227 protein-coding genes, 6 tRNA genes and 2 pseudogenes (1 of these 235 cut by a window edge) are annotated in these 226,138 nt (G+C 55.6%); 79 read left to right on the forward strand and 156 right to left on the reverse strand.

What is annotated here, in order from left to right; translation table 11 throughout:
• Positions 1-679 precede the first annotated feature (679 nt).
• The 27 genes and pseudogenes from HFD87_RS00010 to HFD87_RS00140 all read right to left on the reverse strand — a co-directional run bounded on the left by HFD87_RS00010 (position 680) and on the right by HFD87_RS00140 (position 30,157).
• Positions 680-1,144 (reverse strand): hypothetical protein, encoded by a 465-nt coding sequence (locus HFD87_RS00010; protein ID WP_010246029.1) that lies wholly within the window; start codon positions 1,142-1,144, stop codon positions 680-682.
• Positions 1,145-1,225: 81 nt separating this feature from the next.
• A pseudogene (locus tag HFD87_RS23115) lies at positions 1,226-1,499 on the reverse strand (hypothetical protein); the annotation flags it as partial.
• Between the two features lie 226 nt (positions 1,500-1,725).
• Positions 1,726-2,084: pseudogene (locus HFD87_RS23120) on the reverse strand (immunity protein Tsi6 family protein).
• On the reverse strand, positions 2,074-2,202 hold the full coding sequence (locus tag HFD87_RS23125) for a polymorphic toxin type 46 domain-containing protein (RefSeq protein WP_167422789.1): 129 nt from the start codon (positions 2,200-2,202) through the stop codon (positions 2,074-2,076). The pseudogene HFD87_RS23120 and the gene HFD87_RS23125 overlap by 11 nt, the downstream one beginning before the upstream one ends.
• Positions 2,203-2,387: 185 nt before the next feature.
• Complete coding sequence (locus HFD87_RS00030) at positions 2,388-2,648, reverse strand: hypothetical protein (RefSeq protein WP_167422790.1); 261 nt, start codon at positions 2,646-2,648, stop codon at positions 2,388-2,390.
• A gap of 463 nt (positions 2,649-3,111) precedes the next feature.
• Positions 3,112-3,705, reverse strand: coding sequence for a hypothetical protein (locus HFD87_RS00035; RefSeq protein WP_167422791.1), 594 nt, complete (start codon positions 3,703-3,705; stop codon positions 3,112-3,114).
• Positions 3,699-7,667: an RHS repeat-associated core domain-containing protein gene (locus tag HFD87_RS00040; protein WP_243207446.1), complete on the reverse strand. Its 3,969-nt coding sequence runs from the start codon at positions 7,665-7,667 to the stop codon at positions 3,699-3,701. Before HFD87_RS00040 ends, HFD87_RS00035 begins: the two co-directional genes overlap by 7 nt.
• Before the next feature lie 328 nt (positions 7,668-7,995).
• The gene (locus tag HFD87_RS00045) at positions 7,996-8,652 is read right to left on the reverse strand and encodes an ankyrin repeat domain-containing protein (RefSeq protein ID WP_029519013.1); all 657 of its coding nucleotides are present in this window, start codon (positions 8,650-8,652) and stop codon (positions 7,996-7,998) included.
• Positions 8,653-9,426: 774 nt separating this feature from the next.
• A complete protein-coding gene (locus HFD87_RS00050; protein WP_050442339.1) occupies positions 9,427-10,173 on the reverse strand; it encodes an ankyrin repeat domain-containing protein in 747 nt (248 codons plus the stop codon).
• 9 nt (positions 10,174-10,182) lie between these two features.
• A complete protein-coding gene (locus HFD87_RS00055; protein ID WP_010669914.1) occupies positions 10,183-11,481 on the reverse strand; it encodes a DUF4150 domain-containing protein in 1,299 nt (432 codons plus the stop codon).
• Positions 11,474-12,628 (reverse strand): DUF2169 domain-containing protein, encoded by a 1,155-nt coding sequence (locus HFD87_RS00060; protein WP_050680642.1) that lies wholly within the window; start codon positions 12,626-12,628, stop codon positions 11,474-11,476. Before HFD87_RS00060 ends, HFD87_RS00055 begins: the two co-directional genes overlap by 8 nt.
• A gap of 1 nt (position 12,629) precedes the next feature.
• Positions 12,630-14,777: a type VI secretion system Vgr family protein gene (locus tag HFD87_RS00065; RefSeq protein ID WP_167422792.1), complete on the reverse strand. Its 2,148-nt coding sequence runs from the start codon at positions 14,775-14,777 to the stop codon at positions 12,630-12,632.
• Between the two features lie 16 nt (positions 14,778-14,793).
• Positions 14,794-16,299: a serine/threonine-protein kinase gene (locus HFD87_RS00070; protein WP_167422793.1), complete on the reverse strand. Its 1,506-nt coding sequence runs from the start codon at positions 16,297-16,299 to the stop codon at positions 14,794-14,796.
• A 27-nt stretch (positions 16,300-16,326) separates the two neighbouring features.
• Complete coding sequence (gene tssH / locus HFD87_RS00075) at positions 16,327-18,936, reverse strand: type VI secretion system ATPase TssH (protein ID WP_167422794.1); 2,610 nt, start codon at positions 18,934-18,936, stop codon at positions 16,327-16,329.
• Between the two features lie 54 nt (positions 18,937-18,990).
• The gene (gene tssG / locus HFD87_RS00080; RefSeq protein WP_167422795.1) at positions 18,991-20,037 is read right to left on the reverse strand and encodes a type VI secretion system baseplate subunit TssG; all 1,047 of its coding nucleotides are present in this window, start codon (positions 20,035-20,037) and stop codon (positions 18,991-18,993) included.
• Positions 20,034-21,905, reverse strand: coding sequence for a type VI secretion system baseplate subunit TssF (gene tssF / locus HFD87_RS00085; protein WP_045140482.1), 1,872 nt, complete (start codon positions 21,903-21,905; stop codon positions 20,034-20,036). Before tssF ends, tssG begins: the two co-directional genes overlap by 4 nt.
• 2 nt (positions 21,906-21,907) lie before the next feature.
• Positions 21,908-22,483: a type VI secretion system baseplate subunit TssE gene (tssE, locus tag HFD87_RS00090; protein WP_010246069.1), complete on the reverse strand. Its 576-nt coding sequence runs from the start codon at positions 22,481-22,483 to the stop codon at positions 21,908-21,910.
• Positions 22,473-23,300 (reverse strand): type VI secretion system accessory protein TagJ, encoded by an 828-nt coding sequence (locus HFD87_RS00095; RefSeq protein ID WP_167422796.1) that lies wholly within the window; start codon positions 23,298-23,300, stop codon positions 22,473-22,475. The genes tssE and HFD87_RS00095 overlap by 11 nt, the downstream gene beginning before the upstream one ends.
• A 16-nt stretch (positions 23,301-23,316) precedes the next feature.
• Complete coding sequence (locus HFD87_RS00100) at positions 23,317-24,291, reverse strand: hypothetical protein (protein WP_167422797.1); 975 nt, start codon at positions 24,289-24,291, stop codon at positions 23,317-23,319.
• A gap of 10 nt (positions 24,292-24,301) precedes the next feature.
• A complete protein-coding gene (locus HFD87_RS00105; protein ID WP_010246078.1) occupies positions 24,302-25,093 on the reverse strand; it encodes a PP2C family serine/threonine-protein phosphatase in 792 nt (263 codons plus the stop codon).
• Positions 25,090-26,961 carry a type VI secretion system-associated FHA domain protein TagH gene (tagH, locus tag HFD87_RS00110; RefSeq protein ID WP_010669904.1) on the reverse strand — a complete coding sequence of 624 codons (1,872 nt, stop codon included), beginning with the start codon at positions 26,959-26,961 and terminating at the stop codon, positions 25,090-25,092. Before tagH ends, HFD87_RS00105 begins: the two co-directional genes overlap by 4 nt.
• A 392-nt stretch (positions 26,962-27,353) precedes the next feature.
• A complete protein-coding gene (locus HFD87_RS00115; protein ID WP_228379707.1) occupies positions 27,354-27,734 on the reverse strand; it encodes a lysozyme inhibitor LprI family protein in 381 nt (126 codons plus the stop codon).
• Between the two features lie 41 nt (positions 27,735-27,775).
• Positions 27,776-28,174, reverse strand: coding sequence for a lysozyme inhibitor LprI family protein (locus HFD87_RS00120; protein WP_033767000.1), 399 nt, complete (start codon positions 28,172-28,174; stop codon positions 27,776-27,778).
• A 79-nt stretch (positions 28,175-28,253) separates the two neighbouring features.
• Positions 28,254-28,628, reverse strand: coding sequence for a hypothetical protein (locus HFD87_RS00125; RefSeq protein WP_033766997.1), 375 nt, complete (start codon positions 28,626-28,628; stop codon positions 28,254-28,256).
• A gap of 149 nt (positions 28,629-28,777) precedes the next feature.
• Positions 28,778-29,137, reverse strand: a complete 360-nt coding sequence (locus HFD87_RS00130) for a T6SS amidase immunity protein Tai4 family protein (RefSeq protein WP_033766995.1) — start codon at positions 29,135-29,137, stop codon at positions 28,778-28,780.
• Complete coding sequence (locus tag HFD87_RS00135; RefSeq protein ID WP_010246097.1) at positions 29,134-29,625, reverse strand: type VI secretion system amidase effector protein Tae4; 492 nt, start codon at positions 29,623-29,625, stop codon at positions 29,134-29,136. Before HFD87_RS00135 ends, HFD87_RS00130 begins: the two co-directional genes overlap by 4 nt.
• 49 nt (positions 29,626-29,674) lie before the next feature.
• Positions 29,675-30,157, reverse strand: coding sequence for a type VI secretion system tube protein Hcp (locus HFD87_RS00140; RefSeq protein ID WP_010246100.1), 483 nt, complete (start codon positions 30,155-30,157; stop codon positions 29,675-29,677).
• A 322-nt stretch (positions 30,158-30,479) separates the two neighbouring features.
• On the opposite strand from HFD87_RS00140, the gene HFD87_RS00145 reads away from it, so the two are divergent.
• Positions 30,480-30,698 (forward strand): hypothetical protein, encoded by a 219-nt coding sequence (locus HFD87_RS00145; protein WP_010246103.1) that lies wholly within the window; start codon positions 30,480-30,482, stop codon positions 30,696-30,698.
• Between the two features lie 197 nt (positions 30,699-30,895).
• On the opposite strand, the gene HFD87_RS00150 is transcribed toward HFD87_RS00145, so the two are convergent.
• The 11 genes from HFD87_RS00150 to HFD87_RS00200 form a co-directional block, all read right to left on the reverse strand.
• Positions 30,896-31,555: a hypothetical protein gene (locus HFD87_RS00150; RefSeq protein ID WP_010246109.1), complete on the reverse strand. Its 660-nt coding sequence runs from the start codon at positions 31,553-31,555 to the stop codon at positions 30,896-30,898.
• A 133-nt stretch (positions 31,556-31,688) separates the two neighbouring features.
• Complete coding sequence (gene tssC, locus HFD87_RS00155; RefSeq protein ID WP_010246111.1) at positions 31,689-33,188, reverse strand: type VI secretion system contractile sheath large subunit; 1,500 nt, start codon at positions 33,186-33,188, stop codon at positions 31,689-31,691.
• Entirely contained in the window at positions 33,185-33,718 is a 534-nt protein-coding gene (gene tssB / locus HFD87_RS00160; protein ID WP_010246114.1) for a type VI secretion system contractile sheath small subunit, read from the reverse strand. Before tssB ends, tssC begins: the two co-directional genes overlap by 4 nt.
• A gap of 81 nt (positions 33,719-33,799) precedes the next feature.
• On the reverse strand, positions 33,800-34,813 hold the full coding sequence (gene tssA, locus HFD87_RS00165) for a type VI secretion system protein TssA (RefSeq protein ID WP_010669900.1): 1,014 nt from the start codon (positions 34,811-34,813) through the stop codon (positions 33,800-33,802).
• Positions 34,814-34,829: 16 nt separating this feature from the next.
• A complete protein-coding gene (gene tagF, locus HFD87_RS00170; RefSeq protein ID WP_010246121.1) occupies positions 34,830-35,546 on the reverse strand; it encodes a type VI secretion system-associated protein TagF in 717 nt (238 codons plus the stop codon).
• A gap of 14 nt (positions 35,547-35,560) precedes the next feature.
• A complete protein-coding gene (tssM, locus tag HFD87_RS00175; protein WP_010246125.1) occupies positions 35,561-39,190 on the reverse strand; it encodes a type VI secretion system membrane subunit TssM in 3,630 nt (1,209 codons plus the stop codon).
• A 3-nt stretch (positions 39,191-39,193) separates the two neighbouring features.
• Positions 39,194-40,432, reverse strand: a complete 1,239-nt coding sequence (locus tag HFD87_RS00180; RefSeq protein ID WP_010246128.1) for a DotU family type VI secretion system protein — start codon at positions 40,430-40,432, stop codon at positions 39,194-39,196.
• Positions 40,433-40,446: 14 nt separating this feature from the next.
• Entirely contained in the window at positions 40,447-41,790 is a 1,344-nt protein-coding gene (gene tssK, locus HFD87_RS00185) for a type VI secretion system baseplate subunit TssK (protein WP_167422934.1), read from the reverse strand.
• Positions 41,791-41,795: 5 nt separating this feature from the next.
• A complete protein-coding gene (gene tssJ, locus HFD87_RS00190; RefSeq protein ID WP_167422798.1) occupies positions 41,796-42,290 on the reverse strand; it encodes a type VI secretion system lipoprotein TssJ in 495 nt (164 codons plus the stop codon).
• Positions 42,291-42,313: 23 nt separating this feature from the next.
• Entirely contained in the window at positions 42,314-42,910 is a 597-nt protein-coding gene (locus tag HFD87_RS00195) for an SH3 domain-containing protein (protein ID WP_122458836.1), read from the reverse strand.
• Positions 42,911-43,978: 1,068 nt separating this feature from the next.
• Positions 43,979-45,499 (reverse strand): aldehyde dehydrogenase family protein, encoded by a 1,521-nt coding sequence (locus HFD87_RS00200; RefSeq protein WP_010669897.1) that lies wholly within the window; start codon positions 45,497-45,499, stop codon positions 43,979-43,981.
• 232 nt (positions 45,500-45,731) lie between these two features.
• Here HFD87_RS00200 and HFD87_RS00205 point away from each other — a divergent pair, with 232 nt between their 5' ends.
• Positions 45,732-46,295, forward strand: coding sequence for a class I SAM-dependent methyltransferase (locus HFD87_RS00205; RefSeq protein ID WP_167422799.1), 564 nt, complete (start codon positions 45,732-45,734; stop codon positions 46,293-46,295).
• Here the strand turns inward: HFD87_RS00205 and HFD87_RS00210 are convergent.
• Positions 46,283-47,008: a glutamine amidotransferase gene (locus HFD87_RS00210; protein ID WP_061901545.1), complete on the reverse strand. Its 726-nt coding sequence runs from the start codon at positions 47,006-47,008 to the stop codon at positions 46,283-46,285. The genes HFD87_RS00205 and HFD87_RS00210 overlap by 13 nt on opposite strands.
• A gap of 173 nt (positions 47,009-47,181) precedes the next feature.
• On the opposite strand from HFD87_RS00210, the gene HFD87_RS00215 reads away from it, so the two are divergent.
• The 4 genes from HFD87_RS00215 to HFD87_RS00230 all read left to right on the forward strand — a co-directional run bounded on the left by HFD87_RS00215 (position 47,182) and on the right by HFD87_RS00230 (position 50,292).
• The gene (locus tag HFD87_RS00215) at positions 47,182-48,066 is read left to right on the forward strand and encodes a DMT family transporter (RefSeq protein WP_010669895.1); all 885 of its coding nucleotides are present in this window, start codon (positions 47,182-47,184) and stop codon (positions 48,064-48,066) included.
• Between the two features lie 46 nt (positions 48,067-48,112).
• Positions 48,113-49,489 carry a CoA transferase gene (locus HFD87_RS00220; protein ID WP_167422800.1) on the forward strand — a complete coding sequence of 459 codons (1,377 nt, stop codon included), beginning with the start codon at positions 48,113-48,115 and terminating at the stop codon, positions 49,487-49,489.
• A 104-nt stretch (positions 49,490-49,593) separates the two neighbouring features.
• A complete protein-coding gene (locus HFD87_RS00225; RefSeq protein ID WP_033757353.1) occupies positions 49,594-49,854 on the forward strand; it encodes a type II toxin-antitoxin system RelE/ParE family toxin in 261 nt (86 codons plus the stop codon).
• Positions 49,855-49,926: 72 nt separating this feature from the next.
• A complete protein-coding gene (locus tag HFD87_RS00230) occupies positions 49,927-50,292 on the forward strand; it encodes a helix-turn-helix domain-containing protein (RefSeq protein ID WP_010246157.1) in 366 nt (121 codons plus the stop codon).
• Between the two features lie 122 nt (positions 50,293-50,414).
• On the opposite strand, the gene HFD87_RS00235 is transcribed toward HFD87_RS00230, so the two are convergent.
• Genes HFD87_RS00235 through ghrA form a run of 3 tightly spaced genes read right to left on the reverse strand, consistent with a single transcriptional unit; the run spans position 50,415 to position 52,727 of the window.
• Positions 50,415-50,981: a molecular chaperone gene (locus tag HFD87_RS00235; protein ID WP_033779385.1), complete on the reverse strand. Its 567-nt coding sequence runs from the start codon at positions 50,979-50,981 to the stop codon at positions 50,415-50,417.
• A 27-nt stretch (positions 50,982-51,008) separates the two neighbouring features.
• Complete coding sequence (locus tag HFD87_RS00240; protein WP_033771485.1) at positions 51,009-51,746, reverse strand: phosphatase; 738 nt, start codon at positions 51,744-51,746, stop codon at positions 51,009-51,011.
• 39 nt (positions 51,747-51,785) lie between these two features.
• Positions 51,786-52,727, reverse strand: coding sequence for a glyoxylate/hydroxypyruvate reductase GhrA (ghrA, locus tag HFD87_RS00245; protein ID WP_061704062.1), 942 nt, complete (start codon positions 52,725-52,727; stop codon positions 51,786-51,788).
• 210 nt (positions 52,728-52,937) lie between these two features.
• Between ghrA and treA the strand changes: the two genes are divergently transcribed.
• Both treA and HFD87_RS00255 read left to right on the forward strand, forming a co-directional pair.
• Positions 52,938-54,623: an alpha,alpha-trehalase TreA gene (treA, locus tag HFD87_RS00250; RefSeq protein ID WP_010669886.1), complete on the forward strand. Its 1,686-nt coding sequence runs from the start codon at positions 52,938-52,940 to the stop codon at positions 54,621-54,623.
• 191 nt (positions 54,624-54,814) lie between these two features.
• Positions 54,815-56,914, forward strand: coding sequence for a TonB-dependent siderophore receptor (locus HFD87_RS00255; protein ID WP_167422801.1), 2,100 nt, complete (start codon positions 54,815-54,817; stop codon positions 56,912-56,914).
• A gap of 67 nt (positions 56,915-56,981) precedes the next feature.
• Here the strand turns inward: HFD87_RS00255 and HFD87_RS00260 are convergent, their stop codons facing one another.
• Complete coding sequence (locus tag HFD87_RS00260) at positions 56,982-57,230, reverse strand: GlsB/YeaQ/YmgE family stress response membrane protein (RefSeq protein ID WP_010246168.1); 249 nt, start codon at positions 57,228-57,230, stop codon at positions 56,982-56,984.
• A gap of 210 nt (positions 57,231-57,440) precedes the next feature.
• Here HFD87_RS00260 and HFD87_RS00265 point away from each other — a divergent pair, with 210 nt between their 5' ends.
• Positions 57,441-58,175 carry a flagellar brake protein gene (locus tag HFD87_RS00265; protein WP_031592913.1) on the forward strand — a complete coding sequence of 245 codons (735 nt, stop codon included), beginning with the start codon at positions 57,441-57,443 and terminating at the stop codon, positions 58,173-58,175.
• A 96-nt stretch (positions 58,176-58,271) separates the two neighbouring features.
• The gene (locus tag HFD87_RS00270; RefSeq protein WP_022625831.1) at positions 58,272-59,402 is read left to right on the forward strand and encodes a mechanosensitive ion channel family protein; all 1,131 of its coding nucleotides are present in this window, start codon (positions 58,272-58,274) and stop codon (positions 59,400-59,402) included.
• A gap of 112 nt (positions 59,403-59,514) precedes the next feature.
• Here HFD87_RS00270 and HFD87_RS00275 read toward each other — a convergent pair whose 3' ends face one another.
• From HFD87_RS00275 to HFD87_RS00310, 8 genes are all read right to left on the reverse strand, one after another.
• Complete coding sequence (locus HFD87_RS00275; protein WP_167422802.1) at positions 59,515-60,933, reverse strand: L-fucose/L-arabinose isomerase family protein; 1,419 nt, start codon at positions 60,931-60,933, stop codon at positions 59,515-59,517.
• A 20-nt stretch (positions 60,934-60,953) separates the two neighbouring features.
• The gene (locus HFD87_RS00280; protein WP_167422803.1) at positions 60,954-62,441 is read right to left on the reverse strand and encodes an FGGY family carbohydrate kinase; all 1,488 of its coding nucleotides are present in this window, start codon (positions 62,439-62,441) and stop codon (positions 60,954-60,956) included.
• 2 nt (positions 62,442-62,443) lie between these two features.
• A complete protein-coding gene (locus tag HFD87_RS00285) occupies positions 62,444-63,388 on the reverse strand; it encodes a transketolase family protein (protein WP_010669881.1) in 945 nt (314 codons plus the stop codon).
• Positions 63,381-64,211: a transketolase gene (locus HFD87_RS00290; protein WP_033757344.1), complete on the reverse strand. Its 831-nt coding sequence runs from the start codon at positions 64,209-64,211 to the stop codon at positions 63,381-63,383. The genes HFD87_RS00285 and HFD87_RS00290 overlap by 8 nt, the downstream gene beginning before the upstream one ends.
• A gap of 191 nt (positions 64,212-64,402) precedes the next feature.
• The gene (locus tag HFD87_RS00295; protein ID WP_010246189.1) at positions 64,403-65,509 is read right to left on the reverse strand and encodes an ABC transporter permease; all 1,107 of its coding nucleotides are present in this window, start codon (positions 65,507-65,509) and stop codon (positions 64,403-64,405) included.
• Between the two features lie 2 nt (positions 65,510-65,511).
• Positions 65,512-67,026, reverse strand: a complete 1,515-nt coding sequence (locus HFD87_RS00300) for a sugar ABC transporter ATP-binding protein (RefSeq protein WP_022625834.1) — start codon at positions 67,024-67,026, stop codon at positions 65,512-65,514.
• Positions 67,026-67,625, reverse strand: coding sequence for a DUF2291 family protein (locus HFD87_RS00305; RefSeq protein WP_158131791.1), 600 nt, complete (start codon positions 67,623-67,625; stop codon positions 67,026-67,028). The genes HFD87_RS00300 and HFD87_RS00305 overlap by 1 nt, the downstream gene beginning before the upstream one ends.
• Before the next feature lie 2 nt (positions 67,626-67,627).
• Positions 67,628-68,569 carry a D-ribose ABC transporter substrate-binding protein gene (locus HFD87_RS00310; RefSeq protein WP_010246199.1) on the reverse strand — a complete coding sequence of 314 codons (942 nt, stop codon included), beginning with the start codon at positions 68,567-68,569 and terminating at the stop codon, positions 67,628-67,630.
• A 183-nt stretch (positions 68,570-68,752) separates the two neighbouring features.
• On the opposite strand from HFD87_RS00310, the gene HFD87_RS00315 reads away from it, so the two are divergent.
• The gene (locus HFD87_RS00315) at positions 68,753-69,709 is read left to right on the forward strand and encodes a sugar-binding transcriptional regulator (RefSeq protein WP_167422804.1); all 957 of its coding nucleotides are present in this window, start codon (positions 68,753-68,755) and stop codon (positions 69,707-69,709) included.
• A gap of 10 nt (positions 69,710-69,719) precedes the next feature.
• On the opposite strand, the gene emtA is transcribed toward HFD87_RS00315, so the two are convergent.
• Positions 69,720-70,349: a membrane-bound lytic murein transglycosylase EmtA gene (emtA, locus tag HFD87_RS00320; RefSeq protein ID WP_010246204.1), complete on the reverse strand. Its 630-nt coding sequence runs from the start codon at positions 70,347-70,349 to the stop codon at positions 69,720-69,722.
• A gap of 164 nt (positions 70,350-70,513) precedes the next feature.
• Between emtA and ldcA the strand changes: the two genes are divergently transcribed.
• Together ldcA and HFD87_RS00330 are read left to right on the forward strand one after the other, a co-directional pair.
• Positions 70,514-71,437 (forward strand): muramoyltetrapeptide carboxypeptidase, encoded by a 924-nt coding sequence (ldcA, locus tag HFD87_RS00325; protein ID WP_010669878.1) that lies wholly within the window; start codon positions 70,514-70,516, stop codon positions 71,435-71,437.
• Between the two features lie 22 nt (positions 71,438-71,459).
• Positions 71,460-72,122 carry an MBL fold metallo-hydrolase gene (locus HFD87_RS00330; RefSeq protein ID WP_010246210.1) on the forward strand — a complete coding sequence of 221 codons (663 nt, stop codon included), beginning with the start codon at positions 71,460-71,462 and terminating at the stop codon, positions 72,120-72,122.
• Here the strand turns inward: HFD87_RS00330 and HFD87_RS00335 are convergent, their stop codons facing one another.
• From HFD87_RS00335 to HFD87_RS00345, 3 genes are all read right to left on the reverse strand, one after another.
• Positions 72,123-72,536: an N-acetyltransferase gene (locus tag HFD87_RS00335; RefSeq protein WP_060679967.1), complete on the reverse strand. Its 414-nt coding sequence runs from the start codon at positions 72,534-72,536 to the stop codon at positions 72,123-72,125.
• Between the two features lie 14 nt (positions 72,537-72,550).
• The gene (locus tag HFD87_RS00340) at positions 72,551-72,934 is read right to left on the reverse strand and encodes a hypothetical protein (RefSeq protein ID WP_010246217.1); all 384 of its coding nucleotides are present in this window, start codon (positions 72,932-72,934) and stop codon (positions 72,551-72,553) included.
• Positions 72,935-73,118: 184 nt separating this feature from the next.
• On the reverse strand, positions 73,119-73,298 hold the full coding sequence (locus HFD87_RS00345; RefSeq protein WP_167422935.1) for a hypothetical protein: 180 nt from the start codon (positions 73,296-73,298) through the stop codon (positions 73,119-73,121).
• A 214-nt stretch (positions 73,299-73,512) separates the two neighbouring features.
• Here HFD87_RS00345 and HFD87_RS00350 point away from each other — a divergent pair, with 214 nt between their 5' ends.
• The 3 genes from HFD87_RS00350 to HFD87_RS00360 all read left to right on the forward strand — a co-directional run bounded on the left by HFD87_RS00350 (position 73,513) and on the right by HFD87_RS00360 (position 75,495).
• A complete protein-coding gene (locus HFD87_RS00350) occupies positions 73,513-73,842 on the forward strand; it encodes a hypothetical protein (protein WP_167422805.1) in 330 nt (109 codons plus the stop codon).
• Between the two features lie 61 nt (positions 73,843-73,903).
• Positions 73,904-74,461 (forward strand): hypothetical protein, encoded by a 558-nt coding sequence (locus HFD87_RS00355; protein WP_022625839.1) that lies wholly within the window; start codon positions 73,904-73,906, stop codon positions 74,459-74,461.
• A 23-nt stretch (positions 74,462-74,484) separates the two neighbouring features.
• Complete coding sequence (locus HFD87_RS00360; RefSeq protein ID WP_167422806.1) at positions 74,485-75,495, forward strand: Ppx/GppA phosphatase family protein; 1,011 nt, start codon at positions 74,485-74,487, stop codon at positions 75,493-75,495.
• A 20-nt stretch (positions 75,496-75,515) separates the two neighbouring features.
• Here the strand turns inward: HFD87_RS00360 and HFD87_RS00365 are convergent, their stop codons facing one another.
• Positions 75,516-75,728, reverse strand: a complete 213-nt coding sequence (locus tag HFD87_RS00365) for a DUF2767 family protein (protein WP_010246232.1) — start codon at positions 75,726-75,728, stop codon at positions 75,516-75,518.
• 212 nt (positions 75,729-75,940) lie between these two features.
• Here HFD87_RS00365 and HFD87_RS00370 point away from each other — a divergent pair, with 212 nt between their 5' ends.
• The 4 genes from HFD87_RS00370 to HFD87_RS00385 all read left to right on the forward strand — a co-directional run bounded on the left by HFD87_RS00370 (position 75,941) and on the right by HFD87_RS00385 (position 78,267).
• Positions 75,941-76,189: a YqjD family protein gene (locus tag HFD87_RS00370; RefSeq protein WP_010246235.1), complete on the forward strand. Its 249-nt coding sequence runs from the start codon at positions 75,941-75,943 to the stop codon at positions 76,187-76,189.
• A gap of 169 nt (positions 76,190-76,358) precedes the next feature.
• Positions 76,359-76,529, forward strand: a complete 171-nt coding sequence (locus tag HFD87_RS00375; RefSeq protein WP_010246238.1) for a hypothetical protein — start codon at positions 76,359-76,361, stop codon at positions 76,527-76,529.
• 338 nt (positions 76,530-76,867) lie between these two features.
• Positions 76,868-77,929, forward strand: a complete 1,062-nt coding sequence (locus HFD87_RS00380; protein WP_167422807.1) for a glycosyltransferase family 9 protein — start codon at positions 76,868-76,870, stop codon at positions 77,927-77,929.
• The gene (locus tag HFD87_RS00385; RefSeq protein ID WP_062757433.1) at positions 77,929-78,267 is read left to right on the forward strand and encodes a DUF1493 family protein; all 339 of its coding nucleotides are present in this window, start codon (positions 77,929-77,931) and stop codon (positions 78,265-78,267) included. The genes HFD87_RS00380 and HFD87_RS00385 overlap by 1 nt, the downstream gene beginning before the upstream one ends.
• On the opposite strand, the gene HFD87_RS00390 is transcribed toward HFD87_RS00385, so the two are convergent.
• From HFD87_RS00390 to icd, 3 genes are all read right to left on the reverse strand, one after another.
• Entirely contained in the window at positions 78,261-79,268 is a 1,008-nt protein-coding gene (locus HFD87_RS00390; protein WP_167422808.1) for a glycosyltransferase family 9 protein, read from the reverse strand. The genes HFD87_RS00385 and HFD87_RS00390 overlap by 7 nt on opposite strands.
• 634 nt (positions 79,269-79,902) lie before the next feature.
• The gene (locus HFD87_RS00395) at positions 79,903-80,100 is read right to left on the reverse strand and encodes a hypothetical protein (protein ID WP_010246253.1); all 198 of its coding nucleotides are present in this window, start codon (positions 80,098-80,100) and stop codon (positions 79,903-79,905) included.
• 512 nt (positions 80,101-80,612) lie between these two features.
• A complete protein-coding gene (icd, locus tag HFD87_RS00400) occupies positions 80,613-81,863 on the reverse strand; it encodes an NADP-dependent isocitrate dehydrogenase (RefSeq protein ID WP_010246256.1) in 1,251 nt (416 codons plus the stop codon).
• Positions 81,864-81,967: 104 nt separating this feature from the next.
• Here icd and rluE point away from each other — a divergent pair, with 104 nt between their 5' ends.
• The 8 genes from rluE (at position 81,968) to HFD87_RS00440 (ending at position 89,820) form a co-directional block, all read left to right on the forward strand.
• Positions 81,968-82,630 (forward strand): 23S rRNA pseudouridine(2457) synthase RluE, encoded by a 663-nt coding sequence (rluE, locus tag HFD87_RS00405; RefSeq protein WP_167422809.1) that lies wholly within the window; start codon positions 81,968-81,970, stop codon positions 82,628-82,630.
• A gap of 44 nt (positions 82,631-82,674) precedes the next feature.
• Positions 82,675-83,148 (forward strand): NUDIX domain-containing protein, encoded by a 474-nt coding sequence (locus tag HFD87_RS00410; RefSeq protein ID WP_010246262.1) that lies wholly within the window; start codon positions 82,675-82,677, stop codon positions 83,146-83,148.
• A gap of 42 nt (positions 83,149-83,190) precedes the next feature.
• Positions 83,191-84,303, forward strand: a complete 1,113-nt coding sequence (gene mnmA, locus HFD87_RS00415; protein WP_010669869.1) for a tRNA 2-thiouridine(34) synthase MnmA — start codon at positions 83,191-83,193, stop codon at positions 84,301-84,303.
• 42 nt (positions 84,304-84,345) lie between these two features.
• Positions 84,346-84,987 (forward strand): high frequency lysogenization protein HflD, encoded by a 642-nt coding sequence (hflD, locus tag HFD87_RS00420; RefSeq protein WP_010246266.1) that lies wholly within the window; start codon positions 84,346-84,348, stop codon positions 84,985-84,987.
• A gap of 44 nt (positions 84,988-85,031) precedes the next feature.
• Positions 85,032-86,402: an adenylosuccinate lyase gene (gene purB, locus HFD87_RS00425; protein WP_010246268.1), complete on the forward strand. Its 1,371-nt coding sequence runs from the start codon at positions 85,032-85,034 to the stop codon at positions 86,400-86,402.
• Positions 86,403-86,506: 104 nt separating this feature from the next.
• Complete coding sequence (gene phoP, locus HFD87_RS00430) at positions 86,507-87,175, forward strand: two-component system response regulator PhoP (RefSeq protein ID WP_010246270.1); 669 nt, start codon at positions 86,507-86,509, stop codon at positions 87,173-87,175.
• Positions 87,176-87,177: 2 nt separating this feature from the next.
• The gene (gene phoQ / locus HFD87_RS00435; RefSeq protein WP_010246272.1) at positions 87,178-88,638 is read left to right on the forward strand and encodes a two-component system sensor histidine kinase PhoQ; all 1,461 of its coding nucleotides are present in this window, start codon (positions 87,178-87,180) and stop codon (positions 88,636-88,638) included.
• A 57-nt stretch (positions 88,639-88,695) separates the two neighbouring features.
• Positions 88,696-89,820, forward strand: coding sequence for a cupin domain-containing protein (locus HFD87_RS00440; protein ID WP_010246274.1), 1,125 nt, complete (start codon positions 88,696-88,698; stop codon positions 89,818-89,820).
• A gap of 66 nt (positions 89,821-89,886) precedes the next feature.
• On the opposite strand, the gene pepT is transcribed toward HFD87_RS00440, so the two are convergent.
• From pepT to lolC, 5 genes are all read right to left on the reverse strand, one after another.
• Complete coding sequence (pepT, locus tag HFD87_RS00445) at positions 89,887-91,116, reverse strand: peptidase T (RefSeq protein ID WP_010246276.1); 1,230 nt, start codon at positions 91,114-91,116, stop codon at positions 89,887-89,889.
• Between the two features lie 236 nt (positions 91,117-91,352).
• A complete protein-coding gene (cobB, locus tag HFD87_RS00450; protein WP_010246278.1) occupies positions 91,353-92,186 on the reverse strand; it encodes a Sir2 family NAD+-dependent deacetylase in 834 nt (277 codons plus the stop codon).
• A gap of 145 nt (positions 92,187-92,331) precedes the next feature.
• Positions 92,332-93,576 (reverse strand): lipoprotein-releasing ABC transporter permease subunit LolE, encoded by a 1,245-nt coding sequence (gene lolE / locus HFD87_RS00455; protein WP_022625849.1) that lies wholly within the window; start codon positions 93,574-93,576, stop codon positions 92,332-92,334.
• Positions 93,576-94,280 (reverse strand): lipoprotein-releasing ABC transporter ATP-binding protein LolD, encoded by a 705-nt coding sequence (lolD, locus tag HFD87_RS00460; protein WP_010246282.1) that lies wholly within the window; start codon positions 94,278-94,280, stop codon positions 93,576-93,578. Before lolD ends, lolE begins: the two co-directional genes overlap by 1 nt.
• Positions 94,273-95,472, reverse strand: coding sequence for a lipoprotein-releasing ABC transporter permease subunit LolC (gene lolC / locus HFD87_RS00465; protein ID WP_039392496.1), 1,200 nt, complete (start codon positions 95,470-95,472; stop codon positions 94,273-94,275). Before lolC ends, lolD begins: the two co-directional genes overlap by 8 nt.
• A gap of 248 nt (positions 95,473-95,720) precedes the next feature.
• Here lolC and HFD87_RS00470 point away from each other — a divergent pair, with 248 nt between their 5' ends.
• Positions 95,721-95,930, forward strand: a complete 210-nt coding sequence (locus HFD87_RS00470) for a hypothetical protein (protein ID WP_003849845.1) — start codon at positions 95,721-95,723, stop codon at positions 95,928-95,930.
• 228 nt (positions 95,931-96,158) lie between these two features.
• On the forward strand, positions 96,159-99,602 hold the full coding sequence (gene mfd / locus HFD87_RS00475; protein ID WP_167422810.1) for a transcription-repair coupling factor: 3,444 nt from the start codon (positions 96,159-96,161) through the stop codon (positions 99,600-99,602).
• 144 nt (positions 99,603-99,746) lie between these two features.
• Here the strand turns inward: mfd and HFD87_RS00480 are convergent, their stop codons facing one another.
• The 4 genes from HFD87_RS00480 to HFD87_RS00495 form a co-directional block, all read right to left on the reverse strand.
• Complete coding sequence (locus HFD87_RS00480; RefSeq protein WP_003849847.1) at positions 99,747-100,289, reverse strand: glycine zipper 2TM domain-containing protein; 543 nt, start codon at positions 100,287-100,289, stop codon at positions 99,747-99,749.
• Positions 100,290-100,694: 405 nt separating this feature from the next.
• Positions 100,695-101,234: a hypothetical protein gene (locus tag HFD87_RS00485; RefSeq protein WP_052270915.1), complete on the reverse strand. Its 540-nt coding sequence runs from the start codon at positions 101,232-101,234 to the stop codon at positions 100,695-100,697.
• 117 nt (positions 101,235-101,351) lie between these two features.
• Entirely contained in the window at positions 101,352-101,846 is a 495-nt protein-coding gene (locus HFD87_RS00490; protein ID WP_050680200.1) for a DUF2569 domain-containing protein, read from the reverse strand.
• Between the two features lie 215 nt (positions 101,847-102,061).
• Entirely contained in the window at positions 102,062-102,625 is a 564-nt protein-coding gene (locus tag HFD87_RS00495) for an Ail/Lom family outer membrane beta-barrel protein (RefSeq protein ID WP_167422811.1), read from the reverse strand.
• 820 nt (positions 102,626-103,445) lie between these two features.
• On the opposite strand from HFD87_RS00495, the gene HFD87_RS00500 reads away from it, so the two are divergent.
• Positions 103,446-103,679, forward strand: a complete 234-nt coding sequence (locus HFD87_RS00500) for a SymE family type I addiction module toxin (protein WP_010246296.1) — start codon at positions 103,446-103,448, stop codon at positions 103,677-103,679.
• Between the two features lie 176 nt (positions 103,680-103,855).
• Here the strand turns inward: HFD87_RS00500 and HFD87_RS00505 are convergent, their stop codons facing one another.
• The 7 genes from HFD87_RS00505 to hinT form a co-directional block, all read right to left on the reverse strand.
• Positions 103,856-105,160 carry an NAD(P)/FAD-dependent oxidoreductase gene (locus HFD87_RS00505; protein ID WP_010246297.1) on the reverse strand — a complete coding sequence of 435 codons (1,305 nt, stop codon included), beginning with the start codon at positions 105,158-105,160 and terminating at the stop codon, positions 103,856-103,858.
• A 212-nt stretch (positions 105,161-105,372) separates the two neighbouring features.
• Positions 105,373-105,915: an alpha/beta hydrolase YcfP gene (gene ycfP / locus HFD87_RS00510; protein WP_010246299.1), complete on the reverse strand. Its 543-nt coding sequence runs from the start codon at positions 105,913-105,915 to the stop codon at positions 105,373-105,375.
• Positions 105,916-105,955: 40 nt separating this feature from the next.
• Positions 105,956-106,996: a beta-N-acetylhexosaminidase gene (gene nagZ, locus HFD87_RS00515; RefSeq protein WP_167422812.1), complete on the reverse strand. Its 1,041-nt coding sequence runs from the start codon at positions 106,994-106,996 to the stop codon at positions 105,956-105,958.
• A 39-nt stretch (positions 106,997-107,035) separates the two neighbouring features.
• Positions 107,036-107,818, reverse strand: a complete 783-nt coding sequence (thiK, locus tag HFD87_RS00520; RefSeq protein WP_064690121.1) for a thiamine kinase — start codon at positions 107,816-107,818, stop codon at positions 107,036-107,038.
• A gap of 16 nt (positions 107,819-107,834) precedes the next feature.
• The gene (gene lpoB / locus HFD87_RS00525; protein WP_022625861.1) at positions 107,835-108,428 is read right to left on the reverse strand and encodes a penicillin-binding protein activator LpoB; all 594 of its coding nucleotides are present in this window, start codon (positions 108,426-108,428) and stop codon (positions 107,835-107,837) included.
• Positions 108,429-108,439: 11 nt separating this feature from the next.
• Positions 108,440-108,808, reverse strand: coding sequence for a YcfL family protein (locus HFD87_RS00530; RefSeq protein ID WP_010246307.1), 369 nt, complete (start codon positions 108,806-108,808; stop codon positions 108,440-108,442).
• A 20-nt stretch (positions 108,809-108,828) separates the two neighbouring features.
• Positions 108,829-109,179 (reverse strand): purine nucleoside phosphoramidase, encoded by a 351-nt coding sequence (hinT, locus tag HFD87_RS00535; protein ID WP_009090851.1) that lies wholly within the window; start codon positions 109,177-109,179, stop codon positions 108,829-108,831.
• Between the two features lie 358 nt (positions 109,180-109,537).
• Between hinT and HFD87_RS00540 the strand changes: the two genes are divergently transcribed.
• Together HFD87_RS00540 and HFD87_RS00545 are read left to right on the forward strand one after the other, a co-directional pair.
• Entirely contained in the window at positions 109,538-111,136 is a 1,599-nt protein-coding gene (locus HFD87_RS00540) for an MFS transporter (RefSeq protein WP_111533674.1), read from the forward strand.
• Between the two features lie 3 nt (positions 111,137-111,139).
• Positions 111,140-112,279, forward strand: a complete 1,140-nt coding sequence (locus HFD87_RS00545; RefSeq protein ID WP_010669859.1) for a glycoside hydrolase family 105 protein — start codon at positions 111,140-111,142, stop codon at positions 112,277-112,279.
• A gap of 54 nt (positions 112,280-112,333) precedes the next feature.
• Here HFD87_RS00545 and ptsG read toward each other — a convergent pair whose 3' ends face one another.
• The 14 genes from ptsG to yceD all read right to left on the reverse strand — a co-directional run bounded on the left by ptsG (position 112,334) and on the right by yceD (position 124,542).
• Positions 112,334-113,770 (reverse strand): PTS glucose transporter subunit IIBC, encoded by a 1,437-nt coding sequence (ptsG, locus tag HFD87_RS00550; RefSeq protein WP_010669858.1) that lies wholly within the window; start codon positions 113,768-113,770, stop codon positions 112,334-112,336.
• A 289-nt stretch (positions 113,771-114,059) separates the two neighbouring features.
• On the reverse strand, positions 114,060-114,851 hold the full coding sequence (locus HFD87_RS00555) for a metal-dependent hydrolase (RefSeq protein ID WP_033757273.1): 792 nt from the start codon (positions 114,849-114,851) through the stop codon (positions 114,060-114,062).
• Positions 114,852-114,869: 18 nt separating this feature from the next.
• On the reverse strand, positions 114,870-115,859 hold the full coding sequence (gene holB, locus HFD87_RS00560) for a DNA polymerase III subunit delta' (protein ID WP_061901575.1): 990 nt from the start codon (positions 115,857-115,859) through the stop codon (positions 114,870-114,872).
• The gene (tmk, locus tag HFD87_RS00565) at positions 115,859-116,491 is read right to left on the reverse strand and encodes a dTMP kinase (RefSeq protein ID WP_033757269.1); all 633 of its coding nucleotides are present in this window, start codon (positions 116,489-116,491) and stop codon (positions 115,859-115,861) included. The genes holB and tmk overlap by 1 nt, the downstream gene beginning before the upstream one ends.
• Complete coding sequence (gene yceG / locus HFD87_RS00570) at positions 116,481-117,500, reverse strand: cell division protein YceG (RefSeq protein ID WP_033757268.1); 1,020 nt, start codon at positions 117,498-117,500, stop codon at positions 116,481-116,483. Before yceG ends, tmk begins: the two co-directional genes overlap by 11 nt.
• Positions 117,497-118,312, reverse strand: a complete 816-nt coding sequence (pabC, locus tag HFD87_RS00575) for an aminodeoxychorismate lyase (RefSeq protein WP_089414327.1) — start codon at positions 118,310-118,312, stop codon at positions 117,497-117,499. Before pabC ends, yceG begins: the two co-directional genes overlap by 4 nt.
• 91 nt (positions 118,313-118,403) lie before the next feature.
• Positions 118,404-119,645 carry a beta-ketoacyl-ACP synthase II gene (gene fabF, locus HFD87_RS00580; RefSeq protein ID WP_010246329.1) on the reverse strand — a complete coding sequence of 414 codons (1,242 nt, stop codon included), beginning with the start codon at positions 119,643-119,645 and terminating at the stop codon, positions 118,404-118,406.
• An 85-nt stretch (positions 119,646-119,730) separates the two neighbouring features.
• Positions 119,731-119,967 (reverse strand): acyl carrier protein, encoded by a 237-nt coding sequence (acpP, locus tag HFD87_RS00585; RefSeq protein WP_003849865.1) that lies wholly within the window; start codon positions 119,965-119,967, stop codon positions 119,731-119,733.
• Positions 119,968-120,121: 154 nt separating this feature from the next.
• Positions 120,122-120,856: a 3-oxoacyl-ACP reductase FabG gene (fabG, locus tag HFD87_RS00590; RefSeq protein WP_010246337.1), complete on the reverse strand. Its 735-nt coding sequence runs from the start codon at positions 120,854-120,856 to the stop codon at positions 120,122-120,124.
• Positions 120,857-120,866: 10 nt separating this feature from the next.
• On the reverse strand, positions 120,867-121,799 hold the full coding sequence (fabD, locus tag HFD87_RS00595) for an ACP S-malonyltransferase (protein WP_033771446.1): 933 nt from the start codon (positions 121,797-121,799) through the stop codon (positions 120,867-120,869).
• Positions 121,800-121,815: 16 nt separating this feature from the next.
• Positions 121,816-122,769, reverse strand: a complete 954-nt coding sequence (locus tag HFD87_RS00600; RefSeq protein WP_010246341.1) for a beta-ketoacyl-ACP synthase III — start codon at positions 122,767-122,769, stop codon at positions 121,816-121,818.
• Positions 122,770-123,810, reverse strand: coding sequence for a phosphate acyltransferase PlsX (gene plsX / locus HFD87_RS00605; RefSeq protein WP_052270908.1), 1,041 nt, complete (start codon positions 123,808-123,810; stop codon positions 122,770-122,772).
• A gap of 25 nt (positions 123,811-123,835) precedes the next feature.
• Positions 123,836-124,006: a 50S ribosomal protein L32 gene (gene rpmF, locus HFD87_RS00610; RefSeq protein ID WP_003849870.1), complete on the reverse strand. Its 171-nt coding sequence runs from the start codon at positions 124,004-124,006 to the stop codon at positions 123,836-123,838.
• Positions 124,007-124,020: 14 nt separating this feature from the next.
• The gene (gene yceD, locus HFD87_RS00615) at positions 124,021-124,542 is read right to left on the reverse strand and encodes a 23S rRNA accumulation protein YceD (RefSeq protein ID WP_010246346.1); all 522 of its coding nucleotides are present in this window, start codon (positions 124,540-124,542) and stop codon (positions 124,021-124,023) included.
• 140 nt (positions 124,543-124,682) lie between these two features.
• On the opposite strand from yceD, the gene HFD87_RS00620 reads away from it, so the two are divergent.
• Positions 124,683-125,270 (forward strand): nucleoside triphosphate pyrophosphatase, encoded by a 588-nt coding sequence (locus tag HFD87_RS00620; protein ID WP_167422813.1) that lies wholly within the window; start codon positions 124,683-124,685, stop codon positions 125,268-125,270.
• A gap of 11 nt (positions 125,271-125,281) precedes the next feature.
• Here the strand turns inward: HFD87_RS00620 and rluC are convergent, their stop codons facing one another.
• The gene (rluC, locus tag HFD87_RS00625) at positions 125,282-126,238 is read right to left on the reverse strand and encodes a 23S rRNA pseudouridine(955/2504/2580) synthase RluC (protein WP_010669849.1); all 957 of its coding nucleotides are present in this window, start codon (positions 126,236-126,238) and stop codon (positions 125,282-125,284) included.
• Positions 126,239-126,811: 573 nt separating this feature from the next.
• Between rluC and rne the strand changes: the two genes are divergently transcribed.
• Positions 126,812-130,270 carry a ribonuclease E gene (gene rne, locus HFD87_RS00630; protein ID WP_167422814.1) on the forward strand — a complete coding sequence of 1,153 codons (3,459 nt, stop codon included), beginning with the start codon at positions 126,812-126,814 and terminating at the stop codon, positions 130,268-130,270.
• Positions 130,271-130,610: 340 nt separating this feature from the next.
• On the opposite strand, the gene flgL is transcribed toward rne, so the two are convergent.
• From flgL to flgB, 11 genes are all read right to left on the reverse strand, one after another.
• Positions 130,611-131,576: a flagellar hook-associated protein FlgL gene (gene flgL, locus HFD87_RS00635; RefSeq protein WP_045140515.1), complete on the reverse strand. Its 966-nt coding sequence runs from the start codon at positions 131,574-131,576 to the stop codon at positions 130,611-130,613.
• 14 nt (positions 131,577-131,590) lie between these two features.
• Positions 131,591-133,240: a flagellar hook-associated protein FlgK gene (gene flgK / locus HFD87_RS00640; protein ID WP_010246355.1), complete on the reverse strand. Its 1,650-nt coding sequence runs from the start codon at positions 133,238-133,240 to the stop codon at positions 131,591-131,593.
• 123 nt (positions 133,241-133,363) lie between these two features.
• Positions 133,364-134,326: a flagellar assembly peptidoglycan hydrolase FlgJ gene (flgJ, locus tag HFD87_RS00645; RefSeq protein ID WP_167422815.1), complete on the reverse strand. Its 963-nt coding sequence runs from the start codon at positions 134,324-134,326 to the stop codon at positions 133,364-133,366.
• Positions 134,326-135,435: a flagellar basal body P-ring protein FlgI gene (locus HFD87_RS00650; protein WP_010669845.1), complete on the reverse strand. Its 1,110-nt coding sequence runs from the start codon at positions 135,433-135,435 to the stop codon at positions 134,326-134,328. The genes flgJ and HFD87_RS00650 overlap by 1 nt, the downstream gene beginning before the upstream one ends.
• 9 nt (positions 135,436-135,444) lie before the next feature.
• On the reverse strand, positions 135,445-136,155 hold the full coding sequence (locus HFD87_RS00655; RefSeq protein WP_029518984.1) for a flagellar basal body L-ring protein FlgH: 711 nt from the start codon (positions 136,153-136,155) through the stop codon (positions 135,445-135,447).
• A 60-nt stretch (positions 136,156-136,215) separates the two neighbouring features.
• Entirely contained in the window at positions 136,216-136,998 is a 783-nt protein-coding gene (gene flgG / locus HFD87_RS00660) for a flagellar basal-body rod protein FlgG (protein WP_003849881.1), read from the reverse strand.
• A gap of 17 nt (positions 136,999-137,015) precedes the next feature.
• Complete coding sequence (locus HFD87_RS00665) at positions 137,016-137,771, reverse strand: flagellar basal body rod protein FlgF (protein ID WP_010669843.1); 756 nt, start codon at positions 137,769-137,771, stop codon at positions 137,016-137,018.
• A 20-nt stretch (positions 137,772-137,791) separates the two neighbouring features.
• Positions 137,792-139,048: a flagellar hook protein FlgE gene (flgE, locus tag HFD87_RS00670; RefSeq protein WP_022625876.1), complete on the reverse strand. Its 1,257-nt coding sequence runs from the start codon at positions 139,046-139,048 to the stop codon at positions 137,792-137,794.
• Between the two features lie 26 nt (positions 139,049-139,074).
• Positions 139,075-139,749: a flagellar hook assembly protein FlgD gene (flgD, locus tag HFD87_RS00675; RefSeq protein WP_167422816.1), complete on the reverse strand. Its 675-nt coding sequence runs from the start codon at positions 139,747-139,749 to the stop codon at positions 139,075-139,077.
• Between the two features lie 12 nt (positions 139,750-139,761).
• A complete protein-coding gene (gene flgC, locus HFD87_RS00680; RefSeq protein WP_013357440.1) occupies positions 139,762-140,166 on the reverse strand; it encodes a flagellar basal body rod protein FlgC in 405 nt (134 codons plus the stop codon).
• 2 nt (positions 140,167-140,168) lie between these two features.
• Positions 140,169-140,582, reverse strand: a complete 414-nt coding sequence (flgB, locus tag HFD87_RS00685) for a flagellar basal body rod protein FlgB (protein ID WP_167422817.1) — start codon at positions 140,580-140,582, stop codon at positions 140,169-140,171.
• A gap of 154 nt (positions 140,583-140,736) precedes the next feature.
• Here flgB and flgA point away from each other — a divergent pair, with 154 nt between their 5' ends.
• The 3 genes from flgA to flgN all read left to right on the forward strand — a co-directional run bounded on the left by flgA (position 140,737) and on the right by flgN (position 142,246).
• A complete protein-coding gene (gene flgA, locus HFD87_RS00690) occupies positions 140,737-141,396 on the forward strand; it encodes a flagellar basal body P-ring formation chaperone FlgA (protein WP_010246373.1) in 660 nt (219 codons plus the stop codon).
• Positions 141,397-141,500: 104 nt separating this feature from the next.
• Entirely contained in the window at positions 141,501-141,809 is a 309-nt protein-coding gene (gene flgM / locus HFD87_RS00695) for a flagellar biosynthesis anti-sigma factor FlgM (protein ID WP_010246375.1), read from the forward strand.
• A 5-nt stretch (positions 141,810-141,814) separates the two neighbouring features.
• Positions 141,815-142,246, forward strand: a complete 432-nt coding sequence (gene flgN, locus HFD87_RS00700; protein WP_010246377.1) for a flagellar export chaperone FlgN — start codon at positions 141,815-141,817, stop codon at positions 142,244-142,246.
• 306 nt (positions 142,247-142,552) lie between these two features.
• On the opposite strand, the gene murJ is transcribed toward flgN, so the two are convergent.
• The 4 genes from murJ to rimJ form a co-directional block, all read right to left on the reverse strand.
• Entirely contained in the window at positions 142,553-144,091 is a 1,539-nt protein-coding gene (gene murJ, locus HFD87_RS00705; RefSeq protein WP_010246379.1) for a murein biosynthesis integral membrane protein MurJ, read from the reverse strand.
• Between the two features lie 122 nt (positions 144,092-144,213).
• Positions 144,214-145,134 (reverse strand): Gfo/Idh/MocA family protein, encoded by a 921-nt coding sequence (locus tag HFD87_RS00710; RefSeq protein ID WP_167422818.1) that lies wholly within the window; start codon positions 145,132-145,134, stop codon positions 144,214-144,216.
• Between the two features lies 1 nt (position 145,135).
• On the reverse strand, positions 145,136-145,774 hold the full coding sequence (locus HFD87_RS00715) for a YceH family protein (protein ID WP_167422819.1): 639 nt from the start codon (positions 145,772-145,774) through the stop codon (positions 145,136-145,138).
• Between the two features lie 16 nt (positions 145,775-145,790).
• Positions 145,791-146,381 (reverse strand): ribosomal protein S5-alanine N-acetyltransferase, encoded by a 591-nt coding sequence (gene rimJ, locus HFD87_RS00720; RefSeq protein WP_010246386.1) that lies wholly within the window; start codon positions 146,379-146,381, stop codon positions 145,791-145,793.
• Positions 146,382-146,680: 299 nt separating this feature from the next.
• Between rimJ and grxB the strand changes: the two genes are divergently transcribed.
• The 9 genes from grxB (at position 146,681) to HFD87_RS00765 (ending at position 153,615) form a co-directional block, all read left to right on the forward strand.
• Positions 146,681-147,328, forward strand: coding sequence for a glutaredoxin 2 (grxB, locus tag HFD87_RS00725; RefSeq protein WP_010246388.1), 648 nt, complete (start codon positions 146,681-146,683; stop codon positions 147,326-147,328).
• Positions 147,329-147,442: 114 nt separating this feature from the next.
• Entirely contained in the window at positions 147,443-148,006 is a 564-nt protein-coding gene (locus HFD87_RS00730; RefSeq protein WP_167422820.1) for a lipoprotein, read from the forward strand.
• Between the two features lie 684 nt (positions 148,007-148,690).
• A complete protein-coding gene (gene pyrC / locus HFD87_RS00735) occupies positions 148,691-149,734 on the forward strand; it encodes a dihydroorotase (protein WP_010246393.1) in 1,044 nt (347 codons plus the stop codon).
• A gap of 62 nt (positions 149,735-149,796) precedes the next feature.
• A complete protein-coding gene (gene dinI, locus HFD87_RS00740; protein ID WP_010246395.1) occupies positions 149,797-150,042 on the forward strand; it encodes a DNA damage-inducible protein I in 246 nt (81 codons plus the stop codon).
• Positions 150,043-150,187: 145 nt separating this feature from the next.
• Positions 150,188-150,460 carry a hypothetical protein gene (locus tag HFD87_RS00745; protein ID WP_010246397.1) on the forward strand — a complete coding sequence of 91 codons (273 nt, stop codon included), beginning with the start codon at positions 150,188-150,190 and terminating at the stop codon, positions 150,458-150,460.
• Positions 150,461-150,706: 246 nt separating this feature from the next.
• Positions 150,707-150,961 carry a biofilm formation regulator BssS gene (gene bssS / locus HFD87_RS00750; protein WP_010246399.1) on the forward strand — a complete coding sequence of 85 codons (255 nt, stop codon included), beginning with the start codon at positions 150,707-150,709 and terminating at the stop codon, positions 150,959-150,961.
• A gap of 94 nt (positions 150,962-151,055) precedes the next feature.
• Complete coding sequence (solA, locus tag HFD87_RS00755) at positions 151,056-152,168, forward strand: N-methyl-L-tryptophan oxidase (protein WP_022625882.1); 1,113 nt, start codon at positions 151,056-151,058, stop codon at positions 152,166-152,168.
• 294 nt (positions 152,169-152,462) lie between these two features.
• Complete coding sequence (locus HFD87_RS00760) at positions 152,463-153,038, forward strand: cytochrome b (protein ID WP_167422821.1); 576 nt, start codon at positions 152,463-152,465, stop codon at positions 153,036-153,038.
• A 1-nt stretch (position 153,039) separates the two neighbouring features.
• Positions 153,040-153,615 (forward strand): YceI family protein, encoded by a 576-nt coding sequence (locus HFD87_RS00765; RefSeq protein WP_157351843.1) that lies wholly within the window; start codon positions 153,040-153,042, stop codon positions 153,613-153,615.
• Between the two features lie 39 nt (positions 153,616-153,654).
• Here HFD87_RS00765 and HFD87_RS00770 read toward each other — a convergent pair whose 3' ends face one another.
• Entirely contained in the window at positions 153,655-154,704 is a 1,050-nt protein-coding gene (locus HFD87_RS00770) for a rhodanese-related sulfurtransferase (RefSeq protein WP_010246407.1), read from the reverse strand.
• Positions 154,705-154,956: 252 nt separating this feature from the next.
• Here HFD87_RS00770 and HFD87_RS00775 point away from each other — a divergent pair, with 252 nt between their 5' ends.
• The 3 genes from HFD87_RS00775 (at position 154,957) to HFD87_RS00780 (ending at position 157,208) form a co-directional block, all read left to right on the forward strand.
• On the forward strand, positions 154,957-155,880 hold the full coding sequence (locus HFD87_RS00775; RefSeq protein ID WP_010246409.1) for a Kdo(2)-lipid IV(A) acyltransferase: 924 nt from the start codon (positions 154,957-154,959) through the stop codon (positions 155,878-155,880).
• A gap of 529 nt (positions 155,881-156,409) precedes the next feature.
• The gene (locus tag HFD87_RS22870) at positions 156,410-156,676 is read left to right on the forward strand and encodes a hypothetical protein (RefSeq protein WP_010669830.1); all 267 of its coding nucleotides are present in this window, start codon (positions 156,410-156,412) and stop codon (positions 156,674-156,676) included.
• A 130-nt stretch (positions 156,677-156,806) separates the two neighbouring features.
• Positions 156,807-157,208: a MysB family protein gene (locus HFD87_RS00780; protein WP_010246413.1), complete on the forward strand. Its 402-nt coding sequence runs from the start codon at positions 156,807-156,809 to the stop codon at positions 157,206-157,208.
• Here HFD87_RS00780 and HFD87_RS00785 read toward each other — a convergent pair.
• The 3 genes from HFD87_RS00785 to HFD87_RS00795 form a co-directional block, all read right to left on the reverse strand.
• Positions 157,199-157,438 (reverse strand): YceK/YidQ family lipoprotein, encoded by a 240-nt coding sequence (locus HFD87_RS00785; RefSeq protein WP_010669829.1) that lies wholly within the window; start codon positions 157,436-157,438, stop codon positions 157,199-157,201. The genes HFD87_RS00780 and HFD87_RS00785 overlap by 10 nt on opposite strands.
• A 134-nt stretch (positions 157,439-157,572) precedes the next feature.
• Positions 157,573-160,125 (reverse strand): glucans biosynthesis glucosyltransferase MdoH, encoded by a 2,553-nt coding sequence (gene mdoH, locus HFD87_RS00790; RefSeq protein ID WP_010669828.1) that lies wholly within the window; start codon positions 160,123-160,125, stop codon positions 157,573-157,575.
• The gene (locus HFD87_RS00795) at positions 160,118-161,653 is read right to left on the reverse strand and encodes a glucan biosynthesis protein G (RefSeq protein ID WP_181955667.1); all 1,536 of its coding nucleotides are present in this window, start codon (positions 161,651-161,653) and stop codon (positions 160,118-160,120) included. Before HFD87_RS00795 ends, mdoH begins: the two co-directional genes overlap by 8 nt.
• 268 nt (positions 161,654-161,921) lie before the next feature.
• Here HFD87_RS00795 and mdoC point away from each other — a divergent pair, with 268 nt between their 5' ends.
• Positions 161,922-163,055 carry a glucans biosynthesis protein MdoC gene (gene mdoC / locus HFD87_RS00800; protein ID WP_031593657.1) on the forward strand — a complete coding sequence of 378 codons (1,134 nt, stop codon included), beginning with the start codon at positions 161,922-161,924 and terminating at the stop codon, positions 163,053-163,055.
• Between the two features lie 193 nt (positions 163,056-163,248).
• Here the strand turns inward: mdoC and HFD87_RS00805 are convergent, their stop codons facing one another.
• Positions 163,249-164,709 carry a phospholipase D family protein gene (locus HFD87_RS00805; protein ID WP_010669827.1) on the reverse strand — a complete coding sequence of 487 codons (1,461 nt, stop codon included), beginning with the start codon at positions 164,707-164,709 and terminating at the stop codon, positions 163,249-163,251.
• Positions 164,710-164,864: 155 nt separating this feature from the next.
• Here HFD87_RS00805 and HFD87_RS00810 point away from each other — a divergent pair, with 155 nt between their 5' ends.
• Positions 164,865-166,028 (forward strand): beta-glucosidase, encoded by a 1,164-nt coding sequence (locus HFD87_RS00810; protein ID WP_167422822.1) that lies wholly within the window; start codon positions 164,865-164,867, stop codon positions 166,026-166,028.
• Here HFD87_RS00810 and HFD87_RS00815 read toward each other — a convergent pair.
• From HFD87_RS00815 to HFD87_RS00925, 23 genes are all read right to left on the reverse strand, one after another.
• Positions 166,016-166,189, reverse strand: coding sequence for a hypothetical protein (locus HFD87_RS00815; protein ID WP_010246427.1), 174 nt, complete (start codon positions 166,187-166,189; stop codon positions 166,016-166,018). The genes HFD87_RS00810 and HFD87_RS00815 overlap by 13 nt on opposite strands.
• Positions 166,190-166,228: 39 nt before the next feature.
• On the reverse strand, positions 166,229-166,372 hold the full coding sequence (locus tag HFD87_RS00820) for a hypothetical protein (protein WP_010246429.1): 144 nt from the start codon (positions 166,370-166,372) through the stop codon (positions 166,229-166,231).
• A gap of 132 nt (positions 166,373-166,504) precedes the next feature.
• A complete protein-coding gene (locus tag HFD87_RS00825; RefSeq protein ID WP_171820328.1) occupies positions 166,505-167,740 on the reverse strand; it encodes a beta-ketoacyl-ACP synthase in 1,236 nt (411 codons plus the stop codon).
• Positions 167,737-168,468, reverse strand: coding sequence for a 3-ketoacyl-ACP reductase FabG2 (locus HFD87_RS00830; RefSeq protein WP_167422823.1), 732 nt, complete (start codon positions 168,466-168,468; stop codon positions 167,737-167,739). The genes HFD87_RS00825 and HFD87_RS00830 overlap by 4 nt, the downstream gene beginning before the upstream one ends.
• Positions 168,465-168,941 carry a 3-hydroxy-fatty acyl-ACP dehydratase gene (locus tag HFD87_RS00835; RefSeq protein ID WP_167422824.1) on the reverse strand — a complete coding sequence of 159 codons (477 nt, stop codon included), beginning with the start codon at positions 168,939-168,941 and terminating at the stop codon, positions 168,465-168,467. The genes HFD87_RS00830 and HFD87_RS00835 overlap by 4 nt, the downstream gene beginning before the upstream one ends.
• Positions 168,931-170,091 (reverse strand): beta-ketoacyl-[acyl-carrier-protein] synthase family protein, encoded by a 1,161-nt coding sequence (locus HFD87_RS00840; protein ID WP_167422825.1) that lies wholly within the window; start codon positions 170,089-170,091, stop codon positions 168,931-168,933. The genes HFD87_RS00835 and HFD87_RS00840 overlap by 11 nt, the downstream gene beginning before the upstream one ends.
• Positions 170,088-170,660: a DUF3261 domain-containing protein gene (locus tag HFD87_RS00845; RefSeq protein WP_022625891.1), complete on the reverse strand. Its 573-nt coding sequence runs from the start codon at positions 170,658-170,660 to the stop codon at positions 170,088-170,090. Before HFD87_RS00845 ends, HFD87_RS00840 begins: the two co-directional genes overlap by 4 nt.
• The gene (locus HFD87_RS00850) at positions 170,657-172,963 is read right to left on the reverse strand and encodes an MMPL family transporter (RefSeq protein ID WP_167422826.1); all 2,307 of its coding nucleotides are present in this window, start codon (positions 172,961-172,963) and stop codon (positions 170,657-170,659) included. Before HFD87_RS00850 ends, HFD87_RS00845 begins: the two co-directional genes overlap by 4 nt.
• Positions 172,950-173,558 (reverse strand): outer membrane lipoprotein carrier protein LolA, encoded by a 609-nt coding sequence (locus tag HFD87_RS00855; protein WP_010246442.1) that lies wholly within the window; start codon positions 173,556-173,558, stop codon positions 172,950-172,952. Before HFD87_RS00855 ends, HFD87_RS00850 begins: the two co-directional genes overlap by 14 nt.
• Positions 173,552-173,965: a thioesterase family protein gene (locus tag HFD87_RS00860; RefSeq protein ID WP_167422827.1), complete on the reverse strand. Its 414-nt coding sequence runs from the start codon at positions 173,963-173,965 to the stop codon at positions 173,552-173,554. Before HFD87_RS00860 ends, HFD87_RS00855 begins: the two co-directional genes overlap by 7 nt.
• Entirely contained in the window at positions 173,958-175,667 is a 1,710-nt protein-coding gene (locus tag HFD87_RS00865; RefSeq protein WP_033786573.1) for a glycosyltransferase, read from the reverse strand. Before HFD87_RS00865 ends, HFD87_RS00860 begins: the two co-directional genes overlap by 8 nt.
• Positions 175,661-176,008: a 3-hydroxyacyl-ACP dehydratase FabZ family protein gene (locus HFD87_RS00870; protein ID WP_010669819.1), complete on the reverse strand. Its 348-nt coding sequence runs from the start codon at positions 176,006-176,008 to the stop codon at positions 175,661-175,663. The genes HFD87_RS00865 and HFD87_RS00870 overlap by 7 nt, the downstream gene beginning before the upstream one ends.
• Complete coding sequence (locus HFD87_RS00875) at positions 175,995-177,314, reverse strand: AMP-binding protein (RefSeq protein ID WP_167422937.1); 1,320 nt, start codon at positions 177,312-177,314, stop codon at positions 175,995-175,997. The genes HFD87_RS00870 and HFD87_RS00875 overlap by 14 nt, the downstream gene beginning before the upstream one ends.
• Positions 177,311-177,874, reverse strand: a complete 564-nt coding sequence (locus HFD87_RS00880) for a hypothetical protein (protein ID WP_033779443.1) — start codon at positions 177,872-177,874, stop codon at positions 177,311-177,313. The genes HFD87_RS00875 and HFD87_RS00880 overlap by 4 nt, the downstream gene beginning before the upstream one ends.
• A gap of 7 nt (positions 177,875-177,881) precedes the next feature.
• Positions 177,882-178,136, reverse strand: coding sequence for an acyl carrier protein (locus tag HFD87_RS00885; RefSeq protein WP_111533659.1), 255 nt, complete (start codon positions 178,134-178,136; stop codon positions 177,882-177,884).
• Positions 178,137-178,152: 16 nt separating this feature from the next.
• Positions 178,153-178,410 (reverse strand): phosphopantetheine-binding protein, encoded by a 258-nt coding sequence (locus HFD87_RS00890; protein WP_010669816.1) that lies wholly within the window; start codon positions 178,408-178,410, stop codon positions 178,153-178,155.
• A gap of 13 nt (positions 178,411-178,423) precedes the next feature.
• The gene (locus HFD87_RS00895) at positions 178,424-179,224 is read right to left on the reverse strand and encodes a 1-acyl-sn-glycerol-3-phosphate acyltransferase (RefSeq protein WP_010246457.1); all 801 of its coding nucleotides are present in this window, start codon (positions 179,222-179,224) and stop codon (positions 178,424-178,426) included.
• On the reverse strand, positions 179,217-179,948 hold the full coding sequence (locus tag HFD87_RS00900) for a beta-ketoacyl synthase chain length factor (protein WP_033786580.1): 732 nt from the start codon (positions 179,946-179,948) through the stop codon (positions 179,217-179,219). Before HFD87_RS00900 ends, HFD87_RS00895 begins: the two co-directional genes overlap by 8 nt.
• 230 nt (positions 179,949-180,178) lie before the next feature.
• Positions 180,179-180,565, reverse strand: coding sequence for a hypothetical protein (locus HFD87_RS00905; RefSeq protein ID WP_010669813.1), 387 nt, complete (start codon positions 180,563-180,565; stop codon positions 180,179-180,181).
• A gap of 266 nt (positions 180,566-180,831) precedes the next feature.
• Entirely contained in the window at positions 180,832-182,217 is a 1,386-nt protein-coding gene (locus tag HFD87_RS00910; protein WP_370881057.1) for an efflux transporter outer membrane subunit, read from the reverse strand.
• On the reverse strand, positions 182,214-183,308 hold the full coding sequence (locus HFD87_RS00915; RefSeq protein ID WP_167422828.1) for an HlyD family secretion protein: 1,095 nt from the start codon (positions 183,306-183,308) through the stop codon (positions 182,214-182,216). The genes HFD87_RS00910 and HFD87_RS00915 overlap by 4 nt, the downstream gene beginning before the upstream one ends.
• Positions 183,305-184,990, reverse strand: a complete 1,686-nt coding sequence (locus HFD87_RS00920; RefSeq protein WP_029518976.1) for an MFS transporter — start codon at positions 184,988-184,990, stop codon at positions 183,305-183,307. Before HFD87_RS00920 ends, HFD87_RS00915 begins: the two co-directional genes overlap by 4 nt.
• Before the next feature lie 2 nt (positions 184,991-184,992).
• Positions 184,993-185,424: a MarR family winged helix-turn-helix transcriptional regulator gene (locus tag HFD87_RS00925; protein ID WP_010669811.1), complete on the reverse strand. Its 432-nt coding sequence runs from the start codon at positions 185,422-185,424 to the stop codon at positions 184,993-184,995.
• 145 nt (positions 185,425-185,569) lie between these two features.
• Here HFD87_RS00925 and HFD87_RS00930 point away from each other — a divergent pair, with 145 nt between their 5' ends.
• The 4 genes from HFD87_RS00930 (at position 185,570) to HFD87_RS00945 (ending at position 189,163) form a co-directional block, all read left to right on the forward strand.
• A complete protein-coding gene (locus HFD87_RS00930) occupies positions 185,570-186,418 on the forward strand; it encodes an AraC family transcriptional regulator (RefSeq protein WP_167422829.1) in 849 nt (282 codons plus the stop codon).
• 41 nt (positions 186,419-186,459) lie between these two features.
• Positions 186,460-186,867, forward strand: coding sequence for a DUF2000 domain-containing protein (locus tag HFD87_RS00935; protein WP_010246471.1), 408 nt, complete (start codon positions 186,460-186,462; stop codon positions 186,865-186,867).
• Between the two features lie 390 nt (positions 186,868-187,257).
• Positions 187,258-187,518 carry a biofilm/acid-resistance regulator YmgB/AriR gene (locus HFD87_RS00940; RefSeq protein ID WP_010246474.1) on the forward strand — a complete coding sequence of 87 codons (261 nt, stop codon included), beginning with the start codon at positions 187,258-187,260 and terminating at the stop codon, positions 187,516-187,518.
• A gap of 139 nt (positions 187,519-187,657) precedes the next feature.
• On the forward strand, positions 187,658-189,163 hold the full coding sequence (locus HFD87_RS00945; RefSeq protein WP_022625901.1) for a SulP family inorganic anion transporter: 1,506 nt from the start codon (positions 187,658-187,660) through the stop codon (positions 189,161-189,163).
• A gap of 34 nt (positions 189,164-189,197) precedes the next feature.
• Here the strand turns inward: HFD87_RS00945 and HFD87_RS00950 are convergent, their stop codons facing one another.
• On the reverse strand, positions 189,198-189,398 hold the full coding sequence (locus HFD87_RS00950; protein WP_167422830.1) for a DUF6404 family protein: 201 nt from the start codon (positions 189,396-189,398) through the stop codon (positions 189,198-189,200).
• 193 nt (positions 189,399-189,591) lie between these two features.
• On the opposite strand from HFD87_RS00950, the gene HFD87_RS00955 reads away from it, so the two are divergent.
• Positions 189,592-189,759: a hypothetical protein gene (locus tag HFD87_RS00955; RefSeq protein WP_010246480.1), complete on the forward strand. Its 168-nt coding sequence runs from the start codon at positions 189,592-189,594 to the stop codon at positions 189,757-189,759.
• 31 nt (positions 189,760-189,790) lie between these two features.
• Here the strand turns inward: HFD87_RS00955 and HFD87_RS00960 are convergent, their stop codons facing one another.
• Together HFD87_RS00960 and HFD87_RS00965 are read right to left on the reverse strand one after the other, a co-directional pair.
• Positions 189,791-190,642, reverse strand: a complete 852-nt coding sequence (locus HFD87_RS00960) for a substrate-binding domain-containing protein (RefSeq protein WP_022625902.1) — start codon at positions 190,640-190,642, stop codon at positions 189,791-189,793.
• A 179-nt stretch (positions 190,643-190,821) separates the two neighbouring features.
• Positions 190,822-190,894: transfer RNA gene (locus HFD87_RS00965), tRNA-OTHER, on the reverse strand.
• 235 nt (positions 190,895-191,129) lie between these two features.
• Here HFD87_RS00965 and HFD87_RS00970 point away from each other — a divergent pair.
• Complete coding sequence (locus HFD87_RS00970) at positions 191,130-191,366, forward strand: hypothetical protein (protein WP_010246484.1); 237 nt, start codon at positions 191,130-191,132, stop codon at positions 191,364-191,366.
• A 140-nt stretch (positions 191,367-191,506) separates the two neighbouring features.
• On the opposite strand, the gene HFD87_RS00975 is transcribed toward HFD87_RS00970, so the two are convergent.
• From HFD87_RS00975 to uvrY, 6 genes are all read right to left on the reverse strand, one after another.
• A tRNA-Leu gene (locus HFD87_RS00975) sits at positions 191,507-191,593 on the reverse strand.
• A 10-nt stretch (positions 191,594-191,603) separates the two neighbouring features.
• A tRNA-Cys gene (locus HFD87_RS00980) sits at positions 191,604-191,677 on the reverse strand.
• A gap of 40 nt (positions 191,678-191,717) precedes the next feature.
• Positions 191,718-191,793 (reverse strand) — tRNA-Gly (locus HFD87_RS00985).
• Between the two features lie 150 nt (positions 191,794-191,943).
• Complete coding sequence (pgsA, locus tag HFD87_RS00990) at positions 191,944-192,492, reverse strand: CDP-diacylglycerol--glycerol-3-phosphate 3-phosphatidyltransferase (protein WP_010246604.1); 549 nt, start codon at positions 192,490-192,492, stop codon at positions 191,944-191,946.
• Positions 192,493-192,561: 69 nt separating this feature from the next.
• Positions 192,562-194,394 (reverse strand): excinuclease ABC subunit UvrC, encoded by a 1,833-nt coding sequence (gene uvrC / locus HFD87_RS00995; protein ID WP_010669803.1) that lies wholly within the window; start codon positions 194,392-194,394, stop codon positions 192,562-192,564.
• Positions 194,387-195,046 carry a UvrY/SirA/GacA family response regulator transcription factor gene (gene uvrY / locus HFD87_RS01000; protein WP_010246608.1) on the reverse strand — a complete coding sequence of 220 codons (660 nt, stop codon included), beginning with the start codon at positions 195,044-195,046 and terminating at the stop codon, positions 194,387-194,389. Before uvrY ends, uvrC begins: the two co-directional genes overlap by 8 nt.
• A gap of 432 nt (positions 195,047-195,478) precedes the next feature.
• Here uvrY and HFD87_RS01005 point away from each other — a divergent pair, with 432 nt between their 5' ends.
• Positions 195,479-195,703 (forward strand): DUF2594 family protein, encoded by a 225-nt coding sequence (locus tag HFD87_RS01005; protein WP_003849983.1) that lies wholly within the window; start codon positions 195,479-195,481, stop codon positions 195,701-195,703.
• A 35-nt stretch (positions 195,704-195,738) separates the two neighbouring features.
• Here the strand turns inward: HFD87_RS01005 and HFD87_RS01010 are convergent, their stop codons facing one another.
• The 3 genes from HFD87_RS01010 to HFD87_RS01020 form a co-directional block, all read right to left on the reverse strand.
• Entirely contained in the window at positions 195,739-196,350 is a 612-nt protein-coding gene (locus HFD87_RS01010; RefSeq protein WP_167422938.1) for an acyl-homoserine-lactone synthase, read from the reverse strand.
• Positions 196,351-196,471: 121 nt separating this feature from the next.
• The gene (sdiA, locus tag HFD87_RS01015; RefSeq protein ID WP_158149419.1) at positions 196,472-197,194 is read right to left on the reverse strand and encodes a transcriptional regulator SdiA; all 723 of its coding nucleotides are present in this window, start codon (positions 197,192-197,194) and stop codon (positions 196,472-196,474) included.
• Positions 197,195-198,365: 1,171 nt separating this feature from the next.
• Complete coding sequence (locus HFD87_RS01020; RefSeq protein WP_010669801.1) at positions 198,366-199,061, reverse strand: extensin family protein; 696 nt, start codon at positions 199,059-199,061, stop codon at positions 198,366-198,368.
• Positions 199,062-199,347: 286 nt separating this feature from the next.
• Between HFD87_RS01020 and cycA the strand changes: the two genes are divergently transcribed.
• Positions 199,348-200,742, forward strand: a complete 1,395-nt coding sequence (cycA, locus tag HFD87_RS01025) for a D-serine/D-alanine/glycine transporter (protein WP_022625909.1) — start codon at positions 199,348-199,350, stop codon at positions 200,740-200,742.
• A gap of 46 nt (positions 200,743-200,788) precedes the next feature.
• Here cycA and HFD87_RS01030 read toward each other — a convergent pair whose 3' ends face one another.
• Both HFD87_RS01030 and rutR read right to left on the reverse strand, forming a co-directional pair.
• Entirely contained in the window at positions 200,789-201,763 is a 975-nt protein-coding gene (locus HFD87_RS01030; RefSeq protein ID WP_010246619.1) for a metal-dependent hydrolase, read from the reverse strand.
• 38 nt (positions 201,764-201,801) lie between these two features.
• Entirely contained in the window at positions 201,802-202,437 is a 636-nt protein-coding gene (gene rutR / locus HFD87_RS01035) for an HTH-type transcriptional regulator RutR (protein WP_003849991.1), read from the reverse strand.
• A gap of 306 nt (positions 202,438-202,743) precedes the next feature.
• Here rutR and rutA point away from each other — a divergent pair, with 306 nt between their 5' ends.
• The 6 genes from rutA to rutG are packed head-to-tail and all read left to right on the forward strand — an operon-like array spanning position 202,744 to position 207,683.
• Positions 202,744-203,835: a pyrimidine utilization protein A gene (rutA, locus tag HFD87_RS01040; protein ID WP_010669800.1), complete on the forward strand. Its 1,092-nt coding sequence runs from the start codon at positions 202,744-202,746 to the stop codon at positions 203,833-203,835.
• Positions 203,835-204,548 carry a pyrimidine utilization protein B gene (rutB, locus tag HFD87_RS01045; RefSeq protein ID WP_033767366.1) on the forward strand — a complete coding sequence of 238 codons (714 nt, stop codon included), beginning with the start codon at positions 203,835-203,837 and terminating at the stop codon, positions 204,546-204,548. The genes rutA and rutB overlap by 1 nt, the downstream gene beginning before the upstream one ends.
• 20 nt (positions 204,549-204,568) lie before the next feature.
• On the forward strand, positions 204,569-204,964 hold the full coding sequence (rutC, locus tag HFD87_RS01050; protein ID WP_031593547.1) for a pyrimidine utilization protein C: 396 nt from the start codon (positions 204,569-204,571) through the stop codon (positions 204,962-204,964).
• Positions 204,964-205,773 carry a pyrimidine utilization protein D gene (gene rutD / locus HFD87_RS01055; RefSeq protein ID WP_010669798.1) on the forward strand — a complete coding sequence of 270 codons (810 nt, stop codon included), beginning with the start codon at positions 204,964-204,966 and terminating at the stop codon, positions 205,771-205,773. Before rutC ends, rutD begins: the two co-directional genes overlap by 1 nt.
• A 19-nt stretch (positions 205,774-205,792) precedes the next feature.
• A complete protein-coding gene (gene rutF / locus HFD87_RS01060; protein ID WP_029518970.1) occupies positions 205,793-206,308 on the forward strand; it encodes an NADH-dependent FMN reductase RutF in 516 nt (171 codons plus the stop codon).
• A 46-nt stretch (positions 206,309-206,354) separates the two neighbouring features.
• On the forward strand, positions 206,355-207,683 hold the full coding sequence (gene rutG, locus HFD87_RS01065) for a pyrimidine utilization transport protein G (RefSeq protein WP_010669797.1): 1,329 nt from the start codon (positions 206,355-206,357) through the stop codon (positions 207,681-207,683).
• A 4-nt stretch (positions 207,684-207,687) separates the two neighbouring features.
• Here rutG and HFD87_RS01070 read toward each other — a convergent pair whose 3' ends face one another.
• Positions 207,688-208,602, reverse strand: a complete 915-nt coding sequence (locus HFD87_RS01070) for a DMT family transporter (protein WP_010669796.1) — start codon at positions 208,600-208,602, stop codon at positions 207,688-207,690.
• Between the two features lie 96 nt (positions 208,603-208,698).
• Positions 208,699-208,872, reverse strand: a complete 174-nt coding sequence (locus tag HFD87_RS01075) for a general stress protein (protein ID WP_010246636.1) — start codon at positions 208,870-208,872, stop codon at positions 208,699-208,701.
• 300 nt (positions 208,873-209,172) lie between these two features.
• On the opposite strand from HFD87_RS01075, the gene wrbA reads away from it, so the two are divergent.
• Genes wrbA through HFD87_RS01090 form a run of 3 tightly spaced genes read left to right on the forward strand, consistent with a single transcriptional unit; the run spans position 209,173 to position 211,450 of the window.
• Complete coding sequence (wrbA, locus tag HFD87_RS01080) at positions 209,173-209,772, forward strand: NAD(P)H:quinone oxidoreductase (protein ID WP_022625914.1); 600 nt, start codon at positions 209,173-209,175, stop codon at positions 209,770-209,772.
• 20 nt (positions 209,773-209,792) lie between these two features.
• Positions 209,793-210,023, forward strand: a complete 231-nt coding sequence (locus HFD87_RS01085) for a YccJ family protein (RefSeq protein WP_010669794.1) — start codon at positions 209,793-209,795, stop codon at positions 210,021-210,023.
• A gap of 53 nt (positions 210,024-210,076) precedes the next feature.
• On the forward strand, positions 210,077-211,450 hold the full coding sequence (locus tag HFD87_RS01090) for an NAD-dependent succinate-semialdehyde dehydrogenase (RefSeq protein WP_167422831.1): 1,374 nt from the start codon (positions 210,077-210,079) through the stop codon (positions 211,448-211,450).
• A 65-nt stretch (positions 211,451-211,515) separates the two neighbouring features.
• Here the strand turns inward: HFD87_RS01090 and agp are convergent, their stop codons facing one another.
• From agp to HFD87_RS01105, 3 genes are all read right to left on the reverse strand, one after another.
• Positions 211,516-213,219: a bifunctional glucose-1-phosphatase/inositol phosphatase gene (gene agp / locus HFD87_RS01095; RefSeq protein WP_181955665.1), complete on the reverse strand. Its 1,704-nt coding sequence runs from the start codon at positions 213,217-213,219 to the stop codon at positions 211,516-211,518.
• 271 nt (positions 213,220-213,490) lie between these two features.
• Positions 213,491-213,578, reverse strand: a tRNA-Ser gene (locus HFD87_RS01100).
• 67 nt (positions 213,579-213,645) lie between these two features.
• Positions 213,646-213,733 (reverse strand) — tRNA-Ser (locus tag HFD87_RS01105).
• 220 nt (positions 213,734-213,953) lie between these two features.
• Between HFD87_RS01105 and yccA the strand changes: the two genes are divergently transcribed.
• Together yccA and HFD87_RS01115 are read left to right on the forward strand one after the other, a co-directional pair.
• Positions 213,954-214,607, forward strand: coding sequence for an FtsH protease modulator YccA (gene yccA, locus HFD87_RS01110; RefSeq protein ID WP_003850014.1), 654 nt, complete (start codon positions 213,954-213,956; stop codon positions 214,605-214,607).
• A gap of 104 nt (positions 214,608-214,711) precedes the next feature.
• A complete protein-coding gene (locus tag HFD87_RS01115; protein WP_010246645.1) occupies positions 214,712-215,038 on the forward strand; it encodes a TusE/DsrC/DsvC family sulfur relay protein in 327 nt (108 codons plus the stop codon).
• On the opposite strand, the gene yccX is transcribed toward HFD87_RS01115, so the two are convergent.
• On the reverse strand, positions 215,039-215,317 hold the full coding sequence (gene yccX / locus HFD87_RS01120; protein WP_010246647.1) for an acylphosphatase: 279 nt from the start codon (positions 215,315-215,317) through the stop codon (positions 215,039-215,041).
• Between the two features lie 85 nt (positions 215,318-215,402).
• On the opposite strand from yccX, the gene rlmI reads away from it, so the two are divergent.
• Both rlmI and hspQ read left to right on the forward strand, forming a co-directional pair.
• On the forward strand, positions 215,403-216,593 hold the full coding sequence (gene rlmI / locus HFD87_RS01125) for a 23S rRNA (cytosine(1962)-C(5))-methyltransferase RlmI (RefSeq protein WP_167422833.1): 1,191 nt from the start codon (positions 215,403-215,405) through the stop codon (positions 216,591-216,593).
• A 59-nt stretch (positions 216,594-216,652) separates the two neighbouring features.
• Positions 216,653-216,970: a heat shock protein HspQ gene (gene hspQ / locus HFD87_RS01130; RefSeq protein ID WP_010246651.1), complete on the forward strand. Its 318-nt coding sequence runs from the start codon at positions 216,653-216,655 to the stop codon at positions 216,968-216,970.
• Between the two features lie 31 nt (positions 216,971-217,001).
• On the opposite strand, the gene HFD87_RS01135 is transcribed toward hspQ, so the two are convergent.
• Positions 217,002-217,421, reverse strand: a complete 420-nt coding sequence (locus tag HFD87_RS01135; RefSeq protein ID WP_010669789.1) for a CoA-binding protein — start codon at positions 217,419-217,421, stop codon at positions 217,002-217,004.
• 176 nt (positions 217,422-217,597) lie between these two features.
• Here HFD87_RS01135 and HFD87_RS01140 point away from each other — a divergent pair, with 176 nt between their 5' ends.
• Together HFD87_RS01140 and mgsA are read left to right on the forward strand one after the other, a co-directional pair.
• Entirely contained in the window at positions 217,598-218,239 is a 642-nt protein-coding gene (locus tag HFD87_RS01140; protein WP_167422834.1) for a DUF2057 family protein, read from the forward strand.
• A gap of 69 nt (positions 218,240-218,308) precedes the next feature.
• Positions 218,309-218,767, forward strand: a complete 459-nt coding sequence (gene mgsA / locus HFD87_RS01145) for a methylglyoxal synthase (RefSeq protein ID WP_010246657.1) — start codon at positions 218,309-218,311, stop codon at positions 218,765-218,767.
• A 1-nt stretch (position 218,768) separates the two neighbouring features.
• Here mgsA and helD read toward each other — a convergent pair whose 3' ends face one another.
• Positions 218,769-220,823 carry a DNA helicase IV gene (helD, locus tag HFD87_RS01150; RefSeq protein ID WP_167422835.1) on the reverse strand — a complete coding sequence of 685 codons (2,055 nt, stop codon included), beginning with the start codon at positions 220,821-220,823 and terminating at the stop codon, positions 218,769-218,771.
• Between the two features lie 123 nt (positions 220,824-220,946).
• Between helD and HFD87_RS01155 the strand changes: the two genes are divergently transcribed.
• Both HFD87_RS01155 and yccS read left to right on the forward strand, forming a co-directional pair.
• Positions 220,947-221,387 (forward strand): YccF domain-containing protein, encoded by a 441-nt coding sequence (locus tag HFD87_RS01155; RefSeq protein WP_010255036.1) that lies wholly within the window; start codon positions 220,947-220,949, stop codon positions 221,385-221,387.
• On the forward strand, positions 221,371-223,530 hold the full coding sequence (gene yccS / locus HFD87_RS01160) for a YccS family putative transporter (protein ID WP_163798214.1): 2,160 nt from the start codon (positions 221,371-221,373) through the stop codon (positions 223,528-223,530). Before HFD87_RS01155 ends, yccS begins: the two co-directional genes overlap by 17 nt.
• Here yccS and HFD87_RS01165 read toward each other — a convergent pair.
• The gene (locus tag HFD87_RS01165; RefSeq protein WP_167422836.1) at positions 223,527-224,156 is read right to left on the reverse strand and encodes a TfoX/Sxy family DNA transformation protein; all 630 of its coding nucleotides are present in this window, start codon (positions 224,154-224,156) and stop codon (positions 223,527-223,529) included. The genes yccS and HFD87_RS01165 overlap by 4 nt on opposite strands.
• 210 nt (positions 224,157-224,366) lie before the next feature.
• Here HFD87_RS01165 and sulA point away from each other — a divergent pair, with 210 nt between their 5' ends.
• Complete coding sequence (gene sulA / locus HFD87_RS01170) at positions 224,367-224,858, forward strand: SOS-induced cell division inhibitor SulA (RefSeq protein ID WP_022625926.1); 492 nt, start codon at positions 224,367-224,369, stop codon at positions 224,856-224,858.
• A gap of 350 nt (positions 224,859-225,208) precedes the next feature.
• Positions 225,209-226,138, forward strand: the 5' portion of a protein-coding gene (gene ompA, locus HFD87_RS01175) for a porin OmpA (protein WP_010255028.1). Its footprint extends 141 nt past the window's final position; the window shows 930 of its 1,071 coding nt (coding positions 1-930); its start codon is at positions 225,209-225,211; its stop codon lies beyond the right edge, outside the window.

Raw genomic sequence — 226,138 nt, forward strand, 5'->3', positions numbered from 1 at the left:
AGGGCGTGGCGGTCGATGCGCGCGTCGGTGGCCAGCAGTTCAGCGGTGAGCACAAAAGGACGGGACAGCGTCTCGGTCCCCTTAAGCGTATGGAACAGCAGGCCGTCCGCCGGCAGCTGTGCAGTAATGCGTGAGAACATAATCAGATTCCGTGCTTATATTAGAGAATGGGTACCAGTACATCATGGCGCTGTCATCCAGCGTATCGATGTGCACCAGCGGCTTCCAGCCACCCCCCGCGGTCGACAGGTAATGCGTGTCGCGCTGCTGCTTTCACCCACCTTTTACAACCCGCTATACAGACAGCGCACCGTCCCGTATTAGCTCCTGTGGCGGTGCGGGACTTTAAGCCCGTCATGGCAGACTTTTTTAACAGCCAGTCAGACGCATTTATCTCACACTGGCAACCTTCATACGCGGCCCAAACTCCCGGACAGGATGAGTCATATGTGGTTAAGTAGTGTCCGATATGGGTTAAACAGATATCTGGAAAGGCAACCGGTATCAGTTCCGCTAGCTTGGGGTTTTTGATAACACAACTTAGTAATGCAGCATTTTTTTCTGGCCGGAGTATAGAGGCATGTCCAGAAGCGCTGTTCGATCGCTTCTCTGGAGAAACCCGGCTTAAGGGGCAAACCAAAGTCCGTATCAAAATTTACAGCCTGTTTCCCTTCTTAATTTAATTAGCCAGCCAGATACCATAATAAATCACTATAGATCCAAGAGAAAGAATGACCTTTGAAAAAACGAACAGCCCTGGCGCCAGTTTATTGATAGCTGGTGAAAACCTCCTGTAATTATCAGCATTATATTTCTTGTGAAAATCCATAATATTGCCAAATATATTGCACAACCCAACAAGTATAAACCTCATACCCCATATAAAAAATAATGACGCACCTAACGCCTCCATTAAATCCCCTGCGGCGTCCCTGGTAAAACCTGGCATTATCGCTGCCAGTCCTTTAAGCACGAACCCGATAGCGATAATGGCGATAAAAACACCGACAAAAGCTTTACCTAGACCAGCCAGCGTTTTTCTCCCATAGGAAATCTTACTGCTCCAGATAAAAAACTCCGTCACTAATAAAAACAATAAAAATGCTATGATTTCCAAGCTATTGTCATCTCTTTTAAAAATCATTTGCCAGCCAGAATCGTTTTAGAAGCGCTAATGATAGCGGTCACGTTTCAACGGTCACAGGTCAGGCTCGGCCGTCAGTTAATAGACCGCATATCGTGTGCCGCTCAGCTCCTGGCTGCGCCCCGCCAGCGGGTGATTTTGCCGTTAAGTTAGCGCGGACTAAGCGCGTTCATCAGGCCATGGGTCGGTAGCGTAAAAGTCACCTGCTTGCCCACCAAAGCATGATGGTCGATACGCGCGTCGGTGAACAGCAGTTCGACGGTGAGCACAAACGGACAACCAGCATTTCGGTGCCCGTAAGCGTATCGAACAGCAGGCCTGCTGCGGTGAAGTAATGCGCGGGAACATGGTTCATCCGTACAGCCAGTGAAGCGAGCCAGTTAAAGTTGAAGGGAAATGATTTTTACTAAAAGTATCTTATGATTAGAAGTAACAGGTGTCAGGATGAAATTATCTTTCTACACAGACTCCTGCCTAAAAAAAGCAAAATCTATGGACATAATTAATAGAGTAACTTTTTCATTTAATATGTGATCTGGATATCAACCAATAAAGACTGAGTAAAATAGGCCAACACCCATTTACTTATGAAATTTTAAATATCTTTTTTTACGCCTTTCATATTCAGGATCGGTTTGATGAGGAAGAATAACCTTGAGCCCCGCACCTATTTGAGATGCAATATAATTTGCGTTTGAAAGATGTTTAGCAAGCTCTGGATCAGTTGTATCAAACTCTTTGGAGGCCAAACTTCCCAGACTCATGCTATGCAGGACACTTTTATCTTTCTCTTCACCAGTTAGTATTTTTTTACATAAATAAGCTGCTTCAGAGCAACCTGAAAAACTGTAAACTCCGGCTTTTCCATGGCTCTTTGATTAGTGATATCAATAGCATCATTAATGTAGTCAAGAGCAGTATATTCTTCTTTATTCATCATAATCCCTAAATGCACCTTTTTCGTTTGAGAGCAATTGAGTCGCTCCGACTTCGGTTTGATAGGGTTGATTCTTCACCGACCAAGCATCGAGCGCTGGCAGCGATGTACTCCGTAGCATCTCAACTTATTGATAAATTAAAGTTGCTGATCCTGCAAATTCACCTGACTTATTCCATATTTAAATACAGAGACTACCTAAAAACCTAACCTAGAGTAACTTAATATAAAAACTCATAAGAATTAACTCTCTAAAAAAGCGATTTTTTGGGGAGAGAAAATCACTTTTAATTTATTTATAACAAATCACTTCACAACCTTAATATCCTTAACCTCTCTATCAGAGAATCTGGTCCAATCCTTACGAATAGACTCGGCCAACCTGATTAAATAGTCAAAATCATCTTTATGAAGAAGATCATTTTCATTTAATATAAATTTCTTACTAACATCAAAATGTGAATTTGGATAGAAATTTGGGATAAGAACGCCTATAAACCATTCACTACCCGAACGCAGTAAATTAAAGTCACCTTGGCGTGATTTAACAACCTTAGCTTCAATCATAAATCTCTCCTGTCTTTAAGTCATAAATTTGATAGTCTATCCCTTTATCTAAATTTTTCATGGTAACAACTGCTTCATAATCACCATTAGGCAATTTACCACCAGGCAACAATAAGGGATGAACATCTCAAAATAGTGCATTAACGTATCCTACCATGCTGTCGGAACCATCCGCAGCGAGTTGTTCGATTAACCTGAAGTAGTCCTCCATACTATGCAACTAGCAGCATCGATCATTTCGTATTACTAACCTGTGACATGTTTATGATAACAGAACATCTAAGGCTAACATTCCATATTACTCAATTACAGGTTGTTTTCTTTCCTACGGAAATAATAGCCACGTCGTAAAGATAGATGCTAACAAAATTCAGTTCAAGTTCAACCAACTTATTAATAATAAGCAAACACGCCCTCGATCAATATTTGCCCACCTAAATTTAAAAATTTCACCAATGATAAATCACCATGCTTTCAAACTATCAATAGAAGGAAGGTAGTCAAATTTAATATCCATATTTTTTGCAGCCAATTGTATTTTATCTAAATGAGATGCATCTATGAAAATAAGGCACTTCCCACCTTGTGGCATATAGTTATTAACAATAAAAAACCCACAATCTAGGCTAATCAGCTCATCCACGACGTTGGATGATAGCTTGCCATTCTCATAAACCTCAAACAATCTGGGCTTTTCATTACAATTTTTTATAGCCATGCCTTTCCTTGCTAAAATCTCATTTTTTTTAATCGTCAACTTATAACTATCTAACTCAGCCTTTATTTTTTCCCAATTCTCAAAAAAGTAAAGACCTTGTGAATCGAGTGATTTTTTCTTTACTAGTGTTTTAATCTTATCGTCGTAGCAATAAAGATCAGGAAATAGATTCTTGAGTAAATCCTTAGCTTTTTCTGTATCAAAACCATATCGCCCATATCCACTGTCGTCGATATTAAATTGATAGCACAAACAAAAAGATTCCGAAGTTATTTTATTGTCAATAACTTCGTTAAAGTCAGGAACGGGGATCTTAATTAACCTTTCATGAGCTACCATGTAAATATTACCTCTTCGCCTTTTGGGTTTACTGAATGGATGTGACCTGATTCATGATGTTTTGGCACGCCTGGTTGCCCAGCATCAGGATGTCCATCTGGATGTTCAAACCATTTATTTTTTCCATAGCGATTTTCTCTTCCTAATGATTTTCCACCGTCAGATTTCATTTCCGACCATGCTCTGCCACGACTCGTAGGATTAAGTTCGTCAATACCAATATTGCGCCCCCCTCTGGAAACCCTAGGAACCTGAGCATGCGCCTGAGCCTGTTTCAAAGCATCATTTCTGCTTTTTGCTTTAACTAAAGAACATTTACTGAGGCCCAGCGGATCCACCCAACTCAGCGGATTCGGCGCATACTGATAAAGGTTAACCCCACCAGCAAGCCCTATCGGATCCTGGCTCACAAACCTGCCCGCATCCGGATCATAATAGCGAAAGCGGTTATAGTGCAAACCTGTTTCCGCATCGAAGTACTGACCCTGATAGCGCAGCGGCTGATAAACCGGTTCTGCATTCTCCACTGCTGCCTGCTCTGTGCGCAGCGTATTGCCCCAGGCACGATAGACGGCACGCCAGACCACACTGCCATCAGCACCAGTCAACTCCCGTGGCAGGCCAGACACGTCGTTGTGATACCAGAAGATCTGAGCTTCATGCTCCGTTTCACCCTGCTGCAGACTTAGCTGCGCCAGCGGAGCAAAGCTGTCATCCTCATAAACCCAGATGTGCTGACGCGAGCCTCTCACCTCACTCAGCAGGCGATTGCCTTCCCAGATGAAGCGCGTGATACCAAAGGCATCGCGTTTCCAGCTTCGGCGGCCAAACGCATCATAGCCGTAGGTGGTTCGCTGCTCGGTCCCGTTGCGGGCGCTTACTGATTCGGTCAGCTGATGTTCAGCGTTCCAGATAAAGAGCTGATCTGTGTGGCGGCCACTCTGTTTGCGCGTCACATTACCAAAGGAGTCATAGGACCAGCGTTTATCTTCATAAACACTGAGTCGGTTATCCTGCTGGGGCTGCGTCTGAGCCTCACTCAGCAGATTATGCGCCGGGTCAAAGGCGAAATGCTCATCACGTGCCCGCGTCATCCGTCCCAGCGCGTCATATTCGTAACGATAATCGCCCGTGTATTTATCCGTCATCTGCGTCAGCTGGCCATCGCGCCGCCAGACGTACTCGCGTGCCACCGCTGACTGCGCTCCACGACCCGCCCGCTGGCTTATCAGCCGTCCCATTTCGTCGTGAAGATATTCACTGGTGATTGCACCCTGAGTGCGGCGCACTTCACGGTGCAGGACGTCACGTTCGCTTTCGCTGATGACACGGTTACCAAAGTTCACCTGCACCCGATGCCCGCTGCCGTAGTAGAACTGCTTCAGTTCACGACCATCGGGTAAAGTGGTGTGCGTCCGGTTACCCAGCTCATCATAGCTGTGGCGCAGTTCATAACGATGACCCCGAACCAGCGTCCGCTCTGCGAGCAGTTGTCCGGCATCATCCCATTCGAGTTCAGAGCGTCCGCCGTGATTGACACCGGCCTTGAGGCGCCCCAGCTCATCGTAACGATAGCGGGTACGTTGCCATGTAGCATCTCCGCCGCGCGACACCAGTTTTTCCAGCAATCGTCCGGCCGGATCCCGTTGATAGTGCGAGTGAATTACTGACACGCTGCCATCGCCTTCTTCAATACGAGCAAGCAGCCAGCCACTGTCATCATATTCATAACGCGTTTTACAACCATCAAAGCCACGCTCCTCCACCCGGTTATCCCGGGCGTCGTAGCGGAATTTATATCGCGCACCGTTCTCATTAATCAGTGCGGTCAGGCGACGGGCCAGATCGTATTCGTAGCCAATGCTATGGCCGAGTGCATCAGTGCGTGATAACGGCAAGCCATCAGCGGCAAGCCTCCAGCGCGTAACCTGCCCCTGAGGATCCTGCCAGGCAATCAGACGTTTCCAGCGGTCAAACTCAAAGCTTTCCGTTCCACCATCGGCTTGCACAATACGCTGAGGCAGGCCATTCCATCGGTTATAGAACAGCGTCTGGTTGCCTGCGGCATCCGTCTGCTGCTTCAGCCATCCATATTTGTCATAGTCAAATGTCGCTGTGCGCCCAGAGCAGTCGGTATGACTGATAAGGAAGTTGGACTGGTTCCAGCAAAACTTTTGTACGCCCGCCGCAGCATCACGCACCCTGACCAGATTGCCACGGTCGTCATGGTTGTATTCCGTGATGCGTCCGATCTCATCCGTAAAGCGGATTAAGTTTCCTGCTGTGTCGTAGATAAATTCCCGCGAGCCGCCCAGCATGTTGGTCACACGGACCGGTGTGTTCCAGCGTTCGTGATAATCAAAACGTGTAGTCTGACCGTCCGGCTCAATGACTGCCGTACAGTTGCCGCGTTCATCATAGCGGTAACGCGTTATCCGGCCACACTGATCAGTAAGTTGTGTCATCTGACCGCGGACATTACGTTTGATACGAATGGTTCCTTCCATCGCATCCCGATAGCCGATAAGTTCCTGGTTATCGTCGAAGTCGTAACGTGTCACGCGTCCCAGAGCGTCAACAACCGTTGTGGTCTGACCGCCATACTCAAAACGCCATTCCCCGCCGAGGCTGTCACGATGTGCCAGAACTTTTCCTTCAGGGGAATATTTATCGTAATGATAAAAACACTCCATTTCGCTCGCACGACGATGCGCCACCATAATATGGTTACGGTAACGAAATTCACGCAGCACCTCATTGAGCTCGTTACGCACGGCAATCAGGTCACCCTGAGTTGAATAATCGTAGCGACACAGGGTTTCAGCATTCAGAGGATCGGAGGGATAACAGACGCTGACGCTGGTGATGCGGAAAAAAGCGATGCCCGCGTCCGATTCAAAACGTGAGAATTTGATATTGAATCGACGGCCAGCGCTATCTTCAATCTGCACCGGCAGATGCCGGATATCATAACGGAGCATCAGCCGGTTGCCATGACGATCGCTGATGGCAGACAACAACCAGCGGTCAGATTCAACTTTATGACTGAAGTGCCAGTGCTGGCTTTCATCCGCGGCCGAAATACAAAATTCCTCAGGCTGCGGCTGCGAGAGGTAGAGTTGCTCATAGCGATGAAGCTGAGGCTGGCGGCCCGCTTCCGGATAGGGGAACTCAATTTCGCGACCCTGTTCATCCATTAAGACCAGCAGACCCGCTTTCCTGCGTACTTCCTGTGAAATGGGCAGTGACCAGCCCTGTCCCAGCCAGCCATTGCCGATTTCATCGGAAAAATAGTAGCGTTGCCAGTTAAGGGGGACCGAGGCTGGAAAAGAGAAATCATTATCTTCAGGGCCGAACAGCAGTTTGATCCCCAGTACAGGGTTAACCGGACTACCAATCGCCATATCGACCTGCGGCAGAGGCCTTGCCGGAATTTTGCATGGCTCAGTCTTTTTCTGCGCATGTCCTTTGTCACTGCCTCCCTTTTCACTGCCCGCTTTCTTAGCACTGATAACTTCATCAGCTTCTTTTTTGGTGGCTTTAGCTTCAGCTTGAGCGGCAGTTGTTTCAGCCTTGACGGCTGCTTTTTCTGCCAGTTCAGCACCTTCTTTTGCAATACCTTTGCCCACTTTCGCGGCTTCTACTGCTTTGCCAGCCTTTGCTGCCAGCTTACCGGCTTTAAATGCCGCCCCACCACCGGGTACAAAGTTAGCTGCCGCCGAAGCAGCTGAAAGTGCTGCGTTACCATAATCGCCTTCTGCGGTGTAAATGGCCGCGTTCGCGCCGTCAGCCACCGTGCCAACAATCGGAACTGCGCCTAACACGTCCAGACCGGTATGGACCCAGTCGCCATAACTGCTCCACCAGCTTTTCTTTTTCGGCGGGTTGGCACTGCCCGCCGCCACATGGCCTTGTGGCGCAGGCGCATATTGTAATTTACCAATCGTATTTCCGGTTGCCATTGGAGCTCCGTGCGAACATTTACAGGATGAAAAATAAAGTTATTGATAAAACGAATTTACCCGGAAATAAGTGATCACATCAGGCGGCGCAATAATATGAAAAGTCAGCCCAGTCTGAACTTGATCATTGCGGGAGTGAGGTGAGAATAAAAGCGCAGTAACCAGGGTTTGTCACAAAGGCTAGCCGATGCAGACTCAAAGAACTTATTCCGAATAGTGACAGTGACGCTGTTTTTTAGTCTGACTATAGTGGTATGGGTTAGTTGCACCAAAATCGTCTGACGATTTTGGTGCAACTAACCCATACCACTCAGCCTGTCCCAAAACCCTATGGGTTTGCTTGTGCCAGCGCTTTTATCTCTTTCAGCTTATCAATAGCTTTTACATTATCTTTATTTGTATTACTCATTACTTTATCCAGCAGCTGATTAAAAGTTACATTGTTAACATCAGTAATATTTGCATCAGCTCCATGATTGAGAAGGTATTCAACCTGATCATATTGCTCGCCATATATCCCTTCAAATATTGCCGTTTGTCCAAGACCATCTTTGGCATTGACGTCTGTACCAATCTCTACAAGATATTTTAGAGTCGGGAAGGCTTTTTCATTAGTTGCATAAAATATTATTGGCGTGCTTTTAAAGCTCGCATTTTTATCCATCCCTCCCTTAATCAATGCCTTGATAAAAATAGGGTCTGAATATCCCGCTGTATTAGTTGCCACAGATCCCATATCGGCAACGTATTGTAGAGGATCAGCGCCATGCTTTACTAAAACACTCATTACATTGAGTCTGTTAACGTCCTTTTTTGAAGCTTCACTGAGGGCATAATACAAAAACGTCAATCCCTTCTCACCAGGTTTATTAAGATCAGTCTGAGCTGATAATTTCTCTACCTCATCAACATCACCATCTTCAATTGCCTGCGCGAGTTGTAACTGGCCTCCTGAGAAATATTCTTCCGGATGGATCTTTTTCATATCACCACAAGCCTGTAAAGTTAACAAAGAAAGCATTAACAGCAATAAGGTTATTTTCCTGATCAAAAATTACCTCCGGAAATTGCTGGCATATGACTGCTCTTTTCTAACTCCAGAAAGCCCATCATCTGGCCCATACCTTGAAAAACCCTAATAAGAGTGGCGCTTGATTGATTAATTTATTTAGCATAGTTTTAAACCCCTAGCCATTTTCATTTTTAATACGTGGAATGGCAGCATGCTTTATCAACAATATACAACTACCCTACTAAAATTCAGGCAAACCCCTGATAAGCACACCCTTACTGAAGGGCGACCAATTATTTAGAGCATCATGTTACCAACAAAATATTGCAAAACTTTTAATTGCGTTCAGAACCCGCACTAAATATAAAAATCATTTCTTAATTTATGCATCTGCTTTCACAACCTAAATCAAATAAAGCAGAAAAGTATTTCTATACGCTTCTTTTTAAGCTAATCCAATTTTTCATATAACAGAACCAAATCAGATTCTCTTATATTGTCTGTAGCATCGCTTATTTCAGTTCACCCTTCTGGCCTATGAAATAATTTTATAATATTCACCTCCAATCAAGAAAATTAATGACCTTGCTCTCAATTACAACTGATTTATTCTTTTTTAAGAAACATGGCCTATTGATATAAAATAATAATAAAGCTTGTTTTTTTCATAAAACCAGTGTGACATCCCTGTCTCTTAACTGACCAAAATAGCCATGACATTATCAGCAAGATCAGCAAGAATCGAAATTAAGCACGTCCACCTTTTTGTTTAGCAAGCTTATGAATTTCCATTAGCTTATCCTGTGTAGAACCTTTCTCACCGTTATTGCGTTTGATCACATCGTCAAGTTGACGCATAAATGACCAACCGGTGTTTGTTTCAACCGCATTAGGATTGGCTCCGTGGTTCAGTAACCACTCGACAGTGTCTAACTGCATTCCATCCAGAGCAGCCATCACTGTCGATTTCCCGAGCGAATCTGTCGCGTTAATATTTGCACCACGATTTACCATCAGCGCCAGAGTTTTTAAGGTATCGTCTGAAGCGGCATCATGTAGCAAGGGTTGCCCCTGAACTTTCACATTGACGTCCATACCACCGTCAATTAACGCCGCCATAAACTCCGGGTAGGGCGATGTAGCGACTACCTCTGCCACACTGCCCATATCAGGCACATCCTGAAGAGGATTGGCACCAGCTTTGACGAGCTGACTGATGATTTCTAATTGCTGGTTTTTTCTATCCTTCGCTTGTTGCAAAGCAAAATAGAGCAATGTCATGTCCTGCTCGCCTGGTTTATTAAGAGAGGTATCAGGGGTTAGCTTCCTGACCTCCGCGATATTCTCACTGACGATAGCCTGGGCAAGGCTCAATTGTGTACCATGGAAAAATTGTTCTGGAGGGTATTTACTCATTGCATTACATCCTGAAACCGAAATTAAGAATATCAGACCACCATAGCGGGCTACTTTTTTTAAAAGAGACTTAACCATTTTTACTCCTTAAATTGAAGATAATAACTTCTCGTCATTATCTTTCTCCAGTTCAATACAGTGTTTTACCTGGTCCATCCCATGCATATCAATTGCGCTTCCCTCTCCGCCATCCATAGGATGCTTATTGCCAACTGCAGAAGGCGACATTACTAACCCCACTCCGACCGCACTAAATGCAACCGCACCCCATGGTCCCAGAGTTTTCAGTCCAGTAAGTCCAAGCCCACCGATCACTGCAGCTCCTGCCCAGAATCCAGGCTCCTGTATCATAGTAAGAACTTCACCTTTGACACGATAAGCAGAGATATTTTCTGCCGCTTCAGAGACAGGTGCTTCGCCGCTATACTTTTTAACGGTTGATGATTTCAAGCCTGCAGAATTGAATGTCCAGCCCGTTTTTCCGCTTGCCCGCGAAGCTGATGAAGCCATTCCGCCTCCCAGAGAATGTCCGGTCATATCAATTGGCGCTGAGGAGCGTCGAACCGATGTGCCTATTGAAACAGCCTGCTTGTAATAATTTGAGTCTACACCTATGCCCTGCTGAAGATTGTTTTTCCAGTCAACAGTTTCCGTCATTCGGGTCCCTCTGAATACGACGGATGCAGACATATCTTTCCCAAAAACAGCTTCATCGGGTTCATATACCCTTGCACGAAAACCCGGTTCTTTAGCGATTCTTAATGATTTTGGCGTAAGGTTATATTTTGCCAGCGCTTCAGGGTCGTCACTGATATCTTTCCAGCCTTCGGGTATGTCAGGCATAGGTCTGGTAGGATCGCGGGGCTCATAAACATAGTCCGCTAACCTCGCTTTCTCCATGCCGGTATTATTCTGTTCAAGCCGTAACGCTGCCTGCACCGCTTTAGGATCCTTACTATTCTTTCCTTTTTCAATCAGCGCCTTACGCCTTTCCCACGTTTCTTTCTTGGTCAGATTGCCACCACGCCCGCCAATCGCCTTGCCATTCATGGCAAACATATCCTGCACTCGATTTAGCGGAAACCCGCCAATATAGGTATCAGGACTGTGCTCTATTGACCAGCAGTCACCCTCAACCGTACCACTCACTACACCTTTGTTGCGTCCTGCTGCATCACCAATAGTGGTCGGTACGTAACTTATTTTATAAACAAACGCCGCATGACCATTAAATCTCACGCTGTCGATGGTGCTTTTAGAAGGTGCCAGTGTAGCAGTAACTGGATAAGGTACCGGTGGCTGAATGCCGGGGGTGAAACAAAGATCCGGCGCTAGCCCGACAACTTTGTATACACCGTCTTTACGTGCGGCATAGTTATCAGCCATGGCGTTGCTCCTTGTTGATAAGAGCCAATAGCGAAGGTGGCAACGGGACAAAACTGTCAGTCTGACTGTCGTTAAGCTGTTGCTGCGCACGTTGCATCATTACTTTTCGCGCATCCATAGCGATAAAGCGTAACTCCGTCATTGCAGGTTCCAGTTGTTCAGAAAATACCGCGCGATAGCTGCAATGGACTTTGCGCGTAGGTAAATCGATTACCAGCGTGTCGAGTTGCAAATCATACGTCACTCCGGCGCCCTGCTGCGTTGTAACAAAGGCAAACAGAGTTTCAACCGGCACAGAAAAATCGATCTGCTGCCCACTCTTTTCCTGATGCGATATCAGGTTTTTGAGTGTGACGGGAATATGAGTCATAGGTTTGGGTAAGGGGAATTGCATCCACGGATGCGCTCCACACCAGTAGTCAAACCGAAAATCAGCGGGCAGAAACGGATGCCGATACTGTTTCCACGCTTCATCATAGGTACCGGCAAACGTAATGCGAGGATGCCAGCCTCGACCATAGAAACCAAAACCGGCAGGCAGATTTTCATCTTCAATATTCTTAACTGGATGGGGCAGCAGTTCAAACTGGGGTGCCGGAAGGTGCTGCAGCCTGAGCTCATTCTGAGCTTTGGCCGGTAACCAACCTCTGCCAACACTATTAACAGATGATGCCAGTTCTTCACCTTTTTCCAGTCGGTAAAATCCTCCCTGAGCAAATTCATAGCGTAAATCAACATGAGTAACAGGCTTTGCGTCAGTGAGATGCCAGGTGGCGACCATTTTTCGCCACTCGCGCGGGCCATAAACATTCAGCAGACGGGTGAAATCACCGATACGAGCGCCGGCAGTGAAATGCCGAACAGGCTTATCTTCAGGTGCCCACGCAGTGCCATTGATCACCACATCCAGCCTGGGTTTGTAAGGCGCAAGGTCGCTTTCAAAACGCACACTGCTCGTGCCTGGTTCATCGTAGTAGTGATCCTGCTCGACCAGTTCGCCCTGATCTTCACACAAGGTTAGCTTACCGGTAATGATATCGAGATCATAGTTAACGCGAGCCACCAGCACGTTAAATCCATGATTATGCTGGTCAAGCGACTCAAACAGCAGCGCCGGAAAGGCGCTATAGTTGGCAAAGTTTTCCATATCAGTTGATGTCTATCTGTGTTCCGTCGATATCAATCACCTTCTCACCGACCAGCTTGATCTTGTTCGCGCTGATAGTGATGGTGCCATTCTGCTCAAGCACAATCATCGATTCGCCACATACCAGGGTGATTTTGTCTTCAGCACTGAACTCTGCAGTAGTCCCGGCAGTCAATGCCATATCCCGCCCGGTATTGAGCGAATATTTCATGCCGACATGGTGTGCCTGCATTCCGCCGACATTAGTCATCCAGCCGCCACCAACGTTTAGCATGTATGCCGCGCCAATATTGGTGTTCTGCGCCAGACCGACATTGAGCATTGAAGCCAGTGCAATGGTTTCAGCTTTCGCCCTATCCACTTTCAGTGTCTGGTTGCCATTAATCGTTACCGACTGATTCTGACCAATCCGCACTTTCTCATTCTGATCGACTGTTTCAGTGCGGTTACTGTGTACGGTGATGGTTTCATTACCATCCACCGTTTCAGTACGGTTCTGATGAACGGTAATGGTTTCATTTTGATCAACCGTTTCTGTGCGATTTTTCTTCACCTCGGTGGTTTCATTGCCGCCGATGGTTTTAGTCCGGTTGCTGCCGACGCTGTGGGTTTCATTGTTCTCAACCTCAGTGTCCATGTTCTTCTCGGCATGCAGCCAGACCTGTTCCTCACCCGACTTATCCTCAAACCTCAGCGCGTTCGCGGTGTCCGCCGTGCCATCCTTCGACCGGCTTAAAAAGCCCATCTGCGTCGCCGCTGCCGGCAGCGCCCACGGCGGCATGCTCGCCTCGTTGTAAACCCGGCCGATGATCAGCGGACGATCCGGATCGCCGTTGATAAAGTCCACCACCACTTCGTCGTTCACTCGCGGGATCTGCACCCCGCCGAATCCCTGGCCCGCCCAGGCGCTGGAGACGCGCACCCAGCAGGAGCTGGTGTCGTCGCCCTTCGCCAGCCGGTCCCAGTGAAACTTCACCTTTACCCGGCCGTAGCGGTCGGTCCAGATCGACTCGCCTTTCGGACCCACCACCTTCGCCGTCTGCGGGCCATGCGTTTTCGGCCACGCCGTTTCCGGCGGCGTGCGGTAGGTCACTGACGACGGCAGCACCGTGAAGTGGATGTTGTGACGGCTGTCGCCGGTGTCGCCGCTGGCGTAGGCGTTCTCGGCGAAGTCATAGGTCGCCGAGGTCACCAGATACTCGCCGTTGTCGCTGAAGTGCGGCGCGTTGATGATCGAGAAGGTAAAGCCCGGCGCGATGCCGGTGGCCGTGCCCGACCCGCTGACGCTGTGGTGCTCGGCCTGCCACACCTCCTGACGGATGCGCGCGTAGGACTCGCCGTGGCTGTGGTCGACAAAATGGCCCGGCCAGTCGTAAACGTCCACCGAGCCCGGCACCGGCGACGCCGGGTTCTGGCGGGCCTGCAGCATCCAGGCGTTCGGCTTGCGGAAGTCGTAGTCGTCGGTGCTGTAAATGCCCGGCGTCACGCTCTCCGCCAGCGACCACTGGCTGATGCCCTCTTCAGTCACCACGCCGCCCGACGGGGTGACGTGATAGGCAATGGTCTCATAGCCCGGAAACGCCTGATGCTGGTCCGGCGCGTCGCACAGCACCAGCGTATGTCTGTCCGCCTCGTGGCGGAAGAAGTAGTAAATCCCCTCCAGCTCCATCAGGCGGCTGATAAAGTCCAGGCTGCTCTCCTGATACTGTACGCAGTACTCCCACACCCGGTAGCTGCCCGCCAGGCGCGTCTCCACGTTGACCCCGTACTCCTTCAGCAGCGTCTGCACAATCTGCGGCACCGTCTGGCTCTGGAAGATGCGCAGGTTGCGGTCGCGCTTCATCGGCCACAGGTCCGGCTCGACCGTCAGCGCATAGACCGCGTAGCGGGTGCCGCTCAGCTCCTGGCTGCGCACCGCCACCCGGGTGATTTTGCCGTTGAGGTAGCGCGGGCTCAGCGCGTTCATCAGCCCGTCGGTCGGCAGCGTAAACGTCACCGGCTTCCCCAGCAGGGCGTGGCGGTCGATGCGCGCGTCGGTGGCCAGCAGTTCAGCGGTGAGCACAAAAGGACGGGACAGCGTCTCGGTGCCCTTAAGCGTATGGAACAGCAGGCCGTCCGCCGGCAGCTGTGCGGTAATGCGTGAGAACATAAGTAATCCCTGACTATTAACTGTGTGGATCGAGCAACCAGACACCTTCTTCACTGATGTTCAGCGTTTGTTCGCGGGTGCCACTCTGGCCGCTGATGGCAAAGGTGTAGTTGCCCGGCGCCAGCTGCAGCGTGGCGAAGCCATTCACCGCCGGCACCAGCGCCTGCGGCTGACCGTTCACCTGAACGCGTTCACCCTGTTGCAGACGGATATAGACCTGGGCGACCGGCGCGGGTGGTGGTGCCGGTTGTGGATCGGGTTCACGCGCGGCGGTCTGCGCGGGCTCAGCAGTCTGAGCCGGAGTGCTGGCAACCGTATCCGGTGAGGCTTCAGCCTGGGTCGGTGGCGCGGCAACCGGCTGGTTAACCGGCGCGACGGTGACGGCAGGCGCGTCGTTCTGTGCGGTCTCAGCCGGCGGTGACTGTTCGTTACCGCGTGACATCAGCAGACCGGCGCCCAGGCCGACCAGCACGCCAGCGGCAACCAGGCCCGGCAGTGCAAAGCGGTGTCCCAGCAGCGTTTTCAGTTTCGAGGCGGGTTTGATCACCTCCTCTTCTTCTTCAATCGGCACCAGCATGGTGCCCGGTCCGCTGATTTTTGCGCTAAGCAGCGGTTCCGGTTCACGTTCCGGCAGCGCCATCAGCGCAGCAAAGTCATCAATGCTCTGCGGACGATCTTCCGGTTTCAGCGCCAGCGCGCGATCGACGGCGCTCAGCAGCGCAGACGAGTAGCCTGCCAGACGACGCTGCACCAGCGGCTGGTAGTTATCTTCGATGCTGCGCACCACGCTGACCGGCGGTGGCGCACCGGTGATCAGGGTATGCAGCACCGCGCCCAGCGCGTAAATATCGGTCCACGCGCCCTGCTCGCTCTCGTCGTTGTCGCTGTACTGCTCAATCGGCGCATAGCCGGGACGCAGCATGGTCTCGCTCTCATCCGACAGATTGCCGATAGTTTTACGCGCCGACCCGAAGTCCAGCAGGATCGGCTCGCCACTGCTCTGGATCTGGACGTTATCCAGCGAGATATCGCGGTGCAGATAGCCCGCTTCATGGATGGTTTTGATCGCGCCCAGCAGCGGTGGCAACATGCGACGGATCCAGGCCTCATTTACCGACTGCGGATTACGTTCGCTGAAGTTCGAGAGTGTGGTGCCGCTGTAGAACACCGTGCCCATGTAGGCGGTGTCGTTCTGCACCCAGAAACGCAGCACGTGCAGCAGGTTCGGATGGTTAAAGCGTGCCAGCAGACGCGCCTCCTGAATAAAGCTGTTCAGTCCGGCGTGAAAGGTTTTGCTGAACCGTTCGCTGCGCAGCACCAGATTCAGATCATCGCTACGGACCGCCAGTGAGGCGGGCATAAACTCTTTGATGGCGATATCACGTTCCAGCTGGTGATCCCAGGCGCGATAGACGATGCCAAAGCCGCCACCGCCGATGACCTCTTTGATTTCAAACTCATTGAAGCGGTAACCCAGCGGCAGGGCGTTGGGGACATTCAGGGGTTGATCATGTTCCGACATATTCGATTACTCTCTGATAGCCAGGCTTTAAACCGCGAACTGGCAGACAAATTCACCCTGCTCACAACGCACATCGACGCGGCGATAGCGTTCATCACGGGCGTGGGCGCTCAGCAGGATCTGGCTCATCTGTGGCAACAGCGTGTTGGTGAGGATGGCATCCACCATGCGACCGCCCGACTCTACCTCGGTGCAGCGTTGCACGATCTGGATCACCACCGACTCGTCGATCTGCGCCTCAATGCCGTGGTTCTCAGCCAGACGACGCACAATGCGCGCCAGCTGCAGCCGCACAATCTCCGCCAGCATCGCGTCGCTGAGCGGGTAATACGGCACCACCAGCAGACGGCCCAGCAGCGCAGGCGGGAACACCTCCAGCAGCGGCTTACGCAGCGCGGTGCTCAGGGCGTCGGGGTCGGGCATCAGTTCAGGATCGGCACACATCGCGCTGATTAACTGCGTGCCGACATTGGAGGTCAGAATGATGATGGTGTTGCGGAAATCGATGTGCCGGCCTTCGCCATCCTCCATCCAGCCTTTATCAAATACCTGGAAGAAGAGCTCATGCACATCCGGATGCGCTTTCTCAATCTCATCCAGCAGTACCACGCTGTAGGGGCGACGGCGAACGGCTTCGGTCAGCACGCCGCCCTCGCCGTAGCCGACGTAGCCCGGCGGTGCCCCTTTCAGCGTCGAGACGGTGTGCGCCTCCTGAAACTCACTCATGTTGATGGTGATGATGTTCTGCTCGCCGCCGTACAGCGACTCGGCCAGCGCCAGCGCGGTCTCGGTTTTACCGACGCCGGAAGGGCCGCACAACATAAACACACCGACCGGCTTGTTGGGATTATCAAGACGCGCGCGCGAAGTGCGTACCCGTCTGGCGATCAGATCCAGACCGTGACGCTGGCCGATGACCCGCTGGTTCAGGGTGTCGGCCAGATTCAGCACCGCGTCGATCTCATTCTTCACCATCCGGCCCAGCGGAATACCGGTCCAGTCAGAGACCACGGCAGCCACCACGCCCGCATCGACGGCGGCAAACAGCAGCGGCGTGTCGCCCTGCAGCGCAGTAAGCTGCTGCTGCGTCGCATCACGCTGTTCACGCAGCGCCGCATCCTCTTCTGTCACACAGCGGGCGCGCAACGCAATCAGCGTCTCGACCAGTTCGCGCTCCTGCCGCCAGCGCTGTTGCAGCGCATCCCGCTCGGCTTCCAGCGCAGTGCGCTGCGCTGCAATCGCCTGCTGGCGGGTGGCGTCGCCCAGGCCCACCCGGATTTCACGTTCGATGATCTCCGCTTCAATCTCCAGCGCCGCCAGACGGTGAAGACAATCTTCCAGCGCTGCGGGCTGCGCACCCTGGCTGACCGCCACGCGGGCGCAGGCGGTATCCAGCAGCGCCACCGCTTTGTCAGGCAGCTGGCGCGCCGGAATGTAGCGATGCGACAGTTTCACCGCCGCACTGACCGCATCATCCAGCAACAGCACCCGATGATGTTTCTCCAGGGCGCTGACGGTGCTGCGCAGCATCAGAATCGCTTTGGCTTCATCCGGCTCCTGCACCTGCACGGTCTGGAAGCGGCGGGTCAGCGCCGGATCTTTCTCAATGTACTTTTTGTATTCCGCCCAGGTGGTCGCGCCGATGGTGCGCAGCTGGCCGCGTGCCAGCGCCGGCTTCAGCAGGTTGGCGGCATCACCGGTGCCCTGCTGACCACCTGCGCCCACCAGGGTGTGGATCTCATCAACAAACAGCACAATTGGCGTCGGGCTGGACTGCACCTCATTGATCAGTGCCTGCAGTCGTGCTTCAAACTCCCCTTTCATGCCGGCACCCGCCTGCAGCATGCCGATGTCCAGCAGCCAGAGCTGCACATCGCGCAGCGGCGCAGGCACATCGCCCGCCGCGATACGCAGCGCGAGGCCTTCGACCACCGCGGTTTTGCCGACGCCCGCTTCGCCGGTCAGCAACGGGTTGTTCTGGCGGCGACGCATCAGGATATCGACCATCTGGCGGATTTCGTCGTCACGTCCGGTTACCGGATCAATGCGGCCTTCACGGGCGCGCGCCGTCAGGTCCTGCGCATATTGTGCCAGCGTACTGCCACTGGCGGCGGGCGGTGCGCCGCCAGCATCCGCCGGTGCGTTAAGCGCCTGCTGTGCTTCCTTGCTGTTGCTGAGCAGCGTGTCGAATTCCGCCAGCAGCACATCGGCGTTGACGCGGCTGAACTGACCGGAGATGCCTTTCAGCACGCTGGCCAGGTTGAAGGTTTTCAGTATGCCGATAAGCAGATGGCCGCCGCGAATGCGGGTCGCGCCATATTTCAGCGAGGCGTAAACCCACGCCCGTTCAACGGCGCTGTCGATATGCTCGGAGAGGTCGGAGACCGCACTGGCACCGCGCGGCAGGCGATCCAGCGCGGCAACGATATCCTGAGTCAGGGCCTTTTCATCCAGTGAAAAATGTGTGATGACCTGCTGTAAGTCACCATCCTGCTGCTGCATCAGCTGATGCAGCCAGTGCACCAGCTCGACATAGGGATTGCCGCGCAGTTTGCAAAAGGCGGTGGCGCTTTCCAGCGAGGTAAATAACAGCGTATCCAGTTTGCCGAATAGCACGGCACGGCTGATTTCTGACATAGGGGGCTCTCTTCAATGAAAGACGCAGGCTGTGTAACAGGGAAAGCGGCTGGGCTAGCGCGAAGCAGCCTCAACCTCAAACATAAAATCTTCACGATCTTGCGACTGCGGCGCGAGCCCCAGCCAGCTGGTATAGCCGAGTCGGGCAGTTCCACCCAGCGTCACACCCTGTACCTCGTCAGCGGCCAGGATCAGGCTGAGATCCCACTGCATTTCAATGCCGAGGTAGTGACGCACCCAGTCGCGTACTTCACACGCGCCGGGGGCATCCGGCAGAAAACGGGCATATTGCGCGGCGCTGAGCGGTCCCAGGTGCAGGCGAAAACGGTGCTGCACATCGCGCACCGCCACGCCGAGAAATGCAGAAGCGCCCAGCCGGGGCATATGGCGTCCCGCGCCCAGTCGGGCCTGATCGCGGCTGTCCAGCGTCAGCCAGTGCGGCAGGTTCTGCGTCAGCCTGACCGGCACGCCAAAGTAGTGGCGCAGAATGCGCACCAGCCCTTCAGCATCGTGGCCGTGGCGGCTGAGATGGCCCACCAGCATCAGCCGGGCATGGAGGCTGAGCGAGCTGGCCTGCTGCTGGGCCGGTAAACCGATGCCCGCCAGGCAGGCGAGATAGTTCAGGAAGCGACTGTCGTCGGGGCGATCCAGCGACACGGTCGGCTGCGCATCGGCCCAGGCACGATAAAAAAGCAGCGTGGCGCGATGGTGAAACAGGTCAGCAAACGCCGAGAGGCTGTGATCCTGATGATGCACGATACGTTCATGCACATATTCGGTCAGATGGGTCGGCAGCGGGCCGTTGGGGCCAAACAGGCCGAAGCTGTAGATGGAGAGCTCATGACGTCCCGCCTCGTCACGCGGCGTGGCGCTGGCGACGGTGGCGGGCGCAAACGCCAGTGACGGTGTCTGACCGATGCGCACCGATTCGAACTTCGGCAGCGGCGCACGGCCCAGCGGATAGCGCTGACCGCCCTGCGCATCCAGCCGCCGCAGCAGCTGGAACAGATCGTAGCGCCACGGCGCGCCCATCACCCGCTGCCAGAAATCATCCGGCAGACGGGTGAGCCGGGGCAGCGAAATCACCTTTTCGCCACTCATATCAGCGCTTTCCGGCCCATGCGCGGCGGCCAGTAGCCCACTTCTCCACGCTGCTGGCTGTTCAGGGTGAACTCCGTGAAGCTGTTGAGCGCCACAAGGCGGCCACAGACCCGCTCCAGCACGCTGCCGAACAGCCACGGGCTGGCACCCGAAAACGCCTGCTCATCCACTTCCAGCGTGATGCTGACACCGCGCGCAAACACCACCGGGCCCGGCTCCGGCACGCGGCGGTTGACCGCGCTGAGCGTGCAGTGGCGGATGCCGTCAATCTGACGTGCGACCGGCGCTTCCGCCAGGTTGGCGTAGAGGCTCAGCAGCTGACGCAGCGCCGCCGCACCTTCTCCGTCGCTGCTGTCCATCAGGCTGAGGTAGTTCATCTGCAGATGGCTGATCAGCCGCCACGCGGAAAGTCCCTCGGCCAGCGCCGGACGCGGAGGCGTCGGCCCTTTGCACAGCTTCAGCTCCGATACCGGAATGGAGTCCGGCATCACAAAGTTGCCCTGATCCTGCTGCAGCATCAGCGGCAGATCGCGGCTGGTGCACATCACGTCAGCGGAGAGATAGCGCACCTCGTCGTGCCACGGCGCGTGATGCTCATCCACCAGCGACAGAAAGACTTCTGAACCGATATAGCCGGTGCGCGTACCGTAGCGCTGCGCCTGCTCTGACAGCGTGCGCTGTTCGCGGCGCAGTGAAAAATAGGCACCGTAATCGCCCTGGTCACCGCTGAAGGTGCTCCAGAACGGACGGAAAACCTGCTCTTCCCGCTTGCCCTCTACCGTAGCGAACAGCCGCTGTACCGAGTGCACCTCATAATCCAGCGGCCGGATGTTATCTACCACCAGATGATATTCATGCTGGCTGTCGCTGACCTTCAGGCGCTCGGCGGTTTTCGGAAACAGATTGATGACGGGCGTGCAGTGCAGCGCCAGATGGCTGTGATCAACCACGCTTTCCAGCGCGCTGTCCGCTTTGTCGAGCAGAATGATGATGTCGAACGCCATGGCGTTGTCGCAGCGGCGCAGAAACGGGGCAAGCTGGCTCAGACTGATAAACTGGAAGCGCGCCGGAAAGGCGAAATACTCCTGCAACAGACGATAGCCGTCAAAGTTGCGCAGATCGTCCGGCAGCAGCGCCTGCTCCGGCGCAAAGCCCTCCTGCTGTAACGCGTCGTCCGTCAGCACCTGACGCTGTGGCCGCTTCTCAACCGACTGCAGCACGATGCCCACCCGGTGCTGCATCAGCAACTCCAGCAGTTTAAGCGCCTGGATATCCGGGCCGCTGAGAAACAGCATCAAATCGTCCACGCTGAGCTGACTGAGCGAGGAGATCCCTTCGCAGCTGATGCGGATACGCAGCGCACTGACCGCGCCCAGGCCGCCGAGTTTCAGCTCGCCAGAGGGCAGATCGCCGGGCACGCCGCCGAGACTGGCTTCACTGATGCACAGCGGATGCAGTACCACATCGTGCGCGGTGGTGTAGCTGCAGGTCACGCCGGTTTTTTTCAGGTTCTGGCTCTCCATCATGGTGCCGCGCGGCACGCGAAAGCCCTGGGTGATGTCGCCTTTGCGGCTGTCCGGCGTCAGCTGAGCGATCGCCATTGACGGCGTTGGCGAGAGATAGGATGGCGCAATCATCTCCAGCAGACGCTGCGAGAAACGCGGAAACTCCGCATCCATCTTCAGCTGCACGCGCGACGTCAGGAAGGCAAAACCTTCCATCAGCCGCTCGACATAGGGGTCCGCCACGTCAATGCCGCGCATGCCAAGACGTCCTGCCACTTTAGGGTAGCGCGCAGCGAACTCGGCCCCCATCTCACGCAGGTAGGCCAGTTCACGGTTGTAATAGTCGAGCAGATTGCTGTCCATGATTACCCTGCATCCTGTAGTTCGAAATGGCCGCTCTCCAGATCAACCTGAGTGCGGAACAGAAACGCCAGCGGATAAGGCACGCACCAGAGCCGCCCTTTGATCTCAATCGACAGCACGTTGTGCAGGCTGAGCGAGCCGAGATCGCTGACGCAGCGCACCTGTAAACCCTGCGGCAGGATGCGCGGCTCGAAGTGCAGAATGGCGTTGGTCATTTTGCGCTGCATATCCTGCCATTCGATATCGGAGACGTTCTGCCCGGCCAGCGGTGCCACACCGAAGTTCCAGACAGAGCGCTGCACCTGATCAAAGCCGCTCAGATCCTGCTGGGCTTCGTTGTTGATGGTGTTGAACAGCCACTGCAGATCGCGCAGTACGTGGCGGCGCAGCGTGCTGTGAGTGATCAGCATGCTGTTGTCCGCTTCCTGCTGTTTATCCGGCGCGTTGTCGGTCAGGCGATCCAGTAGCGAGGATTGCAGCTTGTCGCGGGCGGTTAACGCATCGCGTTTTTTACGCGCGCGAAAGCCGCCATGCAGCTGGGCATAGCCGTCGTTTTGCGCGCCTGAATCATGGCTCATCGGCGGACTCAACGCTGTCAAACGCGACCTGCTGCAGGCTCAGCAGCGAGAATTCCGCGCTGTCGCTGAGCCACATTTTTTGTCCCTGGCCGATAAACTGGTCCGGATCCTCACCCAGCGGCTGCCATTCGGTGACGCTGGCGCGCAGAAAACGTTCGTCAGATGCCGCCAGCAGCGGATAGCGCGCCGGGATCTGGCACACCTGCTCGCTGCCATCAACCAGCTGCACACGCGTGTGACGCCACACCAGATCGGTGACGCTGGCGGGTGCCTGAAACTGCATCTCACGAATGGCGGCAAACGGGATCCAGTAATAACGGCCCTGACTGATGACTTCACACACTGGCCCGAAACGGCTGTCGCCATCCATCAGCCAGCTGAATGCGGTGGGCTGAGCCTGCTGCGTTGCGGTGCCGGGATTGGCCGCCGCGAGCTCAAGCGCTTCAGCCCGCAGCGTGCTGCCGCGCGCGACATCACCCGCCGTTTCGGCCTGCAAGGCGGCCAGCAGCGTGTCGCACCAGTGCCAGGCGCTGCCCGGCAGCACCGGGTCGGCCTCGCCACGCAGCACCGCGTCACGCTGTAATTCACCGGCGATCGCCTGTTGCAGCAGATTAACTGTCGGTTGCGCCTGCGGGCTTAACGCCAGCCAGGATTGCAGCTGCGTCTGCGCGCGCGCCCAGTTGCCTGAAAGACAGAGCAGCTGCACAAAGGCGGCCCGCAGGTCAGCATTCGCCGGATTTGCCTGAATCTGGCGGGTCACGTCAGCGAGCGTCTCGCCGAGGGTGGCGCTGGCCAGACGGTGTTGTAAGGATTCCATGCAAACTCCTTTTGCGTCAGTTAAGGGTGCGGTAGACCGCAGCGGCGGGATCTTTCAGTTCAGGATGCAGTTTTTCCACCAGCTGCACGCTCAGCGCGGCATCGCCGCTGATCCACGGCGACCAGACTTTACGGACTTCCTGCAGACGCGCCTGCAGCGCACTCTGATCGGCCGCTTCGCTGACGGGCATCTGCACTACCACCTGACGCGTTGCCTGCCAGCCGTTAAAGCGGTTGCTGAACGGCAGAATCAGCCAGCTGTCCGGGGATTTTTCATTGCTCAGCACCATGCGTTCACTGTTGACCGTGGTGATGTGCAGTTCGGCAGTGGGCGACTGATTGCTCAACCCCATCACCGGAAAACCCTGCAGGAAGGTCACGCCGACTGCCGCAGGTGCGCCGTTACCCTGTTGCGTCAGTCGGCTGTGTCCACTTAGCCAGCCATCAGAACCACAGATCAGCCCCTGATTTGCCGGAACAAACAGCGCGCTGCCCTGTGCCGGGTGCTGCCACCAGGTGCGGAAATGGCAGCCGTCCAGCAGACTGAATTGCAGCCACGGCGACGTGTCGGCCTGAGCAGCGTTGCGCAGTACGTCTGCGGGGACCGCCGTAGCCGTCGGCTGGACCGGTTGAGTCGCGGGCGGCGTCACCACGGTTTTCCACTGCTGCGCACGGGCGGCGCTGCCAGTAGCGATTTCACTCCCCTGCGCATCGGTCAGTTGCCAGTGCAACTGTTGCAGCGTTTTACACTGCGACGCCATCAGTCCGGCAACGCGCGGCAGAAAATCTTTCAGAACCGCGGCGTTTTTTTCGCCCAGGGTTACGATGCGCAGGTTAATGGTGCTGTTACACCAGCTCGACAGCTGATTGTTTTTTACGTCATCAATCCAGACATCCAGTTTCTGTGCCGGGGACTGTACGATGCGATAGTTTTCAGCATAAGCCTGCGTGCTGAGCAGCAGCGCAGCCAGACCCAGTAATCCATATTTCATGTTGGCGTTCTCAATCTCGCAGAGGGAAGAACTGCGCCGCTTCAGAGAGCGAGTGCAGCAAGGTGGTGTCCTGAGGTGATCCAATCCAGACGGCCAGCGCGCTGAAATTATCCTGCTGCCCCTGATCCGGCTGATCGTTCCTGATGATTTGCTGCATCAGCGTCAGCCACTCTTCCGGCGTATTCACCATGTGCAGCGACTGCTGCATCTGTTCCAGCGTCACGCCGTGCCAGAAACCATCGGTGCAGAGTAAAAAGGCGTCGCCATCTTCAATCCCGACCACCTCGCTGTAGCTGGCGTCGCGCTGCTCATCGCCCATCCCCAGCGCAAAATAGAGCAGATTGCTGTTGATGCCTTCGGTGCGATGTCCGGCATCTTTCATCTGCTGCACCAGGCTGTGGTCGGTGGTCACGAGATAGAGATAGCCGCGACGGAACAGATAGAGGCGGCTGTCGCCTGCATGGGCCCAGCAGGCCAGATGGTAGTCGCGGTCAATGAACAGGCTGACCAGCGTAGTGCCCATCCGGCTGTGTTCGCTGCTGGCTTTCTGCTGCTGACGGATGGCGTGATTCGCCTGATTGACGTAGTTACGAATCGACTGCGCATTGAGATGCGCATCGCCATCAAACGACTGCAGCAGGCTGCTGCGGGCAATCGATGCCGCGATGTCCCCGCCGGGAAATCCGGCCACACCGTCGCAGACCACAAAGCAGGCCGAGCGCTTACCGATGACATCACCGATCTGATCCTGATTACTGGCGCGATCGCCCTGATTCGACGTCGAGGCAATAGTGATATTCATGCGTCATCCGTGTGGGTTTGTGAGTCTTTGTACTGATTAACTTCCAGGTCATAGGCGTGCAGGAACGCTTCGCCGAACAGGGTGTGGAAATCGTCTTCGATCTCGCCCGCCGTCTCGCCGTAGCGCTCAACAAAATGCTCCCAGAGCGCCGCTTTACGGCTGCCCGGCAGGCCGATACGTGACACCGATCCCGCCTGACGCGCTTCCTCCTCCAGCTGCTCCGGGTTAAAGGATTGCAGCATTGAGGCGATGATGGCGCGGATACCGGCGATCATGCCCAGCTGGTGCGCCTGCAGATCGATCAGCGCATCACGCACTGCCTGACGCGGCGGCATAAAGCCCGGCATCCGGCTGCCAAACATCTGCATTAAGACGGTTTTGCCCGAAGGCAGCAGCTTGAACGGGTTGTTGGCGTCGTCGAGGATCACCGTCATGTCTGCCTTCACCCCGCGCTTGAGGATCGAACGCGATGAGAGCAGCGCCACCGTACCCTGCGAAAACATGCTCAGCATCTGCCCGAATTGCAGCATCTGCTCACGGTCAAATTGCGGCGTCGGTTGCAGGTCGCGCAGACCCATTCCCTCCAGCAACGCATCCAGTAGTTCGCCCTTGAGGGCATCACCGCTGCTTTCGCTGGGTGTCGTCGGGTGCGCAGCGGCGGCATGATGGCGACCGGAAGCTACGGGATCGATGCGCAACCGCCCTTTCGGCGTCGGGGATGGCGTACGCTGTACCGCCTGCGGCGTGGGCAGCGTAATTCCGCCGTAATCGATCTGTGGATTTACCGCGTCAGACTGGCCGGGCAGCGCCTCGTCAATCAGCGGCGACTGCTGCTGTGCCTCAGAGTGAGGCTGGCTGTGAGTCTCATGCTGTGATTCGTCGAAGCTGAACAGCGGTGAGTGATCCATGTCGGTCAGGCTGGCGGGATCCTGCTCCGATGAACGTGCGGCCATCGGCTCAGTTTTTGCCACCGGTTGAGGTGGCACATGCAACGTGGCCGGTTTCGGCGTCGTCAGCTCCGGCTGGGCCAGCGGCACCGCGTTGCCCATCATCAGACCCAGCGGATCATCATGGTTGCGCGCATCCGTGCTGCTCTCGCCGTCAAACAGGCTTAGCGGATCAAGTTCAGCGGCAGGCGTTTCAGCCTGCGGTGGCGCTGTGTTCTGCTGAGCAGACAGCGTGCTTGGCGTCCGGTCGTCAAAAATACTCTGCTGCCCAAACAGCGCATCGCCTTCATCAAACAGGCTGCTGTTTTTTGGCTGCTGCCCATAATCCAGCGGCGCGTCGTTAATCAGCTGAGCCAGCGGATCTTCCGGATTTCGATCAGGACGAGCGGGCGCGGTCAGCGGGTGGGCCTCAGGCATCTCTGGCGCAGCTTTACGTTTAGAGAGATCGTCCGAAATCGAAAACTCTTTCGCCAGGCTGTCCCAGATTTCGCTGGGAATGGCGGCGGTGGTGCTGGCTTTTTCCGCTGCCGGTTCGCGAGCGGGTGCTACGGGCTGCACCGGCTCAGGACGCGGAACAGCTCTTTCACTCTGCGGTTGCTGTGCACTGTTGAGATCGCTGACCAGCAATTGGTAATCATCGATGCCCAGTATGTCTCCATCCTGCAGCTCAACCTGACGTCCGCGTTCCAGCGGAATATCGTTGAGTAACACGCGCGTCACATTGCCACGGTTGGTCAGGCGACATTCGCCATTTGCCGTGATGTGTACAATCGCCTGCAGGCGGGAGAGTGTGCGATCGTCATCCGGCAGCACCAGATTATTATCCACACCACGACCAATGGTGCCGCCAGGCGGAAAGAAATCACAATGAGTTTGCGGCGGCTGTTGGCCGGGTTTAGTCGTTATTATCGTAAAGCGCATAACGGATTCCTGCGGTTAGCGGTTCGGCATCTATACCGCGCACCTCTCGGGGAAAGGCGCGGGGTATAGAGAGCAGGGGGATTTAATTTTGGGAGTTGTCTATTTAAATACTGTGCCACTGGATTAATTCAATTCTTTAAACAGAGAAAAATTATATTTATTTAAGAAGATGAAGCTGCGTTAACGGCTTGTCTTTAATTAACATACAGGGTAAACATTAAAATAGTTGCAAATATGATTGCATTACAATCACCAGAAACCACGCTGCTGAAATATCATTTATACAGAATTATTTACCGGCATTGAAAAAACGGGATTACAGCGTAATGCAGAGAGTGATATTCATAGAGAATATCGTGCCCAGCCTGTAAACCCTGAGCACGACGACATAATCAGTAAGGCAGTTGCTTCAGAATAGCAGTGCGTTCTTTGTCGATGCGGATAACACAGAGGTTGGTGGCAACCGCATTCGCATTGCTGCCTTCTTCAGCGGCAAAGGCTTCCAGCTTGCACTGACCATCACGATACTTCAGCCAGTTACGCTGGGTATCCACCAGCGTGGCGACATAGTCATCAGCCAGTTTTTTCTGCGTGCCGTACATCTGTACAATGCGTTTTTTAGCCGTCTGGTATTCTTTGTTGAGGTCATCTTCCGCCAGCTTCTTCTGCTGAACAGTACACTGAAATAGCGCACCGTCTGAAGGCTGTTTTGCACAGGTATCTTCAGCGAGCGCTGAAGCGCTGATGCAAAGAGACACAGTGATTAAAGCCAATTTATGCAGTCTCTTCATATTTTTCTCAGCAGTCTGCACCATCAATGATAAGGAATTAACTTAAGTTTTTTAATTCTTTGCTCGTTAAGTTCAGAAGTACACATATTAATATTAGCGTTACTTAAATCACTTCCCTTATCTGCAGCATAAGAAGCCAGTTTACAATCATTCTCTCTATACTTCAGCCAGGCTCGTTGAGCTTCAGTCAACGCATCCATATACTGGCTTAACTCTTTGTTGTCACCTTTAAAAAGCGTTTCAACTCTGGTCTTAGCCAGCTTATATTCTTTGTTTAAATCAAGCTCAGTTTCGTTCCTGTTTTTCTGGGTGCAGGTATAAACTTCCTGGTCATTATTGCCGTTTGAACAATCACTGATTGCATAGACGGGGGAAACATAAAAAGCTGTGACACACAGCAACAAAGAAAAATAATTTCTCATTGAAAATCTCACCTGTAATAACACACCTATGCCTGAGAACAAGTGCAGACTCAATATGCCGGGTTTTTTATAAACGATGTTATTTAATCACCCCAAGATCCCGAGCAATAACTTTACTTTTAAAGGTTACAATATATTCCCAGAGGCCGCTGCCCTTCTGGCTTGGATAAAACGAATAATCATACTGGCCGTTAGTAAAGCGATAACCCCGGAAGTCGCAGACGTCAGGACAATTTGAATTTATGGTTTCACCTTTAAGAAATATCGATGAATTGTCTTTTACTCTGGTTGACTTAAGCGAAACATCATCACAGGTGACGTTACCTTCATCACAACCATATTCAATATCCGCTTTGAATATTTTTCCTTCAAAGTGTGAAACTGACTTCGCCAAAACAAATGAAGGTGAAACTAAAAGCACTATCATAATCAAATGACTTACTTTCTTCATCATGTGGCAAGTTCCGTATAAGAGTAATTTACATTATACTGATCAACTTCAGGTTTAATTATCGGCTTCATTTAACTAAACATATTCTCTTTTGAAAATTCGCTGCTGATGTTTAGCGCTGCATCAACTTTTAATTCCCCTAAAAATAAACGCTATTTCTTATACTTATTGTAGAGCGCCTCGGCATCCTGACTTTGGGAAAGCAACGTGCATTTCATCATATTGAAGTTTCCTGTGACCGAGCCAGTCAGGTTCATCTTCAGATACTCATTGATTAACTTATCACCATCACTGAATGCTTCAACAGGGAGATGACTTACCTCTAACCAGGCTGACGCGCTTTTAAATGCATCATCGGTGAAAGCCTTGTCAGTCGCAGCTTTTCCTGCACAACGGTTCAGAAGCCAGTTGCTGAAAATCTCCGGTTGCTTAAAGGAGTCTGGCGCCGGTGGCGTTATCGCCAGCGCCGCAGGAGATAAAGTCAGAGCAAATAACATCAGGAATTTTTTCATTTCAGTATCCACAAGGAGGCAACATCAGGAACAAAACTACCATTTTCTGCGCCACCCAGGAAGTGACAGGTATCAGAACAGATGTTGCCATTCCAGAGTGTCACGTGTCCGCGGGCATTGCTCCAGCCACTGCCCTGAAAAACAATAATTCCCTGTTTACCGTTAAATGAACCGGGTTTTGGTGACGTCACGTTCAGGTCTGGCTGACCGAAGGCGCCGACTAAAAAGTCCATCATATCGTTGACGCGAAACATATAACGCTTTTTGTCTTTTCCCGTCACGGTTGCATAACGACTGTTGGCGGGTATGGGAACACCAGTGTAATTAAGGACATAGCTCATTCTGATGGGACAGGCATTCTCGAAAATTCCGGAGGAGATATTCGCTTCTACTTTACCACCCAATATTTCCCCAACCTTCTCAACGGGAACATTAACTTCTGAGAAGCGGTTCCAGGCGGCCGAAAATTGAGGTCTTAAATGTACCATCGCAAAACTCCTTTATAGCCTCCCCCTGAGGGGAGGCTGCTGACCAGAATTACGCTTCTTTGTTGCCTTTGATGTCCCAGCCGGCGCTGCTCTCTGCGCCTTTGCCGCCGGAAGAGCTCTGCTCCCAGTACTGCTGCTTCACTTTAGAAGCCTGGAAGGAGTAGGTCATTCCCAGGGTATCGCCGTTGTCGGAACCATTGTAATTTACAGCGGTAACCAGAACATCTTCCAGGGTAATGCGTGCATACTCAACCTGAGAGCCACCCGCTTTACAGATAGAGAGTTCGACTTTAGCGAGATGTTTACCGCTTGCGCAGTTCTTCAGCAACGCCGTGGTCGATTTGTCGATCAGTGCATTAACGTGCAGGTCGTTGAAGTTAACCTTACCCGCACCGCCGCCGCCGCCAACAGACATATTACCTGGCTGAGAAGCACCCCATGAGAAAGAGGTGATATCAGTCCAGCCAGTGTGGTTTGAGTCTTTAGACTCGCCGGTGACTCCGTCAACCTTCATAAACATATCAATAGCCATTATCTTTCACTCTTTATTGGTTAAGATTATTGCTTTCAAAAAAGCAAGGATATGGCAAAAAGAAAAGCATGGGGCTGAATAAAACAGTCCATATTTTACCTTTGCCTTGCTTCTGAAATATCGTTATAAACCATATTCCAGACGTCGTATTGCCGGTTATTTAACCGGACAAAAATCGGTATGCATTTTCATGGCGAGAACAACAGCAGATAATCTGATGCCCTGCCATAGACCTCATGCCCAGGCGGTCATTTCATAGACAGCATCCTGGCAGATCGTTTATAGTAAGCAGGCGCTTATAAAGTTCACAGAAGGAATGAATATGAAAAAGATCATCTCACTTTTCCTGATAGTCGTGTTGTCGCTGCTCTCTCTCTATGCCATCGCTGATATTATTGGTTCGATATATCTGGTTGCTCGCTATGAAAACTTTACTCTTTCTTCCTCCGGGATTATTGCTGGTAAAATTCTCTTCACCGCCGTCTGCGTGGCCTTTATTTTTATTTTAATTAAGATATCACGCAGAAAACTGGTTAATTAATTTGCTTCAACTTTTGCGCCACGGCATAAAGCGATATTGACGCAGTTATTGAAATAATAATCAGGACTGCGTTAATAACCTTACCCATTACTGATATGTCCCAGTCAAAAAACAGAATATAATAACCCGAGCAGGTAATTAATATCAGGGCAGAAAAAAAGGTCAGCAGATAACTCATTAAAAAGAGAGCGGCCTTTTTAAACATCATGCATTCCTTCCACAAAGTTAGTAAAGACCTCATTGGCGAGCGGGGAGTTATTCTGTTGCAATGCAATTGCATCCAGCCAGGGATCAATGTTGTCCTCCAGCAGGAAATAGAGTAAATCAAGATCGCCCGCTCCGCGCAGCAATGCGTACACCTCCTTGTTCTTTTTCATCAAATCTCTGGAGGTATAGATCGATCTTGAAACTGATGCGCCAATTGTGATGATCCCTGTCATCCCCGCGCTAAAAAGAAACTTAGGTATGACCCGACTAAAAAATCGTGAGACGATCGCATCCACAAAAAGGTATTTAAACGTAAAAGAGCCTGCAGCGCTTCCGCCCATTTTGACCAGCATTTTTTCTAACTGCTGTTCATTAAGGCGTTTAATATATTGCTCAACCACCAGCTTAATTAGTTTCCTGAGATCGTCACTGGTCGCCCCTTTTTTCAGTAAGGTGAGCAATCGAATACGATCCGTCTCGTTATCCCAGCGATGATCGCTATCTAAAAAGTCTTTGGTCAGCGCATAGAGATCACCCGGAATAGAGGTAAATCCACTTATTGCACTCACCATAAACGTCTCAACGCCTGATTTCTTTTTGGTATTGAACAGGCCCAGCATGCCATCGGCGATATTTTTCGGTGAATCCATGTCCCACATCCTTTTTTATGCAGCAATCTTTCCCGTAAACCGGGAGCGTAAAACCCTTTGTCCCGGTTAACTCTGTGACTCAGCGGATACGTGATGCCAGGTCATCCCCGGCATCACGCCTCCCTTTCAGCCCTTACGCATTATCATTTTTCAGCGACGGCAGCTTAGAGACCAGACGCAGAGAAACCGTCAGCCCTTCCAGCTGATAGTGCGGACGCAGGAAGAATTTCGCGGAGTAATAGCCAGGATTATCCTCCTGCTCTTCCACATTCACCTCGGCAGCCGCCAGCGGCTTGCGTGACTTGGTCTCCTGCGAGGAGTTAGCCGGATCGCCATCGACATAGTTCATCACCCAGTCGTTCAGCCAGCGTTCCATTTCATCACGCTCACGGAAGGAGCCGATTTTGTCGCGCACGATGCACTTCAGGTAGTGCGCGAAACGGCAGCAGGCGAACAGGTAAGGAAGACGCGCGGCCAGACGGGCATTGGCGGTGGCATCAGCGTCGTGATACTCCATCGGCTTCTGCAGTGACTGCGCACCAATAAAGGCAGCGAAGTCAGAGTTTTTGCGATGCACCAGCGGCATAAAGCCATTTTTCGCCAGTTCGGCTTCACGACGATCGCTGATGGCGATTTCGGTCGGGCACTTCATATCCACGCCGCCGTCATCGCTCGGGAAGGTGTGGCACGGCAGATTTTCCACTGCCCCACCCGACTCCACGCCGCGGATTGCGGTGCACCAGCCATACTCTTTGAAGGAGCGGTTGATGTTGGCGGCCATCGCGTAAGCCGCATTGCTCCACGTATAGTTGCCATGATCGGAACCATCGGTCTGCTCTTCAAAGTCAAAGCTGTCGACCGGATTAGTACGGATGCCGTAAGGCAGACGCGCCAGGAAGCGCGGCATCACCAGGCCCAGATAGCGTGCATCTTCCGACTCACGCAGGCTGCGCCAGGCAGCATACTCGGTGTTCTGGAAGATTTTGGTGAGATCGCGTGGATTCGCCAGCTCCTGCCAGGACTCCATCTGCATCACTTCGGGCGCGGTGCCGGTGATAAACGGACAGTGCGCGGCTGAGCCGATACGCGCCATCTCACCCAGCAGCTCAACATCCTGCGGGCTGTGGTCGAAGTAGTAGTCGCCCACCAGGCAGCCAAACGGCTCGCCGCCGAACTGACCATACTCCTGCTCATAAATTTTCTTGAACAGCGGACTCTGATCCCAGCCGGCACCCTTGTAACGCTTCAGAGTGCGACCCAGCTCCTGCTTGGAGATGCTCATAAAGCGGATTTTGAGCATCTCGTCAGTTTCAGTGTTGTTCACCAGATAGCTCAGGCCGCGCCAGGCGCTTTCCAGCGACTGAAACTCCGGATGGTGAATAATCTGGTTCACCTGCTGCGACAGCTTTTCGTCGATCTCCGCGATCAGCGCCTGAATGGTGCGATAGGCATCGCTGGAGACGGTAACGGTGTTCTCCAGCGCCTGCTGCGCCAGGGTTTTCACCGCGCTTTCGACCGCAGCACGTGCCTGATCGCTTTTTGGCCGGAACTCTTTATTCAGCAGCGCGCTGAACTCATCCTGACTGAAACTGGCTGCGCCCTGCGACTGCGGTTGTTGTGAAGTCTGCGTCATGCCTGCGGCTCCTTACCTTCAGTGGCCTCATCCTGCTTTGGCAGATGGGTCAGGGCCTGCAGCAGCGTAGGATCCTGCAGCACCTTACCAATCAGCTCTTCCGCGCCGTTTTTGCCATCCATATAGGTCAGCAGGTTCGCCAGCTGGGTTCGCGCTTCCAGCAGCTTGCTCAGCGGCTCAACGTTGCGGGCCACCGCGTCCGGCGAAAAGTCATCCATGCTGTCAAAGGTCAGATCGATGTTCAGCTTGCCTTCGCCATTCAGGGTATTGTCTACCTGGAACGCGGCGCGCGGCTTCAGTGCTTTCATGCGCTCATCGAAGTTGTCGATGTCGATTTCCATGAATTTACGGTCATCAATGCCTGGCTGTGGCTCCAGCGGTTTACCCACCAGATCCGCCAGCACGCCCATTACAAACGGGAGCTGGATTTTGCGTTCCGCGCCATAAATTTCCACGTCATATTCAATCTGAACGCGAGGCGCGCGATTGCGGGCAATGAACTTCTGCCCACTGGATTTGCTTGTTGCCATGGTTTTCTCCATACATGATGCGCGGATAAAGTGTCACAGCAGGCGCGCAGGTCCCGCTGAGTGTGTGTGCGTCACGCCTGCTTAATCGCGACGTCCGAAAATGGTTTCCAGCTGATGTACGCCGTCGGGTGCCAGTTCGCGGATGATCTCCAGAAAGTCGCGCTCGATTAAGCGCTGTACACGGTCGATCATCAGTGGGGCCGGATGACTCGGCTCATGCTGGGTGAAGTAGAGCTTCACTTTCTCCAGCATCAGCTGCGCGTCGGCGCGGGAACTGATCTGCACCGTGCGCCAGTCAGCGGCAGCGCGCGGGTTGGCCGGTGCAGGCGATGCCGCGGTTTCTGCGGGCTGTTCCACGGCGGCTGTAGGGATCAGCGCATTGATATCTGTGGCCTGGCAACGTTCAGCGATCAGCGCAATCTGTCTGCGCAGCTGTGTGAGTTCCGGCACCGCTGCTTCGCCCAGTCGTTCGGTCACGGTTTCGCAGATGGTCTGCAGCCGCTCATGAATCTGCAGCACCGCCTCAATACCGGGCTGGTCGCCGCGCGCCAGTTCGTCGATCAGACGCGGCAGGCCGCCAGGATAGTCCGCGACTTCGGTTTTACTGCCGTCGCACAGGGCGGCCGCATCGCGCAGCGTGATGCCGTCAGAGGGATAGCGCAGCAGCCAGCACTGACGTACCGCACCGCTCAGATCAGTTTTGTCACCCAGCAGCGCCAGCGCATTAATGCGGTAGAAGGGATCCTGCTCGCCGAACTCCTCCAGCCGGGGCCACAGCGGCTCCCAGTAGAGCAACAACGCCTGTTCAATCAGCTTCAGGCCCTGGGCATAGCCCGGCAGCCCTTTCAGTTCGGTCCAGGCGTGGGTCAGCGCCAGCATTACCCGCAAATCTTTGCTGCGCGCCAGCAGCGCTATCGCCAGCTTCTCGACTCTGTTCCAGTCGGCCGGTTCTGCCGGAATGATGGTATTGCCAAACTGCTGCTCCGCTTTACCGGCGCTGGCCTGCTCCATCGCCTGAAAATCAGCGTGGTACTCCAGGTTATCGCCGCCGGGATTGTCCTCGCTGACCGGAGCCAGCAGAGCCTCTGTATTCATCGTCATGCGTGTCGCCTCAGGATTCAAACATCGGGGGATAAAGTCCGTTTCGTCCCGGCTTTGCCCCACCGGCCGGATCAAACAGCAATGAAAAGAGCTGGGCGGTAAAATTACCGCTGTGGACCTGGGTATAAAGCGGGAAACCGTCGCTTTGATTGGTCCACCAGAAACTGGTGTAGAACTGCGGGTCGAAGTTCTCGCCCGGCAGTGTCCAGTTCAGCGTCGAAGGGGTATCGCCATGCCCGATGACGTTGAGAATGTCTGACGTCTCGTCCGACTCCTGCGGCGGCTGCGGCTGAGGAATGCTGATCAGCGCCTGATCCAGCTGTTCCGGTGACCCGCCGCCCTGCACCACCCGCAGCAGCGTATTGCCCACCTGCTGATACCACTCGCCGGAGCGCGCCAGCAGGGCTGGCGACCACTCGGCGGGCGTGAAGTGGCGCAGTGCGCAGAGTGGGTAGTTACGGCCCACGCTGTCACGCGCGGCAATCAGGCAGCCCATCTGAATCAGCTGACTGCCCAGCATCGGCGGCACCACAAAATTCCAGACCGGCGCGTTGAGGAACGGGCGCGACGGGGCGTTATCACTCTCCTGACTGCTCTGCCAGTGATGCAGGCCCACCTGAAACCAGCTGGACCATTGGCGATAGAGCACGTCCGGGAAGCGGCGCTTCACAAAGTCACCCGCGCTGGGCACTTTGCCGTACCAGCAGGGTGCAGCGTAATGAGTCATTGTCGGGTCCTGTTTCAGGGGCAGCTAAAGCCGGGAAGCTGGAACGGGTTACGAATGCTGCCAGGGGTGAACGACAGCGTGACCTGATGACCGTCCACGCTGAAACTCGCTTCGCGGGTCAGACCGCCTGCCGCTGTCAGCCGGGCGCGGTCAAAGAAGCGATTGAGCGCCCAGGGACCGCTGGTGACCAGCGTGGAGGTGGTGCCGTTGGTCAGACCCAGCTGCATCCGCACCTGGCTGGTGCCGCCGGGGCCGGGCCAGCTGACCATCTGTACCGCCTGCGGTCCGTGGCTGTAGCGTAAAATCTGCCCATCCACATCCAGCGTCAGGTTAAGGATGTCGTTATCCATTTTTACCGTACGCAGCGTGACGCGGAAGCCGGGCGTGGTCGCACCGTTGGCAAAGAAGGCATCGCGGATTGACTGCGCCTGCTGGAAAGGCCGCAGCAGGGCTTCGCCTCCCGGCAGGGTTTTACCGTCAATGCCCGGCGTAAAGCGCCACGCCGCGTTGGTGGTGTCGACTTTGCTGGCCAGGTTGTCGCGGAAGAAGCTGTCCATCATGCCGCTGCCGGGTGCGAACATCCGCGCCAGATCGTCTGGTGTGACCTCACTGCGCGCAGAGCGAACCAGCGGATAACGACCGGCGATCGCCTGGCGGCAGAAACTGCCCACTTCCATGGTGATGCGTTTGCGGACGTTATCCATATCGCGGCGCTGTGCGTCGCTGCTGGCACCCACCGCCATGCTGGAAACCATGTTCTGCAATGAACCCGGCAGACGGCCGGCACTGGCCTGAAGACGACTGATGGCATCGCTGGCCGGGGGCGGCATCCCGCTGTTCGCCGCATCCTGCACGGCGGTGAGGTAGCGATAGAGATCGTCAATCTGATGCAGGAAGTCATCCACCGCCAGCACCTTACTGCCCTGCTGCAGCGGCTGGGCCAGCTCCAGAACCGGCGCAAAGTGCAGCGCGACGGCCTGCTCCGGGGATGCCTGAGTAGCGGCCTGTCCGCGCGCGGCACTGGCCTCGGGCGAGGTAAATAGCGCTTCAAGGGTGCGGGTGGCGCTGTTATCCGACGGCTTTGCTGCCTGCGCGGTTTTCTCATCCGGCTGCGCCCGATTCAGCGTCAGCAGACCACCGAGGTTGATCACCAGCTGGCGCAGCGGCGAATGGTTGCCCGACAGCAAACGGGCGGTGTTGATGCGTTGCGAGAGATCGGCGCTGCTGTTGAGCTGAATGTCGCTGAGGAACTGCTCCCACTGCCGGATATAGTCCTGCACGTAGAGCTGGCGCACCGCAAGATCCGTCTGCTCACTTTTCTGCTGCGGCGCCGCGCCGCCCAGCACCCAGAGATCGTCCTGATACAACGCCTGGGTCACCGGGGCAATCTGCTTATCCACGTGCTGCCAGTAGCCATCCGGCGTATAGAGACCCGCCACACCGTCATTGACCGATTTACCGCTTTTGCGGGAAAACACCAGCTCGCTCTGGGGACCACCCAGCGCCGCCAGCGTCACCGGCTGCAGGCTGTCATCGCGTTGCAGCAGGCGCTTCAGCCGTCCATAGACGCGCTGTGACAGCGGCATCTGATTAATCAGCGCCTGCTCGCGCTTTACCAGCGCTTCATCCTTCGCATACGGCGACGAGTGAATCTGCGTCTCCAGCAACTGTTGCAGGTGCCACGCCAGCTGTTTCACCTGCTGCTGGGTAACGTTCTGCGGCAGTTCGCGTGACAGGTTGAGCATCAGCCACGCCTGCAGGAATTTGCCATCGTAGTGCTTTGGCTGGTAGAGCATCTGATACGCTTTCAGCGCTTCGTAGCTGTAGTCAGCATCACTGCCGTTGTCATTACGCAGCCAGCGGGTGATGTTCTGCGCCACCTGCGGCAACAGCAGCTGTTTCAGTGCCTTGTCGTAGAGCGCACGGGTGGCATCGCTGACCTCGGTGCCGCGATAAAGCCCCATGCGGCGCGTCAGCGGCGGTGCTTCCAGTGAGAAGTCGGCGCTCTCCGGCAGGTGCAACAGGGTGTTGAGATAAGGCACCAGCGCAAAGAGGTCGCCATTGACCTGCTGCTGAAGCTGATCGCCCAGTTGTTCAACCTGCGGCGCTTTAGCGGCCATCTCCTGCAGATAGGCTTTGTTTTTACTGTAGCTGGTGAGCCACAGCGCCCCTGCCACCAGCAATATCAGCAGCAGCGCCAGATAACCCGACCAGAGCCCGGCGCGGTTGCGCAGCTCCCACCAGCGGTTGCTGCCCGCCAGACCGGACTCCTGGAAAATCACATTTTCCAGCACCCCTTTCAGGAAGAAGCTCTGCCCTTTGTTCTGCGGGATGGGCGACTCTTTATCGACCTTATCCCAGCTTCCTGACTCGCCAGCCTGCTGCCCCGGCAGATTCAGTGCGCGGTTCAGCTCGCCCATCACCCGGTCAAACGGCAGTCCCTCCTGGGTGCCGCTGGCAAAGTAGATACCGCGCGGTGCGAACTGGGTTTCAAAATCGGAGCGGGCAAACAACGTGTCGAGCGCGTCTGCCAGCAACGGTCGCAGCGCCGCAAACTCCTGCGGGAAGAGATAGCTCTCTGCCCGCGCCTGCGCGTCGCTTTCCGTCAGCAGCCGATCGGCCAGTCCGGCATCCAGACGCTGTTGCAGCAGGGAGTACTCCTGCTGGAACTGGTTATTAAGTTCGAAATCGGCGGCGGACGCTTTCGCCCAGGGAAAGGTGAATCCCCAGATTTGTTCACGCTGCGCTTTATCCAGCGAGGCAAAGTAGCTGCGGAAGCCTTTGAGCAGATCCGCTTTGGTGACCAGCACATAGACCGGGAAACGGATGCCAAGGCGATCGTGCAACTCCATCAGCCGCTGACGCAGGGCCAGCGCCTGATTACGCAGCGCCTCGGGCGACTGCGACAGCAGATCGGAAACGCTCAGCGTGACGATCACGCCGTTGATCGGCTGACGTCCGCGATATTTACGCAGCAGGTCGAGAAAATGATGCCATTCGCTGGCATCACGCTCCTGCTGACTCTCCTGGGTACTGTAGCGCCCGGCGGTATCGAGCAGCACCGCGTCATTGGTGAACCACCAGTCGCAGTTGCGGGTGCCGCCAATGCCGCGCAGCGCCGACTTGCCGAATTTATCTGCCAGCGGAAACTGCAGCCCCGAGTTGACCAGCGCGGTGGTTTTACCGGCACCGGGCGCGCCAATGATCATGTACCACGGCAGCTGATAGAGATACTGACGGCCAAAGCGCTGTGCCCAGAACGGCGTGCCCTTGCTGCTGTGGCGCTGGAAGTGCGCCTTTTTCAGCATGTCAGTGGCTTCAGAGAAACGCCCTGCCAGCACCTGCTCTTCACTGGTCAGGCGCTGACGATCGGCTTCCGGCGCATCGCTTTTGCCGGTTTCGAGGCTCGACATCAGCTTGCGATTGAGCCAGATGTTATAGAGCCGCGGAATCGCCTGGCCTAAGCCCCACACCAGATAGAGCAGCGCGATACTGATAATGCGGTTCTGCTCCGGCTCAAGCGGGCGCGAATCGACGATTGAGAACACCGGGCCAATCACCCAGATGATAAAAGAGAGCGCGGTAATGCCGACAAAGCCCCACGCGAGGCGGCTGGTCAGCACCGCAAACAGAATATTCAGCATGGATCAGTTCCCTCTCGCCAGGCCGTTGAGTTCGGCATGCGTCGCATCCGGTGCCACCAGCAGGGTAATTTCAACACGACGATTACGTGCGCGATTTTCTGCGCTGTTATTAGGCACCAGCGGATTGCTTTCACCGCGCCCTTCCGCTTTAACCCGTGACGGCTGCGCCAGCTGCTGTTGCAACAGGGTCTGTACTGACCGGGCACGTGCCAGCGAAAGCTCAAAGTTGGAGGCGAAGCGGGCACTGCGGATCGGCACGTTATCGCTGTAGCCAATCACCTGAATCTGGCCGCTGACATTGTTCATGGCAGCAGCGATGCGCTGGATTACGTCGGTGTAACGTCCGCGCACCTCGGTGGCCGCCGAGGCAAATAGTCCGTCCCCTTTCAGCGTCACCACGCTGCGGTCCGCTTCGTCACGCACCGCTACCAGCCCGGCATCAATTTCCGGTTTCAGGAAAGCGCGCAGGTTCAGCGTGGCGGGCGGTGGTGGCGCAGGGTTGCCGATCTTCACTTCCGGCAGCGCCGTCTGATAGATACGGGCCAGTACCGGCGAGGTGTAATCGCCGAGACGCCAGTTGAGCACGATGTAGAACAGACAGGCCGCCAGCCCCGCCACCGCCGCACAGGCCCACAGCGGGATCATTGGCCGCCACAATTTGCGCAGGACCGGCTGATCGGTGGGATGCGGAGACAGCGCCGCTGCATAATTGCCACGCACGCTTTTGATCATCTGCAGCAGGCGCTGTTTGATGGTCTCCAGCTGCGAGCGACCGTTGTCCAGCACCCGGTAGCGTCCTTCGAACCCCAGCAGCAGGCAGAAGTAGATCAACTCCAGCATCAGAATGTGGCGTCTTGGGTTCTGCGACAGCTTAGCCAGCAGCTGGAAAAACTTTTCGCCGCCCCAGGTTTCATTGTGAAAGGTGACCAGCAGACCATTGCTGGTCCAGACGCCGCGGCTGCCCCACGGCGTCAGCGCCGCCGCCTCATCCAGCGCGGTACAGAGACAGTATCGCGCGCCGATGATCACTTCATAGCCCAGGCCTGACTGCTGGCAACTCAGCTCGAAGCGCCGAATCTGATCGATCAGCTGCTGACGCAGCTGCGCCGGGTCTTCATGTGATACCGAGTGACGGATCTGAGGAATGGCGTTAATCAGGGGATTAGCCGCCGCGACCAGCACATTCTGATGGCTGGCCTCCGGCGCAAGATCGCTGTGTGATTTTTGTTGTTCCTGCATCATGCTGCGTGCTCAGTTTATGATTCTGACTGACTACGAATGGCCCAGAACTCCATGTTCAGACCTGGAAACTCACCGGCAAGATGCAGCGCAAAAGCGCCCGAGCGCTCCATCTCTTTCCATAGCTCGCTGTTCTTATCCAGTTCGAAATAGCTGTATCCGGCATGCCACGGGATCTGCGGCGGCGCGCCGGGCATGGCCCGAAGTGCCAGACCGGGCAACTGCAACTGCACCAGATCGCGAATTTTGCTGACCGGGGCGACTTTCATCTGCGCCGGGAAGTGGGTTTTGAGGGTGTCGCCTGGCACGCTGGCTTTCACCGCCAGCACAAAGCCAAACTCATGCACCATACTGCTCTCCGGCACGGTCGCGACGTTAAGACCGTGCGAGCGCTGAATCAGCGGCAGCTGAATCGCGCTCTCTTCCATCACCTGGGACAGCCCCTGACGCAGCAGCAGTGACAGGCGGCTAAAACAGCTGTGCAGATCGTCATGATCATAGAGCGGCAGGCCATCGGGCGCGCGGGCTGGCGTCCAGGTACTGAGCTCCGCCGCCAGTTGCAGCCAGTGGCTGTAGAGCGTTTCAGGATGCAGCAGCGGCAGATGTTGCAGGTGAGTGTGCAGGCCAAGCTGACGATTGAGCAGCGCCAGCAGCATAAAATCGACCATATCCGCGCTGTTAAAACGACCGGTGCCCGGCGCGCGCTGACTCAGCTGCTGGCTGCGTTGCTGGATCAGCCCGTGCAGATCGTTGAACATGTTTTGCAGCGGACGGCTGCTGTTAAGCGTCAGCATCGGCGGGATGTAGTCGCTGTCGAGCCGGATGTGGTTGTCGCTGCGTTTTTCAATCACCTGAGCCACGCCCATGGCGGTCCACTCGGCGGTCAGATCCTGTTCCAGCATCAGCCGCAGACGCAGCTTGCCGAACTGCACCGTGGCGCTGCCCACGGCCTGGGCATTGTCATCTTCCACTTCCGCTTCCCAGGCGAGGTAGCGCGCCAGAGAATCCTGCGACTCCTGAAAGGCCACCGCTTCGCGGCCATTGCGGCGTGCCGGAATGGCCAGCACCACTTTGCTGCGGTCAACGGAGGCAGGCAGATCAAGCGGGGCCGGACCGTGCTGTGGCTGGCTGAAGGCAAAAAACGTGCCGTCAGGCAGACAACCGCTGGCGGCGCTCAGCGCCAGTTTCCCCTGGCGCAGCAGCGCTTCATCGAACTCCAGATCGTAAAAACCCCAGGTATAGGCGCGCTGCGACTGGCCCCACTCACGCAGGGTGCTGAGAAGATAATTTTCTGACTGCTGGAAATGGTGAGGACGCAGAAACATCCCCTCGGTCCAGACCACCTTTTCGGCTCTGTTCATAGACATCACTGTTTTTCCACGTGAAGGCCGTTAATCCCCGCCACGATGCGCGCATTCAGCTCACCATCGTCACGCTTCCAGAATGCCCAGAATGAGGGTGATTCGCCTTCAGGAACCGGCAGCGACAGTCGCCAGACCTTGCCATCCAGCGCCTGATATTCCGCCATGATGCCGATGAAGCGCGCCTCGGGCAGACTCTTAATCCGCAGCGTTTTATGGGGCTGAGTGGAAGTCAGGAAGAACTGTTGCGTATTGAGTTGCGCATTACCCAGCGCATTAGCGGACTGGTTTTGCAGGGAGTAGAAGTCAGCCGACATAAACTCCGCATCGGAGGTCAGTAATACCACCCGGACTTTCAGCGGCGCACCGCCGTTAACCTGGTTTTGCGCCTGAACGTCCAGGTTGTACCAGGCAACAGGCTGTGGAGTACTGCTGCACGCGGTCATCAGCCACGTCAGCAGCACTATCAGCGCCCCACGCCATAGCGTTGTTGTCATCATCCCGCCCTCCCTGCTTAGTGCGATTAGTTAATAATCCAGGTTCCGTTAGTGCTGTTCTGGCAGGCGGTGCTGTCACCGTTTACCGCAACACAGGTTTTCTTCTTGCTGCTGCGCACCCGGCGCTTCGGCTGGTCAGCCTTGATCGTCTGATCGTAAAGCTCGCTTTTCACCACGGCGCGAAACGGCACATAGCCGGTCAGCTGAACGGTTGCCTGCGGTGCTGCGGAGGACGCTGACTCTTTAACGGCACTGCTGGCTTTACCCGGTTCAGGTTCTGCTGACGCCTGAGCGGGTTCACCCAGCGCCAGCCAGTTGTTCTCTACCTGACCAATCACGGTGTAGCTTTCGCCGGTTTTCAGCGTCTCCACCACCTTGCCGCCAAAACTCGGATGGCTCATCACCGAAGCGGGATAGAGCGCACGGTAGGTTTCATTGACCGGGCTGAACTGCGCAGGCGGTTTAACCGCATAACGGTGACTGATCACCACGCCATCCACGGTGCTGGTGACCAGCGTGTCATCCGTCATTTTTGGCGGCGTTTTACAACCCGCGACAGAAAAAACAAACATCAGGCCTAACGCAATACGGAGCTTCACCATTTTTTTCATGTTGTGTTCCATTCATATCCTGGAGAGTGGCCAGAGGCCGGTTGTCAGTAATGAAAATCGGGAATGTGGTGCTGATAGAGCGCCACTTAGTGCCAGCCTAAAAGAAAAACATTAAGCAAATAGCGTTAAAGTGCCATGGCGAGGCACTTTAAAAGATCAACTAACGTTAACTATTAAAAAGCAACTCTGGCGACCGGGACAGGTGCAGCGAGAAATCTGAGCTGGCAAGAAATGATCAGAAACATGATCTATTTTTTTGCGTCAGATTGGATGAGGAAGGCAAAACCCAAGCTTTACTTATGCCATCCCTGGCCGAAAAACTGACACATTGACTCAGATTTACAGTTGTGACGCTATTCGCTGACAAAAGGAAAAAGCGCAGCGCATTGACTGATTTTCCTGTTTTCACGATCACATTCAGTAAGTTACAAGATGCGTATAAGCTCATAGCTACCGCACGAGCCAGGTATATCCTGCCCGTAGGTATGAAATCACAATTCCTTTGTAAACATAAGCTGCGAGTTTACAGAAGATTGACAAAATTTCAACGGGCCACTTTCATAAGATTTTACTTAAGTAAAGTTTAAGTAATTTACTTAGTGCAAATATGTGTTACTTTTAATCACTCACTTAGGATTATTCCTAACAAGATGAGCAACTATGAAGTATTCTTACACAGAAAACAGACACCCCTGTAGTCAGCATTAAAAAAACTCATGTAAAAAATGGCGCTGCTTCACCAGACCGTAATGAAGGTTAACGGCGAGGTGACCGTAATACGTGGCAGTTTTTAGCGTAAGAAAAAGTGAGATAATGGTTACAAATCAGCAAGTTGTTTCATTACGGGACGGTTCAGAAAGGGCTGAGGATGAGGTGGTCGTGAAGCGAGATAAGCGAAGCGCAAAACGGCCCGGCGTCGCTTTAAGAAAGGACTGATTAATTGTTCTTTATCGGCATTGCATCCATCGCTACGCTTCTGATGCTTCTCAGCGCGCCGGCTACGTGGAGCAAAAAAAACCACGCCGTAGCGTGGTTCTGGGAGAAGAGTGCAGAGTTAACCTGGCAGGTTGCGGGCCAGAACTAGAAGAAGCCCAGCGGCTCGATACTGTAGCTGACCAGCAGGTTTTTAGTCTGCTGATAGTGATCCAGCATCATTTTGTGAGTCTCACGCCCGATACCCGACTTCTTATAACCGCCAAAGGCGGCGTGCGCCGGATAGAGGTGATAACAGTTGGTCCAGACGCGCCCGGCTTTAATCGCCCTGCCCACACGGTAAGCACGGTTGATATCGCGGGTCCAGACGCCAGCACCTAACCCATAGATGGAGTCGTTGGCGATACTGATTGCTTCCGCCTCATCTTTAAAGGTGGTGATACCAATGACCGGGCCAAAGATCTCCTCCTGGAAAACGCGCATGCTGTTGTTGCCTTTCAGCAGTGTCGGCTGAATGTAGTAGCCGCTGTTAAGTGAGTCATCCAGCTTCTCTACGCCACCGCCCACCAGCACTTCCGCGCCCTCCTGTCGGGCAACCTCAAGATAAGAGAGAATTTTATCAAACTGCTGCTGCGACGCCTGCGCGCCCACCATGGTTTCGGTATCCAGCGGATCGCCACGTTTGATGGTTTTTACCCGCTTCATCACGGCTGCCATAAAAGGTTCGTAGATCGACTCCTGTACCAGCGCCCGCGACGGACAGGTACAGACTTCGCCCTGATTCAGGAAGCCCAGCACCACGCCTTCGGCGGCTTTCTCTATAAAGCTCTCCTCAGCCTGCATGATGTCTTCAAAGAAGATGTTAGGTGATTTACCGCCCAGCTCGACGGTCGAGGGGATCAGGCTTTTTGCTGCCAGCTCCAGAATATGACCGCCGGTTGCGGTAGAGCCGGTGAAGGCTACCTTGGCGATGCCGGAATGGGAGGCGAGCGCTTCACCCGCCTCTTTGCCGAACCCATGTACCACGTTCAGCACACCCGGCGGCAGCAGATCTTTAATCAGATCGACAAAAACGGTGATCGACAGCGGGGTCTGCTCAGCCGGTTTCAGCACCACACAGTTACCCGCGCCCAGTGCCGGAGCCAGTTTCCACGCCGCCATTAATAGCGGAAAGTTCCATGGAATGATCTGCGCTACCACGCCCAGCGGCTCATGGAAATGATAGGCGGCGGTGAACTCATCAATCTCGGCGGCACTGCCCTCCTGCGCCCGGACACAACCGGCAAAGTAACGGAAGTGATCGACGGCCAGCGGCATATCGGCCGCCAGGGTTTCGCGAACCGGTTTACCGTTATCCCAGGTTTCATAGACCGCCATCGTCTCCAGATGCTGTTCCAGCCGATCGGCGATTTTCAGTAACAGCAGCGAGCGTTGTTGCGGCGAGGTCTTGCCCCAGGCTTCCGCCGCCGCTGCCGCAGCAGCCACAGCGTTATCAACATCGGCAACGTCTGAGCGCGGAAACTCACCGGCCGCAGAGCCGTTCACCGGGGAGGTATTGGTGAAGTAGTTGCCGTTCACCGGCGCGACGAATTCACCATTAATGAAGTTGCCATAATTCTTTTGTAGGGTAATCAGAGAACCCTGTTCTCCGGGGGCGGCATAACGCATGATCATTCTCCTGACAGGTGACTGATGTAACAATGATGAAACTTATTATTAACATGAAGCATCATCAAGAGCCTGTCAGTTCTGTTAACCGGAAACTGTGACCGCCCCGAAGGAATGGGTGTTTACGCTTCGTCTTTAGATAATTCCGACTTTTACCCAAAAGGCTGGTCAGAGAGAAACTTGTGCGGCACAAAGGGGTCAACGTGAGAATGAATTCATTCTGGAGATGAGCATGCTGGCTTCAGCTTTTACCCTGATGCGCGCTAAAGCCAATTTCGTGCATCAGTTTATCCGCAACCCGCGCAAGATGGGCAGCATTACGCCCTCGTCAGAGGCGCTGTGCCGCACCATGATTACGTCGGTGGAATGGCCTGAAAAGTTACGTATTGCCGAACTCGGCGCGGGCGACGGTGTACTGACGCGGCAGATACTGGCGCAGATGTCACCCGATGCCACGCTGGATGCCTTTGAGATCAGCAGCACGCTGGCCGATAAGCTTAATGCGCTGAACGATCCGCGCATGACGGTGCGCATCTGTTCAGCGGAATACCTGAGCGGAGAATATGACGTGATCTTCTCTGGCCTGCCGCTGCTCTCATTACCCACTGAATTGCGTGAGGCGATTCTGCGTGCGGTGTATAACGCGCTCGGGCCCAACGGCGTCTTTGTACAGTTCCAGTATACCTCGCTGACTCAGCCAGACCTGTCGCGCTACTTCACCTGGGAGCGCCAGCGGGTGCTGAAAAACGTGCCACCCGCCTGGGTCTATCGCTGCACGCGTCACTACGCGCCCTGAGCTTGCGCCATTGCAGGGCGCGTTTGTTGCCAGAACGCCACCAGCAACTCACGCGCCCAGTCTTTCCCCTCCATCTCGTTTGCCCCATCTTCTGTACAGCCCCTGGGCATACAAACGTTCATGATGTGCCGTGAAAATTCAGGATGAAACTGTACCGATAGCGCCTGCGGCGAATAACGGACAATCTGACAGCCATCGCGCGCAGAGGCGGCCAGCACCTGCGCCTGTTGTGGCGCGCTGATCACCGACTGGCGATGTGACAGCCAGACGCTGAAGTCCTGTGGCAATTTCTTTAGTAACGGATCGCGCTGCGCCTCCGGCATACAGTTGATTGGTAACAGCCCGCGTTCCCATCCATTGGGATTGTCCGCCACCTCGCCACCCAGCGCATAGGCCATCAGCTGGTGACCGTAGCAGACCCCCAGCAGCGGCAAGCCGTGATCCATCGCTGCGCGAATCCATACGGCGCTGCGTTCGCTCCATTCAGCGTGATCGGTGACCATCGCCCAGGAACCGCTGAGGATCGCCCCGGAAATCTGGTCGAAAGCGGGTAGCGCCTCGCCCAGATGGGGCCGTACAATCAGGTATTCATCGGGTTGCAGGTTTAACGCGTCGATGAACCAGCGCGGCTGTTCACCAATCTCTGAGACAACGTTTGCAGGTGGGACTTCAAGCTGAATTAACGCAAGGGGTAAGGCGGACGTGTAGGTCATACCGAATCAGTTCCTTTAAGAAGTCGTTTCAAATCAGTCTGCCAGCAACGCGCCCGAAAGTCTCATCAGGCTGCGCCGCAATCGCAGAAAATTTCTCCCTGCGATTGGCTGCAATGCCGCAGTTCGTGCCATCATTAGCGGGCTAAGCAAAAAAACATCGAAAGGATATTATCGTGGCTGTGCGGCATTTTTTTCTGATTCTGATGGTGGTTTCAATCTGGGCCTTCAACAACGTTGCGGTGAAATGGGGCCTGCTGGAGCTTCCGCCACTTTTCCTGACGTTTATGCGCTTTGTGGTCGTCGCCATCGTACTGGTACCGTTTTGCCGGATTAACCGTCAGCAGCTACCCTGGCTGTTGCTGCTGGCTTTCACGTTCGGTTTTATGCACTTCTCGCTGCTGTTTGTCGGCCTGCGCTATACCGATGCCGGCACCGGCGCGATTGTGGTTCAGCTCGGTACACCCATTGCCATGCTGCTGGCGATGGTGGTGCTGAAAGAGAAGCTGAAGCTGGTGCAGCTGATGGGCATTATGATCTCGCTGAGCGGCGTCGTCGTGCTGTCCGGCAGCCCGACGATTCCGTCGTGGTGGGTGCTTTGTCTGTTGTTGTGCAGCGCCACCGGCTGGGCTGTCAGCAACCTGATTGTGAAAAAGTCACCGCCGATTAAACCGCTGACCATGACCGGCTGGATTGCGTTTCTGGCCATTCCTGTCGTCGGCGCATCCAGTCTGTTGATGGAATCACATCAGCTCTACGCCCTGCAAAATGCGGGCTGGCACGGCTGGTTTGCCATTCTTTACAGCGCTATCGCCTCGTCAATTGTCGCCTATACACTGTGGTATATGCTGCTGAAGAAATATAACGTCAACCTGATCATGCCCTACTCACTGCTGACGCCGGTATTATCCGTGCTGATGGGAATTGTGGTGCTGGGTGACAGCCTCAACAGCTTCAAGATTATCGGTGCGTCGCTGGTGATCCTTGGCACCGCTATTGCAGTAATCAACCTGCGTAGCCTGCGGATGCATGCCCGCTTCCCGCGCCTGCGGCGGCGTTAATCCCGCGTGCTATGCTTGAGAAATCACCTCTCTCAGGAAGCACAACATGGACTCACCGCTTGCCGCCTCTCTCTGGCAGCAGATGCAGCAGGGATTGCGAGGTCGCGACGCCGCCTGGCCTCTCCCCGCCTTCGTTGATCGCGCCACCTTCTCTTCTGCCTTTGCCGTCAGTGAACTGGCGGCCACCAGTATCGGTCTGGCAACGCAGGCTGCTGCTGCGCTTATCGCCACATCCCGCCCTGAACTCTCTCCGCCCGTCACCGTTAACGTCCGGCTGGCGTCACGCTGGTTTCAGCAGAGCTTCCATCCGCTGAATCGCGCGGCACCCGCGATGTGGGATGCGTTTGCCGGTGACTATCGCAGTCAGGATGGCTGGATCCGTCTGCACACCAACGCCGCACATCACCGGCTGGCGATGGAGCGGGTGCTGGGCGCGCACGCCGATCGCGCAGCACTGGCGCAGCGGGTGCAACAGTGGCAGGCCAGCGAACTGGAGCAGGCCGTTATTGATGCGGGTGGCTGTGCCGCAGAGATGCGCAGTGCCGCCGCCTGGCAGCAGCATCCGCAGGGCCAGGCCGTGCAGCGCGAACCGCTATTTAGCTGGCAGACCACACAACAGGCAGCGGCGCCGGCGTGGCCGCTGGCCGAAGCCCGTCCTTTAATGGGCATTAAAGTACTGGATCTGACGCGGATTATTGCCGGGCCGGTCGCTACCCGTTTTCTTGCCAGCCTGGGAGCCAGCGTGCTGCGCATCGATCCGCCCGGCTGGCAGGAGCCGACGCTGGATGAAGAAATGAGCTGCGGCAAGCGACGAGCGGTGCTGGATCTGACTCAGCCCGCCGATCGCGAGCAGTTTATCCACCTGCTGCGTGAAGCAGACGTGCTGGTGCATGGCTATCGGGCAGATGCGCTGGAACGGCTCGGGTTTGACGCGGAGACCCTTCAGTCACTCTCACCCGGTCTGGTTGATGCCGGCCTGAATGCCTGGGGCTGGCAGGGTCCGTGGCGCAATCGCCGGGGTTTTGACAGTCTGGTGCAGATGGGGTGCGGCATTGCTGAAAGAGGCATGCAGTGGCAGCAGAGCGACAAACCGGTTCCGCTGCCGGTGCAGGCGCTGGATCATGCCAGCGGCTATCTGCTGGCGGCGGCGGTGCTGGAGGGATTACGGCGACGCATTACTGAGGGCCACGGCAGCCAGGTCCGGCTGTCGCTGGCGCGCACCGCGTGGCTGTTGCAGCAGCATCCCACCTATCAGCGCACAGGCTCCGGCATTGCGCCGCAGGTTAACGATAACCTGCCCTGTTACGAATTAACGCCGTGGGGGTTTGGAGTGAGGCTGCGAGCGGCCGCCTGGCTGCCCGGCACCCCACAGCTCTGTGCGACGCCGGGCTGTGCGCCGGGTACGCACCCGGCGACGTGGTGAAGCAAAATATTAGATAATTAGAAAAATAATGTTGATAGCATTAGATTGCTATCTTATTATTTACACATGACTCAGGGACGAAGTTCATTGAAACGGGGTGCAGAATGGTCAGGGTAGACTGGTCCAGGCGGGCATTGAAGCACCTTATGAAGATCGACAAACGTTATCAGAAAATCATTTACCAGAAGGTGGGTGAGTTAGTCAGTTTCCCGGTCGTCACACTGGACATTAAAAAAATGCAGGGCAGCGATAATCACTACCGGCTGCGGGTTGGCAACTACCGGGTCCTTTTTACGTTAACCGGTGGCGAACCGGTGATTCTGGAAATTACAGAGGTAGCAAGAAGAACATCCGTCACTTACTAAAGCTTTTGGGATACCTGCATAGCCTTACGCACTCACGACCTCTGCTGCGACACACAATTACCCGGATAAACTATGTCAAAACAGTACATCTATGATGAAGCAGGCAAACCCCAGTTTGTGGTCTTGCCGGTGGCGGAATATGAAAGGCTGCTCTCGGCCAGCGATGGCGAATGGGAGACTATTCCTGTGGAGGCTGATGAGCACGACGATGAGACGATCCCGCACGACGTTGCAGGGATCATGATTGAGCAGGAAGTGAGTCTCCAGGCGGCCTGGCGCATCTGGCGGGGGCTTAGCCAGCATGATGTGGCTCAGCAGTTGGGAACCACCCAAAGTGCGATCTCTCAACTGGAGCGTATTGAAAGTAAGCCGCAGAAAAAGACGCGTGAACGTCTCGCAAAACTTTATGGCTGCCGACCCGGGCAGTTAATCCTGTAAGCCGATTGAGAGGGTTCAGGTGCCCGAAAAAAAGCACGCCGTATCCAGAGAATCCCCCCAGAACCCATTGAGAAAGATGATTCAGCACTGTGCGCCGGGTACGCACCCGGCGACGTGGTGAATCAGGCGTCAGGCGTCTCTTCCCTGCTATCCAGCAGTTCGTTGTACATCGCCTGGATCGCTTCGCGGCTCAGCATGGCAAGAGTACGATAAAAGGCCGTGGTCGCGTGCGCTTCCACTTTCCCCAGGAAAGCACCGCACCACGGCAGCAGATACTCTTCAAACAGCGCCATCTGCGCCGCGCTCTCATCTTCCGCTGACTGATCTTCCAGCCATGACGCAGCCAGCATCAGCACACCAAAATGATCAGCAGGCGCATCGCTCAGCGGCATTCCGCGTGACGTTAAAAACGCACGCACTTCTGGCTCCGTTTTGCCTTCCGGCCACTGTGAGGCGTACGGCGGCACGTTGCAATCGCTGCCAACAAACAGCGCGTTGTAATCGGCGGCCAGCGCCTGGGGATCGCTGTTCTGTTGCAGACGGGTCAGCAGCTCATCCTGCTCCAGCGGCCACTGCGACTGCAGTTTGCCTTCACGCAGCAGCGTAAACAGCGGCACCAGCAGCGGGTCCTGCGGCTGACGATTAAACAGTGAGCCGATCACGCGGCACAGAATGGAAAACTCATTCATGAGTCAGATTTCCTTGAGGCAAGTAAATTAAAAGTCAGCCAGTTCAGCAATATGTTTGCCGCTGCGCAGCTCCAGAAAGTCGAGCAGGCGACGCGGCGTGACATTTAACACCCGATCCTCAGGAAAATCCACCTCGCGGGCGATGCGCAGGCAGTGATCGAAGTGACCCAGCGTAAACGCGGTGTGGGAATCGGAGCCAAATGCCAGACGTCCACCGGCATCGCGCACGGCGGCAGCGATAGCCCGGCAGTTCGGTTCACTGCCCGGACGCGAATGGGTAAAGGAGGAGTTATTCAGCTCCAGCGCCACATCGTAGTGCGCGGCTGCCTCGGCGATAGCCGGGATATCGACCGGGAATTTCGGGTTGCCCGGATGACTGATGATATGGACCAGCCCGCCCGCCATCGCAGCGATCATCGCATCCGTGTGATGTTTCCGGTCGCGCGGCGCATAAACCGGCTCGTGAAAACCGGCGACGATCAAATCCAGCGCATCGAGCATCGGGCCGGAACAGTCGATTTCGCCCTGCTGATTTTTAATATTGGCTTCGATACCGCGCAGAATACCCACGCCATCGATCACGCGCGGCCAGACGCGCATATTAATGAAGTGCCAGTAGTGCGGCGCGTCGGCCATGTCGGGGCCGTGATCGGTAATGGCAAACAGTTTCATGCCGGTTTGCTTCGCCTGAGTCACGTAGTCGTGCAGCGTGCTGTAAGCATGCGTGCTGGCGATGGTGTGCATATGCAGATCTACCGGATACATCCTCTTCTCCTGCTGATTGCCCCTGACGGGGCCGGTTCATTAATAGCCGCGCTGACGATCCACCCTGCCCTGCGGCGGCTCGCCTGCCTGGTCCTGGGTGATGGCGCGGGCGATGTAGTCGATAGCTTCGTCGATCAAGGTTACCGCCGCATTATGGGGCGTGATCGTGACGCGCGGATGTGACCAGAGCGGATGCGCTTCGGGCAGCGGTTCAACCTGAAAGACATCCAGCGCCGCCGCTTTCAGCTGCCCGCTATTGAGCGCGGCCAGCAGATCTTCTTCCACTACCTGCGCGCCACGCGCGATGTTAAGGAAGAAAGCGCCGTGCGGCAGCTGCTGTAAAAAGTGGTGGTCGATAAGATTAATGGTCTCGTGCGTGCTCGGCAGCAGGTTGATCACCACCCGCGTCTCCTGCAGAAAGGCAGGCAATGCATCGCGACCGGCAAAGCTGGTCACGCCATCAATTTCTTTGGGCGAGCGGCTCCAGACGCGTAACGGGAATCCCCAGGGTTTAAGGCTTTCCGCCACACTCTGCCCCAGCACGCCCGCCCCCAGGATGCCGATAGTAAAGTTTTCACGCGTGTAAGCGGGCAGTGGCTGCCAGCACTGTTGCTGCTGCTGGAGACGGTAGTCGTCAAAACGGCGGAACCAGCTCAGTACGCTATGAACCGCATACTCCTGCATCTGCCGTGCCATGCCGGTATCTTCCAGCCGGTACAGTGGCACGCTGTCGGGCAGCATCTCAGGGTTCTGCTGCAGCTGTTTCAGAATCTCGTCCACGCCTGCCCCCAGCGCAAAGACGCCGCGCAGAGTGGCGCGTCCCTGCAGCATTTCTGTGGGGGGCGAACGGACCAGCGCGTAATCAGCCGGACCACTATCGCCTGGCTGCCAGGCACGCACCCGCGCCTGGGGCAGACGCTGTTGTAAACCGTTAATCCAGGCCGCTGCAGACTGCGACGGGTGATACCAGATGATCTCCATCCTGCTCTCCTTTTTTTCTTTCAGCGTCAGGGAAAAGTAGGGTGAGAGCAAGAAAAAACCAGCGTAATAAAGCGGTTTTTTCCATAAAAATAATTCCCGTGGCTTCACATTTCCGGCTCGCTTCAGGGTGAAGTGGTCAGATAAGGTCTAAAGTTGGTCCTGTGGTCAATGCGTTACGCGCGGCCGCGTTTCGGACAAGGAGAAAAACCGATGACAAAAATTGAGGTAAACGCCGCTCCACGGCGTCAGCGTTATGCGCCCTTTCTGCTCACGTTGCTGCTGAGCGTACCCGCCTTCACTGCCCAGGCCGACGACAACAGTCGCATGCTGAATAATCAGCCGCAGCCGCCTGACGTTCGTTTAGGACCGCTGTTTAATGCCGTGCAACAGGCGAAGTTCTATCCCGATCAAAAGACCTTTGCGGATGCGGTGCCGAAATTCGATCCCGCCTCAATTCTTGCCGACTGGCAGATGCAGAAGAAACAGCGCAATTTCGATCTTAAGCGTTTTGTGGATGCCAACTTTACCCTGCCCGCGGCCGGTGACAAATATGTGCCGCCAGCCGGACAAAACCTGCGTGACCACATTGATGGCCTGTGGCCGGTGCTGACGCGCACCACCAGCAGCGCCGGTCAGTATGACTCGCTGCTGCCGTTGCCCAAACCCTATGTGGTGCCAGGCGGGCGCTTCCGCGAAGTCTATTACTGGGACAGCTACTTCACCATGCTGGGGCTGGCCGAGAGCGGGCACTGGGATAAAGTGCAGGATATGGTGGATAACTTCGCCTCGCTGCTCGACCGCTATGGCCACATTCCCAACGGCAACCGCAGCTACTACCTGAGCCGGTCACAGCCGCCGTTCTTCAGCCTGATGGTCGATCTGCTGGCGACGCACGATAACGGCAAAGCCTATACCCGTTATCTGCCGCAGCTGCAGAAAGAGTATGACTACTGGATGGCAGACAGCGATAAAGTCGCGGCGGGCGCAGCCAGCAAGCGTGTGATTAAGCTGGCGGACGGCAGCCTGCTCAACCGCTACTGGGATGCGCGCGACGTGCCACGTACAGAATCCTGGATGGATGACATTGCCACCGCCCAGAAAGCGCCGCAGAGGAATAAAGCCGAACTCTACCGGGAGCTGCGTTCCGGTGCGGCGTCGGGCTGGGATTTCAGTTCGCGCTGGTTTACCGATGCGCATAACCTGTCGACAATTCGTACCACGCAGCTGGCCCCGGTTGACCTCAACAGCCTGCTGTTCCATCTGGAGCAGACCCTGTCGAAAGGCTATCAGATGAACAAGCAGAGCGATCTGGCGAAGCAGTTTGCCGATCGCGCGGAGAAGCGCCAGGCGGCGATCAACCGCTATCTGTGGGACAGCAAACAGAACTGGTACGCCGATTATGACTGGCAGAAAAAGCAAGTCCATCCTCAGCTGACTGCTGCCGCGCTGTTCCCGCTCTATCTGCAGGTCGCCAGCGATAAGCAGGCTGAAAGCACCGCCAGCGCAGTGGAAAAACAGCTGCTGAAACCTGGTGGTCTGGTGACCACCACCGTGAACAACGGTCAGCAGTGGGATGCACCCAATGGCTGGGCACCGCTGCAGTGGGTTGCTGTGGAAGGTCTGGAGCATTACAACCAGCCAAAACTGGCGAAAGAGGTGGGATTACGCTTCCTGCAAAACGTTCAGAACACCTATGACCGTGAGCATAAGCTGGTGGAGAAATATGTCGTTGATGGCAAAAATCTCGGCGGCGGCGGTGGCGGTGAATATCCGCTGCAGGATGGCTTCGGCTGGACCAACGGCGTCACGCTGAAACTGCTGGATAAGTACTGCCCGAAAGATAAAACCTGTAACAGCGCCCACGATATTCCGCAGGCGTCTGCCTCACAACCTTAATCCACTCTGGATACCTCTGGCCTTGCCGGGGGTATCCCCACTTCATTTCCGCGAATTTTACTTGACCTTCTTTCATCAACAGGCAAAATTGCAGCCAATTTACAAAAGGTAATAATTCTCATTATGATAATGAGATTGCCTATCAAAGCTTTTATTCACCTGCCTGAACCTTTGCCAAGAAAGGAATTTTGATGAAACTGTCATTGTCGCTGAAAGGTTATGTTCCCCTATGCACCCTGGCGCTGACCGCGCCTGCTCTGAGTTATGCTGCCGATATGGTGGTAACCGCGCAACCGCAGGAAGATTCGACCTCGCCGACCCAGGGCTATCTGGCGACGACCAGCCAGGGCGCAACCAAAAGCGATCGTCCGCTCATCACCACGCCGCAATCGATTTCCGTGGTTACCCGCCAGCAGATGCAGGATCAGGGCGCGCTGACCCTGAATCAGGCGCTGGGCTATAGTTCCGGCGTCTTCACCAACTTCGGCGGTGCCGCAACCCGTTACGACACTATTGCACTGCGTGGCTTCCATGGCGGCGATGTCGATAACACCTTCCTCGACGGCATGCGGCTGATGAGCGACGGCGGCAGTTTCAACGGCCTGCAGGTGGATAACGCCTTCCTTGAGCGCATCGACGTGATCAAAGGCCCCTCTTCTGCGCTCTATGGTCAGACCGTGCCGGGCGGACTGGTGAACATGGTCACCAAGCGTCCTCAGTTCAGCGAAGAGGGTCACATCCAGTTGCAGGCGGGCAGCAATGCCACCACCGGCACGATGTTTGACTACACCAATGCCATCAACGATCAGTGGGCGTTTCGCCTGACCGGCGTGACCCGCAACAGCGATACCCAGTACGATCACACCCGCGAAGAGAAATATGCGCTGATGCCGCAGCTGATGTGGCAGCCTGATGAAGATACGCATCTGATCCTGAAAGCCTATCTGCAGAAGGATCCGTCGGGCGGCTATCACGGTTCGGTACCGGGTGACGGCAGCCTCACCGAACACAACGGCTACAAGCTGAGCAACGGCTTTTATGAGGGCAACAGCGATCTCGATCAGTTCAAGCGTCGCGAGCAGATCTACAGCTTCGATTTCGCCCATCGCTTTAACGACGTCTGGTCATTCTCCTCGACCGGCAGCTACAGCCACTCGAATGTCGATCTCGATCAGGTCTATCAGATTGGCTGGGACAGCGTGAATCCCGATCTGCTGAACCGCTATTACTCTGGCGAGCGCTCGTCGCTCTCGGCCTGGTCCACCGATAACCGCTTACAGGCGGAGTTCGATACCGGCGAGCTGGAGCACCGCGTCACCCTGGGTGCTGAGTATCATCGTTATAAAAATGAGATCACTGCCGCAGGCGGCTCGGCCAACCAGCTTAATGCACGGACTGGTGAACAGGTTGGCGACATGCCTGATTACACCTGGGCCGATAAAACCCGTCGCTACTATCAGACCGGCCTCTATCTGCAGGATGAGATGAAGCTGGATCGCTGGCATCTGGATCTCTCCGGTCGTTATGACCGCATTGTCGCCAATAACAGCGGCAGCGACCGCCGTCAGGATGATCACATCAGCGGCCGCGCAGCACTGCTCTATGCCTTCGACAACGGTATCTCGCCTTACGTCAGCTGGAGCCAGGCGATTACTCCGACCGCGCTCACCGATCCCAACAACAACCTGCTGAAGCCGACTACCGCCGAGCAGTATGAAGCCGGGGTGAAATATCAGCCGGTCGGCACCCGCGATCTCTATAGCGTGGCGGTGTATGACCTGACGCAGAAAGATGTGGCGAACCGCGACGTGCTGACGGCGACTTATACGCCATCAGGCAAAGTGCATTCACAGGGCATCGAGCTGGAAGCGCGTAATCAGTTAACCCCGCGTCTGAGCACCGTGGCGAGCTATACGCTGAATCATCTGCGCTTTAAAGAGTCGGTGGATGGCAATGACGGACATACGCCATATGTCACACCCAACAGCATGGCTGCACTCTGGGGTCACTATAAGTTTGATTATGGTTTGAGTGCGGGTGCGGGCGTGCGTTACATCGGCAAACAGTGGGCGGACAATGAAAACACCACGCGTGTGCCGTCTGTTACGCTGTTTGATGCGTCAGTGCGGGCCGATCTCGGCGTCTGGAACAGCAGCCTGAAAGGTGCATGGGTGCAGGTCAATGCCAATAACCTGACCGATCGTACCTATGTAGCGGGCTGTTACGGCACGGGCTATTGCTACTGGGGCGCAGAGCGCAGTGTAATGGCGACAGTCGGTTACGACTTCTGATTGCAAAATAAGAGATAAAAAAAGGGGACGAATCGCTTCGTCCCCTTTTTCGTTTAAACCTTTACGGTCAACTGCGTACTTTGCGGTAGATAAACAGCACCACAATGGCACCGATAACAGCGACCACAAAACTTCCGAAGTTAAACCCATCGACGCGGCCGAAGCCAAACAGCGTACTGATCCAGCCACCCACTACTGCACCGATAATACCCAGAACGATAGTCAGAATGAAACCGCCACCGTCTTTACCCGGCATAATCCACTTTGCCAGAATACCTGCGATTAAGCCAAAGACGACCCAGGAAATAATACCCATCTGTTGCTCCTTCCTTTTTTGATTAAATCGTGAACGCCTGATTAATCAAGCGGTTTACCGCGATAAGTATAACCAGCTTTTCAAAAAATGCCTGCCTGCTCACAGTTATTATTGATGAATAGCATGCTAAAGCTTTTTTTTGCCGCGCCGATAACCGAGACGAGGCAAAAAAACCGCATCAATAAAGTAACCCCCCTTGTGGAGCAGGACGTGAAAGAAGCCGACCAGGAACAATATCTAAAACGTGGCACGCTGGCGGTTCTTGGCGTTATGAAAGATCTGCTGCGATTGCAGACGCCATTACTGGTGCGCTTTCCGCGTGGGCAGTTTATCAGCCGGATGCTGGCTGCCGATGAAGATCGCCTGCTGTTTGACCTCGGCAGTAATAATCTGGATAACGATTATGCCCTGACCAGCGACGATCTCAGTATCACCGCGGAAACCTACGGCGCTAAGGTGGAATTCAGCCTCGCCGCGCTGGAAATCGTGGAGTTTGAAGGGTTACCCGCTTTCAGCGCGCCGCTGCCAGACCTGCTGTGGCAGATCCAGCGACGTGAGTTTTTCCGTGTCTGCGCTCCGCTGGAGCCGCAGTTCTGGTGTCATACCGTGTGGCCCGATGGCAGGAAAACGCGCCTGCGTCTGCAGGATCTGTCGCTGGGCGGTATCGGCGTGCTGGTAGATGAAGCGCTGCCGGACGGGTTGCAGGACGGTGACAGCTTCAACCCGTTCCGGGTCGAGCTGGGCGAGTATGGCCATTTTGACGTGCCGGTAAAGCTGCTGAGCATTGGCGAGCGCAGCGTGGTAACCGGCAAAAATGAAACCCGCATCACACCGCGACTGAGCTTTCGTTTTGCCACGCTGAACCCGGCGCAGGAGCGGCAGCTTCAGCAGATTATTTTTGCCCTTGAGCGCCTGGCGCGCGATAAATCGACCCGATTCCAGTAACCGCTTTACGGATGCGCCACACAGGTGGGCCGCATCCAGGCTATGCTTCTTGCTTGTTTTCTTTTAAACCGGAACCCAGCAAGGAGACCCTCCCCAATGGAAAACTGGCTTTCTTCACGTCGTTTTCACTCCCTCTTTTTTAATCAGGAACTCTGGCTAAACAGCGCCATCGTGGTGGTGTCCACGCTGGTGATTTACTGGATATTACGTACTCTTATTCGCTTTATCTCCAACCGGATTGCCCTTTACAGCGAACATCGTCATGTTCGCGCCACTGCGATTCTGGTGGAGATATTGCGCAGTACCAGCCAGACCCTGCTGCTGATCTTTTCGCTGCTGATTGCCCTGAAGTTTGTCGATCTGCCCGCGTCGTGGAGTGTAACCATCGCGCACGGCTGGTTCCTGGCGCTGATTGTGCAGCTCGCTCTGTGGCTCGACTGTGGCATCCGGCTATGGCTGAAAAGCCTGCTGCGTGACCCGCTGCACGTGCGCAACCCGGTCACTACGGTGATCCTGGGGATTCTGCTGCGGGTGGTGGTCTGGATCATGATGTTCCTGGCCATTCTGTCGAACATGGGCATCAACATTACCGCACTGGTCGCCAGCCTTGGGGTCGGGGGCATCGCGATTGCGCTGGCGATTCAGACCGTACTGAGCGATGTGTTTGCGTCGCTGGCGATAGGTTTTGATAAGCCGTTTGAGCATGGCGATTTTATTGTCTTTGGTGACATTGCCGGTTCCATTGAGCACATCGGCCTGAAAACCACCCGACTGCGCAGCCTGAGTGGCGAGCAGATTGTCTGCTCAAATACCATTCTGTTGCAGCAGACGATCCACAACTATAAGCGCATGCAGCAGCGCCGCATCGTCTTTAAGTTTGGTATCAGCTATGCCACGCCGTCAGAGCAGGTTCGGGAGATCAGCCCGCTGGTGAAAGAGATTATCCAGGGCGTTGAGACCACCCGTTTTGACCGCGCCCACTTCCTGGCCTTTGAGGATTCAAAACTGACCTTCGAAGTGGTCTATTTTGTGCTGGATGCGGATTACAACAAGTACATGGATATTCAGCAGGAGATTAACCTGCAACTGATGGCAGCACTTGAAGAGCGAAATATCCGCTTCGCCTTCCCGATTCGTCAGGTGGAGTTCAGCGGCGGCAATCTGCCACCGGTGGATCTGGTTGCGGTACAGAATGATGATGACGAGGTGCGCAGAATAACGCGCTAAATCAGTGCCCGCCTTTCTTTTTCAGAAGTGGCGGGCATACAAGCCGGTGCGGGCGGAATCGTGACCGCACCGGCTGCTTCATCCCTTGCATTCAGCCGTTCCGCCTTACCGCTTACTGATGCCGGTAGCAGCTCACGCCGAGATACTCACTGAACGCTTCCTGCAGCACACCAGCAGTGGCAGAGTGGTTCATCGCCACATGATGCTCAAAGCCGTTACGGCAGATCCACGCCAGCAGTGTCTCCAGCTGCGGCACCTGGATCACCGCACGGCAACCTACCGTGTCCAGCGGATCGGTGACCGACATTCCCTCTCCCACATAGGCCTTGATTTCGCCGCTGAAGTCGTCGGTAGAGAGGCGGAAATAGGTCAGATCGCCCTGCTTCATGCGGCCATGCACTGCGCCACAGGTGTTCTCTTTGCCCACGGTGGTGCCGATGATATCCGCCGTGCCCATGGTCGGTGACTCCAGGCTGGCGCTGGCGAAATTACCGCAGTGAAACAGCACACATTTGTCCCGCTCGTCGCCAAAGTTGTTGTTCCAGTCTGCCAGCGAGGCGGGGTTCAGCGAGCAACTGGCGAGCGCATACATCGACAGCGCCCCCATCACATCCACTTCGCAGGCGCTGGGCATCAGCTGGCCCGACATCACGCTCATGATTGAGCAGACGTTAATGCCCAGGTTCTCCTGCAACGACGTCCAGCACTGGATGGCGGTGGTATCGATATCGTTGTCGCTGATCCACTCGCTGATCACCACAAACAGTTTGGCCATGGTCACCAGTTTTTCACCCGGAATACCCCGCGCATCGGCGTTGGCCTCCAGGATTTCACGCTTCTCTGCCACGCGGATATCGTCATCGCGCAGCCGGTTGGTGCGGGTAAAGATCTCCGATAAATCCAGGGTCTCCACCGCGATGCCCATCTTCTCCAGCAGCTTTTCGCTGTAGCGCACGGTGTTGAATCCGGCGGGCCGGGCACCAATTGCCCCGACGCGTACCCGACGCATGGCATTCACCACCCGACAGAGCTGGCTGAACCGCTGCAGATCCTGCATAAACACGTCGCCGCTCAGTGCGCAGACGTGCTGACGGGTCAGCGTAAACGGGATGCCATATTGCCGCAGGTTGTTGCAGAGTGAAATTTTGCCGCAGAAGCTGTCGCGGCGGGTTGCCAGCCCCATTTTATCCAGATTGTCCTCTTCGGCCTGCACCAGCACCGGCACATTCAGCCCGGCGAGACGCAGCGCTTCCGCGATGGCTTTTTCATCACCAAAGTTAGGCAGCAGCACTACAATGCCGTGAATCGCTTCGCGATGCTGGCGAAACAGCGCGGCGCAGGTTTTCGCCTCCTGACGCGTCTCGACGCCGCCCAGGTTGGTCTGGGTCTCATCCAGCATCACCGTATTAATGTTCATCTTTTCAAACAGCGCGACCGCCTGCTGGCGCGCCTCGCCCACCAGATAGCTGGGAAAAAAACCCCGGTTGCCAATAATGACGCCGAAGGTTAACTGCTGAGGAAGTGTTGACATGGCTCTGCTCCGGATAAGGATTAATGTGGCTGATAACGACAGCGTGCAACGGCGTCAATCCAGCCTTTATAGTTTTCCTGCATACGCTGCGCGTGCTCTTCACGCGGCATGATGACGCTGCCGCCCTGCAGCGCCTGCATATCACTGCCCTGCTGCCACCATCCCAGCACTTTGCCTGCCAGCAGTGCCGCGCCCAGCGCGGAGACCTCGGCGGTAGGCACCCGCTGCAACGGCCGCTGTAACACATCCGCCTGTAACTGCATCAGCCAGCTATTTTCGGTGGCGCTGCCATCCACACAGAGCGCAGGAAGCTGCTGGCCGCTGGCCTGCTCCATGGCAAAAAAGACGTCGGCGATTTGCCAGACGATCGACTCCAGCGCCACCCGCGCCAGCACGGCGGGTGTGGCGGCATCCGTCAGTCCGCACACCATGCCGCGCGCCTGCAGATCCCACCAGGGCGCGCCCAGGCCAGAGAGCGCCGGGACAAAATAGATGCCCTGATTGTCGTCGCAGCGCTGCGCCATCGCGGTGAGCTCGCGCGGCTCCTGCACGCCGAGCATTCTGCCCAGCCAGGCGGCACCGGAACCGGTGTGGGTAATGTTGCCTTCAAAGGCATAACGCAGCGTGCCGTCATGCCAGGCCACGGTGGTGCTGAGGCCATTTTCCGTCAGCAGCGGCGTCGCCATGGACATCATCAGGGAAGATCCGGTGCCGTAGGTGGCTTTCACCACTTCAGACTCGCCGCGCCGCTGCGCCTGTAAGGCGGCATGAGAGTCGCCGATGCGCGCCAGAATCGGCGTGCCTGGCGCTAAGCCGGGAATATCATTCACCGCGACCACGCCCTGTTCACTGGCTGAAGCGGTGATGCGCGGCAGCGCGGCGCGCGGCAGTTGAAACAGCGTCAGCAGCTCGTCGTCCCAGTCATTAAGATGCAGGCTGTAGAGTTGAGTACGGGAGGCGTTAGCATGATCGGTAATAAATACCTCGCCGGCGCTGAGCTGCCAGCTGAGCCAGCTGTCGACCGTGCCGATACAGAGTTCACCCGCCGCCGCCCGCGCCGCGCCGTCAGGAATGGCGGCCAGCATCCCGGTCAGCTTGGCGGCCGGAAACATCGGGTCAACGGCCAGGCCGGTCAAACCGGTGATGCGAGGTGCTTTGCCCGCCTGATGCAGGTCGCGACAGAGTGACTCGGATCGTCGATCCTGCCAGCTCACCAGCGGCGTCAGCGGCTTGCCGTCACGCCGCTGCCAGATCAGCACCGACTCGCGCTGATTACTGATCGCCACAGCCGCGACAGGCGCGCCACCACAGGCTGCCAGGCAATGGGTAATGGCCTCTTTTACCGCCTGCCAGATCGCCACAGGGTCCTGCTCAGCCAGTCCCGGTAGCGGATGTTGCAGGGTTAAGCTCTGGCTGCCGCGTGCCACCACACGGCCATCGCGATCAACCGCAATCGCTTTAGCATTGGTAGTGCCTTCGTCGATCGCCAGAATCAGGGGTCCCACCATGTTTATGCTCCTGCGCAGATGCGCGCTGCACTGTTCACCACGCTACTGGCATCAATGCCATGATGGGCACGCGTAGAGGCGCGATCGCCGGCAATTGCATATTCCCCATCTGCAATGCCGAGCCGCAACAGCGGGATGCCGCAGCCGCCTTCCGCCAGCACTTCGGCCACCAGGCTGCCGACACCGCCATTAACGTTATGCTCCTCTACGGTAATCACCGCTGGGTAGTGATTTAACAGGTTGCGCAGCTGTTGGGTATCACAAGGTCGAATCGATGGAACCGCGATCACACCGGCTGAAATGCCCTGCTCAGCCAGTTGCTCAGCAGCGTGAACCACCTCGTGAACCGTTGAGCCCATCGCCACCAGTGCGATGTCGCTGCCTTCACGCAACAGGTCGATCGCGCCCGGCCTGAACTGATAGCTTTCCTCGTGCAGCTGCGGCAGATCTTTGCCATCCAGACGGATATAGACCGGCCCGACATGCTCAAGGGCGTAATCGATGATCTGCCGGCACTCCAGCGGGCAGGAAGGCGCATAGATCTCGATGTTGCCGAAACCGCGCATCACCGCGATGTCATCAATGCTGTGATGGGTACTGGCTAATGGGCCATAGCTGGTCCCGGCATTCAGCCCGAACAGTTTGACGTTGGTGTTGTTGTAGCAGACGTCGACTTTTACCTGCTCATTGGCGCGTGACACCAGAAACGGCGCGGCGTTACAGGTCACTGCGACCTTGCCGCCCAGCGCCAGACCGGCCGCTGTGCCCACCAGCGTCTGCTCAGCGATGCCGACGTTAATCAGCCGGTCGGGAAACGCCTTGATAAAGGGGGCGATTTTGGCCGTCGACGTGGAGTCGGCTACCACCGGCACCAGATCCACACCGCGATTCACCGCGTCGATAAAGGCCGTGACCATGACGCTTGCTAAATGTTGTGCATTACTCATCTTTCAGTTCCTCCAGTGCCAGTGCGATCTCTTCGCCTTTCGGCACCCGGTGATGCCATTCCGCCTTGCTCTGGATAAATGAGACGCCAAATCCCTTCTCGGTATGCGCCACAATCACCTGCGGTTTGCCGTTCTTCGGCAGGTTTTCAATGGTGTCGACCACCGCCGCCATATCATTGCCGTTGCATTCGGTGACCTCCAACCCGAAGGCGCGCCATTTTTCCGGCAGCGGATCGGTGTTCATGATGTCGCGGGTCGCGCCCGCCAGTTGCAGCTTGTTTTTGTCATTGATGATGATCAGGTTGTCGAGGCCGTAATGCGCCGCCACCAGCGCCGCCTCCCAGTTGCTGCCTTCAGCCAGTTCACCATCGCCGGTCACCACAAAGATGCGGCGCGGGCTGTTATCTTTTTTCGCCGCGATAGCGATGCCCACCGCCACCGGCAGGCCGTGACCCAGCGCGCCGGTGTTCAGCTCAACGCCCGGCGTTTTCTGCCGTACCGGATGGCCGGGCAGATGCGAGTCGGCATGCTGATAGGTCGCCAGCCAGTCGGTCGGGAAGTAGCCCGCTTCCGCCAGCACGCAGTAATAACCCCCCACCGCATGCCCTTTGGACTGGATATAGATGTCACGCTGATCGTCGTCTGTACGATCCGGTGCGCAGTTCAGAATGCGGAAGTAGAGCGCGGTGAGGATCTCTACCTGTGACAGGTCAGCGCCGGTATGACCGCCTGCCGGGCTGCCCGCGTTAAGCTGGATGATGCGGCGGCGGATTGCCCGCGCCCGGCGCTCAAGGTCATCGACCGAAAGATTGAAAGGATTCATACACTACCTCTGAATTTTAAATCGGTTATGAATATATATTCACGTCGGTTAAAAAATTTTGTGCCTGAAAAAAAGGGGGCTAATAAACTGAACCGCCCTTTGTTCACTACTCTGCCCATTAAACCGGGCAGGCCGTCCACTGCCAGGAATCACTCAGCGGCACCCGCTGTCCGGTTCAACGCACTTTCCCGTCAGGGTTTTGCCGGTGTCCCCTCCTCGATTAACGCTTTCTGAGCCACCACGGCCGCCTTCTGCTGCATCCGGCTCTGGGTCTGGTCGATGATCACCGCGATGATAATCACGATGCCTTTGATCACCATCTGCCAGAATTCACTGACACCCATCATGATCAGGCCATCCGCCAGAAAGCCGATGACGAACGCACCAATCAGCGTACCGAGGATGGTGCCGCGTCCGCCCGCCAGCGACGTGCCACCCAGCACCACGGCGGCAATGGCATTCATCTCAAACGCGGTGCCGTTAGCCGGATGGCTGGCGACCAGTTGCGATGAGACCACGATGCCAGCAATCGCCGCGCAGAATCCCGACAGGGTGTAGACCAGAATTTTTACCTGCCGGGTTTTCACACCCGACAGTTCAGCGGCACGTTCATTGTCTCCGATGGCATAGACCTGACGGCCAAACGGCAGGCGACGGGCGATGTAGGCGATCACCAGCGCCAGCACCACCATCATCCAGATGGCGTAAGGCAGCCCGAGAAAGGTTCCGGCACCAATCCGATCGAAACCGGTATTGCCCAGCAGCGGATTCCCCTGCAGACCGGGAAAGGTCTCGCCGCCGGAGGTAAGCATCGCCGCGCCGCGCAGGATGTACATGGTGCCGAGGGTGCAGATAAAGGGGGCCACGTTGTAACGGGTAATGATCCAGCCGTTGCCCGCGCCAATCAGCGCGCCGATCAACAGCACCACCGGCACAATCACCCAGACGCTGGGAAAAATAGCGATGCCAAACATCGGCAGCACAATGCCTTTGGTAATCAGCCAGCCGGCGATCATGCCGCACAGTCCCAGCGTTGCCCCAATCGACAGGTCAATTCCCGCCGTGATAATGACAAAGGTGATGCCCAGCGCCAGAAAGGCGTTGATGGCGATATGTTTCACCATGATCACCAGGCTGCCGGTGGCGAGAAAGTCCGGCACGGTGATGGCGAAGAAGCCGACGATCAGAATCAGCGCAATAAAAGTGCGCAGCTTCAGAAGCAGCAGCAGAATGCTTTCACGTGAACTGAACGCCTTAGCCGGAAGTGTGGTCAGCGCGACGCTGTCATTGCTTTTCATGCTCAGAACCCCTGCGCACTTGCTTTCACCAGCGCTGCCTCTTCCGCCTGGTCGCGGGGAAGATCAGCCGTAAGTTTGCCGCCCGACATCACCAGGATGCGATCGGCTACCGCCATAATCTCTTTCAGGTCCGAGGTGGAGAACAGTACTGCAATGCCCTGCTGCGACAGCGCCACCATCATGCGAAATACCTCTGCTTTTGCACCGACATCAATGCCGCGACTCGGCTCATCCAGCAGCAGCAGACGCGGATTGGTCAGCAGCGCGCGGCCAATCACCACTTTCTGCTGGTTGCCACCACTCAGCGCGCTAATGGCCACGTCCGGCGAGGAGATTTTGATCGCCAGGTTGCCCACCGTCTGGCTCACCGCCTGCTGCTCCGCCTGGTGGGCAATGGCAAAGCGATGTGACAGACGCCGCCACAGGCTGGCGATGGTGAGATTACTGGCAACCGATGAGACCGGGAAAATCCCGGCGCGTTTGCGATCTTCCGGCACCAGACTCATGCCCATGCGGATACGGTCAGCGGTGGGCAGACGGGTCGGCAGCGGTTTGCTGTCGAGCCACAGCTTGCCCAGATAGTGGCGCTGACTGCCAAGCAGACACTCAAACAGCTCGGTGCGGCCTGCGCCCATCAGCCCGTAAATCCCGACAATTTCCCCGGCCCGCACCTGAAAACTGACGTCATCCACCAGGGTATTGCCATTGGGGCTGACGCAGGTAATGTGCTGCGCCTCCAGCACCGGCGCGCCAAACTCACGCGCTTCCGGCAGGAAGGTGGTGACCGGTTCACTGCCCAGCATCTCACGCACGATCCACGGCACATCGATGCTGCTGACCGGCGCTTCGGCCTGAAAGCGCCCGTCGCGCAGAATGGTGATCACGTCGCCAATTGCCATCAGCTCTTCCAGCCGGTGGGAGATGTAAATCACGGTAACGCCCTGCTGCGTCAGGTCGCGGATCACCCGGAACAGGATCTCCACTTCGGTTTTGCTCAGCGCCGAGGTCGGCTCGTCGAGGATCAGGATGTCCGCATCTTCCGCCAGCGCTTTGGCAATCTCGACCAGCTGCTGCTGACCCACTTTGAGATTACCGACCCGCTCATGGGGTGAAATCGGCTGATCGAGGCGCGCCATCAGCGCGGCGGTGCGGCGAGCCTGCTCTGCCTCGTTGATCGGGGCCAGGCCGCGCTGGATCTCCCGGCCCAGAAACAGGTTTTCAGCCACCGTCAGGTTCTCAAACAGATTCAGCTCCTGGTGCACCATGCCGATGCCGTGCCGGGCGGCGTCACGGGTGCTGCTCAGCGTCAGCGGCTCGCCATTCAGGAACAGCGAACCGGCCGTGGGCTGCTGTACCCCGGCCAGAATTTTCATCAGGGTCGATTTGCCCGCCCCATTCTCACCGATGATGACGTTAACTTTGCCGCGCCAGACCCGATAGTCGACGCGATCCAGCGCCAGCGTGCCGGGAAACAGCATCGATATCTGTTCGGCCCGCAGAATGATCTCATCGTCCATCAGGGCGTCCCCCGCTTCAGCTCAACCGCCACCACATCATCAACGCTGTTCTGCCCGATGGTTATGGCCAGCAGCGCCTGCACCGGCTGATTGACCCAGCTGGCATCCAGCGGTGGCAGTTGCTTCACCGCGTGACGGTTCAGCGCCCGCGTCAGCTGGGCGTACTGCACCTGATTGGTAAACTCTTCGAAACGGAAACCGGCGGCATCCCGGATAGCGTTACTGCGCAGCACCGGCCCGACACTGACCGCCACCGGCTTGCCGTTAATCATCAGCGTCAGCGTGCGTTCACGCGGGTTACTCTCATCAAAGGCGCTGGCTGTACCCCCGGCTCGCACGAAGACGCTTTCGCGCCCGCCGGGTTTGACCGTCTGACTTTTCGCCTCCATGTCGGCCCAGCTCAGCGCATGGCTGTTCGCGGTGGTCATCACGCGCGGCTGCCAGGTCTCTTCCGCAATCTGCTGCGGTGTCTGGGTGGTATAGCTGGGTTTCGCGTGCGGATCCTTCGGCAGGATCGGCTTACCGTCCGCATCCAGATCCACCACGGTGCAGGCGCTGAGTAGCGCCATACCGGTCAATACCGCCAGCATCCGTTTCATGGTTATTTCGCCAGGTTGAAGTTTTTCAGCTTAGCGGCGTTGCTGTCGTCAATCAGCACGCAGTCCATCAGCTGCTTCTCCTGTTTCTGCGCTTTGCCGTTCTTCAGGTAGTAATCCGCCTGCGTGACCGCCATCTGCGCCTGATCCCAGCCCGGCTGCAGCACCGTCGCTTTAATATTGCCTTTGTTGAGGATCGAATCCCGGGTGTAGTCGCTGCCATCAAAGCCCACCACGATCACCGATGTTTTCCCGGCGGCTTTCAGCGCGGCTTCGGCACCCAGCGCCATGGTGTCGTTACCGGAGATGACGCCCACGATGTTGGGGTGTTTCTGCAGCAGGGTTTCCATGCGGCTGAAGGCTTCGGTCTGACTCCAGTTGGCGCTCTGCTGAGCCACCATTTTCATGTCGCTGTAGTCATCCAGCACATCGTGATAGCCCTGCGACCGCACGCCCGCGTTGGTGTCAGACTCTTTGCCCAGCAGTTCAACATAGTCCCCTTTGCCGCCCAGCAATTTCGCAAATTTCTCCGCGCCCAGCTGCGCCCCCTGATAGTTGTTAGAGACGATCTGCGCTACCGCGATGCCGGTTTTGTTGATCTCCCGGTCAATCAGGAAGGTCGGGATCCCGGCATCTTTGGCTTTCTGCACCGGTCCGACGGTGGCGTCAGCACCAGCGTTATCAAGAATGATCGCTTTGGCTTTGCGCGCAATCGCGGTCTCAATCAGCTGGTTTTGCTTGTTTACGTCATCATCGTGCGACGCCACAAGCGTGGCGTAACCCAGCTCTTTGGCTTTCGCTAAGGCCCCTTCCGCCTCGGCTTTAAAGAACGGGTTGTCATGGGATGGGGTGATAATCGCCAGCAGGCCTTGCTCTGCCGCTAGCGCGGTCGCTGAAAAGGCGAGCATCGATGCGAGCAGGGTCAGTTTGATCAGAGGACGAGTCATTATTTTTCTCCGCTTGAATATATATTCACACGCGATTTTATATGCATAATGACTATGCGCCCGCGCTGACGTGCCGTCCAATGCGCGATCGTCAAAAAGCGAAAACGATCACAAATTAGCCTGCGTTGTGATTTTGATCATCCTGGTTAACAATACCGGGCAGAATCAGAGAGGGAAAAACCGATGGCAAAACAGGATGAACAGCGATTGATGGTGAAAATTGCCACCCTTTACTATGTCGAAGGGTTGAAGCAGTCAGAGATTGCGCAGTCGCTGACCTTATCGCAGTCGTTTGTCTCACGCATTCTTAATCGCAGCGTGAAAGAAGGTGTGGTCAAGATCAGCGTGGTGCCACCAGCCAACGTCTACCCTGAGCTGGAAAAGGCCATTGAGCAGACCTATAACCTGCCGCAGGCGATTGTGGTGGATGTGCCGGACCAGGCGTCGTCGCTGCAGATTAAGCAGGCGATTGGATCGGCGGCCGCTCACTATCTGGAGACCCGACTGCGAAACGATGAGCTGATTGGTATTTCGTCATGGAGCGGCACGATCCGGGCGATGGTGGATGCGCTGCATCCGCTCAACAGCGCCTGCAAAGGGGTGATCCAGCTGCTGGGTGGCGTCGGGGCTAACGGCAATGTGCAAGCCACGATTCTGACGCAAAATCTGGCGGCGCTGCTGAACTGCCCCGCCTGGCTGCTGCCGTCCCAGTCGATTGAGCATTCGGTCAGCGATCGCCAGCGGCTCTCTGCCAACGCGGAGGTCGCCGAGGTTCTGAGTAAATTTGAGCAGGTCGACCTGGCGATTGTCGGCATTGGCGATCTGGAGCCGTCGGCGCTGTTACGTAATTCGGGCAACTACTACGATGGCAGGATGCTACAGACGCTGGCGGCGCGCGGTGCGGTAGGCGATATCTGTCTGCACTATTTCGACGCCTGCGGACAGCCGGTGCTGAAAGCAGAAGAAGATCCGGTGATTGGTATGGAGCTGGCGCAGGTGAAACAGTGTCCACAGGTGGTCGGGCTGGCAGGCGGAAGAGAGAAAGCGCAGGCGATTCGCGGTGCGCTGCTGGGCGGCTACATCAAGGTGCTGATCATCGACTATCCCACGGCGCGGCTACTGCTCACGCCGCAGGACTAATCACAATCGGTCAGATAGTGCGGTAAGCCGTGGTGACTTTCCACAGATAGCGCGGGGCCTGCGCCGCCGGATGCTTGTTCTGCACATGCTGATAGAACTCATCCGGTGACATCGCATTGATCATCGCAATGGCCCGATCGCGATCGCTGGAGAAAGTCCGCAGTAACGCTCCTGCGCCGTTGGCATAAGAGACGATGGTGGCATAGCGCAGGGTCAGCGGATCGCGGATGCCCGACAGCGCGGAGTTCTGCAGAATGCGGATATAGGCGGTGCCGATATCAATATTTTTGGCCGGATCGCGCAACTCGGCATTCGACGGCTGACCACGACGGCCCAGCGTGCGATAGACTTCGCGCCCGGCGGTCGAAGCTTTAATCTGCATCAGCCCCACCGCATTTGAACGGCTCACCACGCCCGGATTTCCACCCGACTCGACACTGATAATGGCGCTGATCAACTTCTCATCAACGCCATAATGACTGGCGGCATCTTCGGTAAACATCGCCCAGGTGCCATTGACGCTGGACGGCGGTGCCTGAGTTAATGGCGTGTTGCGCTGCTTAACGGCATGGTGCGGTGGCTCGCTGGCACAGCCGGTCAGGAGTAACGCTGAGAGTATAAGGTGTCGGATTTTCAGCAATTTTTCATCTCGTAGCTGTTGTGGCGAATGCTATCATACCCAGGCAGCCTGAGAGCAAAATTACCGTTTATCCTAAATGCATGAAAATGCGGCGCGTACCGTGACTTCAGCGGCGCTTTTCGCCATCATCGCCGTCAGTCAGGCGCTAACAGCAGGAAAGTATGATGATTTCACGTTCAGTTCGTCTTATCTCCCCCTCCGGTTACTGTCACAATCAGCCTGCGGCGCTGCAGGGCATTGCACGACTGCGTGCGGCCGGCCATCAGGTAGAGAACGAGCAGGTGATCACCCGCCGTTTTCAGCGCTTCGCCGGTACGGACGCGGAGCGCCTGGCGGATATCAACCAGCTTGCCAGTCTCAGCACGCTGCCCGATGTGGTGCTGGCGGTGCGTGGCGGTTATGGTGCCAGCCGGTTACTGGAGTCCATCGACTACATCGGCCTGCAACGCCGTCTGCTGAATCAGCCGCTGGCGCTGTGCGGCCACAGCGACTTCACCGCGATTCAGCTGGCACTGCTGGCACAGGTCGGCCTGATTACCTTCAGCGCACCGATGCTGGCCGGTAACTTCGGCGCCGCGACCTTATCTGAATTTACCCTTCACCACTTCTGGCAGGCACTGACTTCACCTACAGTAGAGGTGACATGGCAAAGCGAAACGCCTGACGAGGGCGAATGGCAGGGTACGCTGTGGGGCGGGAATCTGGCGATGATCTGCTCACTGATTGGCACGCCGTGGATGCCGCAGTTTGAGAACGGCATTCTGGTGATTGAGGATGTGAATGAGCATCCGTTCCGCATTGAACGCATGCTGATTCAGCTGCAGCAGAGCGGCATTCTGGCGCGACAGCGGGCGATCGTTACCGGCAGCTTCACCAGTACAGCCCTGACGGAATATGACAACGGGTTTGACTTCAGCACCGTCTGGCAGCGACTGCGTGACACCACCGGTCTGCCGCTGATTTGTGGATTAGATTTTGGTCATGCCGCTGACACCGTAACACTGCCTTTGGGTGCCAGCGCACGATTAGCAGTCAGCCAGGGCCACGCCCGTTTGCAGGCGACCGGGCATCCCGTCCTGCGGGAATAGCGTTTGTTTCAGGAGATCGACATTGAAGCCGTTGTATGACGATTTGTGGATCTCAACCCCGGAATTTCCGGTGGAAGATGCCGTTAATGACCTGATGATGCATGGCTTTATGCTGCGTCACCCGCGCGGCAATCTGTTGATTGGCCGCGTAGAAAATCCGCTCGATCATGAAGTCATGGCCGATACCGGCGGCGTGATCCGCCACTACCTCACCCACTGGCATGAATCCGCGCCCGGTGCGGCGCTGATCCAGCAGCGCTTCAGCAGCGCACTTTACTGCCATAGCCGATCGCTGGGCCCCATCAGCCGTTTTGCTGAGCCTGATGACACCTTTTCGCAGCAGGAGACGCACTTCGGGGATTTCCATCTGCTGCCAACGCCAGGACACACACCGGGCAGTTGCAGCTATCTCTACACCTCGCCGCTGGGGCTGACCTATCTGTTTGTTGGCGATACCGTGACGCGTTCGCATGACCGCTGGATCACGGTGCTGGTGCCGGACAGTAATCCGGCTGAGCTGAGCCAGACGCTGGAGTTTTACCGCTCCCTGCGTCCCGACGTGGTGCTGATGAGTACCACGCGCGGGCATCTCTCCTGGAAAAAAGTCACGCTGCAGAGCTGGCTGGCCGCGATTGATGAAGCAGAACAGCATCCGCTGGATTTGCGTCAGCAACCGTTGTTCTGATTACAGGGCTTTCGTCAGATAGTGGCGCTGATGATGCCGCGGATAGTTATCCAGGCTGAAGCGCAGCGTATAGCCGAGCTTTTCATAAAACGGTCGCGCCTGAAAACTGGCGGTATCCACCTGGGCAAAGCGGCAGCCGCGATCCCGCGCCTCCTGCTCTGCCGCCTGCATCAGCTTGCTGCCCGCCCCCTGCCCGCGTAGCACCTCACTCACCCACAGCATATCAATCCGCAGCCAGTTTCCGGCGGTTGATCCGGTCAGTCCGGCCAGCTTTCTGCCCTGGTCATCACGAATAAACACGCCGATCGATCTGATCTCATCAATATTAATATATTTGCTGTTGAACGCAGTCAGACCCAGCCTGACTTCATCCAGATCCTGCGTTGTGACCTTATCGGTAATCTCGGGTTGCATAGTGGCTCCGTGGGTTAAGTGTCGGAGTGCTGACGATCGTCGTAGCGCTCCAGGCTCAACGCATCAACATCGCGTTTTTCGCTGCGGCTGCAGGGCAGCAGTTTATCGCTGTCGCGGTAGACAAAAAAGGTCGCCTGGCTGCGCTGGTTCACAATCAGCTGATCGCCATTGCGAAAGCGGGTAATCGCCACCTTATCACCCGCCTCTAAACGGGTACGCTGCTGACCGGCAGCAATCTGGAAATGCCCCGGCGGCCACATTAACGTGGTTAAACCATATTCGGCACGCGAAACGGTCATGGTTGTCCGGCCGGGACAGTTAAGCTGAAATTCCGTCTCGCTCCAGGCGGGTGCGATGTGACAGGCCAGCAGGCCCAGGGCAATTAATGCTGCCTTCATGCTGTGTCTCCGCTGATTTTATTGAGGTTTTTTAGCTTAACACATCACAGGACAGAGAAGGGGCGCGGGGCAACCCGCAGCAAGACCATTGAAAGATAGAATCGGCGTGCGAAGAAATCTGAAAGTTGAGAAAAAATAAAGTAATCCGGCCAGCGTAACAGGCTGCCACACTGACCGGATATGATTATTCGGCTGCTACCTCGGCGGCCACTAACATCAGTGCCAGCCCGGCATTCTCGCTATCATAAGCCTGCATTGCTGCACGTATTTCCGCTGAACAAGCGATCACCTGTTGCTTCTTATCGGCTTCTAACTGGTCAATCGCATGGCGAATAATCATTAGACTTGCTTCTTCTTCGTTCATCATTTATCCCTGGATTTGCCTAAGTGGTGCGCAAAGGAGCCAAGAATAACGTTTATTGATAAGCAAAGTCACCCTTTTACATTCCTGTTGCTTAACGATTAAACAAATCACAAACAGGAAGCGCAGCGTAAACTGCTATGATTAAGTAATCAGTGACGCAGCAGGATAGACTCTGCGCCACGAAACTCCCAGGGATTGAAGCAGGTAGAAAATCATGATGCGTCTCAGCATTTTTATCCTCATCGCGATGGTGACTGGATGTTCATCTGGCCCGAAAGGGGTGGAATGTCCGGGTGAGGTCTCGACAATTTATGGTCAGTCGATGGGGCATACCCAGGGCGTGATTTTTGATCTGGTTAATAGCTTCACCGTGACCCGGGATAAGGTCGGCGTTAAGAGTGGCCCGCTGCAGTCGCTGGATCGCTTTAAATATGTTCCCTCCGCCGTCACGCCTGAGGGCTATTACGCGCAGCGCCTGTCAGATAAGCAGTTCCGCCTGATCAACCCTTACCAGGACACCCAAATCACCTGGACCTGTCCATAAGGGATGAATCCTGCTGCCAGATGGTTTATTGTCAGGAAACGTCAAGCAGCAGGTCTCCCCGATGGAAAAGCGTCTGGATAACAACGGTTATATCGACTTCCCCTTCCCCGCCACCCGCAATGCGGATGGCTCCGTGAATCCCTGTGGCTTTGATCTGACGCTGGAAACCGGTCGCCTTGAGGAGATCGCGGTGCTGAACCATTCAGTGAATCTGCGGCGGCTGGTCGAGGAGATCAATCTGCAGGAGGGGCTGTTTATGACCCTGGCCTGCGACTGGCAGCAGCAGGCAGATGCGGTCTGTGGCTTTATCGATGTGGCTTTTCGTCCCGACCTGCCGCAACACGGCTTTGAGGAGGCGCTGCAGCTGGAAGCGAACTTTTATCGCTACCTGACCGGGCAGGAGCAGCAACATCAGATGCCCGCGGAGACGCTGGTCAATTATGCCCGTTCGGTACTCGACTGGAGCTGGTCACCGCTGCGCCAGCGTCAGCGCGATTATGAAAAGATCACTATTCAGTTCTATTGCCCGCAGGCGGATGACGCCGAATGGTGTTTTGATCATCTGCGTCACTTCCTGGTGAGCGTCTATCCGGCCTGCGTCGCCGCCCGTTCACTCTGATCCTCATTGCACCCGGAGTCGCTATGCGTTCTGCTGCGCTGTCTGCTGTCACGCTGTTCTGCTCACTGTTTTTTGCCGCTGCTGCCCAGGCCGATCGCTGCCAGCAAATCCGCGCCGGTCTGGATATCGGTTCCGGCACCACCAAAATTGCGGTAGCCCGTGTCAATGTCTGCCAGCTGCGCATCGAAAAGATGCTGTATCAGGATCAGCGCGCCGTGGCATGGAACGAGGCCTTAGCGCATTCAACAGATAATCAGCTCAGCCCGGCAATGACTCATGAAGGTGCCGCTGCCCTGCAGCAGCTTTTAACGCAGGCACAGCGCTTTCATCCACAGCGGATCAGCGGCGTTGCCACGGCGGTGTTCCGCAACGCCAGCAACGGTCAGGCGGTCATCGATCAGTTGCAGCGCCAGACCGGTGCGCAAATCAGCATCATCTCGCAGCAGCAGGAAGCGAAACTCGGTTTCCTCTCCGCTAAAGCCGCGCTTAACGATCCGGCGATCCGTGATGAGCAACTGCTGGTCTGGGATATTGGTGGGGGATCGATGCAGATGACTGCCTGGCGACAGCAGGCGGGTCAGCCGGTTGCGGATATCTATCAGGGCAAACTGGCCTCAGTGACGCTGAAAAACTTTATTCTGACGGTGCTGAAGAACAGCCCGGAGGCCAAATCCCCTAATCCGATTGGCTCCTGGCGGCAGTCGGTACTGCGCTTTGTGCAATTTTATGCCGCTAATGAGGTCAGTCCGCAGATTAAACAGGATCTGGCGAGCCGTCGGGTCATTGGCATCGGCGGCGTACATGGTTTTTCAATCCGCAATCAGTTACCGGGCAAACCCCATCGCTACAGCCTGACGACATTAAGTCAGCTGTCGCAGCAGCAGGTCTGGAAAGGCGACAGTGAACTCCCGGGCGACTACCGGGCCACTGATGTCAGCAATCTCTTACTGGTTGAAGGTTATATGCAGGCGCTGAAAATTAATGAGGTTACGATTGTTGAGGCCAGTCTGATTCAGGGCGTCCTGCTGCAGTAGCGCAGCGTTTCCGCACTATGCTAAACCTCAGGCTTAATCAGCCGGATAGCATGATCCAGCATCCGCTGCTCATCGCGTTCACTGTGGGCCCGCTGCTGACGTATACGTTTAAGCAGGTCGTAGATTTCGCCACGGCGGGTGTCATGGCCGCGCTCCGAAAGCACAATGACCGCATCGCCAATGACCCGGCAGACTTCGTCATAGTCGTCATCATTCAGTGCATCACGTTTCATTGCTTATCCTCCGGCTGTAGCTTTGGCTATGGCTGTGGCAGCGCCTGAGTGCGCCTCTCTTTCCAAAGGCTAGACAGTAAATCCCTTACCCGCAAACGCAGCGCCATTAACAGCCAGAAATGATTTTTTAGCCCATTTTCCTCCGCTGGAGGAGCAGAATTCACTATCTTTGCTACGCTTTGAGGGTCTCACTCAAAACCAAGGAGCAATAAATGTCAGGAAAAATCGAAGATAAAGTAAAAGAAGCCGCTGGCGCAGTTCAGGAACAATGGGGTGCAGCAACCGGTTCATCTGAGCATCAGGCTAAAGGCGCAGCACGCCGTTACACCAATCAGGCAAGCTATGCTGCCCGCGATGCTGCTGACTGTATCAAGGATCAGGTTCAATCCAATCCTGTTGCAGGTCTGGCCGTTGCTGCAGGCGTTGGCGTATTTATCGGCTTCCTGCTGGGCCGCAAGTAATAGCGCTGAACGTCAACAGAACGGGAGCCACTGGCTTCCGTTTTTTTTTGCCAGGCCGCCTTCCGCCGGCTGAGAAACATCTGAAAGATAAGCCTTTTCAGGCCAGAATGCGGTAAGTATCTATGCTTAGTCTGGTTTCGTCTCTTTCTGACAACATCAAGGTGACCTTATGAAAACAATTCCTGCCCTGCTGCTGGTTGCAGCGACCTTAACCTCTCTGGCGGGCTGCTCGCAGAAGAGCGACGCAATTAAAGATGATGGCCGCCCTCATGCACCAAGCGGTCAGTCGTCACCGGGCGGTACGCTGGGTTCAGGCCCGGTGGGTCAGCCACAGTCGTAATACCCTGCCCCGGCACACGTGCCGGGGTTTGTTTTATCGCATGTTTTTTAATAGATAGAAGTCATAGAATAATTCCGCTAATAATTAACCTGCTATTAGTTTTTCATAGAATTACAAGCCGTAATCATTCATTAATAAAAGTGCACATAAAACATCTTCCAAATAACAAAAAATTAAAGTTCATTTTTATTTAAACCAGAAAGCGAGTGTATTTCAAACAAAAACTCAATGACTGAAAAAAACATCCTGTCATAATGAACTTTCTCTGTAGCGTTAATCTCTAACACTCCATAATATTTCCCTGTTAATAACATTGGTAAATTCAAGAGAATTCAGACGTGAAGAAAAAAAAGATTTATCTGATAGACCGACTTTTAACGCTCTATTCTCGATTTTCCAGCAGAACAAAACCACAGGCCTTGCACGACCTGGCCCCACAAACAGTGGTGATATACTCCACCACGGCACTGGGCGATTTTCTGATGAATACGCCGGCTATCTTGAGCCTGAAAAATCGCTTTCCCACCAGCAAATTTATTCTGGTTTCCAGCAAGAAAAATAAGGATCTCGTCAGCCGTTATAACTGGTTTGATCAGATCTATATCTGGGATAACAAACTGGCGAATTTCCTGCCACTTTTTTTCAAACTGCGCCGCCAGAAACCTGACCTGTCAGTAATATTACACGCCCATTTCCCCTACGATATTATGAGCTCGGTACTGACCGGCAGTAAGGTGATTGTGCGCGATCATTACGGCCGCGAATCGCCTCTGCTAAATAAATATCTCGATCACTATTCAGGCTATTTCGATGACCATACCATCAAGCGTAAGCTGAAACTGATTGAAGTCCTGGGCGCAGAGACAGAGCAAACCCGGATGCACCTTCCGGCACTGAACAACAGTCCGACTGCAAAGGCTGACCATCGCCGTATCGGTTTTCAGTTAGGGGCATCAAAAGATATTCGCCGCTGGCCGCTGGCCTCCTTCAGCCAGCTGGCGACAGCCTTGCTTGAACGCTGGCCTGACACGGAAATTATCGTTACCGGCACCGCCGCTGAGCAGCCTCTTGAGCAGGAATTTATTGAAAGCCTGCCCCTGCACTACCGTCAGCGTGTGACCCCGATGGCGGGTAAAACGAATCTCAGCGGCCTGATTAGCCTGATTCGCACGCTGGATGTGCTGGTTACCGGGGACACCGGTCCACTGCACATCGCCGTGGCCGCACAGACGCCAACGGTCAGCCTGTTCTCCACCGCCAATCCGCGCTATACCGGTCCCTGCCAGGACAGCGATCGGCACATCATTATTCACCGCCCGGATAAAACCGCCTCACAGCATCCGATGGCAACGATCAAGGCCGATGAGGTCGGGCAGGCCGTGGCGAAGCTGGTGGGGTAATGAACGACCTTTCTCAATCCATCATTGCGCTGATTGAGCACCACAATCAGCCAACCGCACTGGGCTGGTTCCGGAAAGTGGATCGGACGGGGTTTCATATCCAGCAGTTACCGCTGAGTGAGGTGGATTTTGCCATTCTGATGAGTGATTTTTTTATCACTTTCGGCGTCTGTTCAGAACACTATGATGACGCCCGCTATTTTCCGGAGCCGCGCCGACGGCGCTTTGCAGTGGCAAACTGGTTTACTGCGGGCACAGCACAGCCTTATCGTCCACTGACGGTCGCCATGCTGTGTGAAGCGGCCAGACTGGGACGCTGGCCTGAAGAGGATTACTGAGTAATGGTATGGGCGAACGCGTCATAGACCTCGCTGCTGCTCAGCGCATTGACCTCACGTGACCCCGGTTGCAGCACCTGATAGTTAACCTGCCACGGGTGCCAGCATGCCGGATCGCTGTCGCCAAACAGCGCGACGACCGGCAATCCCAGCGCCGCACCAATGTGCATTGCCCCGCCATCACTGCTCACCAGCCCCTGACACAACGACATTGCTGCAATCAACTGCGGCAGGCTGGTGGTTGCCACCGCTTTGATTGGCAGATGCGGGCAGAGCGCCATAATTTCACGCGCTTTTTCATCATCTCCCGGATGACGCGGATTATCACGGCTGCCGGGTGACCAGAGCAGCATTATCTGGCAGGAATGACGCGCCGCGATTTTTTCAGCCAGCCCGGCAAACCGCGCGGCTTCCCACTGCTGGCTCGGCTTGCGGGCGCTGATTTGCAATGCATAGACCGGAACAGCGGGATCAATTGCACAGCTGTCACGCAGGCTGGCCGCGATTGCCGCATCCGGTAGCAGCGTCAGTTTGCCTGGCGCTGTGGCGCTGAGATTGAAAGGCCGCCCCAGGCTAAACAGGGTTTCACTGATATGACACGGCGACTGGCTGGGTGGCGGCAACAGATCGGTAATCAGCGGATGGGGATGGCCCAGGGCGATCACTCTGGCAGGACGCACTGTTTTAACCCACTTCAGGCCATGCTGATCCCAGCGGCTTTTTGCCAGAATCACCACATCGTAACGCTGTTTTTTCAGGGTCAGCATCAGCTTCAGTCGCTGTAATACACAGGCCAGTCGTCCCTGCCCTGCCTCACGGTGATGCAGTTTGGTGTAATAGAAGAGCTGCCGGATATCGGGATTATGCTGCAACACTGGCGCAGCGTAATTGTTAGTCAGCACGTCGACCTGATGCTGCCCCGATTGCGCCAGCGCACTGATCAGCGGCGTGGTCAGTAAGGTGTCGCCAATATTATCCCGACAAATAATTAAAACCCGCATGTCTGACATCCTCTGCGCAAAGGCTACGCCGTTCTGGCTGAATAAAAGTAAGACTCGCCCGGTTAACGTTCTGAAAACGGTAACGTAACGGTATAGTCAGCAAATTAGTCAGCGCAGTGTCAGATTGGTTCCATAGTTGCGATATTGTTAAAATATGAGGCCAGCACGACAGGCCAGAGACAGGCCTGAATTATTAACCGGATTATTATTTTACGGCGTCGGCCCTGCCGGGCCAGCATGCAGAAAAGGAAAAGGCCGCCCATGGCGTAATACTGGTCAGTTAAGATTAGATTTGTAAAAGCTGTCACGGTCAAACGTGCCAGCTTTTTTTCCGGGCGAGCGAGCCGCAGTGCGGGCCTGAGCAGGCCGGGGTCGCTCAGGGGCAGGCAATCCGCAGCACTGAACAGAATGAGTCTGCCAGGAGAGCCCGCAGGACGCGGGCGAAAGGTGGGGCGGCACAGGATGTGCCATCCCCGGCGGTCCGTCAGGCAGGCGAATGAAGTGAAGGAACCGCGCAGCGGCGCGAGGACCGCCAGCCCCTGAGCGGCACCAGACTGCGTTATCACCTGTCGCTTAACTGACTGGCATTACGCCCATGGCGGCCTGAGGTCTCTGGCTTGATGACCGGGATCGGTCAGTCGGCGCGGGTTGTCAGCAGGCTGATAGCCAGCGTCATCACGGGTTCCGGGTTGATTCCGGTAAACATTTGATGAATTTTTTCAGAAATGGCTTCACCAGTCACAGGCTTATTTTCAGCCACGATTTCCATCACCGCCTGTCCAAATAGCAGGCGACATGCCGCAATAGCATCACTTACCGCTTCATCATCCATAATGCTCTCCCTCTGTATCGGCAGAAGCGTACACGTCTGCGGCAACCGGATCATGCGTAACTCTATTTTTTTGTGGTACAGGTTACAAAAATGAATCAGCTGTAAGGAGCAAATAACGTGGCCCGACACATTTAATGCCGGGCGCTTAACTGGTACTGAAAGAGATTAACAGAGGGTCGTTTAACCAATCAGGCGTGACAGGGTGGATGACAGATATGCGTTCACTCACTCTTTTACCGTGGCATCAGACAATTCAATTTGCAGAGAGAGTAAAATGCCATGTAGCGGGAAATGATTTAGCAGCACTCTCACTGAGAAAATGTTTTAAACAGTACGGTGCGAGAGCAATAAGCGCTTAGATGAGTAATCGCTATAACGATGATCGCGGCAAAGCCTGGATTGTGGTTGCTGCGTGAAGGTGATTTTATGAAGAGTTTTGGGGAAAGAAAGCCGGAAGTAAAAAGCCAACACGATTTTTACATTCGTGTTGGCTGTATGTTACGTAAAGCCGATTACATATTTTCGATGATCGCGTCACCAAACTCTGAACATTTCAGCAGTTTAGCGCCATCCATCAGGCGTTCGAAATCGTAAGTCACGGTCTTGTTAGCGATAGCGCCTTCAACACCTTTAACAATCAGGTCAGCCGCTTCGAACCACTCCATGTGACGCAGCATCATTTCTGCGGACAGAATAATTGAACCTGGGTTCACTTTATCCTGACCTGCATACTTAGGTGCTGTACCGTGGGTCGCTTCGAACAGCGCACACTCGTCACCGATGTTGGCGCCTGGTGCGATACCAATACCGCCAACCTGCGCTGCCAGAGCGTCAGAGATGTAGTCACCGTTCAGGTTCATACAGGCGATAACGTCATACTCAGCCGGACGCAGCAGGATCTGTTGCAGGAACGCATCAGCAATCACATCTTTAACGATGATCTCTTTGCCGGTGTTCGGGTTTTTGAACTTCATCCACGGGCCACCGTCGATCAGTTCGCCGCCGAACTCTTCTTTCACTAACTGGTATCCCCAGTCTTTGAAAGAGCCTTCGGTGAACTTCATGATGTTGCCTTTGTGGACCAGGGTCAGTGAATCACGATCGTTAGTGATGGTGTATTCCACTGCCGCGCGCACCAGACGTTTGGTGCCCGCTTCTGAACATGGCTTAACGCCGATACCGCACTGCTCAGGGAAGCGAATTTTCTTCACGCCCATCTCTTCGCGCAGGAACTTGATCACTTTGTCCGCTTCGGCAGAGCCCGCTTTCCACTCGATACCGGCATAGATATCTTCGGAGTTTTCACGGAAGATCACCATGTCGGTCTCTTCAGGACGTTTAACCGGGCTTGGCGTGCCTTTGTAGTAACGTACCGGACGCAGGCAGACGTAGAGGTCAAGCTCCTGACGCAGGGCCACGTTCAGTGAACGAATACCGCCGCCGACCGGGGTGGTCAGTGGGCCTTTAATGGCCACGCGATATTCTTTAATTAAGTCGAGAGTTTCCTGTGGCAGCCAGACATCCTGGCCGTAGAGTTCAACTGACTTCTCACCGGTGTAAATCTCCATCCAGGAGATCTTACGCTCGCCGTTGTAGGCTTTCTTCACCGCCGCATCGACGACTTTCAGCATTACCGGGGAAACATCAACACCGATACCGTCACCCTCAATGTAAGGAATGACCGGATTGTTTGGCACTGTAAGCTTGCCCTGATTCAGGGTGATTTTCTGACCTTCCGCCGGAACAACTACTTTGCTTTCCATTAACCTCTCCTGGGCGTTTGTTAATGATTTGTAAGATGCGCGTCAATACTACTTGAATATTTCCGCCACGCCAATCACCGCAATTTCACGTTATAATGCGCCGAATGTTTCTGACTGCAAAGCCCATGCGAAAAACTTCTCAACGAATTCACCAGGATAAACGATTCAGCCGCCCGACGCGTGATGCGCGGCGTTCCCCTGCCCGTCCTCCGGCTCCGCGCCGCGTGATTCTGTTTAACAAACCGTTCGACGTGTTACCGCAGTTCACCGATGAAGCGGGCCGCCGAACCCTGAAGGATTTTGTCAGCGTCGCAGAGGTTTATGCCGCAGGTCGCCTCGATCGCGACAGCGAAGGATTGATGGTGCTGACCAACGACGGCGCGCTGCAGGCTGCGCTGACTCAGCCCGGCAAACGCACAGGTAAGATCTATTATGTGCAGGTGGAAGGCGAGCCACAGGAGACGGATCTGCAGCCTTTGCGGGATGGGGTTAATCTGAAAGATGGGTTGACGCTGCCCGCTGGGGTAGAAAAAGTGGCTGAGCCTGAGTGGCTCTGGCCACGTCAGCCACCTATACGCGAACGTAAAAACATCCCGACGCAGTGGCTGAAAATCACGCTGTATGAAGGCCGTAATCGTCAGGTTCGTCGGATGACCGCCCACATTGGCTTTCCCACATTGCGATTGATCCGGTACGCGATGGGGAGTTATTCGCTCGACGATCTGGCTCCGGGCGCGTGGCGTGAACTCAGCGAAAGTGCGCTCTGAAAACCGGTTTTTTATAACCTCAGGTTAACAATTGCGGAGAAGTGATGTTTAAACCTCATGTTACTGTCGCCTGTCTGGTTCAGGCCGAAGGTGAATTACTGGTAGTGGAAGAGACGATTAACGGTCGCCCCACCTGGAACCAGCCCGCCGGACATCTTGAAGCGGATGAAACTCTGCTGGAAGCCGCAGAGCGCGAACTCTATGAAGAGACCGGCATCGCCACGCCGATGCACTATTTCATCGCGATAAACCAGTGGATCGCGCCCGACAGTACGCCTTTTGTGCGTTTTCTGTTTGGCGTGGATCTGGCGGAAAAAGCGCCAACCCAGCCGCAGGACAGCGACATCGATTGCTGCTGGTGGTTGCCGCCAGCGCAGATTCTCACTGCCTCTAACCTGCGTTCGCCGCTGGTCGCGGAAAGCGTACGCCTGTGGCAACAGGGCACGCGCTACCCGCTACATCTGGTCAGCCCGTTCCGGTGGCCGTTTCACGAGGGTGCGCGCCTGCCTTCTGCATGATAGAATGCGCCGCCTGTTTTTTTATCGTAATGCGAGCGTGTCATGTCTGACAACAGCCAGAAAAAAGTGATCGTCGGTATGTCCGGCGGCGTCGATTCTTCCGTTTCCGCCTGGTTACTGCAACAGCAGGGTTACCAGGTTGAAGGCCTGTTCATGAAGAACTGGGAGGAAGACGATGGCGAGGAGTATTGTACCGCCGCGGACGATCTGGCGGATGCGCAAGCGGTGTGCGACAAGCTGGGTATGAAGCTGCACAAAGTTAACTTTGCCGCTGAATACTGGGATAACGTCTTTGAGCATTTCCTCGAAGAGTACAAAGCAGGCCGCACGCCCAACCCCGATATCCTCTGCAACAAAGAGATCAAATTCAAAGCGTTCCTGGAGTTCGCGGCTGAGGATCTCGGCGCAGATTTTATCGCCACCGGTCACTACGTGCGTCGTCAGGACGTGGCTGGCCAGAGCCAGCTGCTACGCGGTCTGGATGGCAACAAAGATCAGAGCTACTTCCTCTATACCCTGAGCCACCAGCAGATCGCCCAAAGTCTGTTCCCGGTTGGCGAGCTGGAAAAACCGGAAGTGCGCCGCATTGCCGAACAGCTCGACCTTATCACCGCGAAGAAGAAAGACTCGACCGGCATCTGCTTTATCGGTGAGCGCAAATTCCGCGACTTCCTGGCGCGCTATCTCCCGGCTCAGCCTGGCGAAATAGAAACCACCGAAGGCCAGATCGTCGGTGAACATCAGGGGCTGATGTACCATACTCTGGGACAGCGTAAAGGCCTGGGTATTGGCGGCCTGAAAGAGAGCAAAGATGATCCCTGGTATGTGGTCGACAAAGATGTGGCGCGTAACCGCCTGATTGTTGCCCAGGGCGGCGATCATCCGCGTCTGATGTCCGTCGGCCTGATTGCGCAGCAGCTGCACTGGGTTGATCGCCAGCCGATTACCGCCCCGCTTCGCTGCACCGTGAAAACCCGCTATCGTCAGACCGATATTCCCTGTGAGATTATCCCACACGGCGACGATCGGATTGAGGTGCGTTTCGACGAGCCGGTTGCAGCGGTGACGCCGGGTCAGTCTGCGGTGTTTTACCTTGGCGAGGTCTGCCTCGGTGGCGGTATTATCGAACAGCGTCTGCCGTTAGTGGCGGAGTAAGCGGGCTCAGCCCGCATTGATGACGCGTAAACAGGAGTAACCGTGGCGAAAAATTATCAGGAAATTACGCTGGCGCTGGCGGGCATCTGTCAGTCGGCCCATCTGGTGCAGCAGCTGGCTCAGCAGGGTCATTGCCAGCCGGAGGCGCTGACCGTGTCGCTGCGCAGCGTGCTGGACCTTAATCCTGGCTCAACGCTGGCGGTGTTTGGCAACAATGAAGCCAACCTGCGCCTCGGACTTGAAACGCTGATGGCGGTGCTGAACAGCAGCAGTCGTCAGGGTGCAGGTGCAGAGCTGACGCGTTACACCCTGAGCATGATGGTGCTGGAGCGCAAGCTCAGCGCCAGTAAAACGGCCATGGCGACGCTGGCCCAGCGCATCACTCAGCTGGATCGCCAGCTGGCGCATTATGAACTGGAATCAGACACCATTCTCAGCGCGATGGCTGCCATCTATGTGGATGTGATCAGCCCGCTTGGCCCGCGTATTCAGGTCACCGGTTCGCCTGCGGTACTGCAGAATACGCAGGTACAGAGTAAAGTGCGCGCCACCCTGTTAGCCGGTATCCGTGCTGCCGTATTGTGGCAGCAGGTCGGTGGTGGCCGACTGCAACTGATGTTCTCGCGTCAGCGTTTGCTGCGTGAAGCGAAAACCCTCTTATCCCGGCTGCCACTGACTTACTAAGTCGGTGCGGCAAAACACTGCTAAATGATTCAGGAGTTGCACTGATGGAATTATCCTCTCTGACCGCCGTCTCACCTGTCGATGGTCGTTACGGCGATAAAGTCAGCCCGCTGCGTGCGATTTTCAGCGAATTCGGTTTGCTGAAATTCCGCGTTGAGGTTGAAGTTCGCTGGTTACAAAAACTGGCCGCGACCGCAGAGATCAAGGAAGTTCCTGCATTTGATGCCGACGCAAACGCTTTCCTTGATGCGATTGTCGCCGGTTTTTCCGAAGAAGATGCCGCGCGCATCAAAACCATTGAGCGCACCACCAACCACGACGTCAAAGCGGTTGAGTATTTCCTGAAAGAGAAAGTTGCCGACGTCCCTGCCCTGCATGCTGTTTCTGAATTTATCCACTTCGCCTGTACTTCTGAAGATATCAACAACCTGTCGCACGCCCTGATGCTGGAAACAGCCCGTCGTGACGTGATCCTGCCTTACTGGCAGCAGCTGATTACCGCTGTGAAAGATCTTGCCAGCGAATATCGTGACATTCCGCTGCTCTCCCGCACCCACGGCCAGCCGGCTACTCCGTCGACGATGGGTAAAGAGATGGCGAACGTCGCTTACCGTCTGGAGCGTCAGTTACGTCAGCTGAAACAGATTGAGGTGCTGGGCAAAATCAACGGCGCTGTAGGGAATTACAACGCCCACATTGCCGCCTATCCCGAAGTGGACTGGCATGCGCTGAGCGAGAACTTCGTCACCTCGCTGGGGATCACCTGGAACCCTTACACCACCCAGATTGAGCCGCACGACTATATTGCCGAAATGTTCGACTGCATCGCCCGCTTTAACACCATCCTGATCGATTTCGATCGCGATATCTGGGGTTATGTGGCGCTGAACCATTTCAAACAGAAGACCATTGCGGGCGAGATTGGCTCGTCGACCATGCCGCACAAAGTGAACCCAATTGACTTCGAAAACTCCGAAGGCAATCTGGGCCTGGCGAACGCGGTAATGCAGCATCTGGCCAGCAAACTGCCGGTCTCACGCTGGCAGCGCGATCTGACCGACTCCACCGTGCTGCGTAACCTCGGTGTGGGCGTCGGTTATGCGCTGATCGCCTATCAGGCGACGCTGAAAGGCATCTCGAAACTGGAAGTGAACCGCGATCGTCTGCTGGATGAACTGGATCACAACTGGGAAGTGCTGGCAGAACCGATCCAGACGGTAATGCGCCGTTACGGCATTGAGAAGCCTTATGAAAAGCTGAAGGAGCTGACGCGCGGTAAACGCGTCGATGCCGCCGGCATGCAGGCCTTTATCGACAGCCTGGCGCTGCCGGAAGAGGAAAAAGTCCGTCTGAAGCAGATGACGCCTGCAAACTACATTGGCCGCGCTATCCAGATGGTTGACGATCTGAAATAATGCCCGCCGCAGACCGGCCCAGTCCGGTCTGCGTTAACATCTTGTTTAATACATTTCGCGTATACTTTCTGCAGGTTGACTCAAACAGAGTGTAAGGAATTTCTATGCGTGTTCTGGTTGTTGAAGACAATGCCCTGCTGCGCCATCATCTCGCCGTCCAGTTACGTGACATGGGCCATCAGGTCGATGCCGCCGAAGACGCCAAAGAAGCTGACTATTTTCTTCGGGAACATCTGCCCGATATCGCGCTGGTGGATCTCGGCCTGCCGGATGAAGATGGTATGTCTCTGATTCGCCGCTGGCGCAGCGATGCCGTGCGCCAGCCGATTCTGGTGCTGACCGCCCGTGAAGGCTGGCAGGCCAAAGTTGAGGCGCTGGAAGCCGGTGCGGATGACTACGTCACCAAACCGTTTCACATTGAAGAAGTCGCGGCACGCCTGCAGGCGCTGATGCGTCGTAACAGCGGACATGCCTCGCAAATCATCGATATGGCCCCGTTTCAGGTTGATCTCTCCCGCCGTGAACTGACGGTCAATGAACAGCCGGTGAAGCTCACGGCCTTTGAGTACACCATTGTTGAAACACTGATCCGTAACGCGGGCAAAGTGGTGAGCAAAGACTCGCTGATGCTGCAGCTCTATCCTGACGCTGAACTGCGTGAAAGCCACACCATCGACGTTCTTATGGGACGTCTGCGCAAAAAAATTCTGGCGTTGCATCCTACTGACGTGATCGCCACCGTGCGTGGCCAGGGCTACCGCTTTGATCTCTGACCATGTCCTGGTTTAATCGTTATCGCCCTATTTCGCTGCGCGCCCGCTTTCTGCTGGCCTCCGCAGCGATCGTCCTCTTCCTCTCACTCTCCTATGGCATGGTGGCGGTGATTGGCTATGTGGTCAGTTTCGATAAAAACACCTACCGCGTGATGCGCGGCGAGAGCAACCTGTTCTTTACGCTGGCGCAATGGCATGACAACAAACTCACCATCGCCCAGCCGGAACGGATGACGCTCAACTTCCCGACGCTGGTATTTATTTACGATGAGCACGGCAAACTGTTGTGGCAACAACGCGACGTGCCAGAGATCCGCAAGAAGATCCGCCGTGAATGGCTGCTGAAGCCTGACTTCTACGAGATTGATACCAGTAACCGTACCAGCATGGTGGCAATGGGCAATAACCTGAATGCTCAGCAACGACTCAACGACTGGGACAATGACAGCAACGATACCTTTACCCACTCGGTCGCCGTTAACCGTTACGATGCCACCACGAATCTGCCCGCGCTCACCATTGTGGTGGTCGACTCTATCCCGCAGGAGTTGCAGCATTCTGATGTGGTCTGGTCGTGGTTCAGCTATGTGCTGGCAGCCAACCTGATACTGATCATTCCGTTGCTGTGGCTGGCGGCGCACTGGAGTCTGCGGCCGATTGGCGCGCTGACACAGCAGGTGCGCGAACTGGAGACCAGTCAGCGCGAAAATCTGGCGGATAATCCGCCGCAGGAACTGCGCAGTCTGGTGCGTAACCTCAATCTGTTGCTGACCAATGAGCGGCAACGCTATACCCGCTATCGCACCACGCTTTCAGACCTGACCCACAGCCTGAAAACGCCGCTGGCCGTGTTGCAGAGCACCCTGCGCTCGCTGCGCAACGGCAAGGAACTGACGGTGGAACAGGCTGAGCCGGTGATGCTGGAGCAGATTAGTCGAATCTCGCAGCAGGTCGGTTATTATCTTCATCGCGCCAGTATGCAGGCCGATCACAATCCGCTGCAGCGCGATCTGCATTCCGTTTCCGGTCTGCTCGACAAGCTCTGCTCGGCCCTGAATAAAGTCTATCAGCGTAAAGGTGTGGCGATTTCGCTGGATATCTCACCGGAGCTGACCTTTGTTGGCGACCAGAATGACTTTATGGAAGTACTCGGCAACGTGCTCGATAACGCCTGCAAGTATTGCCTGGAATTTATCGAAATCAGCGCATTTCAGAGCGAAAATGCACTCCATCTCTATATTGACGATGATGGTCCGGGCATTCCCGAGAGTAAGCGCGATTTAGTGTTTGTCCGGGGTCAGCGCGCCGATACCCTGCGTCCCGGTCAGGGACTGGGTCTGGCGGTGGTGCGCGATATTCTTGAGCAATATGAGGGCAACGTCATCGCCTCCGGTAGCGCACTCGGCGGAACACGCATGGAAGTGGTCTTTCAGCGCCAGGAAGTCGAACATCGCCGCGAGTAGAAAACCCTCAGGGCTGTTATACTTGCTGGCATTTACAGCCCTAAGCGGAACCCTTTTATGGACTATCAGCTCGATATTAACTGGCCCGATTTTATTCAGCGTTACTGGCAGAAACGCCCGGTAGTGCTGAAGCGTGGTTTTAAAAACTTTGTCGATCCTCTTTCACCGGATGAACTGGCCGGTCTGGCGATGGAAAACGAGGTGGATAGCCGCCTGGTAAGCCATCAGGATGGCAAATGGCAGGTCAGCCACGGCCCGTTCGAGAGCTATGATCATCTGGGTGAAAACAACTGGTCGCTGCTGGTACAGGCGGTCAATCACTGGCATGAAGCCTCTGCCGCACTGATGCGCCCTTTCCGTTTCCTGCCTGACTGGCGTGTTGATGACCTGATGGTGTCGTTTGCCGTGCCTGGCGGCGGCGTCGGTCCTCATTTTGATCAGTATGATGTCTTTATTATTCAGGGTGCCGGTCGCCGTCGCTGGCGCGTCGGTGAAAAGGTGCCGCTGAAGCAGCACTGCCCGCACCCGGATCTGCTGCAGGTTGAGCCATTCGACGCCATCATCGATGAAGAGATGGAGCCGGGTGATATTCTCTATATTCCGCCAGGGTTCCCGCATGAAGGCTACTCGCTGGAAAACGCCCTGAACTACTCCGTGGGTTTCCGTGCCCCCAGCGGACGCGAGTTAATCAGCGGCTTTGCAGATTACGCGCTGGCTAATGAGCTGGGCAGCCTGCGCTTCAGCGATCCGGATGTCCCTGCACGTGATTGCCCGTCGCAGATTCTGCCGCAGGAGATTGAAGGCGTACGTCAGTTGATGCTGGATGTGGTCAATCAGCCGGAGCAGTTCGCTCAGTGGTTTGGCGAATTCATTTCCCAGTCACGCCACGAACTCGATGTCGCGCCGCCGGAACCGCCTTACCAGCCTGATGAAATTTATGATGCGCTGCAACAGGGCGATACCCTGAGCCGGTTAGGTGGCCTGCGTGTCCTGACGATTGGCGATGCGGTCTATGTCAACGGTGAGCGTGTTGAGTGTTCACATCCCGATGTGATGGCGGTACTGGCGCGCCACTATCGCATCACACTGGACGATCTGGGGGATGCGCTGGATGACCCGTCGGTACTGGCGCAGATCGCTGATCTGGTCAATGCCGGTTACTGGTACTTCGGCGACGAATAATCTGAGCTGATAATGAATCAGGCTCTCTTGCCACCGTGGCAGAGAGCCTTTTTTGTGTCTGCGGGTTTAATTCTTCTTCTGCGCCGCCAGCTCTGACAGCCGCACAATCACTTCCACCGATTTCGCCATGATATTCAGCGAAGCAAACTCATGCTTGCCGTGATAGTTATAGCCACCGGTGAAGATGTTCGGGCAAGGCAGCCCTTTCCAGGACAGCGCCGATCCATCCGTACCGCCGCGAATCGGTTTCACTACCGGCTCAATGCCGCAGTCACGCATCGCCTGTAAAGCCAGTTCGATGATGTGCGGGAACGGCTCAACCTTTTCACGCATGTTGCGATAGCTGTTGGTGATCTCGACGGTGACCGAACAGTCCGGGTGCAGGGTTTTGTTGATCTCTGCGGCAATCTGCAGCAGCGTCTGTTTACGCTGTTCAAAACTCTCCGTTTCGAAGTCACGAATGATATAGAGCATCTCGGCGTGTTCGACGCTGCCTTTGATCTGATGCAGATGATAGAAGCCCTGATAGCCGTCAGTATATTGCGGTTTTTCACTGGCCGGGACCGCGGCATGAAACTGGTTTGCCAGATCCAGCGCATTGACCATCACCCCTTTGGCGGAGCCAGGGTGCACGTTGTTACCGACGATTTTGACGGTGGCCGAAGCAGCGTTGAAGTTCTCATACTCGAACTCCCCTAAATCACTGCCATCAATGGTGTAGGCCCAGTCAGCGGCAAAGCCTTCCACATCAAAGTGAGAAGTGCCGCGACCAATCTCTTCATCGGGCGTAAAGGCAACACGGATCGCACCGTGCGGCGTATCGCTCGCAGCCAGTTGCGCCATCGCCGTCATGATCTCAGCGATACCCGCTTTATCATCCGCGCCCAGCAGGGTTTTGCCATCGGTAGTAATCAGCGTATGCCCAATCAGCTTGTGCAGCACCGGGAACATCACCGGCGAGAGAATTTCGTTGCCGTTGCCCAGCGCAATGTCTCCGCCGCGATAATTTTCAATGATCTGCGGATTCACATGTTTCGCCGTAAAGTCTGGCGAGGTATCCATGTGAGAGATGAAACCGATGACTGGTGTCGGCCAGTCAACATTGGCGGGCAGCGTGCCCATGACGCAACAGTGATCGCTTAAGGAGACATCGACAAAACCCAGTGCCAGCAACTCCTCCTGCAGCTGACGCGCCAGCGTCCACTGCCCTTCACTGCTGGGCACCTGGCGCGCCTGCGGCTTAGCCTGGGTCTCAACGGCCACATAACTTAAAAAGCGCTCAAGTAACTGTTCCATATCCCATCCTTTAAAAGTGCCATCCGGTATTATTAACAGACCAGCCGGTTACAACGTTGCGTAAAATCATTCGCAGACAGGTTAGCGCTGTCGATAACCTTTGGGAAAGCAATAAGCCCGAAAAAAACGGCTGATTACGAGATTGTTGCGGCAAACCTCGCAATGTTGATAAACACCGGGCGGCTGGAATCAGCATGACGGGCAAAAAACGGCGAGGCGGCCATAGCCGCCCCTGCTTACTTATAAAGCGCGCGCAGCAGCTTATGCACAAACTCCGGCACCACTTCGCTCGCCAGGCCGTAATGCCGCTCGGCAAATTCGTTGCCCACCTGGCTTGGCTCCAGGTTCAGCTCAACAGTATGCGCGCCCTGCAGTTTGGCTTCATGGACAAAACCCGCGGCCGGATAGACATGGCCTGAGGTGCCGATAGCGATAAAGTAATCGGCCTGTTCCAGCGCCTGATAAATCTGCTCCATGCCCAGCGGCATCTCACCAAACCACACTACGTGCGGCCGCAGCGCCGAGGGGAACTGGCAGCAGGTGCAGCGATCGTCCGGCGTGATATCACCGGTCCACTCAATGACCTGACCGCTGGTGACACAGCGCACTTTTAGCAGCTCACCGTGCATATGCAGCACCCGGCTGTTTCCGGCACGCTCATGCAGATTGTCGATGTTTTGTGTGACCAGCAAAAAGTTATCGCCTAATACCTGTTCCAGCTCCGCCAGTGCCAGATGGGCCGCATTAGGCTGAATCTCTGCCTCCTGCAATTGCTGGCGGCGCGCATTGTAAAAGCGCTGCACCAGCGCGGGATCGCGCTGAAATCCTTCGGGCGTCGCAACATCTTCTACGTGGTGCTCTTCCCACAGGCCGTCAGCGGCGCGGAAGGTCCGGATGCCGGACTCCGCTGAGATGCCTGCGCCGGTCAGCACGACAACATGCGGCTGAGGATGGGCGGCCAGTTCGGCCTGACGATCGCGCTCAAAAATGCGCTGGCGAAAGCGCTGATGCACTTTTCTCCGGGTTTTCTTCAGGCGGGCAAGTCGTATGCGGCGACGTGGTGTACGCATAAAATCTCCTGGCGTAGCAGCTGCGGCGAGCCGCTCTAAACAGATTCCGGGTTAACATCACCCGATAGTAACGGTTGCTGAGGGCCGCGCCCAACAGCAAAGGTCTTAAACAGATGCGGCGCGAAAGGATTCGCGCCGCATTTTTTCACTGACCGCTTAATACCCGAGCCGGGTCAATGCGGCTGGCGCGTCTGGCGGGATACCAGCTCGCCAGCAGGCTCAGCAGAATCGCGGTAATCAATACTGAGAACACATCAATCCAGTGCAGTTCCGACGGCAGGAAATCAATGAAGTAGATATCACCCGCCAGCAGATGATGACCGGTAACCGACTCCAGCCCGCGCACCAGTGAGGTCAGATTCAGCGCCACCAGCACGCCCGCGATCACGCCGCTGACGCTGCCCAGCAGGCCTGCCAGCAAACCGTACCAGATGAAGATGGCGCGGATCAGCCGGTCTTTAGCACCGAGGGTACGAAGCACCGCAATGTCACTGCTCTTATCCTTCACCGCCATCACCAGCGTTGAGACAATGTTAAAGCAGGCGACGCCAATCACCAGCACCATCGCCAGATACATGATGGCGCGGATCATCTGAATATCGCGGTACATATAGCCGTAGGTGCCAATCCAGCTCTTGATGTAGACGTAGGAACGGGTCGCTTCACCGGCATCCCGCACCAGTTTGACCGCCTGGAACGGGTCGGTCATCTTCAGGGCGATGCCGGACACGCTGTCACCCATCTCCAGATAGTGCTGTGCATCGGCGAGTGGCACCAGCGCCAGGCTGTGATCGAGCATGCCGCTCAGTTGCAGAATACCGCTGACCTGAAGCCGGATACGTTTAGGCTGAAGCAGTTTGTTATCACCATCGTTGTTGGGGATCATGATGGTGATCCAGTCGCCCTGCTTCACGTTCAGCGATTTAGCAATGCCGCCGCCCAGAATGATCTGCTGCTTACCGGCGGCAAAAGAGGACCAGCCGTTATCTGCCACAAACTGTGGCAGGGCGCTGAGGCGCGGCTCCTGTGCCGGATCAACGCCCTTTACCTGCAGCGCTTCCAGCCGGGCGCCGCTCTCAATCAGGCCGGTGAAGTTCACATAAGGCGCCGCCGCCGCAATGCCGGGCACCTTTTCAATCGGGGCAATCATCGACTGCCAGTGCTGGAACGGCTGATTGACCGCCTCGATCTCGCCGTGCGGCACCACCGCCAGAATGCGGTTGTTCAGCTCACGCTCAAAACCATTCATGGCGCTCAGACCGATAATCAGCACCGCCACGCCCAGCGCAATACCGATGGTGGAGATCACTGAAATCAGCGACACCATGCCGCCACGACGGCGGCCACGACTAAAGCGCAGGCCCAGCAACAGGGATAACGACGAACCCATTACACCGCTCCTGCCATGGTGAGCTGATCGCTTAACTGACCATCACGCATCTCCATCTGACGCGTCATGCGTTTTGCCAGCATCAGATCGTGGGTCACCACCAGAAACGCGGTGCCCTGACGCACGTTCAGTTCGCCCAGTAATTCAAAAATGGCGTCGGCGTTGCGTGCATCAAGGTTACCGGTTGGCTCATCCGCCATCACCAGCCGTGGGCGGTTAACCAGCGCACGGGCAATCGCCACGCGCTGGCGTTCGCCACCTGACAGTTCTGAAGGCCGGTGCGCGGCGCGATGGTCCAGCCCGACCGCGGCCAGCATCTCACGGGCGCGATCCTGCGCTTCCGTTTTAGCCGTTTTGCCAATCAGCAGCGGCATCGCCACGTTCTCCAGCGCGCTGAAGTCCGGCAGCAGATGGTGGAACTGATAGATAAAGCCCAGCTCGCGGTTACGCAGCTCCGCTTTGGCCGACGAGGACATGGCATTCAGTGACTGGCCATCAAACACCACGTCGCCCGATGTCGGTGCATCCAGACCGCCGAGCAGATGCAGCAGCGTACTTTTACCGGAACCGGAGCTGCCGACAATCGCTGTCAGTTCACCGGGCTGGAGGCTGAAAGCCACATTGCGCAGCACATCGGTCTGCACGCTGCCTTCCTGATAGCGTTTGCACAGGTCGCGGCACTGCAACAAAGGAGTGTTACTCATAACGTAAAGCCTCAGCAGGTTGAACGGCGGCAGCGCGCCACGAAGGATAGAGCGTAGACAACAGCGCCACAATCATGGCGCTGAGGGCGATGGTGACCACCTGCCACACATTAATATCAACCGGCAATGCGGCACCATCAAGGAACAGGCCAATCACCGGCATTAAGTTGTTGAGCTGGCTGGCCAGCAAGACACCGAGCAGCGTGCCGAGCAGCGTGCCGATAATACCGGCGCTGGCACCCTGCACCATAAACACCGCCACTATTTGCCGGCGCGTCAGGCCCTGGGTTTGCAGGATCGCCACTTCGCCCTGCTTCTCCATGATCAGCAGGCCTAACGAGGTGATGATGTTAAAGGCAGCCACGGCGATGATCAGGCTCAGCAGCAGGCCCATCATGTTCTTCTCCATACGCACCGCCTGGAAGAGATCGCCTTTACGCTCACGCCAGTCTTTCCAGACCAGGCCCGCAGGCAGTGTCTGCTGACTCAGACTGTCGACCGACAGCGGTTTATCCAGCCACAGTCGCCAGCCGGTAATGTTACCGGCCGGATAGCGCATCACGCGCGACGCATCCTGAAGATTGACCAGAATCTGATAACCATCGACTTCGCTGTTAGCGGCATAGGTGCCCGCTACGGTAAACAGACGCTGACTTGGCACACGTCCCATCGGGGTGAACTGGCTGACCGAAGGCACCATCAGACGCAGCTGATCGCCACGTTTTACGCCAAGCTGAGATGCCAGCTGTTCGCCGAGGATCACGTTGTACTGCCCGGCCTGCAGCACGCTCTGCCGGGTATTGACCAGGAAAGGGGTAAGCGGATCTTTTTCATCCGGCTCAATGCCCAGCATCACGCCAACGGAGACGCTGTGCGGGCTTTGCAGCACCACATTGGCGGTGGTCAGCGGCGCAATACGGCTGACACCCTGCAGATTCAGCGAGGTGGCGGGTTGCTGTTGTGGATTGAGACTGCCTTTGTCGCTGGTGATCAGCGCCTGAGGCATCAGGCCAAGAATATTGCCTTCGAGTTCACGCTCAAAACCGTTCATCACCGATAACACGGTGACCATCGCCAGCACGCCGAGCGTAATGCCAATCGTTGAGAGCCAGGAGACAAAGCGACCGAAGCGATCCGATGCTCGTCCGCGCATATAACGCAGACCGATAAATAGCGCGACAGGTTGATACATGGAATCCAGTAAGCCGTTGCCTGAAAATAGGTAGTGGGATGATAAAGGAGCGGCTGGCTTTATGAAACCTCTAACCCTCTGAGTCGGCAGCAAAGTTGCATCCGGATGCGTCACTTTACGTGCCAAAGCAGCGGAATAGCCGATAAAGCCGCCGCTTATTGGCTGATTATTCAGCGCTCAGGGGGGTAGACTACAATCAGTACCATGATCACAGGTGATTTATTGCCGGGCAGTATGAGGTAGCGACCATGTTGAAATTTCCCAAAGGCAGCATCGTTAAACATAAATCCGGGGAGATCAGAGGCGAAATCATCAACGTCTTTGAGCAGGGAAACGCACCAGCCGGCTACTACGTAAAGTGGGACGACGGTAACCTCAGCTATCATCCTGAGCAGGAGTTATCCTGGGCGAATATCGACCGCCCACGCATGCATTACACACAGCAATCCATAAAATAAAATGCCCTTTTAACCCCGTCGCTGCATGGCGACGGCGGTTTTTTCTGATCCCTTGCCAGACTCCGTCTATCCTCTCTTTATCCGCACGATTACCGCTGACGCCCGGTAATGGCTGACCGATCCCCTGGTTCAGCGCGGCGCGGCAGGAAAATTGTGCCGCAGAGGTGATCCCCCTGACATAATATGGAATGATTACGTCCTGGAAAAATGGAGCAACCCCGAGATCCCATGCCCGAACAGACTCGTTATACCCTGCCCGTTAAATCCGGCGATCACCGTCAGCTCGGCCAGCTCATAGGCGCGGCGCACGCGGTGGAGTGTGCCAGCATTACCGAAAGACATGCTGGTCCGGTGTTAATGATTACACCCGATACCCAAACCGCTCTGCGTCTGCTGGATGAAATCCGCCAGTTTACCGATCTACCGGTGGCGCACCTTGCCGACTGGGAAACGCTGCCCTACGACAGCTTTTCGCCGCATCAGGATATTATCTCCGCCCGCCTGTCGACCCTCTACCAGCTGCCGGTGATGCAGCGCGGTATGCTGATCATGCCGGTCAACACCCTGATGCAGCGCGTCTGCCCGCACAGTTTTCTGCACGGCCATGCGCTGGTGATGAAGCAGGGACAAAAACTGTCTCGCGACCGGCTGCGCGACCAGCTTGAGCAGGCCGGTTATCGCCATGTCGATCAGGTGATGGAGCACGGTGAATACGCCACGCGCGGCGCCCTGCTCGATCTGTTCCCGATGGGCAGCGATCAGCCCTACCGCATCGACTTTTTCGATGATGAGATCGACAGCCTGCGCCTGTTCGACGTCGACAGTCAGCGCACGCTGGAAGCGGTCCCCGAAATTAACCTGCTGCCTGCGCATGAGTTTCCCAGCGACAAAGCCGCCATTGAGCTGTTCCGCAGCCGCTGGCGTGAAACGTTTGATGTGCGCCGTGAGTCGGAGCATGTCTATCAGCAGGTCAGCAAAGGCACGTTGCCAGCGGGCATCGAATACTGGCAGCCGCTGTTTTTTGAGCAGCCGTTACCCAGTCTGTTCAGCTATCTGCCGGATAATACCCTGATTGTGAACTGCGGCGATCTTGAAGGCAGCGCCAGCCGCTTCTGGCAGGATGCCGAGGCGCGCTATGAAAATCGCCGCGTTGATCCGATGCGTCCACTGCTGGAGCCGGTCACCCTGTGGCTGCGTCCGGATGCATTAATGGGAGAGCTGAAAGCCTGGCCGCGCATCCAGATGACCAATGAGGTGCTGCCCACCAAAGCCGCGAATACCAACCTCGGTTATACCCCGCTGCCTGACCTGACCGTTCAGGCGCAGGCAAAAGCGCCGCTGGATCATCTGCGTCAGTTTATTGAGACCTTCAGCGGCACCGTGGTCTTCTCGGTCGAAAGTGAAGGCCGCCGTGAGAGCCTGCAGGATCTGCTGGCCCGGATTAAACTGCGTCCTCAGCCGGTGCACCGCTTCGATGAGACCGGCGAAGAGCGTTTCCGACTGATGATCGGCGCCAGCGAGCGCGGTTTTATCGATACCCAGGGCAACCGGGCGCTGATTTGCGAAAGCGATTTGCTGGGCGAACGCGTCAGCCGTCGCCGTCAGGATACCCGTCGCACTATCAATCCGGACATTCTGATCCGTAACCTGGCGGAGCTGCATCCCGGCCAGCCGGTGGTGCATCTGGAACACGGTGTAGGTCGTTATATCGGTCTCACCACGCTGGAAGCTGGCGGCATTGAGGCGGAATATCTGATGCTCTCTTACGCCAACGACGCCAAACTTTATGTGCCGGTTTCATCGCTGCACCTGATCAGCCGCTACGCGGGCGGTGCCGACGATAATGCACCACTGCACAAACTGGGCAGCGATGCCTGGTCACGCGCACGGCAGAAAGCGGCTGAGAAAGTGCGTGATGTGGCGGCTGAACTGCTGGATATCTATGCTCAGCGCGCCGCCAAAACCGGCTTTGCCTTTAAGCATAATCGCGAGCAGTATCAGCTGTTCTGCGAAAGCTTCCCGTTTGAAACCACCCCGGACCAGGCGCAGGCGATCAACGCGGTGCTAAGTGATATGTGCGAGCCGCTGGCGATGGACCGTCTGGTGTGCGGCGACGTTGGTTTCGGTAAAACCGAAGTAGCCATGCGCGCGGCGTTTCTGGCGATTGAGAACCATAAACAGGTGGCCGTGCTGGTGCCGACCACCCTGCTGGCACAGCAGCATTACGATAACTTCCGCGATCGCTTCGCCAACTGGCCGGTTCGCATTGAGATGCTTTCCCGTTTCCGTACTGCCAAAGAGCAGGCGCAGGTGCTGGAACAGGCCAGCGATGGCAAGATCGACATCTTAATCGGCACCCATAAGCTGCTGATGAGCGATCTTAAATGGCACGATCTCGGTCTGCTGATTGTCGATGAAGAGCACCGTTTCGGGGTGCGTCACAAAGAGCGCATCAAGGCGATGCGCGCCGATGTGGACATTCTGACGCTGACCGCAACGCCAATCCCTCGCACCCTGAATATGGCCATGAGCGGCATGCGCGATCTCTCGATCATCGCCACGCCGCCTGCCCGCCGTTTAGCGGTGAAAACCTTTGTCCGTGAATTTGACGATCTGGTGATCCGCGAAGCGATCCTGCGTGAGGTTCTGCGTGGCGGACAGGTCTACTACCTCTACAATGACGTTGAAAATATCGAGAAAGCGGCGCAGCGTCTCAGCGAACTGGTGCCGGAAGCGCGTGTCGCTATTGGTCATGGTCAGATGCGTGAGCGTGATCTGGAACGGGTGATGAACGATTTCCACCATCAGCGTTTTAACGTGCTGGTTTGTACCACCATTATCGAAACCGGTATCGACATACCGACCGCCAATACCATCATCATTGAGCGGGCCGATCACTTTGGCCTGGCGCAGTTGCATCAGCTGCGTGGTCGCGTCGGGCGTTCGCATCATCAGGCTTATGCCTGGCTGTTAACACCTCATCCGAAGTCGATGACCGCCGATGCGCATAAGCGGCTGGAGGCGATCGCTTCACTGGAAGATCTGGGAGCGGGTTTTGCCCTGGCAACACACGACCTGGAGATTCGCGGTGCCGGCGAACTGCTGGGTGATGAGCAGAGCGGACAGATGGAGACGCTGGGCTTCACGCTTTATATGGAGCTGCTGGAGAATGCGGTCGAGGCGCTGAAAGCGGGTCGCGAGCCGTCACTGGAAGATCTCACCAGCAACCAGACCGAGGTGGAGCTGCGGATGCCCGCCCTGCTGCCCGAGACCTTTATTCCGGATGTCAGTACCCGTCTTTCCCTCTATAAACGCATCGCCAGCGCGGAGGCTGAAGAGGAGTTGCAGGAGCTGAAGGTTGAGATGATCGACCGCTTTGGCCTGCTACCCGATCCGGCGCGTAATCTGCTGGATGTGGCGATTATCCGGCTGAAAGCCCGCGCTGTCGGTCTGCGTAAGATCGAAGCCAGCGACAAAGGCGGTTATTTCGATTTTGCGCCGAAGAACAACGTGGATCCGGCATGGCTGATAGGCCTGCTGCAGAAAGAGCCTCAGCAGTGGAAGCTGGACGGTCCGACACGACTGCGGTTTACCCGTGAGCTATCGGAAAGAAAGGTGCGGCTTGAGTGGGTGCAGGGATTCGTTTCGCAACTGGCTCAACGGCAGGCGTAACACCCTGCCCGTGCGTTGGTGATCTAACCGGTAAAACGCCGGTTAGTTTGCCGCAAAAAAAGGCGCATCCTGAGATGCGCCTTTTTCATTACTGCTGTATTACGTTGTGCTGTGTGGCCGCGTGAGCGGCAAAGCTTTGCCCAATTACGCCTGATCGCCGTTGAGAACCAGCTGACCATTGCGATCCAGTGGAATACGCGTGCCGGGGTCATTTTCCATACGGATTTTACCCTGCTGATCGCCTATTTTATAGGTCACGTCATATCCCAGTTTTTTCTCTTGTTTGTCGTAAACTGTTTTGCAGCGCTGTTCGGTTGTGGTGTAGGTATCCCGATCCTGCAGTCCGCCCTGGACCTGATTACCGGCATAACCCCCCGCTACCGCACCTGCTACTGTCGCCACATCTCTGCCGCGACCGCCACCAAACTGGTGACCCAGCACTCCACCTGCCACTGCACCTAATACAGACCCGGCAAGACGGTTTTCATCCTGCACGGCCCGACGGTGAGTCAGAGTGACATTACGGCACTCCTGACGAGGCTGTTTAATGCTCTCTTTGATTGGCGTTGCAGACAGTACCTGAGCATATTGAGGACCGCGATCAAACACGTTCATGCCTGCTACGGCTGCAACACCCAGTGCTGCTGCCACACCAATACCGATACCCGCTAACATTGATTTATTCACAGGAAGTTCCTCCTGAAAAGTGTTACCGCGCAATCCTGCTGCTAAAGCATCCTCGTTAACTGAGGTATAACCGGCGTGCGCGACGCGCCGTGTTTGTTGAGATGAAGTTTTACAGATGGACCGAAAATGCAACATCAGATAAATGGAGGAAATTGGTCACTTTGCTATCAGGACCAGTTTTTAGGAGAGTTCTGAGGTGGGGAACGTTATTAATGATGCTTTTTCGCTAAGGAAATTAAACCAATTAAATCAAAGGCATATAATTTTATATGCTTTAAGCAAAGCCTGACTGCCCGTTATGGCAACGGCCTTTCCATCGTCACCCAAAAGTATCGTCTTTATGTACCGTTATCGGGAACATTCATTCCTGAAGCACTCAGGCTTCAGGAATGAAGAAAAAGGAAACTAATCAAAAATGCTCTCGGATGGGCATACCTTTATCTCGCCCCAGCCCACAATGGTGCCATTGGGGGTAAGGTCTTTGATGGAAACGCTATCGCCTGAATATTCGGACCCTCTGACTACAATATCGTAGTCATGGTTAGCCTGAGGAATAAATTCAACAGTGGCCGATTTTTGAGTGTTCTGATGGTATCCAGCCTGTGTCCAGTAGTGAATGACACGAATCATTTGTCCTGGCTTCAGGGTAAATTCATTGATGAAAGCACCCTTGTTTTCAGACGACGCTGGCATACCTATCCGTTTATTACCTGTAACGGGGATGCCCAGAATGGCGAAACCAGAAGTGATACGGCGTTCCAGCATTTTTTTATAGCAACCTGAACTCTGTTTTTCATAGAACTGAAGTGCCGTATTGCCCTCTGAACCCACCCGGATTCGGGCCGCATCCTGCCCTTTATAATCATCCAGTGAAGGTCTGAAACCTGCCGTGCAACCGCTCAATAATAGTGCTATCAATCCGGTGATTAAAATTTTTGCAGCCATTCTTTATTATCCTTAATTTAACTGACACAGACTGGAACTGGTTATTTTATTGGTACTATAACGAGGCGGGTGTTGCGTTACCCATCGTTTATTTTGTGACAAAAAATATTGACCGTATTAATGCACAAAGACTTTATTAATCCTGCTGGAAAAAATAAAATATGGTACCCATATCAGACAACTGATTAAGGCCCGAGCCAGCATATTGATAGCAGGCTGCGTAATGTTTACGTGAAAAACCAAAGCAGGATAAAGCGTGCAAAAACTCGCAAAGATAAGACCGTATAAATAGTACGTTATCATCACGTATCTGGTTTTTACTTTCTTCCTAAAGAAGAACCAGCAAGCCAGCACTGTTACGGGAGCATTAATAATGGACAGCGCTAATAATAAAATACTAAAACTATTAACCACACCTTGTTTCTGATAAGTGTTGGCAATCAACGAAACAATACAAAAATCATTATACAGCATCGTAAAAAAACCAATAATCAAGCCTAAAGCTGGCAGATATAATAAGCCATTAATCCTGCCCTCTTCTTTTTTTTCACAATTATCACAAAATCCTGATTCTTTATTCTCTTCTGCTTCCTGACATTTAATGCATAACATTCTCGCCCCCTGAAGCTGTAATTGTTTTTCTTTGTTTTAACAAAATTCAAATCGGTTAATTCAGAAGATCGACGTCTTTGGTCAGACAGGATCAGGTACTATTTTAAATGTATCGAAGAACTGCCTGATTCGACCTTTATAAAAAACGATCCTTTCCAGAGTGCAAAAAAAACAACCCTGACCAGATGACCAGGGTTGCGGTTTTTAGCGTTGAATCAGAAACGGTATCCGATGCCGATGTTAAAACCATTAATGGCAACATCTTCGTTATATTTTACGCGAGTACCTTCATAGCCAACACTCACAGAGAGGTTGCTGATAGGATTCACGACAACGCCAGCGCCATAGGCAAAAGAGGTTTTATTTTCGCTGTATTCTTCGGAATAGATACCGGGATAAGTCACGTTCTCATCCACTTTGGTATGGGCAACACCAATTAATCCATAGAAGCTGATGTAGTCATTGATGCGATATGCGGGACCTGCCATCAGTGAGTAATATTTAACTTTGGTTTTTCCATCATATCCGCTAACGTCGCCATAAAAATCTTCTCGCTCAGAAAAACTGTCATCGCCTTTCATGTAGCTGAATGAGCCAATCACACTGAGAGGAGAATTCCATTCATAGCGATACTGAACATTGACACCGCGGATGTTTTTAAAGTCTTCAACTTTGCTTTGCGCATAACCAACCGAGACCGTGTGATTATCAGCCAGTGCATTGCTGCCCACGAGCAGACCGCCACACAGTAATGCCAGCATCGTCATTTTAGAAGTCATGTAATTAATTCCTTTTCATAATTTAACATTATTTCCCTGCGCTTAACGCAGGACTTCGTTCCCTGAATCACCAATACCCGACGGACAGGATAATTTTTTATCTATCCGCCTGTATCGGACAGGAATTTCATGTAGCGCTCCGCGCCTGATGTTCAGATCGGTCGGAGAGCATCTATTCATACCCGGATTTTTTAAAACAGGCTGGCCTGAGTCAATGTGAAACTTAAACGCCAGCCTTATTAAATGGCACTTCGGCCATTTAATTTAGGTTAAGTAAAGAATTTAACCACAGGATTCATCCTGGCGATTAGTTATCAATCAATTCTTAATGGCACTATTAGACCAAAAAGAATTAGAGGTATCAAGACCGAGTTGCCATAAAAAAGCAAAACACCTGAAAACCATTACGGCACATACATCCAGAAAATTATCCTGCCTTATACAATCCATTAACGCAGATTATTAACTGACCTGATATGTTCCCAACCCTTTAAAAGACTAAGTTACAGTTCTATTTAAACCCCTCTGAATAAATGAAAGCATTCGGAAAGATAACACCTGTATTTTCCCAAAAAGCGTTACTTTCAAGCTGACTGCGAAGAAAAAATGAACGAAAGCCAGACCGGAGAAAAACTATCTGTTTTCAGAGACAGCTCGCAATTTATTACTCAGCTTTCAGCGAGTTTACGTGGCAGGAGGTGTATATTTAAACAGGTAAAAACAGAACAGGAAGCACATAACGAGAGATTTTTTAGCGCGGACTGAAGGTGGTGGAACACCAACAGCCCGCTGACCACCACCAACTGATAAGGAGTTGATTATGGCTGACACGCATCATAAGTCAGGGACCCGCACGTCCACAACCGCCGCTGGTGAATCGCGAGCACATTATTACAGAGTGGGATACCGGCCTAATAGGGGCCAGCCGAACCCACTGCCGCAGCTCACCATTAAAGGCCGCTGGCTGGAAGCGCTGGGATTTACGACCGGGCAGAAGATCGAGGTGATCACCGGGCCGGGACAGCTGCTTATCCGGCTAGCGAATGAAGGATAATTGACTGACCTGTAAAGTAAAATCCCGGCATTAAGGCCGGGATTTCTTATTAATCATCATACAGGAAACTGATGTTTAATTTGTCTTAATGTGTGACCCTCAAGGACATAAAAAAAGCCCCCTCTGAATCGAATCGAGGAGGCTTACCATTAATTAGCCAGCGTTATTGCTGTTGCTTAGTGCAGCTTCAGCCGGGGACGAATAACCCGGTTAATACTGCCGACCAGCATCATCAGACCGGTTTTAAAGTAGCCGTGCAGCGCGATCTGGTGCATACGATAGAGCGAGATGTAGACAAAGCGCGCGATGCGCCCTTCCACCATCATTGAGCCGCGCATCAGGTTGCCCATCAGGCTGCCGACCGTACTGAAGCGGGAGAGCGATACCAGCGAGCCATGATCTTTATAGACATAGGCTTTTAGCGGTTTACCGTCACGCTGCGCCAGAATGTTGTCCATGGCGCGTGAGGCCATCTGATGCGCTGACTGGGCGCGCGGTGGTACAAAACCGCCGCCCGGCAAGGCGCAGGAGGCGCAGTCGCCAATCGCGTAGATGTCATCGTCCAGCGTGGTTTGCAGCGTCTCTTTGACCACCAGCTGATTGATGCGGTTGGTTTCCAGTCCGCCAATCTCTTTCAGGAAGTCGGGTGCTTTAATCCCAGCCGCCCAGACCATCAGATCGGCTTCGATAAATTCACCGCCTTTGGTATTCAGGCCATTACGCTCGGCGCTGGTGACCATGGTCTGCGTCAGCACGCGAACGCCCAGCTTGGTCAGCTCCTGATGTGCCGCAGCAGAGATGCGTGGTGGCAGTGCAGGCAGGATACGTTCACCCGCTTCCACCAGCGTCACGTTCAGCGCTTCGCGTCCCAGGCCTTTGAAGCCGTAGCTGTGCAGCTGTTTCACCGCGTTGTGCAATTCAGCTGACAGCTCAACGCCTGTTGCCCCGCCGCCCACGATGGCGATGTTAACTTTCTCGACCCGGCCTTCGCTGGCGGAGAATTTCAGGAACAGGTTGAGCATTTCGTTATGGAAACGACGCGCCTGATGCGGATTATCCAGGAAGATGCAGTGATCTTTGACGCCCGGCGTACCGAAATCATTCGAGGTGCTGCCCAGCGCCATCACCAGCTGGTCGTAGGCCACTTCACGCTGTGGCACCAGCACTTCGCCCTGCGCATTCAGCACTTCGGCCAGGCGGATCACTTTTCGGGTGCGATCGATATCGGTAAGCGAACCCAGCTGGAACTCAAAACCGTGATTGCGGGCATGAGCCAGATAGCTCAATGCATCAATGCCTTCGTCCATTGAGCCGGTCGCCACTTCGTGCAGTAGCGGCTTCCACAAATGACTGTGGTTACGATCAACCAGGATAATCTCGGCCTTCTTTTTTCGGCCCAGTTTATGGCCCAGCTGCGTGGCCATTTCCAGGCCGCCCGCTCCCCCTCCGACAATAACAATTTTCTTAACAGACGTAGTCAACAAAGACCCCCTCAAATTGTGAACCAAAAGTTAACCAAAGGTTAAATTAAACCTTAAGAAACATAGGGTTGGCGAAGTTAAAATCGCAATCTGCTGGGAGAATAGCATGGCGGGAAGAGGAGAACATAAGAATATTGATATACATCAAAGCGGGAAAATAAAACTCAGATAATTACGTAATAAAAACAGGCACCTTGCGGTGCCTTTGCTGCTTAACCTAATGTTTTAAAAGCTTTTATCCGCTTAAGATGTGGGGATATATTTTTGAATTTGTGCCCTTCCGTCTCATCCCAGACAATTTCATAAAACGGATGCAGCTGGTCAGCAATGTGCTGGCTGTCGAGCGCCTCATCGTGACGGGAGAGAATGGCCAGGCAGCGGTCACGATTACGCTCGCGAAAATCGCTGACGCACTTCGTTGCGATATCCTGATACTCCTCCGGCCGGTCGATCTTCCCTTCCATGTTCGCCTGCGGCGAGAGGTTGGGATTAAAAATCACCTGGCGGATGCCGCACAGAAATCCAATGCGCTCTGACCAGAAGCCGCCCAGTCCGACGCCGCAAATCAGCGGCCGGTCGTCGTCAGAAAGCGTCAGCATCTTATCGGTCTCTTTTAGCAGAAACTGCATGTCATGTTTGGGATGGCGGGTGCTGTAACTGATCAACCTGACGTCAGGATCGATAAATTGCAGTTGCAGCACTTTTTCGTGATTGCCCGGACTGTTGGAATCAAAACCGTGCAGATAGATGATCATGATAATCCTCAAGGTAGTGATAGCGCCGGGCAGTCACTGCTTACCACGACGTCTTATGAGCCAGCCAGCGTTCCTGAAGCGCACTCAGTTGCTGAGCATTATTTTTCCAGCGATGCGTTCCCCGCAGTTCATCGCGGGTAAACCTGCCCTGATGATACAGCTGTGTAACCCGCTCTGACCCGACCGGGATCAGGTTATCCAGTACACTGATGGCGCCCTGACGCTGATTGCAGACCAGAATCATGTCACAGCCCGCGGAAAGAGACTGCTGCGCCCGCTCAGGATAGCTGCCCATCACCGCAGCGCCCTCCATCGACAGATCGTCGGAGAAAATAATACCGTCAAAGCCCAGTTGCTCACGCAGCACGGTTTTAAGCCAGTATGGCGAACCACTGGCGGGCAGCGGATCAACTTCGGAGTAGATGACGTGTGCGGGCATGATGGCGTCCAGTGCCTGTTCGGTAATCAGCTTGCTGAAGATTGCCATGTCATGCTCACGCAGCGTCTTTTCGTCCCGCGGATCGCGTGGGGTCTCTTTATGCGAATCCGCACTCACCGCACCGTGACCCGGAAAATGTTTGCCCGTAGTCTTCATGCCCGCCTCGTGCATCCCCGCAATAAAGCGGCGGGCGACATCAAGGGCGATGGCCGGATCGGCATGGAAAGAACGGTCGCCAATCGCGGCGCTGATATGACCAATATCGAGTACCGGCGCAAAGCTGATATCGATATCCATGGCGATCATCTCGGCCGCCATTTGCCATCCCGCCTGTTGCGCCAGTTCACCGGCGGTATCCAGGTCGTGCAACGCAGCAAAAGATTGCATGGCAGGCAGTTGGGTGAAGCCGTCACGGAAACGCTGCACGCGACCGCCCTCCTGATCCACCGCCACTACCAGCCGGGTGTGAGAGGCGGCGCGGATCTGCCGCACCAGCTCTGCCAGCTGAGCGGGATCATGATAATTTCGGGCAAATAAAATTAAACCGCCCACCAGCGGATGCTGCAGGATGTCGCGCTCTTCGCCATCCAGTTCATAACCCTCGACGTCAAGCATCAGTGGGCCGGGTAAATCTGATCTCATATCATGAATCCTGTAGCGAAACGCACCTGCGTAACGCGATTAAATCTGTTCCCAGCTCTGTCGAGCCAGCTGTTGTAATGTGTCGTCGTCACGCTGACCGGCACGGAGCTGATACCAGCTGGCCATCAGCAACTGCAGCCAGGGCTGCCAGCGTCTGACCTGCTGCACCAGCGCGGTGAGCGGCAGCTGCATCGCCGCGGCATACTCAGCCAGCCACTCGGCCTGGTGCTGCGGATCGCTGGCACAGACAGCCGCCAGCTCCAGCGCCACGTCGCCATCGGCGGCATACTCCCAGTCGATCAGACGCAGACCTTCGGGACCTTGTATGACATTTCCGGCATGCAGATCCATGTGCAGCGGAGCCAGCCGCAGCGGCTGGGGTTCACCCTGCTGCGTCAGACGTCTGAGCGCCCACAACCAGCGGTGATGCCGCTGTGGAGTGAGCTGCCAGTAGCGCCATAACAGCGGCAACAACTGCAGACGATAGCCGGTCAGCGGCTGCTGATGCAGCTGCTGTAGCAGTGCCACGATCTGTGGACGCTGCTGGCTGAAACGGTGTTCATCCAGCGCTTCGCCTGCGCACCAGGTCAGGATAATCCCCTGACGATGGCCCGCCACGGGCTGCGGTGCCACTCCGCTGGCTTGCAGTTTGCGTAACAGACGGAATTCGCGCTGCCGATCCACAAACGGAATAACAGGTTGCGGTGCCGCCCGCGCGATAAAAGTTCCGCGCGGGCTGACAATCTTCTGGCTGTGCCCGGTCAGACCGGCCAGCGGGATAAAGGATGTCTTTTCTGGTTCGCCGGTGACCTGCTGAATCATCCGCTGGAAAGCGGGATTAATTCTGTGCAATGCCGTTGCCGGACCAGATGATCTCGCCTGTCTGGACCAGCATCAGTTGCATTTGCAGCGTCGGCGCTTTGACATCGCCACGCGCGTTGCTGTAGAGCACATACTGAGCGTTAACGTTACGCGCCAGGCCAATCGCTTTACTGCGCGAGTTCAGGCTGTCATCCGGCGATAATCCCAGCGTCTGCTTGGCCTGCGCCAGTTGGTCAGCAGAAACCAGGGTGAATTTGCCGTTGTTATTCAGCGCATTCTGGATAGCTGCCGTCGCTTTCTCGCTTTGCAGCGCACCGTTGGTGCTGTTTTTAACGCGATCCACCAGCAACACGCTGCCCGGCTCGGCGCTGGCGGCCTGTAACATCTGCGCCACCAGCGGCTGAACGCTGGCATCCCAGTTGATAGTGACCAGTTTCGGTGGCTGCGGCACTGGCTGCGGTTGCGGCACCGGTTCAGGTTGTGGAACGGGCTGCACCGGCTCCACAGGCTGAGTCGGTTCAACCGGTGCAGGCTGCTGCTGTTTCACCACACAGCCGGTCAGAATGAGCGCCATCAGGAGCGCTCCGGTACGATTAACACTGCGTATCACGTAGAAAATCCTTAAAGATAGAGATAAAGACGAACCTTGCTGGCCGTCAGGTTACCCAGTTGCGAAGTGGCGATAATGCTGCCCTGCGCCGGAACGGTAACGGTCTGCGCCGGTTCCTGCGGGGTGATTTCCAGCCCTTTGTCGTCATACCAGTAGTAACGATAGTGCACAACAACCGGTGTTTCGCGCTGATTATAGAGCACGCTGGTGGCACGCTTCAGTCCATCGTTCTCATCCAGCGTCGGTTCATCGGTAATGATCCCTGCCGACAGCACAGAGGACTCCATCACCAGCGACTGCGACGTATTGATCATCGGTTTTTCACTGCTGCAGGCCGTCAGGCAGAGCAGGATCGGCAGGCCAGTCAGCCAGGATCGCATAGCACGCTTCCGTTATCAGGTCAGTTAGAGAGCATCGGTCCCAGCGGTTCACCGCCCAGCAGATGCATATGAATGTGATAAACCTCCTGACCACCATGTTGATTGCAGTTCACAATCAGACGATAACCATTTTGATCGATACCTTCCTGACGGGCGATTTTCGCCGCGGTAGTAAACATACGTCCCAGCGCATGCTCATGCGCCGCTTCCGCCTCGTTGACCGTTGGGATCAGCACATTCGGCACGATTAAAATATGGGTCGGCGCTTTGGGCGAAATGTCGCGGAAGGCAGTGACCAGCTCATCCTGATAAACCACATCAGCGGGGATTTCGCGGCGGATAATTTTACTAAAAATGGTTTCTTCTGCCATGGTGCAATTCCTTTAGCCTGAGTCTTAATCAATCAGTATGCGGGAGAAATTTGTTTTCTTTCAACCTCAGGACCACTTTTCTTGCATTGTTCGCCTGCCTTTGCAGCAGCCCCCTCTCTCCGTGACCCGCACGCTGTTCAGAATGCTGGCAACGCCCCTGCCACACCAGAAAATGAAACGCTGTTTTATAAATTAGAATTTCGCCACCCTTTTCTTTGTATGACTGCCACTTCAGCGCCAGCACTTGCCAAATTGCGAAGGTTTAGCCGCCCCGTCAGTTCTACTTTGCTAACCAGTCCGGGTGAGATGACCGGCGTCACCAGGGATAAACCGCCATAAACATCAAGGAGCATCAGACATGCGCTCACGTAAAATTGGTCTTGGCCACTATCTGGCCTACGGTTCCGGAGATTTTCTTGGAGCAGGCACCACGGCGCTGACCGCCGCCTGGTTGCTCTATTTTTACACCACCTTTTGTGGGTTAACCCCGATTCAGGCCACGCTGATCTTTGCCGCTGCCCGCGTGCTGGATGCGATAGTCAGTCCGCTAATGGGCTTTCTGACCGATAACTTCGGTTCGACCTGGCTGGGCAAACGCTTTGGCCGCCGCAAATTTTTTATCCTGCTCGGCATACCCTCTGTATTCAGTTATAGCCTGATGTGGCTCAGCGACATGAGTTTCTGGTGGTATCTCTGCACGTATCTGCTGTTTGATATCGTCTACACCATGATCCTGGTGCCGTATGAAACGCTGGTGCCGGAAATGACCGACGATTTCAAACAGAAAACCCGCTTCTCCGGTGCCCGCATCGGCCTGGCTCAGCTGTCGGCCATTCTGGCTGCCTTTTTACCCGGTATTTTGCTGGGTATGCTGGGCAAAGATAATCCTCTCTCCTTCTTCTACGCCAGTCTGGTGTTCTCGGTAATCTGCGCGCTGGTGCTGACGCTGGTGTGGTGCTTTACCTGGGAGCGTCACCCCGATGACTTTTCCGCCGAGTCACGCCGTGCAGAACAGGAAAAGCAGCAGCTGACGCTGATGCAGAATCTCAAGCGGCTCTATGTCGAGCTGGCTTCAACCTTACGCATCCGCATCTTCCGCCAGCACCTTGGCATGTACCTCGGCGGCTATATCGCCCAGGATGTGTTTAACGCCGTCTTTACCTGGTATGTGGTATTTGTGCTGATGCAGAGCGCTCAGGTCGCCTCCAGCCTGATGGGCACCATGGCGGTGCTGCAGTTTATTGCCGTGATGGCGATGATTCCGCTCTGCATCCGCATGGGACCCGCGCCCGCCTACCGTCTGGTGGCCATATTGTTTGGCCTGGCGGCGCTCTCCTACGCTGGATTGTGGTATGCCGGAATGAACGACAACATGTCGCTGCTGTTGGTGATCTCTGCCCTGGCAGGCCTGGGACGTGGCGGCATCAACTATGTGCCGTGGAACACCTATACCTATATCGCCGATGTGGATGAGGTGATCACCGGACAGCGCCGTGAAGGGATTTTTGCCGGCATCATGACCCTGACGCGTAAAGCGTCGCAGGCTGGCGCAGTTATGCTGGTCGGTATCGTGCTGCAGCTCTCCGGCTTTGTTTCTGGCCAGGCGACCCAGGTACCCGGCGTCAGCCACACTATTCTGGCGATTCTCAGCATTGGCACTGTGGCCGTACTGGCCTGCGGCTTTATCGTGTCACTGCGCTTTAAGCTTAATCTGCAGACCCACACTGTGCTGCGCCAGGAGACGCTGAAGATGCGCGACGCGGGCCGCATCGTGCCGGAAAGCATCACGCCGGAAGCACGCGGAATTGTAGAAACGCTGGCTGGCATGCCTTACGAAAACCTCTGGGGCAACAACAACATTGGCTTCCTTAATCGTAATAAGCCAGCGCCGGAAAAATTGTCCGCACATCCCACTTTAAACCCTTCTTTAAACCCGACCTTAAAACGACAGGAATAAACCATGACTGTATTTCCCGTTAAACACAGCAAATTATTGTGCCAGCCCGAGCATCTGTTGCCACGCAGCGAACTGGTACAGCTGATTCAAAAGCTGACACAGAATCTGGTTAACATCACCGATGAGACAGGCGAATTTTTATTACGGCTGGACGATGGCCGGGTGATTGATACCAAAGGCTGGGCGGGTTGGGAATGGACACACGGCATCGGTCTGTATGGCATGCTGCACTACTATCAGCAGACCGGTGACCAGCAGACGCTGGCCATTATTGATGAGTGGTTTACGCAGCGTCTGGCGGAAGGCACGCCGACCAAAAATGTGAATACCGTTTGTCCTTTTCTGACGCTGGCCTACCGTTACGAAGAGACCGGGAACCCGGCCTGGGTGCCGGTGCTGGAGCGCTGGGCAGAATGGGTTATGTATGAGATGCCGCGTACCGAACAGGGCGGCCTGCAGCACATTGTCTATAACAACGAAAACCCGCAGCAGCTCTGGGACGATACGCTGATGATGAGCGTGATGGCGCTGGCTAAAATTGGCCAGTTGCTGAAGCGCGATGAGTGGATTGAAGAAGCGAGTTATCAGTTCCTGCTGCACACCCAGTATCTGATGGATCGCAAAACCGGCTTATGGTTCCACGGCTGGAACTTTGACGGCCGCCATAACTTTGCTGATGCACGCTGGGCGCGCGGTAACAGCTGGGTGACGATTGTCATTCCCGACTTCCTGGAGATGATGAACTGGCCTGAGCATCACGCTACCCGCCGTTTTCTGCAGCAGGTGCTGGAGACCCAGGTTAAAGCGCTCAGGGAATGTCAGCACAGCAGCGGATTGTGGCACACCCTGCTTGATGATCCGCACAGCTACCCGGAAGCCTCCGCCACCGCCGGGTTTGCTTATGGCATTCTGAAAGGGGTTCGCAAGCGTTATCTGCCCGCGGAATATCGCGAAGTGGCAGAAAAAGCGTTGCGCGGCGTGATTGCCAATATTGATGACGATGGCGAGTTAAAACAGGTCTCCTTTGGAACCGCAATGGGCAAGGATCTGGATTACTACCGCACGGTTCCTCTGACCTCTATGCCCTACGGCCAGGCGATGGCCCTGCTCTGCCTGACAGAGTATCTGCGCGTTTACCTCTGAATCCCGGCCAAAAAAAAGCCCCGCTAAGCGGGGCTTTTTCATCGCTGTAAATCATTACATGCTGCGGATGTAATCATCCATATCGGTTTTCAGGTTATCGGACTTAGTCCCGAAAATCGCCTGCACACCGGAACCGGCTACCACCACGCCACGGGCGCCGAGGTTTTTCAGTTCAGTCTGATCCACTTTCGCCACATCGGCGACGCTGACACGTAAACGGGTGATACAGGCATCCAGGTTGGTGATGTTCTCTTTACCACCAAACGCCGCCACCAGTTTGCCCGCCATCTCTGTACCAGTCGCGGTAGATTGCTCGCTGCTGCTGCTCTCTTCACGGCCAGGTGTTTTCAGATCCAGCTTCGCGATCAGTACACGGAATATGGTGTAGTAAACCAGACCATAGATGATACCAACAATCGGGAACAGCCAGATTTTACTGCTGTTGCCGCTCAGCACGATAAAGTCGATCAGACCGTGAGAGAAGCTGGTGCCATCACGCATCCCAAGCAGGATACAGATTGGGAATGCCAGACCCGCCAGCAGCGCATGGATCACATACAGGATTGGTGCCACGAACATGAATGAGAATTCAATCGGTTCGGTGATACCGGTCAGGAATGCGGTCAGCGCGGCGGAGATCATGATACCGCCCACTTTGGCGCGATTTTCAGGCTTCGCTGAATGCCAGATAGCAATCGCTGCCGCTGGCAGACCGTACATTTTGAACAGGAAGCCGCCAGAGAGTTTACCTGCGGTCGGGTCACCCGCCATATAGCGCGGGATATCACCGTGGAACACCTGACCTGCCGCATTGGTGTATTCACCGATCTGCATCTGGAAAGGAACGTTCCAGATGTGATGCAGACCAAATGGCACCAACGCGCGTTCAATTACGCCATAAATACCAAAGGCGACAACCGGGTTTTGATAGGCAGCCCACTGTGAGAACTCCTGAATCGCGGAACCTATCGGTGGCCAGATAAAGGAGAGCAGTACGCCGAGAATGATAGCTGCCAGACCGGAAATAATCGGCACAAAACGCTTACCGGCAAAGAAGCCCAGATATTCTGGGAGCTTGATGCGGTAGAAGCGATTAAACATGTACGCGGCAATAGAGCCGGCGATAATACCGCCCAGTACCCCGGTGTCGGCGAGGTGTTTAGCCTCGATCTCCGCCGCAGGCAGATGCAGCACCAGCGGGGCAACCACCGCCATGGTTTTCACCATGATGCCATAGGCAACAACCGCTGCCAGCGCCGAAACGCCGTCATTATTGGTAAAGCCCAGCGCCACACCAATAGCGAAAATCAGCGGCATGTTGGCGAACACCGATCCACCCGCTTCTGCCATCACATGCGAAACCACTGCAGGTAACCAGCTGAAATTGGCTGAACCGACCCCTAACAAAATACCGGCAATCGGCAGAACCGATACCGGCAGCATCAGCGATTTACCGACCTTTTGAAGGTTGGCAAAAGCATTTTTGAACATAGCGTGAAGCTCCTGAGTAAGAGTGCATATTTGCGCAGTGCGCGTGGCAAAGAGGGAGGATTCTTTGCCGGGCTGGCGGTGACCGCCTTTTGATTTATTACGAAGGGTAAAATAATTCCCGATTTGTTACTTTGACGGGTATCACGTTTCGACAATCACAAGGGCGCACTTTACGAAATTTCTTACTGATCCGCACCAGTAATCGGCGATAAAAAGCTGACCCTGTCTGAAAAAACAGGGTCATATACGCAGGTTACAGATTAATTACAGAGGCTGAAATAATAGCTGATCAGGCGCCCAGCTGGCTCATCGGGATATGAAACAGCGTTGAGAAGTTTTGGGTGGTGGTGGCTGCCAGCGTTTCTAAATCCACCCCTTTCAGGACAGCCAGATATTCGGCAACATCGCGCGTATAAGCGGGCTGATTCTCTTTACCACGGAAAGGCACCGGGGCCAGATAAGGCGAATCCGTTTCCACCAGCATCCGATCCAGCGGCACATAGCGTGCGGCTTCACGTAACTGCTCGGCATTGCGGAATGTGACGATGCCGGAAAAAGAGATGTAGAAGCCCATATCCAGCAGTTTTGCTGCAGTGGGCTGATCCTCAGTGAAGCAGTGCAGCACGCCGCCGCAACGTTCAACCTGCTCTTCACGCAGAATCGCCAGCGTATCTTCGCGGGCATCACGGGTGTGAACAATGATCGGTTTGTTCAGCGCAATACCGGTACGGATATGTTCCCGGAACGAGCGCTGCTGCTGATCTTTCGTTTCTGGCTGATAGTGATAATCCAGCCCGGTTTCCCCCAGAGCCACCACCTGAGGATCGGCAGAGAGCCGACGAAACTCCTCAACATCATAGGCCTCTTCCTGATTCAGCGGATGCACACCGCAGGAGAGCGCTATATTTTTCCGTTCGCCGACCAGACTTTTAAGGGTATGAAAACCCGGCAGCGTGGTGGCGATTGCCAGCATAAATTTCACATCACGCGCCGCCGCTTTGGCGATCACATCATCCAGGTCACGATGGTTCTTTTCATAGTCCAGGCCATCAAGATGGCAATGGGAATCCACAATAAACATAATTACTCTCAGATAGGTTTAGCCGACAAGCGCGGGCTTCTGTTTGTCCGCCCAGCTCAGAAGCTGATCGGTCAGCAATAATTCGCGATTCACCGATGCCACATGCAGTAGCTGCTCGCGACAGCGCATCCAATCCTGGAGGCTGCTGTTGAGCGCGCTGGCAGAAAAGTATCCGGCCAGCAACTGCACCACATCCTGACGATCGATATTACTCAGCCACTGACCCGCATGTTGCTGCCACTTCATTGCATCCAGCAGCAAAGAGAGCAGCCAGCCGATACGCGCTGCCGCGTCGTCGGCGTTCAGCGCAGGTAGCAGTTGCAGGATGTCCTGCTGCAACGCAGCGGACAGCGCATCGCAGAGCTTCTGCCGGGCCTGCCACGGTCCGTTTTCCAGCAGGTTCAGCGCCGCACCGGGTGCACCTGCGCTCAGACGCAGAGCCGCCAGCAGCATCTGTTCGTCGTGCGAAGCGTGCTTCTTCAGCCAGAGCAGGCTTTGTCCTTCGTCCGGCGGCGTCAGATGCAGCGCCATGCAGCGGCTGCGCAGCGTGGCCAGCAGGCGCGAGGGATCGCGGCTGCTGAGGAAGAACCAGCTGTTGGCTGGCGGCTCTTCCAGCGTTTTCAGCAAGGCGTTGGCCGCCGCTTCCGAAAGCTGCGCGGCATCCGGCAGCCAGACCACTTTCGCGCCGCCCTGCTGACCAAAGTGGTACATTTTTTCCGTTACCTGCCGAACAGCATCGATGCCCAGGGTACTTTTGCCCTTCTCCGCCTCAAGCCGATACCAGTCAGGATGGGTATTGGCCTGCATCAGCTGGCAACCGTGACACTGCCCGCAACTTTTCAGGCCATCCCGCTGCTGGCACATCAGCCAGCGGCTCATCCCCCAGACCAGCGCCTCATCGCCCATACCTGCCATCGCCTGGATCAACAACGCATGGTGAGCGCGATTCTCCTGATGCTGGCCAATCACCTGGCGATAAGGCTGATTCAGCCACGGATACCAGTTCATCACGCCTGCTCCGCCAGCCAGCCATCCAGCGCCGCCTGAAGTGACGCTGTCACATCACCCAGTGATTGTGTCGCATCGATGGTGATGATGGTGGGGTCCTCCGCTGCCAGCGCCAGATAGCGCGCGCGGGTGCGTTCAAAGAAGCGCAATGACTCCTGCTCAATGCGATCCAGCTCACCGCGCGCACGGGCGCGCTGCAGACCGATATCGGGTGTCACATCAAGATAGAGCGTGAGATCGGGGCGGAAATCGCCTAACACGGTATCGCGCAGCGTCTGCATCAGACCGGCATCAAGTCCACGTCCACCCCCCTGATAAGCCTGAGAGGAGAGATCATGACGATCGCCGATCACCCAGGCACCGCGCGCCAGCGCCGGTTTAATGACCGTTTCCACCAGCTGAACCCGCGCCGCATAGAGCATCAGCAGTTCCGCTTTATCTGTAACCTGCTCGCCCTCAATACCCTGCTTAACCAGCACCCGCAGCTGTTCTGCCAGCGGCGTTCCGCCAGGCTCACGGGTAAAGACCAGATCGTGAATGCCACGGGCACGCAGCGTGGCGACGATGGCGTCACGCGCGGTGGTTTTGCCGGCACCTTCCAGGCCTTCAATGACGATAAACTTACTGTTCATTTTTTTCCTTTAGCGTCTGCCGGTAAACCTGCACCGCCTTGTTATGGCTGGCAAGATTAGTCGTAAAGGTATGGCCGCCCTTGCCGTCCGCAACAAAGTAGAGATAGTTGGTTTTCTCGGGATGAGCCGCTGCCTGCAGAGAGGCTTTACCCGGCATGGCGATCGGACCCGGCGGCAGACCGTTAATGATATAGGTATTGTAAGCGCTGGCCGTCTCAAGATCTTTGCGGGTCAGCGTCCCGTTATAGCTGTCGCCCATGCCATAGATGACGGTGGGATCGGTCTGTAACCGCATACCGGTGCGCAGGCGATTGATAAACACCGAGGCTACGCGCGCGCGCTCTTCGCTGACGCCGGTCTCTTTCTCAATGATTGAGGCCATGGTCACCAGATCCTGTGGGGTTTTATAGGGCAGATTATCCGCCCGTCCCTGCCACACCTCAGCAATGGTTTTTTTCATCCGATCATGAGCACGCTGTAGCAGCGCCATATCGGTAGTGTTAGCCGTGTAGAGCCAGGTATCCGGGAAGAAGTTGCCCTCCAGCTGTTCAGGCTCCACTTTTAGTGCGCTGGCAAGGGTGGCGAACTGATCATCTTTCAGGGTATGCCGGATATAAGGCGCTTTGCGCAGCTCACTCAGCCACTCTTTCAGCCGCTGGCCTTCCACGAACCGCACCGGGAACTGCGCCTCTTTACCGCTGGCCAGCAGCTGTAACAGCGAGCGCACCGTCATGGTCGGCTCAAGGCGATAGGTACCCGCCTTGAAGGTCGCCAGTTCAGGTTCCAGACGCAGCAGCGCGCCAAACCAGATACTGTGCGGAATAATCTTCTGCTCTTCCAGCTGCGCTTCAAGTGCGACCCGGCCCGTGCCGGCAGGCAGCGTGTAGATCGTTTCCTGCTGCAGGGTTAACGGGGTGGCCGCAAACCGCTTAACCTGCCAGTAACTCAGCACAGCCGCGAGACCCACGATCGCCAGCAGGCTGACGACGATTTTTTTGCTTCGAATCATGATGCATCCATTATCTTTTCACAGCTTGCGCGCAACTGATTAAACAGCGAACGCTCAGTAAACTCTACCGCTTCTATCTGTCGGACCGGCAGGACCGGCATCAGCGCGTTACATATCACCACTTCATCGGCGGCCAGCAACTGCGCCGGTTCGCTTTTTATTACCTGGCAAGCCTGGCCTGCGGCCGCAAGTTGCGCCATCAGACTTCGCCGCATAATGCCATCCACACCCGACGCTGACAGATCAGGCGTGAAAATTTGCGAGCCCTGACGCCAGAATAAATTGGCCGCACAGCATTCCACCACCCAACCTTCAGTGTCAAGCACCAGCGCCTCGTCGGCGTCTGTCTGGTCAAGATGAGCTCTGATCATCACCTGCTCCAGACGATTAAGGTGCTTGATACCGGCAAACTGTGGATTACGTGCCAGACGGACCGGGCTGAGCCGGAGTGACACGCCACGCTGCTGTAAATCGGAGTAGTGTTGCGGCCAGGGCGCCAGCGAGACAATTCGCGTGGGTTCACCACAGCCGCGCCGGCTGTAGCCCCGTCCGCCGCTGCCCGTGCTGATAATCACTTTTAGCACCGCCTGGGTTTGTTGCTGCGCGGCCTGTCGCATTTCAGTCTCAAGCTGAAGCCAGTCGACGCCATCAATCCATAACCGCTCACAGCCCTCTTTGAGGCGCTGAATGTGACTTTCCAGCAGCACGATTTTACCCTGACGCACCGCGGCGGTAGTAAAACAGCCATCCCCAAACTGCAGGCCGCGGTCGCTGGCGGCCAGCATCGATTGTTTTAACCCGTTAATCCACATGGTTCTCTCCTGAGCGTGACTCGTGATTTCAGCGCATTCTGCAGGATAAAAAAAGGCCCGCATCGCGGGCCTTTTTAGCAATCAACAACGATTACACTTTACGGAAGATCAACGAACCGTTGGTTCCGCCGAAACCGAAGGAGTTACACAGGGTGTACTCCAGACCGGGAACCTGACGCGCGGTGTGGGGCACGAAGTCGAGATCGCAGCCCTCATCCGGATTGTCGAGGTTAATGGTCGGTGGAATGGCCTGGTCGCGCAGCGCCAGAATCGAGTAGATCGATTCAACCGCGCCTGCCGCACCCAGTAAGTGCCCGGTCATTGATTTGGTCGAGCTCACCATCACGCTGCTGGCTGCTGCCCCAAAGACCGATTTCACCGCCCGCGCTTCCGCTTTATCACCCGCTGGCGTGGAGGTGCCGTGCGCGTTGACATAGCCGATCTGCTCTGGCGTAAGCTGAGCATCGCGCAATGCGTTGATCATTGCCGCCGCGGCGCCTGATCCATCTTCTGGTGGTGAAGTCATGTGGTAGGCATCGCTGCTCATACCAAAACCTACGATTTCCGCGTAGATTTTCGCACCACGTTTCTTCGCATGCTCATACTCTTCGAGTACCACAATGCCAGCGCCGTCACCCAGCACAAAACCGTCACGATCTTTATCCCACGGGCGGCTGGCCGCTTGCGGGTTTTCATTACGGGTTGAGAGAGCACGTGCTGCACCAAAGCCACCGACGCCTAATGGCGTACTGGCTTTCTCTGTGCCACCCGCCAGCATCACATCAGCATCGTTATAGGCGATGATACGTGCGGCATGACCGATGTTATGCACACCAGAGGTACAGGCTGTCGCGATAGAGATGCTTGGACCTTTCAGGCCATACATGATGCTGAGATGACCCGCCACCATGTTAACGATGGTTGAAGGCACAAAAAATGGGCTGATTTTGCGCGGGCCGCCGTTAACCAGTGAAGTATGATTCTCTTCAATCAGACCTAAACCACCGATGCCGGAGCCAATTGCTGCGCCCATACGGCTTGCATTTTCGTCGGTAACTACCAGACCACTGTCCTGCATGGCCTGCATACCGGCCACAATGCCGTACTGGATGAAGGCATCCATCTTGCGCTGATCTTTGCGCGAGATGTAGTCATCACAATTAAAATCTCTTACCAGACCTGCAAAACGTGTTGCATAAGCACTGGTATCAAAATGGTCGATCAGGGTAATGCCGCTCTGACCGGCAAGGAGAGCACTCCAGGTAGACTCTACGGTATTGCCGACAGGAGACAACATGCCAAGACCAGTCACAACTACACGACGCTTAGACACGTTCGTCCTCCAGGGAGGGGAAATAGGGAACTATGTGGGACAAACAAAAAAATCAGGCGGTCGAGCGACCGCCTGAAGATATTCATTAGCCTTTATGGCTATTGATATAGTCGATCGCTGCCTGAACGGTAGTGATTTTCTCAGCTTCTTCGTCTGGAATCTCAGTATCAAACTCTTCTTCCAGAGCCATCACCAGCTCAACGGTATCAAGAGAATCGGCACCCAGGTCTTCTACGAAAGATGCAGAGTTGGTGACTTCTTCCTCTTTCACACCCAGCTGCTCACTGATGATTTTCTTAACGCGTTGTTCGATATCGCTCATACTATTTAATTTCCTATCAAAACTCGCTTTCGCGATGGTTTTCGTAGTGTATAAAATGGTGAAAAAGATGCAACAAAATCCCGGCTGGTCGAACCACGATTTTGCGTTATTTTGCGGTTCTAACCGCAAATAAAGCAAATCATTTCGTGATTTATCAGACCATGTACATTCCGCCATTGACGTGCAGCGTTTCACCTGTGATGTAGGCTGCTTCGTCAGAGGCTAAAAATGCCACAGCATTGGCGATTTCCTGAGCATCGCCTAAGCGACCCGCAGGAACTTCCGCCAAAATACCGGAACGTTGATCTTCGTTCAGTGCCCGCGTCATGTCAGTCTCAATAAAGCCTGGAGCCACGACGTTGACGGTAATGCCACGTGACGCGATTTCGCGCGCCAGTGATTTGCTAAAGCCAATCAAACCCGCTTTTGCTGCCGCATAGTTTGCCTGGCCCGCATTACCCATAGTTCCAACAACGGAACCAATGGTGATGATACGGCCCACGCGCTTTTTCATCATGGCACGCAGGACCGCCTTGGAAAGGCGGAATACCGATGTGAGGTTGGTATCCAGGATATCCTCCCACTCATCGTCCTTCATGCGCATGAGAAGATTATCACGCGTAATGCCTGCATTATTGACTAAAATATCCACTTCGCCAAATTCAGCACGAATATTCTCTAAAACAGTGCTGATTGAGTCAGCGTCAGTCACATTCAGTAACAGGCCTTTGCCCTTGTCGCCAAGGTAAGCACTGATGGCGTCGGCGCCACTCTGGCTGGTTGCAGTTCCTACCACTTTAGCACCGCGTGCCGCCAGTGTTTCTGCAATCGCACGACCAATGCCGCGACTCGCGCCGGTAACCAGCGCAACTTTACCTTCAAAGCTCATGATTTTCCTCTTATTCCTTACCGAGTGCAGCCGTCAGGGATGCAGTATCGTTAACGGCAGCCGCTGTCAGGCTATCGACAATACGTTTCGTCAGTCCGGTCAGGACTTTACCTGGCCCCATCTCCAGGAGCTGCGTCACGCCCTGTGCTGCCATCGCTTCCACGCTCTCGGTCCAGCGAACCGGGCTGTAGAGCTGACGGACAAGCGCATGGCGGATGGCTGCAGCGTCGGTTTCAGCTTTCACATCGACGTTGTTGATCACCGGTACCGCAGGCGTGTTAAAGGTGATGCTCTCCAGCGCCACCGCCAGTTTATCGGCCGCAGGCTTCATCAGTGCGCAGTGAGAAGGAACGCTGACCGGCAGTGGTAAGGCACGCTTAGCGCCCGCTGCTTTACAGGCGGCACCCGCACGTTCAACGGCTTCTTTGTTACCCGCAATAACCACCTGGCCCGGCGAGTTAAAGTTAACCGGTGAGACAACCTGGCCCTGCGCGCTCTCTTCACAGGCTTTACGGATAGCCGCGTCATCCAGGCCAATAATCGCCTGCATCGCGCCAGTGCCTTCAGGCACCGCTTCCTGCATCAGTTTGCCGCGCAGTTCAACCAGCTTAACTGCATCCGCAAAGTTAAGCACACCCGCGCAAACCAGCGCTGAATATTCACCCAGGCTGTGACCGGCCATCAGGGCTGGCTGTTCACCGCCCTGCTGCTGCCAGACACGGTAGATTGCCACGGAGGCAGCTAACAGTGCAGGCTGAGTCTGCCAGGTTTTGTTCAGCTCTTCAGCCGGACCCTGACTTACTAATTGCCACAGATCATATCCCAGCGCGTCAGAGGCTTCACGGAAGGTCTCTTCTACCAGCGGATAGGTTGCCGCTAATTCAGTCAGCATGCCCACGGTCTGTGAACCCTGACCGGGGAAAACAAATGCAAATTGCGTCATTTTTCGTTCCTGTCAATCAAAAGCGAACCAGCGCAGAACCCCAGGTGAATCCACCACCAAAGGCTTCCAGCAGAATAAGGTGTCCGGGTTTGATGCGGCCATCACGGACCGCTTCATCCAGTGCGCTTGGCACCGATGCGGCAGAGGTATTGCCATGACGATCCAGTGTGACGACCACTTTATCCATGGTCATGCCGAGTTTTTTCGCGGTGGCGCTGATAATGCGCAGGTTCGCCTGATGCGGCACCAGCCAGTCCAGCATTTCACGATCGAGATTATTGGCCTGCAGCGTTTCATCAACGATGTGAGCCAGCTCGGTGACGGCAACCTTGAAGACTTCGTTGCCTGACATGGTGACATAAGCAGGCTGATCCTGATGCGCACGATCCTGATAAGGCAGCGTCAGCAGCTGTGAATAGCGACCATCAGCATGAAGATGGGTAGAGATGATCCCCTGCTCTTCGCTCTGACCCAGCACGACCGCGCCTGCACCATCGCCAAACAGGATGATGGTGCCGCGATCTTCCGGATCAAGTGCGCGTGCCAGGACATCCGCACCAATCACCAGAGCATGCTTCACCGCGCCATTTTTGATGTATTGATCGGCCACGCTCAGTGCATAGGTGAAACCTGCACAGGCGGCAGCGAGGTCAAACGCCGCGCAGTCTTTGATCTCAAGCATTTGCTGGATCATGCAGGCAGAACTGGGGAAGGCATGGCTGGAAGAGGTTGTGGCGACAATAATCAGCCCAACATCGTTCGCTTCAATGCCTGCCATTTCAAGGGCGCGTTGCGCCGCGCTGAATCCCATGGTGGCGACGGTTTCGTCAGGCGCAGCAATACGACGCTCGCGGATGCCGGTACGGGTAACAATCCACTCGTCCGACGTCTCCACCATTTTTTCCAGATCTGCATTGGTGCGGATCTGGCTTGGCAGATAACTGCCCGTACCGATAATTTTGGTATACATCTAGGCTTTGTCACTCCTGGCTAATACAGCATCAAGGCGCGCAGCAATTCGCTCGGGAATTTGCTGCCTCACCGCCTGCTCTGCCTGTTCTATCGCCACAGCGAAGGCGTATTGATTTGCCGCACCGTGACTCTTGATCACTGTTCCGCGCAATCCTAACAGACAAGCGCCATTGTACTGGTCAGGGTGGAGATGCCCGAAGCGCTTCGTCAGACGTTTCTGAATCCAGCGTCCCAGCAACTGAAGCCACCATGACCGTTTTTTACCTTCCCCTGATGACTTCAGCAGAGAAAGAAACATTCTTACCACGCCTTCCATAGTCTTCAGCGTGACGTTTCCGACAAAACCGTCACAGACCATCACATCCGTTTTACCGGTGAGCAGTTCGTTACCTTCAAGGTAACCAATATAGTTGATTTGCGGTGATTCTCGCAGCACTGCCGCGGCGTCGCGGATCGTTTCCAGCCCTTTGGTCTCTTCATGACCAATATTGAGCAACGCGACACGGGGCCGTGCAATACCAAGCACATGCTCAGCCATTACCGACCCCATTACAGCAAACTGCACCAGCATCGCACTGTCTGAGCCCACATTTGCGCCCAGATCCAGCACAACGGTTTTACCCTGTTGCTGGTGCGGTAAAACGGACATCAGCGCCGGACGTTTAATGCCATCCAGCGGTTTTAATAAGAGTGTCGACAGCCCCATCAGCGCACCGGTATTCCCGGCGCTGATGCAGGCCTGCGCACGTCCCTCTTTAACCATCTCCAGTGCCACACGCATTGAGCTGCCGCGACTGTTGCGGATGGCCTGAGCGGGCCGCGCATCACTTGCAATAACCGATTCGGCAGGGATGACCTGCAAACGCCCCATCAGGGAGGAATCCGCTTTGGCAAGCAATGGCATGAGAGTGTCGGGGTGTCCGACCAGAAGAAGGAATAGTTCCGAATGAGAGGCCAGTGCCTGCAATGCTGCAGGCACTGTCACGCAGGGACCGAAGTCCCCGCCCATGGCATCAATCGCCAGGGTCAAACGTGTCAAGGTATCGCCTTGCTAAGCAAGAAACTTACTTAACGATAACCTTGCGACCGCGGTAGTAACCGTCCGCAGTGATGTGGTGACGCAGATGAGTTTCGCCAGAAACTTTATCTACTGACAGAGCAGCAGTGGTCAGCGCATCGTGCGAACGACGCATACCACGCTTAGAACGGGTGGGTTTATTCTGTTGTACGGCCATGGACCTTACTCCTATTACTTACGCTTTAAACTGGCTAATACGGCAAATGGATTTGGTTTCTCCACCTCTGCAGGCAGTTTACCAAAGACCATGTCCGCCTCGGACACTTCACAGTGTTCAGAATCGTGCACCGGAACGACCGGCAGCGCGAGAATAATTTCATCCTCGACAACCGCCAGCAGATCGATCTCACCAAACTCGTTGACATCGACCGGCTCGTACGCTTCCGGCAATGCCTCGGCCTGCTCTTCAGAAGAGACAGGGCTGAAGCAGTAACTCACTTTTACGTGATGAGGAAAGGTCTGGTTGCAGCGCTGGCAACGCAACGTCACTTGTACTTCAGCAGTACCCGTCAGTACTGCCAGACGTTGGTTATCAACCGCAAACGACATGGCACAATCCACATCACTGTCCACACTAACGACCGACTCGGCCACACGCTCCACCTGTACAGATGTGTAGACACCCTGATAATCAAGGCGCTTCTGAGCAGTGCGGACAGGGTCCAGCGTTAGGGGTAATTTTACCTTTTGCATAGGGCGCGCATATTAACTTTGTAATGTCATAGAGTCAAAGAAAAAGGCCGTTAAACAGCATCTTTCAACCACTATTCGCATCCAGTGCGGCGCACAGTTTAAAATGACTGTCACCAATTCGCTATCACTATTGAAAAAAAATGACGCCATCGATTCTTTTAGCTTCAACCTCGCCCTTTCGGCAGGCATTACTGCATAAACTGGGCCTGCCTTTTATTACCGCCGCGCCTGAGGTTGATGAGTCACCCCAGCCCGATGAAACCGCTGAAGCGCTGGTAACCCGTCTTGCCGTAGCTAAAGCGCAGGCACTGGCAAAAACGTATCCCAGCCACTGGATAATCGGCTCCGACCAGGTTTGCGTGCTGGATGGCGCAATCGCCGGTAAGCCTCACTCGGCTGAGAATGCGCGGGCGCAACTGCGTGCCGCCAGCGGAAAAGCCATTATCTTTTATACCGGTCTGGCGCTATTTCATCCGGTCAGTGGCACGCTGCTGCACTGCTGTGAGCCCTTTGTGGTTCATTTCCGCACGTTGACTGACGCTGAAATCAGCGGCTATGTGGAAAAGGAGCAGCCGCTTCAGTGTGCGGGCAGTTTTAAAAGTGAAGGTCTGGGGATTTGTCTGTTTGATCGGCTGGAGGGACGCGATCCCAATACGCTGGTCGGGCTGCCGTTGATCGCGCTCAATGAGATGTTGCAGCAGGCCGGCATCAATCCTTTAACGAACTGATGCCGGAGAGATTACGCTTTCCGCTGACGCAGCTTAAGCAGGCATTGCTTCAGGCCATCATCCAGTGGCGCTTCGACCCGCATCACTTCGCCAGTGCCGGGATGCGTAAAGGTCAGCGCCGCAGCATGCAGGAAAAGGCGTTTTAAACCGGTTGCCGCCAGCTGACTGTCAAACTCACGTTCTCCGTAGCGATCGTCGAAGGCAATGGGATGCCCGGCATGCAGCGTATGGACGCGAATCTGATGGGTACGACCGGTGACCGGGCTCGCTTTCACCAGCGTGGCAAACTCGAACCGCTCTTCTACTTTAAAGCGGGTTTCTGAGGCTTTGCCTTCGCTGCTGACGCGCACCACGCGCTCACCGCTCTGCAGAATGTTTTTCAGCAGCGGCGCCTGAACCACCTTCAGGTGTGACGGCCAGTTGCCGCGCACCAGGGCCAGATAATCTTTCTGCATCCCCTTTTCGCGCAGTTGCTCATGGAGGGAACGCAGCGCCGAACGCTTTTTAGCGACCAGCAGAATGCCGGAGGTGTCACGATCCAGGCGATGCACCAGCTCCAGAAAGCGTGCTTCCGGTCGCAGGGCACGTAACCCTTCAATTACCCCGAAGCTGAGTCCGCTACCGCCATGCACGGCTGTGCCGGAAGGCTTGTTCATCACCAGCAGCGACTCATCCTCAAACAGGATGGCATCGGCCAGTGAAGCCACTTTCGCCAGTTTGGGGGAAACGGCATCTTCATCGCGTTCCGCTACCCGAACCGGCGGAATGCGCACCTCATCGCCCTCCTCCAGCTTATATTCTGGCTTGACGCGCTTTTTATTCACCCGCACCTCGCCTTTGCGAACGATGCGATAAATCATGCTTTTGGGCACACCCTTGAGCTGGGTGCGCAAAAAGTTATCAATGCGTTGTCCGGCATTTTCAGCCGTGATGGCGACAAAATGTACGCCGGGATTCTCTGTTTTCATGGCGGCGATTCTAAATAGTGTCCCCTGATAGCGCCACCCCTTTTTCTGTGCTTAACTCTGGAGTTGATGTGACGGCAGGTCGCCTCTCTGCTGGCTTTTTCAGCAAAGCGCTGTTTTGTCCGACACATTAGCGATTTAAATGTAAAGAAACTTCACAAGCTGGCTAAAGTCGCCTTGCTATATGAAGGTTAGCAATGGAATAATGCTTGAGTTTCTTACCTGAACCATTTCAGGGCAGAAAAAGAGCGAAATTGTCATTTTGCCGGATTGAGCAGACACGCAGCAATGGCGTAAGACGTAATGCGAAATCAGGCACTTAGCGGGCTGCGGGTTGCGGCCTGGACAACAGTATGGGATGCACGGGTTTTCTTTATTCTCTCAGGCATTTCCACTATCTGGTGCTGTTTTCCCTTATGAAAAACAGGCCACCGACGTTATTTGCGCCCCTCGCGCGGTCGACAGCCGTGAGGTTGACGACATTGCACTAAGTCACGGGGCCATCGGTTGATACTCGTCCAGGGTAACTATGCCCGCAGCTGTAATCACTCATGAAAGAATAACGAGTAAGTCACGATGAAAAGAATGTTAATAAACGCAACTCAGCAGGAGGAGTTGCGCGTTGCCCTGGTTGACGGTCAGCGTCTGTACGATCTGGATATTGAAAGTCCTGGACACGAGCAGAAAAAAGCCAACATTTACAAAGGTAAAATCACTCGCATTGAACCCAGCCTTGAAGCTGCGTTTGTCGATTACGGCGCAGAGCGTCACGGTTTCCTCCCGTTAAAAGAAATCTCCCGCGAATACTTCCCCTCCAGCTACAACGCGCATGGTCGTCCGAATATTAAAGACGTGCTGCGTGAAGGTCAGGAAGTCATCGTTCAGATCGATAAAGAAGAACGCGGTAATAAAGGCGCTGCGCTGACCACCTTTATCTCTCTGGCGGGCAGCTATCTGGTACTGATGCCGAATAACCCACGTGCAGGCGGTATCTCTCGCCGTATCGAAGGTGACGATCGTACCGAGCTGAAAGAAGCCCTGTCGGCGCTGGAACTGCCGGAAGGCATGGGCCTGATTGTCCGTACTGCGGGCGTCGGTAAATCAGCCGAATCGCTGCAGTGGGATTTAAGCTTCCGTCTTAAACACTGGGAAGCGATCAAGAAAGCCGCTGAAAACCGCCCTGCTCCGTTCCTGATCCATCAGGAAAGTAACGTGATTGTGCGTGCCTTCCGCGACTATCTGCGTCAGGACATCGGTGAAATCCTTATCGATAACCCGAAAGTACTGGAACTGGCGCGTCAGCATATCGCTGCGCTGGGCCGTCCGGACTTCAGCAGCAAAATTAAGCTCTACACCGGTGAAATCCCGCTGTTCAGCCACTATCAGATCGAATCGCAAATCGAATCCGCTTTCCAGCGTGAAGTCCGCCTGCCTTCCGGTGGCTCGATTGTGATCGACAGTACCGAAGCGCTGACCGCTATCGATATCAACTCAGCACGTGCAACGCGCGGCGGTGATATCGAAGAGACGGCGTTCAACACCAACCTTGAAGCGGCCGATGAGATTGCTCGTCAGTTGCGTCTGCGTGACCTGGGCGGCCTGATCGTTATCGATTACATCGATATGACGCCGGTACGCCATCAGCGCGCGGTTGAGAATCGTCTGCGTGAAGCTGTCCGTCAGGACCGCGCCCGCATTCAGATCAGCCACATTTCACGTTTCGGCCTGCTGGAGATGTCCCGTCAGCGTCTGAGCCCGTCATTAGGTGAATCCAGTCATCACGTCTGCCCACGCTGTAGCGGCACCGGCACCATCCGTGATAACGAGTCACTGGCGCTGTCGATCCTGCGTCTGATTGAAGAAGAAGCGCTGAAAGACAACACCAAAGAAGTTCACGCCATTGTTCCGGTTCAGGTGGCCTCTTACCTGCTGAATGAAAAACGTGAAGCGGTTAACGCTATTGAAACACGCCAGGGTGGCGTGCGGGCTATCATCGTTCCTGATGACAAGATGCAGACCCCACACTACTCCGTGCTGCGCGTGCGCAAAGGTGAAGAGACGCAGACCCTGAGCTATCATCTGCCGAAGCTGCATGAAGCCGAAATGGCGATGCCGTCGGAAGAGGAACATGCTGAACGTCGTCGTCCTGAGCAGCCTGCTCTGGCCGCGTTTGTAATGCCTGATGCGCCTCCGGCACCGGTAGAAGTTGAGCCAGAAGCGCAACGCGCTGAAGCCCAGCCAGCCGCAAAAGCAGCACCTGCTGTGGCTGCGCCTGCTACCGTCAGCACCGGCTTCTTTGGCCGTCTGCTTGGTGGCCTGAAAAAAATGTTCGCAGGCGAAGAAGCCCCTGCCGCCGCACCCGTGGCCACTGAGGTTGCAGAACCGCAGAAAGCGCCTGAAAGCGAGCAGGAAAACGGCAACGGCCGTGGCGAGCGCCGCAACAACAATAACAACCGTCGTAACAATAATCGTCGTGAGCGTACGCCGCGCAACGGAGATAACGCGCAGTCGCGTGAAGGCCGTGAACCACGCGAAAACCGTGAGCCTCGTGAAAACCGCGAACCTCGTGAAAGTCGTGAACCGCGCGAAAGTCGCGAGCCACGTGAAAATCGCGAGCCGCGCGAGGGTAACGATAATCGCCGCAACAAGCGTCAGTCCCAGTCTGGTGAAGTGCGTGAAGAGCGTCCGGCACTGAGCGAAGAAGCTCGCCAGCAGCGTGATGAGCAGCAGCAACAGCGCCGTGAACAGCGTGCTGAGCGTCAGCGTCGTCGTCAGGAAGAGAAACGCGCCGGTGAAGAAGCCGCCAAAGTGGCTGAGCAGCCGGTAGTGGTAGCCGACGTTCCGGACGTGACCGAGCCGCAGGATGATGAGCGCGTACAGGTTATGCCGCGTCGCAAGCCGCGTCAGCTGAACCAGAAGGTGCGTGTTGATGATAACCGTCCACCTATGCCAGCCGAAGCCAGCGACTTTGCCCAGCCAGCTGAAGTGCGTCAGCCTCAGCAGACAGAGGTGGCTCAGCCGCAGCCTGAGTTCCAGGCAGCGCAGGGTGAAGAGCAGGATGACAACGACAACCGTGATAACGCCAATATGCCGCGTCGTTCACGTCGTTCGCCTCGTCATCTGCGCGTCAGCGGACAGCGTCGTCGTCGTTACCGTGATGAGCGTTATCCGACTCAGTCAGCAATGCCGCTGGCCGCTGCAGCTGCATCACCAGAGATGGCATCCGGTAAAGTCTGGATCCGTTACCCGGTGAGCCAGGCCAGCGAAGAGCAGGTTCAGAATGTGACTCACGAGACGCCAGCGTACAACCGCGAAGAGACAGCAGACGCCGCCAGTCCACTGCCTGTTGCTGCCGCTGTTGAGTCTGTTGCTCAGGAAGCGCCAGTGCAACAGGCCGAGCCGCAGGCAGAAACGCCAGTGCCGGTCGTGAACACTGACGATACCCGTGCTATCGACGCGCCGGTTGACGAGCAGCCTTCCGTTGTTCCGGCGGCAGATGAAGCAAAAGCGGAAGCGGTAGCAGCCGAAGCCGTGCCTGCTGAGCCTGTCACCGAAGCGCCGGTTGTGACACCTGCGGTTGAGACTGCACAGCCTGCAGCGGTTGCAGAAGAAGCACAGCCTGCGGAGGTTGCTGAGCAATCGGCTACCGACGTCAGCGAAGCGATCGCAGCAGAAGTTGAAGAAGTTCTGAATGCGCCGGTCGCTGCTGAAGCTGAAACAGCGCCAGTTCGTGAACCTCATGCTCCGGTGGCCGCACGCGATGTCGCCCCTGCAGCACCGGTGACTGCGGCCGAACCTGTTGCATCAGTGCCTGCAACGGCATCCGAGCCTGCAACTGCCTCAGTGCCGAATGACGGTACGCGCTGGAAGCATTTTGCCTCTGCGCCGATGACTAAAGCGCCTGCGCCAGTCTGGCAGTCAGAACCGGCACCGCACAGTGACTGGGTGCGTGCACCGTATGAGTTCGACGGTCGCGGTTCTGCGGGTGGTCATAGCGCCACACATCATGCCACTGCCCCGGCGACCAAGCCGTAACGCATAAGCTGTTGTGAACTGAACCCCGGCCTGCAAGCCGGGGTTTTTTTATGCCTGCGATTCTGCCCGCCAGCGGACAGAGGATAATTAACCTCCCCTCCTCGTTTATCAGGAATCAGGAAAGTGCGTGTGTGCGTGTGTGCGTGTGTGCGTGTGTGCGTGTGTGCGTGAAAGCAAGACTGACATGCGAGCTGACTGTCGCTGTAAATCAACCCGGTTTAATTTCTATGGTTCCCGCCACCGGCTGAATCGCAGGCAAAAAAATCCCACCCTCCTTTAGCGGGAGGGTGGGAAAAAGTAAGCGCATCCGGTTAAAGTACGCTCAAAATTTCAGGTCAGACTACGAGTTCATCTGGAACAGCGACATTTTAGACATGTCAGTAAACGTCTTATAAGACGCCTGTAATGCCGTCTGCTGCATGGTGTAGTTAGAAGCCGCTTCGGTTAAATCCACGTTAACCAGGTCACTCATCTGCGAGCTGTAAATCACACTACGGTCATCGCCCTGAGCATTCAGCGTGTCGATCTCTGAAAGCTGGGTACCAATCTCAGAACGCACGGTTAAGACATTATTCAGCGAGTTACCCAGGCCACGGTTGGTTTTATCCATCGCCGCCTGGAAAGTCTGTTTGGTTGCGGCGTCAGCATCATCCTGCGGCACTTTCAGCGCAGCAATTGCGCTATCCAGCATCGTAAACACATTCGTTTCGCTGGCGCTGCCATCCGGCTCTTTGGTGGCATTGCCGGAGATCGCCATAAAGATATTGTCACCGGTATGGCCCACGGTCATGGTACGGCTGGTGTCGACCTTCTGAGTGATCGCATCGGTGCCGCCTGCGTAGCCAACGCCGGTGCCTGCCGTATCCACAAACGGCGCGCTATCAGTTTTATAACCGGCAAAAATATAGCGGCCATTGGCATCCTGGCTGTTTGCCTGGTTAAGCAACTGGGCACGGATACCCTCCAGTTGGGTAGCAATCGAACCACGGTCATCGTCGCTCAGCGTACCGGTTGAACCGTTGACGATCAGCCCTTGCGCAGCAATGATCCCATCGGTGACGCCTTTCAGCGTATTCTCTTCCAGTGAGAGACCCTGCTCGGCAAAAGTACGCGCCAGCGCATACTGCTTGCCCTGCTGCTGGGTTTGTGACAACACGACAGCACGAGAGGCGGCAATCGGATCGTCCGAAGGATTATTCACACGGCGGCCGCTGGAAAGCTCCTGGCCTGATTTCAGCCAGGAGGCCTGTGAGTCAGTGATGCCACGCACCTGCTGCTCAAAAATCATATTGGTACTGATTCGCATGTTATCTCCTGCCCTTAGCGAATATTGATCAATGCATTAAACACGGTGCTGGCAGTCTGCAGCACCTGCGCATTGGCCATGTAATATTGCTGATATTTAGTCAGGTTGGCGTACTCCTCATCGAGGTTTACCCCAGAGACCGATTGCTGGCGCTGGGTCAGCTGGCTGACCACGCTTTTCTGAGTGGTGCTGGTGGTTTCCAGTGAACTGGTTTTGTTTCCCACACTACTGACGATGGTGGCGTAGGCCTGAGACAGCGTGGCGTTACCGCCGACCAGTTTCACATCCTGCAGATTCAGCAGTTTTTGCGCATTACGGTTATCACTTTCACCGCCTACTGCACCCGCGGCGGCCACCTGCGATTCACTGGTGATCGCGACTGACATATCGTTGATGGCGTTCTGGACCGGCTTCACCAGGAAACTGTCTTTGGCAGCAGGTGCAGGCGTGCCGGCGACGGTCAGTTTCAGGCCGTCAAAGCTCAGCGTGGTGTTGCCACTGGCATCAGTACCTGGCGTGATGGTAACGGCCGTACTGTCTGAGGCGCGGGTTGCGGTCCAGTTATTGCCGTCATAACTCACGGTGTAATTGGATGCTTTCAGTGCACTGGTATCGGTCCACTCAGCGGTGACGGACGCGGCGGTGCTGTTTTTACTGTTGCCCACCACGATCGGGCTGCCGATATTAAAGAAATCGACGCCCTGATTGCCTTTGCTATCGAAGCCCTGCTTGTGAACATCGTTGAAACTGGTGGTAAACGCCGCCGCTAACTGACCCAGCTGGTTCTGTGCCAGATCCAGATCCTGAGTACGGAACGCCAGCAGACCGCCCAGCGAACCGGTGGTGATCAGCTTCTCCGGGATCTCGACGTTGCCCGCCTGCTTATCGACATAGCCGATGGTGGTGCGTGTCGGATCGCTGCTGGAAGGCATCGCCACCAGATCGTGAGATTTGTCGCCGTTCACCAGCGTCAGGCCATTGGCCATCGCGACCGTGTAGCCGCCATCCTGCTGCGATACCGTCACACCAACCACGTTATTCAGGGTATTCACCAGCTGATCGCGCTTATCGAGCAGATCGTTAGGTGCGGCACCGTTTGCCGTGCTCAGTTTGCCAATCTGTTTGTTCAGATCGGCAATCTGGCTGGTGAGGGTATTGACCTGCTTGATGCTGGAATCGACATCGGCATTGACGCTGTTCTGCATATTGTTCAGGTATTGCGCTGACGTCTGGAACTGGCTGACCAGCCCCTGCGCATTGCTGAGCATCGACTGACGCGCCGACGGATCGTTGGCGTTGCTGACCACGTTCTGCAGGTTGGTAAAGAAGCCCTGCAGCGACGTCGACAGGCTGGTAGTCGAAGTCGACAGCAGATCGTCAATGTTAGAAATCTGGCTGTGCTGGGTGCTTACCGCGCTGTAGTTCGCGCTGGAACCGCGCAGCTGCGTAGCAATAAACGCATCATATTCACGTTGTACACCGGTGATATTCACGCCGTTACCATAATAGCTATTGCCCTGCAGGGTACTGTTCGCCTGCGCCAGTACCGTGGTCTGACGTGAATAGCCCGCCACGGTGTAATTGGAAATGTTGTTACTCGTGGTGCTCAGAGCGGCCTGCGCGGCACTCAATCCGCTCATCGCGGAGTTAATTATGCTGGACATCTCGGTTCCTTACGTTCCCCGTCAACCGGGCTGGCAGACATCAAAGTGGGCGCCAGCAGGCGAAAACGCTTCTGGCTATAGGGATGTTATCGGCTTGCTAAAGTGAAACTTGAGGCGCAATGATCAGAACAGGTCGCCCATATCCTGACTGTAAGCTTTGACGACTTTGTCGCCCATACTTTTGAATTGCTGAATCATTCCCACCAGCTTTTGCGCATATTTTGGATCGGTGGCATAACCGGCCGCCTGTAAGGCCTGCGCACCCTGCTCTGCGCTTGAGGCGTTCGTCACCGCCGCATAGCGTGGGTTTTTGGTCAGGAGTTTGACGTAGTCGGTCAGCGCCTCAAAATAGGAGTTATAGACGCGGAAGCTGGCACGCACTTTCTTCGCTTCACCCTGCTCATATTCGGTGGTCATGATATCGGTAGTGTCACCTTTCCAGTCGCCGCTGGCTTTAATCCCGAACACGTTGTAGCTCGGTTTGCCGTCGCGGGTCAGGATCTGACGCTGGCCCCAGCCCGACTCCAGCGCAGCCTGCGCCAGAATCAGGTGATGAGGAATGCCACTCTGCTGGCTGGCAGCCTGCGCCGGTTGCGTCAGCTGGGCGATAAACTCGCGGCTGTCACTGGGCAGACCCGTCGGTGAAGCGACCGGCGGCAGACGCGGCATTGCCTTACGCACAATCTGCTCCAGCTGCTGCGCCGGCAGTGGTGTTGCCCCGCTGGTGCTGAGAATAAAGCTGTTATCCAGCTTCATCGGCACCGTACCGGCTTTTTCATCCGGCGTGGTGGCGGGCTGCATCTGTTTGACGATGGTTTCCGCCAGGCCGAGGCCGCGCTTCCCCATCTCCTGTGCAATCTGCTGGTCATACATAGAGGTAAAGAGTTTGGTCTGCTCGTTGCCCATAATGCCGTCCTGCGGCAACGCCTCGCGCATACTCTTCAGCATCATCTGTACAAACATCCCTTCGACCTGACGCGCCACCTGCAACGCTTGTCCTTTCGGATCATTGCTGGCCTGGCGTTTCAGTTCATTCAGGGAACGGCTGTCGAAAGCCGAACTCGTCAGAGATTGCATATCAGCCATCAGATAATTTCCAGTTTGGCACGCAGACAGCCGGCACTCTGCATCGACTGCAGAATTGACATCAGTTCGATAGGTGAAGCACCCAGCGCATTCAGCGCACGCACCACATTGTTCAGGTTGGCGCTGGCGTTGACGCGTTGCAGCGCACCGCCGGTCTGGCGCAGATCGATCTGAGTCTGCGTCGTCGCCACCGTCTGACCACCGGCCAGTGGAGTATCAGGCTGACTGACGTTCTGCTGCTGGTTAACCGTCACCGACAGATTGCCCTGCGCGACCGCACACTGATTCAGCGTCACTTCACGGTTCATTACCACCGAACCGGTACGGGAGTTGATGATGACTTTGGCATCTTCAACCGGGATCGACACATTAATGTTCTGGATCTCAGCCAGCAGACGCACCTGCGCACCATTATTAGGCGATACGCGGATCTGCACGGTACGGGCATCCAGCGGCTGCGCTGCGCCGTAACCGCCACGGGCGTTAATGGCATCAGCAATTCGCTGCGCCATCGAGAAATCTTCGCTGTTAAGCTGCAGGTTAATGGTGTTCTGCGTACCAAAGTTGCTCTGCAGTTCACGCTCAACGGTTGCACCGCCGGTGATACGGCCACCGTTCAGCTGGTTAACCTGAACACTGCTGCCGCCCGCTGACGCACCCGCGCCACCGACCAGGATATTACCCTGCGCCAGCGCATAAACCTGGTTATCGACGCCTTTCATCGGCGTCATTAACAGCGTGCCGCCGCGCAGGCTTTTGGCGTTACCCAGCGACGAGACCACCACATCCAGGTTCTGTCCCTGACGGGCAAACGAGGGCAGTTTAGCGGTGACCATGACGGCCGCCACGTTCTTCAGCTGCATGTTGGTTCCGGTGGGAACGGTAATACCAAGCTGTGACAGCATGTTGCTCACTGTCTGGGTAGTAAATGGCGTCTGGGTGGTCTGGTCACCGGTGCCATCCAGGCCCACGACCAGGCCGTAGCCCAGCAGCTGGTTATCACGAACGCCCTGTACCGTGGTTAAATCACGAATCAAATCGGCTTTTGCCAGCAGGCTGACGCCCAGCAGCAGCGCCAGCCCGGCGCGTAACAGCGTTAACTTTTTCATTGAAACCTCTTACATCGGCGAGATGTTCAGGAAGAAACGCTGGAACCAACCCATGGTCTGCGCCTCATTGATGTAACCATTTCCGACGTACTCAATACGTGCATCGGCGACAGCGGTAGATAACACGGCGTTACTGGCGCTGATGGTGCGTGGGTTGACCACGCCCGAGAAGCGAATGAACTCCGTGCCCTGATTAATGGCGATCTGTTTTTCACCGACCACGTGCAGGTTGCCGTTTGACAACACCTGATCCACGGTGACGGTAATGGTGCCGGTAAAGGTGTTATTGGCGGATGCGCCGCCTTTACCTGCGAAATCATTTTTGCCTTCGGCGCTGAGGTTGGCTTTTTCACCACCTGCACCCACCAGGCCTGCCAGACCGGTCGGCACCGCGCTCACACCAAAGCTGTTGCTGCCATCGCGGCTGGCATTGGCTGAGGAGCTCTTGCTGGCGCTGACGTTTTCCTGCAGCGTAATGGTCAGGGTATCGCCAATGTTGCGTGGACGGCGATCTTCAAACAGCGGCTGATAGCCGTAGTTAAGCGGCGCGACGCCCTGGAATATAGAGCCGTTGACCACCGGTGGCGCGGACGGCATTGGTTGCGCTGTAGTTGCACCTTCGACCAGCGGGGTACGCGGGACCAGGGCACATCCGTTGAGAGTTAGCAGCAACGAGGCGACTAACCAATGTCCAGGCTTGAGAATCTGTTGCTTCGCCACGGCGTCACGACCTTATTAATGTCTGTCATTCAGGCCAGCACGGGCTGGCCCTGTTCGGGATTAAAGCTGAGTTAATTTCGCCAGCATCTGATCAGAGGTACTGATCGCCTTGCTGTTGATTTCGTAAGCGCGCTGCGTCTGGATCATGGTGACCAGCTCTTCCGCCACGTTAACGTTCGAGGTTTCGGTATAGCCCTGATAGAGCAGGCCCGCGCCGTTCTGGCCTGGCGTGCTGTCCGTCGGAGCGCCCGATGCCTGCGTTTCCTTGTAGAGGTTTTCACCCACGCTATCGAGACCGGCGTCATTCATAAAGGTGCTCAGGGTTAACTGACCGACCTGCGCGGCCTGGGCCTGTCCCTGCTGCGTTACGCTGACCACACCGTCACGCGACACCGTGATGCTGGTGGCGTTAGCCGGAATGGTAATGCCTGGCTGTACCGGGAAACCGGAGTTGGTCACCAGCTGGCCGTTCTGATCAACCTGAAACGCGCCGTCACGGGTATAAGCAGAGGTGCCATCCGGCATCTGAATCTGAAAATAACCCTGGCCGTTAATGGCGATATCTTTTGAGTTGCTGGTCTGCGACAGGTTGCCCTGCGTATGCAGACGTTCAGTGGTCACCGGACGTACACCGGTACCGATCTGCAAACCCGATGGCAGCGTTGTCTGTTCAGATGACTGTGTGCCCGGCTGGCGCATGGTCTGGTACATCAGATCTTCGAACACGGCACGCGAACGCTTAAAGCCGTTGGTGCTGACGTTTGCCAGGTTGTTGGCAATGACGTCCATGTTCATCTGCTGCGCATCAAGACCGGTCTTAGCGATCCATAAAGAACGAATCATGTTGTTATCCTCGTGCCTTAGCCCATGCTCAGGAGCTGGTTGGCTTTTTGTTCATTTTCGTCGACGTTGGTGATGACTTTCATCTGCATCTCAAAACGTCGGGCGTTGGCGATCATATCGACCATGGTTTCTACCGGTTTAACGTTGCTGCCTTCCAGCACGCCAGGCATCACCTGCATGGTGGCATCAGCCTGCAGCGCGGCACCGCGGGTCGCCTGCGTCGACGCAGTAGGCCGGAACATGCCGTCATCACTGCGCTGCAGCTCCTGCCCGGTTGCCCTGACCAGCTTCAGCTTGCCCAGCTGAACCGTGGCGTTCGGTGAATCACCGGCATTCAGCCCGGTGATCGAGCCGTCGGCTGCAATGGTGATTTCAGTGCCCTGCGGGATCACAATCGGACCGCCATCGCCCATCACAGGATTGCCCTGAACCGTCAACGTACCGGTCGGACTGATTTGCATATTGCCGTTGCGGGTATAGGCTTCGCTGCCGTCAGCGGTACGCACCGCCAGCCAGCCATCCTGCTGCACCGCCACATCGAGCGGACGCTCGGTGTAATCCATCGCGCCCTGACTCATGTCGGCGCCCGGTGTCGAGGCGGCGACCAGCGTACGGGTTGGCAGCGACCAGCCACTCACCGGCACGGCGCGCAGCGCATTCAGCTGCGCACGAAAACCCGGTGTAGAGGCGTTGGCGAGGTTGCTGGCGGTAACCGCCTGCTGATCCAGCGTCTGGCTGGCCGCGCCCATCGCGGTATATATCGCGTGATCCATATGGCAATCCTGTTAGCGAATTAACGTAAGTTAACCAGCGTGTTGAGAATCTGGTCCTGAGTTTTGATGGTCTGCGCATTCGCCTGATAGTTACGTTGCGCGACGATCATGTTCACCAGCTCTTTACTCATGTCGACGTTGGAAGATTCCAGTGCGCCAGCCGTCAGTGAACCAAAGGTGCCGGTATTCGCCAGACCGATTGCTGCCTGACCGGATGCACTTGACGCAGACCAGACGTTGTCGCCCTGAGACTGCAGACCTTCCGGGTTAGAGAAGCTCGCCAGGACAATCTGACCCAGCAGCTGGGTTTTCTGGTTTGAATAGCTGCCGGTGATGGTGCCGTCATCATTGATCGCGTAGCTGGTCAGATCGCCAGGTGCATAACCATCCTGGGTCGGGCTGCCAAAGGTGGTGCTGCCGGTGTTCTGCTGCAGGCTGCCCAGCATGCTCAGGTTGATTGGCTGATTGGCGACTGCGCCATTCGCTCCGCCCACGTTCAGCGTCAGGCCGACGGTGCCATCGGTCGTCGTGCTGACGACAGCGCCGGTGGCATCCAGCTTAGAGACGCTGGTCAGCTTACCGCTGGTGTCAAACGCCATTCTGAAGTCACCCGCTGAACTGCCGGTGTTGCCATCAATGGTACGCACGGTCCAGCTGTTGCTGGTGGTGTCTTTCACGAAATACATGTCGAGCGCGTGGTCATTACCCTGCGAGTCGAACACGGTTGCCGTGGTTTTCTTGTTGTAGCTGTCTGCGTTCGCCGTCGAGAAGGTGGCCACAGATGGCGTTTTGTCCGTTGAGTTCAGGTTGGCAACCAGACCGGCGGTAGTGGTCGCACGGGCTGACATCTGCTCGGTAGGAATACGCAGCGCCACCGGGTTAGCACCTGCCTGGATAGTGGCCGGTGAACCGCTGGCCGGATAGCCGGTCACGTTCAGACCCTGGGTGTTGACCAGGTTACGGTTGGCATCCAGCGTTAACTGACCATTGCGTGAATAGAAGACGCCGCCGCTGCTGTCGGTCATACGGAAGAAACCGTTACCGCTCAGCGCAACGTCCAGGCCACGGCTGGTCGTGGTGGTGGCGCCGTCGTTAAAGTTCTGGATTACCGCAGCAACTTTGGTACCGAGGCCGACGTTAGAACCGGCAAACATATCGGCAAACGCGATGGTGCTCGATTTAAAGCCCGCAGTGGCGGAGTTGGCAATGTTGTTACCGATGACATCAAGGTTACTTGAAGCAGCACCAAGGCCGCTGACCGCTTGGGAAAATGACATGTGTTTGTTTCCTGTCTACAGGTTAATCAGAGAATCTGACGTACGTCGTCAAGGGTGGCGGAGCCCATGGTGCCGAGATCCAGTTTTGTGGTGTTGTTCGCAGTACTCACCCCATTGACGTAGGCGTAGTTAAGCGGTTGTGCCACCAGTTGTGTGTTGCCATTGCTTGCGGCAATCGCAACGCTGTATTTACCATCCGGGGCGACAGAGCCATCTGTCAGCTTGCCGTCCCACGAGAAGGTGTGCACGCCAGCGCTCAGCGCGCCCAGATCGACGGTGTCGATCACCGTGCCACTGGCATCTTTAATGGTGGCCGATGTGCCGGTTGAGGCGGAGGCCAGCTCAACGCCAAATGGCGTTGTGGTGCCGTTGCCTACCAGAACCTGTCCGCCATTGACCATCACGCCATGCCCAATCAGCGTGGAGCTCTGCAGCGACTGGCTGGTGCTGATCTGGCCGGAGATCGATCCCAGCGTGGTATTCAGTTTTTCAATGCCGCTCAGGGTATTGATCTGTGCCAGCTGCGTGGTGAGCTGGCTGTTATCCATTGGATTGGTGGGATCCTGGTTCTTTAACTGCGTCACCAGCATGGTCAGGAACTGATTCTGCAGATCCTGCGCATTGTTGCCGGTGACACTGGTGTTAGAGGAGCTAAGGACCGTGGGGTCCAGTCTTTCGTTAACGCCTACCGCGATAGCCATAATTTTTCTCCGTTATTGCCCGATCGTCAGGGTTTTCATCATCATCGACTTCACGGTGTTGAGCACTTCGACGTTGGCCTGGTAGCTGCGTGACGCCGACATGGTGTTGACGCTTTCAGAGACCACATCTACGTTTGGCATCTTCACGTAGCCTTTGGCATCTGCCATCGGATTGCCCGGGTCATAGACCAGCTTGGCAGGTGTAGGGTCATCCACGACTCTTGCCACTTTCACGCCGCCGGTGGCTGAGCCTGGCGCCGCATCGGTCTGGAAAACCACCTGCTTTGCCACGTAAGGCTTGCCATCGGGGCCGGTGACGCTGTCGGCGTTCGCCAGGTTACTGGCACTGACGTTTAATCGCTGTGATTGCGCGGTCATCGCTGAACCGGCAATGTCAAAAATATTCAGCAAGGCCATAATTATTGTCCTTGTAACACGCTCATCATGCCTTTGATCTGGCTACTGATGAGGGTGAGGTCGGTTTGATATTTCAGGCTGTTATCCGCGAACTGCGTACGCTCACGGTCCATATCTACGGTGTTGCCGTCGGCAGAAGGCTGGTCAGGAATGCGATAAAGTATATCCATCGATGGCACGCCGTTTGTCTGTGCTTCAATGTGGCGAGCTGACGTGACTTTTAACGCCATGCTGCTGCCTTCCGCACGACCATTGGACATCACCCGACTCAGCTCGCTGGCAAAGTCGATATCCCGGGCCTGATAACCAGGGGTATCGGCGTTGGCAATATTTGACGCCAGGATCTCCTGACGTTGAGCACGCAGGTTGAGGGCCTCCGTACCAAATTTCAGCGCCGCATCCAGTTTGTCGAGCATGTTTCCTCCGCGTATGAGAATTTCGAGCTCGCAGCTTAATTTGAAAATGCAAGGGGTCATCGTCTGAATAAGGCCTCAAATGACCGCTATTTTGACAATTAAGGATTTTTCTTAAGGGGTACACTCGTCGCCATCATCAGTGAGGAAATGCACAATGCGTCGATATCTGACCCTGCTGACCAGCCTGCTGGTCGCGATCGCCCTGCCGGTTTCCGCCGGGGATCTCAATGCACAACTGAATCAATTTTTTAAAGCGCGTGACGCCCAGCATGCTGATGGCATGGTCGTGGTGGTACGCACACCGCAGGAACAGTGGCCAGCCTGTGAGGCGCCACAGTTCACCCTGCCCGGCAACAGCCGGTTGTGGGGCAATATGAGCGTGGCGGCAAACTGTGGTGAGAACCGCCGTTATATTCAGGTACAGGTGCAGGTCACCGGTTCCTATCTGGTGGCGAACCGGCTGCTGAGCCAGGGCAGTAGCGTGAGCGAGAGTGATTTCACTCTGCAGACCGGCCGCCTTGATACTCTGCCTGCCCGCGCCCTGCTGAATGCGGACTCGGTCGCAGACGCCGTGGTGCTGCGCGATATCCAGCCAGGACAGCCGATTAATCCCTCCACGCTGCGTCAGCCGTGGCGTGTGAAGGCGGGTCAGAATGTGATGGTGATTGCCAGCGGTGACGGCTTTGACGCCAGCGGTGAGGGCAAGGCGCTGAATAACGCCGCCCGATCGCAGTCGGTCCGGGTCAGGATGGGAAATGGCCAGATTGTCAGCGGTAAGGTACGCGAGGATGGGAATATTCTTATAACGCTGTAAAGTGTTAAAGAAGCCAGTAGTGCTGCCGATAGAAGAATCAACGAAGCGATAACGCTATTCTGATTCAGGTGGCAGACTTCCCCTGACCGTACAGGAGCCCGAACATGAGCATTGACAGAACGCAACCTCTGAAACCCGCCAGCACCGTACAGAGCCGCGATAGCAGTGAGTCCGGCAGCAGCAAAGTGCGCCAGAGCGCCAGCCCGGTGGCAGCAGCCACGACCCCTGCAGCAGCCCAGGTCAGCCTGAGCAGCGCGCAGTCGCAGCTGATGCAGCCGAGCAGCAAAGATATTAACGTCGAGCGCGTTGAACAACTGAAAACCGCCATTCGTAATGGCGAACTGAAGATGGATACCGGCAAAATCGCCGATGCGCTGATTGCCGACACCAAGGCGTATTTAGAGGGTAATTAGTTCCCATGAGTAATTTGCAGACCACCTTAGATAAGATGCAGGACGTGCTGGCGTCGCTCTCAGCCGTGCTGGAAGAAGAGCAGCAGCAACTGGCAGCCGGAAACATTAACAGTAATCTGTTGCAGCGTATTACCGAAGATAAAAGCGCGCTGCTCAGTACGCTGAACTATCTGGATGAGATGCGCCGCACCGCTGAGCAGAGTCAGGCGACATCGGCACCTTATCGTGGTCAGAACGACATGGCGCGCCGCTGGGACACTATCCAGCAGCATAGCCGTCGTCTGCAGGATGCCAATGTTCATAACGGCCTGCTGCTGCAACACCAGATCCGCTACACCCAGGATGCGCTTGACGTGCTGAAGCCGCATCAGACCCAGGCCTTTTACGGCCCGGATGGGATGGGTAAAGGCCAGGCGACGTTAAGTCGCAAAGCCTGAACCGGAAAGTAGCGAAAAAAAATCCCGCCTGGTGCGGGATTTTTTATTGGTGCGTTTTTTCCTTCACCATGATGAGCTTTAAAATTGAGCCTGCACAGGGAACAGGGGCAGATCGGAAAGACGTTAAAGCCAATCCCTGGCCGCTCGGCCCGCGCGATTACGCACCTCATCCCTGAGGTGCGCCCGTTGCCGGGCCAACGCGTTGCGTTGTTCAAAAACGCTCCCGGCGTTTTTGTCCATGGCGCGGGACGCTTTCCTCCTCTGCCCCTGTTCCCTGCGCGTTGAATTTATTTATTGCGGCAAGCTTTACACAGCGGTGCGACGCGCATAGTCGCGCAGCCGGAAGCCCAGCAGCCCCAGCGCCAGGAAGTAGGCTCCGCCGCCCACACCACAGACCGCGGCCAGGCGCAGCAGCCGCCACAGCATCGATCCCTGCTCCCAGGCTGGCATCCACTGCAGCATGGCAAACAGCGCGCCTGCCATCACCACTACGGCTATCAGCAGGCGGATCAGGAAGCTGCTCCAGCCCGGCTGCGGCATAAAGATATTCTTCTTACGCAGCTGCCAGTAGAGCAAAGACGCATTCAGACAGGCTGCCAGCCCAATCGACAGTGACAGACCGGCGTGTTTCAGCGGACCAATAAACGCCAGGTTCATTACCTGCGTCATGATCAGCGTGATAATCGCGATTTTAACCGGCGTTTTGATGTCCTGACGGGAATAGAAGCCCGGAGCCAGCACCTTGACCACGATCAGCCCCATCAGTCCGACGGAGTAGGCGATCAGGGCGCGCTGCGTCATCAGTGCATCAAAGGCAGTGAATTTGCCGTACTGGAACAGCGCCACGGTCAGCGGGCCGGAGAGCATGCCCAGCGCCACCGCGCTGGGAAGCGCCAGCAGAAAACAGAGGCGCAGACCCCAGTCCATCAGCCGGGAATATTCATCATGGTTGCCGCTGGCAAAACTTTTGGCCAGCGACGGCAGCAGAATGGTGCCCAGCGCCACGCCCAGCACACCCGAAGGGAACTCCATCAGGCGGTCCGCGTAGTACATCCAGGAGACCGAACCTGAGACCAGAAACGAGGCGAAGATGGTATTGATGATCAGCGAGATCTGACTGACAGAAACGCCCAGAATGGCAGGTCCCATCTGACGCATGACCCGCCAGACGCCCGCATCACGCAGATTCAGGCGTGGCAGCACCAGCATCCCGAGCTTCTTCAGGTGTGGCAGCTGATAGCCGAGCTGCAGCACGCCACCTGCTACCACTGCCCAGGCCAGCGCCATTACCGGTGGGTGGAAGTGCGGCGCGGCAAACAGCGCAAAGCCAATCATGCTGACGTTCAGCAGGGTCGGTGCAAAGGCCGGTACCGAGAAGCGGTTCCAGGTGTTCAGCACCGCACCCGCCAGTGACGCCAGCGAAATCAGCATAATGTAGGGAAAGGTCACCCGCAGCAGCGAGCTGGTGAGCGCAAACTTATCGGGACTGTCGGCAAAGCCGGGGGCCGTCACCATGATGACCCAGGGCGCAGCAATCATGCCCGCCACCGTGACCAGCGCCAGCGCCAGCGTCAGCAGGCCCGAGACGTAAGCCAGGAACAGTTTCGTCGCCTCTTCGCCCTGCTTGCTTTTATATTCAGCCAGAATGGGCACGAAGGCCTGAGAAAAGGCGCCTTCAGCAAAAATACGCCGCAGCAGATTGGGAAGTTTAAACGCAACAAAGAACGCATCGGTCGCCATTCCGGCGCCAAACACCCGCGCCACGATGGCATCACGGGCAAAGCCCAGTACGCGGGAAAACAGGGTCATAGAACTGACCGCTGCCAGCGATTTCAACAAATTCATAATTGACGGCGCATCCTGAAAAGAATCGGCAAAAAAGGAGAATTAGCGCGGGCACCCAGAAGATGCCCGGCGACAGTCTACTGCCACGGAGGGAAATGACCAGCACGGAGTGTTACAAGGCGTTATTCCTGCGTCGCCTCACGCCACAATTTTTCCACCACACGCTGCGCCATCAGCGCCTGCTCACCGCTGGTTTCAGGCTTCGTCTGATTTTGTACGCAGTCGATGAAATGGCGAGCCGCACCGCTGAAACCGCGCTGGGTCAGATGACTCTGCCAGGCGGGCGGTGGCGTAATCAGCAGCCCGTCACGCCGTTCTTCCTGCCAGTCGCGCATTTCACTGATGTCGATGCACTTGCCGTCACATACTGCGCTGACCCGCTCACGCTGACTGCCTGCGCGCCGGTGCATACTGGTGGTAATCGACAAGCCCTCAACAGCGAAATGGTGCTCGGCATAGAGCATCTGCCCCTGTTCGTTGGTGTCGATGCGTCCCTGAACCTGGCGAAAAGGTTTCCCACCCAGCCAGAGGGCGGTATCCACCACATGCAGGTAGTCATCGAGCAGGGTAAAGCGGAGATCCTGTGGCCCGACGCTGTCGCTACGGTGCTTTTCAATCCGCAGAGAAGTCGCGCTAGCCATCTCCGCCCGCAGCTGCTGATAGCGCGGGGCAAACCGCCGGTTAAACGCCACCATCAGTTTACGCTGCCGTTTTTCCGCCAGCGCCACCAGCGCCTCAGCCTGCTCCAGGGTTTCAGCCAGCGGCTTATCGACGCAGACATCCTTTCCTGCCAGCAGCAGCGCCCTGACCACTTCATAGTGCGTGGCGGTGCTGCTGTGGACAAAGACCGCGTCGCAGGCAGCGGCTAATTCATTCAGCGAACCAAAACATGGCATGCGATAGCTGTCACAGACCGGCCGGGCTTTGGCCTGGTTCGGGGAAAACGCCCCTGCCAGGGTCCAGTCCGTCGCCGCCGACAGCACCGGCAGCCAGGCTTTCTGCGCGATACCGCCTAATCCCACCATGCCAATACGTAAGGTCATCTCAGCTCTCCGGTTGCAGCAGTTGGGTGAGTTGTGCCTGAAGCGCTGCAACCTGCTGTTCCAGCATTGCGACGCGCGCCGCCAGTTCGCCCTGTTCTTCCGACGCGTCTGCGGCCTGCGGCTGGTCAGGCTCATCGCCCAGCAGATGCATAAAGCGGCTTTCGCGCTTGCCAGGTTCACGCGACAGACGGATCACCTGAGCACTGTCGTCGCGCTGCATCAATCCTTCCAGCGTTTGCTCAACTTCGCTGACATCACTGAACTCGTGCAGACGGCCGCTGCGGGTACGCAGTTCGCCTGGCGTCTGGGGCCCGCGCAGTAACAGCAGCGTCAGGAGAGCGACTTCTGCACTATTAAGCTTTAGCGTGCCAAACGCGGAGTTGCAGAAACGCTGCTCATATTTCACGACCCGCTGCCCGGCGGCGCTGCTGGCGGTAATCAGATGCCGTTTTTCCAGCTGATCGAGCTGATTCTGTACCTCACTTTCGCTCAGCTCCATCACCGGCTCGCGGTTCGATTTCTGGTTACAGGCCACCACCACGCCATTCAGTGACAGCGGATACTGTTCCGGCGTGGTGACCTGCTTCTCCAGCAGGCAGCCCAGCACGCGCATCGCCTGCGCCGATAAAGTCATCTTCATGCTCGCATCCTCATTATTATCCACGCCGGTCAGGCGTCCATTCCCGCAGGGTTAAGGCTGTCAGCACGTGATCCTGCCAGCGTCCGTCGATCAGCAGATAATCTTTCGCGTAACCCTCTTTCTCAAAACCGAGTCGCGCCAGCAGATCGCCGCTGCGCTGGTTGTGCGGCATGTAGTTAGCCATGATGCGGTGAATATGCTGCTGGCGCTGCATATAGCGGATTGCCACCTGCAACGCTTCGAACATGAACCCCTGCCCCTGCCACTTTTCACCCAGTGAATAGCCGAGGTAACAGGCATGAAAGGATCCGCGCAACACATTGCTGAAGTTCGCCACTCCCCTCACTTCGGTTTCATCGCTGTCCATTAAAATGAAATAGAAGGCCGAACCCTGCTTATGCATGTCGGAAATCAGCCCAAGCCGCGCCTGCCAGCCCGAGGGGTAGCAGTGGCTGTCATCACGCACCGGCTCCCACGGTTTTAAAAACAGGCGGTTTTCCGCGTAGTAATCTGCCATTCGCCAGGCATCACGCTCGTGAACCAGACGGACCACCAGCCGATCGGTGGTTAATCGCACCCTGGGCGCGGCAGAACGATAGCCAAACATCCTGACTCCTGAAATCAATGGCTGATAGAGATGAGCCGTCATTACCCGGCTTTCACTATAACCGCCGCCTGGGCTGCGGTAAAACGTTACAGCGGTTTAGTGATAAAGAGGCTGATTTTGCTCGGGTCGCACCGCGGATAACCCCTGCTGCAGGCGGCATCACCAGCGGATCCTGCAGCGCGCCTGACAGGCAGGTTTGCCCTGTGGAGTAATCTCTTCCATACTTTTTACGAGCCCGAAAGCAGGATGAATTGATTCACTCTGTTAAACACTAAACCTGTAAAACCCGGGAGATCAGGATGAAGCTCTATATCTACGACCACTGCCCTTTCTGCGTTAAAGCACGAATGATTTTTGGCCTGAAAAACAAACCGGTTGAGCTGGTGGTAATGCTCAACGACGATGAAGAGACGCCAAAACGACTGATCGGACAGAAAATGGCGCCCATTCTGCAGAAGCAGGATGGCAGCGCGATGCCTGAGAGTATGGAGATCGTACACTATGTCGATCAGCAGGATGGCGAACCGCTGATCATCGGCGCGCTGAATCCGGCGATCGGCGACTGGCTGCGTCACATGAACAGCTATGTCAATAAACTGCTGCTGCCGCGCATTGCAGAGGCGGCGTTTGCCGAATTTGCGACGCCGGAGGCGCGTGACTATTTCCGCAACAAAAAGCAGGCGAGCATCGGTGATTTCGACACGCTGAAAAGTCATTCTGCCGGCCTGATTAAGAACGTCAGCGACGATCTGCGCAAGCTGGACAAATTAATCGTCCAGCCCAATGCGGTAAATGGCGAGCTGTCGGAAGATGATTTTAATCTCTTCCCGCTGCTGCGCTCTCTGACGCTGGTGGCCGGTATCGACTGGCCGAGCCGGGTCGCTGACTACCGCGATAACATGGCTAAACAGACCCAGGTGAATCTGCTCTCCTCAATAGCTCACTAACCCCTCCCGATGAGAGACGCTGCGGCGTTTCTCATCTCTTTCCTGATGACACCCGCTACGCATTCAGGCAGGCTATGGCCTGTTTATTGGCTCTGATATTCAGGATAAAGATCGATGAAAAAGGCTTTTTTCGGGCTGACTGCCCTGTTGATCGCGCTGCTGGTGAGCGGCTGTAATCAACTGACGCAATACACCATCAGCGAACAGGAAGTAAACCAGGCGCTGCAGAAGCACAACAACTATGAGAAAGATATTGGCGTTTCCGGGCTGGTTAATGCGCACATCGTCCTGAACAATCTGACCAGTCAGATTGGCCGTGAAGAGCCAGGCAAAGTGACGCTCTCTGGCAATGCTAAAATCAATGTGACGTCACTGTTAGGTCCGCAGCAGGCCGATATGCAACTGAAGATGCGTGCTCAGCCGGTCTATGACCAGCAGCAGGGTGCAATCTATCTGCGCGATCTGGAAATTGTTGATGCGCAGGTTGCTCCGGAAAAAATGGCCTCCATTATGAAAACGCTGACGCCTTATCTGAATCAGTCGCTGAAAAACTACTTTGATCAAAAGCCGGCTTACGTGCTCAGCGCCGACCGCAGCAAAGGCGAGTCGCTGGCGAAGAAATTTGCCAAAGGACTGGAAGTGAAACCTGGCGAACTGGTTATTCCCTTTACGCAGTAATGCCAGTCAGTTAAGCGACAGGTGACAACGCAGTCTGGTGCCGGGCAGGGGCTGGCGGTCCTCGCGCCGCTACGCGGTTCCTTCACGTCATTCCTCTGCCTGACGGACCGCCGGGGATGGCACATCCTGTGCCGCCCCGCCTTTCGCCCGCGTCCTGCGGGCTCTCCTGGCAGACTCATTCTGTTCAGCGCTGCGGATTGCCTGCCCCTGATCGCCACCGGTCTGCTCTGAAGCTTCTGTTGCGTATTGTTAAAAAGGGCACGAGAGTAGAGGCCTGAGCGCCTCTGCTGCTGAAAGGGCTATCCGCAACGCTGAGGCGTGACGGCGGGCCAGAAGTCCACGCCGGGAAGCGTGGACAGTTCGGGGCCGGCCAGGGAGGGCCTATCCCCGAACGGTTCGTCGGCACGACGTCAAAGCCGAAGGTACCGCGTGAGCGGCGCGAGGACGGCCCGGCAGCAGCAGAGGTGCTCTGGCCCGCACTGCGGCTCGCTCGCCCGGAAAAAAGCTGCCACGTCTGACCGTGACAGCCTTTACAAATCTAATCTTAACTGACCAGCATTACCCTGTTGGGCAGCGGATTTTCTTTATCAGCATAAAAAGCAGGTGCAAACGGTTGCCTGAATCCTTATGCTTAGACCCCGGCCAAAACACGCCTTTTGTTTCCCTTCTGCCGGAGCTTCACTGATGACAGCACAACCTCAGCAACTTACCCTGCGTCGCCCTGACGACTGGCATATTCATCTGCGCGACGATGAGATGCTCAACACGGTCCTGCCCTATACCAGCGCGGTGAATGGGCGTGCCATTGTGATGCCTAACCTGGTGCCACCGGTGACCAGCGTGGCAGCAGGTGAAGCGTACCGCGATCGCATCCTGGCGGCGCTGCCCGCCGAACACGCCTTTACGCCGCTGATGACCTGCTATCTGACCGACTCGCTTGATCCTGATGAGCTTGAGCGCGGTTTCACCTCCGGTCTGTTTACCGCGGCTAAGCTCTATCCGGCGCACGCTACGACGAACTCCAGCCATGGCGTTACCGATATCGCCTCCATTGCCCGCGTGCTGGAGCGGATGCAGAAGCTCGGTATGCCACTGCTGATCCACGGCGAAGTCACCGATGCGCATGTCGACATTTTTGACCGCGAAGCCCGGTTTATCGAAACGGTTATGGTGCCGCTGCGCAGCCAGTTTCCGGCACTGAAAGTAGTGATGGAGCACATTACCACTCAGGACGCCGCAGAATATGTTGCCGCCGCCGATGAGACGCTGGGCGCGACCATTACCCCGCAGCATTTGATGTTTAACCGCAATCACATGCTGGTGGGCGGTATTCGTCCGCACCTCTATTGCCTGCCGATTCTTAAACGCAACGTGCATCAGGAAGCATTGCGCAAATTAGTGGCGAGTGGTCATCCGCGCGTCTTCCTCGGCACCGACACAGCACCGCATCTGCGTCATCTCAAAGAGGCCAGTTGCGGCTGCGCGGGGGTATTTAATGCGCCAGTGTCGTTACCCGCTTACGCCACCGTTTTTGAAGAGCTGAACGCGCTGGAACATTTTGAAGCGTTCTGTTCGGAGAATGGCCCGCGTTTTTACGGCCTGCCGCTGAATGAAGGGACGATTACTTTGGTGCGTGAGTCCTGGCAGGTGCCAGAGTCCATCGCGCTCGGCAGCCATTCACTGGTGCCGTTCCTGGCGGGTGAAACACTAAACTGGCGCATCGCATAATTTTACTTGCCTCCGGCCTGTCGATACTGTAAATATATACAGTATCTTAAACGGAGGCTGTTATGCGCGTTGAAATTACCGTATCAAATACCCGACCTCTTCCTGCTGGTGCGATAGAAGCGTTGAGCGATGAATTATCGCGCCGCATTGATGAACAGTTCCCTGACTCGACCAATCACGTCAAGGTACGTTATGCCAGTGCCAATAATCTCAGCGTGCTGGGCGGTGGAAAAGAGACGCGCGACCAGATCAGCGAGATCCTGCAGCAGACGTGGGAAAGCGCTGACGACTGGTTCAATACTGATTAACCGCCACTGTGCTTTTTTTCCGGGTGTCGCCACCCGGTTTTTTTATCTTTTCTCCCCTCTCGCACTTACCCCGTCCTGCATCTAGACTCTTAATGATCAATGCCCTATCCTTGCGCTCGTCACGCATAACAGGAGGTGCGACACCATGACTACTGATAAACCGGAAGAGGCGATGACCTTTGGTGAGTTGTTAGCACTGATTGGTGATCAGAAGCGTCGTTTAACGGTGCTGGAAAATGCCTTTTCCAGTCTGATTTTCTGTCTTGACGATCGTGCCAGTCAGCTACTGGTACACAATCTGTCGCTGGAAGCCCAAAATCAAAACCATGATGAGCAGCTTCAGCAGCACTTTGCCCGTCTGGCAGAAACACTGCAAAAACGCGGCGGCGGCGTAGTGCCAGAAACGCCGGCTCTCTGAGTCCGCTCACGCGGCTAAGCCCGCTTTTTGCCTGTCTTTTGACTGCTGATAAAAATGCCTGCCCGTCAGGCATTTTATTTTTTTACGCCCGCCTTTCAAACGCAAATATTCTGTGAGAAGCTGACTCACGGCATTTTTTAAACAGTGATACCCTCGTTTACTGTTATAATTGTTTCGCTATTGGAATAAAAAAGCCGCATTGAACCTCATCATGCACTTCGTTTAACGAGTAATAAGGAGGTTATAATGGACAGAAGAAAAGATGTTATACAGACTCACCCACTGGTGGGCTGGGATATCAGTACCGTTGACAGCTATGACGCCATGATGATCCGCCTGCACTCGTTGTCGTCGCAGGATCAAAAAGAAGAAGAAGCGGATGTTGGCCCGACATACTGGCTGACAACGGATGTGGCAAGGCAATTTATCTCGATCCTCGAAGCAGGCATCGCCAAGATAGAATCAGCCGAGCAGATAGAACGACTCCTCAAAAAGCATTAATTTCTGCCGCATCAAAGAGGCGCCCTCAGGGGTGCCTTTTTCGTTTCTGTTTCTGGTATGCTTTTGATTATCTGTCTCTTAGAGCGTAGTTACCATGATTTATGATCTTATCGTCGTTGGCAGCGGTTCCGTGGGCGCGGCGGCAGGCTACTATGCCACCCAGGCGGGTTTATCGGTGTTAATGATCGACAGCGCCCATCCTCCCCATAATCAGGGCACACATCATGGCGAGAGCCGGCTGATTCGTCACGCCTATGGTGAAGGTGAACGCTATGTCCCCCTGGTTCTGCGGGCGCAAACGCTGTGGGATGAGCTGGAACAGCGTGCCGGTGAGCGCATCATGCATCGCAGTGGCGTACTTAATCTCGCCCCGAATCAGTCGCCGTTTATTCAGAACGTCATCGACAGCGCGACCCGCTGGCAGCTCAATATTGAGGTGATGCAGCCTGATGACGTGCGCAAGCGCTGGCCACAAATCAATGTCCCTGAGGGCTATCTGGGCGTATTTGAGCCGCAGTCCGGCTATCTGAAATGTGAACAGGCGGTACGCAGCTGGATCCAACTGGCGGAGCAGGCGGGCTGCGCGCAGCTGTTTAACTGCCCGGTTTCAGAGCTGGGTCGCGATGGCGATCTGCAGCAGGTCACTACCCTGGATGGCGTCTACCGGGGCCGCAAAATGTTGATCAGTGCGGGCACATGGGTTGGCAAATTAGTTCCTGACCTGCCGGTCGCGCCCACCCGCAAGGTGTTCGCCTGGTATCAGGCAGATGGCCGCTACAGTGAGAACAATAAGTTTCCCGGTTTTACGGTGGAAATGGGCGATGGCAGCCAGTTTTATGGCTTCCCGGCGGATAACAACGCCCTGAAAGTGGGTCGTCATGATGGCGGTCAGCTGATGCAGCAGCCTGAGGATCGTAAACCTTTTGGCGCGGTGGCGGCCGATGGCAGCGAAGCTTTTGGATTTCTCCGTCAGTTTTTACCTGGCGTCGGTGTCTGTCTGCATGGCGAAGCCTGCAGCTACGATTTTAGCCCGGATGAAGACTTTATAATTGATACCCTGCCGGGTGAACCAGACCGCTTGTTAATCACCGGGCTCAGTGGACACGGGTTTAAATTCGCCAGCGTATTGGGCGAACTGGCTGCAGAATTTGCCCAGCAAAAACCGTTCTCTTTTGATCTGACACCCTTCCGCCTCTCACGTTTCTGACTCGATAAAGGGTGGTATCAGCCTGATGCCGCCCGACTGACAGACTTTGACGAAAATTGACTATTACTGACATAAAGTCAGAATATATTTCGCCCTTTTGGTTAATTCCGGCTCTTTTTAGTTAACGACCAGCGCCTCACAAATAACTCATTCAGTAATATTGCGCATTTCACACCTGATTTATTCAACCTTTTCACAATATAAAATTAAAGTTATAGAAGCGTAAGGATGATTGCTTTTATATTTCATAATGTGGATGCTTATTTCAGATTATTACTTCATGAAAACCTCATTATGTTATTACGTAATTCATCTCATCAGTTTGGCCTGGTTGCCGTGCTGCTGCACTGGTCGATGGCGCTGGCAATTTACGCCATGTTTGCGCTGGGATTATGGATGGTCGGCCTCAGCTATTACGACAGCTGGTATCACGACGCGCCTGAGATCCATAAAAGCATCGGCGTGATCCTGTTGCTGACGCTGATCGTTCGCCTGCTGTGGCGCGTTATTTCACCGCCGCCAAAACCGCTTAGCAGTTATTCCCCGCTGGTACGCATCAGTTCGGTGGTGGCCCACCTGTTACTGTATACCCTGCTGCTGGCGATTCTGATCAGCGGCTATCTGATCTCCACCGCCGATGGCAAACCCATCTCGGTATTCAGCTGGTTCACCCTGCCCGCGCTGTTCAGCGGTGCTGGCGAACAGGCTGATCTTGCGGGCGACATTCACCTCTGGCTGGCCTGGACGGTTGTGGTCCTGTCACTGCTGCATGGGCTGGCAGCGGTAAAACATCACTTTATCGATCGCGATATCACCTTAAAACGGATGTCGGGTTTGCGTTTCACCTCTCCCTCTGAAAAGGATAAATAATATGTTTAAAAAGACCCTGCTGGCGATGACCGGTGCCAGTCTGCTGCTCGGCTCACTCACCGCCTCTGCCGCTGACTACAAAATCGATAAAGAGGGCCAGCACGCCTTTATTCAGTTCCGTATCCAGCATCTGGGTTACAGCTGGCTCTACGGCACCTTTAAGGATTTTGATGGCCGCTTCACCTTTGATGAGAAGAATCCTGCCGCAGATAAAGTCGACGTCACCATTAACACCAGCAGCATCGATACTAACCATGCTGAACGTGACAAGCACCTGCGCAGTGCGGACTTCCTGAACACCAGCAAAAATCCGCAGGCCACGTTCAAATCCACAGATGTGAAGAAAGAGGGTGATGAGCTGAAGATTACTGGCGATCTTACGCTGAATGGCGTGACCAAACCGGTAACGCTCGAGGCGAAAATGCTGGGTGAAGGTAAAGATCCGTGGGGCGGCTACCGCGCTGGCTTTGAGGCTGAAGGTGAAATTGCACTGAAAGATTTCAACATCACCAAAGATCTGGGGCCAGCTTCGCAGAAGGTTCAGCTGATGATCTCGGTTGAGGGTGTACGCCAGTAAAACAGCAAGCCGCCTGAAGCTGACTTCAGGCGGCCACGCTTATTTCTTCAGCGGCGAGGGAATGGTCATGTTTAACAGGCCACGCGACTTGTTAAAGATCTTGTTGCCATTTTCACGTCCTGCCCGACGCGCGCGCTGCTCTTCCGGTGAGAGCTTCGCCTCTTCCTGGCAGATCGGGCTACAGCAGTTCTCAAACTTCTCCGCGCAGCTTTTGCACTGAATAAACAGCAGATGACAACCGTCATTGACGCAATTAACGTGGGTATCACAGGGTTCGCCGCACTGATGACAGTTCGACAACACATCGTCAGAGATCCGCTCACCCATCCGCTCATCAAAAACAAAGTTTTTGCCTTTGAAGCGTACCGGTAATCCCTGCTCACGGGCGCGTCGGGCATACTCGATGATACCGCCCTCAATGTGATAGACATCCTCAAAGCCGTTGTGCCGCATCCAGGCGCTGGCCTTTTCACAGCGGATCCCGCCGGTGCAGTACATCACGATCTTTTTGTCTTTCTGATCCTGCAGCATCTCAACCGCCATCGGCAGCTGATCGCGGAAAGTATCAGCCGGCACTTCCAGCGCGTTGTCGAAGCGACCCACCTCATATTCGTAGTGGTTACGCATATCCACGAACAGGGCGTCAGGATCGTCCAGCATGGCGTTTACGTCCGCCGCTTTAAGATACTGACCCACATCGCTGGCATCAAAACTGTCGTCTTCAATACCGTCAGCGACAATGCGGTCGCGTACTTTCAGACGCAGCACCCAGAACGATTTACCATCATCATCCAGCGCAATATTCATCCGCAGATTGTTCAGCGCCGGATCAAAGCCATATAGCCATTCTTTCATCTTTTCATACTGGCTGGCTGGCACGCTGATCTGCGCATTGATGCCTTCGTGGGCCACGTAGACGCGACCAAAGACCTTAAGAGCTGTCAGGCCAAGATAGAGCGCGTCACGGAATGCTTTGGGATCGGCAATCTGGAAATATTTATAAAAAGAGACAGTGGTGCGCGGCTCGGTTTCAGCCAGCATGCGCGCCTTCAGCTCTTTATTGGAAACGAGGTTATGTAACACTGGCATGGTGTTCGTCCTGTTATCAATAGAAGAAATTTAGCGCGCACATGATACCTGATTTCACCGGGATGCAAAGGCCAGTGACCAGATTGATCGCCTGTTGCCGTTTTTTGCAGCAACATTGGACTATTAACCTTTGTTCATTGATGGCACGTTCCGATAGTGATATTTAAGCGCACGTCAAAAACTGGCACAATGGCGTAAATCAACGAGATATCAGCACCGCACGGTGCGCGACGCAGGAAAATTAACCTTCACATGACTCAGTTGCCTCAGTTTTCACGAGAACTGCTCCACCCGCGCTATTGGCTGACCTGGCTGGGTGTCGCTTCTCTTTATCTTTTGGTGCTACTTCCTTATCCCCTGCTTTATGTTCTCGGCTGTAATATTGGCCGCATTGGGATGCGTTTTATGAAACACCGCGTCAGTATTTCCCGGCGTAATCTGGAATTAAGTTTTCCGGATATGCCGGTAAATGAACGCGAAGCGATGGTTAAACACAATTTCGAATCGGTCGGCATGGGATTAATTGAGACCGGTATGGCGTGGTTCTGGCCTGACTGGCGCATCAATAAATGGCATACGCCGTCGGGGCTGGAGCATATTCAGCAGGCGCGCGATAGCCAGCGCGGCGTGCTGCTTATCGGCATGCATTTTCTGACGCTGGAGATTGGTGCACGCATGTTTGGTATCCATAACCCTGGCATTGGCGTCTATCGCCCGAATGACAACAAACTGATCGACTGGCTTCAGGTCAAAGGTCGGATGCGGTCAAATAAAAGCATGCTCGATCGTAAAGATCTCAAAGGAATGATCCGCGCACTGAAACAGGGTGACATTATCTGGTATGCGCCCGACCACGATTATGGCCCGCGCAGCAGCGTCTTTGTCCCCTTCTTTGGCGTGGAAAAAGCGGCCACAACGGTGGGCACCCATCTGCTGATCCGCACCGGTAAACCGGCTGTCATCCCTTTTGTGCCGCGTCGTCTGCCTGGGGGTCGCGGCTATGAACTGATGATACTGCCTGACATCAGCGGCGAATTTACGCTGGAAAGTGATGTCGCAACCGCAACCAGAATGAATCAGGTTGTTGAAGAGGGTGTGCTGCTGGCACCTGAACAGTATATGTGGCTCCACCGCCGCTTTAAAACGCGCCCCGAGGGCGAACCCTCCCGTTATTAATCTGTTCGCGCTAAATGTCTGTCAGGCATTTAGCGCGTTTTACTCCCCTGCTAAATAAATCACTCATGGCAGACTCAGCCTGTAAGCGAAACCGCAGGTCCAGTAATTAATAAACACCCGTATTCATAATATAATTTCTCTCTGTTTAAAGTTAAACCCGCTAATCAATTAACAGGACGGCAGGCGGCATTCAGCCTGTTTCGCTTTTTATTAATTAATATTGCAGCGAGTGCTATTAAATGCGTTATGGCGCTGATTATTCTGTACGCCAGGCCTAATCCTATTTAGCCGCTCTTAATGATATCTTACTGCTTATGAATCGGGGAAAATTAACTTATTTTACAAGCGATTGCCTTTCTGATTTAGCTTATATTCCATTTTACATTTTTTTAACACCCCGATAGACCATTATGGAATTTGAACTCATTAATGCTTATCGGTAGTTTCGTTTGTGACAGTCAGGCTTTTAACGGCTCTGGCCAGAATTATAAAAAAGACAACACAGCAAACCTCTAATGGGACAGTTAATATGAACAAAGGTCTCTACTATTACGTTACAATCGGTACCGATCAGGAAAATTATCACTTTCTTCATCGTAAAGGGTGCAAGCGTATGCCTGATAAAGAAGAGGTCATATTTATCGGCACGTTATATAATTTGAGTCAGGCCCTCTCCATCGCCAGAATTAATTTTAAGAAAGTTAAGCCATGTATAAAATGTTGTATCCGCTACTCAGCCCCCGTGATTCATGAGTCCGTTCAACCGGTTTTGCATTTCCCGCAAAAGATGATCTGACCCTGACTGGCCGGAAATGGCTTATTTCCCGCCAGTTGCACCGGCCTGACCTTTCCCTCCTTCAGATTTCGTCTATCCTTCACTGAAATCAAATAAATCCATAGTCAAAGACCCGTGAAGGAGAAGAGCGATGAGCATGTACAGTACCTTAGAGGAAGCCATCGATGCTGCACGTGAAGAGTTCCTCGCTAACCACCCAGAGCTTGAGGAAGGGGATGCATCAATCAGCCAGTTTGGTCTGCAAAAGTATGTGATGCAGGATGGCGATATCATGTGGCAGGCTGAATTCATGGCAGAAGAAGGTGAAGCAGGCGAATGTCTGCCTTATCGTAGCGGTGAAGCGGCACAGGCCATTTTTGATGCAGATTTTGACGAAGTTGAACTACGTCAGGAGTGGTTAGCAGAAAATACCCTGCACGAGTGGGATGACGGCGAGTTCCAGCTGGAGCCGCCGCTGGACACCGAAGAGGGTGAAGCCGCCGCGCAAGAGTGGGAAGATGATAACAGCGATTCCGATCGCAGTTACTCGTAAGGACCGTGGCTGGCATCCACCGGTAGCAACAGGGTATCAACCACCAGCGACAGCGGCAGGTCGAGGATCGTCAGGACCCGCCATCCGCTGTCGCGAACATCCCACTGTACGCCGGGATAGTACTGATTACCGTGTCCCTGCCCGGGAATGGTACGGCTTATAATACTGCCGCATCCGCTTAAGCAGAGCACAGCCGCGACGATAACACCCGCCTTTAAGCACCCTTTCACCACACATATCCGCCATGAAGAAACAGCCATTGAGATCGTCACGCGCTGCTCGCGGTGACTGCCAGCAATAAATTTATCAGCGAATCGCTGTTTTAATCCGATAAAAAAAGCGGCATCGCTGCCGCTTTTTCAGATTACGCGTTGTTTGCCAGCGCGTTGGGGTTGAGCGTGAGTTTTTGATAACTCTCAACCCACTGATGATACTTGTCCGCATCTTCCCATAGTCGGGTATGAACACGGGCCAGCACCACCGGATCGCTGATCAACTGCAGACGCTGTTCGCGGCCCAGTTTATCCGGCGCATCGCTCAGCGCCTGATCAACCCGACGGTCACGCGCATAGTCCAGTAACTGACTCTGCTTGTGGCGCGATGTGGCCAGTGCCGTTGCCAGCGCGTTGAAGGCAGGATGGAATAAGGCATGCATAAAGCCATTTTCCAGCGCGCGCTCACGGTTCAGTACCACATAGCGATCGGTATCCACCAGCTCCTGCGGCGGTGAGTACTCTTCCGGGATCAGGAACAGCTTCGCTTTCTTGCTCTTAATGCCCAGCGTTGCGCGGCTCGACATGACCGAGACAAACGGCGACAGAATCAGTGAGAAGACGATCGGTGCCAGCCACCACAGGAAGTTAAGATCCAGCAGTCCCATACCAATCGCCCACACCAGACCCAATGCCATCTGCGAACCGTGACGTTTAAACGCCTCGCTCCACGGTGTCGCATCGTCATCACGCTGCGGTGAGTTCCACACCACTTCCCAGCCGAGGAAGGCGCTGACCACAAACACCGTATGGAACAGCATACGCACTGGTGCCAGCAGCACCGAGAATAGCGTTTCCAGCACCAGTGAAGCCAGCAGCCGCAGAGGTCCGCCGTAGGCCTTCGACCCTTTAAACCAGATCAACACGACACTCAGCATTTTCGGCAGGAACAGCAGCACCATGGTGGTCGAGAACAGCGCTATCGCCAGCTCCGGACGCCACTGCGGCCAGACCGGGAAGAGCTGCCGCGGTTGCAGGAAGTAGGTCGGTTCCATCAGCGTATGCACTACCTGCAGGGCAGTGGAGAGCGCCAGGAACATAAACCACAGCGGAGCCGAGAGGTAGGACATCACACCCGTCAGGAACACCGCACGGTGAACCGGGTGCATCCCTTTCACCAGGAACAGGCGGAAGTTCATCAGGTTGCCGTGACACCAGCGGCGGTCACGTTTCAGCTCATCCAGCAGGTTCGGTGGCAGTTCTTCATAGGATCCCGGCAGGTCATAGGCAATCCAGACGCCCCAACCGGCACGACGCATCAGCGCAGCTTCTACGAAGTCATGCGACATGATTGAACCCGCAAAGGAGCCCTCTCCCGGTAACGGTGCCAGGGCACAGTGCTCAATAAAGGGTTTCACGCGGATAATGGCGTTGTGACCCCAGTAGTGAGACTCACCCAGCTGCCAGAAGTGCAGACCGGCGGTAAATAACGGACCGTAGACGCGGGTCGCAAACTGCTGACAGCGCGCATAAAGCGTATCCATACCCGATGCTTTCGGCGACGACTGGATGATCCCGGCATTCGGGTTGGCATCCATCATGCGTACCAGACCGGTGAGACACTCTCCGCTCATGACGCTATCGGCATCCAGCACCACCATGTAGCTGTAGTTGCTGCCCCAGCGACGGCAGAAGTCATCGATGTTTCCGCTTTTACGCTTCACGCGACGACGACGACGGCGATAGAAAATCTTGCCTGCCCCGCCAACATCCCGCACCAGTTCCATCCAGGCTTTCTGTTCGGCAATCGCGATATCCGCATCGTAACTGTCGCTGAGGATGTAAACGTCGAAGTGTTCAGCGTTACCGGTACGAACCACCGACTCCCAGGTCGCACGCAGACCGGCGTAAACACGCTCAACGTCTTCATTACAGATCGGCATAATCAGCGCGGTACGATGTTCCGGGTTAAGCGGTTCATCTCCGACCGTTGAGTAAGAGATACTGTATTTATCACGTCCAATCAGCAGCTGCAGGAAGCCCATCAACGCCGTCCAGAAACCGGCAGAGACCCAGCAGAAAAGTATGGCGAACAGGAACAGGATGCCGGTCTGCAACAAATAAGGCAGGATCTGCATCACTGACTGCTGCCAGTTCTGATTGATCATCTCCATCGGATCCAGAAGCGTCCAGCCCTGATACGGCAGAATACTCTTCATGTACCAGGTGGCGACCACGGTCTGGAAAATGGTCAGGATCAGCAGAATGTAGCGGCGAATTGAACCGACATGACGCCACTTCTCCTCGGCACGCCGCTCTTCGGCATTGCTATAACGCGGCACCGATTTGTGTCCACGCAGTGAGTCCCAGGCACGGGCGACCGGGTTGGTACGCCAGGCTTCCGGGAACATCAGTGAGCGTTTGACCTTCGGCATCGCCTTCAGCGTGGTACGGTCGAGGTAATCTTTACCCAACTGCTGACCTTCGGCCAGCGAATCGGGCCAGGCCATTTCAACCCGCGATGAGACCGATTTTAACGGCGCATCGTCGGGACGGTCACTGGCTGCGACATCCCTGCCCAGCACATCATGGATGAAGTGGAACTCGCTGGCATTCTGCAATGAGACGCTCAGACGGGCCTTCCCTGCCGCATCCAGCGGCAGAGATTCCACATAACGTTGAGGTGTAAAAGTCGATTTATTCATTGGCAGGTAACTGATAGCTCCAGGTTTCCGTCAATGTCTTGTCGCCGCTAACCAGGGCCGCACGCATTTCGGTGGACTGTTTGGCATCTTTCACACGCAGACGCAACACCAGACGCCAGCCTTTGGTGACCGGGTTATAACGTACGCTCTGCTCAACCACATCAGCATTTTTACCCACGCTGACCTGCGGTGCCACCTGACTGTTTTCCGCCATCTTGCTCATGTCTTTACCCACGAAGTCGATGGTGAAAGCCACGGTACCATCCGGCTGACGCACCAGATTAGACTGCTTCACGTCACCCGCTGAACGCAGGGTATTTTTGACCCAGGCGGTATCATCGGAGTGCAGCTGGTTTTCGTCGCGCGAGAAGTGCAGACGATATTTGAAGTTCATCTCTTTGCCAGGCTCTGGCAGCGTCTCCGGCGTCCAGAACGCAACGATGTTGTCGTTGGTTTCATCTGCCGTCGGGATTTCAACCAGTTCAACCCGGCCTTTACCCCAGTCGCCTAATGGCTCAACCCAGCCGCTTGGACGAAGATCATAGCGGTCATCAAGATCCTGATAGTTGTTAAAGTCACGCCCACGCTGCAGCAGACCAAACCCTTTCGGATTCTCGATGGTGAAGGTGCTCACTGCCAGATGACGCGGGTTGTTCAGCGGACGCCAAATCCACTCCCCGTTGCCATTGTGGATAGAGAGACCGTCAGAGTCGTGCAGTGCCGGACGGAAGTTGTTCACCGTCGATGGCTGGTTCTGACCAAACAGGAACATACTGGTCAGCGGTGCAACACCCAGTTTGCCGACGTTATCACGCAGGTAAACTTTTGACTGCACATCAACCGTTGAAGCGTCACCCGGATGCAGCACAAAGCGATACGCACCCGCCGCACGCGGCGAATCGAGCAGTGCGTAGATCACCAGCTGTTTGTCCTGTGGTTTAGGACGCTGAATCCAGAACTCTTTAAAGCGCGGGAACTCTTCACCGGACGGCAGCGCCGTATCGATGGCAAGTCCACGCGCCGACAGGCCATAAACCTGACCGGCACCGATGACACGGAAATAACTCGCGCCCAGGAAGCTGGCGATCTCATCGTTTTTACCCTTATTGTTGAGTGGGTAAAGTACTTTGAAACCGGCAAAACCGAGGTTTTTTACCGCATCCGCGTCATGTTTTACATTACCGAAATTAAAATAATCGGGGTTGTATTTAATCTCGCGCACCGCGCTAGCGGTCACTTCGTTGATCTGCACCGGGGTATCGAAATACATTCCCTGATGATAGAACTCCAGCTTGAACGGCGTGCGCAGTTTGCCCCAATACGCTTTATCGTGGTTAAACTGGATCTGCTGATAATCAGCAAATTTCATTTCACGAAATTGAGAGGGTAAATTGCTTTTAGGCGCTTCGAAGCTTTTCCCTGCCAACGCTTTGGCTTGTTTGGCAACATCGTCGATGTTAAACGCCCAACTGTTATTGGCGTACAACGCCAGCAGAACTGCAGTACCAATCCAGCGTACCTTCATCAGTCCGGCTTTATTTTTTTCTTTAGTCAGCACATCCCCCCCTTTCGTGTGCTTAAATCAAACCCGTTTATCTTAAAGGATTATTCGGTTTTCCGACAGCTTATGCGCAACATTGTTCCCGCATTTCGTCAGGCTTAACCCTGCTTTTAGGACAATTAGACACTACGGATTCCACTGATAGTATACCTGGTTTATCCCAGGTAGAATTTTCACAGAGCATAATCCGGTTTCAGGGTGAAACCGGTTAAACGTACTAACGAACTGGAACTTTATGAGTACTGTAAAACCTGAACGTGAATACTTCCTCGACTCCATCCGCGCCTATCTGATGTTACTGGGGGTGCCGTTTCACGTTTCCCTCATCTACTCCGCGCAGAAATGGGCAGTAAACAGTCATGAAGCGTCGTTATGGCTGACGCTGCTGAATGATTTTATTCATGCGTTTCGTATGCAGGTGTTTTTCGTCATTTCGGGCTATTTCTCCTACATGCTGTATCTGCGCTATCAGCCACGTCGCTTCCTGAAGGTGCGTCTGGAACGGGTAGGTATCCCGCTGCTGACCGCCATTCCGCTGCTGACGCTGCCGCAATTTTTTATGCTGAAAGAGTGGACGGATAAGCTGGCTGACTGGCCCCGCTTCACCCCGTACCAGAAGTTTAATAACCTGATGTGGGAGCTGATTTCACACCTGTGGTTCCTGGTGGTGCTGGTGATGCTGACCACGCTGGGGATGGTGACCTTCCGCTGGCTGCGCGATCAGCATCGCACCATTGATTATTCGCGGGTTGGCTGGGGATCGCTGACGGCGGGCGTACTGGCGTGGGCGCTGCTCTGGTGCGTGTTCCGGCGTCTGGTGTTTATTTTCCAGCCTGCGTGGCTGATGGATGGTTTGTTTAGCATCATTGTGATGCAGACGCTCTTCTATCTGCCGTTCTTTATGCTGGGAGCGCTGGCGTGGAAACATCCGCCGCTGAAGCAGCTGTTTGTCCGCTTCAATCTGGTGATGTGGGTCGGTGCGCTGCTGATGTTTGCGGCCTATTGCGCCAACCAGCGACTGAGCAGCGGTGAGGGCTGGTTGTATGAGCTGGATGCGATTATCTCGACGCTGATGGGCCTTTGCATGCTGAACGTCTGCTTCTGCTTTGGTCATAAGCTGCTGAATTCGCATTCGCCGCGCATTATGTATCTGGTCAATGCATCACTGTTTATCTATCTGGTGCACCATCCGCTGACGCTGCTGTATGGCATTTACGTGACGCCTCGCATTGAAAACAACACCCTGGGCTTCTTCGTTGGCCTGCTGATGGTGTTTGGCATCGCGTTTCTGCTGTATGAGATTCACCTGCGTATCCCGCTGCTGCGGTTCCTTTTCTCGGGGAAATTTGAGCGTAAACAAGCACAATGACAGGCGAGCAGTAACCTCGGGCCATAAGTGAGGTCAGGCTATAAATGATGTGTCTCACAGACAGCTTAAGAGTTTAAAGCGATGGGAGCATACGCCAGTAGCAAAGCATAGCGGGCCAGGGATGGCGGGTTTTGCGTCTTTGCGGAGGGCGTATGCTTCCTGAGCCAGCGCCTGTACCCAGGCAAGGTCCAGCTTAAAGCAGCCACTCAATCGGCAACCGCCACACTAACCGCACCTGCAGCCGTTGCCACCAGGAGCAGCCCGGCTCGTGTTTATGCACAATCTGCTGCGGCTCACCCGGATACTCCAGCCAGTTTACCCTGCCCCACTTATCCAGCCGCAGCGTCCATGCCCGATCGCGCATTGACTGGCTGAAACGCTGATGCGTCTCTCCGGCGAGCGCCGCACTCTCAATCACCAGTCCCATTTCCGTATTCAGCACCGCTGAACGGGGATCGAAGTTAAACGAGCCGATAAACAGCGTCTGTTGATCCACTGAGAAGGTTTTGGCATGCAGGCTGGAGCCGGAGTTACCGGTTAATCCCCGGTCGTGCGGGGCATCAGGCACGCCCGCCTGCGGTTTCAGCTCATAGAGCGCAATACCATGACGCAGCAGTTTTTTGCGCCACTTAGCGTAGCCGGCATGGACAATCGACACATCGTTAGCCGCCAGCGAATTGGTCAGAATGGCAATTTTTACCCCTTTGCGCTTCAGCGACAGCAGCTGAGCGACCCCTGCGCGGGTCGGCACGAAATAGGCCGAGATGATGTCGAACTGCTTTTGCGGCGTGCCTATCACCTCCAGCATTCGCTGCGGCAGCAGGCTTCTGGCACGCGCTTTGCCCAGCCCTTTACGCGGATCATCGCTCAGCAGGCGCGCTTTTGCCCAGGTCAGAGCCAGCGTACCCTCTTCCAGCTCCTGCAGCAGCGAAGAATTTTCCAGCCGCTGAAGATAGCGCTGCACCGGTTCACTGTGACGCCATTCTGCTGGCAGACTCACACTGTCCTCTTCCGGCTCCTCTTCATCCAGCACCTGCTGCAGCGGCGAGACCGGCTTGCTGCGCCAGTAGCGCTCAAAATCCTCTGCGACTTCTTTAACCACCGGGCCTATTGCCATGACGTCGAGATCGGCAAACAGCGGTTCATTGCCGGTGCCGAAATATTCGTCGCCGATATTGCGCCCACCGACCACGGTCGTGACGCCATCCACCGTAAAGCTTTTGTTATGCATGCGGCGGTTCAGACGGGCAAAATCGGTGAGATAACCCAGCGCGCGCAGGGTGCGAAACGAGAACGGATTAAACAGCCGCACCTCAATATTGGGATGGCGGTTGAGCTGGGCCAGCGTGTCGTCCAGGCCCGGCGTATTGTTGTCATCCAGCAGCAGCCGCACTTTCACCCCGCGTCGGGCAGCTTCCAGCACGGCACTGAACAGCAACCGGCCAGAGAGATCGTTTTGCCAGATGTAATACTGGATATCGAGTGAACGCTCCGCTTTTTGCATCAGCAGATAGCGGGCAGCAAAAGCATCCAGCCCGTCGCTCAGCTGATGGACGCCGCTCAGCCCCGGATGGCGCAGACACTCTGGCTCCAGCTGTGTTTCCAGCCAGCTGGACCGTTCCAATGGCTGGGAGAGCTCAAACGCTTCGGTCATGACATTTCCCTGTAAAATGCAGTTATTTTTATTATTCCCCGGTCCGACCTCTGATGCTATTCCTCTGTTCTGAGTTAGTGAGGGGTCACGGGCGTTTTTTAGTCTAGACTTAACCGGACGATCTGTGACCGGCATTATCCCGGCAGGAGAGGAATATGTCTCATCAATCCCTTACAGATGCCCGCCAGCGCTATCATCCCAGCCTGTTTCGCAGTTTTTTCCAGGGCAGCTTCCCCTGTTCCACTGCCTGCCGTACACCCGGTAAACGGCTGGATATGGTGATCAGCAGCGGACACGATATGCTGCTGGAAAAAGATTATGCCGCCCTGGCTGAGCAGCATCTGTTCACCGCCCGCGACGGTGCGCGCTGGCATCTGATCGAAAAGATCCCTGGCCAGTATGACTGGCAGAGCTTTCTGCCGATGGTCGACGCCGCGCGACGTCAGCAGATGGAGATCATCTGGGAGCTGGCTCATTTCGGTTATCCCGATCATCTTAATATCTGGAAAGCCGAGTTTGTTGACCATTTTAGTCGTTTCGCTCGCGCGATGGCACAACTGATGCGCGATCAGGGCATCGAACGCCCCTTCTTTACACCGGTTAATCAAATCTCATTCTGGTCATGGGCTGGGGCGGATGTGGCCTGGTTTAATCCCCATGCGGCGCAGCGTGGTAAAGAGCTGAAGCGCCAGCTGGTTCGCGCCTCGCTGGCGGCGATACATGCCATTCGCGAGGTCTATCCGGAGGCGCGCTTTGTGCTGACTGACCCGCTGGTGCAGATCGCTCATCATCCCGATAATCCGGACAGCAAACCCTATGCCGATGCGCAGCATCAGGCGCAGTTCGAAGCCTGGGACATGCTGGCTGGTCGCGTCGATAAGGAGCTAGGCGGCAGTGAAGATTGCCTGGATATCCTCGGCCTGAACTACTATCCCGATAACCACTGGTTTTTCCCCGACCAGCCGATGTCGCTGGAGGATCCGGAGCGTGTGCCGCTGCATATTCTGCTGGCGCAGTGCTGGCAGCGCTACCAGCGTCCGATGCTGATTGCTGAAACTGGCGCTGAGGGTGAAGCGCGCGCCCCCTGGCTGCAGGAGATCAGTGAAAATGTGGAGGTGGCGCTGGATAAGGGCATTGCGGTGGAGGGGATTTCGCTCTATCCGGTAGTGGAGTATCCCGCCTGGGCCGATGACCGGCGTTCCCCTGGCCCGCTGCTGGGATTAGCCGATCCCAATGGCAACCGTAATCTGCATGAGCCGCTGGCGCTGGTATTGCGCAGTCAGCAGATTAAGTTTGCGACACGAAATCAGACGTGCTGAGAAGGTGGCTTTTTAGGGTAACAGGAGCGAACGTCGAGAGAGGGATCGGCAGGATGACGTACGTCGGTCAGCCAGACCATGGTAAACAGGAAGGTCACCCCGATCAGGCAGGCCGCCAGCAAACCGATAATTGCGATTAATTTGTCATCTCCGGAGTCCATCGCCTTCTCCTTATTCAATCCGTTGAATCCCTGTGCGTGTCAGCTCATCCAGAGCGTAATCATCAGGACAAAGATTATAAGCGTTACCGAGGTCACCGCAAGCACCACTATCGCAAAGTGCGCATCGTCAAGTGACTGGCGAATTGGCTCATCGTGATCGTCGGGTGGCAAGGGTAAAGACATAACTATCCTGTGAAAAACATGGGCCGCCGGGAATGATGCGGTGAGTGACAGTGTAGATGAAAGGCTGATTATCGTCCGGTTCTTTCGTCCGAAAAATAAACTGGCCCGTGCCAGCGCGGCACGGGCCTGAGATCAGACGCCGCGCCAGCGTTTGAAGATCAATGAAGTGTTAATGCCACCAAAGGCAAAGTTGTTGCTCTGGATATAGTCGGTTTCAATCTCACGCGGCTCACCCATGATGTAATCCAGCTGGCCGCCATCTGCTGCCGGTTGCGTCAGGTTCAGGGTTGGCGCAAACCACCCTTCCCGCATCATCTCAATGCTCATCCAGGCTTCCAGCGCCCCACAGGCACCCAGCGTATGGCCAAAATATGACTTCAGCGAAGAGATCGGCGTCGTTTCGCCAAACACCGCCGCCGTCGCCAGACTTTCGGCCATATCACCCCGTTCAGTGGCGGTGCCGTGCGCATTCACATAACCAACGTCTGCGGCCGTGATACCGGCGCTTTGCAACGCCCGCTCGATGCAAATCTGCATGGTTTCCCGCTGCGGCTGAGTAATATGGGCGGCGTCGCAGTTGGTATGAAAACCGGTGATCTCTGCGTAGATCGTTGCACCGCGTGCCAGGGCATGTTCCAGCGACTCAAGGATCAGCGTGCCCGCCCCTTCGCCAATTACCAGACCATCGCGCTGCTGATCAAAGGGTGCGGGCGTGGTGTGCGGCGCGTCATTACGCTGGCTGGTGGCAAACAGGGTGTCAAACACCGCGGCTTCCGACGGACAGAGCTCTTCAGCGCCACCAGCCACCATCACCGTCTGATACCCGTGACGAATCGCTTCCCAGGCATAGCCAATCGCCTGGCTGCCAGAGGTACAGGCGCTGGAGGTCGGGATCACCCGGCCGCGCAGGCCGAAAAAGAGTCCGGCATTGACGGCCGTGGTATGCGGCATCATCTGCACATAGGTGGTGCCGGTGATATTGTTGGTGTGCTTTTCAGTCAGCATGGTGGCGAACTCGCTGACCGGCCCGGTGCTGCCGGTGGAAGAACCGTAGGCGATACCCGTTTCTCCGCTGGTCAGCACCGGATGGTCAATCAGACCCGCCTGGGTCAGCGCCAGCTCGGTCGCACGCGTTGCCAGCAGCGAAACGCGGCCCATGGCGCGGATGCGCTTGCGGGTGTAGTGCGCCGGCAGCACAAAGTCATCCACCGGTGCGCCGAGCAGCGTATGCAGCCCGTCGTAGATCTGCCACTCCGGCATAAAGCGCACCGCATTGCGGCCCGCACGGATCCGTGCCGAAACCTCAGCCCAGGACTCACCAAAGGCGGTTACGCCGCCCATGCCGGTTACGACTACCCGCTGGATCACAGCATGCCTCCGTTAATAGAAATGACCTGACGCGTCACGTAGCCTGCGATATCGGACATCAGATAGCTCGCCAGTCCGGCGACCTCTTCAGCCGTGCCCATGCGCTTCATCGGCACGATCTTCATCGCTTCCTCTATCACCTGAGGTTCCAGCCCCTCCATACCGGTATCAATCAGGCCCGGCGCAATGCAGTTAACGGTGATTTTGCGTTTCGCCAGTTCAATCGCCAGCGCCTTAGTGGCACCAATAATGCCCGCTTTCGCCGCGCTGTAGTTCACCTGACCGCGATTACCCATTATCCCCGACACCGACGAGAGCGTGATAATGCGGCCGCCGCGCCGCAGACCGATCATCGGCATCACGCAGGGCTGGATCACATTGTAAAAACTGTCGAGATTGGTGTGGATGACGCTGTCCCACTCCTGATCCGTCAGGGCAGGAAACGCCGCATCGCGGGTGATACCGGCGTTGCTCACCACACCATAATAGGCGCCATATTGCTCAATATCCGCCTCCAGCGCAGCGCGGGTTGCCGCCCGATCGGCCACATCAAATCCCAGCACACGGCCGCTGCCGCCTGCGGTTTCAATCTGCTGCAGGCACTGCTCAGCGCCTGCGCGGTCACGGTTGAAATGGACGATAACCTGATAGCCATCCTGGGCGAGACGCAACGCAATCGCGCGGCCAATCCCTTTACTGGCGCCCGTCACTAATACCGAATCTGTCATGGCTGATTTCCTTGTGACATCAATTGCTGTAATTCTGCTTCATTGGGTTGATACGTATTCAGGCGACCGCTGGCAAGCCGCTGGGTGCCGTAATGAATGTCACCCTCAAAGCTGCCCATGCGGTCATCGCGCATCAGCAGCGTCATTCTGATATCCAGCGTAACACTGGCGGGAAAGAAGGATCGCTCTGCCCGCCAGCCGCGTCCGCCCAGCAGCATGCCCGGCGGGATAAGGGTGGCGCCGCCCTGCTTTGCATGCCAGCCCGACCAGACGCCCACGGTTTGCGCCATCATCTCGACGCCAAACCAGGCGGGCAGTTCACCCTGAGGCGTCAGAAACGGTGTCAGTACGCCACCGGCGCAGGTCGACACCTGACAGTGAACCTGCTCATCATCCACGGCGATCAGCTGATCAAGCAGCAGCATCGGCGCAGCGTGCGGCAGCCAGCGTGCCGCGGGAGAATTAATAACCATGTTGGCGTCCCAGAATCAGACAGGTGTTATTGCCGCCAAAGGCAAAAGAGTTAGAGGCGATGACCGGCCGTTGCAGCGCCTGTGGCTGTAATAACAATCCGCAATCCGGCAGCGTCTCATCCGGCGCCATCTCACTGAAATCCTGCGCGGGCAGCGGCAGATCGTTTTGCAGGATCAGCGCACTGAGGGCGGCTTCACACACTCCCGCCGCGCCGAGCGTATGGCCGGTCAGATGTTTGGTCGAGCTGCACGGCACTGCATTGCCAAACAGACGCTGAATCACGGCAGCTTCCATCTGGTCGTTAAGCGGCGTCGCGGTGCCGTGCAGATTGATATAACCCACCTGCTCTGGCAACAGGTTCGCCTTTTGCAGCGCCATACGCATCGCCCGTTCAGCGCCCTCGCCCTGCGGATGGGGAGCGGACATGTGCCAGGCGTCAGACGATTCGCCAGCTCCCAGTAGCGCCAGCGGCTGCGGTTCCCGCGTCAGCAGCATCAGTGCGGCCCCTTCGCCAATCGAGATGCCGTCGCGATCGCGGCTGAAGGGAGCGCAGCGACGTTCAGAGAGAGACTCCAGGCTGTCGAATCCGTTGATCGGCATCCGGCTCAGCGAGTCCGCACCGCCCACCAGCGCCACATCCACCAGCCCCGCCGCGATCAGCCGCTCACCACTGATAATGGCGCGGGCGCTGGAGGAGCAGGCGGTTGAAATGGTATAGGCCGGGCCATCCAGACGCAGATAGTGAGCCAGGAAACGGGAGGGATCGCCCAGCTCCTGCATCTGATAGTGATAACCGGACTGACTGCCGCCAATCTGCTGATCGCCCTCATCCACACCCGAGGTGCTGGTTCCCAGCACAACTGCCACTCTGCTGGCACCATAGTGCGCAATCGCCGCGTCGAGCGCCGGACGGATTTGCGCCAGCGCGGCCAGCAGCAGCTGGTTATTACGGGTGTTGTGCACGCTCAGGGCAGCAGGAACCGATGGCAAATCGCCTTCAACCCTGCCAAGCCAGCAGGCGCGGTCGCCGCTCAGCCAGCCATGACGCAGCTGCATGCCGGGTGCCTCACCCCTGGTAAGGCTGGCCGCAATCTGCTGAGTGTTATTCCCCAGGGCATTCAGCATGCCGATGGCAGAGATGTAAATCATGAGCCGTCCAGATGTTGAATGCGGATCTGATAGCCAAACGCATGCTGCTGAATGCTGATGGGCTGGCGCTGATTACCGCGTTGCAGATAATCGATTTCTGTAACCAGCTTATTATCGGCATCGATCAGCCGTCGCTTTAACCCCTGATCCTGCAACGTCCAGCCTGGCGGCAGCTGTTTTTGCCACAGCTCCCGTGGCCAGTAACTGAGCATAATATCCGCCAGCACCTGACTGGCAGGCGGCATCTGCGGCAGCGGCATCAGTTGCTGGGTGTGAATACCGCTGGCATCGTAGCGCAGGCTGAACAGACGAATACCCACCGAGGAGAGTCCGGCCAGATCAATTTGCTGTTCATCGGCGCTGAGCAGCACCAGCAGTGACTGACTCTGGCCTTTCACCTGTCCGGTCAGCAACTGCTGCTGCTGGAAGGCGGGACGGATGCCCGGCGGTGGCAGCGTCACCTTCACGCCCGGTTTCAGCCAGGCGGTGGGACGGCTGCTGTCGGGTGCAGGTCCGGCACAGGCGCTGAGCAGCAGAGCCGTCAGCAGAATAAGAGCGGCGCGGATCATCGTTTACTCCTTGATCGGGTGGGTCGCATCGCCAGCGGCGACAGCAGGAAAGCGCTGAAGATGCCGCTGCATAACACTGTGCCAAAACTGGCAATCGCGCTGGTGCTGCTGAATACCAGCATACCCAGCGTCAGTAAGGTGGTAATCATCGCCAGCGACACCGCCAGCAACGAGGTCAGCGGCGTACCCTGCGGGTTGCTGAAAAAGAGCGTGTAGTTAATGCCGATGCCCAGCACCAGAATCAGTGCCAGCAGCGCAAATAGATTCAGCGACGCACCGATCCAGCCCAGCGTTGCCAGCGCCATCGCCAGCGACAGCACTGACGGCAGCGCGCTGCGTAAGCCCGCCTTTAACCCCAGTCGCAGGACAAAACTCAGGGTGATCAGCAGCAGCGCCAGCGCCAGTAACCCGCTCAGCAGGGTGCGCCAGAAGCTGAACAGCGAATCGTAACCTGATTTGCGGTCAATCCAGCTGACGCCCGGATGCTGTTTGGTCAGCTCCCCGAGTGCAGCGCTGTTTTTTACGCCGCTGGTGGGGATCAAAACACCGCTGCGCCCGTCTGGCAGCGTCAGCCACAGCAGTCGCCAGCCTTCACTCAGCGGACTCGACAGCCACGCCTCTGGCGTTACCGGCATCGGGGTCAGATCCGGTGCCGGCAGCGTGATACCCGCCTGCTGCAGGCGGGCCGTAATATCCGGTACTGCCTGTTTCAACAGCTGAAGATCCCGCTGTTGCTGCGCCAGCGACGTCAGCGGCAGCAGACGATAGTGCTGCAGCCAGCCCTGCTGCTGCGCCTGTTGCAGATCCGGTGCCAGTTTTTCCAGCCGCTGCAGCGTCTGCTGCGCGTCATCGCCCCAGACCACAAACCAGGTCTGATCGGCGCGCTGTCCGGTCAGGGTTGCCAGCTGGCGATCCTGCTCCAGCAGATGCGCAGGCGCACTTTGCAGATGGGCGATGTCATCATCCACCTTTAACTGGGCGATACCGGCCAGCGCGAAGATCGCCATCGCCATCGGTAATCCGACGCGCAGCCCGCGCTGGCGACGCCAGGCGGCAAGCCAGCGCGCCAGAGGCACCATCAGCGGCACCGGACGCACCGGTAATCCGCGTACCAGCCACGGATAGATCAGAATCACCGTCAGACAGGAGGCCGTTAATCCGCTGGCGGCAAACACCGCCAGCTGCCGCAGCCCCGGGAACGGTGCCAGCAGCATCAGCAGCCAGGCGATGGCGGTGGTCGCCAGCGCCAGCAGCAGCGTGCCGCGGACTTTTCGCAGGCTCTGCCACGGCGTCTGCTGATCGCCGTGCACCATGCGCTCGGTGAGATAATAGAGCGTGTAATCCGCAGAGATGCCGACAATACTCAGGCTCATCACCAGCGTCATCAGATGCAGTTCACCGAAGCAAAGCAGCGTCATCACCGTGCCCGCCATCGCGCCGATGGCCACAGACGTGACCGTCAGCAACAGCGGGCGCAGTGAGCGAAAGACCAGCAGCACCAGCAGGACGACGCCACCCAGCGTCACACTGCCCAGCGTTTTAACGTCATGCTGCGCACGCTGGCTGGCGTTGTCGCTGAACAGCACCGTGCCACGCGTCAGCAGTTTCGCCTGCGGCCAGCGGCTTTTAAGCTGTTGCTCCAGCGCGCTGAGTCGGGTAACCAGCGCATGACTTTGCTGCATACTGAAGGCGTTGTTCGCCAGTTCGCCATGCAGAAAATACCACTGCTGACCCTGTGCATCTTTTACTGTCAGCCAGCCATCATGCAGCGTCATGCGCCCGGCGTTTTGTGCCAGCGCCAGCTGCGAACCCCGCACCAGCATCAGGGGATCGCCCTGCAACTCTTTGCTGCTGACGCCAGAGAAGGCCGAAAAGAGCTGCGCCAGCAGCCAGTCAGCCTGCGCCTCGCCGCCGTTCTGCAAGCGGTCGCGCGTCACCTCATCGATCAGGCCGTTACGGTGTTGCCAGGCAAAGCGGCCCCACTGCTGCTGCTGTTGCCCGTCGAGATCACCCTGCACCTGTTTCAGGTCAGGCAGCGCGCGCAGCTGGGCCAGCCACCAGGCGGCGACCTGGGGATCGTCCTGCTCACCGGGTGAAACCAGCCACACCAGCTGGCGATCCAGCCGCTGCATAAAGCCCTGCTGCAGCGCAGGCGGTGCCGCCCCCAGATTCTGCTGCGGCAGTAGCGCCAGCACACTGCTGTTGAGCTGACTGCGCGGCAGCAAAAAAGAGAGCGCAGCCGCCAGCAGCAGACAGAGGGCCAGCCACAGGAGGGCCAGCAGCCGATCGTTACGGCCCGGCAAAACGCGCCTGCTCCTCGTCGCTTAACTGCGGCGGTTCAATTCGGGTGTTGCTGAGCTCTATTTGCGTTTTATCGCCCTGCTTATCATCCAGGTTGATGCTGTCCAGGTAGGCGCTGCCCGCCAGCGAGATACGGTTGAAGATTTTGTTGAGCGGCGCCGCTTTGGGCGTCAGCTCCAGCGTCCAGGCTCCGTTGCCGCGATCGCTGAAGGCCACGCTGAAGTTCTCGTTCAGCACTTTCTGGTCGGCCTGGAACAGCGCCCGCAAGAGATGGTTGAACTGGAACATCTGCGGGTTGCTGTCGGCGGTGATTACCTGAGGCTTCTGGCCGCTGAGGCTCTGCACCATGCGTTTATCATCCAGCAGCAGCGTCATCACAAAGGGTGTCTGCTGATGCCACCATAAGCCCTGCTCGCGAGCGATCAGCATCTGCCCGTGCGAGACCAGCGGCTGACGCATGCCGGAAATGGTGCGCGTCTGGATAAAGTCTGCCCGAATCACAGGCTGGCTGGCAAAACGCTGCTGCAGCTGATCCAGCGTGACCGCGCTGGCGGCACTGGCCCACAGCAGCAGGCTGGTAAGCACAATTTTCAGCATCCTTTCACTCCTAAACGTTCCAGTAAAATATCGGGTGAAACAAAGCACAACGCCTGACTCTCCTGCTCCACCGCCACCTGCAGAGTATGCGCTTTGGTGGTGATCTGGCCGGCAGCATTTCGCACTTCATAGTCGATGCGCAGACGGTTCTCATATTCCGTAATCCGGGCGCTGACGCGAATCTTCTCTTCGCAGCGCAGTGGCTGGCGGTATTTGACCCGGGTATCGACCACCGGCCAGACGTAGCCGCTGGCGGCCATCTCGCCATAGCTGTAGTTAATGCTGCGCAGCAGGGCTTCACGCGCCACTTCGAAAAAGCGGAAATAGTTGCCGTGCCAGACCACGCCCATGGGATCGCAGTCGTGGAATGAGACGGTCAGCACGACTTCAGCATGATGTTCAGTCATGGTCAGACTCCTTGTGGTGCGCCTGTTGATCAGGCAGCGTCCAGAAATCGAAAAAGTTAAACCAGTCGAGCGGCGCCAGCAGTGCGTAATGGGCCAGCCGCGCTGCGTAACGATCGACCGCCTGTTGCAGTGCCTGCTGACGTTGCGCACGCGGCAGCAGCAGCGGATCGGCGAAAGGCTCACAGTGAATACGCAGTTTACCCTGTTGCTGCAGGGCGAACATCAGCAGCACCGGACAGCGCAACGCGGCCGCCAGTACAAACGGCCCCTGTGGAAAGGGCGCGGCGCGGCCCAGAAAGTCGCTCCAGATCACCCGCCGCTCGCCGCCGCGCTGCGGATTGACCGCGGTGCGATCCCCGACAATCGCCACCCATTCGCCCGCATCCAGCTTCTGTTGCAGCAGGATAGCGGTCTCCGGCCCGATATCGCTCACCGGCATCAGATTCACCCCCGCCTGCGGGGCGATGGTTTCCAGCACCGCCCGAAAACGCCGGGCGTTGTCGGTAAACACCAGCGCATTAATCACCAGTCCGCTGACCTGCTGCGCCATCGCGCGACAGGCTTCAATGTCACCAAGATGGGAAGCGAGAATCAGCTTGCCCTGCGGCGTGGGTGTGCGGATCACCGCTTCTGCGCCTGGCGCAAAATCGATATCACGTCCCCAGCGCAGATCGCCGCGCCAGCTGGCCACTTTATCCAGCATTGCCCCGGCGAACCGCAGGAAATGGCGGTAGCTGTTAAGCCGTGGCGGTAACGCAATCTGCTGCTGCTGAGCGGCGGTAGTGACCTGCGCCAGCCACTGCCGGGAAGCGCGTCGCGCGCGCTGACCGCTCAGCCAGTAGACCGCCACTACCGGCCAGAGTAGCAGCGTAAAGGGGAGCCGCCCGCCGTAGCGATAGACCGCCAGCATAAAACGTAATCCCCACTGTCCGCGCCGCTCCGTTTCCGCAGACCAGTGCGTCGGCGGTTTACGCATCGCCAGCAGACGAGGAATGCGCGGCAGCATGCCGAAAAACAGCCGGGTATGCATCCAGGAGATGCGCAGGTTGTCGTAGAGCGCATCGAAGTGTGACAGCCCGCTGGCCGGATAGGTGACGCGAGTCGGGATAAAGCGACTGCGGGTTCCCTGCCAGTAGAGCCGCACCATGATCTCGGTGTCAAAATCCATGCGCTGACCGATGGCCCGGCGATCGCACAGCGCCAGCGTCGCGGCCAGGGGATAGACGCGGAAGCCGCACATGCTGTCGCGGATCGACAGCGACAGCGTTTCAATCCAGACCCAGAAGTGGGTGATGTAGCGACCATAAAGGCGTGATTTGGGGATCGAGTCGTCATAGAGCGGCTGACCGGAGATCAGCGCGTCGGGATAACGCTCCGCTTCCGCCAGCATCAGCGGCAGATCTTCCGCCTGATGCTGGCCGTCCGCGTCAAGCTGCACCGCATGGGTGAAGCCGCGTGCCGCCGCGGCCCGCAGTCCGTGGATCACCGCCGCGCCTTTACCCTGATTGCTGTCGAGTCGCAGCAGGCTGAGCTGCGGGGCGTGCAGCGTCGCCAGCTGAAGCTGTGTGGCCGCATCGCTGCCATCATCCACCACGATTACCGGCAGATTAAAGGGTGCCAGCCGTGCCAGCACTGACGCCATCATCGCGCCGTGGTTGTAGCAGGGGATCACCACGCAGGGTGAAAACGGGGCGCTTAACACAGCGCGATCTTCCCGCTGCTGGCGATCTGCTCGCCGTCGTTCTTCAGCAGGCTGTAACGGAAACTCAGGCGGGATTTTTCAGCGTCCCAGTCCAGATGCAGTTGCAATAGCGAGTCGGGTAATACCGGCTGCTGAAATTTAATGTTATCAACGGCGGCAAACTGTTTACCGGGCGCAAGCAGTGATACGCCGTAGTGCATCACCCAGTCGAGCTGAGCCACACCCGGCAGAATGGGCAGATGCGGAAAGTGGCCCTGAAACCAGAAGAGTCCGGCATCTATCTGCAGGATCAGCGTGACGCTGTCAGCCCGCAGCTCCCGGCTGCGTTCAATCGGCAACATGAAAAAGTTCCTCTATTTGCGGCCAGGCGCGTTTGCTTTGGGTGGTCACCGGAATAGTGGCCACAATCCGCCAGTAGCGTGGCATCGCCAGCGGTTCCAGCCAACGCTGCAGCTGGCGTTTCCACTGCTGCCTGCGCTGATGCAGAGCCGCCTCATCCAGTGCGCTGTTCAGCGCCAGCACGACGCCAATCGCCTGACGCTCATGACGCGTGACCACCAGCGCTACGGCATCCTCTATTTCCGGCAGGTCGGTCAGACGGCGCTCTATCTCGCTTAATGAGATGCGCTTGTCACCGATTTTTACGATGCGATCGTGGCGGCCTGCAAGCTGAAATCCGCCGTCCGGCTGCATAGTCAGTCGATCGTCGAGCTGCAGCCCGCTGTCACCGGCAATCAGCGGCGACCAGACCTGCCAGCGATCGGGCGTCACCTGCTCCAGCCTGACCTGCGGGAAGCGGCGCCACGGCGCCTCCGCCCGATCGCATTGACGCCAGGCCAGAATGCCGGTTTCGGTGCTGCCGTAGATTTCACTGACCTGACAGCCAAATCGCTGCCAGACCTGCTCCGCATCAGAGTCGCGCAGTGCGCCACCGGCAGAGACAATCAGTTCACAGGCGGGCGCTTTCAGCGTGCTGTCCAGCCGCGATAAAAAGGCCGGGCTGCTGATAAAGGCATAGCGAACGTCGCGCGGAAGCTGGGCCAGTTGTTCACCGTAAAACAGCGGCTGGGCGGCAAACGGCAGCCTGAGCATCATCGGCAGGAAAAGTCGAAACGATAAACCGTAGAGATGCTGATGGCTGACCGAGGCGATGACCCTGCACCCCCGCAACGGTTCGCCCCACAGGCTGCTGAGCCAGCGGCTCTCCTGCTCCATCACCGCCAGCGACTTCACTACCTGACGCGGTGCGCCGGTGGATCCCGAGGTGAAGAGCACCAGCTCTGCACTCTCCGGCAGCGGCGGCAGCGGCCCCTGAGTTTCTGCGTCGTCCCACGCCAGCAGCGGCAGGCTGACCGCCAGCGGCATGTCGCACAGCACGCCATCCAGCCGATCCTGCCTCTCATCCAGCAGCGCGGCGCGGCAGTGACCCGGCATCACCGGCGTTTTACCGGCATACCAGCATGCCAGCAGCGCCACACAAAAACGGTAACTGTCATCAAAACAGAGCGCCCAGTGGCTGCCCGGTTGTGCTGCCAAGCGCTGGCGGAGCGCCACGACCTGACGATGCATCGCGCTGAGCATCAAACGTTGATCGCCGCGCCAGGCGACCTCGCGATCGTCTCCCGTCAGCCAGTCGGCCACTCTCATGCTTTTCGCCTCACGCGCTGACGTACCAGCCATTCAGCGCTCATCAGCACTGCGATTAGCAGATAACTTATGCCGCCATTCCACAGCGTCCAGAGCCGCAGATCGCCCAGCAAACAGGTATAGATCGCCATGCTGCCGTTGCCGATAAAAAACAGGCACCAGATTTGGGTGACGCGGCGGGTATAGCGCACTGCCGCAGGGGGAAGCACGGGCTCACGCAGCCGGGCGATGCGTTCCACCAGCGGCATCGCACTCCAGAGTGAGGCGCCAAACACCAGCAGCATCGCCAGATTGACCGCCACCGGATACCACAGCAGCAGATGCTGAGTGCGTAATAGCTGGCTGCTGACACAGAGCAGTGCACCGAGCAGCGCCAGCCAGCCCATGACCGCGCCCATGGCGTTTTGCTGACGACGCAGCTGCAGCCAGCGCAGGCCAAACAGCAGCGCCAGCAGCCAGAAAAGCCCCTGCCAGCGCGGCTGGGTCAGCGCCAGCCAGACCAGCAGTGGCCAGGCCAGTAGCGTAAGCAGATTCAGCAGGCGAAGCGTAGCAGCAGGCACGGCGGGATCAGGCGTCTTCGCGCATCAGTTGTTCCACGGCATCCACCACATCCTGCACGGTGCGCACTGCGCGGAAGGTTTCCGGTTTAATTTTACGGCCGGTACGTTTTTGCAGATGAACCACCATATCGACGGCATCAATGCTGTCGAGTTCGAGATCTTCATACAGACGTGCCCCGGGATGGATATCCTCAGGCGCAATTTCAAACAGGCTGGTCAGCAGCGAAGCCACTTCCTGATAGATCTGTTCTTTGTTCATCATAAGGTTGTCTCCGCTTTCAGCCGCGCTGTTGGTTGACGAACGCAGCCAGCGTCGCAACAGAGAAAAAGTGGGCGCGCAGGGTTTCACTCTCAGCGGACAGCGCCACGCCGTAGCGATTTTTCACTGCCAGGCCAAGTTCCAGTGCATCAATCGAGTCCAGCCCCAGTCCGTCGCCAAACAGTGCAGCGTCGGTCTCTATATCATCGGGACTGAGATCTTCAAGGTTTAGCGTGTCGATAATCATCTGTTTGATATCGTTAATTAATGAATCCATACCGGTTTTCGTCTTACCTGTTCTGGGGGACCAGCGCCTGCTGTAAATGGCGGGTCAGGCGACGCGCGGCCAGCGGCTGCGCGTCGGGATTGCTTTCACAAAACGACTGACTGTCGATTCGCGTTTGTACACGCACGGTAAACAGTGGTTTAACCGGCGGAATCTGATACCAGCGGCTCTGTTTATCGAGCATACGCTGGCTACAGGTGATGTGAACCACACGCAGATCGCATCCGGCGCGCACCGCAATATTGGCTGCCCCGCGCTGCAGAGTCAGTGAATGACCGTAGCGGGTGCGGGTGCCTTCCGGAAAGATCAGGATATTGTCGCCGCGCGCCAGTCGCTGCTGGCTGTCCGGCAACAGCGTCTCCGCTTCACTGTTGATCAGATAGTCCGCGGCGCGGATCACCCCACGCATAAAGGGGTTCTTTTGCAGATCGGCTTTAACCAGACAATCCATCTCTGGCAGTACCGAAGCGATCATCACGTAGTCGATCAGTGATGGATGATTGGCGACAATCAGGCATCCGCGATCCTGTTGCAGCAGCTCTGCGCCTTCAATCCGGTAGTCATAGACCCCGGTCATCCGGCAGAATCGCAGAAAGCAACGGAAGCTAAAGGCGATAGCGCGTCGGGCCAGGAGGCGGCGGCGCAGCGAATCGCGCTGTACCAGCAGCAGCAGGTTGAAGCCAATCAGCGACAGCAGCAGTCCGCCTATGCCAAACAGCGTAAAACTCACCGCCGTCATCACCAGCCGCCAGCAATAGTTCATGCGGCTGCCGGTGTAGTGCGCCGGTTGTGAACAATCAGCCATGATGTCTCTCCCAGTGCCATGTCAGGCGTTCGCCCGGCAGGCTGAAGGTGGGCGATTCCGCCAGCCACTGCTGCAGAAAGCGCAGGCTTTGCGGTAACCCTGTTTCTGCCCTCTCCTCTCTGCCAGCACGGCCAGTGCAGTGCAGCTGGTCGCCCGGGCGCAGCAGCAGCGCCACCGCATAGGGAAAGTTCACACGCTGTTCCGGCAGCCACGGCAGATAGTAGTCAGGCACGATGCCGTCGAAATCAACCAGCAGTACCTGCTGATAACCCGCCTGATGCAGCGCGCTGACTTCGATCAATCCCTGCTGAAACGAGTCGACTCCGGCGGCGATTGAGGTGGAGACCAGTGGTGCTTTGGCTGCAATAGTCAGGCTGCCGACCGCCGAATTGTGAACTGACATGGCAAAATCCGTGGGTGACATTGACTGCTGATCGGCCAGCGTAGTGAGGATACGCAGATTACGTTCCAGTTCACCGTGACGACTGGTGAACACGATAGCGTCAACCTGCTGACGCGCGAGCAGCGCCAGCCCACACTCTACCGCCGCACGACTGCCGCCGCTCAGACGACGTGCAGTCATCATCGGTAAAAATTGCGGCTTTGCCATCGCCTCTTTAGGGTCTATGACGATGCCCTGTTGCGCCCAGTGCTGCCAGCCCTCGCCCCCGTGTAATCCCGGAGCCAGAGCCTGCCAGTCGACCAGTGAGTAAGCGAGTCTCATCTCAACACTCTTTTTGTCATATGTGTGGCATCGGCGTTTATCGGGGCGTCATCCCGGCCCTCTGCAAAAAAAGTGCGTCCGGGAAACCCTCTGCCGATTCCGCATCAGGCCTTCACGGTAGAGGGTTACTCAGTGGTTCAGCAATAGCAGCTCATCTGATTTGTCGGCCGGCTGCCGGAGATCTTTATGCTTTGATCGGCTGTCGACACATCATTGCGACAGCGCACGCATTACTGAGCGGCAAGAGCAGAGAGTCGTAACTGAATATCCTGATCGAGATTGGCAATCCAGCGGTTGTAGTTATTGTGGATCTCGCCCTGCTCCGCTTTCAGGTTCTCACTGCTGACATAATCGATGCGGTAGTTCTGGCTGGTATACGTGATGCGAATAGTCGCCACGAAATCACGCTGGGCCAGACGACCATTGATCACGCCAGGCGAAACGGGAGTCATCACCCATTTCCGGCCAATACCCGCTTCAATGATCGCCAGTTTCATCTGGTTGTCGCTGTAACGCTGAGTGAGCGTTTGATTCACGTTATGAATCGGCGCAGTGCGCGCGCAGCCGGTTAATAACGCAGCGACCACGGCCAGCGTGCAAATAGTTTTTTTATTCATGATGAATCCCTTCTTTTATTTTTATATCAGTAAGTTAAACGGATAATCCGTCTCGCGCAGGCTAAGCTTTCAGTGCGCTTTTCCGTCTGGCTGGCTTAAAACCCGCGCATGATACCACCGAATGTAAAGACAGGTAAGCAGAAGTATGCATGGGTTTTAGGGGGTTATTTGGGGGATTAAAGCGGGGAATATACGCAGTCGCCGCGACAGCGCAGAGGCCGATCCCTGCCGCAGAAACTCTGGCTGCGGCTGGATCGGTCTGGGGATTACTGTGTGGAGGCGGGTGTCCAGCCACCGCCCAGCGCGCGGTAGAGATCGATCTGCGCCAGCAGCAGGTTATTTTTGACAGTCACCCGATTCAGCTGCGTTGAAAACAGGGTGCGCTGCGCATCCAGTTCATCCAGATAGGAGGCGTAGCCGTTCTGATAGCGATTGCGGGCAATGCGCAGCGCTTCCGTCACATAGGCTTCCTGCTTTTGCAGCTCCTGAAGTTGTGCCTCACGCTGCCTGATAGCGTCTATTGCATCGTTAACTTCCGAGAAGGCGTTGCGCACCACTTTTTCATAGCCATAAAGTGCCTGATTGCGCGTCGCCATTGAGACATCCACCTGCGCCGTCAGCGCTTCACGGTTCAGCAGCGGTGCCAGGATGCTGCCGCCCACGCTCCACAGCCGGAACGGATCATCCGCGAGCTGGTGCAGCACCGAACTCTGCAGGGTGCCGGTCGCGGTGAGGTTAAGCCCAGGCAGCAGCTTAGCGCGCGACGATGCCAGGCTGGCATCTGCGGCCAGTAACTGGCGCTGAGCCTGCACAATATCCGGACGGCGATTGAGTAGCTCTGATGGCAGCAGTGACGGCATCCGCTGCGGTGAAATCTGGTCAAACTGCTGACGACGGGCGATGCTGCGCGGGTTCATACCCACCAGAAGGCTCAGCGCATTCTCCTGCTGGGTGATCTGGTGCTGCAACTGAGGCATCTGCGCTTTGGCCGACTGATATTCCGAGGCGGCCTGCATCCACTCCAGCCTGGAGGTGTAGCCGGTTTCAAACTGACGCTGTGCCAGCTTCAGCGAATTGTTGCGGGTCGCCAGCGTCGCCTCCGTGACCCGCAACTGCTCATCCAGCGCGCACAGGTTGAGATAACCTGACGCCACCGAACTGGCGATGGTCAGCTCGGCGGCAGACGCAGCGGCCTGCTGCGCCGCTAAACTCGCCTGCGATGCGGTGATGCTACTGCTGCGTGCTCCCCAGAGATCGACCTCGTAGTTCGCCTGTAATAAGCCCTGAAAAATATCGGTTTCATAGGGCTGGCCCGTCACTGACGAGAGCGTACGCTCCCGGGTCGCGGCCACACCGGCGCTCAGGGTCGGAAAGTTATCGCCCTGCGTGGCGCGCAGCTGGGCGCGATACTGGTCAACCCGGGATCGCGCCGTGAGGATATCGGGGTTATTGCGCAGCGCCTGCGTCACCAGCCGGTTGAGATTTTCATCATGAAAAGCGCGCCACCACTCCGCCTCCGGCGCAGCAGATGGCCCGACACTATTGCGCCAGGCGTCGGGGATCGGCAGAGAGGCCGGTGCCTTTTCAACCTGCGTGGCGCAGCCGGTCAGAAGGAGTGCCAGTGCGCTTACCATTAAGCCGCGCCGCATCATGGCGCGCCCTCACCGGCGGGTTGTGCGGCGGTGTCGATGTTGACTTCGACCGACATACCCGGGCGTAACTGATGCATATCCTGGTCATTGATGCGGATGCGAACCGGAATGCGCTGCGCAATTTTCACGAAGTTACCGGTGGCGTTGTCGGGCGAAATCGCGCTGAACTCTGAGCCTGCGGCCGGAGAGATAAATTCAACCTGACCCGTAAAGCGTTTGCCATCCAGCGCATCGACCCGAATCGTCACCGGCAGGCCTGGACGAATATTTGCCAGCTGGGTCTCTTTCAGATTCGCGATAATCCATTTGTGATTAGGCACCACCGAGGTCAGGCGCGTACCTGCCGTGACATAGGCGCCAGTGCGCACCGCCAGCTGGCCGAGCTGGCCATCATCGGGCGCGGTAATCCGGGTATTCGCCAGATCGATTTCCGCCAGCTCCAGCGCGGCGCGGGCGCTGTCGACATCGCCTTTCAGCGCGTCACGGTTAACGATGACGGTTTGCAGATTCTGCTGGGCGACGGCGATCTGCGCCGCAGCCTGACGTACCTGCGCCTGCGCCTGGGCGTCTGCGGCCCGGGCGGCATCGCGCTCGCGCACCGACAGGGATCCATCCGCCGTGAGATTTTCGACACGCTTCAGATCGAAGCCGCTTTTCAGCGCCTGTGCTTTGGCATTCTCCAGTGCCGATTTATTGCTCTGGATGGTCGCTTCTGCGCTGCGACGCTGCTGCAGGTTATTGTTCAGCGCCGCCTGCTTCATCGCCAGCTGCGCCTGCGCCTGATGCACCCGCTGGCGATAGATACGGTCGTCAATCGTCATCAGCAACTGCCCTTTTTTCACCGGCTGCAGATCGATCACTTCGACTGAGGTGAGATAGCCATTAACCTGCGGGCTGATAAAGGTCACCTGACCGCGCACATAGGCATTCTCGGTGCTTTGTATTGCGCTGGTGAAGGGCCAGAGTTGCCAGGCATAAAGAATAACCAGTACACCAATCACCACAATGCCGCTGCCTGCGGCGATAGAAAGAATGCGGCGGCGATTCGCGCGTTCGCGTTCCGCCGCCTGAAGCTCATCCTGCTGACTCATTGTTTCTCCGTTGATTCCTGTAATGCGGCCAGCTGTTGCTGCTCACGCAGGTTAAATTGCGCCTGACGCCAGTCAAGATAACGACGACGGGTCAAACGCCAGATCACCCACATCAGGGTGACCAGTGCCAGCGCGGCAGTTAACAGGTAGGTGTCGTTATAGGCGAGCACGTTGGCCTGCAGCGTGGCGATTACCTGTAACTGGCTGGTGCTCTGCGCGCCGCGCAGAACGTCGTCACCCACCAGCGAATTAAACAGCGCATTATACTGGCTGAGCCGTTCGGTGACGTTGGGATCGAGCAGTGAGAGCTGATCGCCCAGCAGGCTGGAGTGATATTTTTCCCGCCAGACCTGAAACGTGCCAAGAATAGCCGAGCCGATCAGCCCGCCGAGGTTCTGACTCATGCCAAACAGCACCACGAAGCTCACCAGATTTTTCGGCTGAGTCACCACGCTGCCAATGCCCATCAGCATCGCGGGCGCCATGAAAAAGGCGCTGCTGAAGCCCAGCAGAAACTGGCTGAAATACATATTGCTGGCGCGGGTCAGTGGACTGGATTGCGCATCCATCAGCGAGGCGATAATCATCACTACCAGCGAGGTAACAATCGGCCAGTTGAGATGATTGGGCTTGATAGTCAGCGCACTGGCGGCGATGCCCGCAATAACCCCGGCCATGATCGCCAGCGCCAGACCGCGCATTTGATCGTTCTGCAAGCCAATCTGCTGCAGAAAGCCGATTGCACCGGTGTTCTGTTCCGCCAGTACGATACGGATCATGATCATCACAATGCCAAGCCGCACCATCATGCCGCTGCTGAGCCAGCGGGTATTGATCAGCGGGTTGCGCCGGTTATGCTCAATGACGATCGCAGCGACAATCAGCGTCAGGGCGATCGCGGTACAGATACCGAGCCAGGGCGTGGTAAACCACCACTCAATACGGCCCAGCGTCAGTACGCCGCACAGCAGCGCCATACCGGGTGCCAGCAGGATAAAGGTGACGAAATCCATCTTTTCAAAGGTTTTGATGCGATCGCCCGGTGGCAGTTTCACCAGCAGTACCCCGCCCAGCGCAATCAGCGCCAGCCCCAGTTCAAACAGATAGAGACCGCGCCACTCGTTGAGCTGCAGCAATTCCGAAGAGAATAAGCGGGCCAGCGGGATAGCCAGTTGCGATACCGTCAGGCCAATCACCAGCGCTTTCAGCCGATGTTTCGCAGGCCAGGCCTGTACCTGATAGTAGATGCCCAGAGAGCTGAGCGCCGCAGCCACCATACCGTGAGCGGTGCGCACAATGATCGCCGAACTGAGATCGTTGGCGAAGAGATGGAAAAACGCCACCAGTACATACAGCACCAGAAACGCCTCGGTAAAGACACGAAGGCCAAACTGCTGACGGAATTTCACCAGCAGCAGGTTAATAGAGATGTTGCCCATCACGTAGACCGCAGGCAGCCAGGCAATCTCATTCGACCAGGCACCAAAGGTACCCTGCAGGTTGACCAGATTCGCCGTGACCAGCGCGTTACTCAGCGCACCGGTCAGCGAGATAAGTAAACCGATCAGGCCAAACGCCAGGCGTTTTGGCATCGGATGCAGCGGCGTCGAGGGCGATCCCGGCAGCATCGGTTTTTCGTGCGGCAACCACTCGCGTGCAGCGTAGGGATTTCGCTTTGCCACTGCTACATACTTCCCATGCGGCTCAGGAGTTGTTGCAATACGCGCTCGGTCACGGCCAGATCCTGAGGGTCAATATCGGCCAGCATTTCAGTACGGAGTGCGTCAGCCTCGGTTTTCACTTTGGCGAACGCTTCGTTACCCTTATCAGTCAGCACCAGGTGACGCTTACGTCGATCTTCTGGCGGCTGTACCCGCATCAGCAGTGACTGTTTCACCAGCCGATCCACCAGCGGTACCATGCTGGCATCTTCCAGCCCCAGCAGCTGTGCCAGCTCGGTCTGGGTCATGCGTTGCGGCTCACTGGCAATCAGCCCGATGGCCATCCAGCTGCTCATGCTTAAGCCGCTATCTTTAAGGTGACGATCCACCGCCAGGCGCCAGGCATGTGCGGTCAGATGCAATAAGTGGGTAAAGGTACGCGTGTGCTGAGACAAATGTTAGCAGCCTAATAGTAAGAGTTCTAATTGAGTGGTGACGTTATTATACGCAAAGCGAAACGCCAATGAAAAGCGTCCGGTCTGTTAAAAATTAGTGGATCGCGGCAGAATGTCCAGAGGCCGCAACCGGGAGCCGGATAACATGAAACAGGCATCAGCAAACTGGGTCGATCTGCGCCATGACGCCGTCAGCGGTATTGAGGCGCTACGCGCCCATTTTACCGGACACGCCTATGATCCTCACTGGCACGACAGTTATCTGATTGGCGTGACCGAGCAAGGTGTACAGCAGTTTCATTCGCGGCGCAAACAGCATCAGAGCCGACCAGGCACGGTCTTTATGCTGGAGCCGGAGGAGCTGCATGATGGTGATGCCATCAACGACAGCGGTTTTACCTACCGGATGCTCTATCTTTCACCGCAGCAGATTGCGCAGCACCTGGCTCCGATGCTGGCTGATAAACCCTCACTGCGTGAGCTACGTTTTGCCGTCACGCTGCGCGACGAGCGTCCACTGGCTTATGCCGTCTGGCATGCGTTCGATGCGCTGTGGCACAACCATCCCGCCATCATCAAAGAGGCGGCGCTGGACCGGATGTTTGGGCAGCTCATCCCGCACCGGCAGTGGTCACTGCCCGCTCAGCCCCCGGATAAAGATGCCCGGCTGGCACTGCAGTCGCGTGACTGGCTGATTGCCCATCATGCGGATAATCCCGGTCTGGAGCAGATGGCGCAGCATCTGCAGGTGGATCGCTTCCGGTTATCGCGTCTGTTCCAGGCTCACTGGGGTTTACCGCCCCACGCCTGGCTGGTGCAGTGGCGGCTGAGCCAGGCGCGTCGTCAGCTGGCGCAGGGCCAGCCCGTCGCCGATGTGGCAGCTGCGCTGGGTTTCGCCGATCAGAGTCACCTGGGCCGCTGGTTCAAACGCGCCTGCCAGCTTACCCCTTCCCGTTATCAGCACGCCTGCACAAATCTTCCAGACCTGGGTTAAGCCACTTGCCACAATGCGTTTTTTTAGTCAGGAGAAGCGCAATGCAAGACCCACGCTGTGTAATGATACTCAATGCCGCTCTGCCGCCTGGCAAAGCCACCAATGCTGCCGCCGTGATGGCATTAACCCTGGGACAGCGACATCCGGCGCTGGTTGGCGACACCCTGGAGGATGCTGAGAGGCGCCCTTCTCCCGGTTTGATCACCACCGGCATTCCGGTGCTGGCCGCGACTGACGAGCAGCTCAGTGCATTGCGGGAACAGTGCGAACAGGCTGAATACGATCTGGTGCTGTTTCCGGAAGAGGGCCAGACCACTACCGATTATCAGGCGCTGAGCGCCGTCCTGCGACAGCAACCGCGTCAGCAGTGGCGCCTGCTGGGCGTCGCCATCGTCGGCGATAAAAAAGCCCTGCGAAAGCTGACGGCAAAACTGGCGCTATTCAGCTAATCTTTTTGCGGGAAGCTGGTCATGGCTTCCTGTTTTTCCCCTCCCGCCCCTCGGCCCCGCCGTTTGTACAGGTTACTTGTACAGCTTTCGTTTCGGAATAGTCCTTATAAGCTGCTGATAAGTGTCAAATAGCACACTTTGTTAAAGAATCCGATTGTACAGATTGGGCTTCATTGTATAAGTTTACTGCCACAAGTTGTCATGCGACTCTGTAACGAATGATGCACTTGCGTCGCCTCTGAAGGTGTCAGTGGATTTCCACCTTCAGAGGTTATTTTTTCTGTTCAATTTGTGACACTGGTACCATCGCATCTGTCCATGCGGTGGTTTTTTTGATCGCTTTTGTCCTGACATCCGAACCGGAATCGGGCTGTTCTGAAGGGCTTACACATGCAATATATTCTTCCCCGGACCAATCAGGAAATTGCTGATTATTTTAATCCTGCCGCCAATAAACCCGCCAGCGAGATGGAGATGCTGGGTATCCTGGTTGCAGAAATTTTGCAGTCAGGCATGCCAGTGAACAATAAAGCGATTATCTCAAAGCTTATTCATCGGCTGGAGCTGGAAAGCGACAGGGAATTACTGGATATCTACCGACAGCTGCTTGAACTGGTGGTCCATAAAACCCCGGACGATTTTTCACTGTAGCATCGACTCCACGGAAGGAGTCATCCGCCTTTTTCTGGTATCTTCGCCAGTCGCCCGGTACTATCTGCCCCTCACTGTTTATCCTGATCTTCCCGCCCCTCGCGCGGGAGCAAAATAACTAAAGAGCCTGCAATCTTTTATGACTCAAACCAATGATATTGCCGCAACCGACGTTGTGGCGGGCGATATCAGTGTAGGGCGCGTTCTGCGTTCGCCTGCGCTGCTGACCCGCGAATGCCTGGCCGGGGTGATTACCGCGCTGGCGCTGATCCCTGAAGTGATCTCCTTTTCCGTTATTGCCGGTGTAGACCCTAAAGTCAGCCTCGTCGCCTCGGTGGTGCTCTGCCTGACCCTGTCGATACTGGGCGGACGTCCGGCGATGGTAACAGCGGCTGCGGGTTCAGTGGCGCTGGTTATCGGGCCGATGGTCCATCTGCATGGCGTTGAATATATTCTGCCCGCGGTGGTGATGGGCGGCGTCATTCAGATTCTGTTTGGTGTGGCCGGCCTGGCGCGCATGATGCGGTATATCCCCCGCTCGGTGATGCTGGGATTTGTGAATGCGCTCGGGGTGCTGATTTTCTTTGCTCAGGTGCCGCACGTCTGGGGACAGTCATCACTGGTGTGGATCTTCTTTGCCGTCACACTGGCTATCGTGCTGTTGTTGCCGCGTCTGATAAAAAGTGTTCCTTCACCGCTGGTTGCCATTGTGGTAGTGACTGCCGTCGCGCTGTTAATGGGCTATCGCATGCCGAACGTGGGCGATGAAGGGCCGATGAGTCCCGGTCTGCCCGGTTTTAACAGCCTGCTGGTGCCACTTAACCTGCAGACCCTGCAGATTATCTGGCCCACGGCCCTGAGCATCGCCTTTGTCGGGCTGATGGAGTCGCTGCTGACCGCCAAACTGGTCGATGACCTGACCGATACCCCCTCCAGTAAGCGTCGCGAATCCTGGGGCCTGGGCGTGGCGAATATTCTGGCGGGCTTTTATGGCGGTATCGCCGGGTGCGCGATGATAGGTCAGACCATCGTCAATGTTGAGCTGGGCCGGGCGCGCAGCCGGGTTTCCACCGTGGCCGCCGGTCTGGTGCTGCTGTTACTGGTGACCGGACTGAGCCGGATTATGGCGCAAATCCCGATGGTGGTACTGGCCGGGATCATGATGGTGGTGGCCGTGAAAACCGTTAACTGGCATAGCCTGCAACCCGCTACCCTGAAACGTATGCCGTGGTCAGAGACGCTGATTATGGTGCTGACGGTAGCGGTGACTGTCTGGACAGGTAATCTGGCACTGGGCGTTCTGGCTGGGGTAATCCTGGCTATGCTGCTGTTTGCCCGCCGTATTGCGCACGTTATTCATGCGGAGCGTCAGCTGAGCGAAGATGGCGAGTCGGTGCGCTATGTGGTGCGCGGCCCGCTGTTTTTCGCCAGCAGCAACGATCTGTTTGAGCATTTCGATTATGCCCATGACCCTAAAAAGGTCACTATCGATTTAACGCACGCGCAAATCTGGGATGCGTCCAGCGTCGCGGCGCTGGATGGCATTGAGTATCGCTATCAGCGTTATGGTGCAGAGGTGACCATTGAGGGGCTGGATCCACGCAGCACGGACTTCCATCAGCGTCTGACCGGTAATTTCGGCTAAAAACGCCGTTCTGCTGCCTCTCCGGCAGCAGAACTCACTCAGCCTGTTGCCGCCGCGCGCGGTAGCGGCCAACCATGGTAATCAGCGCCTGGTAGATTAAACCGGCGTAGAGACTTGTCAGAATCGCCAGACCAGGCTCTTTGCCCTGCTGATGCCATGACATAAACCACATGAATACGCCCCACAGTATAGAGAACACCAGCCACCCGCGGACGAACTTCATCATGCCATTCATAACGACTCCTCTTAAATGAAGCGCTACCTTAGCGCGCTCCGGCCTGAAACGCATTGCCAGCATGCACGAGTTGCGAGGCGTCTCAAATAATCGTCGACAATTTGCCATGCGTATTGATGATTTAGTCCTGTCCGGGCGGTTTTGTTGCAATTCTCTATACTCAACGTTCCGCTTACCTGATCGGGGAATTACGATGAAACGTACTGCTTATCTGTTATCCACACTGGCTATCCTCGCCACGCTTACGGCCTGTGCACCGCCGCCACCGGGCAGAGATGCCCCGCCACCGCCACCACCTGGCGGGCAGCAGCCGGTGGGCGCACCCGGCGGCAGCGGCCCGGCAGGACAACCGCAGGCCTGACATTATTCTGCCAGCCTGCGTTGCGGGCTGGTTAATGCCGGAAGGCGCAGCCGCAGGCTGACATCTCACCCGGCAGCACTTTGCCTGCGTGAGAGTGACGCCGCTGTAATTGCTCCTGCTCTTCAGCACTGCTGTTGCCTGCCTGCTGTCCCAGCCAGCGATCCAGCGCGCGGCCAGCGATCTGCCGGATGTCAGGTGACCAGCTGGTAAGATGCCAGGTTGAGCTGCGGGCTTCTTCACTATCGCCAAAACCTGCCACTGCCAGATGGATACCCTGACCAAAATCCCGAATCGCCTGCATTGCTCCAAAGGCCATCAGATCGCTTTCACAGAAGAGTGCCTGGATACGCTCAGCAGCACGTGTCTTTTTCAGGTAAGACATCATCGCCTGATAAGCGCAGTCACGATCATCACTGCCCACAGTCAGTTCGGCGTTCAACGCCGTGCCCGCCGCCAGCAGGGCGGCGCGATAGCCCTGTTTTTGCGCCAGTTCGCCTGGCTGAGCCTGCATAAAGCCAAACCGCTGATGCCCCTGTTTAAGCAATAATTCCGCTGTCACCTCACCCGCCCGCAGTGCATCCGCCTGCAGTTCAGGCTCAGCGTCAATCTGAAGCACTGGCAAATTGCAGGCATCAGTAACGCGGTTACCGGGGAGTAACAGCAAACCACGCAGCCCGAGTGGTGTAGCCTGCCGGATGAGTGCGGTCAGTGTGACGTCGGTTTCGGCACTCAGTAGCACCGAGATAACACCGCGCGCGTTAAGCTGGCGCATCACTTCGTCCAGCATTTTTTGTTGATACGGATTGAGCAACTGGCTGGCGACAACACCGATAACCGGAGGGACCGCCGGTTCAGTTAAGTCAGGTGTGGAAGGTGTAATCATTGGCATTAATTCTCTGCGACGGCAAACAATAGCCACCACAATACGGTAAACCACAACGTTTCAACAGGTTACAGAGTTCGACACAGGCCGCAAAAATGAGTGAAATCGGATGTAATTGGGATGGATCGGCAGAAACCCAAAAGGGATAAGGCTGGCGTTAACGTAGATGCAGGAGAGGGACCGGGCAGCAGGAGTTGAACCCGCATCGTCAACCCGTTAAGAGTTGCAGTAATACCTTTATACCATGCCCGAATGGCGTGCCTGGAAAAGCCGCGCTGTGTGAACAAGAAGCGTAGTACGACTCTCTGACCAGACAAGCGCAAGCGGCAGGTATTTTTGCAACCGTCGTATGAAATCAAAAAAGAGGCGCCGCCGCCTGTAGGCATTGATTATTCAGCTAACCTTAAGTTTCAGGCAGCCTGTTCCGACCGGGACTTATGGCCAACATTTTGCAGAGGTCAAGACTATGCCGTCAGGACAATTTTACGTGGTTGATCAACCCGAACTGAATTTTACCGCCAATTATCATATTGATACGGTTAATGATAAACCCTACCCCTCGCGCATGGTACTGGAGATCCGGAAGCAGTCACAGCCGACTGAGGCCTTTGATGATATCAGCATCGGCCATGAAGTGACCTTTGTCTCTTCCAGTGGTGAGGCGCAACGGATGGTGCTGGTAAGTGACACTGATGATGAGCTGGTGTTCAGCTCCCGGGGCTGATGCCGGCTTATACCGCTAAACAGAGGTTGCAGTCGCCGTATCCACCAGATAGCAGGCACAAAAAAACCGCCCTTGGGCGGTTACGACATTACTGCATATTGCTTTTATTTTATTTTATTAGATTTTCTTCGGCAGAAATATGGTGCCCGGGGCGGGACTTGAACCCGCACAGCCTTACAGCCGAGGGATTTTAAATCCCTTGTGTCTACCGATTTCACCACCCGGGCAGGGTGTAACTGGAGGCGCGTCCCGGAGTCGAACCGAGGTACACGGATTTGCAATCCGCTGCATAGCCACTCTGCCAACGCGCCTTAAACTGATGTGCCGTCAGGTTAACCTGACCTGCGAATCTGGAGCGGGAAACGAGACTCGAACTCGCGACCCCGACCTTGGCAAGGTCGTGCTCTACCAACTGAGCTATTCCCGCAATTCAGCAATTTCGTCGAACCTGCTGATTTTATTTATCTTCTGGCAGCCTGGCTGCCGTTCGATGCGATGCATTCTACTTAGATGACGCAATGAGTCAATAAAATTATCCTCACAGCGCGTCCGTTTGCTGCTTTTTAAATCGTATCGATCACGGTTCGAGCAGATCACCGCGCGCGGCGCTTAAATACTGGAACATAGACCAGAAAGTCAGCACGGCAGCAATGTATAACGCCACCACACCAATCGCCACGACGGTCGCATCAGGACGCCACAGCAAGGCAAACAGTGAGAACATCTGGGCAGTGGTTTTCACTTTACCAATCCAGGAAACCGACACGCTGCTGCGTTTACCAATCTCCGCCATCCATTCACGCAGTGCAGAGATAATGATCTCGCGTGCAATCATGGTGGCGGCGGGCAGCGTAATCCACCAGGCGTGGAAATATTCCGCCACCAGCACCAGCGCAATGGCCACCATCACTTTATCCGCTACCGGATCGAGAAACGCACCAAAGCGTGTTGTCTGCTTCCAGCGGCGCGCCAGAAAGCCATCAAACCAGTCGGTGATGGCAGCAAAAACAAAAATCAGTGCAGTCGCCAGCGGCGCCCAGGTGAACGGCAGATAGAAAGCCAGCACAAAGAACGGGATGAGCACGACTCGAAACAGGGTGAGACACGTCGGAATGTTTAATTGCATATGCCGGTAACTGTCTGGATATAGGTAGAATTTAGCCTATGTTCCTACATTGCCCCCCCCGTTTCAATGCTAGTGTTTCAACGAGTAGTATATTTTTTCTGCCAGAGCATGTGAGATACCGGGTACATTGGCGATCTCCTCCACCGACGCGTTCATCAGCGGTTGCAGGCCACCCATGTACTTAAGCAGTTGCTGACGCCGTTTCGGCCCCACCCCTTCGATGCTTTCCAGTGCGCTGGTGTTCTTTACTTTGGCCCGTTTTTTACGGTGGCCTGAAATGGCATGATTGTGAGCGTCATCACGAATATGCTGGATCACATGCAGCGCTGGTGCATCGGGTGGCAGCGAAACGCCCTCACCTTCCGCTTCAAAGAACAGCGTTTCCAGTCCGGCTTTACGATCGCTGCCTTTCGCTACGCCGAGTAAAATCGGCCGGCTTTTGTCCCAGGGCACATCCAGTTCCGCGAAGACCTGCTTCGCCTGAGACAGCTGGCCTTTACCGCCATCGATCAGAATCACATCCGGAATCTTATCTTCTTCAATGGCTTTACCATAACGGCGGCGTAACACCTGATTCATGGCGGCATAGTCATCACCCGGCGTAATGCCGCTGATGTTGTAGCGACGATAATCGGCACGCAGCGGACCATTCTGGTCGAACACTACGCAGGAGGCGATGGTCTGCTCACCCATGGTATGACTGATATCGAAACACTCCATGCGTTTAATTTTGTCCAGCTCAAGAAACTCCGCCAGCGCCATCAGCCGCTGATGAATTGTGGAGTGCTGTGACAGCCGCGTGGTTAACGCCGTCGCGGCGTTGGTGCGCGCCAGTTTGAGATAACGGGCGCGATCCCCGCGCGGCTTGCTCTGAATACTCACCCGACGTCCGGCCAGTTCACTGAGCGACTCAGCCAGCAGTTCACGCTCTGGCAAGGTGAAGTCCAGCAAAATATCGCCAGGCAGCGTACGTGCCTCGCTGCCCTGCAGGTAGAACTGCCCGACAAAGGTCTGAACGACCTCAGCCAGATCGGTATCGACGGGCACTTTCGGGAAGTAGCTGCGGCTGCCTAGCACTTTGCCCTGACGGATAAACAGCACGTGGAGACAGGCCATGCCCGCTTCATAAGCCACACCCATCACATCAAGGTCATCACCCTGATTCGAGACAAACTGCTTTTCGGTGATCCGTCGCACAGCCTGAATCTGATCGCGCAGGCGTGCCGCCTCTTCAAAGCGCAGGCCGATGCTCGCCTCTTCCATCCGTTTGACCAGCTGGTTGAGAACCTGATCGTCTTTCCCCGCCAGGAACAGGCGCACGTAATCGGTCTGCTGTGCATACTCCTCCTCACTGACCAGTCCCGCGACACAGGGACCCAGACAGCGACCAATCTGATATTGCAGACAGGGCCGGGAGCGATTGCGGTAGACGCTGTTTTCGCACTGGCGGATAGGGAAAACTTTTTGCAGCAGCCCCAGCGTTTCACGCACCGCATAGCCGTTGGGGAACGGGCCAAAGTATTCGCCTTTGGCATGCTTTGCACCACGGTGCATCGCCAGTCGCGGATGGGTATCGCTGCTAAGAAAGATGTAGGGGTAAGATTTATCGTCGCGCAGCAGCACGTTGTAGCGCGGCTGGTAGAGCTTGATGTAGTTATGCTCAAGCAGCAGCGCTTCGGTTTCGGTGTGGGTTACGGTGACATCGATGTGCTGGATATTACTAACCAGCGCTTCGGTTTTGCGGCTGCCGACCTGAGTGCGGAAGTAGCTGGTCAAACGCTTCTTCAGGTCTTTGGCTTTGCCCACATAGATGACGGTGCCTGAGGCGTCATACATGCGGTAAACACCGGGCTTGCTGGTTACCGTACTCAGAAAGGCTTTGGAATCAAAAACGTCATTCACTACTGATTAACGGCTCCGCATTATAGAGGCCATGTCGAATGGCCAGATGCGTTAACTCTACATCGCCACTGATATTCAGCTTGCTGAACATCCGGTAGCGGTAACTGTTAACGGTTTTAGGACTGAGATTTAACTGCTCGGAAATTTCCGTCACCTTTTGTCCACGGGTGATCATCAGCATAATCTGCAATTCCCTTTCCGACAAACAGCTGAAGGGGGATTCCGCTTTTTGTGGCTCAATCTGGCTCAGCGCCATCTGCTGAGCGATATCTGAAGCGATGTAGCGCTGTCCGGCATTGACCGAGCGAATCGCATTGATCACCTCCTGCGGCGCAGCCCCTTTACTGAGGTAGCCTGCAGCCCCCGCCTGCATCACTTTCGCAGGCAGCGGATTTTCCGTGTGAATGGTCAGCATGATGATTTTGATATCGGGATTGTAACGCACGATTTTGCGCGTCGCCTCCAGTCCACCGATGCCCGGCATGTTCATATCCATGAGGATCACATCAACCTGATTGGCACGGCACCACTTAGCGGCATCCTCGCCACAGTTGACCTCTCCGACCACGGCCAGACCTTTGACATCCTCCAGGATGCGACGGATTCCGGCACGGACAAGTTCATGGTCATCAACAAGAAGCACACTGATCAACGGGGAAACTCCAGAGGCTAAAAAAAGAGGAATCAATTAACGAATACAGGCGATAATCATACCCGCTTTTACCTCAAAAGCACATCAACAAAGCAAAACAGTCGACGCTTCGCATAACGATTTCCAGCCCCGTGCAGCCAGCAATAACAGAGATTTCTTACAACCGACAGGCGTACTGAATAATCCTTAAACTCTTACTATTTCATGGTATTAACACCAGACTTTGCTGTGCCTTATCGCTGCAGGCCCTTGTGATATCTGGCCCGGCAACACCTGTAATTACTTTCAGCGATTGATTAGTTGTACTGGACAAACCAGCTGTTTATAGCGAAGCGAACCGGCTGCTCCAGCAACTTACTGACCCTGTGATATACTCACGCACTGCTGTTCGGACAGATTGCCGACACATTGTCATTCACCAAGGAGAAACGCATGAGCGATGAAGATTTTGCAACTTCGCAGGAAGCCCGGAAATTAGCGGATGAAATCGCGGGTCTGAAGATGATGATCACCCTGATCCTGAAAGGTATGGGCCAGGCTGATGCCGGCAAAGTGATTATCAACATGGAACGCTATGTACAGACGCTGGGCGACAAGCCTCAGGCGGAAGTATTCAGCAATACCATTAAGCAGATCAAAACAGCCTACCGTCAGTAAGCTTGCTTGCCCCCACAGCCGCGGGGGCAAATTAATTAGCTGTGCGCCTGCCAGTTAACCGAAACGCCCAGCGTAGGCAGCACCTCTTCCGGACTAAAGCGCCGCGTTCCCCGATACTTTTCAGCCAGCGCTGGCTGAACCACCGGAATACGGATCGCAAACAGATTATCTTCTGACAGAATAAGTCCCGGCGTCAGCGGCTCATACACCACCTGATGCTCTTCAAACATCTTCTCCAGCATCGGCGTTGCCGAACTGATGATGTATTCCATACTGTTCAATTCTGCCAGCTGCACGGCGTGCCAGAGAATATTCAGTGGCAGTTCAGCGTCCACATCCAGCCGTGCCGAGAAGCGCGACATTTCCCACACTTTCTCATGGCTGAAAGGCAGTACGATGCCTTCACTCAGTTCAGGTTCGAACCAGGGCATCAGACGCGCACAGCCGCTGATGCCCTCCCGCGCATTCCATGCGATCAGCCAGGTGACATCTGAACGATCGTAGCGATCATATTCCTGTCCTGGCGTGCTCAGACGTGGCGGAATTGACCACCCTTCGCCGCGCGCAAAGACGCTGTATCGGTAGCTGCCGAGTTCGGCAAGCAAAGAGGATGGCATATCCTTTAATTGCGTTTGCACTATTTTCATCATGCGCCTCTGACATCCCCATGTTTGCAATGATTTCTTTGCGCCAGCTGGCAAAGTCCCGGCGCAGAATAGACAACAGACCTGTGCAAAGGAACAGCTAAATGTAGCCGTTGCTTAATGTTCAGATCAGTCCGATTGCCGCTGCATAGCAGGCAATCTGCGTTTTATTGGAAACATTGAAACGCTTTTGCATATTTTTTTGGTGAAAGTTAACGGTATGTTCAGAGATGGATAAAATAAGTGAAATTTCGACCGCCGTTTTTCCTTCGGCTGTCCATTTCAAAATTTCCAGCTCGCGCTGACTAAACTCTTTTTTTAGTACCATCATTGCATCATCGCTAAAGCGTTCCAGCGTATCCAGACTTAGTTCCGCTAAAAGGTGTAGTTTCACCTCCAGCTCAGCATGGCAGAGCTGGACAGAAATGGGCTGTTGCGACGATATAGATAATATACCAATGACGCGATTTGGTGCCATTGCAGAGCAAGAAAATCCGCTCTGCAGCCCATATTCTCTCGCCTCACGCCACAAATTGCCGGCGTCAGCGAACAGTTCCTCCGTCCACGCCATGCCTCTGCCCGGTCGCTGACACAACCTGAGCACCGGATCGACAGCGTAATAATTCTGCTTCTCATAGCGTTTAACCCATAATCTGGGATAGGTGCTATGTAAATGAATACGCGGTCGGGTAAAAGGCACCGGGTGCTGAATCAAAAAGGCAAAATAATCGAAGCCTAATGATTCAATAAATTGTTGCAATAACGGCTTCAATTCAGAAGAAACCGTTAATGCCTGAAATTGTTCTTTCGCCTCAGCTCGCCAGGCGAAATAATTTTCAGTACTCATATTGCCTCAGCGTTAATTTCACTCGCCCTTCCGGTAATATTCATTCAGATTCATCGGATAAAATAAATTTGCAGAAGAAAACTAATTTATCGTGCAGGACGAACCTGTCCCGATCTACAACGCATTTAACCTTTCACCGTTGGAGCGGAGTGAAAAAGTGTTCCTGCCTTTACAAGGTGAGGCCGATCACAGCAATTTCAATCACCCCAGAAGAATAAGATTTTTCTGATGGGATTTCAATCCCTGACCTCCAGTGCAATTTTTTCTCAGACTTGAAAAGTCTGCTGAAAATATTGAATCGCGATGCTGATTGTTGGGTAAATAACGAGTAAACAAGGCGTTAATTACTCCATTATAAGCGAAGCGGCAGTGGCAAATTTCTGACATATTTTTTATCAGGAAATAAGACCGGCTCTCTCATTGCAGCCATCAGGACAGGCTTCGTCAGACGTCCCCGCAGCCCCTGTGGCGTCTGCTGAGGCAGCTAACCGGCTTGCTGCCCGCGCCACGCGCTTGCAGGTTACAGACCTGTCCCGGTTTTCAGTGGCAGCCCTGTAAGCGTAACGATGTGCTGTTTAATAAACCTTTTCTGGTCTCCTCTACCCGACCATGCTCTGTGCCCGTCGATTCACATCCTGCTGTGGTTTATCGACTTATCTGACTGCAAATACCTGATCCAGGACAGCGCGTCCGTAAAAGTCGCCTTTACTTACTCTGCTGTCTGACCGCAATACGTGGCGGAGATCACTATTTACGGCGTAATGCTCAGCACTGACTCTATTTTAATCAGTTAAATCACTTTCCCGATAGTCACGCAAGTAAATCATCTGAAAATAAATTTGCAGGTAAAATCCGTTCTTTTCTTAATCACGCACTTTTTTATTTATGCGATAACTTTCCCTTATTTCTGCCAGCGCAATCATGAAATAATTTCATCATGCCGCCAACAGGCGCTGAGCAAATGACGCTGAGAATCTGCACAAGGGTTTTATCCCGCAGGCATCGTTTTATTCTTACAAATGGCCCTGAAATCGGTTTTTTTAGGAGCATCCTGACCTGTTGTCAGACTATTTCAGTAAGGGATCAGGTTCAGCAATGATAACTGGATGGGTTTTACTGGCACCATAAGAACATTTCTTAATCAAACACGGTATTAATCCTGTCTGATGATTTATCGGCAGTAGCCTGCACCTCGCATACCCAGATGAAAATGTGAGGCGTGAGCGGCGTTATAGTCCGGCCCCAGCGCATTGCCGAATACCTCACAGCCGCCACGCCACAGCGTATGAAGCATTGCCGCTTTTTCTTCCGGCTGTTGCCAGTGACGACTGACCTCAAGCCGCTGGCCATCAGCCAGCTGAAAGCCTGTCACATCCCAGGCATCGGCGGTGGCATGTTCACTGAGCCGCCCCTGAGCACGATGATAAATATTACGGCAGGCGTAACTGCCGACATGGGTAATTCGTACCAGTGGACTGTGCATCTCTCTGGCGGTCTGTTCACGACTGCGCAGAGCATACATGGTGCTGGCGACGGCCATAGGACAGCTGGCCAGAAAGCTGCTGCTGAGGCTGACCGGGCCAAATTTCTGAACCCGCAGCGGATGACTGAGCGGACAGTGACCCGTGACGTCCGGACGCTCGCTGAAGCTGACCCAGCCCGCCTGTTGAGCGCGGCGCATCACCGCCAGACATGCGTCGGGATCGCTGGCCAGCCTTTTCATCTTAATCTGCGTCATCCAGCCCGGCGGATCGGTAACAGAGAGTGGCGTAAAGGGATTAAACTGCGGCGGCAGATGCTGCTTAAGCCAGGGTAAGCTGACCCATCCCAGCGCAAGCAATAGCAAAAACAGGATAAGCGTGCGCATAGTCCCTCTCGCAGCATGATGATTAGCAAACAAAAAGTGTAGAAGCCCATCGCCCTTCACGCCGCCTGACTGACATAACGTGATGAATAATTACCCAGGCTGACGAAGGTTTGAACAAAATCGCGCTTTATTGCCGCTTCCGGGATGGCAGGCATCACAATTGGTAAAAAAGCGTTACCCGATTCCGGCTCTCTTCCTCTATCTTATGCCGACTTGCCCTCAGGCAGACGCCTTGACTAACAGCCAGCAGAGCTGAACACAACATCACGACAGGAAAGACAATTCTATGGTTGATCAATCTAAAGAAACCGCAAGCACCCACGAGACGCCCGATAAACTCCAGCGTAATCTGCACAATCGTCACATCCAGCTGATCGCCATTGGTGGCGCTATCGGTACCGGCCTGTTTATGGGCTCAGGTAAAACCATCAGCCTGGCTGGCCCCTCGATCATTTTTGTCTATATGATCATCGGTTTTATGCTGTTCTTTGTGATGCGCGCCATGGGGGAGCTGCTGCTCTCCAACCTTGAGTACAAATCCTTTAGCGATTTTGCCGCGGATCTGCTTGGCCCGTGGGCCGGCTACTTTACCGGCTGGACCTACTGGTTCTGTTGGGTGGTAACCGGCATTGCCGACGTGGTGGCAATCAGCGCCTATTTCCAGCTCTGGTTTCCGGGCTTCTCGATCTGGATGAGCGCCCTTCTCTGCGTGGTGGTTTTTCTGGCGCTCAATATTGCCACCGTCAAGCTGTTTGGCGAGATGGAGTTCTGGTTTGCGATCATTAAAATCGTCGCCATTGTGGCGCTGATCGTAACCGGGATTGTGCTGGTATCGATTCACTACCCCTCACCGGGCGGCGGCACAGCGTCACTCAGCAACATCTGGGATCACGGCGGCATGTTCCCGAAAGGCCTCAGCGGCTTCTTTGCCGGCTTCCAGATTGCGGTGTTTGCCTTTGTCGGCATTGAACTGGTGGGCACGGCAGCGGCTGAAACCCACAATCCGCATAAAGTTTTACCGCGCGCAATTAATGCGATTCCGTTGCGGGTCATTATGTTTTACGTGCTGGCGCTGATGGTGATTATGGCGGTAACGCCCTGGACCCAGGTGATGGCCGATCGCAGTCCGTTTGTTGAGATGTTCGTTCTGATTGGTCTGCCTGCGGCTGCGAGTATCGTTAACTTTGTGGTGCTGACTTCTGCCGCCTCCTCAGCCAACAGCGGCATCTTCTCCACCAGCCGTATGCTCTATGGCCTGTCGCAGCAGGGTGTGGCCAGCCGCGCCTTTGGCCGACTCTCTGCCCGTGCGGTGCCGACTACCGGCCTGTTTTTCTCCTGCCTGTGCCTGCTGATTGGTGTGGCGTTGATCTACCTGATCCCGGATGTAATGAAGGTCTTCACGCTGGTGACCACCGTCTCGGCCATTCTGTTTATGTTCGTCTGGACCATCATTCTGTGCAGCTATCTGGCCTACCGTAAAAAGCATCCGCAGCGCCATGCGGAGTCGGCATTTAAGATGCCGCTGGGCAAATTCATGTGCTGGGTCTGCATGGCATTCTTCGCATTTGTGCTGGTGCTGCTGACGCTGCAGGAAGATACGCGCCAGGCGCTGATGGTTACGCCACTCTGGTTTGCCCTGCTGGGTGTCGGCTGGATGCTGCGTAATCGTCGTAGCCGCTAATCGGTAATATCATGAACAAAGCCCGGTCAGATGACCGGGCTTTTTTTTACAGGCGATCGCCCAGCGCAGAGAAAATGGCGGATAAAGAGGGGCGTTCATAAGGTAAGCGCTGCGGCCGGGGATCGGGCTGCTGAGGCGTGCCCAGACCAAAGGTGAAGGTATACTTATCGCCTTCGCCCATGCGCAGGTCGGCAATCGTCGTCTGCCCGTCCTGCTCACGCAGCGCGTAGAAGCCGTGGCTGAACCAGGCGACACGTTCTGCATACCAGCTGCCCCGAAAAGCGTCGAACAGTTCAGGATGACGCGGATACCACGCCACCTGCAGTGGCCGTGAGGGCGACAACAGCGACCAGTAAACTTCGCCATAGCGATCCGGCGTCATAATCACGCTGCGCCATACCAGCGTATTAAAGGCCGTGGGCGTCACCAGCACTTTATTGTCCGGAATACCCTGCTCCGCCAGCGACGCTCTGATCTGCCAGCCTGCGACGCCCTGAATCACCACGCTCCAGACCAGATAAAGGGTACTCAGCATCAGCCCGAGCCGGTTTCCGCGCAGCCCTTTATCACTGCGCCGCCAGAGCGCGACGCCCAGGCCTGCCAGCAGCGGCAGCGTATAGAGTGGATCGACGATGTAGATACTGCCGATGGCATAAGGATAATCGGTGATCGGCAGGCCAAGCTGGGTGCCATACACCGTCATCAAATCGAGCAGCGGATGGGTAATCAGCGCCAGCCAGATGGCAGGCCACCATGCTGCCCACTTCACCCGCTGACGAAACAGACCTGCCACCAGCCATGCAATCAGTGGCGAGAGCAGCGTGAGCCAGAGCAGCGCATGCGTTTCCGTGCGATGCAGGGTCATGTTGCGTATCGCATCGCCATGATCAAGAAAGACATCGAGATCGGGTAAGGTGCCGCAGACGCCGCCCACCAGCGCGGCCTGCCAGACCGGTACCCGACGTCCCATCACTGCGACACTGACTGAGGCACCCAGCACCAGTTGCGAAACAGAATCCATTGATTAACTCCGTACCTGAACCGTGGATGTATCCTGAATTAGCGTACGCGAATCCCTTCGATGATCATGCGCTGCACATTATCAACAGCCTGATCGAAAAACGCCGGATCGCTCAGCGTCTGGCCGGTAACGGCCTCAACCTGAGTGGCAAAATCGGCGTAATGCTGCGTGGTGGCCCACAGCATAAAGATCAGATGCTGCGGCTGTACGCCCGCCAGACGTCCTTCATCAATCCAGCGTTCAATAATTGCCGCTTTGTCATCTACCAGCTGCTTAAGATCGCCTGCCAGCTCCCCTTTCAGAAGCGGAGCACCCTGCAACATCTCCAGACAGAAGAGCCGGGAAGCCTGAGGATGATCGCGCGACACTTCCAGCTTCAGCCGGATGTAGCGACGAATCGCGACCAGTGGATCCTGATCGTGCGCCAGCGCGCGCAACGGTGCCAGCCAGACATCCAGAATCTGCTTAAGCACTGCCACATAGAGCACTTCTTTAGAGGGAAAATAGTAGAGCAGATTGGTTTTAGAGACATCGGCCAGCTCGGCCACCTTATCGAGGCTGGTGCCGTGAATGCCAAACTGTGAGAAGAAGGTTAATGCCGCTTCCAGTATGGCGGCCCGCTTCGCTGCGACCGCACGCGAACGTCGCGTTGGCTTTTTTTCATCGGTATTCACACGTTTACCTCATCCTTCTGGTGTCAGCGCATCATAGCAAAGGGATTCATCGCTGCCCAATCCGCGCCCTGCACCTTTTTTGCTCAGCCTGCATGGAAAACGTGCAGCGAATTTTGACCAGACGGTCTGAAATGGACCAGTTACTCCACTTACCTCTTTCGGGTTAATTTTAACTCACTGTTATATAAAACAATAAAAAAAGTGGCACACCGTTTGCAAAATTGTGACTGAGCGCGGCCCACACGGACGATGCAGGATGCAGTGCAGCGCGTGAAACACCTTTCCCCCATCGCAACGAGGTTTCACATGAAGATAGGCGTCTTTATTCCGATTGGTAACAATGGCTGGCTGATTTCGTCCAATGCGCCGCAGTACATGCCGACCTTTGAACTGAACAAAGCGATCGTGCTGAAAGCAGAGCATTACCATTTCGATTTTGCGCTCTCGATGATCAAACTGCGCGGCTTCGGCGGAAAAACCGAGTTCTGGGATCATAATCTCGAGTCGTTCACCCTGATGGCAGGCCTGGCCGCCGTGACATCACGCATTGAGATCTACGCCACCGCCGCCACCCTGACGCTGCCTCCGGCGATTGTGGCGCGCATGGCGTCCACCATCGATTCCATTTCAGGCGGTCGCTTTGGCGTCAACCTGGTGACCGGCTGGCAGAAGCCGGAATATGAACAGATGGGAATGTGGCCTGGCGATGAGTACTTCAGCAGCCGCTACGCTTATCTGACCGAATACGTTACCGTGCTGCGCGACCTGTGGGGCACCGGAAAATCGGACTTTAAAGGTGAGTTCTTCACCATGAACGACTGCCGGGTGAGTCCGCAGCCGCAGCGCCCGATGAAGGTGATCTGCGCCGGACAGAGCGATGCCGGTATGGCCTTCTCTGCTCAGCACGCCGATTACAACTTCTGCTTTGGTAAAGGTGTTAACACGCCTGCCGCGTTCAGCTCTACCTCGATTCGCATGAAGCAGGCCGCTGAAAAAGCGGGCCGCGATGTCGGCTCCTATGTGCTGTTTATGATCATCGCTGCTGAAACGGACGAAGAAGCGCGGGCGAAGTGGGAACACTACAAAGCCGGTGCGGATGAAGAGGCGCTCTCCTGGCTCACCACTCAGAGTCAGCAGGACACCAAATCGGGCAGCGACACCAATGTGCGCCAGATGGCGGATCCGACCTCGGCAGTCAATATCAATATGGGCACCCTGGTGGGGTCGTATGCCAGCGTGGCGCGGATGCTGGATGAGGTTGCGCAGGTCGAAGGCACCCACGGCGTGCTGCTGACGTTTGATGACTTCCTGCAGGGTATCGAGAACTTCGGGCAGCACATTCAGCCGCTGATGGCCTGTCGCAGCGCCCTGCTCGACGCACAGCAGGAGGTGGCATGATGGCTACCGTTTATTGTGCTCACACGCCGGATGTTCCCCAGGTTGAACTGCCGGCGCGGCCAGAGCCGATCGCCTTTCCGCCTGGCCAGACCGCGCTGATTGTCGTGGATATGCAGAACGCCTACGCCACTGAAGGCGGCTATCTCGATCTGGCGGGCTTCGATGTTTCCGCCACCAAGCCGGTGATTGCGAAAATCTATCAGGCGGTGACGGCGGCCCGTGCGGCAGGCGTTCAGATCATCTGGTTCCAGAACGGCTGGGACAGTGACTATGTAGAAGCGGGCGACGCCGGTTCCCCCAATTTCCACAAATCGAATGCCCTGAAAACCATGCGTAAACGGCCTGAACTGCAGGGGTCGCTGCTGTCGAAAGGCGGCTGGGATTACGCGCTGGTCGATGAACTGGTGCCACAGCCCGGTGACATCGTGCTGCCGAAATCGCGTTACAGCGGCTTCTATAACACCCCGCTCGACAGCATGCTGCGCAGCCGCGGGATCCGTCATCTGATGTTTACCGGCATCGCCACCAACGTCTGCGTTGAATCGACGCTGCGCGACGGCTTCTTTCTGGAGTACTTCGGCGTGGTGCTGGAAGACGCCACTTATCAGGCCGGCCCGCCCTTTGCTCAGCAGGCTGCCCTGTTCAATATCGAAACCTTTTTTGGCTGGGTATCGGATGTCGATACCTTCTGCGAAAGCCTGAATGCCCGCTAATCCACGAAGAGGACGACGCTATGCCGAAAAGTATTATTGTTCCGCCAGGCACCACCACCCCCATCGCCCCGTTCGTTCCCGGCACGCTGGCGGATGGTGTGGTCTATGTCTCGGGTACGCTGCCGTTTGATGCTGACAACAACGTGGTGCATGTGGGTGATGCCGCAGCGCAGACCCGCCACGTGCTGGAAACCATTAAAAAGGTGATTGAGACCGCCGGTGGCAGCATGACCGATGTGACGTTTAATTCGATTTTTATCACCGACTGGTCGAACTACGCCGCGGTGAATCAGGTTTACGCCGAATACTTTCCCGGCGAAAAACCGGCGCGCTTCTGTATTCAGTGTGGGCTGGTCAAGCCTGACGCGCTGATTGAGATCGCCAGCGTGGCGCACATCGGCAAAGCGGAGGTCTGATGCAGCTGGATATTCTGGGTCTGCAAAATCCCGATGCACCGACACTGGTGCTCTCATCCGGTCTGGGCGGCGTGGCGGGTTTCTGGCAGCCGCAGCTGGCCGCGCTAACGGCACGCTATCGGGTGGTGACCTATGACCAGCGCGGCACCGGTCGCAGCGCTGACAGCCTGCCGGAAGGCTACAGCATGGCGATGATGGCGGCGGAACTGGCCGCCGCGCTGGCGCAGCACGGCATCCTGCGCTTCAGCCTGATCGGTCACGCGCTTGGCGGTCTGATGGGGATGCAGCTGGCGCTGGATTATCCGGATCGGATCGAACGGATCGCGGTGATCAATGGCTGGCTGACGCTGCATCCCCATACCCGTCGTTGCTTTCAGGTACGTCAGGACCTGCTGCTCAACGTCGGCGTCGAGGCATTTGTCCGCGCTCAGCCGCTGTTTCTCTATCCTGCGGAGTGGATGGCACAGCATCAGACACGGCTGGATCAGGAAGATAGCCATCACGTCGCACATTTTCAGGGGATGGAAAATCTGATGCGGCGGCTGCACGCCCTGATGAGCGCCGACTTCAGCGCGCGGGCTGCTGCCATTCCACAACCGGTACTGGTGATCGCCAGCCAGGACGATCTGCTGGTGCCGTGGAGCTGCTCAACTGAGCTGGCCGCGGCCCTGCCCAATGCGACTGAACAGATGATGGCCTGGGGCGGCCACGCCATGAGCGTCACCGCCCCCGAAAACTTTAATGCCCTGCTGCTGCAGTGGCTGGATCAGACTGATGACGTGCAGCCGCTGCAGCGCGTCGTCGGATAACCTTTTCGCGGAGAACACGATGAGCCTGGATACCCTTACCCCTGCCGTTGAGAAAACTGAGTTTCGTAATGCGATGTCGCGGCTCGGTGCTGCGGTCAACATCATCACCACTGAAGGCCCGGCCGGACGCGCAGGCTTTACGGCCTCGGCGGTGTGCAGCGTCACGGATTCGCCGCCGACGCTGCTGGTCTGCCTTAACCGCTCTGCCTCGGTTTACCCGGTGTTCCGCGAAAATATGCAGCTCTGCGTCAATACGCTGGCGGCGGGCCATGAAACGCTCTCCAATCTGTTCGGCGGCAAAACACCAATGGCTGATCGTTTTATTGCCGCTGAGTGGTCAACGGCCGTGACCGGCTCGCCAGTGCTGAGCGGCGCCGTCGCGTCCTTTGACTGCCGCATCACTCAGATTGTCAGCGTCGGTACGCATGACACGCTGTTCTGCGAAGTCGTGGGATTAGTGCGCAATGACGACACCCACGGTCTGGCGTGGTTTGACCGGGGATACCATCCCCTGTTGCGGCAGGATGCCTGTTAACACTTCCCTGAATCCCACCGGCATTCATAACGCTCTGGAGTAGACGATGGCACGATCCTGGTTTCCGCAATGGCAAAAGAAGTCGGCATTAACAGAAAACGGTATTATCGCCCCGGATGAGACCCTGCCTCTGGGGCAGACGCTGGTGCTGGGTTTACAGCATGCGGTAGCGATGTTTGGCGCAACGGTGCTGATGCCCCTGCTGATGGGGCTGGATCCCAATCTGGCCATTCTGGTCTCGGGTATAGGCACGCTGCTGTTCTTCTTTATCACCGGCGGTCGGGTGCCCAGTTATCTCGGGTCGAGCGCTGCCTTTGTCGGCGTGGTCATTGCGGTAACCGGCTTCAGCGGTCAGGGGCTGAATCCCAATCTCAGCGTGGCGCTGGGCGGCGTGATCGCCTGCGGCCTGCTCTACACGCTGATTGGTCTGGTGGTGATGAAGTCCGGCACGCGCTGGATTGAAAATCTGATGCCGCCGGTCGTGACCGGTGCAGTGGTGATGGCTATCGGGCTGAATCTGGCCCCGATTGCGGTTCACAGCGTCTCCGCCTCGTCGTTCGACAGCTGGGTTGCGGTAATGACCGTACTCTGCATTGGTCTGGTAGCGGTATTTACCCACGGGATGATTCAGCGACTGCTGATTCTGGTCGGCCTGATTCTGGCCTGGGCGATCTATGCGCTGCTGACCAACGGTCTGGGGCTGGGTAAGCCGGTCGATTTTACCCTGCTGTCACAGGCTGCCTGGTTTGGTCTGCCGCACACCACTGCACCCACCTTTGATCTGCAGGCGATGGTGCTCATCGCCCCGGTGGCGATCATTCTGGTGGCTGAAAACCTCGGGCATCTGAAAGCGGTGGCGGGTATGACCGGACGCAATCTCGATCCTTACATGGGACGCGCTTTTGTTGGCGATGGCCTGGCCACCATGCTCTCCGGCTCAATCGGCGGCAGTGGCGTCACCACCTATGCCGAAAATATCGGGGTGATGGCGGTGACCAAAGTCTATTCTACGCTGGCATTTGTCGCCGCGGCGGTCATCGCCATCCTCGCCGGTTTCTCGCCGAAGTTTGGTGCGCTGATCCACACTATTCCGGCCCCGGTGATTGGCGGCGCATCCATTGTAGTGTTCGGGCTGATTGCGGTAGCGGGTGCCCGCATCTGGGTACAGAACCATGTTGATTTAGGCCAGAACAGTAACCTGATCATGGTGGCGACCACACTGGTGCTCGGAGCCGGGGATTTCGCGCTGAAAATCGGTTCTTTCACGCTGGGGGGTATCGGTACCGCCACCTTTGGCGCGATTATCCTCAATGCGATTCTGCGCCGACGCAGTGCGGCAAAGCAGGACAAGCCACTGGCGCGACAGCAGGGTTAACGACCTACTCCAGCGGTGTGGCAGCAGGCTGCACCGCTTTTTTTCGTTTCAGCCGCAGCTCACTGACGATCACCCCGCAGACGATCAGCGCGCCGCCCAGCAACGCCAGCGCAGGCAGGCGCTCACCCGCAATACGCCCCACGACGCCGGCCCAGACCGGTTCCCCGGCATAAATCACCGTAGCGCGGGTTGGCGAAACGCTGCGTTGCGCCCAGTTCATGGTGACCTGAATCAGGGCGCTGGCTGCACCCAGCCCCAGCGCGCTGAGCAGCAGCGGCGTTGAGATGGCAGGCACCGTTTCCCCATTGGGGATCATCAGACCAAAGGCGCACAGCGATGCCACCGCCAGCTGGATCAGGGTCACACGGCGCACATCGACCTTACCGGCATAGCGGCTGATTAAGATGATCTCGGCGGCGATCGCCAGGGTACTGATCAGCGTCGCTATTTCACCTGCATTCAGAGTGATGCGACCATCCTGCGGCCCGGCCACCAGCAGCAGGCCGGTAAACGCCAGTACAATCCCCAGCCACGACATCAATCCCGGCGGACGGCGCAGAAACAGCCATTGCAGCAACGGCACGACAGGGACATAGAGCGCGGTGAGAAAGGCGGACTGACTGCTGGAAATGGTCTGCATTCCCCACGTCTGAAGACCATAGCCCCCGGCGATCGACAGGCCAATCAGCGCGCCCGCTTTCACCTCCAGCCAGGTCATGCCTGCCAGATAGCGGCGGAAAAAGAGCGCCAGCAGCAGCGCGGCGGTGGCAAAACGCAGGCCGACAAAGAAGAACGGGCCGGAGTGCTGCATCGCACGATGCACCACCAGAAAGGTGCCGCCCCAGATCATGGTTATGAAAAGTAATACCAGCTCCTGCCGCGTCAGGCGCAGGGTTAAACCGCGGAGTGTGTCCGACATAATTCACCTGATGATGTGTCCGGACAATATTGTGGGGAGAGCGAGGGGGAAAAGCAACGACGTTAACCGCCGGTCTCAACCGGCGGCAGTGTGGGGTTATGCGTCCGGTTTTTTAGGACTGCTGCGTCCCCCTTTCTCCCCGGCACGCGCGGCGCGCTGCGGATCGTTTTTAAAATTACCGCCGCTGTTTTTCCCCCCTTTACGTCCCGCTTCTGCGGCACGTTCACGGTTTTCAGCAAAATTTCCAGAACCCCCACGATGTGTTGTCATGATTTGCTCCTGTCGCGTAGTGCGATAATTAAGAATTAAAAACAGAGGGCTGACGGCCCGAAACGCGAGCTCAGCCCATGTTTAAATAATAGCCAGATTATCCTTTCACTCGTCCGCCAGTCACATTTAGCAACAGAGTAATCACCAGAAATTTGGCTAAACAACGAACACTCTGCCGACTTACAACCGATTAGCTGCTGATTTATTGCCCGACTCCTCCGTTCCGGCTTCGGCATCGCCTGCGTAAAACGAAAGCTCTTCTATACTTTTTCTGGACGTCAAAACCATCTGGAGAGATCAATGGCTAAGATTCTGGTGCTCTACTATTCGATGTACGGACATATCGAAACAATGGCGAACGCGGTTGCAGAAGGCGCTCGTCGGGTTCCCGGCGCGGAAGTGGATATCCTGCGGGTACCAGAAACGATGGAGGCCGATCGCTTTGCACAGGTGGGTGGCAAAACCGATCAGCAGGCGGCAGAAGCCACGCCTGAGGTGCTGCCGCACTATGACGCGATTATCGTCGGTACTCCGACCCGCTTCGGCAACATGGCCGGACAGATGCGGACATTCTGGGATCGCACCGGCGGACTCTGGGCGTCAGGCGCGCTGTTTGGCAAGGTTGCCAGCGTCTTTACCTCAACCGGCACCGGCGGCGGTCAGGAACAGACCATCACGTCTGTCTGGACCACCCTGGCGCATCACGGCATGGTGATTGTGCCAATCGGCTACGGAACCAAAGAGTTGTTCGATATTTCACAGGTTCGCGGTGGAACGCCTTATGGAGCCACCACCCTGGCGGGCGGCGATGGTTCGCGTCAGCCTACCGAAGCGGAACTGAATATCGCCCGTTTTCAGGGCGAACATGTGGCCGGACTGACCGTCAAACTGCAGGACTGATTTAATCAAAGGAGAAAAGTATGTCTACTGAACAATCGAAAGCACATCACGTTGGCGAATGGGCAAGTCTGCGTCATACCTCCCCTGAAATTGCCGAGGCCATTTTCGAAGTGGCTAACTACGATGAAAAACTGGCAGAAGAGATCTGGCGTCAGCAAGGCAGTGATGACGTGCTGATTCGCGCCTTTGAAAAAACCGATAAAGATCTCCTGACCTGGGATGATAAGCCCGTAGAACGTAAGAACGTCTGATTCAGGGGCGGGACTTTCCCGCCCTCAATTTTTAGCTCACCAAGGAGTACGCTATGTCTTCCTATCAAAGCATTAATCCCGCAAACAACCAGTTGCTGAAAAGCTGGCCGTCACACGATGAAGCCGCCGTCAGCCATGCCCTCGAAGTGGCCGATCGCCTTTTCCATTCTTCATGGAGCAAAGGTGATATTCAGCCGCGTCTGCAGGTACTGAAAAAACTGGCTGACCTGATTGATAGCCGCGCGGAAGAACTGGCCACCATCGCCAGTAAAGAGATGGGTAAACTGATTGGTCAGAGCCGCGGAGAAGTGAAAATCTGCTCGCAGATTGCCCGCTACTACGCAGAGAATGCGGAACGTATTCTGCAGCCGCAGTCCTATCCCAGCGATCTGGGCGAAGCCTGGGTTGAGTATCACCCGATTGGCGTTTTAGTCGCCGTCGAGCCGTGGAACTTCCCTTACTATCAGCTGATGCGCGTGCTGGCACCTAATCTGGCGCTGGGTAACCCGGTGCTGGCAAAACATGCCAATATCGTGCCGCACTGTGCCGATGTCTTTGAGAAGCTGGTTCGTGAAGCGGGTGCGCCTGAAGGGGCCTGGACTAACCTGTTCATCTCCACCGATCAGGTCGCCGATCTGATTGCTGACGACCGGGTGCAGGGTGTCGCCCTGACCGGATCCGAGCGCGCGGGCAGCGCCGTGGCTGAGCAGGCCGGTAAGCATCTTAAGAAATCGACGCTGGAGCTGGGTGGCAATGACGTGTTTGTGGTGCTGGATGATGCCGATCTTGATGAAGCGGTACGTCAGGGCGTGCAGGCTCGCCTCAGCAACTGCGGACAGGTCTGTACCGCCGCAAAACGTTTTATTCTGCATGAGAAGATTGCCGATCGCTTTATCAACCAGTTCAGCGCTGCACTGAGTTCCGCTACGCTGGGCGATCCGCTGGATGAGAAGACTACGCTTGGCCCGCTCTCCTCCGCTGACGCGCGTGACCGCCTGGTGAAACAGGTAGACGAAGCCGTCGCCAATGGCGCAAAACTGGTCACGGGCGGCAAAGCCGTTGAAGGTGCAGGTTGCTACTATCAGCCAACCATTCTCACTGGCATTACCCCGGATAATCCCGCCTATTATCAGGAGTTCTTCGGTCCGGTCGCGCAGGTTTATGTCATAGGTGACGATCAGGCGGCTGTGGCGCTGGCGAACGACTCTCACTATGGTCTGGGCGGCTCGGTCTGGACACGCGATATTGCACGCGGTCGTAAACTGGCCTCCGCCATTGAAACCGGCATGGTGTTTATCAACTCCCAGAGCGACACCTCAGCGGAGCTGCCCTTTGGTGGCGTGAAACGTTCAGGTTATGGTCGTGAGCTATCTGATCTGGGCATCAAAGAGTTTGCTAACCAGAAACTGGTGGTCGTGGCGGGTTAATCGCCTTGCAGCCATAAAAAAACCCCGTCTCGACGGGGTTTTTTATTATCAGCCGGATAGCGCGATTACTGTGTTGCCACAGCCGCTGACTTTGATTCGTCGTTGTGCGCTGTTGCAGGCGTGTTCGAGGCGTTAGCCTGGTCAGCCGCACCTTTATCGGCACTGGCTGATTTCGCTGCCGCGTTGTCCGCTTTCGCTTTCTCAGCGGCGGCTTTATCCGCTGCTGCCTTGTCCGCTTTTGCCTTCTCAGCGGCGGCTTTATCCGCTGCTGCCTTATCCGCTTTTGCCTTCTCGGCTGCGGCTTTATCGGCTGCTGCCTTGTCCGCTTTTGCTTTTTCAGCGGCGGCTTTATCGGCTTCAGACTTCTCAGCGGCAGCTTTATCGGCGTCAGCCTTCTCTTTCGCCGCGGTCGCTTTATCCGCTTCAGCCTTATCAGCAGCAGCATCATTGGTCGCTGCGGCTTTCGCACTGTCGTCGTCAGACTGGGCTGCCGGTTGTGGTGCCGCCGCTGGCTGCATTGGCGTGCCCTGCAGCGCAGCATTCAGCACCTGAGAGAACTGATCCCAGCTGCAATAGCCGTTTGCATCGGTCTCACAACCCGCCAGCTGCAGCGTAACGCGCTTCGGTGGGTTCTTCAGGCTCAGCACGTCTGCGTTGCGCAGCTGATCGGCGCTCTGATAGACATACTCAACTTTGAGCAGGTCTTTATCATTTTTGGCATCATGCCAGCGTTCGAAAACAACCTGACCGCCAATCGGCGTTTTTTCGAAGGTATCAGGCAGTTCATAAGGCTTGACCTGCAACGCGCTCAGCAGCGAGGCGATGTTTGAGTCATGGCCTACCATCAGCGTAATTTTTGGCGCGTTGGCTTTGTCCTGGTCCACTAACTGACTGCGGATGTAGTCCACCAGCGGTGCCGCCACTTCACGGGAAATGTCCGGGCTGGTAAACAGCGCATCCTGGTAACCATTTTTAATCGCTGACAGCTCTTTCCACTGCTCAGGCGTTTTGATCTGACCCCATGCAACCTGATCCAGCGGGAAACCTTCGTAATATTGCAGCGTGAACGCATCCATCAGGGAATTCCCCGTTTTCAGCGGGCCACTGACATTCGGTTCTTTACCATTTTCAGCGCTGAAGGTGTTCTGACCACTGCTGAGATCGCACTGCTTTTTATTGTTGCAGTCAGGCGATGCTTTGTAGTCGACAATCTTTTCCAGGCGCTGGAAGGCAGGCTTCAGCGACAGTTTTTCATTTGCAGCGGCCATCTCAGCCAGCGCTTTCTTATTGAATGCTTCACTGCCATCTGTGATAACCGGATTGAAGATAGGATCCATGGAACCCATTTCATCCTGATGAGAGACCGCGACGTCACAGCCCGGGAAGGCGCCATTAACAAAGAACTGGGCGGTGGCCACAGTGCGCTGCAGGCTGTTGGCGTAAACAAAGACGTTATTGCTGTCAGGACAGCTGCCGTTCTTTACCAGGCCCTGCTGTGCCAGCCACTGACGGGTGTAGTTACCCATGTAGACTTCCAGCACACCACCTTTCGTGGTCAGCTGTCCGCCGGGAACATCCCACTGCGGCCAGCTCTTTTTGGTCGACTGCGCCAGCACGCTGCCATTATCAGCCAGCGGTGCACGCAGATTGTGACGACTTAACATCAGCACCTGTTGCAGCTGCATATCACCCTCAGCAGCAAATGCTACCGTTCCGACCGGCAATGCAGCGAGCACTGACAATGCGCAAAGACTCAGTTTCTTGATCATTGTGCCTATTCCATTCATTCAGTAAAGAAACACTCTGGCTATCAACCCATTAGCTCGCCTCAGAGCGATGTAATCAACAGTGTAACTCAGCTCGCCTCAGAAAAGCGCCAGATGTTTGCAAAAACGGTGAGTGGACTATAGCAGAGATGCACCGGAGAGATGAATGCGCAGCCACGCGTCACAGAGAGTGGCACGCTTTTTTCAGACAGGAAGAAGTTACAGAGAGAGCAGAAACGAAACAGGCCAGCACTGCGTGCTGGCCTGTAAAATGTGGCGGAGGAGGAGAGATTCGAACTCTCGGATGGTTTCCCATCGGCGGTTTTCAAGACCGCTGCCTTAAGCCGCTCGGCCACCCCTCCGTTTTGAAACTGTACTGCATTGGCAAAACATCTATTTTTGCCGCTTTATTGCCCAGGGCAGATAAAGTGGCGGAGGAGGAGAGATTCGAACTCTCGGATGGTTTCCCATCGGCGGTTTTCAAGACCGCTGCCTTAAGCCGCTCGGCCACCCCTCCGCAATGACGCGCACTATAAACACCCCGTTTAGGGATGTAAAGCACCTATCTGTCTATTCGCCTGAAAAACAGCCAGATTGTGATTTTTCGGTGTCAAAATCGCCACTCTGCTCAAACAATTAGCAGTTTAGCGCGTAAAGAAGGGTAAAACGCCTTTTCCCTCTTTAATGGCCTGCGTATTCTCGGCACATATTTGGTGTTCTGCTTAAAGGAGCGCAACATGGAAAGAATTGTCACCTCATCGCAGTCCTCACTGCTGTCTACGCACAGAGTTCTGCGCAATACCTATTTTCTTCTCGGACTGACCCTGGCCTTCTCGGCCGTTACGGCTACCGCCAGCACCCTGCTGGCCCTGCCTGCGCCGGGTTTAATCCTGATGCTGGTTGGCTTCTATGGCTTAATGTTTTTAACCTACCGTCTGGCTAACAGCCCGATGGGCATCCTGGCCGCTTTTGCCTTTACCGGCTTCCTGGGTTATTGCCTGGGGCCTATCCTGAGCTCATTCTTAACCGCAGGCATGGGTGACGTGATAGCGCTGGCGCTGGGCGGCACGGCGCTGGTGTTCTTCTGCTGTTCGGCCTACGTGCTGACCACCCGTCGTGATATGTCCTTCCTCGGCGGCATGATGATGGCAGGTTTCGTCGTGTTGCTGGTTGCTGTAGTAGCCAACATCTTCCTGCAGCTGCCTGCATTGCATCTGGCCATCAGCGCCCTGTTCATTCTGTTTTCAGCCGGTGCGATTTTGTGGGAAACCAGCAACATCATTCACGGTGGCGAAACCAACTACATCCGGGCGACGGTCAGCCTCTATGTTTCGCTCTATAACATCTTTGTCAGCCTGCTGAGCCTGCTGGGGTTTGCCCGCAGTAACTAATCCGCAGTGACAGTAGCCTGTAAAACCCCGCTTCGGCGGGGTTTTTGCTTTTACTGCCCGCCAGGTTTGATAAACTGCGCCGTCATTTACTAAGAGGATGTCACGTGAATTTTAACGGTAACGAAATCGCCGTCGATGCCGAAGGCTATCTGAAGCATCCCGGCGACTGGAGTGAAGCATTGGCTGTCCACATCGCCGATCAGGAAGGCCTGACCCTGACCGAAGCACACTGGGAAGTGGTCCATTTTGTGCGCGCCTTTTATCTGGAATATAACACCTCACCCGCCGTGCGAATGCTGGTGAAGGCGATGGCGCAGAAATATGGCGAAGAGAAAGGCAATAGCCGCTATCTGTTTCGCCTGTTCCCTGAAGGGCCGGCTAAACAGGCGACGAAAATCGCCGGCCTGCCTAAACCGGCGAAATGTCTGTAATTAACCGGTCGTAAAATCGCGGGGTGGCTCTGCGGGCTGGTGCGGCTCCACCAGCACCTTTTCAACGCGCGCGCTGCGTGGCCCGCCCGCTTTAAGCCAGGCGATCAGCGCATCGACCTGCTCCGCCTCACCCCAGGCCAGCACCTCGACACTGCCGTCATCCAGATTTCGCGCATAGCCCAGTACGCCCAGCGTCCTGGCTTCTGCCTGAGTACTGTAACGAAACCCGACGCCCTGGACGCGGCCATGAACCCATGCTTTAAAACAGGCTGCTGACATTATTCTCTCCTGCTGCTGTTCGTTGCAATTTCCCGTTATCCACCGGACAATGGCGCCTCATTTTTTCAGGTAAGCATAGCAAACTATGACAGTCAGATTGATTCTCGCAAAGGGACGTGAAAAGTCCCTGCTCCGTCGCCATCCATGGGTCTTTTCAGGTGCCGTTGCGCGTCTGGAAGGTAAAGCGCAACTGGGTGAAACCATTGACGTTTGTGACAGCAACGGTAAATGGCTGGCTCGCGCCGCTTATTCACCCGAGTCGCAGATCCGCGCCCGCGTCTGGAGCTGGCAGACCGATGAATCCATCGATATCGCCTTCTTTGTCCGCCGGTTTGAACAGGCGCAGCAGTGGCGCGAATGGCTGGCGGCCCGCGATGGTCTGGACAGCTATCGCCTGATCGCCGGTGAATCTGATGGTTTACCGGGCGTTACCATCGACCGCTTTGGCAACTTTTTAGTGATGCAACTGCTCTCAGCAGGCGCAGAATATCAGCGTGCAGCGATCATCACCGCCCTGCAGCACTGTTTCCCTGGCTGCGCCATCTATGACCGTTCTGACGTCGCCGTTCGTAAGAAAGAGGGTCTGGCGCTGACGCAGGGCATCGTTACCGGTGAACTGCCGCCGCCGCTGCTGCCGATTACTGAACATGGCATGAAGCTGCTGGTGGATATCCAGGGCGGTCACAAAACCGGCTATTACCTTGATCAGCGTGACAGCCGTCTCGCCACGCGTCGTTACGCACAGGATGCCCGCGTCCTTAACTGCTTCTCTTACACCGGTGGATTCGCGGTTTCGGCGCTGATGGGTGGCTGTAAAGAAGTGATCAGCGTGGATACCTCCCAGGAGGCGCTGGACGTTGCCCGTCAGAACGTTGAACTCAATGAGCTGGATCTCTCCCGCGCGCAATTTGAGCGTGATGATGTTTTCAAACTGCTGCGCCGTTATCGTGACAGTGGCGAGAAATTTGATCTGATCATTATGGATCCGCCAAAGTTCGTCGAAAACAAAAGCCAGTTGATGGGTGCCTGTCGCGGCTATAAAGACATTAATATGCTCGCCATTCAGTTACTGAATCCGGGCGGCGTATTAATGACCTTCTCCTGCTCCGGTCTGATGGCCACCGATCTGTTCCAGAAGATCATCGCCGATGCCGCGCTGGATGCGGGCCGTGAAGTGCAGTTTATTGAGCAGTTCCGCCAGGCCGCAGATCATCCGGTGATCGCCAGCTATCCGGAAGGTCTCTACCTGAAAGGTTTCGCCTGCCGCGTCATGTGACTTGAAAAAACGGCTCCTGCCCCCATATTGGTAAGAGAGCTTTTTTTTCGGAGGTCACAATGATTGCCAGTAAATTTGGTATTGGTCAGCAGGTTCGTCATCGTTTGTCCGGCGTACTGGGCGTTATCGTCGATGTCGATCCTGAATACTCGTTAGATGAGCCTAAAATTGAAGATGTTGGCGCGGAAGAGAAAATGCGCACCGCGCCCTGGTATCATGTGGTGATGGAAGATGAGGAAGGCGATCAGGTACATACCTACGTTGCTGAGATTCAGCTTTCCGGCGAAACCAGCATTGAACACCCTGAGCAGCCTTCAATGGATGAGCTGGCAGCATCGGTACGTCAGCAATTACAGGCACCTCATCTGCGACATTAATCTGTGGCGGCACGCTCTGCCGCCACACTCATCATTTCTGACGCGTTATTCCCAGACGCGGAATTTCAATCTTCGGGCAGCGATCCATAATCACCGTCATGCCCGCATCCTGTGCCAGTACCGCCGCCTGCTCATTAATCACACCCAGCTGCAGCCATAATGTTTTTGCCCCCACGGCGATAGCCTCCTGGGCCACGCCCCACGCGGCTTCAGAATTGCGAAAGACATCCACCATATCAATCTTGCCCGGTACATCCGCCAGGCTGGCATACCCCTGCTGCCCCAGCAGCGTTTTCCCTGCCAGTTTCGGGCTGACCGGGATCACCTCATACCCCTGATCGAGCAGATATTTCATCACACCGTAACTGGGACGTTCGGGGCGATCGCTTGCTCCGACTAAGGCGATACGTTGGGTGCGCGTCAGCACCTCACGAATTGTCTGATCGTTCATGTTTAACTCCTTTCAGGCCAGTGTTGAGTGTAGATTGGCGTGCCCTTTAGCGGGTAAGTCCTCAGCGAAATTAATTGAACCCGCGCACGAATAAATATGTTTAAATGTAAATTAACTGCCATAATGTAAGAATTTGCTACACACCATCCTTTGTGTCTTCAGTTACCGGAGTTGAAATGAAGCTGTCGCTGGCTGTAACGGGGTTAATTACCCTCCTCGTTTCGGCGTCCTGTTCTGCCATCACATTAAAGCTCGATCCTCATATCGATTTGCTGGTGCTGGATGGTCGAAAAATTTCAGGCTCCCTTCTCAAAGGTGCAGACAGCCTGGAGCTGGACCGCGGTCAGCATCAGTTTCTGTTTCGGATAGAGCAGCAGCGCAAAGGTCAGAATGAGAACGTCCTCGTTTATCAGTCGGTACCGATGATTGTCACGTTCACCGCGGTTGCCAAAACCATTACCATTCGGTTGCCTGCGCTGGAGACAAAACGCGAGCGTTATCATTTTGACCGCAGCCTGAACTTTCAGCTGGTGGATGAAAAAGGCACGGAGATTACCAGCGTGCGCGACCACCTGCCGGTCACCACATCCGCAGATATGGAAAAAGCGATGCTGAATTATAATCGCACCCGCCAGATTGCCTCTGTGCCCCGGTTTGCAAATACCCCTTCTGCAACGCCCTCTTCCGTCCGGCTTACCGCCGATCTGGACTGGACTACTCAGGCCGAACTGCCCTCGCTGCACCGCTGGTTTCACCGCTTCGATGAAGCCACGCGTCAGCAGCTTCTGACGCTGGTCAAAATGCTACGTACGAGTTGATAGAGTCGAAAGGCCAGAGGTACACTCATGCTCTCTCTTCTTGCGCATGAGCCTTACCAGGACGCCTTTATGGAACAGACTGTTCGTACCCTCGGCACCACAAAACATATCGCGCTGGTCGCCCACGACCACTGCAAAGCCGCCCTGCTTGACTGGGTGAAACAAAACCAGCCCGCGCTGGAATCGCACATCCTCTATGCCACCGGCACTACCGGGAATCTGATCAATCGCGATACGGGTCTGAATGTGACAGCCATGCTGAGCGGCCCGATGGGCGGCGATCAGCAGGTGGGTGCGCTGATTTCGGAAGGGAAGATCGATGCACTGATTTTTTTCTGGGATCCACTCAACGCAGTGCCGCACGATCCGGATGTCAAAGCACTGCTGCGTCTGGCTACCGTATGGAATATCCCGGTAGCCACTAACCGGTCCACGGCTGACTTTATCATTCAGTCGCCACTGTTTGCGCAAAGTGTAGAGATTATGATCCCCGACTATCAGCGCTATCTGGCCGATCGTCTGAAGTAACTCAGGCTTTACGCAGCACCGGCACACCCAGCTCGCGGAAGTGATCGACAAACGGTGACGGCGCTGCCTTATCGAACATCAGAAAAACCTGCTGACGCGCGCGCGTCAGTGCCACATAGGCCAGACGGCGCTCTTCTGCATCAGGGAACGCTTCTGGCTGCGGTAATAAGCCCTGTTCAATAATCGACTCGCGCGCCTCTGCCGGGAAGCCCTCTTTACCCTGCTGTAATCCCAGCAAAATGACGTAATCCGCCTGCTGACCTTTGCTGGCATGAATCGTCATAAATTCCAGATTGAGCTTTGGCCAGCGGGTTCTGGCTTTATCCAGTAAATCCGGCCGCAGATAGTGATAACGCGCCAGCAGCAGAATTCGCTCATCAGGCTTCGCGTAACCGCTGAGTTTGTTCAGCAAGGCTTCCAGCTGATCCTGCGCCAGCAGCGAAATCGACTTTTTATTGCCTTTGGTGACGCTGTTCAGCGGTTTTGCCAGCTGCTGCGGATTCTGTTGTATAAACCGGTTGGCAATGTCGCCGATGCGGTCGTTGAAACGGTAGGTTGTGTCCAGTACGCAGCGGTCTCCCTCACCAAAATAGTGATGGAATGCCGTCGTCAGCGTCATCTCCGCCCCACTAAAGCGGTAGATGGCCTGCCAGTCATCCCCAACAGCAAATAGTGCGGTACGCTTATTCTGCTGGCGCAATGCGCTCAGTAACGCGGCACGCTGAGGCGAAATATCCTGGAATTCATCCACCAGAATGTGTTTCCACGGACTGATAAACCGTCCTTTTTCCAGAATGGCAATCGCCTGGTGAATCAGACCCGAGAAATCGACCGCGCCCTCCTCTTTTAATGCGCTCTTCCACGCTTTCAGCAACGGTGCCATCAGTTTGATGCGCTTACTGAAGAGATCCCGGATCTCTTCGGGTACGTCGGCGATCATCGCTGCCTGCGCACCGCCATGCATACGCATCAGACCAAGCCAGCGGTCCAGCCGTGACGCCAGCCGGTTTGCCAGCCTGTCGTCCTCCCAGAATGGCCCCTCGGGTAACTCCCACTCCAGTTCATCACGCAGCCACTGACGCCAGCCGTTTGCCTGCGCCTTCTTCTCATGACACTGCTGCCGCCACTGCTGGATCAGCAGCGTGCGACGCGCATCGGCATCGCTCTCAAGTTTGCTGATAACCGGCTGCTTATTACTGCCTTCACGAATAATATGCAGCGCCAGAGAATGGAAGGTCCGCGCCTGGATGTCAGCGGCGGAGAGCCGCGACTGGATACGTGCGTTCATCTCTTCAGCCGCCTGGCGGCCAAATGCCAGTAACAGGATTTGATCGGTGCTGGCCAGCTTGCGCTGCATTAACCAGCCTGCACGAGCCACCAGCACCGAGGTTTTACCGCTGCCCGCGCCTGCCAGTACCAGCAGAGAATTCTCGCCATTAACCACCGCCTCACATTGCGACTGATTGAGTGGCGTGCTCTCGACGCTGGCAAAGAAATCCTGATAGCGGTTGAGCATGGCGGCCGTCCAGTCACGGTTTCGCTGCCGCAACGCCGTGTCGCCCTGCTCCAGCCAGCGCTGACAGAATTGCCAGTTATCCCGGCAGTCAGCAAAATCTTTTAAGCGGGAGAGCGGCATCGGCAATGCATCGAACTGTTTGAGGATGTTGGTTTTCAGCGCCTGCAACTCGTGGCGGTTCAGCCAGCGATCCTGCGCGCCAAACGCCTCGATTTCGTCGCGTAGCGTCTGCAGCACCTCGCGGCACACTGCGCTCATCTCCAGACTCCAGCTCTGCCAGGCCTGCAGCAGATAGTGGTGAAAGCGCTGCGTTTCCTGCCATTCCGTGCCATGCAGGCGGACCACTTTTTCATCGGCCAGCAAAAACTCCAGCTCGCCCCACACCAGCCCGCGCTTGCAGGCGATATCCAGTAACTGGTTAAAGGGGATCAGATACTCATGCTTATCGCCGCTGACTTCGACGCCTGCCGCCATCAAACGGACACGATTATAAGGATGCTGGGCAAGCCGTTTGCCCATCGAGGTTGCTTTCAGTTCCACGCCGACACCAACGTCAGAGAATAGGATTAGGGGGAGTTTACCTGTCAGACCCTTAGCGCTCCAGCCTTAAAACAGGCTAAACTTGGCGTCACATCTTGCGGAATGCAAAAGGAAAAGAAGATCATGCGCACCGTTTTAAATATTCTTAATTTTGTTCTGGGCGGTTTTTTCACCACCCTGAGCTGGCTGTTTGCCACGTTAATCAGCATCGTGCTGATTTTTACCCTGCCGCTGACCCGCTCCTGCTGGGAAATCACCAAACTCTCGCTGCTGCCATTTGGCAACGAGGCGGTGCATGTTGATGTGCTGCGTCCGGAAAGTAAGAGTCATATTCTGAATACCGGCGGCACCTTTCTGAATATCTTCTGGCTGATTTTCTTCGGCTGGTGGCTCTGCCTTTCGCACATCTCCGTGGGGATTGTGCAGTGCATCAGTATCATCGGTATTCCGGTAGGGATTGCGAACTTTAAGATCGCCGCTATCGCGCTCTGGCCGGTTGGCCGCAGGGTGGTATCAGTGGAAGAGGCGCGTGCCGCGCGCGAAGCCAATGTCCGCCGCTACTAATATGATGTCGGATGCCGTGCCAGGCTGGCGCAAATATCTGTTTAACAGTACGTGGCGCTATCTGCTGCGGATCCTGTTTGCACTGAGTGGCTGCGCCGCCATTCCCTGGTGGCTGCATCAGATTGAGTGGACGATCCCTCTGACCCTGGGAGTGGTCGCTGCTGCGCTGGCCGATCTCGATGATCGCCTGGCCGGTCGCCTGAAGAATCTGCTGATTACCCTGCTCTGCTTCTGCATCGCCTCGGTTTCAGTCGAGTTACTGTTTCCCTATCCATTCGCCTTTATTATCGGGCTGGCAATCTCGACCTGGGGCTTTATTCTGCTGGGCGCCCTTGGCCAGCGCTACGCGACTATCGCCTTTGGTGCTCTGCTGATTGCGGTCTACACCATGCTCGGCATCGGACTGTTCAGCCAGTGGTATATGCAGCCGATGCTGCTGCTGGTCGGCGCGTTGTGGTACAACCTGCTGACATTACTGGGCCATCTGATGTTTCCGGTCCGGCCGGTGCAGGAGCAACTGGCCGGGAGTTTTTCACAACTGGCGCGTTACCTTGATGCCAAAGCGAACCTTTTCGATCCCGACGCAGGCGATCAGGATGATGCCGCGTTTATCGATGCGGCGATGGTCAACAGCCAGTTAGTGGCGCAACTTAATCTGACCAAGACCACACTGCAGAGTCGTCTGCGCGGCGATCGCGGGTCGCGCGGCACCCGCCGTAGTCTGCACTACTACTTTGTGGCGCAGGATATCCATGAACGGGCCAGCTCTTCCCATCTGCAATATCATCTGCTGCGCGGCGACTGGCGCTACAACGAAATTCTGTTTCGCTTTCAGCGCCTGCTGAATATGCAGGCTCAGGCCTGTCGCCAGCTGGCACATTGCATTCTGATGCGTCAAAGGTGGGTGCATGACAGCCGTTTTGAGCGTGCATTTGAACGATTACAGAAAGCGATAGAACGTCTGGAGCAGCATGATCCCGACGCTACGCATACCCGTGCTCTTTTCTGGCTGCTGCGCAACCTGCGCGCCATCGACGCACAGCTTGCTTCGATCGAATCAGAACAGACGCTGGCCGGTGAAGATCCTCAGCACAGTGACAATCTGCTGTCACGCGAAGGATTGAGTGGCTGGAGTGATATCCGGCTGCGCTTCAGCCGCCACCTCTCTCCCGCATCGGCGCTGTTCCGGCATGCGGTTCGCATGTCTGTGGTGCTCTGTATTGGATATGGTTTTATTCAGGTAACCGGGCTGGAACGGGGATACTGGATTTTGCTGACCAGCCTGTTTGTCTGCCAGCCCAACTACAATGCAACGCAGCGACGACTGGCCTTGCGCATCGGCGGAACGCTGGCGGGGATTGCGATTGGTCTGCCCGTTTTATGGCTGGTGCCTTCGATTGAAGGTCAGTTAATCCTGATAGTGATTACCGGCGTACTGTTCTTCGCTTTCAGGCAGGTGCAGTATGCACAGGCCACGCTGTTTATCACTCTGCTGGTGCTGCTCTGCTTTAACCTGCTGGGTGAAGGGTTTGAAGTTGCCCTGCCGCGGGTAGTGGATACCATACTGGGCTGTGGCCTGGCCTGGCTGGCTGTCGCGTTTATCTGGCCTGACTGGCGCTTTCGTCAGTTACCTGCCGTGGCAGAACGAACGCTGAAAGCGAATTGCCGCTATCTGGACGCGATCATGGAGCAATATCATCAGGGCAAAGATAACCGTCTCGCCTATCGCATTGCACGGCGTGATGCGCATAACGCGGATGCTGAACTGGCGTCAGTGGTCTCAAACATGAGCAGTGAAAGTCGCACCAGCCAGAAGTTGCGCGATTCGGCTTTTCAACTGCTTTGCTCCAACCATTCGTTTCTGAGTTACATTTCTGCGCTGGGCGCTCACCGCGATAAAATTACCGCACCCGAACTGCTGACATTGCTGGATGATACGGTTTGCTATGTGGAGGATGTGCTGCAAACGGAAGTTGTCAGCGATGAGCACGTAGAAACGATGCGCCATCAACTGGCTCAGCGAATCAGCCAGCTGGCCGCAGATGCGGATACGCGTGCGCCGCTGGTGCTCCAGCAACTCGGTCTGCTGGTGGCATTAATGCCCGATGTGGCTCGCCTGCGCCGCACGCTAATCACTGATTAGCCTTCGCCGCTTCTGAGATTGGGGTTTGATAAAAGCGTGCGCTGGAACCACGCATTCAGCTCCGCCCGTGTCGCCTGCGGCAGCGCGGCGGCATGGTGGCCCGTGATGGCCCCCTGCAGCGCAAGTAACGTCTGGAACCCAACGTGCTGGTTGATCGCTTTAAGCTTCAGCCAGCACTGTTTAGCCCCCATCTGGTAGAGATGATTGACGCTCATGACGCCCGCCTCGTACAGCATCATCTCCATACGTACGCTGAGATTTGGCAGATCTTTTAACCGCGGTGAGGATTGTCGGTCCTGCAACTCCAGCTGCGCCGTTTCTAAAGAGGCAGCAGAGAGCGCCAGCAGATGGTCAGGGTCGCGCCACAACGCCTCATCGACCCGAAAGTAATTGAGACTCACCAGCTTGCCCCGCTTGCGAAAAATCAGGGGTTGCAGCGGACGATCTGTAAGGTATTCCCGCAGAGGTTCACTGGCACGCAGATAGAGTTCGTCTTTATTAATTAAGGCAAAAACCACACTTTCTACAGCCAGGGCATAGCCTCCGAACTGGGTGCGCGACTCTATTGTTCCTAATGGGGCCAGGCGCGCTCTGGAGCGCTCTATAACCGGATTCACCTTTTTCATTGCACCACCTCCATGTAAGAAATATATCGTAAATTACCTTGGGTATCAGGTAATTAGAAGATAAAAAAAAGCGTCAACGGGTTCAATGAATAAATAGCGTTTCAACTAATCTTGTCGCGATTTTGCGAGGCGTTTTCAGAAATTTGGGTTGATCTTTATCCAGGATGACAGTACTGTATATTCATACAGTCCACTGTTGGTGATTAACTTATGCGAACACAACATCCTAATAATGCACGCTATGCTCATCATTATGCGTCCTCTTCCGTTCCGGCCTCTCAGGGCGGTGGAATTACTGAGTTACGCTACAGCGAACAGCCCGGTATGATGCAGATGTTGCTGTTGCCTTTATTGCAGCAGCTGAGTCAGCAATCGCGCTGGCAGTTGTGGTTAACACCGGCATATAAACTGAATCGCACCTGGCTGCAGGAATCAGGATTACCACTGGATAAAAGTATGCATATCGCCGATTCTGAACGTCTGAATGCGGTTGAAGCGATGGTTAAAGCATTGCGTACAGGAAATTACAGTGTCGTTCTGGCATGGATTCCTTACGATCTTGACGAAGATGAACGACGTCAACTTGAAAATGCGGCGGCAGAGGGTGAAGCGCTGGGATTGATTTTGCGTGCAAGCGGGACATCAGAAGCGCCTCTCAGACCGCAAACTGCGATAAAAATTCAGTCGGATTTGTTTCATTAAGTAAAAATCAGAAGTTTCCCAAGCTATTTTTCTTATCTGTCGCAGCTAAACCACTGATTCTGTTAGTTCGAGCGTTGACAATGGTTTAGCAAGTTTTTAGGGCTTTTTGCCGCGGCAATAAGACCAGCCTAATTGTTAGAAATTGTGTATAAATCGCTGTTTTTTTACATAAGCGCCTCACATCATACTTGTAAGTTTCCAATCTCGTTGTAGACTTTAGCTCGCCAGGGTGCTCAATAACCTCCGTTTTTTGCGGTAGAGTCATAAGCGAGCGTTTTGACCCGGCGAAGGATTTAAACCAAGAGCAACCTTTTTGCTCATTGCCTATTTGGATGATAACGAGGCGCAAAATGAAAAAGACAGCTATCGCAATTGCAGTGGCACTGGCTGGCTTCGCTACCGTAGCGCAGGCCGCTCCGAAAGATGACACCTGGTACACCGGTGCTAAACTGGGCTGGTCTCAGTATCACGACACTGGTTACTACGGTAACGGTTACGAAAACAATGACGGTCCAACTCATGAAAGCCAGCTGGGTGCAGGTGCATTCGTTGGTTACCAGGCAAATCCATACCTGGGCTTCGAGCTGGGCTATGACTGGCTGGGTCGCATGCCTAACAAAGGCAACGTGACTAACGGCGCATTCAAAGCACAGGGCGTTCAGCTGGCTGCTAAACTGAGCTACCCAATCTATGACGATCTGGACGTGTATACTCGTCTGGGCGGCATGGTATGGCGTGCAGACTCAACGCAGACTAACCCAACTACTGGCCGCATCAGCGACCACGACACCGGCGTATCTCCGCTGGCTGCTGTTGGTGTTGAATATGCGCTGACCAAAAACTGGGCTACCCGTCTGGATTACCAGTGGGTTAACAACATCGGTGATGCACAGACCGTTGGTACTCGTCCAGACAACGGCATGCTGAGCGTAGGCGTTTCATACCGCTTCGGTCAGGATGACGTCGCTGCTCCGGCGCCAGCTCCGGCTCCAGCACCAGCTCCAGTTGTTGAAACTAAGCGTTTCACTCTGAAGTCTGACGTTCTGTTCACCTTCAACAAATCTACCCTGAAGCCAGAAGGCCAGCAGGCTCTGGATCAGCTGTACAGCCAGCTGAGCTCAATGGATCCTAAAGATGGTTCCGTTGTCGTACTGGGCTTCACCGATCGCATCGGTTCAGAGCAGTACAACCAGAAACTGTCTGAGAAACGTGCTCAGTCAGTCGTAGATTACCTGGTATCTAAAGGTATTCCTTCTAACAAGATCTCTGCACGTGGCATG

Source organism: Pantoea sp. EKM21T, assembly GCF_011800405.1.
In the GTDB taxonomy this organism is placed as follows: Bacteria; Pseudomonadota; Gammaproteobacteria; order Enterobacterales; family Enterobacteriaceae; genus Pantoea; species Pantoea agglomerans.

Excerpts from the sequence above, each read along its gene's own strand:
- HFD87_RS00095 (WP_167422796.1), bottom strand. The coding sequence starts at position 23,300 with ATGGAATCCTTACAACACCGTCTGGCCAGCGCCACCCTCGGCGAGACG.
- mnmA (WP_010669869.1), top strand. The coding sequence starts at position 83,191 with ATGTCTGACAACAGCCAGAAAAAAGTGATCGTCGGTATGTCCGGCGGC.
- rimJ (WP_010246386.1), bottom strand. The coding sequence starts at position 146,381 with ATGTTTGGCTATCGTTCTGCCGCGCCCAGGGTGCGATTAACCACCGAT.
- HFD87_RS00530 (WP_010246307.1), bottom strand. The coding sequence starts at position 108,808 with ATGCGATCCTGGCTGACTGGCCTGCCGATCCTGCTCTGCCTGACGGCC.
- yccX (WP_010246647.1), bottom strand. The coding sequence starts at position 215,317 with ATGTCAGCAGCCTGTTTTAAAGCATGGGTTCATGGCCGCGTCCAGGGC.
- phoQ (WP_010246272.1), top strand. The coding sequence starts at position 87,178 with ATGTCCTGGTTTAATCGTTATCGCCCTATTTCGCTGCGCGCCCGCTTT.
- wrbA (WP_022625914.1), top strand. The coding sequence starts at position 209,173 with ATGGCTAAGATTCTGGTGCTCTACTATTCGATGTACGGACATATCGAA.
- HFD87_RS00830 (WP_167422823.1), bottom strand. The coding sequence starts at position 168,468 with ATGACAGATTCGGTATTAGTGACGGGCGCCAGTAAAGGGATTGGCCGC.
- flgN (WP_010246377.1), top strand. The coding sequence starts at position 141,815 with ATGAGTAATTTGCAGACCACCTTAGATAAGATGCAGGACGTGCTGGCG.
- yceG (WP_033757268.1), bottom strand. The coding sequence starts at position 117,500 with ATGATTCGAAGCAAAAAAATCGTCGTCAGCCTGCTGGCGATCGTGGGT.
- HFD87_RS00010 (WP_010246029.1), bottom strand. The coding sequence starts at position 1,144 with ATGATTTTTAAAAGAGATGACAATAGCTTGGAAATCATAGCATTTTTA.
- HFD87_RS00260 (WP_010246168.1), bottom strand. The coding sequence starts at position 57,230 with ATGGGTATTATTTCCTGGGTCGTCTTTGGCTTAATCGCAGGTATTCTG.
- tssJ (WP_167422798.1), bottom strand. The coding sequence starts at position 42,290 with ATGATGACAACAACGCTATGGCGTGGGGCGCTGATAGTGCTGCTGACG.
- HFD87_RS00360 (WP_167422806.1), top strand. The coding sequence starts at position 74,485 with ATGCGTTCTGCTGCGCTGTCTGCTGTCACGCTGTTCTGCTCACTGTTT.
- HFD87_RS00385 (WP_062757433.1), top strand. The coding sequence starts at position 77,929 with ATGAACGACCTTTCTCAATCCATCATTGCGCTGATTGAGCACCACAAT.
- HFD87_RS00285 (WP_010669881.1), bottom strand. The coding sequence starts at position 63,388 with ATGAGTAATGCACAACATTTAGCAAGCGTCATGGTCACGGCCTTTATC.
- lolD (WP_010246282.1), bottom strand. The coding sequence starts at position 94,280 with ATGAGTAACACTCCTTTGTTGCAGTGCCGCGACCTGTGCAAACGCTAT.
- HFD87_RS00905 (WP_010669813.1), bottom strand. The coding sequence starts at position 180,565 with ATGAATAAAAAAACTATTTGCACGCTGGCCGTGGTCGCTGCGTTATTA.
- HFD87_RS00100 (WP_167422797.1), bottom strand. The coding sequence starts at position 24,291 with ATGAAATATGGATTACTGGGTCTGGCTGCGCTGCTGCTCAGCACGCAG.
- HFD87_RS01010 (WP_167422938.1), bottom strand. The coding sequence starts at position 196,350 with ATGAAAATAGTGCAAACGCAATTAAAGGATATGCCATCCTCTTTGCTT.
- HFD87_RS00295 (WP_010246189.1), bottom strand. The coding sequence starts at position 65,509 with ATGAAAAGCAATGACAGCGTCGCGCTGACCACACTTCCGGCTAAGGCG.
- hinT (WP_009090851.1), bottom strand. The coding sequence starts at position 109,179 with ATGGCAGAAGAAACCATTTTTAGTAAAATTATCCGCCGCGAAATCCCC.
- HFD87_RS00145 (WP_010246103.1), top strand. The coding sequence starts at position 30,480 with ATGAAAAAGATCATCTCACTTTTCCTGATAGTCGTGTTGTCGCTGCTC.
- tssG (WP_167422795.1), bottom strand. The coding sequence starts at position 20,037 with ATGAGTGGCGAAAAGGTGATTTCGCTGCCCCGGCTCACCCGTCTGCCG.
- HFD87_RS00545 (WP_010669859.1), top strand. The coding sequence starts at position 111,140 with ATGACTGTATTTCCCGTTAAACACAGCAAATTATTGTGCCAGCCCGAG.
- HFD87_RS00935 (WP_010246471.1), top strand. The coding sequence starts at position 186,460 with ATGCAAGACCCACGCTGTGTAATGATACTCAATGCCGCTCTGCCGCCT.
- HFD87_RS00600 (WP_010246341.1), bottom strand. The coding sequence starts at position 122,769 with ATGTATACCAAAATTATCGGTACGGGCAGTTATCTGCCAAGCCAGATC.
- HFD87_RS00355 (WP_022625839.1), top strand. The coding sequence starts at position 73,904 with ATGGAAAAGCGTCTGGATAACAACGGTTATATCGACTTCCCCTTCCCC.
- HFD87_RS00710 (WP_167422818.1), bottom strand. The coding sequence starts at position 145,134 with ATGACCTTACGTATTGGCATGGTGGGATTAGGCGGTATCGCGCAGAAA.
- HFD87_RS01165 (WP_167422836.1), bottom strand. The coding sequence starts at position 224,156 with ATGAAAAAGGTGAATCCGGTTATAGAGCGCTCCAGAGCGCGCCTGGCC.
- HFD87_RS01140 (WP_167422834.1), top strand. The coding sequence starts at position 217,598 with ATGAAGCTGTCGCTGGCTGTAACGGGGTTAATTACCCTCCTCGTTTCG.
- HFD87_RS00765 (WP_157351843.1), top strand. The coding sequence starts at position 153,040 with ATGTTTAAAAAGACCCTGCTGGCGATGACCGGTGCCAGTCTGCTGCTC.
- tssF (WP_045140482.1), bottom strand. The coding sequence starts at position 21,905 with ATGGACAGCAATCTGCTCGACTATTACAACCGTGAACTGGCCTACCTG.
- HFD87_RS00310 (WP_010246199.1), bottom strand. The coding sequence starts at position 68,569 with ATGACTCGTCCTCTGATCAAACTGACCCTGCTCGCATCGATGCTCGCC.
- tssC (WP_010246111.1), bottom strand. The coding sequence starts at position 33,188 with ATGACGCAGACTTCACAACAACCGCAGTCGCAGGGCGCAGCCAGTTTC.
- HFD87_RS00280 (WP_167422803.1), bottom strand. The coding sequence starts at position 62,441 with ATGGTGGGACCCCTGATTCTGGCGATCGACGAAGGCACTACCAATGCT.
- fabG (WP_010246337.1), bottom strand. The coding sequence starts at position 120,856 with ATGAGCTTTGAAGGTAAAGTTGCGCTGGTTACCGGCGCGAGTCGCGGC.
- mdoH (WP_010669828.1), bottom strand. The coding sequence starts at position 160,125 with ATGAATAAATCGACTTTTACACCTCAACGTTATGTGGAATCTCTGCCG.
- rutG (WP_010669797.1), top strand. The coding sequence starts at position 206,355 with ATGGCACGATCCTGGTTTCCGCAATGGCAAAAGAAGTCGGCATTAACA.
- HFD87_RS00875 (WP_167422937.1), bottom strand. The coding sequence starts at position 177,314 with ATGAGAGTGGCCGACTGGCTGACGGGAGACGATCGCGAGGTCGCCTGG.
- rpmF (WP_003849870.1), bottom strand. The coding sequence starts at position 124,006 with ATGGCCGTACAACAGAATAAACCCACCCGTTCTAAGCGTGGTATGCGT.
- HFD87_RS00395 (WP_010246253.1), bottom strand. The coding sequence starts at position 80,100 with ATGGATGATGAAGCGGTAAGTGATGCTATTGCGGCATGTCGCCTGCTA.
- HFD87_RS00225 (WP_033757353.1), top strand. The coding sequence starts at position 49,594 with ATGGTCAGGGTAGACTGGTCCAGGCGGGCATTGAAGCACCTTATGAAG.
- solA (WP_022625882.1), top strand. The coding sequence starts at position 151,056 with ATGATTTATGATCTTATCGTCGTTGGCAGCGGTTCCGTGGGCGCGGCG.
- grxB (WP_010246388.1), top strand. The coding sequence starts at position 146,681 with ATGAAGCTCTATATCTACGACCACTGCCCTTTCTGCGTTAAAGCACGA.
- HFD87_RS00060 (WP_050680642.1), bottom strand. The coding sequence starts at position 12,628 with ATGGAAAACTTTGCCAACTATAGCGCCTTTCCGGCGCTGCTGTTTGAG.
- HFD87_RS00300 (WP_022625834.1), bottom strand. The coding sequence starts at position 67,026 with ATGGACGATGAGATCATTCTGCGGGCCGAACAGATATCGATGCTGTTT.
- HFD87_RS00485 (WP_052270915.1), bottom strand. The coding sequence starts at position 101,234 with ATGGCTGCAAAAATTTTAATCACCGGATTGATAGCACTATTATTGAGC.
- HFD87_RS00275 (WP_167422802.1), bottom strand. The coding sequence starts at position 60,933 with ATGTCAACACTTCCTCAGCAGTTAACCTTCGGCGTCATTATTGGCAAC.
- HFD87_RS00760 (WP_167422821.1), top strand. The coding sequence starts at position 152,463 with ATGTTATTACGTAATTCATCTCATCAGTTTGGCCTGGTTGCCGTGCTG.
- rluC (WP_010669849.1), bottom strand. The coding sequence starts at position 126,238 with ATGAAAACAGAGAATCCCGGCGTACATTTTGTCGCCATCACGGCTGAA.
- HFD87_RS01070 (WP_010669796.1), bottom strand. The coding sequence starts at position 208,602 with ATGTCGGACACACTCCGCGGTTTAACCCTGCGCCTGACGCGGCAGGAG.
- nagZ (WP_167422812.1), bottom strand. The coding sequence starts at position 106,996 with ATGAGATCAGATTTACCCGGCCCACTGATGCTTGACGTCGAGGGTTAT.
- HFD87_RS00805 (WP_010669827.1), bottom strand. The coding sequence starts at position 164,709 with ATGACCGAAGCGTTTGAGCTCTCCCAGCCATTGGAACGGTCCAGCTGG.
- rutC (WP_031593547.1), top strand. The coding sequence starts at position 204,569 with ATGCCGAAAAGTATTATTGTTCCGCCAGGCACCACCACCCCCATCGCC.
- HFD87_RS00235 (WP_033779385.1), bottom strand. The coding sequence starts at position 50,981 with ATGAATGAGTTTTCCATTCTGTGCCGCGTGATCGGCTCACTGTTTAAT.
- HFD87_RS00125 (WP_033766997.1), bottom strand. The coding sequence starts at position 28,628 with ATGATGAAGAAAGTAAGTCATTTGATTATGATAGTGCTTTTAGTTTCA.
- HFD87_RS00730 (WP_167422820.1), top strand. The coding sequence starts at position 147,443 with ATGAAAAAGGCTTTTTTCGGGCTGACTGCCCTGTTGATCGCGCTGCTG.
- HFD87_RS00820 (WP_010246429.1), bottom strand. The coding sequence starts at position 166,372 with ATGTCTTTACCCTTGCCACCCGACGATCACGATGAGCCAATTCGCCAG.
- murJ (WP_010246379.1), bottom strand. The coding sequence starts at position 144,091 with ATGAATTTGTTGAAATCGCTGGCAGCGGTCAGTTCTATGACCCTGTTT.
- tssH (WP_167422794.1), bottom strand. The coding sequence starts at position 18,936 with ATGTCAGAAATCAGCCGTGCCGTGCTATTCGGCAAACTGGATACGCTG.
- HFD87_RS00815 (WP_010246427.1), bottom strand. The coding sequence starts at position 166,189 with ATGGACTCCGGAGATGACAAATTAATCGCAATTATCGGTTTGCTGGCG.
- HFD87_RS00195 (WP_122458836.1), bottom strand. The coding sequence starts at position 42,910 with ATGGAACACAACATGAAAAAAATGGTGAAGCTCCGTATTGCGTTAGGC.
- HFD87_RS00365 (WP_010246232.1), bottom strand. The coding sequence starts at position 75,728 with ATGAAACGTGATGCACTGAATGATGACGACTATGACGAAGTCTGCCGG.
- tssA (WP_010669900.1), bottom strand. The coding sequence starts at position 34,813 with ATGAATACAGAGGCTCTGCTGGCTCCGGTCAGCGAGGACAATCCCGGC.
- HFD87_RS00270 (WP_022625831.1), top strand. The coding sequence starts at position 58,272 with ATGGAAAACTGGCTTTCTTCACGTCGTTTTCACTCCCTCTTTTTTAAT.
- HFD87_RS00030 (WP_167422790.1), bottom strand. The coding sequence starts at position 2,648 with ATGATTGAAGCTAAGGTTGTTAAATCACGCCAAGGTGACTTTAATTTA.
- HFD87_RS00840 (WP_167422825.1), bottom strand. The coding sequence starts at position 170,091 with ATGATTTACATCTCTGCCATCGGCATGCTGAATGCCCTGGGGAATAAC.
- HFD87_RS00775 (WP_010246409.1), top strand. The coding sequence starts at position 154,957 with ATGACTCAGTTGCCTCAGTTTTCACGAGAACTGCTCCACCCGCGCTAT.
- HFD87_RS00960 (WP_022625902.1), bottom strand. The coding sequence starts at position 190,642 with ATGATTACACCTTCCACACCTGACTTAACTGAACCGGCGGTCCCTCCG.
- HFD87_RS00105 (WP_010246078.1), bottom strand. The coding sequence starts at position 25,093 with ATGAATATCACTATTGCCTCGACGTCGAATCAGGGCGATCGCGCCAGT.
- HFD87_RS01135 (WP_010669789.1), bottom strand. The coding sequence starts at position 217,421 with ATGAACGATCAGACAATTCGTGAGGTGCTGACGCGCACCCAACGTATC.
- tssE (WP_010246069.1), bottom strand. The coding sequence starts at position 22,483 with ATGAGCCATGATTCAGGCGCGCAAAACGACGGCTATGCCCAGCTGCAT.
- HFD87_RS00410 (WP_010246262.1), top strand. The coding sequence starts at position 82,675 with ATGTTTAAACCTCATGTTACTGTCGCCTGTCTGGTTCAGGCCGAAGGT.
- HFD87_RS00810 (WP_167422822.1), top strand. The coding sequence starts at position 164,865 with ATGTCTCATCAATCCCTTACAGATGCCCGCCAGCGCTATCATCCCAGC.
- HFD87_RS00210 (WP_061901545.1), bottom strand. The coding sequence starts at position 47,008 with ATGACCTACACGTCCGCCTTACCCCTTGCGTTAATTCAGCTTGAAGTC.
- HFD87_RS00290 (WP_033757344.1), bottom strand. The coding sequence starts at position 64,211 with ATGAATCCTTTCAATCTTTCGGTCGATGACCTTGAGCGCCGGGCGCGG.
- HFD87_RS00715 (WP_167422819.1), bottom strand. The coding sequence starts at position 145,774 with ATGAAGATGACTTTATCGGCGCAGGCGATGCGCGTGCTGGGCTGCCTG.
- tagF (WP_010246121.1), bottom strand. The coding sequence starts at position 35,546 with ATGACTCATTACGCTGCACCCTGCTGGTACGGCAAAGTGCCCAGCGCG.
- HFD87_RS00205 (WP_167422799.1), top strand. The coding sequence starts at position 45,732 with ATGCTGGCTTCAGCTTTTACCCTGATGCGCGCTAAAGCCAATTTCGTG.
- HFD87_RS01085 (WP_010669794.1), top strand. The coding sequence starts at position 209,793 with ATGTCTACTGAACAATCGAAAGCACATCACGTTGGCGAATGGGCAAGT.
- HFD87_RS00835 (WP_167422824.1), bottom strand. The coding sequence starts at position 168,941 with ATGGTTATTAATTCTCCCGCGGCACGCTGGCTGCCGCACGCTGCGCCG.
- bssS (WP_010246399.1), top strand. The coding sequence starts at position 150,707 with ATGGACAGAAGAAAAGATGTTATACAGACTCACCCACTGGTGGGCTGG.
- HFD87_RS00335 (WP_060679967.1), bottom strand. The coding sequence starts at position 72,536 with ATGCAACCCGAGATTACCGATAAGGTCACAACGCAGGATCTGGATGAA.
- dinI (WP_010246395.1), top strand. The coding sequence starts at position 149,797 with ATGCGCGTTGAAATTACCGTATCAAATACCCGACCTCTTCCTGCTGGT.
- acpP (WP_003849865.1), bottom strand. The coding sequence starts at position 119,967 with ATGAGCGATATCGAACAACGCGTTAAGAAAATCATCAGTGAGCAGCTG.
- HFD87_RS00555 (WP_033757273.1), bottom strand. The coding sequence starts at position 114,851 with ATGTTTATTGTGGATTCCCATTGCCATCTTGATGGCCTGGACTATGAA.
- HFD87_RS00065 (WP_167422792.1), bottom strand. The coding sequence starts at position 14,777 with ATGTTCTCACGCATTACCGCACAGCTGCCGGCGGACGGCCTGCTGTTC.
- HFD87_RS00650 (WP_010669845.1), bottom strand. The coding sequence starts at position 135,435 with ATGAAAAAGTTAACGCTGTTACGCGCCGGGCTGGCGCTGCTGCTGGGC.
- HFD87_RS00500 (WP_010246296.1), top strand. The coding sequence starts at position 103,446 with ATGGCTGACACGCATCATAAGTCAGGGACCCGCACGTCCACAACCGCC.
- sulA (WP_022625926.1), top strand. The coding sequence starts at position 224,367 with ATGCGAACACAACATCCTAATAATGCACGCTATGCTCATCATTATGCG.
- HFD87_RS00230 (WP_010246157.1), top strand. The coding sequence starts at position 49,927 with ATGTCAAAACAGTACATCTATGATGAAGCAGGCAAACCCCAGTTTGTG.
- HFD87_RS00350 (WP_167422805.1), top strand. The coding sequence starts at position 73,513 with ATGATGCGTCTCAGCATTTTTATCCTCATCGCGATGGTGACTGGATGT.
- HFD87_RS22870 (WP_010669830.1), top strand. The coding sequence starts at position 156,410 with ATGAACAAAGGTCTCTACTATTACGTTACAATCGGTACCGATCAGGAA.
- tagH (WP_010669904.1), bottom strand. The coding sequence starts at position 26,961 with ATGCGCTTTACGATAATAACGACTAAACCCGGCCAACAGCCGCCGCAA.
- mfd (WP_167422810.1), top strand. The coding sequence starts at position 96,159 with ATGCCCGAACAGACTCGTTATACCCTGCCCGTTAAATCCGGCGATCAC.
- ldcA (WP_010669878.1), top strand. The coding sequence starts at position 70,514 with ATGATTTCACGTTCAGTTCGTCTTATCTCCCCCTCCGGTTACTGTCAC.
- HFD87_RS00200 (WP_010669897.1), bottom strand. The coding sequence starts at position 45,499 with ATGCGTTATGCCGCCCCCGGAGAACAGGGTTCTCTGATTACCCTACAA.
- flgB (WP_167422817.1), bottom strand. The coding sequence starts at position 140,582 with ATGCTCGACAAACTGGATGCGGCGCTGAAATTTGGTACGGAGGCCCTC.
- HFD87_RS00940 (WP_010246474.1), top strand. The coding sequence starts at position 187,258 with ATGCAATATATTCTTCCCCGGACCAATCAGGAAATTGCTGATTATTTT.
- fabD (WP_033771446.1), bottom strand. The coding sequence starts at position 121,799 with ATGACGCAATTTGCATTTGTTTTCCCCGGTCAGGGTTCACAGACCGTG.
- pepT (WP_010246276.1), bottom strand. The coding sequence starts at position 91,116 with ATGGAACAGTTACTTGAGCGCTTTTTAAGTTATGTGGCCGTTGAGACC.
- pyrC (WP_010246393.1), top strand. The coding sequence starts at position 148,691 with ATGACAGCACAACCTCAGCAACTTACCCTGCGTCGCCCTGACGACTGG.
- flgJ (WP_167422815.1), bottom strand. The coding sequence starts at position 134,326 with ATGGCTGATATGCAATCTCTGACGAGTTCGGCTTTCGACAGCCGTTCC.
- flgE (WP_022625876.1), bottom strand. The coding sequence starts at position 139,048 with ATGTCATTTTCCCAAGCGGTCAGCGGCCTTGGTGCTGCTTCAAGTAAC.
- agp (WP_181955665.1), bottom strand. The coding sequence starts at position 213,219 with ATGATCAAGAAACTGAGTCTTTGCGCATTGTCAGTGCTCGCTGCATTG.
- rutA (WP_010669800.1), top strand. The coding sequence starts at position 202,744 with ATGAAGATAGGCGTCTTTATTCCGATTGGTAACAATGGCTGGCTGATT.
- HFD87_RS23125 (WP_167422789.1), bottom strand. The coding sequence starts at position 2,202 with ATGCTACGGAGTACATCGCTGCCAGCGCTCGATGCTTGGTCGGTGAAG.
- treA (WP_010669886.1), top strand. The coding sequence starts at position 52,938 with ATGACAAAAATTGAGGTAAACGCCGCTCCACGGCGTCAGCGTTATGCG.
- HFD87_RS00950 (WP_167422830.1), bottom strand. The coding sequence starts at position 189,398 with ATGAATGGCATGATGAAGTTCGTCCGCGGGTGGCTGGTGTTCTCTATA.
- HFD87_RS00045 (WP_029519013.1), bottom strand. The coding sequence starts at position 8,652 with ATGAAAAAGATCCATCCGGAAGAATATTTCTCAGGAGGCCAGTTACAA.
- yceD (WP_010246346.1), bottom strand. The coding sequence starts at position 124,542 with ATGCAAAAGGTAAAATTACCCCTAACGCTGGACCCTGTCCGCACTGCT.
- HFD87_RS01005 (WP_003849983.1), top strand. The coding sequence starts at position 195,479 with ATGAGCGATGAAGATTTTGCAACTTCGCAGGAAGCCCGGAAATTAGCG.
- HFD87_RS00885 (WP_111533659.1), bottom strand. The coding sequence starts at position 178,136 with ATGATGAACAAAGAACAGATCTATCAGGAAGTGGCTTCGCTGCTGACC.
- flgA (WP_010246373.1), top strand. The coding sequence starts at position 140,737 with ATGCGTCGATATCTGACCCTGCTGACCAGCCTGCTGGTCGCGATCGCC.
- holB (WP_061901575.1), bottom strand. The coding sequence starts at position 115,859 with ATGAACTGGTATCCGTGGCTGAATCAGCCTTATCGCCAGGTGATTGGC.
- HFD87_RS00390 (WP_167422808.1), bottom strand. The coding sequence starts at position 79,268 with ATGCGGGTTTTAATTATTTGTCGGGATAATATTGGCGACACCTTACTG.
- rutF (WP_029518970.1), top strand. The coding sequence starts at position 205,793 with ATGAGCCTGGATACCCTTACCCCTGCCGTTGAGAAAACTGAGTTTCGT.
- HFD87_RS00370 (WP_010246235.1), top strand. The coding sequence starts at position 75,941 with ATGTCAGGAAAAATCGAAGATAAAGTAAAAGAAGCCGCTGGCGCAGTT.
- flgG (WP_003849881.1), bottom strand. The coding sequence starts at position 136,998 with ATGATTCGTTCTTTATGGATCGCTAAGACCGGTCTTGATGCGCAGCAG.
- HFD87_RS00745 (WP_010246397.1), top strand. The coding sequence starts at position 150,188 with ATGACTACTGATAAACCGGAAGAGGCGATGACCTTTGGTGAGTTGTTA.
- sdiA (WP_158149419.1), bottom strand. The coding sequence starts at position 197,194 with ATGAGTACTGAAAATTATTTCGCCTGGCGAGCTGAGGCGAAAGAACAA.
- flgM (WP_010246375.1), top strand. The coding sequence starts at position 141,501 with ATGAGCATTGACAGAACGCAACCTCTGAAACCCGCCAGCACCGTACAG.
- HFD87_RS00040 (WP_243207446.1), bottom strand. The coding sequence starts at position 7,667 with ATGGCAACCGGAAATACGATTGGTAAATTACAATATGCGCCTGCGCCA.
- flgL (WP_045140515.1), bottom strand. The coding sequence starts at position 131,576 with ATGCGAATCAGTACCAATATGATTTTTGAGCAGCAGGTGCGTGGCATC.
- flgK (WP_010246355.1), bottom strand. The coding sequence starts at position 133,240 with ATGTCCAGCATAATTAACTCCGCGATGAGCGGATTGAGTGCCGCGCAG.
- HFD87_RS00900 (WP_033786580.1), bottom strand. The coding sequence starts at position 179,948 with ATGAGACTCGCTTACTCACTGGTCGACTGGCAGGCTCTGGCTCCGGGA.
- tssM (WP_010246125.1), bottom strand. The coding sequence starts at position 39,190 with ATGCTGAATATTCTGTTTGCGGTGCTGACCAGCCGCCTCGCGTGGGGC.
- HFD87_RS01030 (WP_010246619.1), bottom strand. The coding sequence starts at position 201,763 with ATGGATTCTGTTTCGCAACTGGTGCTGGGTGCCTCAGTCAGTGTCGCA.
- rluE (WP_167422809.1), top strand. The coding sequence starts at position 81,968 with ATGTTTCTGACTGCAAAGCCCATGCGAAAAACTTCTCAACGAATTCAC.
- HFD87_RS00860 (WP_167422827.1), bottom strand. The coding sequence starts at position 173,965 with ATGACTGAACATCATGCTGAAGTCGTGCTGACCGTCTCATTCCACGAC.
- rne (WP_167422814.1), top strand. The coding sequence starts at position 126,812 with ATGAAAAGAATGTTAATAAACGCAACTCAGCAGGAGGAGTTGCGCGTT.
- rlmI (WP_167422833.1), top strand. The coding sequence starts at position 215,403 with ATGACAGTCAGATTGATTCTCGCAAAGGGACGTGAAAAGTCCCTGCTC.
- HFD87_RS00930 (WP_167422829.1), top strand. The coding sequence starts at position 185,570 with ATGAAACAGGCATCAGCAAACTGGGTCGATCTGCGCCATGACGCCGTC.
- HFD87_RS01090 (WP_167422831.1), top strand. The coding sequence starts at position 210,077 with ATGTCTTCCTATCAAAGCATTAATCCCGCAAACAACCAGTTGCTGAAA.
- ghrA (WP_061704062.1), bottom strand. The coding sequence starts at position 52,727 with ATGGAGATCATCTGGTATCACCCGTCGCAGTCTGCAGCGGCCTGGATT.
- yccA (WP_003850014.1), top strand. The coding sequence starts at position 213,954 with ATGGAAAGAATTGTCACCTCATCGCAGTCCTCACTGCTGTCTACGCAC.
- tmk (WP_033757269.1), bottom strand. The coding sequence starts at position 116,491 with ATGAACAGTAAGTTTATCGTCATTGAAGGCCTGGAAGGTGCCGGCAAA.
- HFD87_RS00150 (WP_010246109.1), bottom strand. The coding sequence starts at position 31,555 with ATGGATTCACCGAAAAATATCGCCGATGGCATGCTGGGCCTGTTCAAT.
- HFD87_RS00255 (WP_167422801.1), top strand. The coding sequence starts at position 54,815 with ATGAAACTGTCATTGTCGCTGAAAGGTTATGTTCCCCTATGCACCCTG.
- ycfP (WP_010246299.1), bottom strand. The coding sequence starts at position 105,915 with ATGATCATCTATCTGCACGGTTTTGATTCCAACAGTCCGGGCAATCAC.
- HFD87_RS00780 (WP_010246413.1), top strand. The coding sequence starts at position 156,807 with ATGAGCATGTACAGTACCTTAGAGGAAGCCATCGATGCTGCACGTGAA.
- yccS (WP_163798214.1), top strand. The coding sequence starts at position 221,371 with ATGTCCGCCGCTACTAATATGATGTCGGATGCCGTGCCAGGCTGGCGC.
- HFD87_RS00540 (WP_111533674.1), top strand. The coding sequence starts at position 109,538 with ATGCGCTCACGTAAAATTGGTCTTGGCCACTATCTGGCCTACGGTTCC.
- HFD87_RS00140 (WP_010246100.1), bottom strand. The coding sequence starts at position 30,157 with ATGGCTATTGATATGTTTATGAAGGTTGACGGAGTCACCGGCGAGTCT.
- HFD87_RS00665 (WP_010669843.1), bottom strand. The coding sequence starts at position 137,771 with ATGGATCACGCGATATATACCGCGATGGGCGCGGCCAGCCAGACGCTG.
- HFD87_RS00490 (WP_050680200.1), bottom strand. The coding sequence starts at position 101,846 with ATGTTATGCATTAAATGTCAGGAAGCAGAAGAGAATAAAGAATCAGGA.
- HFD87_RS01155 (WP_010255036.1), top strand. The coding sequence starts at position 220,947 with ATGCGCACCGTTTTAAATATTCTTAATTTTGTTCTGGGCGGTTTTTTC.
- HFD87_RS00910 (WP_370881057.1), bottom strand. The coding sequence starts at position 182,217 with ATGATGCGGCGCGGCTTAATGGTAAGCGCACTGGCACTCCTTCTGACC.
- HFD87_RS00620 (WP_167422813.1), top strand. The coding sequence starts at position 124,683 with ATGACGCCATCGATTCTTTTAGCTTCAACCTCGCCCTTTCGGCAGGCA.
- HFD87_RS00345 (WP_167422935.1), bottom strand. The coding sequence starts at position 73,298 with ATGAACGAAGAAGAAGCAAGTCTAATGATTATTCGCCATGCGATTGAC.
- HFD87_RS00055 (WP_010669914.1), bottom strand. The coding sequence starts at position 11,481 with ATGGCTGATAACTATGCCGCACGTAAAGACGGTGTATACAAAGTTGTC.
- HFD87_RS00890 (WP_010669816.1), bottom strand. The coding sequence starts at position 178,410 with ATGGATTCATTAATTAACGATATCAAACAGATGATTATCGACACGCTA.
- HFD87_RS00855 (WP_010246442.1), bottom strand. The coding sequence starts at position 173,558 with ATGCTGAAAATTGTGCTTACCAGCCTGCTGCTGTGGGCCAGTGCCGCC.
- purB (WP_010246268.1), top strand. The coding sequence starts at position 85,032 with ATGGAATTATCCTCTCTGACCGCCGTCTCACCTGTCGATGGTCGTTAC.
- HFD87_RS00340 (WP_010246217.1), bottom strand. The coding sequence starts at position 72,934 with ATGAAGGCAGCATTAATTGCCCTGGGCCTGCTGGCCTGTCACATCGCA.
- HFD87_RS00915 (WP_167422828.1), bottom strand. The coding sequence starts at position 183,308 with ATGAGTCAGCAGGATGAGCTTCAGGCGGCGGAACGCGAACGCGCGAAT.
- HFD87_RS00120 (WP_033767000.1), bottom strand. The coding sequence starts at position 28,174 with ATGAGAAATTATTTTTCTTTGTTGCTGTGTGTCACAGCTTTTTATGTT.
- HFD87_RS00375 (WP_010246238.1), top strand. The coding sequence starts at position 76,359 with ATGAAAACAATTCCTGCCCTGCTGCTGGTTGCAGCGACCTTAACCTCT.
- HFD87_RS00050 (WP_050442339.1), bottom strand. The coding sequence starts at position 10,173 with ATGGTTAAGTCTCTTTTAAAAAAAGTAGCCCGCTATGGTGGTCTGATA.
- ptsG (WP_010669858.1), bottom strand. The coding sequence starts at position 113,770 with ATGTTCAAAAATGCTTTTGCCAACCTTCAAAAGGTCGGTAAATCGCTG.
- HFD87_RS00945 (WP_022625901.1), top strand. The coding sequence starts at position 187,658 with ATGACTCAAACCAATGATATTGCCGCAACCGACGTTGTGGCGGGCGAT.
- HFD87_RS00305 (WP_158131791.1), bottom strand. The coding sequence starts at position 67,625 with ATGAAACGGATGCTGGCGGTATTGACCGGTATGGCGCTACTCAGCGCC.
- pabC (WP_089414327.1), bottom strand. The coding sequence starts at position 118,312 with ATGTGGATTAACGGGTTAAAACAATCGATGCTGGCCGCCAGCGACCGC.
- lolC (WP_039392496.1), bottom strand. The coding sequence starts at position 95,472 with ATGTATCAACCTGTCGCGCTATTTATCGGTCTGCGTTATATGCGCGGA.
- tssK (WP_167422934.1), bottom strand. The coding sequence starts at position 41,790 with ATGAACAGAGCCGAAAAGGTGGTCTGGACCGAGGGGATGTTTCTGCGT.
- HFD87_RS00440 (WP_010246274.1), top strand. The coding sequence starts at position 88,696 with ATGGACTATCAGCTCGATATTAACTGGCCCGATTTTATTCAGCGTTAC.
- HFD87_RS00495 (WP_167422811.1), bottom strand. The coding sequence starts at position 102,625 with ATGACTTCTAAAATGACGATGCTGGCATTACTGTGTGGCGGTCTGCTC.
- HFD87_RS00180 (WP_010246128.1), bottom strand. The coding sequence starts at position 40,432 with ATGATGCAGGAACAACAAAAATCACACAGCGATCTTGCGCCGGAGGCC.
- tssB (WP_010246114.1), bottom strand. The coding sequence starts at position 33,718 with ATGGCAACAAGCAAATCCAGTGGGCAGAAGTTCATTGCCCGCAATCGC.
- flgC (WP_013357440.1), bottom strand. The coding sequence starts at position 140,166 with ATGGCCTTGCTGAATATTTTTGACATTGCCGGTTCAGCGATGACCGCG.
- pgsA (WP_010246604.1), bottom strand. The coding sequence starts at position 192,492 with ATGCAATTAAACATTCCGACGTGTCTCACCCTGTTTCGAGTCGTGCTC.
- HFD87_RS00315 (WP_167422804.1), top strand. The coding sequence starts at position 68,753 with ATGGCAAAACAGGATGAACAGCGATTGATGGTGAAAATTGCCACCCTT.
- HFD87_RS00240 (WP_033771485.1), bottom strand. The coding sequence starts at position 51,746 with ATGTATCCGGTAGATCTGCATATGCACACCATCGCCAGCACGCATGCT.
- lolE (WP_022625849.1), bottom strand. The coding sequence starts at position 93,576 with ATGGGTTCGTCGTTATCCCTGTTGCTGGGCCTGCGCTTTAGTCGTGGC.
- rutD (WP_010669798.1), top strand. The coding sequence starts at position 204,964 with ATGCAGCTGGATATTCTGGGTCTGCAAAATCCCGATGCACCGACACTG.
- cycA (WP_022625909.1), top strand. The coding sequence starts at position 199,348 with ATGGTTGATCAATCTAAAGAAACCGCAAGCACCCACGAGACGCCCGAT.
- HFD87_RS00135 (WP_010246097.1), bottom strand. The coding sequence starts at position 29,625 with ATGGTACATTTAAGACCTCAATTTTCGGCCGCCTGGAACCGCTTCTCA.
- HFD87_RS00955 (WP_010246480.1), top strand. The coding sequence starts at position 189,592 with ATGAAACGTACTGCTTATCTGTTATCCACACTGGCTATCCTCGCCACG.
- flgD (WP_167422816.1), bottom strand. The coding sequence starts at position 139,749 with ATGGCTATCGCGGTAGGCGTTAACGAAAGACTGGACCCCACGGTCCTT.
- thiK (WP_064690121.1), bottom strand. The coding sequence starts at position 107,818 with ATGATTCAGCAGGTCACCGGCGAACCAGAAAAGACATCCTTTATCCCG.
- HFD87_RS01020 (WP_010669801.1), bottom strand. The coding sequence starts at position 199,061 with ATGCGCACGCTTATCCTGTTTTTGCTATTGCTTGCGCTGGGATGGGTC.
- HFD87_RS00895 (WP_010246457.1), bottom strand. The coding sequence starts at position 179,224 with ATGGCTGATTGTTCACAACCGGCGCACTACACCGGCAGCCGCATGAAC.
- HFD87_RS00130 (WP_033766995.1), bottom strand. The coding sequence starts at position 29,137 with ATGAAAAAATTCCTGATGTTATTTGCTCTGACTTTATCTCCTGCGGCG.
- HFD87_RS00470 (WP_003849845.1), top strand. The coding sequence starts at position 95,721 with ATGTTGAAATTTCCCAAAGGCAGCATCGTTAAACATAAATCCGGGGAG.
- HFD87_RS00845 (WP_022625891.1), bottom strand. The coding sequence starts at position 170,660 with ATGATCCGCGCCGCTCTTATTCTGCTGACGGCTCTGCTGCTCAGCGCC.
- icd (WP_010246256.1), bottom strand. The coding sequence starts at position 81,863 with ATGGAAAGCAAAGTAGTTGTTCCGGCGGAAGGTCAGAAAATCACCCTG.
- HFD87_RS00220 (WP_167422800.1), top strand. The coding sequence starts at position 48,113 with ATGGACTCACCGCTTGCCGCCTCTCTCTGGCAGCAGATGCAGCAGGGA.
- rutB (WP_033767366.1), top strand. The coding sequence starts at position 203,835 with ATGGCTACCGTTTATTGTGCTCACACGCCGGATGTTCCCCAGGTTGAA.
- cobB (WP_010246278.1), bottom strand. The coding sequence starts at position 92,186 with ATGCGTACACCACGTCGCCGCATACGACTTGCCCGCCTGAAGAAAACC.
- HFD87_RS00870 (WP_010669819.1), bottom strand. The coding sequence starts at position 176,008 with ATGTTGCCGATTGAACGCAGCCGGGAGCTGCGGGCTGACAGCGTCACG.
- mdoC (WP_031593657.1), top strand. The coding sequence starts at position 161,922 with ATGAGTACTGTAAAACCTGAACGTGAATACTTCCTCGACTCCATCCGC.
- HFD87_RS01075 (WP_010246636.1), bottom strand. The coding sequence starts at position 208,872 with ATGACAACACATCGTGGGGGTTCTGGAAATTTTGCTGAAAACCGTGAA.
- HFD87_RS00770 (WP_010246407.1), bottom strand. The coding sequence starts at position 154,704 with ATGCCAGTGTTACATAACCTCGTTTCCAATAAAGAGCTGAAGGCGCGC.
- hspQ (WP_010246651.1), top strand. The coding sequence starts at position 216,653 with ATGATTGCCAGTAAATTTGGTATTGGTCAGCAGGTTCGTCATCGTTTG.
- phoP (WP_010246270.1), top strand. The coding sequence starts at position 86,507 with ATGCGTGTTCTGGTTGTTGAAGACAATGCCCTGCTGCGCCATCATCTC.
- HFD87_RS00035 (WP_167422791.1), bottom strand. The coding sequence starts at position 3,705 with ATGGTAGCTCATGAAAGGTTAATTAAGATCCCCGTTCCTGACTTTAAC.
- HFD87_RS00070 (WP_167422793.1), bottom strand. The coding sequence starts at position 16,299 with ATGTCGGAACATGATCAACCCCTGAATGTCCCCAACGCCCTGCCGCTG.
- mgsA (WP_010246657.1), top strand. The coding sequence starts at position 218,309 with ATGGAACAGACTGTTCGTACCCTCGGCACCACAAAACATATCGCGCTG.